This window comes from Haladaptatus sp. AB643 (assembly GCF_024136975.1).
Classification (GTDB): domain Archaea; phylum Halobacteriota; class Halobacteria; order Halobacteriales; family Haladaptataceae; genus Haladaptatus.
On record NZ_JAMYJW010000006.1, the window covers coordinates 110,117 to 299,352 of the forward strand.

The 189,236-nt window shown below is 61.0% G+C and carries 194 protein-coding genes, 2 tRNA genes and 2 pseudogenes (1 of these 198 cut by a window edge); 100 read left to right on the plus strand and 98 right to left on the minus strand.

Annotated elements, in window-relative coordinates; translation table 11 throughout:
- The 4 genes from menD to NKF25_RS13515 form a co-directional block, all read right to left on the minus strand.
- Positions 1 to 1,239, minus strand: the 5' portion of a protein-coding gene (gene menD, locus NKF25_RS13500) for a 2-succinyl-5-enolpyruvyl-6-hydroxy-3-cyclohexene-1-carboxylic-acid synthase (protein ID WP_253227189.1). It extends 531 nt beyond the left edge of the window; only the first 1,239 of its 1,770 coding nucleotides appear in the window; its start codon is at positions 1,237 to 1,239; its stop codon lies beyond the left edge, outside the window.
- On the minus strand, positions 1,236 to 2,558 hold the full coding sequence (locus NKF25_RS13505; RefSeq protein WP_253227190.1) for an isochorismate synthase: 1,323 nt from the start codon (positions 2,556 to 2,558) through the stop codon (positions 1,236 to 1,238). The genes menD and NKF25_RS13505 overlap by 4 nt, the downstream gene beginning before the upstream one ends.
- 33 nt (positions 2,559 to 2,591) lie before the next feature.
- Positions 2,592 to 3,188 (minus strand): sulfite oxidase-like oxidoreductase, encoded by a 597-nt coding sequence (locus NKF25_RS13510; RefSeq protein ID WP_253227191.1) that lies wholly within the window; start codon positions 3,186 to 3,188, stop codon positions 2,592 to 2,594.
- A 167-nt stretch (positions 3,189 to 3,355) separates the two neighbouring features.
- Entirely contained in the window at positions 3,356 to 3,523 is a 168-nt protein-coding gene (locus NKF25_RS13515; protein WP_253227192.1) for a hypothetical protein, read from the minus strand.
- Between the two features lie 144 nt (positions 3,524 to 3,667).
- Between NKF25_RS13515 and NKF25_RS13520 the strand changes: the two genes are divergently transcribed.
- The 3 genes from NKF25_RS13520 to NKF25_RS13530 all read left to right on the plus strand — a co-directional run bounded on the left by NKF25_RS13520 (position 3,668) and on the right by NKF25_RS13530 (position 6,309).
- Positions 3,668 to 3,883 carry a ribbon-helix-helix domain-containing protein gene (locus NKF25_RS13520; RefSeq protein WP_066142210.1) on the plus strand — a complete coding sequence of 72 codons (216 nt, stop codon included), beginning with the start codon at positions 3,668 to 3,670 and terminating at the stop codon, positions 3,881 to 3,883.
- Positions 3,884 to 3,953: 70 nt separating this feature from the next.
- The gene (locus NKF25_RS13525) at positions 3,954 to 4,232 is read left to right on the plus strand and encodes a UPF0058 family protein (RefSeq protein ID WP_066142214.1); all 279 of its coding nucleotides are present in this window, start codon (positions 3,954 to 3,956) and stop codon (positions 4,230 to 4,232) included.
- Positions 4,233 to 4,341: 109 nt separating this feature from the next.
- Entirely contained in the window at positions 4,342 to 6,309 is a 1,968-nt protein-coding gene (locus NKF25_RS13530; RefSeq protein WP_253227193.1) for a hypothetical protein, read from the plus strand.
- Here the strand turns inward: NKF25_RS13530 and NKF25_RS13535 are convergent.
- Positions 6,306 to 6,611 carry a hypothetical protein gene (locus tag NKF25_RS13535; RefSeq protein WP_066142221.1) on the minus strand — a complete coding sequence of 102 codons (306 nt, stop codon included), beginning with the start codon at positions 6,609 to 6,611 and terminating at the stop codon, positions 6,306 to 6,308. The two genes, NKF25_RS13530 and NKF25_RS13535, sit on opposite strands and share 4 nt — an antisense overlap.
- Before the next feature lie 233 nt (positions 6,612 to 6,844).
- Here NKF25_RS13535 and NKF25_RS13540 point away from each other — a divergent pair, with 233 nt between their 5' ends.
- Positions 6,845 to 8,209 carry an adenylosuccinate synthase gene (locus NKF25_RS13540; RefSeq protein WP_253227194.1) on the plus strand — a complete coding sequence of 455 codons (1,365 nt, stop codon included), beginning with the start codon at positions 6,845 to 6,847 and terminating at the stop codon, positions 8,207 to 8,209.
- 25 nt (positions 8,210 to 8,234) lie between these two features.
- Here NKF25_RS13540 and NKF25_RS13545 read toward each other — a convergent pair whose 3' ends face one another.
- Together NKF25_RS13545 and NKF25_RS13550 are read right to left on the minus strand one after the other, a co-directional pair.
- Positions 8,235 to 9,779, minus strand: coding sequence for a molybdopterin-dependent oxidoreductase (locus tag NKF25_RS13545; RefSeq protein ID WP_253227195.1), 1,545 nt, complete (start codon positions 9,777 to 9,779; stop codon positions 8,235 to 8,237).
- A 120-nt stretch (positions 9,780 to 9,899) separates the two neighbouring features.
- Positions 9,900 to 11,006 carry a hypothetical protein gene (locus NKF25_RS13550; protein WP_253227196.1) on the minus strand — a complete coding sequence of 369 codons (1,107 nt, stop codon included), beginning with the start codon at positions 11,004 to 11,006 and terminating at the stop codon, positions 9,900 to 9,902.
- A 229-nt stretch (positions 11,007 to 11,235) separates the two neighbouring features.
- Between NKF25_RS13550 and NKF25_RS13555 the strand changes: the two genes are divergently transcribed.
- The 7 genes and pseudogenes from NKF25_RS13555 (at position 11,236) to corA (ending at position 16,457) form a co-directional block, all read left to right on the plus strand.
- Positions 11,236 to 11,421, plus strand: coding sequence for a methytransferase partner Trm112 (locus NKF25_RS13555; protein ID WP_253227360.1), 186 nt, complete (start codon positions 11,236 to 11,238; stop codon positions 11,419 to 11,421).
- A gap of 49 nt (positions 11,422 to 11,470) precedes the next feature.
- Complete coding sequence (locus NKF25_RS13560) at positions 11,471 to 12,022, plus strand: hypothetical protein (protein ID WP_253227197.1); 552 nt, start codon at positions 11,471 to 11,473, stop codon at positions 12,020 to 12,022.
- A gap of 92 nt (positions 12,023 to 12,114) precedes the next feature.
- Entirely contained in the window at positions 12,115 to 12,615 is a 501-nt protein-coding gene (locus NKF25_RS13565; protein ID WP_253227198.1) for a hypothetical protein, read from the plus strand.
- A gap of 134 nt (positions 12,616 to 12,749) precedes the next feature.
- Positions 12,750 to 14,237, plus strand: a complete 1,488-nt coding sequence (cysS, locus tag NKF25_RS13570) for a cysteine--tRNA ligase (RefSeq protein ID WP_253227199.1) — start codon at positions 12,750 to 12,752, stop codon at positions 14,235 to 14,237.
- 345 nt (positions 14,238 to 14,582) lie between these two features.
- The gene (locus NKF25_RS13575; RefSeq protein WP_253227200.1) at positions 14,583 to 15,218 is read left to right on the plus strand and encodes a DUF6517 family protein; all 636 of its coding nucleotides are present in this window, start codon (positions 14,583 to 14,585) and stop codon (positions 15,216 to 15,218) included.
- A gap of 40 nt (positions 15,219 to 15,258) precedes the next feature.
- Positions 15,259 to 15,429 (plus strand): hypothetical protein, encoded by a 171-nt coding sequence (locus NKF25_RS13580; protein ID WP_253227201.1) that lies wholly within the window; start codon positions 15,259 to 15,261, stop codon positions 15,427 to 15,429.
- Between the two features lie 48 nt (positions 15,430 to 15,477).
- Positions 15,478 to 16,457 (plus strand): annotated as a pseudogene (corA, locus tag NKF25_RS13585) (magnesium/cobalt transporter CorA).
- An 18-nt stretch (positions 16,458 to 16,475) separates the two neighbouring features.
- Here the strand turns inward: corA and nreA are convergent.
- Both nreA and NKF25_RS13595 read right to left on the minus strand, forming a co-directional pair.
- On the minus strand, positions 16,476 to 17,735 hold the full coding sequence (gene nreA / locus NKF25_RS13590; RefSeq protein WP_253227202.1) for a DNA repair protein NreA: 1,260 nt from the start codon (positions 17,733 to 17,735) through the stop codon (positions 16,476 to 16,478).
- 116 nt (positions 17,736 to 17,851) lie between these two features.
- Positions 17,852 to 18,814: a transcription initiation factor IIB gene (locus NKF25_RS13595; protein ID WP_253227203.1), complete on the minus strand. Its 963-nt coding sequence runs from the start codon at positions 18,812 to 18,814 to the stop codon at positions 17,852 to 17,854.
- Positions 18,815 to 18,940: 126 nt separating this feature from the next.
- Between NKF25_RS13595 and rnhA the strand changes: the two genes are divergently transcribed.
- Together rnhA and NKF25_RS13605 are read left to right on the plus strand one after the other, a co-directional pair.
- Positions 18,941 to 19,534: a ribonuclease HI gene (gene rnhA, locus NKF25_RS13600; RefSeq protein WP_253227204.1), complete on the plus strand. Its 594-nt coding sequence runs from the start codon at positions 18,941 to 18,943 to the stop codon at positions 19,532 to 19,534.
- The gene (locus NKF25_RS13605; protein ID WP_253227205.1) at positions 19,527 to 20,174 is read left to right on the plus strand and encodes a rnhA operon protein; all 648 of its coding nucleotides are present in this window, start codon (positions 19,527 to 19,529) and stop codon (positions 20,172 to 20,174) included. The genes rnhA and NKF25_RS13605 overlap by 8 nt, the downstream gene beginning before the upstream one ends.
- Here the strand turns inward: NKF25_RS13605 and NKF25_RS13610 are convergent.
- Entirely contained in the window at positions 20,155 to 20,511 is a 357-nt protein-coding gene (locus NKF25_RS13610; protein WP_253227206.1) for a PadR family transcriptional regulator, read from the minus strand. The genes NKF25_RS13605 and NKF25_RS13610 overlap by 20 nt on opposite strands.
- Positions 20,512 to 20,725: 214 nt before the next feature.
- Here NKF25_RS13610 and NKF25_RS13615 point away from each other — a divergent pair, with 214 nt between their 5' ends.
- From NKF25_RS13615 to NKF25_RS13625, 3 genes are all read left to right on the plus strand, one after another.
- Positions 20,726 to 21,259, plus strand: coding sequence for an inorganic diphosphatase (locus tag NKF25_RS13615; RefSeq protein ID WP_253227207.1), 534 nt, complete (start codon positions 20,726 to 20,728; stop codon positions 21,257 to 21,259).
- 287 nt (positions 21,260 to 21,546) lie between these two features.
- A complete protein-coding gene (locus NKF25_RS13620) occupies positions 21,547 to 22,665 on the plus strand; it encodes a bifunctional oligoribonuclease/PAP phosphatase NrnA (RefSeq protein WP_253227208.1) in 1,119 nt (372 codons plus the stop codon).
- 67 nt (positions 22,666 to 22,732) lie between these two features.
- Positions 22,733 to 24,079, plus strand: a complete 1,347-nt coding sequence (locus NKF25_RS13625; RefSeq protein ID WP_253227209.1) for an alkaline phosphatase family protein — start codon at positions 22,733 to 22,735, stop codon at positions 24,077 to 24,079.
- Positions 24,080 to 24,202: 123 nt separating this feature from the next.
- Here the strand turns inward: NKF25_RS13625 and NKF25_RS13630 are convergent, their stop codons facing one another.
- Entirely contained in the window at positions 24,203 to 24,733 is a 531-nt protein-coding gene (locus NKF25_RS13630; protein WP_253227210.1) for an SRPBCC family protein, read from the minus strand.
- Positions 24,734 to 24,837: 104 nt separating this feature from the next.
- Here NKF25_RS13630 and NKF25_RS13635 point away from each other — a divergent pair, with 104 nt between their 5' ends.
- The 4 genes from NKF25_RS13635 (at position 24,838) to aspS (ending at position 29,805) form a co-directional block, all read left to right on the plus strand.
- Complete coding sequence (locus NKF25_RS13635) at positions 24,838 to 25,575, plus strand: FAD-dependent oxidoreductase (RefSeq protein ID WP_253227211.1); 738 nt, start codon at positions 24,838 to 24,840, stop codon at positions 25,573 to 25,575.
- Positions 25,576 to 26,231: 656 nt separating this feature from the next.
- The gene (locus tag NKF25_RS13640) at positions 26,232 to 27,311 is read left to right on the plus strand and encodes an ATP-NAD kinase family protein (RefSeq protein WP_253227212.1); all 1,080 of its coding nucleotides are present in this window, start codon (positions 26,232 to 26,234) and stop codon (positions 27,309 to 27,311) included.
- Between the two features lie 53 nt (positions 27,312 to 27,364).
- Entirely contained in the window at positions 27,365 to 28,393 is a 1,029-nt protein-coding gene (locus NKF25_RS13645; protein WP_253227213.1) for a phosphate uptake regulator PhoU, read from the plus strand.
- Positions 28,394 to 28,494: 101 nt separating this feature from the next.
- Entirely contained in the window at positions 28,495 to 29,805 is a 1,311-nt protein-coding gene (gene aspS / locus NKF25_RS13650) for an aspartate--tRNA(Asn) ligase (protein WP_253227214.1), read from the plus strand.
- A gap of 68 nt (positions 29,806 to 29,873) precedes the next feature.
- Here aspS and NKF25_RS13655 read toward each other — a convergent pair whose 3' ends face one another.
- Both NKF25_RS13655 and NKF25_RS13660 read right to left on the minus strand, forming a co-directional pair.
- Positions 29,874 to 30,281 (minus strand): hypothetical protein, encoded by a 408-nt coding sequence (locus NKF25_RS13655; protein WP_253227215.1) that lies wholly within the window; start codon positions 30,279 to 30,281, stop codon positions 29,874 to 29,876.
- A 138-nt stretch (positions 30,282 to 30,419) separates the two neighbouring features.
- Positions 30,420 to 31,637 (minus strand): LEA type 2 family protein, encoded by a 1,218-nt coding sequence (locus tag NKF25_RS13660; RefSeq protein WP_253227216.1) that lies wholly within the window; start codon positions 31,635 to 31,637, stop codon positions 30,420 to 30,422.
- A 110-nt stretch (positions 31,638 to 31,747) separates the two neighbouring features.
- On the opposite strand from NKF25_RS13660, the gene NKF25_RS13665 reads away from it, so the two are divergent.
- From NKF25_RS13665 to NKF25_RS13680, 4 genes are all read left to right on the plus strand, one after another.
- Positions 31,748 to 31,930: a hypothetical protein gene (locus tag NKF25_RS13665; RefSeq protein ID WP_253227217.1), complete on the plus strand. Its 183-nt coding sequence runs from the start codon at positions 31,748 to 31,750 to the stop codon at positions 31,928 to 31,930.
- Positions 31,931 to 32,004: 74 nt separating this feature from the next.
- Entirely contained in the window at positions 32,005 to 32,229 is a 225-nt protein-coding gene (locus tag NKF25_RS13670) for a hypothetical protein (protein ID WP_007977383.1), read from the plus strand.
- A gap of 38 nt (positions 32,230 to 32,267) precedes the next feature.
- Positions 32,268 to 32,699, plus strand: coding sequence for an SRPBCC family protein (locus NKF25_RS13675; RefSeq protein ID WP_253227218.1), 432 nt, complete (start codon positions 32,268 to 32,270; stop codon positions 32,697 to 32,699).
- Positions 32,696 to 33,496: a carbon-nitrogen family hydrolase gene (locus tag NKF25_RS13680; RefSeq protein WP_253227219.1), complete on the plus strand. Its 801-nt coding sequence runs from the start codon at positions 32,696 to 32,698 to the stop codon at positions 33,494 to 33,496. Before NKF25_RS13675 ends, NKF25_RS13680 begins: the two co-directional genes overlap by 4 nt.
- Before the next feature lie 32 nt (positions 33,497 to 33,528).
- Here NKF25_RS13680 and NKF25_RS13685 read toward each other — a convergent pair whose 3' ends face one another.
- The 8 genes from NKF25_RS13685 to NKF25_RS13720 all read right to left on the minus strand — a co-directional run bounded on the left by NKF25_RS13685 (position 33,529) and on the right by NKF25_RS13720 (position 36,867).
- Positions 33,529 to 34,128 carry an archaellin/type IV pilin N-terminal domain-containing protein gene (locus tag NKF25_RS13685; RefSeq protein ID WP_253227220.1) on the minus strand — a complete coding sequence of 200 codons (600 nt, stop codon included), beginning with the start codon at positions 34,126 to 34,128 and terminating at the stop codon, positions 33,529 to 33,531.
- 201 nt (positions 34,129 to 34,329) lie between these two features.
- The gene (locus tag NKF25_RS13690; protein ID WP_253227221.1) at positions 34,330 to 34,566 is read right to left on the minus strand and encodes a UPF0058 family protein; all 237 of its coding nucleotides are present in this window, start codon (positions 34,564 to 34,566) and stop codon (positions 34,330 to 34,332) included.
- A gap of 290 nt (positions 34,567 to 34,856) precedes the next feature.
- Positions 34,857 to 35,036, minus strand: a complete 180-nt coding sequence (locus NKF25_RS13695; protein WP_066145336.1) for a hypothetical protein — start codon at positions 35,034 to 35,036, stop codon at positions 34,857 to 34,859.
- A gap of 92 nt (positions 35,037 to 35,128) precedes the next feature.
- The gene (locus tag NKF25_RS13700) at positions 35,129 to 35,323 is read right to left on the minus strand and encodes a cold-shock protein (RefSeq protein ID WP_066145339.1); all 195 of its coding nucleotides are present in this window, start codon (positions 35,321 to 35,323) and stop codon (positions 35,129 to 35,131) included.
- 142 nt (positions 35,324 to 35,465) lie between these two features.
- Positions 35,466 to 35,816, minus strand: a complete 351-nt coding sequence (locus NKF25_RS13705; protein WP_342766332.1) for a winged helix-turn-helix domain-containing protein — start codon at positions 35,814 to 35,816, stop codon at positions 35,466 to 35,468.
- A gap of 68 nt (positions 35,817 to 35,884) precedes the next feature.
- Complete coding sequence (locus NKF25_RS13710) at positions 35,885 to 36,190, minus strand: hypothetical protein (RefSeq protein ID WP_253227222.1); 306 nt, start codon at positions 36,188 to 36,190, stop codon at positions 35,885 to 35,887.
- Positions 36,191 to 36,248: 58 nt separating this feature from the next.
- Entirely contained in the window at positions 36,249 to 36,524 is a 276-nt protein-coding gene (locus tag NKF25_RS13715; protein WP_066145352.1) for a winged helix-turn-helix domain-containing protein, read from the minus strand.
- Between the two features lie 58 nt (positions 36,525 to 36,582).
- The gene (locus tag NKF25_RS13720; protein ID WP_253227223.1) at positions 36,583 to 36,867 is read right to left on the minus strand and encodes a DUF357 domain-containing protein; all 285 of its coding nucleotides are present in this window, start codon (positions 36,865 to 36,867) and stop codon (positions 36,583 to 36,585) included.
- Positions 36,868 to 36,976: 109 nt separating this feature from the next.
- Between NKF25_RS13720 and trxB the strand changes: the two genes are divergently transcribed.
- Positions 36,977 to 38,305 carry a thioredoxin-disulfide reductase gene (trxB, locus tag NKF25_RS13725; RefSeq protein ID WP_253227224.1) on the plus strand — a complete coding sequence of 443 codons (1,329 nt, stop codon included), beginning with the start codon at positions 36,977 to 36,979 and terminating at the stop codon, positions 38,303 to 38,305.
- A 78-nt stretch (positions 38,306 to 38,383) separates the two neighbouring features.
- Positions 38,384 to 38,713: a hypothetical protein gene (locus tag NKF25_RS13730; RefSeq protein ID WP_066145359.1), complete on the plus strand. Its 330-nt coding sequence runs from the start codon at positions 38,384 to 38,386 to the stop codon at positions 38,711 to 38,713.
- Here the strand turns inward: NKF25_RS13730 and NKF25_RS13735 are convergent, their stop codons facing one another.
- Positions 38,714 to 39,934, minus strand: a complete 1,221-nt coding sequence (locus NKF25_RS13735; RefSeq protein WP_253227225.1) for an inorganic phosphate transporter — start codon at positions 39,932 to 39,934, stop codon at positions 38,714 to 38,716. It lies immediately after the preceding gene.
- Between the two features lie 243 nt (positions 39,935 to 40,177).
- Here NKF25_RS13735 and NKF25_RS13740 point away from each other — a divergent pair, with 243 nt between their 5' ends.
- Entirely contained in the window at positions 40,178 to 40,477 is a 300-nt protein-coding gene (locus tag NKF25_RS13740; protein ID WP_066145362.1) for a hypothetical protein, read from the plus strand.
- Positions 40,478 to 40,507: 30 nt separating this feature from the next.
- Here the strand turns inward: NKF25_RS13740 and NKF25_RS13745 are convergent, their stop codons facing one another.
- Positions 40,508 to 41,344, minus strand: a complete 837-nt coding sequence (locus tag NKF25_RS13745; RefSeq protein WP_253227226.1) for an MBL fold metallo-hydrolase — start codon at positions 41,342 to 41,344, stop codon at positions 40,508 to 40,510.
- Positions 41,345 to 41,571: 227 nt separating this feature from the next.
- On the minus strand, positions 41,572 to 41,928 hold the full coding sequence (locus NKF25_RS13750; RefSeq protein ID WP_253227227.1) for a hypothetical protein: 357 nt from the start codon (positions 41,926 to 41,928) through the stop codon (positions 41,572 to 41,574).
- A 251-nt stretch (positions 41,929 to 42,179) separates the two neighbouring features.
- On the opposite strand from NKF25_RS13750, the gene NKF25_RS13755 reads away from it, so the two are divergent.
- On the plus strand, positions 42,180 to 42,962 hold the full coding sequence (locus NKF25_RS13755; protein WP_253227228.1) for a hypothetical protein: 783 nt from the start codon (positions 42,180 to 42,182) through the stop codon (positions 42,960 to 42,962).
- On the opposite strand, the gene NKF25_RS13760 is transcribed toward NKF25_RS13755, so the two are convergent.
- From NKF25_RS13760 to NKF25_RS13775, 4 genes are all read right to left on the minus strand, one after another.
- The gene (locus NKF25_RS13760; protein ID WP_253227229.1) at positions 42,963 to 43,787 is read right to left on the minus strand and encodes an enoyl-CoA hydratase-related protein; all 825 of its coding nucleotides are present in this window, start codon (positions 43,785 to 43,787) and stop codon (positions 42,963 to 42,965) included.
- A complete protein-coding gene (locus tag NKF25_RS13765; RefSeq protein ID WP_253227230.1) occupies positions 43,784 to 44,677 on the minus strand; it encodes a 3-hydroxyacyl-CoA dehydrogenase family protein in 894 nt (297 codons plus the stop codon). The genes NKF25_RS13760 and NKF25_RS13765 overlap by 4 nt, the downstream gene beginning before the upstream one ends.
- 513 nt (positions 44,678 to 45,190) lie before the next feature.
- On the minus strand, positions 45,191 to 46,627 hold the full coding sequence (locus tag NKF25_RS13770) for a zinc ribbon domain-containing protein (RefSeq protein ID WP_253227231.1): 1,437 nt from the start codon (positions 46,625 to 46,627) through the stop codon (positions 45,191 to 45,193).
- The gene (locus tag NKF25_RS13775; RefSeq protein WP_253227232.1) at positions 46,624 to 47,802 is read right to left on the minus strand and encodes a thiolase domain-containing protein; all 1,179 of its coding nucleotides are present in this window, start codon (positions 47,800 to 47,802) and stop codon (positions 46,624 to 46,626) included. The genes NKF25_RS13770 and NKF25_RS13775 overlap by 4 nt, the downstream gene beginning before the upstream one ends.
- A 171-nt stretch (positions 47,803 to 47,973) precedes the next feature.
- On the opposite strand from NKF25_RS13775, the gene NKF25_RS13780 reads away from it, so the two are divergent.
- The 3 genes from NKF25_RS13780 to NKF25_RS13790 all read left to right on the plus strand — a co-directional run bounded on the left by NKF25_RS13780 (position 47,974) and on the right by NKF25_RS13790 (position 50,440).
- Positions 47,974 to 48,339 carry a DUF2209 family protein gene (locus NKF25_RS13780; protein ID WP_253227233.1) on the plus strand — a complete coding sequence of 122 codons (366 nt, stop codon included), beginning with the start codon at positions 47,974 to 47,976 and terminating at the stop codon, positions 48,337 to 48,339.
- A complete protein-coding gene (hflX, locus tag NKF25_RS13785; protein ID WP_253227234.1) occupies positions 48,336 to 49,631 on the plus strand; it encodes a GTPase HflX in 1,296 nt (431 codons plus the stop codon). Before NKF25_RS13780 ends, hflX begins: the two co-directional genes overlap by 4 nt.
- Before the next feature lie 434 nt (positions 49,632 to 50,065).
- Complete coding sequence (locus NKF25_RS13790) at positions 50,066 to 50,440, plus strand: helix-turn-helix domain-containing protein (protein WP_253227235.1); 375 nt, start codon at positions 50,066 to 50,068, stop codon at positions 50,438 to 50,440.
- 11 nt (positions 50,441 to 50,451) lie between these two features.
- On the opposite strand, the gene moaC is transcribed toward NKF25_RS13790, so the two are convergent.
- The 5 genes from moaC to NKF25_RS13815 form a co-directional block, all read right to left on the minus strand.
- Complete coding sequence (gene moaC / locus NKF25_RS13795) at positions 50,452 to 50,952, minus strand: cyclic pyranopterin monophosphate synthase MoaC (RefSeq protein WP_253227236.1); 501 nt, start codon at positions 50,950 to 50,952, stop codon at positions 50,452 to 50,454.
- Positions 50,945 to 52,372 (minus strand): NAD(P)H-hydrate dehydratase, encoded by a 1,428-nt coding sequence (locus tag NKF25_RS13800; protein WP_253227237.1) that lies wholly within the window; start codon positions 52,370 to 52,372, stop codon positions 50,945 to 50,947. Before NKF25_RS13800 ends, moaC begins: the two co-directional genes overlap by 8 nt.
- Positions 52,373 to 52,550: 178 nt before the next feature.
- Positions 52,551 to 52,967, minus strand: a complete 417-nt coding sequence (locus NKF25_RS13805; protein ID WP_253227238.1) for a hypothetical protein — start codon at positions 52,965 to 52,967, stop codon at positions 52,551 to 52,553.
- Positions 52,968 to 53,099: 132 nt separating this feature from the next.
- Entirely contained in the window at positions 53,100 to 53,270 is a 171-nt protein-coding gene (locus tag NKF25_RS13810) for a hypothetical protein (protein ID WP_253227239.1), read from the minus strand.
- A gap of 75 nt (positions 53,271 to 53,345) precedes the next feature.
- Entirely contained in the window at positions 53,346 to 53,981 is a 636-nt protein-coding gene (locus NKF25_RS13815) for a reverse transcriptase-like protein (RefSeq protein ID WP_253227240.1), read from the minus strand.
- Positions 53,982 to 54,111: 130 nt separating this feature from the next.
- On the opposite strand from NKF25_RS13815, the gene NKF25_RS13820 reads away from it, so the two are divergent.
- The 6 genes from NKF25_RS13820 to NKF25_RS13845 all read left to right on the plus strand — a co-directional run bounded on the left by NKF25_RS13820 (position 54,112) and on the right by NKF25_RS13845 (position 61,024).
- Positions 54,112 to 55,737 carry an ABC transporter substrate-binding protein gene (locus NKF25_RS13820; protein WP_253227241.1) on the plus strand — a complete coding sequence of 542 codons (1,626 nt, stop codon included), beginning with the start codon at positions 54,112 to 54,114 and terminating at the stop codon, positions 55,735 to 55,737.
- A gap of 30 nt (positions 55,738 to 55,767) precedes the next feature.
- A complete protein-coding gene (locus NKF25_RS13825; RefSeq protein ID WP_253227242.1) occupies positions 55,768 to 56,754 on the plus strand; it encodes an ABC transporter permease in 987 nt (328 codons plus the stop codon).
- A complete protein-coding gene (locus tag NKF25_RS13830; RefSeq protein WP_253227243.1) occupies positions 56,751 to 57,767 on the plus strand; it encodes an ABC transporter permease in 1,017 nt (338 codons plus the stop codon). Before NKF25_RS13825 ends, NKF25_RS13830 begins: the two co-directional genes overlap by 4 nt.
- Positions 57,764 to 58,966: an ABC transporter ATP-binding protein gene (locus tag NKF25_RS13835; protein WP_253227244.1), complete on the plus strand. Its 1,203-nt coding sequence runs from the start codon at positions 57,764 to 57,766 to the stop codon at positions 58,964 to 58,966. Before NKF25_RS13830 ends, NKF25_RS13835 begins: the two co-directional genes overlap by 4 nt.
- A complete protein-coding gene (locus NKF25_RS24380) occupies positions 58,959 to 60,278 on the plus strand; it encodes an oligopeptide/dipeptide ABC transporter ATP-binding protein (RefSeq protein ID WP_303647117.1) in 1,320 nt (439 codons plus the stop codon). Before NKF25_RS13835 ends, NKF25_RS24380 begins: the two co-directional genes overlap by 8 nt.
- Before the next feature lie 83 nt (positions 60,279 to 60,361).
- Positions 60,362 to 61,024, plus strand: coding sequence for an HAD family hydrolase (locus NKF25_RS13845; RefSeq protein WP_066145406.1), 663 nt, complete (start codon positions 60,362 to 60,364; stop codon positions 61,022 to 61,024).
- Here NKF25_RS13845 and NKF25_RS13850 read toward each other — a convergent pair.
- Together NKF25_RS13850 and glp are read right to left on the minus strand one after the other, a co-directional pair.
- Positions 60,983 to 62,917 (minus strand): molybdopterin biosynthesis protein, encoded by a 1,935-nt coding sequence (locus NKF25_RS13850; protein WP_253227245.1) that lies wholly within the window; start codon positions 62,915 to 62,917, stop codon positions 60,983 to 60,985. The two genes, NKF25_RS13845 and NKF25_RS13850, sit on opposite strands and share 42 nt — an antisense overlap.
- Positions 62,914 to 64,197 (minus strand): gephyrin-like molybdotransferase Glp, encoded by a 1,284-nt coding sequence (glp, locus tag NKF25_RS13855; RefSeq protein WP_253227246.1) that lies wholly within the window; start codon positions 64,195 to 64,197, stop codon positions 62,914 to 62,916. The genes NKF25_RS13850 and glp overlap by 4 nt, the downstream gene beginning before the upstream one ends.
- Before the next feature lie 73 nt (positions 64,198 to 64,270).
- On the opposite strand from glp, the gene NKF25_RS13860 reads away from it, so the two are divergent.
- From NKF25_RS13860 to NKF25_RS13875, 4 genes are all read left to right on the plus strand, one after another.
- Positions 64,271 to 65,044 carry a hypothetical protein gene (locus NKF25_RS13860; protein ID WP_253227247.1) on the plus strand — a complete coding sequence of 258 codons (774 nt, stop codon included), beginning with the start codon at positions 64,271 to 64,273 and terminating at the stop codon, positions 65,042 to 65,044.
- A 52-nt stretch (positions 65,045 to 65,096) separates the two neighbouring features.
- Complete coding sequence (locus NKF25_RS13865; RefSeq protein ID WP_066145412.1) at positions 65,097 to 65,453, plus strand: Hsp20/alpha crystallin family protein; 357 nt, start codon at positions 65,097 to 65,099, stop codon at positions 65,451 to 65,453.
- 6 nt (positions 65,454 to 65,459) lie between these two features.
- The gene (locus tag NKF25_RS13870; RefSeq protein WP_253227248.1) at positions 65,460 to 67,130 is read left to right on the plus strand and encodes an AarF/UbiB family protein; all 1,671 of its coding nucleotides are present in this window, start codon (positions 65,460 to 65,462) and stop codon (positions 67,128 to 67,130) included.
- Positions 67,131 to 67,195: 65 nt separating this feature from the next.
- On the plus strand, positions 67,196 to 67,573 hold the full coding sequence (locus NKF25_RS13875) for a hypothetical protein (RefSeq protein WP_253227249.1): 378 nt from the start codon (positions 67,196 to 67,198) through the stop codon (positions 67,571 to 67,573).
- A gap of 106 nt (positions 67,574 to 67,679) precedes the next feature.
- Here NKF25_RS13875 and NKF25_RS13880 read toward each other — a convergent pair whose 3' ends face one another.
- Positions 67,680 to 67,886, minus strand: a complete 207-nt coding sequence (locus NKF25_RS13880; protein ID WP_253227250.1) for a hypothetical protein — start codon at positions 67,884 to 67,886, stop codon at positions 67,680 to 67,682.
- A gap of 210 nt (positions 67,887 to 68,096) precedes the next feature.
- Here NKF25_RS13880 and NKF25_RS13885 point away from each other — a divergent pair, with 210 nt between their 5' ends.
- Positions 68,097 to 69,167, plus strand: coding sequence for an aminotransferase class I/II-fold pyridoxal phosphate-dependent enzyme (locus NKF25_RS13885; protein ID WP_253227251.1), 1,071 nt, complete (start codon positions 68,097 to 68,099; stop codon positions 69,165 to 69,167).
- A gap of 113 nt (positions 69,168 to 69,280) precedes the next feature.
- On the opposite strand, the gene NKF25_RS13890 is transcribed toward NKF25_RS13885, so the two are convergent.
- From NKF25_RS13890 to NKF25_RS13910, 5 genes are all read right to left on the minus strand, one after another.
- Positions 69,281 to 71,116, minus strand: a complete 1,836-nt coding sequence (locus tag NKF25_RS13890; protein WP_253227252.1) for an FAD-binding protein — start codon at positions 71,114 to 71,116, stop codon at positions 69,281 to 69,283.
- Between the two features lie 16 nt (positions 71,117 to 71,132).
- A complete protein-coding gene (locus tag NKF25_RS13895) occupies positions 71,133 to 71,993 on the minus strand; it encodes a succinate dehydrogenase/fumarate reductase iron-sulfur subunit (protein ID WP_066145437.1) in 861 nt (286 codons plus the stop codon).
- Positions 71,994 to 72,359 carry a succinate dehydrogenase hydrophobic membrane anchor subunit gene (locus NKF25_RS13900; RefSeq protein ID WP_253227253.1) on the minus strand — a complete coding sequence of 122 codons (366 nt, stop codon included), beginning with the start codon at positions 72,357 to 72,359 and terminating at the stop codon, positions 71,994 to 71,996.
- A 1-nt stretch (position 72,360) separates the two neighbouring features.
- Positions 72,361 to 72,756, minus strand: a complete 396-nt coding sequence (gene sdhC / locus NKF25_RS13905) for a succinate dehydrogenase, cytochrome b556 subunit (protein ID WP_253227254.1) — start codon at positions 72,754 to 72,756, stop codon at positions 72,361 to 72,363.
- Positions 72,757 to 73,014: 258 nt separating this feature from the next.
- Positions 73,015 to 74,091: a succinylglutamate desuccinylase/aspartoacylase family protein gene (locus NKF25_RS13910; protein WP_066146615.1), complete on the minus strand. Its 1,077-nt coding sequence runs from the start codon at positions 74,089 to 74,091 to the stop codon at positions 73,015 to 73,017.
- 133 nt (positions 74,092 to 74,224) lie between these two features.
- Between NKF25_RS13910 and NKF25_RS13915 the strand changes: the two genes are divergently transcribed.
- Together NKF25_RS13915 and NKF25_RS13920 are read left to right on the plus strand one after the other, a co-directional pair.
- Positions 74,225 to 75,586: a RimK family alpha-L-glutamate ligase gene (locus tag NKF25_RS13915; protein ID WP_253227255.1), complete on the plus strand. Its 1,362-nt coding sequence runs from the start codon at positions 74,225 to 74,227 to the stop codon at positions 75,584 to 75,586.
- 67 nt (positions 75,587 to 75,653) lie between these two features.
- On the plus strand, positions 75,654 to 76,241 hold the full coding sequence (locus NKF25_RS13920) for a DNA-3-methyladenine glycosylase 2 family protein (protein ID WP_253227256.1): 588 nt from the start codon (positions 75,654 to 75,656) through the stop codon (positions 76,239 to 76,241).
- Between the two features lie 81 nt (positions 76,242 to 76,322).
- Here the strand turns inward: NKF25_RS13920 and NKF25_RS13925 are convergent, their stop codons facing one another.
- The 4 genes from NKF25_RS13925 to NKF25_RS13945 form a co-directional block, all read right to left on the minus strand.
- A complete protein-coding gene (locus NKF25_RS13925) occupies positions 76,323 to 77,789 on the minus strand; it encodes a S8 family serine peptidase (protein ID WP_253227257.1) in 1,467 nt (488 codons plus the stop codon).
- Between the two features lie 104 nt (positions 77,790 to 77,893).
- Complete coding sequence (locus tag NKF25_RS13935; protein ID WP_253234080.1) at positions 77,894 to 79,300, minus strand: S8 family serine peptidase; 1,407 nt, start codon at positions 79,298 to 79,300, stop codon at positions 77,894 to 77,896.
- A 228-nt stretch (positions 79,301 to 79,528) separates the two neighbouring features.
- Positions 79,529 to 79,900, minus strand: coding sequence for a hypothetical protein (locus tag NKF25_RS13940; RefSeq protein ID WP_253227258.1), 372 nt, complete (start codon positions 79,898 to 79,900; stop codon positions 79,529 to 79,531).
- 70 nt (positions 79,901 to 79,970) lie between these two features.
- A complete protein-coding gene (locus NKF25_RS13945; protein ID WP_253227259.1) occupies positions 79,971 to 81,125 on the minus strand; it encodes an acyl-CoA dehydrogenase family protein in 1,155 nt (384 codons plus the stop codon).
- A gap of 115 nt (positions 81,126 to 81,240) precedes the next feature.
- Between NKF25_RS13945 and NKF25_RS13950 the strand changes: the two genes are divergently transcribed.
- From NKF25_RS13950 to NKF25_RS13965, 4 genes are all read left to right on the plus strand, one after another.
- Complete coding sequence (locus NKF25_RS13950; RefSeq protein ID WP_253227260.1) at positions 81,241 to 83,208, plus strand: 3-hydroxyacyl-CoA dehydrogenase/enoyl-CoA hydratase family protein; 1,968 nt, start codon at positions 81,241 to 81,243, stop codon at positions 83,206 to 83,208.
- A gap of 120 nt (positions 83,209 to 83,328) precedes the next feature.
- A tRNA-Glu gene (locus tag NKF25_RS13955) sits at positions 83,329 to 83,403 on the plus strand.
- A gap of 460 nt (positions 83,404 to 83,863) precedes the next feature.
- Complete coding sequence (locus NKF25_RS13960) at positions 83,864 to 85,213, plus strand: hypothetical protein (RefSeq protein ID WP_253227261.1); 1,350 nt, start codon at positions 83,864 to 83,866, stop codon at positions 85,211 to 85,213.
- Positions 85,214 to 85,901: 688 nt separating this feature from the next.
- On the plus strand, positions 85,902 to 87,107 hold the full coding sequence (locus NKF25_RS13965; protein ID WP_253227262.1) for a HalOD1 output domain-containing protein: 1,206 nt from the start codon (positions 85,902 to 85,904) through the stop codon (positions 87,105 to 87,107).
- Here NKF25_RS13965 and NKF25_RS13970 read toward each other — a convergent pair.
- From NKF25_RS13970 to NKF25_RS13985, 4 genes are read right to left on the minus strand one after another with little or no spacing between them, the layout of a single operon-like run.
- Positions 87,099 to 89,084, minus strand: coding sequence for a SpoVR family protein (locus tag NKF25_RS13970; RefSeq protein WP_253227263.1), 1,986 nt, complete (start codon positions 89,082 to 89,084; stop codon positions 87,099 to 87,101). The genes NKF25_RS13965 and NKF25_RS13970 overlap by 9 nt on opposite strands.
- Positions 89,081 to 90,391 carry a YeaH/YhbH family protein gene (locus NKF25_RS13975; protein WP_253227264.1) on the minus strand — a complete coding sequence of 437 codons (1,311 nt, stop codon included), beginning with the start codon at positions 90,389 to 90,391 and terminating at the stop codon, positions 89,081 to 89,083. The genes NKF25_RS13970 and NKF25_RS13975 overlap by 4 nt, the downstream gene beginning before the upstream one ends.
- Positions 90,382 to 92,667, minus strand: a complete 2,286-nt coding sequence (locus NKF25_RS13980; protein WP_253227265.1) for a kinase anchor protein — start codon at positions 92,665 to 92,667, stop codon at positions 90,382 to 90,384. The genes NKF25_RS13975 and NKF25_RS13980 overlap by 10 nt, the downstream gene beginning before the upstream one ends.
- Before the next feature lie 3 nt (positions 92,668 to 92,670).
- Complete coding sequence (locus NKF25_RS13985) at positions 92,671 to 94,743, minus strand: serine protein kinase PrkA (RefSeq protein ID WP_253227266.1); 2,073 nt, start codon at positions 94,741 to 94,743, stop codon at positions 92,671 to 92,673.
- 530 nt (positions 94,744 to 95,273) lie between these two features.
- On the opposite strand from NKF25_RS13985, the gene NKF25_RS13990 reads away from it, so the two are divergent.
- Together NKF25_RS13990 and NKF25_RS13995 are read left to right on the plus strand one after the other, a co-directional pair.
- Complete coding sequence (locus tag NKF25_RS13990) at positions 95,274 to 95,660, plus strand: DUF5820 family protein (protein ID WP_253227267.1); 387 nt, start codon at positions 95,274 to 95,276, stop codon at positions 95,658 to 95,660.
- 25 nt (positions 95,661 to 95,685) lie between these two features.
- The gene (locus NKF25_RS13995; protein WP_253227268.1) at positions 95,686 to 96,135 is read left to right on the plus strand and encodes a UPF0179 family protein; all 450 of its coding nucleotides are present in this window, start codon (positions 95,686 to 95,688) and stop codon (positions 96,133 to 96,135) included.
- A gap of 18 nt (positions 96,136 to 96,153) precedes the next feature.
- Here the strand turns inward: NKF25_RS13995 and NKF25_RS14000 are convergent, their stop codons facing one another.
- Entirely contained in the window at positions 96,154 to 96,960 is an 807-nt protein-coding gene (locus NKF25_RS14000; RefSeq protein ID WP_253227269.1) for a succinylglutamate desuccinylase/aspartoacylase family protein, read from the minus strand.
- A gap of 204 nt (positions 96,961 to 97,164) precedes the next feature.
- Here NKF25_RS14000 and NKF25_RS14005 point away from each other — a divergent pair, with 204 nt between their 5' ends.
- Positions 97,165 to 97,617: a hypothetical protein gene (locus tag NKF25_RS14005; RefSeq protein ID WP_253227270.1), complete on the plus strand. Its 453-nt coding sequence runs from the start codon at positions 97,165 to 97,167 to the stop codon at positions 97,615 to 97,617.
- Entirely contained in the window at positions 97,601 to 97,939 is a 339-nt protein-coding gene (locus NKF25_RS14010) for a HalOD1 output domain-containing protein (RefSeq protein WP_253227271.1), read from the plus strand. Before NKF25_RS14005 ends, NKF25_RS14010 begins: the two co-directional genes overlap by 17 nt.
- Positions 97,940 to 97,957: 18 nt before the next feature.
- Here the strand turns inward: NKF25_RS14010 and NKF25_RS14015 are convergent, their stop codons facing one another.
- From NKF25_RS14015 to NKF25_RS14030, 4 genes are all read right to left on the minus strand, one after another.
- Entirely contained in the window at positions 97,958 to 98,446 is a 489-nt protein-coding gene (locus tag NKF25_RS14015; protein ID WP_253227272.1) for a DUF309 domain-containing protein, read from the minus strand.
- A 99-nt stretch (positions 98,447 to 98,545) separates the two neighbouring features.
- Complete coding sequence (locus tag NKF25_RS14020) at positions 98,546 to 98,869, minus strand: hypothetical protein (RefSeq protein WP_253227273.1); 324 nt, start codon at positions 98,867 to 98,869, stop codon at positions 98,546 to 98,548.
- A 91-nt stretch (positions 98,870 to 98,960) separates the two neighbouring features.
- Complete coding sequence (locus tag NKF25_RS14025) at positions 98,961 to 99,497, minus strand: hypothetical protein (protein WP_253227274.1); 537 nt, start codon at positions 99,495 to 99,497, stop codon at positions 98,961 to 98,963.
- Between the two features lie 42 nt (positions 99,498 to 99,539).
- On the minus strand, positions 99,540 to 99,779 hold the full coding sequence (locus tag NKF25_RS14030; RefSeq protein ID WP_253227275.1) for a DUF5816 domain-containing protein: 240 nt from the start codon (positions 99,777 to 99,779) through the stop codon (positions 99,540 to 99,542).
- Between the two features lie 82 nt (positions 99,780 to 99,861).
- Between NKF25_RS14030 and NKF25_RS14035 the strand changes: the two genes are divergently transcribed.
- Positions 99,862 to 101,217: a 5'-nucleotidase C-terminal domain-containing protein gene (locus tag NKF25_RS14035; protein WP_253227276.1), complete on the plus strand. Its 1,356-nt coding sequence runs from the start codon at positions 99,862 to 99,864 to the stop codon at positions 101,215 to 101,217.
- A gap of 67 nt (positions 101,218 to 101,284) precedes the next feature.
- The gene (locus NKF25_RS14040; RefSeq protein ID WP_066145484.1) at positions 101,285 to 101,683 is read left to right on the plus strand and encodes a universal stress protein; all 399 of its coding nucleotides are present in this window, start codon (positions 101,285 to 101,287) and stop codon (positions 101,681 to 101,683) included.
- Position 101,684: 1 nt separating this feature from the next.
- Here NKF25_RS14040 and NKF25_RS14045 read toward each other — a convergent pair whose 3' ends face one another.
- The gene (locus NKF25_RS14045) at positions 101,685 to 102,671 is read right to left on the minus strand and encodes a mechanosensitive ion channel family protein (protein WP_253227277.1); all 987 of its coding nucleotides are present in this window, start codon (positions 102,669 to 102,671) and stop codon (positions 101,685 to 101,687) included.
- Between the two features lie 111 nt (positions 102,672 to 102,782).
- On the opposite strand from NKF25_RS14045, the gene NKF25_RS14050 reads away from it, so the two are divergent.
- Positions 102,783 to 103,529: a PAC2 family protein gene (locus tag NKF25_RS14050; protein WP_253227278.1), complete on the plus strand. Its 747-nt coding sequence runs from the start codon at positions 102,783 to 102,785 to the stop codon at positions 103,527 to 103,529.
- A 500-nt stretch (positions 103,530 to 104,029) separates the two neighbouring features.
- A complete protein-coding gene (locus tag NKF25_RS14055) occupies positions 104,030 to 105,091 on the plus strand; it encodes a TrmB family transcriptional regulator (protein ID WP_253227279.1) in 1,062 nt (353 codons plus the stop codon).
- Here the strand turns inward: NKF25_RS14055 and NKF25_RS14060 are convergent.
- Positions 105,088 to 105,885: a hypothetical protein gene (locus NKF25_RS14060; protein ID WP_253227280.1), complete on the minus strand. Its 798-nt coding sequence runs from the start codon at positions 105,883 to 105,885 to the stop codon at positions 105,088 to 105,090. The genes NKF25_RS14055 and NKF25_RS14060 overlap by 4 nt on opposite strands.
- A 112-nt stretch (positions 105,886 to 105,997) precedes the next feature.
- Between NKF25_RS14060 and NKF25_RS14065 the strand changes: the two genes are divergently transcribed.
- The 7 genes from NKF25_RS14065 to NKF25_RS14095 all read left to right on the plus strand — a co-directional run bounded on the left by NKF25_RS14065 (position 105,998) and on the right by NKF25_RS14095 (position 113,297).
- The gene (locus tag NKF25_RS14065) at positions 105,998 to 106,984 is read left to right on the plus strand and encodes an aldo/keto reductase (RefSeq protein ID WP_303647118.1); all 987 of its coding nucleotides are present in this window, start codon (positions 105,998 to 106,000) and stop codon (positions 106,982 to 106,984) included.
- A gap of 329 nt (positions 106,985 to 107,313) precedes the next feature.
- Positions 107,314 to 108,771 carry an extracellular solute-binding protein gene (locus tag NKF25_RS14070; protein ID WP_253227281.1) on the plus strand — a complete coding sequence of 486 codons (1,458 nt, stop codon included), beginning with the start codon at positions 107,314 to 107,316 and terminating at the stop codon, positions 108,769 to 108,771.
- A gap of 2 nt (positions 108,772 to 108,773) precedes the next feature.
- Positions 108,774 to 109,766 carry a sugar ABC transporter permease gene (locus tag NKF25_RS14075; protein ID WP_253227282.1) on the plus strand — a complete coding sequence of 331 codons (993 nt, stop codon included), beginning with the start codon at positions 108,774 to 108,776 and terminating at the stop codon, positions 109,764 to 109,766.
- Position 109,767: 1 nt separating this feature from the next.
- Complete coding sequence (locus NKF25_RS14080) at positions 109,768 to 110,703, plus strand: carbohydrate ABC transporter permease (protein ID WP_253227283.1); 936 nt, start codon at positions 109,768 to 109,770, stop codon at positions 110,701 to 110,703.
- A 6-nt stretch (positions 110,704 to 110,709) separates the two neighbouring features.
- Positions 110,710 to 111,897 (plus strand): ABC transporter ATP-binding protein, encoded by a 1,188-nt coding sequence (locus tag NKF25_RS14085; protein WP_253227284.1) that lies wholly within the window; start codon positions 110,710 to 110,712, stop codon positions 111,895 to 111,897.
- A gap of 1 nt (position 111,898) precedes the next feature.
- Positions 111,899 to 112,102, plus strand: a complete 204-nt coding sequence (locus NKF25_RS14090; RefSeq protein WP_066145511.1) for a hypothetical protein — start codon at positions 111,899 to 111,901, stop codon at positions 112,100 to 112,102.
- A 127-nt stretch (positions 112,103 to 112,229) separates the two neighbouring features.
- On the plus strand, positions 112,230 to 113,297 hold the full coding sequence (locus NKF25_RS14095) for a Gfo/Idh/MocA family oxidoreductase (RefSeq protein ID WP_253227285.1): 1,068 nt from the start codon (positions 112,230 to 112,232) through the stop codon (positions 113,295 to 113,297).
- A gap of 1 nt (position 113,298) precedes the next feature.
- Here the strand turns inward: NKF25_RS14095 and NKF25_RS14100 are convergent, their stop codons facing one another.
- Positions 113,299 to 114,309, minus strand: coding sequence for a DUF2332 domain-containing protein (locus tag NKF25_RS14100; protein ID WP_253227286.1), 1,011 nt, complete (start codon positions 114,307 to 114,309; stop codon positions 113,299 to 113,301).
- Positions 114,310 to 114,386: 77 nt separating this feature from the next.
- Between NKF25_RS14100 and NKF25_RS14105 the strand changes: the two genes are divergently transcribed.
- The gene (locus tag NKF25_RS14105; RefSeq protein ID WP_253227287.1) at positions 114,387 to 115,358 is read left to right on the plus strand and encodes a sugar phosphate isomerase/epimerase; all 972 of its coding nucleotides are present in this window, start codon (positions 114,387 to 114,389) and stop codon (positions 115,356 to 115,358) included.
- Between the two features lies 1 nt (position 115,359).
- On the opposite strand, the gene NKF25_RS14110 is transcribed toward NKF25_RS14105, so the two are convergent.
- A complete protein-coding gene (locus NKF25_RS14110) occupies positions 115,360 to 115,815 on the minus strand; it encodes an NUDIX domain-containing protein (RefSeq protein WP_253227288.1) in 456 nt (151 codons plus the stop codon).
- A 469-nt stretch (positions 115,816 to 116,284) separates the two neighbouring features.
- Between NKF25_RS14110 and NKF25_RS14115 the strand changes: the two genes are divergently transcribed.
- On the plus strand, positions 116,285 to 117,385 hold the full coding sequence (locus tag NKF25_RS14115) for a Gfo/Idh/MocA family oxidoreductase (RefSeq protein WP_253227289.1): 1,101 nt from the start codon (positions 116,285 to 116,287) through the stop codon (positions 117,383 to 117,385).
- Positions 117,386 to 117,400: 15 nt separating this feature from the next.
- On the opposite strand, the gene NKF25_RS14120 is transcribed toward NKF25_RS14115, so the two are convergent.
- Positions 117,401 to 118,252: a translation initiation factor eIF-2B gene (locus NKF25_RS14120; protein ID WP_253227290.1), complete on the minus strand. Its 852-nt coding sequence runs from the start codon at positions 118,250 to 118,252 to the stop codon at positions 117,401 to 117,403.
- A 234-nt stretch (positions 118,253 to 118,486) separates the two neighbouring features.
- Here NKF25_RS14120 and NKF25_RS14125 point away from each other — a divergent pair, with 234 nt between their 5' ends.
- Complete coding sequence (locus NKF25_RS14125; protein ID WP_253227291.1) at positions 118,487 to 118,792, plus strand: hypothetical protein; 306 nt, start codon at positions 118,487 to 118,489, stop codon at positions 118,790 to 118,792.
- 18 nt (positions 118,793 to 118,810) lie between these two features.
- Here NKF25_RS14125 and NKF25_RS14130 read toward each other — a convergent pair whose 3' ends face one another.
- From NKF25_RS14130 to NKF25_RS14140, 3 genes are all read right to left on the minus strand, one after another.
- Positions 118,811 to 119,353: a hypothetical protein gene (locus NKF25_RS14130; protein ID WP_253227292.1), complete on the minus strand. Its 543-nt coding sequence runs from the start codon at positions 119,351 to 119,353 to the stop codon at positions 118,811 to 118,813.
- Positions 119,354 to 119,449: 96 nt separating this feature from the next.
- Entirely contained in the window at positions 119,450 to 120,952 is a 1,503-nt protein-coding gene (locus NKF25_RS14135) for an RtcB family protein (RefSeq protein ID WP_253227293.1), read from the minus strand.
- A gap of 219 nt (positions 120,953 to 121,171) precedes the next feature.
- Positions 121,172 to 121,591 carry an archease gene (locus NKF25_RS14140; protein WP_253227363.1) on the minus strand — a complete coding sequence of 140 codons (420 nt, stop codon included), beginning with the start codon at positions 121,589 to 121,591 and terminating at the stop codon, positions 121,172 to 121,174.
- 103 nt (positions 121,592 to 121,694) lie between these two features.
- Between NKF25_RS14140 and NKF25_RS14145 the strand changes: the two genes are divergently transcribed.
- The 4 genes from NKF25_RS14145 to NKF25_RS14160 all read left to right on the plus strand — a co-directional run bounded on the left by NKF25_RS14145 (position 121,695) and on the right by NKF25_RS14160 (position 125,442).
- A complete protein-coding gene (locus tag NKF25_RS14145; RefSeq protein WP_253227294.1) occupies positions 121,695 to 122,183 on the plus strand; it encodes a GNAT family N-acetyltransferase in 489 nt (162 codons plus the stop codon).
- Positions 122,184 to 122,288: 105 nt separating this feature from the next.
- Positions 122,289 to 123,461, plus strand: a complete 1,173-nt coding sequence (gene priS / locus NKF25_RS14150; protein WP_253227295.1) for a DNA primase small subunit PriS — start codon at positions 122,289 to 122,291, stop codon at positions 123,459 to 123,461.
- Positions 123,458 to 124,369 (plus strand): hypothetical protein, encoded by a 912-nt coding sequence (locus tag NKF25_RS14155; RefSeq protein ID WP_253227296.1) that lies wholly within the window; start codon positions 123,458 to 123,460, stop codon positions 124,367 to 124,369. The genes priS and NKF25_RS14155 overlap by 4 nt, the downstream gene beginning before the upstream one ends.
- Positions 124,370 to 124,425: 56 nt before the next feature.
- Positions 124,426 to 125,442 carry a sodium:calcium antiporter gene (locus NKF25_RS14160; RefSeq protein WP_253227297.1) on the plus strand — a complete coding sequence of 339 codons (1,017 nt, stop codon included), beginning with the start codon at positions 124,426 to 124,428 and terminating at the stop codon, positions 125,440 to 125,442.
- Positions 125,443 to 125,808: 366 nt separating this feature from the next.
- Here NKF25_RS14160 and NKF25_RS14165 read toward each other — a convergent pair whose 3' ends face one another.
- Positions 125,809 to 128,073 carry a CDC48 family AAA ATPase gene (locus NKF25_RS14165; RefSeq protein ID WP_253227298.1) on the minus strand — a complete coding sequence of 755 codons (2,265 nt, stop codon included), beginning with the start codon at positions 128,071 to 128,073 and terminating at the stop codon, positions 125,809 to 125,811.
- Entirely contained in the window at positions 128,070 to 128,312 is a 243-nt protein-coding gene (locus tag NKF25_RS14170) for a hypothetical protein (protein WP_253227299.1), read from the minus strand. Before NKF25_RS14170 ends, NKF25_RS14165 begins: the two co-directional genes overlap by 4 nt.
- A 235-nt stretch (positions 128,313 to 128,547) precedes the next feature.
- Between NKF25_RS14170 and NKF25_RS14175 the strand changes: the two genes are divergently transcribed.
- Positions 128,548 to 129,324 (plus strand): alpha/beta fold hydrolase, encoded by a 777-nt coding sequence (locus tag NKF25_RS14175; RefSeq protein WP_253227300.1) that lies wholly within the window; start codon positions 128,548 to 128,550, stop codon positions 129,322 to 129,324.
- A gap of 102 nt (positions 129,325 to 129,426) precedes the next feature.
- Here the strand turns inward: NKF25_RS14175 and panB are convergent, their stop codons facing one another.
- Positions 129,427 to 130,236, minus strand: a complete 810-nt coding sequence (panB, locus tag NKF25_RS14180) for a 3-methyl-2-oxobutanoate hydroxymethyltransferase (RefSeq protein WP_253227301.1) — start codon at positions 130,234 to 130,236, stop codon at positions 129,427 to 129,429.
- A 102-nt stretch (positions 130,237 to 130,338) separates the two neighbouring features.
- On the opposite strand from panB, the gene NKF25_RS14185 reads away from it, so the two are divergent.
- The gene (locus NKF25_RS14185) at positions 130,339 to 130,587 is read left to right on the plus strand and encodes a DUF5822 domain-containing protein (protein WP_253227302.1); all 249 of its coding nucleotides are present in this window, start codon (positions 130,339 to 130,341) and stop codon (positions 130,585 to 130,587) included.
- Positions 130,588 to 130,781: 194 nt separating this feature from the next.
- Positions 130,782 to 131,432, plus strand: coding sequence for a helix-turn-helix domain-containing protein (locus NKF25_RS14190; protein ID WP_253227303.1), 651 nt, complete (start codon positions 130,782 to 130,784; stop codon positions 131,430 to 131,432).
- A gap of 36 nt (positions 131,433 to 131,468) precedes the next feature.
- On the opposite strand, the gene NKF25_RS14195 is transcribed toward NKF25_RS14190, so the two are convergent.
- The 4 genes from NKF25_RS14195 to NKF25_RS14210 form a co-directional block, all read right to left on the minus strand.
- Positions 131,469 to 131,987: an HAD-IA family hydrolase gene (locus NKF25_RS14195; protein WP_253227304.1), complete on the minus strand. Its 519-nt coding sequence runs from the start codon at positions 131,985 to 131,987 to the stop codon at positions 131,469 to 131,471.
- Between the two features lie 138 nt (positions 131,988 to 132,125).
- Entirely contained in the window at positions 132,126 to 133,250 is a 1,125-nt protein-coding gene (locus NKF25_RS14200; RefSeq protein WP_253227305.1) for an acyl-CoA dehydrogenase family protein, read from the minus strand.
- A 172-nt stretch (positions 133,251 to 133,422) separates the two neighbouring features.
- Positions 133,423 to 133,626 carry a DUF1427 family protein gene (locus tag NKF25_RS14205; RefSeq protein WP_253227306.1) on the minus strand — a complete coding sequence of 68 codons (204 nt, stop codon included), beginning with the start codon at positions 133,624 to 133,626 and terminating at the stop codon, positions 133,423 to 133,425.
- A gap of 69 nt (positions 133,627 to 133,695) precedes the next feature.
- Complete coding sequence (locus tag NKF25_RS14210; RefSeq protein WP_342766333.1) at positions 133,696 to 133,881, minus strand: hypothetical protein; 186 nt, start codon at positions 133,879 to 133,881, stop codon at positions 133,696 to 133,698.
- 291 nt (positions 133,882 to 134,172) lie between these two features.
- Between NKF25_RS14210 and NKF25_RS14215 the strand changes: the two genes are divergently transcribed.
- The gene (locus tag NKF25_RS14215) at positions 134,173 to 135,192 is read left to right on the plus strand and encodes a DUF1616 domain-containing protein (RefSeq protein WP_253227307.1); all 1,020 of its coding nucleotides are present in this window, start codon (positions 134,173 to 134,175) and stop codon (positions 135,190 to 135,192) included.
- Positions 135,192 to 135,773, plus strand: coding sequence for a metal-dependent hydrolase (locus tag NKF25_RS14220; RefSeq protein ID WP_253227308.1), 582 nt, complete (start codon positions 135,192 to 135,194; stop codon positions 135,771 to 135,773). Before NKF25_RS14215 ends, NKF25_RS14220 begins: the two co-directional genes overlap by 1 nt.
- Before the next feature lie 33 nt (positions 135,774 to 135,806).
- Here the strand turns inward: NKF25_RS14220 and NKF25_RS14225 are convergent, their stop codons facing one another.
- The 3 genes from NKF25_RS14225 to NKF25_RS14235 are packed head-to-tail and all read right to left on the minus strand — an operon-like array spanning position 135,807 to position 138,710.
- On the minus strand, positions 135,807 to 136,040 hold the full coding sequence (locus NKF25_RS14225; RefSeq protein ID WP_253227309.1) for a hypothetical protein: 234 nt from the start codon (positions 136,038 to 136,040) through the stop codon (positions 135,807 to 135,809).
- Between the two features lie 43 nt (positions 136,041 to 136,083).
- Positions 136,084 to 137,100, minus strand: a complete 1,017-nt coding sequence (locus NKF25_RS14230) for a GNAT family N-acetyltransferase (protein WP_253227310.1) — start codon at positions 137,098 to 137,100, stop codon at positions 136,084 to 136,086.
- Positions 137,097 to 138,710 (minus strand): alkaline phosphatase family protein, encoded by a 1,614-nt coding sequence (locus NKF25_RS14235; protein ID WP_253227311.1) that lies wholly within the window; start codon positions 138,708 to 138,710, stop codon positions 137,097 to 137,099. Before NKF25_RS14235 ends, NKF25_RS14230 begins: the two co-directional genes overlap by 4 nt.
- A gap of 530 nt (positions 138,711 to 139,240) precedes the next feature.
- Here NKF25_RS14235 and NKF25_RS14240 point away from each other — a divergent pair.
- Together NKF25_RS14240 and NKF25_RS14245 are read left to right on the plus strand one after the other, a co-directional pair.
- Positions 139,241 to 140,674, plus strand: coding sequence for a hypothetical protein (locus NKF25_RS14240; protein WP_253227312.1), 1,434 nt, complete (start codon positions 139,241 to 139,243; stop codon positions 140,672 to 140,674).
- Positions 140,674 to 140,883, plus strand: a complete 210-nt coding sequence (locus NKF25_RS14245) for a hypothetical protein (RefSeq protein ID WP_066145593.1) — start codon at positions 140,674 to 140,676, stop codon at positions 140,881 to 140,883. Before NKF25_RS14240 ends, NKF25_RS14245 begins: the two co-directional genes overlap by 1 nt.
- A 40-nt stretch (positions 140,884 to 140,923) precedes the next feature.
- Here the strand turns inward: NKF25_RS14245 and NKF25_RS14250 are convergent, their stop codons facing one another.
- Complete coding sequence (locus NKF25_RS14250; protein ID WP_066145596.1) at positions 140,924 to 141,475, minus strand: hypothetical protein; 552 nt, start codon at positions 141,473 to 141,475, stop codon at positions 140,924 to 140,926.
- Between the two features lie 413 nt (positions 141,476 to 141,888).
- Here NKF25_RS14250 and NKF25_RS14255 point away from each other — a divergent pair, with 413 nt between their 5' ends.
- The 13 genes from NKF25_RS14255 (at position 141,889) to NKF25_RS14315 (ending at position 157,259) form a co-directional block, all read left to right on the plus strand.
- Positions 141,889 to 142,467 carry an acetyltransferase gene (locus NKF25_RS14255; RefSeq protein WP_253227313.1) on the plus strand — a complete coding sequence of 193 codons (579 nt, stop codon included), beginning with the start codon at positions 141,889 to 141,891 and terminating at the stop codon, positions 142,465 to 142,467.
- A complete protein-coding gene (locus NKF25_RS14260; RefSeq protein ID WP_253227314.1) occupies positions 142,464 to 143,540 on the plus strand; it encodes a DegT/DnrJ/EryC1/StrS family aminotransferase in 1,077 nt (358 codons plus the stop codon). The genes NKF25_RS14255 and NKF25_RS14260 overlap by 4 nt, the downstream gene beginning before the upstream one ends.
- Entirely contained in the window at positions 143,533 to 144,516 is a 984-nt protein-coding gene (locus NKF25_RS14265; protein WP_253227315.1) for a Gfo/Idh/MocA family oxidoreductase, read from the plus strand. The genes NKF25_RS14260 and NKF25_RS14265 overlap by 8 nt, the downstream gene beginning before the upstream one ends.
- Positions 144,513 to 145,868, plus strand: coding sequence for a nucleotide sugar dehydrogenase (locus tag NKF25_RS14270; protein ID WP_253227316.1), 1,356 nt, complete (start codon positions 144,513 to 144,515; stop codon positions 145,866 to 145,868). The genes NKF25_RS14265 and NKF25_RS14270 overlap by 4 nt, the downstream gene beginning before the upstream one ends.
- Positions 145,869 to 146,933 carry a glycosyltransferase family 2 protein gene (locus tag NKF25_RS14275; RefSeq protein WP_253227317.1) on the plus strand — a complete coding sequence of 355 codons (1,065 nt, stop codon included), beginning with the start codon at positions 145,869 to 145,871 and terminating at the stop codon, positions 146,931 to 146,933. It begins immediately after the preceding gene.
- A gap of 19 nt (positions 146,934 to 146,952) precedes the next feature.
- Positions 146,953 to 148,014 (plus strand): UDP-N-acetylglucosamine 2-epimerase (non-hydrolyzing), encoded by a 1,062-nt coding sequence (gene wecB / locus NKF25_RS14280; protein WP_253227318.1) that lies wholly within the window; start codon positions 146,953 to 146,955, stop codon positions 148,012 to 148,014.
- Complete coding sequence (locus tag NKF25_RS14285) at positions 147,998 to 148,891, plus strand: polysaccharide deacetylase family protein (protein WP_253227319.1); 894 nt, start codon at positions 147,998 to 148,000, stop codon at positions 148,889 to 148,891. The genes wecB and NKF25_RS14285 overlap by 17 nt, the downstream gene beginning before the upstream one ends.
- A gap of 503 nt (positions 148,892 to 149,394) precedes the next feature.
- Positions 149,395 to 150,468 (plus strand): GNAT family N-acetyltransferase, encoded by a 1,074-nt coding sequence (locus NKF25_RS14290; protein WP_253227320.1) that lies wholly within the window; start codon positions 149,395 to 149,397, stop codon positions 150,466 to 150,468.
- A 2-nt stretch (positions 150,469 to 150,470) separates the two neighbouring features.
- The gene (locus tag NKF25_RS14295; protein ID WP_253227321.1) at positions 150,471 to 151,544 is read left to right on the plus strand and encodes a DUF354 domain-containing protein; all 1,074 of its coding nucleotides are present in this window, start codon (positions 150,471 to 150,473) and stop codon (positions 151,542 to 151,544) included.
- A gap of 227 nt (positions 151,545 to 151,771) precedes the next feature.
- Entirely contained in the window at positions 151,772 to 152,746 is a 975-nt protein-coding gene (locus NKF25_RS14300; protein WP_253227322.1) for a glycosyltransferase, read from the plus strand.
- 113 nt (positions 152,747 to 152,859) lie between these two features.
- Entirely contained in the window at positions 152,860 to 154,653 is a 1,794-nt protein-coding gene (locus tag NKF25_RS14305) for a hypothetical protein (protein ID WP_253227323.1), read from the plus strand.
- 31 nt (positions 154,654 to 154,684) lie between these two features.
- Positions 154,685 to 156,154, plus strand: a complete 1,470-nt coding sequence (locus tag NKF25_RS14310) for an oligosaccharide flippase family protein (RefSeq protein ID WP_253227324.1) — start codon at positions 154,685 to 154,687, stop codon at positions 156,152 to 156,154.
- A gap of 103 nt (positions 156,155 to 156,257) precedes the next feature.
- A complete protein-coding gene (locus tag NKF25_RS14315) occupies positions 156,258 to 157,259 on the plus strand; it encodes a nitronate monooxygenase (RefSeq protein WP_253227325.1) in 1,002 nt (333 codons plus the stop codon).
- 64 nt (positions 157,260 to 157,323) lie between these two features.
- On the opposite strand, the gene NKF25_RS14320 is transcribed toward NKF25_RS14315, so the two are convergent.
- From NKF25_RS14320 to NKF25_RS14345, 6 genes are all read right to left on the minus strand, one after another.
- Positions 157,324 to 157,408 (minus strand) — tRNA-Ile (locus NKF25_RS14320).
- A gap of 63 nt (positions 157,409 to 157,471) precedes the next feature.
- Positions 157,472 to 158,422 (minus strand): NAD-dependent epimerase/dehydratase family protein, encoded by a 951-nt coding sequence (locus NKF25_RS14325; RefSeq protein WP_253227326.1) that lies wholly within the window; start codon positions 158,420 to 158,422, stop codon positions 157,472 to 157,474.
- Positions 158,419 to 159,999: an alkaline phosphatase family protein gene (locus NKF25_RS14330; RefSeq protein ID WP_253227327.1), complete on the minus strand. Its 1,581-nt coding sequence runs from the start codon at positions 159,997 to 159,999 to the stop codon at positions 158,419 to 158,421. Before NKF25_RS14330 ends, NKF25_RS14325 begins: the two co-directional genes overlap by 4 nt.
- A 282-nt stretch (positions 160,000 to 160,281) precedes the next feature.
- Positions 160,282 to 161,241, minus strand: a complete 960-nt coding sequence (locus NKF25_RS14335) for a polysaccharide deacetylase family protein (protein WP_253227328.1) — start codon at positions 161,239 to 161,241, stop codon at positions 160,282 to 160,284.
- A gap of 88 nt (positions 161,242 to 161,329) precedes the next feature.
- Positions 161,330 to 163,150: a glutamine--fructose-6-phosphate transaminase (isomerizing) gene (gene glmS, locus NKF25_RS14340; protein ID WP_253227329.1), complete on the minus strand. Its 1,821-nt coding sequence runs from the start codon at positions 163,148 to 163,150 to the stop codon at positions 161,330 to 161,332.
- A 481-nt stretch (positions 163,151 to 163,631) separates the two neighbouring features.
- Positions 163,632 to 164,042 carry a chemotaxis protein CheW gene (locus tag NKF25_RS14345; RefSeq protein ID WP_253227330.1) on the minus strand — a complete coding sequence of 137 codons (411 nt, stop codon included), beginning with the start codon at positions 164,040 to 164,042 and terminating at the stop codon, positions 163,632 to 163,634.
- A 169-nt stretch (positions 164,043 to 164,211) separates the two neighbouring features.
- On the opposite strand from NKF25_RS14345, the gene NKF25_RS14350 reads away from it, so the two are divergent.
- The 6 genes from NKF25_RS14350 (at position 164,212) to NKF25_RS14375 (ending at position 170,521) form a co-directional block, all read left to right on the plus strand.
- Positions 164,212 to 164,553 (plus strand): helix-turn-helix domain-containing protein, encoded by a 342-nt coding sequence (locus NKF25_RS14350; protein ID WP_253227331.1) that lies wholly within the window; start codon positions 164,212 to 164,214, stop codon positions 164,551 to 164,553.
- A 463-nt stretch (positions 164,554 to 165,016) separates the two neighbouring features.
- The gene (locus NKF25_RS14355; RefSeq protein ID WP_253227332.1) at positions 165,017 to 165,619 is read left to right on the plus strand and encodes an archaellin/type IV pilin N-terminal domain-containing protein; all 603 of its coding nucleotides are present in this window, start codon (positions 165,017 to 165,019) and stop codon (positions 165,617 to 165,619) included.
- A 9-nt stretch (positions 165,620 to 165,628) separates the two neighbouring features.
- Entirely contained in the window at positions 165,629 to 166,258 is a 630-nt protein-coding gene (locus NKF25_RS14360) for an archaellin/type IV pilin N-terminal domain-containing protein (protein WP_253227333.1), read from the plus strand.
- A 101-nt stretch (positions 166,259 to 166,359) separates the two neighbouring features.
- Entirely contained in the window at positions 166,360 to 167,580 is a 1,221-nt protein-coding gene (locus NKF25_RS14365) for a HEAT repeat domain-containing protein (RefSeq protein WP_253227334.1), read from the plus strand.
- Positions 167,581 to 167,824: 244 nt separating this feature from the next.
- Positions 167,825 to 169,627, plus strand: a complete 1,803-nt coding sequence (locus NKF25_RS14370) for a methyl-accepting chemotaxis protein (RefSeq protein ID WP_253227335.1) — start codon at positions 167,825 to 167,827, stop codon at positions 169,625 to 169,627.
- Positions 169,628 to 169,654: 27 nt separating this feature from the next.
- Complete coding sequence (locus tag NKF25_RS14375; RefSeq protein ID WP_253227336.1) at positions 169,655 to 170,521, plus strand: CheF family chemotaxis protein; 867 nt, start codon at positions 169,655 to 169,657, stop codon at positions 170,519 to 170,521.
- A gap of 29 nt (positions 170,522 to 170,550) precedes the next feature.
- On the opposite strand, the gene NKF25_RS14380 is transcribed toward NKF25_RS14375, so the two are convergent.
- The 17 genes and pseudogenes from NKF25_RS14380 to NKF25_RS14460 all read right to left on the minus strand — a co-directional run bounded on the left by NKF25_RS14380 (position 170,551) and on the right by NKF25_RS14460 (position 186,539).
- Complete coding sequence (locus NKF25_RS14380; protein WP_253227337.1) at positions 170,551 to 171,087, minus strand: metallophosphoesterase family protein; 537 nt, start codon at positions 171,085 to 171,087, stop codon at positions 170,551 to 170,553.
- Between the two features lie 75 nt (positions 171,088 to 171,162).
- On the minus strand, positions 171,163 to 172,032 hold the full coding sequence (locus tag NKF25_RS14385; protein WP_253227338.1) for a CheF family chemotaxis protein: 870 nt from the start codon (positions 172,030 to 172,032) through the stop codon (positions 171,163 to 171,165).
- A 62-nt stretch (positions 172,033 to 172,094) separates the two neighbouring features.
- Positions 172,095 to 173,819, minus strand: coding sequence for an archaellar assembly protein FlaJ (gene flaJ / locus NKF25_RS14390; protein ID WP_253227339.1), 1,725 nt, complete (start codon positions 173,817 to 173,819; stop codon positions 172,095 to 172,097).
- Position 173,820: 1 nt separating this feature from the next.
- Positions 173,821 to 175,635, minus strand: a complete 1,815-nt coding sequence (locus NKF25_RS14395; protein ID WP_253227340.1) for a type II/IV secretion system ATPase subunit — start codon at positions 175,633 to 175,635, stop codon at positions 173,821 to 173,823.
- A 3-nt stretch (positions 175,636 to 175,638) separates the two neighbouring features.
- Positions 175,639 to 176,406 carry an ATPase domain-containing protein gene (locus NKF25_RS14400; protein ID WP_253227341.1) on the minus strand — a complete coding sequence of 256 codons (768 nt, stop codon included), beginning with the start codon at positions 176,404 to 176,406 and terminating at the stop codon, positions 175,639 to 175,641.
- A complete protein-coding gene (locus NKF25_RS14405) occupies positions 176,403 to 176,861 on the minus strand; it encodes a flagellar protein G (RefSeq protein WP_253227342.1) in 459 nt (152 codons plus the stop codon). Before NKF25_RS14405 ends, NKF25_RS14400 begins: the two co-directional genes overlap by 4 nt.
- The gene (locus NKF25_RS14410) at positions 176,862 to 177,293 is read right to left on the minus strand and encodes a fla cluster protein FlaF (protein WP_253227343.1); all 432 of its coding nucleotides are present in this window, start codon (positions 177,291 to 177,293) and stop codon (positions 176,862 to 176,864) included.
- Positions 177,277 to 178,575, minus strand: a complete 1,299-nt coding sequence (locus NKF25_RS14415; protein WP_253227344.1) for a FlaD/FlaE family flagellar protein — start codon at positions 178,573 to 178,575, stop codon at positions 177,277 to 177,279. The genes NKF25_RS14410 and NKF25_RS14415 overlap by 17 nt, the downstream gene beginning before the upstream one ends.
- Before the next feature lie 156 nt (positions 178,576 to 178,731).
- Positions 178,732 to 179,529, minus strand: a complete 798-nt coding sequence (locus NKF25_RS14420; RefSeq protein ID WP_253227345.1) for a protein-glutamate O-methyltransferase CheR — start codon at positions 179,527 to 179,529, stop codon at positions 178,732 to 178,734.
- Complete coding sequence (locus NKF25_RS14425) at positions 179,526 to 180,029, minus strand: chemotaxis protein CheD (protein WP_253227346.1); 504 nt, start codon at positions 180,027 to 180,029, stop codon at positions 179,526 to 179,528. The genes NKF25_RS14420 and NKF25_RS14425 overlap by 4 nt, the downstream gene beginning before the upstream one ends.
- A complete protein-coding gene (locus tag NKF25_RS14430; RefSeq protein WP_253227347.1) occupies positions 180,026 to 181,147 on the minus strand; it encodes a chemotaxis protein CheC in 1,122 nt (373 codons plus the stop codon). The genes NKF25_RS14425 and NKF25_RS14430 overlap by 4 nt, the downstream gene beginning before the upstream one ends.
- Positions 181,148 to 181,187: 40 nt before the next feature.
- Positions 181,188 to 181,784 (minus strand): chemotaxis protein CheC, encoded by a 597-nt coding sequence (locus NKF25_RS14435; protein ID WP_253227348.1) that lies wholly within the window; start codon positions 181,782 to 181,784, stop codon positions 181,188 to 181,190.
- Positions 181,784 to 183,801 (minus strand): annotated as a pseudogene (cheA, locus tag NKF25_RS14440) (chemotaxis protein CheA). The gene NKF25_RS14435 and the pseudogene cheA overlap by 1 nt, the downstream one beginning before the upstream one ends.
- 6 nt (positions 183,802 to 183,807) lie before the next feature.
- A complete protein-coding gene (locus NKF25_RS14445) occupies positions 183,808 to 184,845 on the minus strand; it encodes a chemotaxis response regulator protein-glutamate methylesterase (protein ID WP_253227349.1) in 1,038 nt (345 codons plus the stop codon).
- Entirely contained in the window at positions 184,842 to 185,204 is a 363-nt protein-coding gene (gene cheY, locus NKF25_RS14450) for a chemotaxis protein CheY (protein ID WP_253227350.1), read from the minus strand. The genes NKF25_RS14445 and cheY overlap by 4 nt, the downstream gene beginning before the upstream one ends.
- Positions 185,205 to 185,289: 85 nt before the next feature.
- Positions 185,290 to 185,775 carry a chemotaxis protein CheW gene (locus NKF25_RS14455; RefSeq protein WP_253227351.1) on the minus strand — a complete coding sequence of 162 codons (486 nt, stop codon included), beginning with the start codon at positions 185,773 to 185,775 and terminating at the stop codon, positions 185,290 to 185,292.
- A gap of 68 nt (positions 185,776 to 185,843) precedes the next feature.
- Positions 185,844 to 186,539, minus strand: coding sequence for a hypothetical protein (locus NKF25_RS14460; RefSeq protein ID WP_253227352.1), 696 nt, complete (start codon positions 186,537 to 186,539; stop codon positions 185,844 to 185,846).
- 149 nt (positions 186,540 to 186,688) lie between these two features.
- Here NKF25_RS14460 and NKF25_RS14465 point away from each other — a divergent pair, with 149 nt between their 5' ends.
- The 4 genes from NKF25_RS14465 to NKF25_RS14480 all read left to right on the plus strand — a co-directional run bounded on the left by NKF25_RS14465 (position 186,689) and on the right by NKF25_RS14480 (position 188,027).
- Positions 186,689 to 186,910, plus strand: coding sequence for a helix-turn-helix domain-containing protein (locus NKF25_RS14465; protein ID WP_253227353.1), 222 nt, complete (start codon positions 186,689 to 186,691; stop codon positions 186,908 to 186,910).
- A gap of 161 nt (positions 186,911 to 187,071) precedes the next feature.
- Entirely contained in the window at positions 187,072 to 187,242 is a 171-nt protein-coding gene (locus NKF25_RS14470) for a hypothetical protein (protein WP_253227354.1), read from the plus strand.
- Positions 187,243 to 187,281: 39 nt separating this feature from the next.
- Positions 187,282 to 187,731: a thioredoxin-dependent thiol peroxidase gene (bcp, locus tag NKF25_RS14475; protein ID WP_253227355.1), complete on the plus strand. Its 450-nt coding sequence runs from the start codon at positions 187,282 to 187,284 to the stop codon at positions 187,729 to 187,731.
- Entirely contained in the window at positions 187,728 to 188,027 is a 300-nt protein-coding gene (locus NKF25_RS14480) for a nucleotidyltransferase domain-containing protein (RefSeq protein WP_253227356.1), read from the plus strand. The genes bcp and NKF25_RS14480 overlap by 4 nt, the downstream gene beginning before the upstream one ends.
- A gap of 185 nt (positions 188,028 to 188,212) precedes the next feature.
- Here the strand turns inward: NKF25_RS14480 and NKF25_RS14485 are convergent, their stop codons facing one another.
- A complete protein-coding gene (locus NKF25_RS14485; protein ID WP_253227357.1) occupies positions 188,213 to 188,563 on the minus strand; it encodes a YbjQ family protein in 351 nt (116 codons plus the stop codon).
- 37 nt (positions 188,564 to 188,600) lie between these two features.
- Positions 188,601 to 189,110 carry a macro domain-containing protein gene (locus NKF25_RS14490; RefSeq protein ID WP_253227358.1) on the minus strand — a complete coding sequence of 170 codons (510 nt, stop codon included), beginning with the start codon at positions 189,108 to 189,110 and terminating at the stop codon, positions 188,601 to 188,603.
- Positions 189,111 to 189,236: the final 126 nt, after the last annotated feature.

Consider the following 189,236-nt stretch of genomic DNA (forward strand, 5'->3'; position numbering starts at 1 on the left):
GTTGGACACGAACAGCGTCGCCGGATCCGGAACGAGTCGCGAGACATCGGCGAGCACGCCGCCCTCGAAATGCTCCTCCGTTTCCGCGAGTAGCGACCGGTGGGCGGAATCCGCACGCTCGAACCGTGCCCTCCACTCGTCGTTCCCTCCATTTTCTCCGTCTTCGAGTTCGTCGGCGAGTCGCCGAGCGAGGCGCGTCGGGTCGGCGACGACGAGGTCCGTCGCGGTGAACGAGGCTTCACGCCATCCGCCCGCCGAGTCCACGACGAACTGCTGGGTTTCGACGCGTTCGAGATACTGACGAAGGGTCTTCGAAGTCGGGGATGCGCCGAACCGAAGAACCACGTCCGGGTCGGGCCATTCGTCGGTCACGTCCGGCACGAGATACGAATCGTAGCCGCCGACGATGGGCCGGTCGTGGCCGAACCGGTGCCCCGACAGCGGGTCGGCGAGCACGGGAAAGCCGGTCGCATCGGCCAGCGTTTCCAATTCGTCACGGCCCGGTGTCGGCGCGTCGGCGGGGCCGACGACGAGCAGGCCGCGTTCCGCGTCGCCCACCGACTCGGCGAGTCGGGAGAGCGCGGCGGAATCGAGTTCGGGAACGCCCTGTGAGAGGTGAACGAACGGCCCGTCACGCCCCTCGGCCGCGAGCGGTTCGTCGTCCGCGAACGAGTCGGGAACGTCCCCAGCGACGTCGGTCGGTTCGAGGGGTTTTCGGAACGGGAAGTTGAGATGCACCGGTCCCGGCGGTGTTCCGGTCGTCGAACCGAGGGCGCGGGCGGCCGTCGTGCGAAGGTAGCGCAGTTTCCTCGGGGTGGCTTCCGGTTCGGCGACGTCGGCGTACCAACGAACGGCGTCGCCGTAGAGTTTCTCCTGGTCTACGGTCTGGTTCGCGCCGCTATCGCGGAGCTCCGGCGGTCGGTCCGCCGTGCAGACGAGCAACGGGACCCGTGCTCGGTCGGCCTCGATGACGGCCGGGTGGAAGTTCGCCGCCGCCGTTCCCGAGGTGCAGACGATGGGGGTCGGCTTGCCGGTGCGCTTCGCTCGCCCGAGCGCGAAGAAGGCCGCCGAGCGCTCGTCCAAATGGGAGAACACCTCGATATCGTCGTGCAGGGCGAACGCGACGGTCAACGGCGTCGACCGACTACCGGGAGAGAGACAGACGGAATCGACCCCACCAGCGGCCAACTCGTCCACGAACGTTTCGGCCCACAGCGTGTTTCGGTTCGGATAGGTCATTCGAGTTCGTTCAAAATCGGCAGGAATTTCAACTGCACTTCGTCCCATTCCGCTTCGGGTTCGCTATCGGCGACGATGCCGTTTCCGGCGAACAGGGTGACACGGTCGTTGGCTGCGACACCGGAACGCAGGCCGACGGCGAATTCGCCGTCCCCGTCGGCGTCGAACCAGCCGACCGGCGAGGCGTACCAGCCACGGTCGAACCCTTCCGTCTCACGAATCGTTCGCATCGCGTCTTCCAGCGGAAGCCCGCCGACCGCGGGAGTCGGATGGAGAGCTTCGACGACCGAGAGAACGTGTTCGCCGTCGCCGATATCCGCCGAAATCGGCGTCTGTAGGTGTTGAATGGTCGAGAGTCGCTTGAGTCGTCGCTCGCCGACCGAAACGGACGACGCGAGGGGTTCGAGCCGCTCACGGATGGTTTCGGCGACGAGTTCGTGTTCCTCCCGAACCTTCTCGCTGTCCGCGAGCGAAGTCGCGAGTTCGTCGTCCTCCTCGGGTGTCTCGCCGCGGCCGATGGATCCGGCGAGCGCTTCCGTCTCGACCGTCCCACCGCGAAGGGAGACGAGGCGTTCCGGCGGCGCGCCGAAAAACCCGCCCGACGACGTGGGTTGCACGAGGAATCGATAACACTCCGGATAGGACGTTCGAAGCCGTTCGAGGATGTCCGGAACGATGACCGATTCGCCGAGTTCGACCTCCAGCGCGGTCGCGATGACCACCTTCTTTAGCTGGCCACCCTGGATCCGATCCGTCGCGCGGCGTATCTGGGAACACCATTCCTCCCGCGAGGTGATGGGGGTCGTGGACTCGATTCCCGGCGATTCACCACGGGGGCGCATCGTCGGTAGCGTCTCGATTTCCGCCTGCATCTCGGTGAGCGTTTCCTCGGCAGTCGCTGTTTCGGGGGCGGAAACCGAGAGCCACGTCTCGGTTTCCGTACGCGTCAGTTGGACGTGTGGCAGAACGAATTCCGCACTTGGAAAACCGTCCCACGGCGGTTCCGGTTGGTGTTCGGTATCGAACGAAAACCCGCCGAACAGGCGCGGACGCGTCGCGTCCGGCCCGTCGTCGGTATCGACAGAATCGAAGAGATCGGTCGCTTGGCTGCGAACCGCGTCGAACCGCCCTCCACCAGTGGCAGTGATGCGCGCGACTGCGCCAGTCGCGGCGATTTCGAGACCGTCCGGAGAAGTCCAGTAGAGGCGTGGAGCCGCCTGTCCCGCGAGAAAGGAGCGGAACGAAACGTCGGGTACTCTGCACGTTCGGGTTACGAGCGGCGAACCCGCCGACAGTTGACCGTCACGGTGCGGTGGCATTTAGTGACAACTCGGGAGCGGTGACCCTTCAGCCTAACTATATCGCTCCTCGTTCCACGGGTTTGCGGTGTTAGAGTAACCGCGTTTCTCCCAGTATCCACGTTCGGGTTCAGTGAGGAACTCGACCCCATCGACCCATTTGGCCCCTTTGTACGCGTACTTGTGTGGCGTGACGACGCGAAGCGGTCCACCGTGTTCGCGGGGGAGCGCCTCGCCGTCGTACTCCCAGACGAACAGCACTTCGTCGCGCATGCAGTCCTCGAACGGGAGGTTCGTGGTGTAGCCGTCGAGTGCGGAAAACATCACGTGAACCACGTCATCGTCCACACCGGCCAGTTCCGCGAGCGTCGGGAACGTGACGCCGGTGAACTCACAATCGAACTTGCTCCAGCCGGTGACACAGTGGAAGTCCTGCGTTTGTGTCTCGTTCGATAGGTCACGGAACTCCTCCCACGAGAACGCCAGTTCGGTTTCGACCGCCCCCGTCACCGAAAACTCCCACGTCTCCGGGTCCCAGTCCGGCGTTGACCCCTTCGAGAGGACCGGAAACTTGTTCGTCTTCCGTTGCCCCGGCGGCAATCGCTTCCCGTCGAACTCCCGGTGGAGCTCCGTCTTGTCCGTCGTACTCATGGAGCGAACTCGGGTCGCTGGAAACGTAGATGTACCGACTGCGGTCAACGTCGGATGTACCGACTGCGTCCAGCGTCGAGTGTACGCGTGGGTTGGCGGAGGGTAATCCAGATATCTTCGCCCAACGTGACCCTGTGGCTCGGTACGGACCGAGTAACAAAAGTCGTCTATCGCAAACGATAGCTTCGTAACCGACCGCGGACGGCCGTCGTGTCGTCACTGACCGTCGTACGCGAGACGGCCAGGTACGAAATCGGTTCGACCTCGTCCCGAACGACCATCGGTTCGACGGCGGCGAAACCGAGACGAACAAGTTTTCGTTTCTTCGGTCCCATTCCCGACCGATCTTCGGAAGTAATGAAAAATATAAACAGATGTCGGAAAGTATAATTTGATAAAGGAAATTATTGTTTTCAATAGCTGTACTATCTGCCCCGTCAGACTTAAGAACACCCCTCCCGAAGCCCACAACTGTTCCAATGCCAAAGGTAGAGATTACCGTCCCAGAGCACCTCGAAATGCAAATCGCCCAAATGGTCGAACAAGGTGAGTTCGTCAACCGGGAGGAAGCTATCGAGGACTTGCTCGCAACTGGTCTCAAGGCATACAAGACCAGCGGACCGATGGACAACGATAGAGAACCGGGACTCGAAGACGAGGGGATGATGGGTCACGAGGACGAGTACGTCTTCTAGCGGGCGTTTCACCCCGATGTGTGAATAGTTCTCAGAAACTCTTAAACCGGCCAACTTCTAATGGCCCTGCATGCATAAGGATGAGCTTCTCGAGCTACACGAGCAGATGGTGACCATCATGGAGTATTTCCGTGAACAGGACGACGTCCCCGACGGCGCGTTCGACGCATACGATCAGCTCGACGTCGATCCCTCGCATGTCCACAAATCGAAGAGCGAGCACAAACACGCCGTCTTCGTTCTCGGCAACTCGCTCGCGGACGTGATGAGCGAAGACGAGTTCAGTGAAGCGGGCCGGATCGGCAAGCGCATGGAGGAGTTGGCCGACGACGCCGAGCAGAAGATCTGATTTTTCGGGCGTTATCGCGCGGTTATGCATCCCCGACGAGGGCCCCCCACTTGATGCGTGTATCCGACTAACCCGAAACTATTTGAGGAGGATTCCGTTTTGACGTATTATGGACGCGCGCACAGTCGAGCAGATATCCCAGTGGGATTCTCGTCCCTTTTCCGGTGGGTTCGAGACGCTCCACACGCTTGCCGACGAGGAATTTTCCGGTGCGGTCGACGCGGGCGGCGCGTGGCTGTTCATGTTGAACGGCCGCGTCATTGGCGTATTTGACGGCACTATCGATTCGTTCGAGGATGCAGACGGGACGCTGTTCGACGCCCCTCACCCTTCGCTTCCGCTGTTGTTCAGCATGAAGGAGCGAGGCGGAAAGACACAGGCGAAATACTACACGAACGACACACCGCTGAAGGAGGCGAGCGAAACGCTCGCATCGAACAAGTTCACTGGGTACATCGAACTCAGTGAAAACGTTCTCAGCGGCGATTACTACGTGGTGTACCACGGTGGACGGTCGATGAGCGCCGCGTACGTCGGTCAGAGCGAGCAACTGTACACCGGCGACGAGGCGCTTTCCCGCGCCAACGACGAGGTCGGGATTTACGAAGTCGTCGCGGCCGACGTGAACGTCATCGACCTGCCGGAGATCGAGGAATCGGAGCCGAAACCGGATCCTGAGCCAGTCGCGACACCGGAATCGGAACCAGTCTCAACACCGACACCGGAATCTACCTCGACCTCGGAACCGGCGGAAACGAACGAACCGGAGACGCCACCGGAAGGGTCCGCACAGTCCTCCCCCGGCACGCCGGAACGGGCTGAAGGAACGGGGTCGCCGACGGAGGCGGAGGCCGTTCAACCCTCTTCGGTGGAGATGGAGCAGTCGCCGACCGAGGCGGACGCACGACCAGCCCAGTCCGCACACTCGACGCCGAACGCGTCGAGTTCCGGGGGCGCTGGAAACGACGGCGGCGCGGAAAGCGCCGCAGGTACGGGAGCATCCGATCCGCTCTCGGACGAACAGCAGTGGCGGGAGACCACGACCATTCCGTCGCTCGACCCCGACAAGAGCAGCTCCGCGAAGTCGCACGACGTGGGTGTCAAACAGCGTCGTCCGACGCGAAAACCTCCGCAACAACGGTCACAGAGCCGTTCGACATCTGGCAGGGCGAAGGAGGTCGAAGCCGAACTGACCGCGCGCGCCGAAAAGATCGAAACGTTGCAGTCGAAACTCGCCCGAGCCGAATCGGAGCGTGACGAACTGAAAGCGGAACGCGACCGACTGAAAGAACGGGTCGAGGAACTGCAAGACGAACTCGAAACGCTCCGTGAGAAGGGTCCGGGTATCACTGCCGAACGACAGCTGACGCCGGAACAAGCGCTGGCGCAGACGAACTTCTTCGTTCGCTACGGGTCGAAAGCCAAAGGGACGCTGGCCGACGCGGCGGCGGGTGATGCCAGCCGCGAGACCATCGAGTCGAACCTGCAACTCGAACATCACACGCAGTTCGACGCGGAGGGCATCGCGGTCGATGGGCAGGAGTTCGAGGCGTTCCTCCACGATTCGATGGAGTATACGTTCGTCTCGTGGCTTGTCGTCGACCTCCTGTACGAAATCATCGAGACGGGTCATCAGCGCGGGCTCGGTGACCTGTTCGAAGCGATTCAGGAGATCGATCGGATCGAACTCCACGGCAATCTGGTGACGGAAGACGAGGAGGGCGAGGAGACCGAACTGACGTTCGACGTCATCCTCCGCGACCGGATGGGCAACCCGCTCGTCGTGGCGAACATCAACGACTCGCGCGACCCCGCGACGGGCGAGATGATGGGGTCCCTCGTCGATGCCGCGACGAGCGTCGCCAGCGTGAACGACGAACTCAGCGCGGCGTTCCAGGTGACGAAGAGCTTCTTCGAACCGGCCGCACTGGAGACGACGGAGGACGCAACCAGTGGCGGGCTGCTAACGCGAGAAAAAAGGGAGAGTTTCGTCAAGCTATCCCGAAAGCGGGGATATCATCTGTGTCTGGTCGAATCACGTAACGGTGAATTCCACTTGACGGTTCCAGAACTCTAGTTTTCGGCTTCCGCCTTCTCGCCGATCTTCATCGAGTCGAGCTTGGTCGTGATTTCGGAGAGTTTTTCGTCGAGTTCGGAGACGAACTCCTCCGTTCGGTCAGTCGTTATCGCGCCCTGGTTGGAGGGCGAGATGAGGTTTTCTTCTTCGAGAACTCGCAGCGAGTAGCGAACCTTGTGATGGGGGTATCCCGTCTCGTTCGACATCTTTACGATGCCGATCGGTTCACTCTCAATGACCATTTTCAGGACCTGCAAGTGGCGTTCCAGCATATCGACTTCCTTCTCCAGTCGATCTATCATGGCATGTGTTAACTTGTCTTAGAAGCTTTTAAAGGTTATTGTCCGCATCGCATGCCGAAGAGTAGAACGAAACTTTCTCTTGAGACAAGTTAACACTTCCGAATTCGTCGCGTGAATATCCCCGTCGCTGCTAGAATTGACGCGATTCGGACACCGAAATGATCACGTTCGTGTATCCTTTTGCTTCGAAGACCGTAATCGGTTTAGGAGGTGCGGGAGAAACCATCTTCGGTATGACCGTAACCATCGTGGGTTCGCAACTCGGCGACGAAGGCAAAGGTCGCGTCGTAGATCTCTACGGCGCGGCCGCTGACGTGGTCGCTCGCTATCAAGGCGGCGACAACGCAGGCCACACCGTCGTCGAGGGCGGCAACGAATACAAACTCTCCCTCGTTCCGAGCGGCGTCGTCCGAGGCAAGATCGGCGTTCTCGGCAACGGCTGTGTCGTCAACCCCGAGACGCTTTTCGACGAGATCGACACCCTCCGCGAACGTGGCCTCGAACCCGACGTTCGACTCGCCCGCAGAGCACACGTCATTCTCCCGTATCACCGCGTGCTCGACGGCATCGAGGAGGACGTGAAGAGCGATTCGGACCGTAAGGTGGGAACCACGGGACGGGGTATCGGCCCGACCTACGAGGACAAAGCCGGTCGGCGCGGTATCCGCGTCGGCGACCTGCTCGACGCCGAACTCCTCCGCGAGAAACTCGAATACGTCGTCCCCCAAAAACGAGCACTCGCCGAGAAGGTCTACGGCGTCGAGACCGGTGAGGCGTTCGACGTCGATGCGGTCCACGAGCAGTACCAGCGCTACGGCGAGCGCATGAAGGAAGAGAACATGACCGTCGAAGCTGGCGATTTCCTCGCCTCGCGTCTCGATGACGGCGACGAAATCATCTTCGAGGGCGCACAGGGTACCCTCATCGACATCGACCACGGTAACTATCCGTACGTCACCTCCTCGAACCCGACCGCGGGCGGTGCCGCGACGGGGACGGGCCTCAGCCCCGGTATCGTCGGGGACGGCGATGTTATCGGCATCGTGAAGGCGTATCTCACGCGCGTCGGGAGCGGCCCGCTTCCGACCGAACTCGGCGGCGTCGTCGGTGACACGCCCGACTACGACGAACAAGGGGCGGGCGAAAACGAGGACCTCGCCGAGTACATCCGCGAGGAGGGTGGCGAGTACGGTACCGTCACCGGCCGCCCGCGTCGGGTCGCGTGGCTCGACATGCCCATGCTCCGCCACGCCGCCCGCGCCAGCGGGTTCACCGGTCTCGCAGTCAATCACATCGACGTGTTGGCGGGTCTCGACGAGGTGAAAGTCGGATACAGCTACGATGTCGACGGCGAGGAGATATTCACGGTTCCCGCCACGACCGAACGCTGGGGTCGCTGTGAGCCGAACTTCCGTTCCTTCGGCGGTTGGCCGGAAGTGGACTGGAGCGAGGTCGCCGACGAGGGCTACGACGCGATTCCGGAGAACGCGCGGACCTACCTCGAATACATCAGCGACGAACTCGACGCGCCCGTCTACGCCGTCGGTGTCGGCCCAAGCAGGGAGGACACCGTCATCCTGAACCGCCCGTTCGAGTAACCGTTCCGAACCACGTGTCGAACGACTACGATATCGTTTCCGACACCCAACCGGTCGCGCCGTTCGGGTACGGCTGATTTTCGGCTCTCGGTTGCAGTTTTCCCGTTCCATCGACTGCCCGCACGACGACCTCGTGGGTTCCCGACGGTTTCCACTCGTACGTCCATTGCCGCCACACGTCGTCTCCCTTCAGCGGCTTCGACAGGCGTGCATCGTCCCAGGTCTCACCGCCGTCGGTCGATACCTCGACGCGCTCGATGCCGCGCGTTCCGGCGTAGGCGAGTCCACCGACCTGTTTTCGACCGTCCGAGAGCGTGTTCTCCACCCACAGTTTCGCCACGGTGGTGACCGGTCCCGTCCCGTGCCAACCTTTCTCCTCCCAGAAGCCTTCGGCTGGCTTGTCGAGAACCTCTATCTCAGTGAGCCACTTGACGTTGATCTCCCCCCAGTGGCCGGGAATCAGGGCGCGGACGGGATACCCGTGATTTCGCGGCAGGGAGAACCCGTTCATGCCGAACGCGAGCAGGCCGGTTTCGAGCGCGGCCAGCGGAAACTCCTCGTAGTAGCCGTCGGCCGCTCGGAGCATCACGCAGCCACAGTCGCCCTTCGGTTTCGCGCGTTCGATGACGTCCATCATCGGGACGGCCGTCCATATCGCGTTGTTCAGCAGATGGGCGTTCAACTGCTCGCCGACGCAGCGAAGCGTCTTGTAGACGTTCACCGACGACATCGACGTGAGGTCCGCATAATCGAGCCGCAGTTCCTTCTCCACGCTTCCCGTGACCGCGAGCGACCACTCCGTCTCGTTCACGTCCGGATTGAACGAGGAGATGTCCACCTCGTAGAATTCTTCCGTGCTGCTCACCAGCCCGGGAAGCCCCTCCACGTCGAGCGACTTCCGTTTGGCTTCCGCGAGCAGGTCCTCCACGGTTCGCATGTCGGGCATCCGCTTTTTCTTCCCGCTACCCATCCCCTTACTCGACGACCGATTGGACTGGTCGGTGTGACCCTCCGGCGGCGTTCGCTCCGGTAGTTTTCGAGGCTGACCGGTCCGCCGCGACCCGAGCAGATAGCCCGCGATACCGACGCCGAGCGCGCCGACCAACGACCCGAGCACTCGTCGTCGTCCCGTGTCGAACGCCGGGTTTCCGACCGGTACGCTGGCGATTCCCACGACGATTCCGATGCCGAGTGCAGAGCCGAGCGCGGGCACGAATGCCCCGGTCAGTACGGTTGCGGTACCCCACGCAAGCACCCCGGCGAGAAGAACGCTGACGAACCCGCTGGTCCTCCCCGCCCGCCGCCCGACGACGAGTCCGACGAACGCGCCGAGTGCGAACAGCAGTATCGTGAGCATCAGTGCTACCGCGAACGCCAGCTTATCGCCGACTTCACCGAGTGTTTGGATGGAAAACGCGATGAGCTCCGGTGGCGTGACCTCGATGATGAACGCATTCACCGGTGCGGCGACGAAGTCCGGCGTGTTCCCGGTGACCGCGTACGAACCGGCGACCCCAGCACTCCCTGCGAGCAGCGCGACGAGCGCATCGCGCCCCGTCGAATGAGCCATTTTCTCCCCTCGTGAAACTACGGCCGGAACGACGATAGCGTTCGTGGGTGGACGACGGAAGTAGTCTTCTCCCTCCGACGAGTTACTGATCGGTCTCGAACTGCTCGACCCCGTCGCCCCTTACGAAGACGAAGTCGTCGTGCCTCCCCGTTCAGTTCGTGGCTGTTCCGTCGGTGGTTGCTCCGTCGGTGGTTGTTCCGTTGGCGTTCCTTCAGTCGGCGTTCCTTCGTTTTGCGTCGTTGTGGTAGTCGTGGTCGTCGTAGTCGTCTCGGCGCAATCCGCGGCGAGCGGCGTGACCGCGATACCATCCCGTGCGTAGCCGAACGATTCGAGATTAAGCCGCCAGACGAGTCGGTCGTCGTCTCCCGTCGGTTTCCAATCGACCGCGAAGGCGTGTCGATTCGGGCGGAACCGACGTGGTGCACGCCCCTCGACGGTTCCCTCGAACGAACTAGTAAGACGGAGCGTCGTTGTGGTCGGATTGTTGTACCCGAATAGCACTCGAATCGTCCCGTCCCCGTTCGGTCGGCAGTCCACGAAGTAGGGTTCCACTCGCGGCGGACGGATTCGCCGAATACACCGCTTGATCGAGGGGTTCGTCACGTCGATCTGCGGTCCGTCCGGATATCGCTTGTACGCCGTGACGCTCGTCACGACGAACCCGGAGATCCCTTCGTCGGCGAGCGCTCTCGGCGGGAGGACGCGCCGCCGCCGAATCGGTCCGAACTGAAAGTACGAGGTCGCGAATCCGACCTGGTCGAACCACGCCGTGTTGATGGCGACGATTTGGAAGGGCCCCTTGACGCGCACCCGCTGACACCCGTCGAATTTGACGGACCCGGTTGGCGCGGTGAGCTCTTTCGGTGTGCGTTTGTTCCCGTTCAGATACACGTTCGCCTTTCCCTTCACCTTGAAGTACGTGATAACGCCCGAATATCGGTACGCGTCGCCGCCTCCGGCGATAGCCCCCGTCACGTTTCCGTTACCGACGTTGTCCTCCTTGTCGACGGTGAGAAATCGCGTATCGATCGGCGCACCACCGTTTTCCCGTGTCTTTCGGACGCGGCCAGTGACGCTGAACTCGTACTCGATGACGTTTCCCGGGCTTCCACCGAAAATGACGAGGACGTTCGGTAGTTTCTGCCGGTTCCGTTGGATTGGCCCCATCCCGATACCCCCAGCAACCCCCGCGAGGAGTTGGCGACGACTCACAGTTCCGGTCACCATGGGGAATCTAGTCGATGAGAGATTCGATAAAACGCGACGTTCGTTCTCGGATAGTGTCACCCTTTCCCGGAACTGGGATTTCGATTGCCAATCCGAGCTGAAGTGGCCATCGCGGGGCAGTAGCGTGGCTTCCGCGCCGGTAATCCGCGTTACCAGTGATGAACTCGCCGACGTGGTCGCTACCATCGAATCCGTCACGTTTTTGCCCCGCCCCTTCGTGCATCCGGACATGAAGAAATCCCTGATGGACATTATCTGCTGTCCGCTTGATAAACAGGAACTCGAACTCGACGTGCGCCAGGAAGAGGATGAGGAAGTCCTCTTCGGGACGCTCACCTGCACGGAGTGTAGCGAGGAGTATCCCATCGAGGACGGCATCCCGAACCTCTTGCCGCCGGACATGCGAGAGGCCTGAATCTTTTAATAGTTGAAGAGTTTAGCACAATTAACGAACGAGGTGTACTGTGTCTGGAACGCTATCGATACACATCAACCGTGACGGCCTGCATCACATCGACGTAGCGCAGTCGTTCGAAACCGACGATTCGTTCGACGTCGTGCTCGAAAATCACGGTGCGCCGATCCACGTACACCTCCATCTCGACGACGAACTCTCCGAAGTGGCCTCGTTGTCCGCGACGAACCACTACATCGAGGAGGACGAAACGGAGGCCGTCCCGATCTCGGTCCGCAACGGTCCCGGTCGCGGAAAACTAAAAATCGTCACGAGCTACGGGGCCGAAACGTCCTATGTGGACGTCGACATCGAGGAGTTCGACCCCGATGCCGACGAGATTCTGGTGGACGAAGCCCTCTCGAAGCCCAAGCCGCGGTCCCCCCAACAGTCGACCGAAGCGTCGGAACTGACGCGCAACCTCCCGCTTATTGTCCTCATCGTGTTGGCCGTGGTTCTCGTCCTCGGCGTCGGTATCCTCGTCGATTGGGTCGTCGCGCTGTTCGGCGCGATTTCGGTGCTGATCGGTATCGGCGTCGCGACGTACTTCCTCACGCAGTAGCCGATTCCTCGTCCCAATCGTCTCCACACGTCTCAACTGCCTCCACGTCCCAATCGCATTCCTTTTTCCCGCTCTCCTCATGCATCCCGATAATGTCTCTCGCAGAAGCCACCCGAACCGCGGCGCGGCGACGACCGTTTCTCCTCGCCGCGCTCCGTGCGGACGTCGTGAACTACACTGCGGCCGCGGGATTTCTCGCGGCCGAAGTCGGTGCCGACGACACCGACGCGGTTTCGACCGCGCTCTCCCGGTTCGCCGACGAACTACCGACGTACGAAACCGAATCTCGTGACGTCCGCGTCACCATGCGGAGCGGCTTGGATCGAACGGGTGAGGATGACGATGACGACGAGGCCGTCCTCTCCGTGGGTGGGACGGGATTCGCGCCGAATTCGGGGTCGCTGACAGGCATCGTCGTGACCGGAAACGTCGATGCCGCGTCACTGGCGTCCGTCCTCTCCCGCCTCCTCACCGAAGACGTGGAGGTCGTCGCGGCCGCCGTCGCGGAATCCCTCGTCGTCGTCGTCGAACGACGGGACGGCGCGAATGCGGTTCGGTTCGTAGAGGACGCCTTGGACGCCGTGCCGAAGTAGCGGATCGAGACGGGTGCGGTAATCGGGTGGTTGGATCGGTTGCGTTGGTTGGATCGGTTGCGTCGATTCGGTGGGTCGAGGCGGTTGGTGTCGCTTCCGACGATTTAAAACGGTTGCTGACACTACCGTTCCCTATGACACTCTCCGTAACGAACACGCTCACGGGGGAACGGGAGCCGTTCGAACCAGGGGACCCGGATTCCGTCCTGCTGTACTACTGTGGGCTGACCGTTTCCGATCTCGCCCATCTGGGCCACGCACGTGGGTGGGTTCACACCGACGTGATGCATCGCTGGCTGGAACACCTCGGCTACGACGTCCACCACGTCGAAAACTTCACCGACGTGAACGAGAAGATCGCGGCCCGCGTCGGCGAGGACGACCTCGGCGACAGCGAGGCCGATGTCGCACGGACCTTCATCACGCAGGTCATCCGAGACATGCGCGATTTGAACCTGAAGCGCGCCGACGTGTACCCCCGAGTCAGCGAACACGTCCCGGAAGTCATCGACCTCATCGAGACGTTGATCGACAAGGGCTACGCCTACGAATCGAACGGGTCGGTCTACTTCGACGTGACGAAGTTCGAGGAGTACGGCAAACTCTCGAATCAGAAGGTCGATGAGATGGAAGCACAGGGCGAGAGCGACGAGCGCTCCGAGAAGCGCAATCCCGGCGACTTCGCGCTGTGGAAGGCCGACGGCGTGAGCGAGAATGCCATCGAGAACCACCGGAAGTCGGACCGGGAGTACGCCGTCTCCTGCCCGACCGGCGAGACGTGGGAGTCGCCGTGGGGCGAGGGTCGCCCCGGTTGGCACATCGAGTGCTCGGCGATGAGCATGAAACACCTCGGGGAGACCATCGACATCCACGTCGGTGGACAGGACCTCGTCTTCCCACACCACGAAAACGAGGTGGCCCAGAGCGAGGCCGCGACGGGCCACCAGTTCGCCCGCTACTGGCTCCACGTCCGCCTGCTCGAAACCGACGGCGAGAAGATGAGTTCGAGTCTGGGCAACTACTCGACGGTTCGCGGCGCTATCTCGGAAATCGGTGCGAACGCCGTCCGGATGTTCCTGCTCTCGACCTCGTATTCGAACCGCCAGACGTTCAACGACGAGACCGTGAACGAGGCCGTCGAACGCTGGGAACGACTGTCCGACGGCTACGACCGCGCCGTGGAAGCCCTCGACAGCGAGAACGCCCGGACGAAGGTCGAGGACGACGAGTTGCGCGAGGCGGTCGCCGAAACCCAAGCCGAGTTCGAAGACGCGATGAACGACGACTTCAACACGCGGCGCGCGCTCGCGGCCCTGCTCGATCTGGTGACGGCGGTCAACCGGCACGTGGATGACGGCGACGGGTACGATTACGAAGGGCTCAAGTCGGCCGTCGAGACGTTCGAGGAACTCGGCGGCGAGGTCCTCGGCTTCTCGCTCGGCGGCGAGACTGGCGGTGACGTGCGACTCGCCGAAGACCTCGTGGAACTCGTCCTCGAACTGCGTGAGAACGAACGTGAAGAGGGCAATTACGACCGCGCCGACGCGCTGCGAGACGACCTGCAAGCGCTCGGCGTGGACGTGCAGGACTCCGATTCCGGCCCGTCGTTCAAGCTCCCGTAGCGTCCGAAACCGGTTCTCAGAACTCCTTCGGTAGCTGATCGAGACATCGCAACGAATACGCGACGGCGAACACGATCGTGCTCGTAAACAACGGCACCCAGTGATCTCGCTGAATAGGACTGGTCCTCCCTTCACCCGCAATCAAATATATCGTTAGTATACGTCCCGTGATAACACTAAGTTAAAAATGATCCCATTTAGAACATCTCGCAACTCCGAATCCATATTCCTCATCGACTCAGATCACTAAAAATGATCTTCGAATAGGAAACATATCTCCCCGCCAATATTGCGTATTCCCGACCAAGGCATTGATATAGTGGGGCGCATACACGCAAGGTACCAATGAACCGGAAACTGGTTGCTGGCGCGCTTCTGGCGGTCCTCGTGCTTTCGAGTGGCTGTCTCGGGTTCCTCCTCGGGGATACCGTATCGGTCAGCGCCTCGAAGGCGACGGTGGGGGACGATACGCTCTCCCAAACTGGATACGACCAAGCGAAGGTCAAGAAGGTGGGCATCAAACGGACCTTCAAGGCGGCGGGGCAGAGCCGCGACGTGAAGGTGACGAACTGGGTGGCGCAGTATCACAAATCCATCGGCATCGAAGGCGTCGGGGAGCAGACGGTTGCGACGTTCACCGTCGTGAGCAGTCCGTCCGTCTCCGTCGGGAAGAAATCGTTCAACCCGCTGGCGAAGTTCGACAACAGGGACTTGGTCGAGAAGTTCGTCGCCGGGTACGCCAACGTCCGCGACGTGAAAACCGTCGGGTCGAAGAACGTGACGCTGCTCGGTACGGAGACGAAAGTCACCGAGTTCACCGGAACCGCCAAAACACACGGCGTGAGCATCGATGTGACGATTCAGGCTACGAAGGTGAAACACGACGGCGATTGGATCGTCGTGCTCGCGGTCTACCCGAAGAAGTTGGACGAGTCCGACGACGTGTCCCAGTTGATTTCCGGCGTTCAACACGACGGCTGAACGGGCAACGTTTTTTCTTCCCCCTCCGGATACGAGTGGTATGAACCGGACGTACGCCTCGGGACTCGGACTCACCGCGCTCGGATTGGTGGGATACCTCATCGGCATCGAGACGCCGTATCCGGGCCGGGCGTTCTCTATCACCGGCGTCATGGTCGGTATCACGCTTCTCGCCATCGCCAACGCGGCCGGCGTGGAGGAGGTACGATGAGTATCGACACGGGGGTCGAACGATGAGTCCCGGTCTGGAGGGCGGACGATGACTATCAAGGCACTGCGGTTTTCCGAAGGCGAAGTCGAAACCGTCGAGGACTACGAAGCCGCTCGTATCGAACCCGGCATCGTGTGGGTGCGAGCGAACAACGCCGACCCCGTCGAACTCGAACGCGTCGCCGAGTCGTTCGACATCCACCACCTCTCGCTCGAAGACATCAAGAACGGGGTCCGACCGAAGACCGAGGAGTTCGCGGGCTACACCTTCCTCCTGCTCAAGACGGTCGAGTTGAGCCGCGGTGAAACCACCTTCGAGGAGGAAACACAGGTCAAGGCCGTCGGCATGTTCATCGGCGAGGACTGGCTCGTCACCCTCTCGGAACACGACGTGGACGCCGTCCGCCGTATCTGGCAGGCCGCCCTCGATGGCGACCGCCGTATCCTCGACAGGGGGCCGGACTTCACGGCCTACCGCGTCTGCGACGGCATCGTTGATAGCTACTTCACCGTCCTCGACGAGATCGAGGAGAGATAGAAACCGTCGAGGAGGCTGTCATCACCGACACCAGCATCGAGACGCTGGAATCCATCAACGGCGTCCGCCGCGAACTCCTCGCCTTCCGGAAACTCGCGTGGCCCACCCGCGAAGCCGTCGGCTACCTCGCCCGCGGCGACCCCGAGGAAGTCCGCCCGGAGACGGAGAAGTACTTCCGCGACGTGTACGACCACCTTGTCCAACTCGTGGATCTGACCGAAACCTACCGCGAGTTGGCGGGCGGCGCACGTGACATCTACCTCAACATGCTCTCGGTCTCGACCAACGAGGTGATGAAGAAGTTGACCGTCGTCGCCACCATCGTCCTCCCGCTCACCCTCATCGTCGGCGTCTACGGGATGAACTTTCAGAACAGCCCGTTCAACATGCCCGAACTCGGGTGGGAGTACGGCTACCCCGCCGTCATGCTCGGGATGTTCTTGATGACCGCGATTCTGGTCGTCTACTTCCGTCAGGAAGGGTGGCTGTGACGAACCACAGTCGTCGTTTCAGTTTGCGAAGTCAGTGAGGTTGGCCTGCACGCCCGAGACCATCTCGGATTTGCGACGGAGGCTGTTCATCGAGATGGGGAGTTGCGGGACGATTTCCCGGACGGCCGTGTGGAACGATTCTGATTCCCCAAATCGGCCGTCGAAGGCGTTGCGGACGCTCTCGCGGACCTGCCAGACGCCGACGGGTGCCCAGTAGTCGTCGCTGACCTCGCGGAGGACGAGTGCCTTGGCTTGCCGTCCGATGTCTTCGAGATGTTCGAGGACGCCGAGGCGGGAGGCGTAGTACGCTCCGGCGGTTTCATCGACGTAAGCCGTCCGACCTTCGTAGCCCTCGTGGGCGCTCCCCATCCAGATGTCACCGGTGGGGGAGGGATTCCAGATGCTCCCGGGCGCTTTCATCTCCACGAGTTCGAACTCCCACTGGCCGGGGGTGAGAACGACCCAGTAGCGGTTGCCCATGTACTCGTTCACCCAGACCTGCGTCTCGTCGATGCTGGGCGCGTTGCGGATGCGGCCCCGAAGGTACTGGCCGATGGTGTCGTCAACGGCGGTGATCGACCAGCGCGTCGGGACGAGCTTTCGGTTGCGGTTCTGCCCCAACGCGCCCGCCGAGAGGATGGTGTTGATGTCGTACACGTCGAACCCGCGGCGATAGAGGTAGTTCATCGCGCCTTGGGCCTGCCAATCGTCGTCTTCGAGCGTCTTCTTGACGGCGCGGGGGACGTGCGGATTTTCGGTCAGGTCCGCCGAGGATGCACGGGCAGTCGGCCCGGTCGGGGTAGCGATGTCGTCCACGTTCACGTCCAAATCGAGCTTTTCTGTCAGGCCGATCTCCACGTCCACCGGGCGGTCGGCGATGGCGATCTCGCGCTGAACCCCCACAAACCCGTCCCACACGTCGTCCACGTTCACCTTCGCGGAGCGATTCGAGTTCAGCAGTCCCGTCCGGTACTGCAGGACGTTGTCGATGCCGAGTCCGCGTTGATACCAGTCGCCGCTGGTGGCGAACTCCGAGGCGTTCTCCTCGGCCCCGACGGGTGAGAGGATACCCGTCGAGACGTTTGGGTAGGACGACCGACCGACGAACACCGAGGGCGACGTGCTTCCGAAAAGTGAGTCACCCTGTGCGACCTCCGAAAATCGGTCCTTGAAATCGTCCACGTAGTCCAGAATTTCGTATGATTTCTCTTCGGCGAGACGGCGGCGGCGCTCTTCCTCGTCAGGGCGCAGGTCGTCGATATATTCGTCCAGCCGCATTCACGAAACGTAGGTGAGCGAGGGGCTTGAACGTTCGGCAATTCGGTCGATTTCGAGCGTCGGCGATGGGAGCATTGGCCGTCGCTCGGAGCGAAAAAAACGGGAGAACGGTGTGGTTAGTGGATTCCCATCGCTTCGATCTGTTCTTGATAGCGGTTCCGGATGGTCACTTCCGTCACCTGCGCCACGTCGGCGACCTCGCGCTGTGTCTTCTTCTCGTTGCAGAGAAGCGAAGCGGCGTAAATCGCTGCGGCGGCGTAGCCTGTCGGAGATTTACCGGACAGCAGTCCCTCTTCAGCGGTGGTTTCGATGATGTTGTTCGCTTTCGACTGCACTTCTTCGCTGAGATGGAGTTCAGAACAGAACCGTGGGACGTATTTTTTCGGGTCGACGGGTTTCATCTCCAGACCGAGTTCCTGTGAGATGTATCGGTACGTTCGTCCGATCTCCTTCCGTTGAACCCGGGATACTTCCGAAATCTCTTCGAGACTTCGCGGAATCCCTTCCTTACGACAGGCGGCGTACAGGGCGCTCGTTGCGACGCCTTCGATGGAGCGACCACGGATCAGGTCCTCCTTTAACGCTCGCCGATAGATGACTGACGCGACTTCGCGCACCGACCGTGGGACGCCCAGCGCGGATGCCATCCGGTCGATTTCGGACAGGGCAAATTGGAGGTTTCGTTCGCCAGCATCCTTCGTTCGAATGCGTTCCTGCCACTTGCGTAGGCGGTGCATCTGACTGCGCTTCTTGGAGGAAATGGATCGACCGTAGGCGTCCTTGTCCTTCCAGTCGATGGTCGTCGTCAACCCCTTGTCGTGCATCGTCTGGGTGGTCGGCGCGCCGACGCGCGATTTCTGCTGCCGTTCCTGATGATTGAACGCGCGCCATTCCGGTCCGGGGTCTATCCGTTCCTCCTCGACGACCAACCCGCAGTCGTCACAGACCAGTTCGGCGCGGTCGGCACTCTTGACCAACGTTTCGGACCCGCATTCAGGACAAGCACGCTCTCCCTCTCGTTCGTTCGCCGTTTGCTCCCCTTCGAGTTGGCGCTCCCGCTGACGAGTGGACCGTGTCATCGCACTTTTATAGTAGTAACCTCTAAACATTTAAATCCTTGGGCAAAACCCATATATGTCTGACGATCACCCGAATATTCTCGCGAGACCGGAATCTGTTTACTCGCACACAGACGAGTGTCGGCAATGCCAGTCATCGAGTGTGACGTGGAAGAGGCACGCCGGACGCTCGCCGACGCCGGAATCATCGTCTCGGACGGAAAATCCGAGTACGAACAGTGGCGGGCGAAACACGGCGATGCCGTCGCCATCGCGTACGACGACAAACTCGTGATTCAGGGAGCGAACCCACAGGATATCGAGGCGATATTGCGCGATGCGGGCGGTCACGCCTATCTCTACTTCGACGGCGCGAGTCGTGGCAATCCGGGGCCAGCGGCCACCGGATGGACCATCGTCACCAGCGACGGAATCGCGGCGGAGGGGGGAACGACGATAGGTCGGGCGACGAACAACCAGGCCGAGTACGAAGCGCTCATCGAGGCGCTCGAAACCGCCCGAGACTACGGGTTCGATTCCGTGGACGTGAAAGGGGACTCACAACTCATCGTCAAGCAGGTGACGGGCGCGTGGAAGACGAACAATCCCGAACTCCGCGAGCGTCGGGTTCGTGCACGCGAACTGCTGGACGGGTTCGACAAGTGGTCGCTGAAACACGTCCCGCGGGAGGTAAACGAACGCGCGGACAAGCTAGCGAACGAGGCGTTGGACGATGGCTGACCGACCTGACGACGAACGACTGAACGACGGATTGCCAGACGATAAACAACTGGACGACGAACGGCCGGAAGACGAACAACTGGACGACGGACTCCCGAACGATGCCGTCTCGGAGGCCGAACGGTTGACCCATCTCGCACGGGACCGGGAGGACACGGGAGCGGAAACGGAAGCCGAGGAGTATCGAGCGGAGCGGGAGCGACTGCTCGCGGAACACGGATTCGTCTCCCGAATTCGGGAGGAGAGTGCGAGAACCGTGTTGGTGCTCCACCCCGACGAGTGGGTTGAGGACGGAACGATCCGTGTCGAGCGAATCGAGGATACGGACCGTGCGGTCGAAATCCCCCTCACCGGTGCTGGCGACCCGGACGACTGGGACGAAATCGACGAACACAATCGTGCCGTCGTCGAACGCGTTCGGGACGAACACGGCGACGTTCACGGCGCGAACGCCGAGGCGTTCGCCGACTTCATGGGAAATCACTACGCCCGCCCCGTCGAATCGGCGACGAGGAACGAAGTGGCGGAGTTTCTGAACGATTACTTCCCACGCAATGCCTGGCCGACTGGGGAGCAGAAAAAAACCGTAAACGAATCGGTCGAACTCGTGTTCGACTGCGTTAGTCGTACTTCTCGATGAGGGCGCGGACTTTGTCCGCGCGCGAGTCGTCGGTGACGAACTTCGAGAGCGACCACGCAAAGCCGTCTTCGACGACTTCGAGACCCTCTTGGGTCAGGCCGTACTGGTTCGTTCGCTTGTCGAGTTCGCTCTTCTCCACCAGTCCGCGCTCGACCAGCGTGTCGAGGTTGGGGTACAGGCGGCCGTGGTTCACTTCCTCGTCGTAGTAGCTCTCCAGTTCACGCTTGATGGCGAGCCCGTACATCGGTTCCTCGGTGAGGACGATGAGGATGTTACGCTGGAATGCGGTGAGGTCGCGGGCGGTACTGCTTTCGGCGAGTGTTTGTGCCTCTGACATAGGCTTTGACACGACGAGATATGTAACCGAGATATTTAACCCTTCTCAAGTTTCTTGGTGTTTCTCGTCTATTTTGTTCGATTTTAACACTTGACTGCCACCCGTCGTCTACGGAAGACTGTCACAATTTTGGGTGGTTTCGCGGATACAAATCGTTCGTTTACACCTCTGTCGAAAGGACTTTTTGGTCTTCCCTTCGACTTCCACCCGACCCATGACGAATCTCTGGGAAGACCTCGAAACGGGACCGAACGCCCCCGAGGAGATCTATGCAGTCGTCGAGTGTCTCAAAGGCGACCGGAACAAGTACGAGTACGACAAGGACATTCCCGGTGTCATGCTGGACCGGGTTCTCCACAGCAACGTCCACTACCCCGGTGACTACGGGTTCATCCCGCAGTCGTACTACGACGACGAGGACCCGTTCGACGTGCTCGTCCTCGTCGAGGATTCGACGTTCCCCGGCTGTGTCATCGAGGTCCGTCCGGTCGGCCTCATGAAGATGGACGACGACGGCGAGCAGGACGACAAAGTCATCGCCGTCCCCATCGAGGACCCGCGTTTCGACCACATCGAGGATATCAACGACGTCTCACAGCAGACGAAGGACGAAATCGACGAATTCTTCTCCACCTACAAAAACCTCGAAGCCGGAAAGGAAGTCGAGACGTTGGGCTGGGAGGACAAACAGGGCGCATACGACGCTATCGAGCACTCCCAAGAACTGTACGAAGAAAACTTCAACTAACGCTTCGGTCGATTTCGGACGATTCGTTTTGTTTTCTCCTTTCGTTCGTCAGTGATTGTCCCGTGAGTCGAAACCATTGCGCCCAACCGTCAAAAATGATGAATAGTCAACTATGTGTCTAAACTCGTCAAGTTTTGTGGACATCTGTCCCTCTTTTGAAAGACGCCGATTTCGTCAGAAACATCGACTTTCAGGTCGGTTTCTGAAACGACGATCCGATATTGAACATAAAGCTGCCAATAAATCCACCCGTAATTATATACGTTTTGGCCGAGCTATGCGATACCATGCTTGCTGGATTTGTCAACGAAAATGCTCCCGTGGTCGTCGCTGCGCTCTTCTTGCTTCTCTCCGGTGGCGGCGTACTGTACGCCGTTCAATTTCGTTCGTTGGGACGTCACAGCACCGACGACCCCGAATCGGCCGACTCGCTCCGAGAGACGATTGCGGGGCAAAATCGAGTCGCCCTCGTCGTTCCCGAAGGTGCGAGTATCGACTCGTTAGCCGCCGCCGTCGGACTCCAAGCGCTCTGCAAGGACTGGGGTGTTGCGGGGCGAATCGCCGCTGAAGGAAACGTGACGGGCGAGGACAGCAAGGCGTTCTGCAATATCTTCGATATCGACGTGACGATTTTGGACGAGAACGGTGAAGGGTTGCCGGACTGCGACGCCGGTATCGCCATCGGTGGTGGCGGTGCGGTCCCTCGACTATCGAACAACCCGCCGGTAGTCGGTGTCATCCGCCACCGTCCCACCGCCGAGGAGAACATCCTGACGATCACACGGACCGACGACGGCGCGACGTCGACCGTCGTCACCGAACTCGTCCGGGAGATGGAGTTCGTCCCGGATCAGCGCGTGGCCACGGCGTTGCTGTACGGGATTCGTGCAGGGACCCGCGAGTTCCGGCGGGCCAACGGCGTGAACGACTACGACGCGGCCGGTTTCCTGCACGCCTACGCCGACCTCGGGAGGATCGAGGAACTTCGTTCGCCCGGCGTCAGCGGCGACACGTTCGACGTGCTCGGCGAGGCGATTTCCAGTCGGGAGCGACGTGCGAGTTTCGCCGTGGCGAACGTCGGCGTCGTCCCGTCGGTAAGCGCGTTGGAGGAAGCCGCCGACTCGTTGCTCCGATTGGAGGGCGTCTCGACGGCCGCCGTGTTCGGACTCCACGAGGAGACGATCGTCATCTCCTGTCGGGCGGAGGACGTTCGAACCAGCGCCGTCGATATCCTGACGGGTACGTTCGACGCACGCGAGACGACGGGTGGGAACGCGGACGCCGCGACCGCACGGGTTCCGCTTGGTATCTTCGCGCAAGTCGACAGTGAACACACCGACACGTTGGATTCGCTCATCGACGCGAGCACTCGAAAAGCTCTGTTCACTGCCTTCGAGAGTTCGTAATACGGAAACTTGTGAGATGATAGCATGGAAACGAAGGTTCTTGTAGCCGCCTGTGGTAGAGCGGCGTATGGGTCTATTCGATAGGCTTCGTGGGGACGATGCTCCACGTGTTGCCTTCTTCGGCATCGACGGCGTGCCGTACAGTTTCCTCAAGGAAAACGCCTCGGAGTTCCCGAACATCGCATCGCTTGCGAGCGAGGGAAGCGCCGGAGCAATCGACAGCATCGTTCCGCCCGAATCCTCCGCCTGCTGGCCGACGCTCACGACGGGCGTCAATCCCGGACAGACGGGTGTCTACGGCTTCCAGGACCGCGAGGTCGGCTCGTACGATACCTACGTTCCGATGGGACGCGACGTACAGGCGACGCGCATCTGGGACCGCGTCACCGACGCGGGTCGAAAGGCGACGGTGATGAACGTGCCCGTCACGTTCCCGCCACAGCGTAACGTCCAGCGGATGGTCTCCGGTTTCCTCTCGCCCGGCGTGGACAAAGGTGCGTACCCGGACGAGATGCGGAACTACCTGAGTTCCATCGACTACGCCATCGACACGAACGCGAAGTTGGGGCACAAAGAGGACAAGACCGAGTTCATCGAGAACGCACACGAGACGCTCAAGACGCGCTACGAGTCGTTCCAGCACTACATCGACGAGGACGACTGGGACCTCTTCTTCGGCGTGTTCATGACGACCGACCGCGTGAACCACTTCCTCTTCAAGGATTACGAGGAGGACGGCGAGTACAAAGAGGAGTTCATCGAGTTCTACCGAACGCTGGACGAGTACCTCGGTAAACTCCGTGACTCGCTGCCGGACGACGTGACGATGGTCGTCGCCAGCGACCACGGGTTCACCAGCCTCAACCACGAGGTTCACTTCAACACGTGGCTCGAACAGGAGGGCCTGCTCTCCTACGAGGACGACGACCACGAGGAACTCGGCGACATCGGCGACGACACCGTCGCCTACTCGCTCATCCCGGGCCGCTTCTACATCAACCTCGAAGGCCGCGAACCGCGCGGAAGCGTTCCACAGGACGAGTACGAGGAGAAACGCGCTGAACTCAAGGAGAAGCTCGAAAACCTCGAAGGGCCGAACGGCGAGAAGGTCTGCTGGCGCGTGGTCGAGAAGGAAGATGCCTTCGACGGCGACCACGAGGACATCGCACCCGACCTCGTCGCGGTTCCGAACCACGGCTTCGATCTGAAGGCCGGATTCAAGGGTCACGACGACGTGTTCGGCGTCGGTCCGCGTAACGGCATGCACAGTTTCGACAACGCGACGCTGTTCGTGGACGACCCGGACGCGAGCATCCCGGAGGACACCAACCTGCTCAACATCGCGCCAACCATCCTCGACCTGATGGAAGTCGACTACCCGAACGGCGAACTCGAAGGCCGTAGCCTGGTCTGAATCGGCGATTTCGTTCTTTTTTGGCGTAGCAGCTGTGATCAGAAAGTCGTTCTACCGAGCGGGCACTTTCAATGGGGTACTGGCGTCTGGGGTAATACCGTGCGGTCGGAACGAAAGTGAGAATCAGACCGAATCGGGCTTGCTGTGAATCTTGAGGTTCACGTCCCGCGGTTGGCCCTCCAAATCCGTGACGATGCGTTTGACGACCTTTTCGGCTTCCGAGAGCACGAGGGGTTTCGCCTTGTCCACGACCCATCCGAGCGAGACGAACATGGGTAAATCGAGCATGCCGGAACTCGCCGAATCGGCGTCGAAGTGGATCGAGAGCCGCACCCGTGAGGCGGTTTCCTTGCTTTCGGGGGCTTCCTCGGGGACTTCCTCGACGCGCCAACTGCCGTGGGCGTGGATGTCCTTGATGATCTTCCAGTCGATGCGGTTCGGCCGGTCGAGTTCCGTCACCTCGGAGCGGACGACGTACTGAATCTTCCACCACTTGAGGTGGATGTCGTACTCCGTCCCCGGACCGCCGTCCCCGTCGTGTGTGACCCTCGTCAGGTGTTCCGAATAGTTCGCGTAGCCCGGAAAGTCGAGCAGGAATTCGTAGGCCTCCTCCGGCGGCACGTAGACGACGGTACTGAGTTCGAGGTGATCCACGCGTTTCGATTTTGCGGGATCGAAAGTAAACATTCCGGCGAGGGGACGTGAACGCCCACTCCGTCAACAGTCCGTTTATACCACCGCACCGACAACCATCGACCATGACGGACTACGACGTGGTCATCGTCGGCGGTGGCGTCGCGGGACTCTCCGCGGGCGTCTTCACCGCCCGCGCCGACCTCGACACGCTGGTCGTGAACGACGGAGTTTCCATCCTCTACCGAAACGCGATTCTGGAGAACTTCCCCGGTTTCCCGGCCGGGGTCGACTCCCGGCTGTTCTCCCTGATGCTCGAAGAGCAGGCCGAACGCGCCGGGTGTGCCCGACTCGACGCGAAGGTCGCCGAAGTAAGTCACGCGGACGACGGCGGGTTTACCGTCGAAACGAAGGACGGGGAGGCGATCTCGGGCGACCGCGTCGTTGCTGCCTCGTGGTCGAATTCCTCGTACCTCGAAGGACTCGACCTCGATTTCGAGCAGTCCGGAAGCAAGCAGTACGTCTCGGTGGACGAGACCGGACGAACCGACGTCGAAGGACTCTACGCCGCCGGACGACTCGCCGAGCAGTACCACCAAGCCATCGTCGCGTCGGGTCACGGTTCGCAGGTCGGACTCACGCTGATTGAGGACGCGAACCCAGACTTCTACCACGATTGGGTCGCCCCGGAGGGCTACTTCACCAACCGCGACCGCGAGGTCCCCGAGGGCTGTGAGGAAATCTCCGAGGACGAACGCCAGCGCCGCGCGCGGCAGGCCCACGACCGCCTCCGCAAGTACGTGGAGGAGTGGGAAGACGAGCGCCCCGTCCCTCATCCGAGTTTCGTCGAAAAGATGGGCTAGACGGGGCGTCTGTGTGGGGTCGTTAGATTATTTTGAAGTCAGTTGGGGGATACTGAATTGTACTAAATCCTACTGAAACAGACTGCCCGTTAGAGCGTTCTGACATTGCGTTCGGCAGTGCTCACGATAAGCGAATCTCGACTTTGATTGGTGTGTAATTGTAGTTACTGCGAAGACGACTTCGAAAGCCCCCGCCCGCTCGCGGTCGCTGTGCAGGATATCTGTGCTCTCCGCACCGTTCGCACAGATAGTTGTCTGCACAGACGCCCACGTAAACGCGAGCGGGCGGCCCCTTTCAGTCCTACCCGACCGCCCCGCGACAGCCACACCCTCCCCAGCCGATTCCTCCGGTCGCTCACGCTCCCTCCGTCATCCCTCGCACGAATCTTCCGAGGCGACGCGGCCAGCGGTTCGGCCGCGTCACCTCGGCAGCGCGCGCCACCCGGTTGGACGGGGTGGTCAATACGACCCACGCCGCCACGGCGCACGCCAATGCGCCCGCACGAGATAGGAAGTCGGCTGGGGAGGGCGTGGCTGTCGCGGAGCGGTTGCGGTTGCAGTAGTTTGGGTGGACTGAACGGGCGGGGGCTTTCGAAGAAGTCCTCCTCGCTGTCGGTACCCACACGCATTTCCCTGCCGCCCCCCAACCGCGAGATATGCGAATCGGCGTGGTCGTCAATCCCATCGCGGGGATGGGCGGACGAGTCGGCCTGAAGGGAACGGACGGCATGGTCACGGAAGCACGGGAGCGGGGGGCGGAACAGCGCGCACCCGCCAGAGCTATCGACGCGCTGTCGGCGCTGTACGAGCGCGCGCCGGGGACGAAGCTTCTGACCTACGGCGGGGAGATGGGGGCGAACGAAGCACGGGAGGCGGGGTTCGACCCCGAAGTCGTCGGCGAACCTGAGGGCGAGAACACGAACACGAAGGAGACGAGCGCGTCGGACACCCGCGAGGCGGTTCACCGCTTGATCTCGGAGGGCATCGACTTGCTCCTGTTCGTCGGCGGTGACGGAACCGCGGTGGACGTTGCGGAAACCCTCTCCGCCGAAGGCAGCGAGGTCCCCATGCTCGGCGTCCCGGCGGGCGTGAAAATCTATTCGTCGGTGTTCGCGGTGACGCCGAAGGCGGCGGGACGGGTCGCGGCGGGGTTCGACCGCGTGGAGGAGCGAGAGGTGAACGACATCGACGAGGAGGCGTACCGCGACGGCGAGGTCCGGGCGGAACTGAAAGCCATCGCCCGCGTTCCCGTGGCCGAATCGCTCCAGTCGAGCAAACAGTTGGGCGGCGGGACGGTCGAAAGCCTCGCGCAGGGCGTTGCCGACGACGTGCAGGAGGGAGTCACCTACGTTCTCGGCCCCGGAAGTACGGTCGGAGCCATCAAAGCCGAGTTGGGATTCGAGGGGTCCCCGCTCGGCGTGGACGTGTGGCGCGACGGGGAACTGCTCGCGCGGGACGCGAACGAGGAGGAAATACTCGCCGTCCTCGGGGACGAAAACGTCATCGTCGTCTCGCCGATCGGCGGACAGGGCTTCGTCTTCGGCCGTGGCAATCACCAGCTTTCACCGGCCGTGATTTGCCGTTCGACCGTCGAAATCGTCGCCTCGAAGACGAAACTCGACGGGATCGGCGTTCTCCGGGCGGATACGGGCGACGAGGATGTGGACGAGTCGCTTCGCGGGTGGCACAAAGTGCGCGTGGGCCGCTTCGAGCGGCGTATGTTGAAACTATCGTGAGACATTTAGTGGCATACGGTGAAGTTTAAGGCTTCGTACACAAATGAAAGGACATGGAAACACGGAAAGTTCAGCGACTCGGGCCATCGACGTTGGCGATGACCCTTCCTGCGGAGTGGGCACAGCAGCACGGGGTCGAGAAGGGTGACGAGGTTTCGTTGCGAATCAGCGGCAAAGGAACGCTCACCGTCCTTCCCGAATCGGCACACGACGACGAGTCGGAGGCGACGATTCACACCGAAGAGTTGGATGCGGACGCCGTCGAACGTGCCATCGTCGCCCAGTACGTTCTCGGTCGGCGCGTCATCCACGTCGTGAGTGAGGAGACCCTCGAAAGCAGCCACATCAACGCGGTCTACAACGCGGAAACACAGCTAATGGGACTCGGCGTCATCGAGGAAACACCCGAGAGCATCGCCATTCGATGCTCGGTCGACCCCGAGGATTTCGATCTGGACAACCTACTGGAGCGACTGGAGAACACGGGCAGTACCATGCGCGGCGAGGCCGTGAAGGCGCTCGCCCACGGCAACGCCGACCTCGCCCAGCGGGCGTTGAACCGCGAACGACAAGCGAACAAGATCTTCGTTCTTCTCCTCCGTCTCATCTTCACCGCACACGAAAACCCCGCCATCGCGCGTGCCATCGGGTTGGAAAGCGGTTTCCCGCTCATCGGCTACCGCTCGATTGCAAAGAACCTCGAACTCACGGCGGACAACGCGGAGGACATCGCGGACATCGTCCTCGCGGCCAACGGCCACTCCCTCGAAGTCGATAGCAGCACCATGCGGCGTATCCGGGAGTTCACCGATCAGGTGGACGAGATGACCGCGTTGGCGGTGCAAGCGAGCGTGGAGCGGGATTACGACAAGACGCTCGAAGTTCGACGCAAGTTCCACGAACTCGGTGACCGCGAGTCGGACATCCTCTCGGACCTCCCCGAAATGTCGAACGACGACCTCCTACAGATTCGGGACGTACTCGTCAGCCTCCAGCACACCGCCCAGTACGCCATGCGAAACGCGGAAATCGCGGCGAATCTGGCGCTCAACGAGGAAAGTCGACACACGACGATCAACTGATCGATTATCCCGATTATTTCTCGGGTTTTTCGTCCCGTAGTCGGAAGAATCAATACCCGAGGCAGACACGATGAGAACACGATAGAGCGTAGTCGACACCAATGATAGAGCGAACGTATTCTGACGACATCACGACGGAACAGGACGGCGAAACGGTATCGATAGCAGGAAACGTCCACGACATTCGAGACCTCGGTGGACTCTCCTTCGTCATCGTACGCGACCGGGAAGGGCAGATTCAGGTCGTGTTCAAGGAACAAAACGACGAGGAACTGTTCGAGGCGTCGAACGACCTCGGCAAGGAAGACGTCGTGCGAATCACCGGAACGGTGAAAGCGAGCGACCAAGCGCCGGGCGGCGTCGAACTCATGCCCTCCGGACTGGAGGTCATCAGCGAGGCCGACTCTCCGCTTCCGATGGAAGTGGCGAAGGACATCGAGTCGGACCTCTCGACCAGACTCGACAACCGGAGCATCGACCTCCGAAAGCCGGAGACCTATGCGGTCTTCTCGCTCCGCTCGAAGCTAGTCAACGCGATGGAAGAATGGTTCGACGACGAAGGATTCCGTAACGTCGATACGCCCCTCCTCTCGCAGGAAGGTGCGGAGGGTGGCGCGGAACTGTTCCCCGTCGTCTACTACGGCGACGAGGTGTTCCTCTCCCAGAGCCCGCAACTGTACAAGCAGATGCTCATGGCGGCCGGGTTCGACAAGATTTACGAGACCGGGACGGCGTTCCGTGCCGAAGCGTTCGCCACCTCCCGACACGTCTCGGAAATTTCGATGTTCGACGTCGAGTTGGCGTACATCGAGGACCACCACGACGTGATGGATGTCCAGGAGGAATCGCTTCGCTACACGCTCGAACAGGTCAGCGAGAACGCGGCGGACGAACTGGAGACGCTCGGCGTCGAACTCGACGTTCCGACCGACCCGTTCCCACGCGTTACGTTCGAGGAAGCGCGTGACATCCTCGCGACGGAGTTCGACCACGTTCCGGACGACGAAACCGACCTCGACACGAAAGGCGAGAAACTGCTCGGCGAGTACTTCGCGGAGCAGGGCCATCCCGCCTTCTTCGTCGTCGGCTACCCGGACGAGAAGTTCTACTACAAACAGGACGTGCCGGAGGACGACATCGCATCCCGAAAGTTCGACCTGATCTATCTGGGCCAGGAACTCTCCTCGGGCGGCCAGCGTGAACACGACATCGAGACGATGAGCCAGTACATGGAGGACCAGGGTGCCGACCCCGAGAACTTCCACTTCTATCTCGAATCGTTCCGCTTCGGTATCCCTCCACACGGCGGCTACGGGCTCGGTATCGACCGACTCGTCCAGAAGGTGGCCGGTCTCGAAAACATCAAAGAGGGAATCCTCTTCCCACGCGACCCCGACCGCGTCACGCCATAACGTCGTCGAAGTCGCGATTCGAAACCCTATTTTTCGACCGTTCGACCGGGACTATCCGCCGAAACGCGTTAGTCCGAGCCGACCTCCATGCTTCCCTCGACGAGCCGTTCGCCTTCCTTCTTCGCCATCAACGGGTTCCGGGAGGAAATCCGACATGGGAACTCCGGGTGCTCCCCGAAGTGACGAATCAACAGGTGTCGCCGTGACCCCGTGATTCCGGTTCGTCCCACGTCCTCGGCTGTGAACTCGTCGGGTAGTCGGTCGAACAGGCGAGCCATGGCGTCGAACGTCCGGAACACTTTGGCGTTCCCTGCGGAGTCTGCACTCCGTCGGGAAACCTCGTAACTGCCGTCCTCGCGGAACGTCCCCGCGGTACGGAAGAACTCTCGGCGTTCGGTCAGGGCATCGCCGACGGCGTCCTGCAGGTCCGTCGCGGACTCGCGTGACAACTCGAAGGTTTTGCCGTCGATGTCCAACAGAATCGATTCACCGTCGCGCGTTGCGGTTACGGAACTCTCATTACGGGAGAAGAACTCGACCAGGAGACTGGGTACTCCGTGCCATACATCTCTCTGTACTCGCCGGAATAAAAACTCTATCGGTGGGGGAGAATACTACACCGACCGGTGCATCTCGGCCAGCAGGTCGCCGAGAAGCCCGCCACCGTCGGTGGTCGTCGTGGTAGTCGCCGTAGTCGTCGTTCCGGTGGCTCCTGTCGTTGTGGCGGTTGTCGTTCCGGTCGTCGCGCTCGTCGACGAGTCCGTGGCAGGCGTCGTGGAGTGCGTGGTCGTCCCCGTTCCGTCGTCCGTCACCGTGTTGTGGGTCGTCGTTCCCCCGTTTCCAGCCGTCACGTTCGCGCTGGCGAGCGTCCCTTCGGCGGAATCGTTCTCGAAGATGTGGGTTTGGATCCGCTTTTCGTAGGTGAGTTGCCGGAGCGGCACACGAACTGTCTTGCCGCTCGGCAGTTCGATTTTCGCGTAAAACCTGATCTTCAGGTCCGTCCGTTGGTCGTTACGGAGGTGACTGACCCACCAATCGTCCAACTGGTCGTTCTGGATGATGGTTCGCATGCGGAGCGTCTTCTCCGACTTTCCGGGAATCGTGTACGGTTGCTCGGTCGTTCCGTTTCCGACGGCGATTCCGTTCATCGTCATCTCGTACCCGATTTCGCTTACCGTGTACGTCACGGATTTCGGATTGTACACCCGCATTCGCATCCGAATCGGCGTCTTCGAACGCGTCACTTCTCCCCAGTTCGCGCTCGTCTCGTTCACGTAGAGGACGGGGTCAGAGACGAACGGCACGCTGGCGTTTATCGGACGCGTCTTCGTGGAGTTGAACCCACTGATGATGTCCGTGTTGATATCGTTGCTGTACGGGACGTCCACCGACTTCTTTACGAGCGAGGAGTGAACCTTCGAGTGGATTCGAAGCGTCGTGTGTTCGCCGTTTCGGATGTGAGTCACCCACCACTCGGGGATTTTGTCGTTTCTCATCTTCGTCGAGAATCGTAACGTCGTGTTCCCCTTTTCGAGATGGAGGTTCGACTGACTGCCGTTCGCCATCGTCACACCGTTCATTTCGACGGTGTAGTTCACCGACGTGTTGCCGGCCTTGATATCGATGGGATTCGGATTTGCGACGACGAGAGCGGTTTGTATACCAGTCGTTTGATTTGTTACTTCTCCGAACTCGTTGTCCACGCCGACGACGTGTGGGACGCCGAGAACACCGTACAGTACGCCTGCTCCGAGGAGTACGACGACGAGTAGGATTCCGAGAAATCCTCGCTTTCCGAGAGGTAAGATTCGCTTGAGCCTTTCACCAACCATATGAGAGTTCCTACGGAGTGACGGGAAAAAACTCCCGAATCGAAGTCGTCGGTCTCCCGTCGTTGTTCCGAGTAGAATGAACTAAGTCCGCACCAGAAAGAGACCAACGCATGGCAGGATCACAGTCGGTTACGACTGATATGGGAATCGGCCTCTCCGTCGTGTTCATTTTCCTTGCGGTTGCTAGTGCAGCGCTAAGCTTCCTTACCCCTGGGACCGTCACTGCTGCGTGGGGCTTTGGGGCAGCAGTGACCGCGGGTGTGCTCTCGATCGCCGCGATTCACCTCTACTGACGGTGGCAGGAAATCGACACTTGTTTCGCGGAGGATAATGGTTAAGGCTGTCAGGCGCGTAGAGGGTTCCGAGGATGACTGAGTTCAGCAACGAGGAACAGCGAATCCTCGAATTCCTGCGCGAAAGCGTGGCTGGTGGTGAACGCTACTTCCGCGCAAAGAACATCGCCAAGCATCTCGGACTTTCGTCCAAGCAAGTCGGCTCCCGACTTCCCCGCCTCGCAGAGAAATCCGAAGACGTGGACATCGAGAAATGGGGACGTGCACGTTCGACGACGTGGAAAGTAAGTCCGAGTTAAGTGGCTGGCTTTTTACCGCTACAGCCTAATCTAGTCGTATGACTGTCCGGGTAGAGCGGACCTTCGACCTGCCGGTTCCGCCCGAGGATGTGTGGGGGTTCATCGCCGAGCCGGAGTACCGAGCGAAGGCCATCAGTGTGGTTTCGGACTACGATCTGAAAGACGACGGCAAGCGAGCGACGTGGCACATCGAACTCCCGATCCCGTTCGTGAATCGAACGGTCCCTGTCGAGACCGAGGACGTGACGCGTGAGGAACCACGGTACGTAAAGTTCGTCGGCAAGTCGTCGGCGATGCGCGTGACGGGTGAACACGAAATCGAGGAAACGGAGGACGGTAGTCAACTCCACAATCGGTTCGTCGTCGAGGGCAAGGTTCCCGGCATCGAACGCTATTTCAAGAAACACCTCGACGACGAGTTGACGAACTTGGAACGAACACTTCGGAACGAGGTCGGTGTCGTCTCGTGAAACTCGCACTCGCACAGATCGCCGTCGAAGGGGGTGACGTGGCGGCGAACGTCGACCGAGCAACGGACGCCATCGAATCAGCGGCCGCACGCGGTGCCGACCTCGTCGCGCTTCCCGAAATCTTCAACGTCGGCTATTTCGCCTTCGAGACGTACCAGCGAAACGCTGAATCGCTCACCGGGTCGACGCTCACACGCATCAGCGACCTCGCCGACGAGCACGACATCGCGGTACTCGCGGGGAGCATCGTGGAGGACCTTTCGCTGACGGACGGCGAGACTCCCGCCGAGGAGGGGCTTTCGAACACGTCCGTCTTCTTCGACCGTGACGGCCGTCGGAAAGCGGTGTATCGAAAACACCACCTGTTCGGCTACGAGTCGGCAGAAGCCGAACTGCTCGTCCCGGGCGAGTCGCTCGGCATCACCGAGTTCGAGGGTGTGACCGTCGGGATGACCACCTGTTACGACCTTCGATTTCCGGAACTGTATCGTGATCTCGCGGAGGAAGGCGCGACGCTGCTGCTCGTGCCCAGCGCGTGGCCCTACCCCAGAGTCGAACATTGGAACGTGTTAGCACAGGCGCGCGCCATCGAAAACCAGTGCTTCCTCGCGGCGATCAACGGGTCAGGTTCGTACGAGGATGCGACGCTAATCGGCCGTTCGTCGGTATATGACCCGTGGGGAACACTGCTTGCCAGTACGGGTGATGACCCGGAGCTAGTGATTCGGGATATCGACCCCACACACGTCGAACGAGTGCGCGAGGAATTCCCCGCGTGGCACGATAGACGTCGCTAGCCGACTGTAAAAAAACCGATAGAAAGGGGAGATTATAGTGCGATCGCGTGATTGTCCGAGAGCGTTTCAGGCATGCTCTTGTGGTAGGTCACTGCACCCGATCTCGTGACGATTTTGGCCGTAAACGATTGACGTTCCTTGAGTCCGCCGGTGAGTTCCTTCGTGTTGAGGACGATGCGGAAACGGTCCTGCTTGTCCACGAGAACTGGGAGCGTATTGTGCGTGTCACGAATCGATCGAACGGCGAATCGGCTCTTGTTCGCCTTGTTTCCTTCCACCAAAATAGTAGCACCGTCGGGACCGAGCCATTCGATAGTCGCCTTCGAGAGGTTGATATCGCCCGCACCAGAGCCTTTCATCACCGTGAGGTTGACGTAATCAACTTCGTGGACACCGGTCGTCGAGTTGGTAGTGACGTTTCCGTACCCACTGACGATGTGTACACGGTCCGTTACCTGTGCAGTACTCTGTGTGCCAGTTCGCTCGGATTTCGACTGGAGGAAGCCCGCCGTGTTGATGAGTACGCCCGCCGCAATCGCGGCGACCAATACCATCGCGATGAACACGATGAGCGTCCCGATGCCGACCTGACCTCTGTCCGAGATCGAACCGTCGTTATTGTTCTCTTTCATGTTTGTTTATATTCTTTTATATGATTTTTGTCAGTCCAGTATTGCATGCATACGATAGGGGATGTATTATAACCACCAGACTATTATCATGTATGAGAACCCGGTAAACAGTACTATTTGACAAATACGTGTTGAGGATTCGGTAGTGAAACGCGTCGCTACTGAGGAAGGTACTATTGGAGAGAATCGGCGCGCTGCGTCTTAGTCTGCTTGTGGTGCGACCGCTTTGCGTTCGGTCTCACTCATTCCCGACGTGATTGCCTCGGACAGCGCAAACACTGCCGCTTTGTGATCGGTTTTCGATTTGTGAATAGACGTTGGTCGTACGCCAAGGGAGTCGTACTCGTCAAGCGAAATCTGTTCTCCGTCCCGTTTCTCGAAGTGATTGCCAACTTCCGCAAGCAGGCCGTGAAGGTGGATGAGCTCCTGCTTCTTCATAAGCACACGAAGATAACGGTTGCAGGGTTATATTACTATCTTGAGTCCCGTTAGCACGCCGTATAGTCAGCTTCTCGGGGGGTTTCAGAAGAGTTTCGAAAATTGATGCAGTATCACGGCGATGCGCTCGTCCGGACATGTCCGATTACGGGTGGTAGTAGGATTACCCATCCGATGAAACGACTCATTGGTCTGGACCGCATTAGGCGGGCATACCGACAGTAGCGAACTATATCCGGAAAAAGGGATCGCCATGAAAAGTGGGTTCGTTCGTCGATTACAACGTCGGCTTACTGCAGTTGTTTGAGCGTTTCGAGGTCACGCTCGGTTCGCGTGAACTCCGATGTCGCTCGGGTCGCATGACAGTTAGGGCAGTTGAACTGTCGTTTCGGTTCCGGCAGCTCGTCCGGTCCCGATTCCCAGTGCTTTCCGCATTCTGGACAGAGTAATCGAACGTAGGTCTCCACCATACGACCTATATCGGTCGGAAAGGAGAAAAATCTTTTTGGCGCTCCCCCGAAAGAGAGCAGTCGCTACTCGTCTCTCCCGTGACGAAATCCGATTACAACCGTTCGAGATTCGTCGCTCGTGGGCCTTTATCTGCCTGTTCGATGTCGAATTCGACTTCCTGTCCCTCCTCTAAGTCCGGGCCGCCGACATCCTCCATGTGGAAGAACACGTCGTCGTCCGCGTCGTCCGTCTCTATGAACCCGTAGCCGCCGGTATCGTTAAAGAAGGTGACCGTACCTTTCGCCATTGCACGTAGACAAACCGCCGTGACGGGCATAAAAATTGCGGTTATTGGTATCGTGTGACAATATACCGTAGAACATACATTCCGTCGACGGGTAAAATCGAACTACTCGCCGACGGTAGCGTGAACCGAGGGCTGAAACTCGTCACGAGACGGTTCGAATTATGGTCTCGACTTCCTTCCAGTTATGCTCGACTTCCGCCGACGGTGCGTAGGTCGCACCGTACTCCTCCGTTCGGATCTCGGCGAGTTCGTGTTTGACGAGGATATCGAGGTGGTGACGGACGGTACTGTAGTCGATATCGAGGTCGGTTGCCAACTGATTCGCGTTCCGTGGCTCCTCCGCGAGTTGCTCCAGCAGGGCCGCCCGACGAGCACCGCCGCGACTCCCGGAGAGGACGTACCACAGTTTGCCGCTTTGGCTCATCGTCCCTGCCTCCACGTATCCCCGATGCTGCGCGTTCGGTGTGTCACGGACGTTACCGACGAACGCCATGCCCCTTGCTATGGAGTGGCTAAACCGGGGTAAATTGTCATCTATTCCGACAAGGAAGGGTCAAAACATCAGTCCCACGTGACCCACGTGAGAAACACGAGTGCGACGAATTCGAGGACGTGGAGTGCCAGCATCGCGCGCCACGCGGGTGCCGGTACTTTCGTCGCAAACCAGACGGACAGCACGTTGTCCCACGAGTAGATGTACACCGCTAGCGCGTTCTGACAGAGGAGGAGGATGGCAAACACGGACAGGCCGAGCGTGTGTTTCGAATGGAACTGTCGGTAGTTGTCCAACCAGACGTAGCTCAAGCCGAGGAGCAACACCACGTTGAGGGCCGTAGAAACCCGCGCGACGTCTATCCAGATTCCCATCCGTCGTACCTCCTTTGTGATCGCTCTCGCATATATGCTTTCCCAGATTCGGCCATACTCAGTCCATCTTCTCCATGATGTCCTCGATCGTCTCCCAATGCTGTCGGGCTTGGTCGGTCAACAAGTACACAGCACCGTAGTCGTCGCCGCTGTTCTCGACGATGCTGTTGTCCATCAACACGTCGAGGTGATGACGAACGGTTTTGTAATCGAGGTCCAAGTCCTCCGCCAATCGGTTGGCGTTCCGTGGTCGCTCGTCTAGCGCCCGAACCAATCGTACACGATTGGCTCCGCCGCGAGTTCCGGTGAGCACGTACCAGAGAACGCCCTCCATTACACCGGACCGAAACACCCCTTCCACGTAAGCGCATCGCCCTACTAATCAGAGATCGTCACATCGTGAACAGGTGCCCCTCGCGGGGAACGTCGAAGATTCCGATCCGTGCGCCTGCGTCCAACCACGCGTGGCCGTAGGAAAACGACGCCAACGCGTTGACGAAGTCGTCGTCCGCCTTGAAGTGCCTCCCGTCGTCCAGATACGACTGCGCCATCTCCCGACAGTCGAGCGCCGCCTCACCCATCGGCGTGTCAGTCGGTGCCGAAACCTCGGCGGCGTCGAGCGCTTCCGACAACAGGCGTTCGTACCGGTTCGTCTTTTCGACCAGATCTGCAGGCATGACCGAACCGTGGTGGGGCGCGAAGGTAAGGTCTGCGACACCGTCCGTGAAACCGGAAAGCAGGGGAGACAGCGCAAGGTAAATACACTACGAAGAGTGATATTGCACCATGACCGAAGAGCCTCGGGTGGAGATGTACACCAAGGAGAACTGTTCGTATTGCGAGAAGGCCAAGGACCTCCTCGACGAGAAGGGAGTCGAGTACGAGACGTACAACGTCACTGGCGACGATGAACTGTTCGAGGAGATGGTCGAACGGGCGGACGGGCGCAAGACTGCGCCGGAGGTGTTCGTCGACGACGAACTCATCGGAGGGTGGGACGAGACCTGCGCGCTCGAACAGGAGGGGAAACTGGACGAGAAACTCGGACTCGCCATCGCTGACGGGGGAGAAGAGGACGTCGAACACCGCAAACTCATCGTCTCCGGAAGCGGAATCGCGGGACTGACCGCGGCCATCTACTCCGCGCGGTCGAACAACGACCCCCTCGTCTTGCAGGGTGACGAACCCGGCGGACAGTTGACGCTCACGACGGCCGTGGAGAACTACCCCGGATTCCCCGATGGAATCAGCGGGCCGGAACTGATCAACAACATGCAACAGCAGGCCGAGCGGTTCGGTGCCGAGGTAAAAACCGGCATCATCGCGGACGTGGACGAGTCCTCGCGTCCGTTCCGCGTCGAGTTGACGAACGGCGACGTGTACACGACGGACGCGCTCATCGCGGCCAGCGGTGCGAGCGCCCGAACGCTGTCGATTCCGGGCGAGGACGAACTGATGGGGTACGGCGTCTCGACCTGTGCGACCTGCGACGGCGCGTTCTTCCGCGACGAGGAGATGGTGGTCATCGGCGGCGGCGACGCCGCCTTCGAGGAAGCGACGTTCCTGACCAAGTTCGCGAAGAAGGTGTACCTCGTCCACCGCCGCGAGGAGTTCCGCGCGGAGAACTACTGGCAGGACCGCCTGCAGGAGAAGGTCGATGCTGGCGAGATCGAAGTGATGAAGAACACCGAAGTCACCGAGATTCACGGCTCGCCCGAGGAGGGCGTGGACCACGTCACTTTGGTGTCGAACCCCGAAGGGAAACCATCGCAAAAGCTCGACGACCCCGAGACCGAGGAGTTCGACTTCGACGTGGGCGCGGTGTTCCTCGCCATCGGTCACACGCCGAACACGGGATACCTCGAAGACACGGGCGTCGAACTGGACGAGGAGGGCTACATCCGAACGGAAGGCGGAGAGGGCGGCAACCAGACGAAGACGGCCGTCCCCGGAATCTTCGGTGCGGGCGACGTTGTGGACTTCCACTACCAACAGGCGGTGACCGCGGCAGGCATGGGGTGTAAGGCCGCGCTTGACGCGGACGACTACCTGGAGACGGCCGAACTCGGCGGAGCGAGTGCCACCCAAGAGAGCGCGGCGGCCTCCGACGACTGATCCGAAGACCGAGAACCGTATTTTCGGGTCGAAGTTGCAGCCACAGGGTTTAGTTTCTTCACTCCGGTAGTGGACCGCATGGACTTCGACCTCCGCGTCTCCGAACTCGAACCGCTTCACGGTCGACTCGAAGAGGCGCTCGAACGGGTTTTCGAGTTACAGGCGGGAACGCGTGTGAACTCGGACGAGTTCTTCTCGGAGGAGTTCATGCAAAGATACACCCAGTTCGACTCGTTTCACGCCTTCTACCGCGAGAGCGCGTGGAACCTCGAAGGGCCGGGTCGGATGGACGAACTCCCGGACGAACGTCTCGATAGCTACGTCGTGGAGACGACGGAGTTTGCGACGTGGGAGGAGATGAAGACCGCCGCCGCGGAGGAAGCCATCGTCGACCAGTTGCTCTCCTGATTACGTGAAACCCGGCACCATCGTCAGCAGTCGATACAGCGCGAAGCTGATGAACCCGGCACCGACCATCGACACGACCCACGCGCCGACGGTGTACCCGGCTTTCGACGCCGAAACGCCGCCCCCCGAATTCGAGGAACGAACGGCCAAGCCAGCGCCGACGATGCTCGATATCATCACCTTGTTGAACGAGATCGGAATGCCGAGAACGATCGCAAGTTGGGCGATGAGGAACGCCGGAATGAGCGCGGCGATCGACCGTCGCGGGCCGAGCGAGGCGTACTCCTGTGCGACCGCCTGAATGAGTCGTGGTGCCCGCGTCCACGCGCCGACGAGGATGCCGAGACCACCGAGCGCGAGCAGGTACACTGTGGAGATATGCAGGTCGGTTTCGAAGATGGCTTCCAGCGGACCGGTCGCGAGGCCGACCTGTGTCCCGCCGCTCGTGAACACGACCATGAGACCGAGGACGACGAGAAATCGATTGATTCCTTTCTGCTCGTCGTTCACGAGCGCCAACCGAGTGACGAGGACGGCGAGGATGCCGAAGACGACGCTGACGAGGACCATTCCGAGGGTGTAGCTTCCGACGAGGTGACCCGGAAGCAGGTCCCAATCCGTGGAGAGGGTCCGAGCGATCGAACCGGGTGTCCCGTTCGATTTCGGAGTGACCGTCAGTTGGATGTTGGCTACTGCGTAGCCGACGAGTCCGGCCAGCACGGGAACGCCGATCGATTCCGGTACCGATTCGCTTCGCAGCGCTCTGGCGACGCCGTAGGCGATGATGGCGTTCGTGACCGGAATCGTGAACCAGAACGCGAGGATTTTGACGTACTCGTGCGTCGCAAAGCCGCCGCCGAGCGAGATACCGGCACCTACCATCGCGCCCGTGACGGCGAAGGCCGACGGAATCGGGTATCCCCGCGTGTTGCCGATGGTGATGAGCGTCGCGGCCGTCAGGAGGGCCGCCGCGGCCGCGACCGGCGTTATCGTCACACCGGTGACGAGGTCCTTTCCGATGGTCTCGGAAATGCTTCCACCTTGGACGATCGCTCCGAGTCCGGCGACGAGTCCCACCAACAGCGCGGCCCGCAGGATCGACAGCGCGTTCGCGCCGACGGCAGGTGCGACGGGTGCGGAGTTGCTGTTCGCGCCGACCGTCCACGACATGAACAGCGATGCGACCAACGCGACGACCACGACGAGAAGTACTGTGGCCATTACGAAAGAGATGACCGCACGGCACACGTTCCTGTCACTATCCAGTCATAGGGATGCGTCTCGGTCTGAAACATCGACCTACTCTACAAAATCCTCCGTTAAGTGGTCTTTGGTACGGTTTTCGGGGAATAGGATCAAGGAAGTTATGAATAACCAGTTCCTATCTACCCAGATGATTGAAACGGTCGTCGCCGTGCAGTCGCCATCCACAGACCCTTAACGCTTCACGTCAAAACGGGTGGTATGGTAGAAACAGATTCCGTCGAGACGGAAACGTACACCATCGAAGGACCGGACGGAAACACCGACGAAGTCGAACTCCCGCCGGGACTCATCGACCTGCTCCGCGAGGAGGACGAATCGCGGGAGACCGTCATCGGCGACATGGCCGTCGTCTCCTTCGTCCAGCAGGCCCACGCGGCGGTTCACCACACGCAGGGCCAACCCGACGAGGAAGTCGTCGCCATCGAGGAGAAAGCACGAGAGCTGTTCGAGGAGCGTATCGGCATCACGTTCGAGCAGGCGACCGGCCACTCGCACTGAACGCACGAAAATTGCCGTTCGCCGTTTTTTCTAGTTCAGTTCGACACGGTCGCCGATCTCGATGATCTCCAGTGCGTTCGGATACTCGTAGCTCCGCGTGTGGTCGTACAGCGCCGTCGGGTCCGCCGTCAGCCCTTTCCACATGTCCCAGTGGGTCGGGAGGAGCGTATCGAGTTGGAGGGCGTTCGCCGCGTCGGCGATTTCGTTTTCGTCGCTGTACCACTTCGTGTACTTCGGTTCGCGGGTTTCCTTGTCGGGAATCCAGCCGTCGGAGCCGAAGGCGAGCACGCCGAGGTCGATGTCGTAGGATTCGCCGATGGTTTCGAGTTCCTCGCCGGGTTTGGTATCGCCGCCGTGGAAGAAGGTGACGTCACCGTGTTCGATGACGTAGGAGACGGGATGTGTCGCGTCGGCGTCGTGGCTCGGTTCGACGTGAATCGTGAATTCGCCGACTTCGAACGTCTCTCCCTCCGCAACTTCCTCGAACTGGTCGTCCGAGACGTCCCAGTTGTCCGTCCACTGCTCGTCCTCACGTGCGACGGCGAGGCTGTCGTCGGGTGCGTAGAACGCCGCGCCGGTCGAGGCGAGGATGGCTGCTTGGCTCGGCCCGTGGACGTGGTCGGTGTGTTCGTGGGTCGCCAGCACCGCATCGGCTTCCGTCACGTCTTCCGGGTCGAACGGGACGGGAATCATCCGAACGGTTCGTGGCGGATCACCCGTGCCGACGTACGGGTCGATGAACAGCGTCGTTTCGTCGCTCCCCTTCAGGACGAACCCGTTGCAACCGAGATACCAGAGCGCGATTCCATCCGGTGTCGTTTCCTCGACTTCTCGCGGGAGCCAATCTCCCCAGTCGCTACTTGCCATGTGAATACTGCCCGGTAAACGCGCCTAAATCTTGTGTTCGACTCAGGGTAATCTCGAATATATGTGCAGATACGTACAGAATGAATCGACGACATGAAGTCACTAACCAAAGACATATGGCCACTCAGTCACACTAACTTAACGCCTGCGGATAGTGTCTTCACTGTCACGGCAGGCAGTCGGTACTGCAATGTGTCTCTGACGGGTGCGGCCTCTACCGCCGCACCTCACATTCTGATGGACGACCCAGCGATGCGGTCGAGAGACGTTTCTATCTCGGGGTCGTCGAAAGCGCGTTCGACCGTGTTCGTCTCGGCATCGTAGCTGATAAGTCCACAGTCAGAGAGTCGCGGGAGATGATTGTGGTGCAGTTCGATGGTAAGTTGCCGACGGTCTGTCGCGAGGACCGACTCGTCCTCGGCGATGACCGTGACGAGTTCTGCCAACGAGACTGGTGGTTCGTGCACCGAGAGATATCCGAGAACGATGCGACGGAGGCGATGTTCGAGGATGGCGAACAGTTCGGATGACGATGGGTTGGCAGTTTCGTTACTACGTCCGAGTGAATGCTGACTTGTGACCATGCGTATCTCCTTGCGAGTGGGTTCGTGGTGGTATCGGGCCGTCGCGTAGCGGGAACCGACGCTCGAACCGAACGCCCGGGCGGAAAAAACATCGAAACGAGGGGTTATTACTTTAGTTCACCGAACGGGATTCGAAATCGAAAAATCGTATGCTCTCCTAAAACGCGTCTCGAATCCCGAACGAGGTTTATAACTGTTACTGTATTTTAAGCCAGATTTATAACAGTCGGGTGGGAAACGATCGGTAACACATGTCCGACGAGAGTGGTCCGGAAGCGCTGATTTCGACAGTCGTCAAGCGTGCCGGATTTCTCGCCGCCCTCTCGTCGGGACCGATCCCGAAACACCATCTCGGAGACGAACTGGGCGTCTCCCGTTCGACGGTGTACAAAGCGGTGCGGGAACTCCACGAATACGACCTCGTCGAGCGAACCGACGACGGACTCGCCTTGACGGTCGTCGGACGGATACTCGCAAGCGAGTACGATTCCTTTCGAGCCACCGCCGAAGACGTCCGTCGAACCCGCCAACTGCTCTCCACCCTTCCATCGGAGGCAGAGCTATCCACCGCACTCCTCGACGACGCTCGGACGGTTTTCGCCGAGCGACACGCCCCCAACTATCCGATACGGTCGTTCAGGGAGATGGTCGACAGCGCGGACGTCGTGCGCGGTATCTCGCCGGTGGCACTTCCCCAGTACGTCGAACTGTTTCACGACCGTGTCATCGACGGGAATATGACCGCAGAGTTGGTACTCGAACGCCCCGTGGTCGAGTACCTCGTCACGGATTACGGTGCGCAGTTGAACGAAGCGCTGGACTCGGACCAACTATCGATCTGGGAGATGGATGCGACGTTCCCGTACGGACTCATCGTCGTCGAAGGCGCACACGACGGCGTCAGTGTCGTCGTCTACGACGAGCGGGGAGAACTCCGTGGTATCATCGCGAACGACACCCCCGCTTCGGTAGAGTGGGGAAAAGACGTGTTCGAATCCTACCGCGAGCGGGCGACCCTCGTCGGCGGGAGGTAGCTACCGGTCTTCCCACTCCGGGTCGCGGTCTTCGAGGAACGCGTCGATACCCTCGTTTTTGTCCCCCGACGCGAACAGCAGGGCGAACAGTTCCGCTTCGTACTCGATTCCTGATTCGAGGTCCATCCGACTGCTCGCTTTCACCGCCTTCTTCGCCAGTTCGAGCGCCGTCGGGCTCTTATCGGCCATCCGACCCGCGAGTTCGTACACGCGGTCCTCGAACTCCTCGTCTTCACGGACTTCGTCCACGAGACCGATCTCCCGGGCTTCCTCGGCGTCGATGATCTCCCCGGAGAGGACGAGTCGCATGGCTTGCCCCTCGCCGACCAGTCGCGCCAGTCGCTGGGTGCCACCGCCACCGGGCATGATGCCGAGATTGATTTCGGGTTGGCCGAGTTTCGCCCGCTCGTGTACGATACGCACGTCGCAGGCCTGTGCGAGTTCACAGCCCCCGCCGAGTGCGTGGCCGTTGATGGCCGCGATGACCGGCTTTTCCAGGTCGTCCACGTACTCGTACACGCGCGGCCGCTTGCTCGCTTCGCGCTGGGAGAGCGCGTCCCGTTCCCGCAGTTCCTTCACGTCGGCCCCCGCGACGAACGCCTTCGCCTCCGACGCGCCGGTGAGCACGACGACGCGTACATCAGATGAGGCTTCGACGGCATCCAAAACGTCCTTCAGTTCGGCGCGCACCTGCGCGTTCAGCGCGTTGCGCGCATCGGGCCGGTTCAGTATGACCGTGCCGACGTACTCCTCGACGTCGAAATCGACGGTCTCACACTCGCTTGCGACCTGCTCGGGACTGCCGGGGGTGTCGTCGTCGGTCATTCGTCGTCACCGCCATTCATTTGTCCCGACACTCCCACGATTTCGCCGTCCTCCCAGACGTAGAACCCCTCGCCGGTCTTCTTGCCGAGTTTCCCGGCGCGAACCTTCTGGCGCAGAATCTGCGGCGGGCGGAACCGCTCGCCGAGTTCCTCGCGGAGGTGTTCGAGGATACCGAGTCGGACGTCCAACCCGACCACGTCGCCGAGTTCGATCGGTCCCATCGGGTGGTTGTAGCCGAGTTCCATCGCCGTGTCGATGTCCTCGGGACTCGCCACGCCTTCCTGTAACATGCGGATCGCTTCGACACCGAGCGCGACGCCGAGGCGCGAGGACGCGAATCCCGGCGAGTCGTTGACCTCGACGCCCACCTTGTCGATGCCGTCCACGAACTCGGACGCGAATTCGACCGTCTTCAAACTACTCTGCTCGGGAATCACGATTTCGACCAGTTTCATGATGTGCACCGGGTTGAAAAAGTGTAGCCCGATGGCCCGACTCGGATCGTTCAGTGCGCTGGCGATTTCGGTCAGCGAGAGCGACGAGGTGTTCGACGCGATTATCGCGTCGTCGGACGCGAACTCCTCCACGTCCGCGAACGTCTCGCGCTTGATTTCCATCTTCTCCGGCACTGCCTCGACCACCATATCCGCGTCGGTGACGGCCGCTTCGAGGTCCGTCGTTCCGGAAATCCGGTCGAGTGCGGCTTCCTTCTCGGCTTCCGTGACCTTGTCGCGCTCGACACCTCCTTGGAGGTTCGCCTCGATGCTCTCGATGCCGTTCTCCACGAACTCCTCCTCGATGTCGCGGAGCGTCACGTCGTGACCCGCCATCGCCGTCACCTGTGCGATTCCGTGACCCATTGTCCCCGCTCCGAGTACGCCTACCTTCATCGTGCGAAAACGCGTTCGGACGCACGAAAAACGTTTATCTCCGGTCACGATACGGCGGCAGGTCACCGATATCGTTTATCCACCGACCCCGTCTATATGATTTCCGAGAACTACGTCGAACGTATTGTCACCGCAACCGTTTACAGAAAGCTTTTATCCTCGCCGGAAAATCGACTAATTGTCTCGGGTAGGGGTACACGAGACAAGACTTCTTTCGAAGCAATCAGTTCGAGACGGGAGTCCGTCACGTCCGTCCGAAATCGACTGACGAGTATCTAGTATCTCCGCCCCGTGATGGGAAAACTGTCGAGGGTCGGTCATTCGTTTGCTCCCCCGTTTTCTTGCCCTCGTGTTGGGGTTCAGCCTCCGACCGGTACGGAACCCCGACCCGATCTCAAGATTCAGCCGACTGGCTGAATATTGAACGACGACCGGAGCGGAGCGCCAGTATACTTCAAAATCCAGCCGATGGCTGGATTTTAAATCATCACCAGAGCAAAGCGCTGGCGTAATTTAAAGTTCGCCCGTCGGGCGAACTTTAAACCCGTACCTCGTGACGCCTTCCTGCGTATAGATACGGCGCATCGTCGTCTCCACCGAATCGCCGATTTCGAGGGTTCCAGGCGCAGCACCCGTCACCTGCGCGGGAACGCTCGCCTCGCCGCCATTCGGTCCGGAGAGGGCGACGACGGCCACGTCGAAGTCGCCCGATTTGGCCTGCTGTTCGGCGAACTCGGGGGGCGCACCGCCCTGCGAGATGGTCGTCAAGGCTTCGACGGTTCCCTCGCCGGTCAGTCGCACGTCGTCGTACTCGCCCAGCGAGTTACAACCGTTACACGCGCCCTCCGGCGGGAAGTTCAGCGCGCCGCAGTCGGGGCATTTCCCGGCGAGCAATCGATGTCGCTGGTCGAGCGTGCGTCGCCACGACGGTACGCTGACGTACGCTCCGCCACCGCTCGGCGGGCCGGAGGTCAGGTCGCCGCGCAGTCGGAGATATTCGGCGTAGGAAACGGGGTCGTCGCCGTCGAGCGCCAGCGAGACGGGAACGTCGTCGCTTGCTTCGACTACGAACGCGTCCGCCCCCGCGCCGCTGCCGAACGAGGCGGCGAGGATTCGTTCGTAGCCGTCGGCGAGGGATTTGGCGAGGCTCAGCGGGACGCTCGCCGCGCCCGTGTCGCCGAGTTCGTGGACGAGTGCGCCCGCCCGTATCTCGTCGATGCCGACGCCGAGCGCGCCCGCCGCCCGGTAGGGAAGTTTCCCGTCCGGTGCCTGTACCGCCGCGGCGTCAACAGCACCGGTATCTACCTGTTCGACTGCGCCCGCGAGCGTCTCCGAGAACGCTCGTCGGTCGTAGCTGGTGACGCCCAACCCTTCGACGCTCGACTCGCCGGTCTCGCGGAAGCGCGTTCCGGGGAATTCCGTCGTGTATTCTGCCCGTTCGACGACGCTGGCGGGACCGTCGTCGGCGAGGACGAAGGCCGCCGCGCCCGCGCCTGCCGCGTGGTCTTCCGCGGAATCCGGTTCGCCGCGGGGAGCGTCCGCGGCGACGACCAAGCCGACGCCGTCGTCCCACGGGCCTGCGGCGAGTCCGGCCACGAGCGCCCGCGTCCCGGCGCGGGTACTTCCGGTGAAGACGTGGCGCGTCGCGTCGTCCGGGACGCCGAGCATGCCGCCGAGTCGGGCGGTCACGTCCTCCTCGGCCATCGGCGGCGTGGTGGAGGCGAAGGCGAGGAACGAAATTTCCGGAGTTCCGGCGGCGTCGAGTGCTCGCCGTGCGGCCTCGTAGGCCATCGTCAGCGTGTCCTCGTCGGCATCCGGCACCGCTTTCCCGTTCACTCCGGCGGCGTGGAACTGCCCCCACGCCTCGCGGAACTCGTCGGCGGAAATTCGGAACCGCGGCGCGTAGGCACCGACCGCGGCGACCTTCGGTGTGCGTTCGTCTCCGGTCATGCTTCCACCTCCGATTCCTTTTCGAGCACGTGGACGACGGCCGCCCCGCCGCTCCCGCCGACGTTGTGTGTCAGGCCGCGCTTCGCGCCTTCGACCTGTCGTTCGCCTGCACTTCCCGAGAGCTGTTTGTACGCCTCGACCATCTGTCCGGCCCCGGTCGCGCCGATGGGGTGTCCCTTCGATTTCAGGCCGCCGGAGGTGTTGACGGGGCGTTCGCCGCCGAGTTCCGTCGCGCCGGAGGCGACGAGTTCACCGGCCTCGCCCGGTTCGCAGAAGCCGAGGTCCTCGTAGGCCAGCAGTTCCGCGATGGCGAAACAGTCGTGAACCTCCGCGAAGTCGATGTCTTCGGGCGTGACGTCCGCCATCTCGTAGGCCGATTGGGCGGCCTCGCGGGAGGCCGGAACCGAGGTGTAGGTGTCGCGCTGGAACAACCCGACGCGGTCGCTGGCCGCGCCGACGCCCGCGATTCGGATGGGGTCGTCGGTGTACTCGTCCACCACGTCCTCGCTCACGACGATGGCGCAGGCCGCCCCGTCGCTCGTCGGACAGCAGTGATACAGCGTGAGGGGGTCGGCGACGACTTGCGCGTTCATCGCGTCCTCCAGGGAACACTCGAAGCCGAGCTGAGCGTGCGGGTTCTTCGCGCCGTTGGCGTGGTTCTTCACCGCGACGTGGGAGAGATGCTCCGCGGTCGTGCCGTACTTCTCCATGTGTGCGTCGGCCATCTGCGCGTAGACGCCCGCGAACGTGGTTCCCGAGAGTCGTTCCCACTCGGTTTCGCCGGAGACGCCGAGCCAGTACTTCGTCGCGTCGCTCGACGTGTCGGTCATGACTTCGACGCCGCCCGCGAGGACGACGTCCGCCATGCCGCTTTTGACGGCCTGCACGGCCTGCCGGACCGCGTAGCCGCTCGCCGCACAGGCGTTCTCGACGCGGGTGCACGGGATTCCGTCGAGGCCGACGTGTTCGGTCACCGCCGGGCCGGAGAGACCCAGTTGACGGCCGCCGACGCCGAGCATGCCGACGACTGCCTCGTCCACGTCGTTCGGGTCGATACCCGCCGGGACGCTGTCGCAGGCCGCTTCGAAGGCGGTGCGGAACAGCGACCGGTAGCTTTCGTCGGGGAACGACCCGAAATCCGTCTGGGCCGCGCCGACCAAGTACGCATCTCGCATGTCTCGAACTGGCAGTCGTGGGGGGAAATAACTGCCGTCACCGCCACGCTTTCGCCGGGATGAGTTCCCATCGCTTCCACGGTTCCGGCGGGAGATTCAAGAACCTCGGCGGCCTACGGGCGACTGTGTACGGACACGCGGCAATCAAGGTGAAGGACCGGCACGGCTGACGTGGTCGGCATCGACATCAGCGGTCGCCACGAGGAGGAGGGCGAATACCTGATGGTCGCCGCCGCCATCCACGCGACGGTCGGCACGACACGACTTCACAGTGTACGGGGGATGGGCTTTGCGGTCAGTCACGCGGAACCGACGCTTTCGGAAACGACGAGAGTCGTCGCTGACGCCGTTTTCGACCTCCCGGACCCGACGGCGGAGCCAATCGTCGCCGAACGGGGAGAATTCTACGAGGAGCCGATTTGGATGGTCGAACAGTACCTCGAACCTGATTTTAAGTACGTCGAGAGCATAGCTGAACGTGAAACAGTGCAGGCCGCACACCACGCCGCGTACGCCGCCCGCAAACTACTCCTATGAAAGCGATACTTGCAAAACGGGTAGATGACGGAACCGCTTCCATCGAAGAACTGTCGGAGTTGGCCCGCGCCGCGGGCTACGACGTCGCCGCGGAAGTCACCCAATCGAGAGAAGAGGACGCCGCATACCAGTTCGGCGAGGGGAAGGTCGCGGAACTCTCCGCGGCCGTCACCGAACGCGATGCCGGAATCGTCATCTTCGACAATCAACTCGGGCCGTATCAGACGTACAACCTGGGCCAGCGACTGCCCGACGGAACCGAGGTCATCGACCGCTTCCGATTGATCCTCGAAATCTTCGGCCAGCGCGCCCAGACGCGGAAAGCGCAGTTGCAGGTCGAGTTGGCGGAACTGCGCTTCGAACTGCCGCGCGTCGAGGCGAAGACGAGCCTCGCGAAACGTGACGAGCGGCCGGGGTTCATGGGGCTCGGTGAGTACGACGAGAGCCACGAACAGGCCATCAAGGACCAGATAAGCCGCATCAAGGACGAATTGGACGCCATCGCGGACAAGGAGGCGGACCGCAGACAGAAGCGCCGCGAATCGGGATTCGACCTCGTGGCGCTCGCGGGGTACACGAACGCGGGCAAATCCACGCTCCTCCAGCGCCTCGCCGAGGATCTCGAAATCGGTGAGAACGACGATCTGCATCCGGACTTGGATCCGACGGCGGAAGCCGAGGACCGCCTATTCACGACGCTCGGAACCACGACCAGAAAGGCGGACATCGACCGGCGGGACGTGTTGCTGACGGACACAGTCGGGTTCATCAGCGACCTTCCGCACTGGCTGGTTGAATCGTTCAAATCGACCTTGGATGCGGTGTACTACGCCGACCTCGTGTTGCTCGTGGTGGACGTGAGCGAACCCGTAGACGACATCCGGGAGAAACTCGTCACCTGCCACGACACGCTGTACGAGCGCAATCAAGCGCCCATCGTGACGGTGTTGAACAAGATCGATGCCGTGAGCGACGAGGAACTCGAAGAAAAGCGAAAGGCGCTGTCGGCACTCGCGCCGAATCCGGTCGCTATCAGCGGTAAGGATGATCTGAACGTGGCGGAACTCAAACGGCGTATCGATATCGAACTACCCGATTGGGAGTTCGAACGCCTCGTTATGCCGATGACCGATGAAACGATGAGCGTCGTGTCGTGGGTTCACGATCACGGACGCGTGGAGGACGTGACCTACACCGACGACGAAGTCGTGGTCGAGTTCGAGGCACGGCCCTCTATCGTTCAACAATCCCGGTCGAAAGCGAGTGATCTGACGGCGGTGCCGTCGGCTTAAAGCATCGAATATAACGATACGGCCCCGTTCGAGCGAATCCAAGCGCAGTGGTTCTTTTGATCGTAAATGAGGACTGCGTCGTCCTGCACTTCGAGTTCGGCGTATCGGTCTTTGTCCCGGTTCGGTTGGGAGTCGTCTGCTTCGTGCGTGCTCGTGGTCATGCGATTCGGTAGTTTGTTTGTCTCCATTGTTCGGTAGCAACCCCTCAGTGATAAGTGTTACCTACTACCATGGTTTCTCAGTATTCGATAGGCGACGAAGCATCATAACTGTTCGCTATCGGAGACATTCTATCTGAAGTACCGTTACGTGGCAAAATCTAGTCGGGATGCTTACCTAACGGTATTTAACCCGGTAAAAAGCCGAAAAACGGTTACTATCGGTAAGTCGATTTCGTGACGTAACTTTTTATCAGCTGACGACCTATTCCGCGTATGAGCGACGAACCGGAACGGCTGACCATGTGGTGTGCGGGCGAGGATTGGTGTCCGATCACCGCGACGGCGACGCTCGTCGGCAAGAAGTGGCATCCCGTCATCGTCCATCGACTGCTCGTGAGCGGTCCTCTCGGGTTCAACGCCCTCAAGGAGGAAGTCGATGGCATTTCGAGCAAAGTGCTTTCGGATAGCTTGGAGGATTTGGGCGAAAAACGCCTCGTCAACCGCGAAATCGTGAGCGACAAACCGGTGCGGGTGGAGTACTCGCTGACGTCCATCGGCGAATCGCTCGAACCCGTCATTCTCTCCATGCGCGACTGGGGGACGGAGTATCTCGCCCCCGCCGACGACCCGGACTCGGCGATGGTGTGAATCCGGGCCCGCTACCGTTCCAGTTCCCGTTTTTCCTTCTCGACTACGCGAACGTTCCGGATGGCGGTGTCCGGATACCCCCCGTCAGCGTCCTTCTCGACGGCCTTCACCATGTCCCAGACGACGTTCAATCCAGTCGTGACCCCCTCCAGCGCTTCCAACTCACACCCCGTCTTCCCGGTCGTCTCGACGGCGACCGAGAGGACGACTCGGTCGTCCCGCACGTCGAACTCGGTGTCCACGTTCGTGATCGGGATCTGGTGACACATCGGAATCGTCTCCCACGTGTGTTTGACGGCCTGTACCGCACCGATTCGAGCGGTCGCCAACACGTCGCCCTTCTTCAGGTCGTTCTCCCGAATCGCGTCGACCGTCGAGGGCTGAAGGTGGATCTCGCCCTCGGCGGTCGCCCGACGAGCGGTGTCGGGTTTGTCGCCGACGTTCACCATCTGCACCTCGCCCGATTCGTCCGTGTGGGTCAGTTCGCCGTCGTCGGTTCCGTTTTCAGACATCGTCCGCACCCCACATCGCCGCCGGAATCGTTTCGAGCATGTCGGAGGCGAGCAACCCCTCGTAGCGGCCATCGTCGTAGCACAGATCGCCTGCACGTCCGTTGACGAACGACCCGACGCAGGCGGCGTCGAACGCTTCCGTCGTCCCGAACAGTCCAGCGACGATTCCGGCGAGCAGGTCGCCCGTGCCGCCGACCGTCATGCCCGTGTTGCCCGTCCGGACGACTCGCGTTCGCTCGCCGTCCGAGACCACGTCGGTCTTCCCCTTCGCCAGCACGACGTGGCCGATGTCGGCCGCGAGGTCCTCGATTTCGTCGGTGACTTCGGTCAGGTCGTCCGTATCCGGCCCGCCCATCTCTGCCAGTTCCTTGCGATTCGGCGTGCAGACGAGGGTGGCTTTCGTGTCGAGGTCCGGAATCGCCGGGAGCGCGTCGGCGTCAACGACCGCTCGTCCGGTGTAGGATTCGAGGAAGTCCGTCGCCGCGTCGAGGGTTTCGTCGGCGTTCCCGAGTCCCGGCCCGATAACCACGGTGTCGTCGTACGATTCGGCGGTGTCGACCAAGTCGTCCACCTGCTCGGGCGTGAGGATGTCGCCATCGTAGGGTTGGACGATGAGGTCCTCGGCGTAGCCCTGAATCACGCTCGCCACGGAATCCGGCGCGGCGACGAACGAGAGGTCCGCTCCCGCCCGTAGCGCGGATTGGCCAGCCAGCGCGGGTGCGCCCGTGAACGGCCCGCCGCCGATGACGAACACGCGTCCGCCGACGTTCCCCTGCACGCTCCGGAGGTCGCCCGGTCCGACGATTCGTTCGGCGGCCGCGGGGATGCCGATGTCCGAGACGGTCACGTCGGATGCGACGTCCGCGAGTCCGGGTTTCATGTCGTGGAACGTGACGACCGCGTCGGCCTCGACCGCAGTACCTTCGGACTCGCCCGAATCGGCGTTCAGACCCGAGGGGACGTCCACCGCGAGGACGGATGCGTCGGCGTCGTTGATGGCCCGGGCCGCCGTCGCGGCGGGTTCGCGGAGCGCCCCGGTCACGCCGGTTCCGAGCATTGCATCGATCACGAGGTTGCAGTCGGGGAGTTCGAACGCCCGGGAATCCGTCACCTCGGTCGTGTCGTAGTCGGCCTGCTGAAGGGCATCCCAGTTCTCACGCGCGATGTCGGTACCGATGGTTTCGGCGCGGCCGAGCAGCAGGACGGACACGTCGTACTCGTCGAGAAACCGCGCGGCGACGAAGGCGTCCCCGCCGTTGTTCCCCCGCCCCGCCACGATGGCGACGTTCGCTCCCGGCGAGGCCATCTCCCGGACGCGGCGGGCGATGGCGTTTCCACTCGATTCCATCAACTGCTTGCGGGGCACGCCGAGGTACTCCGCGTTCTCGTCCACGGCGGCCATCCGCGCTGCGGTTATCATACCCGGGCGTTCGGTCGGATTCCGGGTTAACGTTATGGGCTAGGGCGGTTCGAGCAGTGCGATTCGGTAGCGGCTTCACGAGGGACAGGGTAACCGGGGTAGCGGTTCGCTCTGCTGGGGTGAGAGAGCTTTCAGTATCCTCCTCTCACCACCCTTCGACTCACTCACGTCGCCGTCGCTATCGCGGGCGTTTTCGGACGGATTCGTGGGCCGCCGTCTCGTCACCTTCCTCCACGGAGTACAGCCGTTTCACCGGTACCACGGTGTGCATCTTGGCCATGCCACCGTCGTGCCGTCGCCACTTGGTCGAATCGTGAAGGATGTAGCGCCGGGGGGCGCGCGCCTTCAGTTCGGCGACCAACTCGTCGAAGCGCTCGGCGTCGAAGCGCTCCTCGGAGACGAAGTCGGTATCTATGACCAACGAATCCCGGCGCGGGACGCGGTCGAGTCGGCCTTCGCAGACGCGTTCGAACTCGACTGCCAACGGCGGTAATTCGGTGTCGAGCGGGAGTTTGACGTACGCCTGCCTGTAGTCCGGTTGATCCGTTTTGCGCTTCCAGTACCGCGAGGCCCAATTCGTTATCCGTGTACCCATTCGCGTGCCACCTTGGATTAACCACTCAAACCGGGATAGTAGTCGTTTCGCTGTCCATATCTCCCGGATTCGTGATGCGTCAACGGACGACAATCCCCGAACACGGGGACGAACCTCCGCTCGAACGCGAAATTACGCGAATCTGAACGTTACCTCGACTACAGCACCGGCCATCGCCACGAGAACACTCGCGTCGGCGATGTATTCGTATGGCGGTTTCACCACGAGGAAGTAGTGGCCGAGAACGATGACTGCAGCGACGTAGAACGCGACGAACGTGGGATGGCCAGCGTCGTGGCTCATCGGCCATCCGGTGATCGCTGGCGGGAACCGGTTCTGGGTCGAATCTTACCGGCGCGTACCGAGCGGGGCCGGAATTCAGCTTTGTGCGTGTCTGTCGGCCCGCGACGGTGGCGGAATCTGTGCTTCGCTCGACCCCGGTGCGTCGGGAAGCAGACACCGCTCGGATTCGCGGTTGACGTGGGCGTACTGGTCGGGTGCGTTCGCCAGTGGATGGGCGGGATTCTGTTCGCTTCGGATCCGGGCGGCCCGAAGTTCGCCGAACCCGGCAATCCTGGCGCGGATACCCCGCCAATGGTACTTGCCCGCACGCGGGACGGAGAACGGTTTCGGCGGTCGCCAGTCCGTCCGGTTGTGGGCGAGAACGGCGTTGTTGACGTTGGCGGCCAGTTGATCGTGGTCTACCAACACGCCGACTCGTGCGTGCTTCGGTGCGCGGACGGCCAACACGTCGAGTCCGAGATGAAGTGCGCGATACTCGGCGACGTTGTTGTCGGGGACGCCGTCGTCGGGGACCGAGAGTCGGGCGACCCGCCTGCCGTCGCGTGTCTCGATGATGACGCCGAGACCACCGCTGCCCGTCTCTTGGTCGAACGACCCATCGCTCGTGATGTAGAAGTCACGATGGTGCGTGTGAGGCGGGTGGGCGATGTGCGGGGTGGGCGACTCATCGAACAGGTCACGTAATGAGGGATGACGGCCGTGAACGGCCATATTTGTCGTATCGATGTAGTATTACATAAATGTGCGGTTGGGTTCAGTAGGAAATGTCATGAGACAATAAAACGCGGGCGATGTTGTCCCATACCACAGATATATATGTAGTTACCCGCCATTTCAGGGTATGCCCGACGAGAGACTCAATCGGCGGACGTATTTGAAATTTGCAGGCGGTGCGGCAGCGTCGGCGGCCCTGGCTGGCTGTCTCGGTGGCGGCGACAACAACGACCAAAACGATGGTGGCTCAGGTACCGACAGTACCACATCGAGCACCGACAGCGGTGGAAACGGGAACTCGTCATCGGGCGACCTCCCCGCGACCATCACGCAGGGACAGATGCCGTCCACGCTCGACCCGCACAACCACCGGGAGACGACGACGGACAACGTCGTTCTCCAAGCCTACGAGGGCATCCTCTCGCGCGATAAGAAGGGAAAGATCACGAAAAAGTTGGCGACGAAGTACGAGCGAACCGGCGACAAGACGGTTGCGTTCACCATCCACGACGACGTGAAATTCCACAGTGGCGAGAAACTCACGCCGGAGGACGTCGCGTTCAGCGTCAACCGCATCGTGAAATCGGGCGTCGGGAACCTCGAAAGCCCACAGAGCGACCAACTCTCGGGCGTGACCGGCGCGGAGGTCAAAGACGGCAAAGTCGAGGTCACGTCGGACGGCGTGAACCCCATCGTGTTCGGCCTCTTTGCAACCTACTGCGACGTCATGCAGAAGAAGTGGGTGCAGAGCCACGAGAAGAACTACATCGCGAAGCACATGAACGGAACCGGCCCGTTCGAGCTCAAGAAGTACACCGAGGACGTGAAAGTCGTCTTCAAGCGCAACGAGGACTACTGGCGCGACCCGGCGTCGGTGTCGGAACTCACGTTCAACGCGGCGAAGGAATCGAGCACCCGGGTTAACCAACTGCTCAACGGCGAGACGGACATCATCGTCAACGTCCCGCCGCAGGATGCGGGGAACGTGAAGAATTCGAAGAAAACCACCCTCTCGGCCGTTCCGAGCACGCGCATCATCTACAACGCGATGCGCTACGACGCGAAACCGTTCGACAGCCCGAAGTTCCGACAGGCGATGAACTACGCCATCGACCTCGACAGCATCATCGAGAACATCCTCTCCAGTTTCGCTAGCCCGACCGGCCAACCGACGCTGGAAGGGTTCACCGGCTACAATTCGAACGTCAAACCGTACTCGGCGAAGAAGAAGAAGGCCGAACAGCTCGTCGAGGAGAGCGGCAACGCCGGGGCGAAGATCACGCTTCACACGCCCGTCGGACGGTATCTGAAGGACGTGGAAATCGCACAGGCGGTGGCAAAACAGATCGACCAGCTCAAGAACGTCAACTGTTCGGTGAAACAGCGTGACTTCAACTCGCTCGCCGGGGAGTTGACCGACGGCAAGATCGACACCGGTCCGAAGTTCTACCTCATCGGTTGGGGGAACGCGACGTTCGACGCGAGCCAGACCATCATCCCGCTCCTCACGACGAACGGGGCGCTCACGTCCTACAGCAACAAGGACGTGGACAAGATGATGAAGGAAGCACAGAACATGCCGGGCGGAGACAAGCGGAACCAGAAACTGTACAAAATCAACAAAACGCTCCACGACCAAGCGCCGTGGATCTTCCTCAACCGGCAGTACAGTGTGTACGGCGTCAGCCAGCGTATCAACTGGGAGGCTCGCCGTGACGAACGTATCGACGCCTACGCCATCTCTTCAAAGTAGATGAATCAGTTATCGATGGGGTGTTCATAGATGTCGATGGGACGGTTCCTGTTCCGACGGGGCTTACAGGGAATCTTCGTCATCTGGGGGGTCGTTACCGTGGTGTTTCTCCTCAGGTTCGTCACACCTGGAAGTCCGATCACGGTCATCGCTCCGTTGAACGCCTCGCCACAGTTGAAACACAGAATCGCAATGGAACTCGGCCTGAACAAACCGTTGTACGTCCAGTACGGCGAGTACATCTGGAACCTCTTGCACGGGGATATGGGGTACTCGTACGTCTCCGGGACGCAAGCCAGTTCGCGCATCTTCGCGCGGCTTCCGGCGACCATCGAACTCGCCGTCGCGTCGAGCATCGTCGCCATCGTGCTCTCGATCCCGTTGGGCGTCATCAGCGCGACGCGACGCCACGACCCGGTCGACTACCTGGCGACGACGTTCTCGCTGACGGGCATCAGCACGCCGAACTTCTGGCTCGGCATCATGCTGGTGTTGCTGCTGGCGGTCGGCGGGTCGTTCCCGACCGGCCATCGCGGCATGGGGTTCTTCCCGGCGGTGGAGATGCTTCTCACGCAGGGGAGCATTAGCGGACTCGTCTCGTGGGGGAAACACATCTTCCTCCCGGCGATCACGCTAGGAACGTACTTCACCGCGCTCATCACGCGGTTGACCCGGAGCGGCATGCTCGACGAACTCGGGAAGACCTACATCCGGGCGTCGCGGGCGAAGGGACTTCCGGAGACGCTCGTGCGATACAAGCACGCGCTTCGGAACACGCTCATTCCCGTCATCACCGTTCTCGGTCTGCAACTGGGGACGCTCATCGGCGGCGCGGTCATCACCGAGCAGGTGTTCGCGTGGCCCGGCCTCGGGACGCTGATCATCCACTCGATCAACACCCGTGACTGGCCGCTCATTCAGGGGACGCTCATCATCATCGGGACGGGCTTCGTCCTCGTGAACATCGCCGTGGACTTCCTGTACGCGTACATCAACCCGCAGGTGGTCTACGAATGATCTCGCCCCGGACGCTCCGGAACCTCAAACGTGAGTTCCGCAGCAGCCTGCTGGCGAAGATCGGCCTCGTGCTCGTCATCGCGGTCATCCTCGTCGCAGTGTTCGCGCCGTTCATCGCCCCGCACAACCCGTACAATCAGAATTTGGACGACTCGAAACTGCCGCCGCTCGGCTTCAGCAAGCAGACGACGCAGACGAGTTCGAAGATGGTCGATGGACAAGTGAAGATCGTCAACAACACGTCCTACGTGAAAGCACAGCCATCCCATCCGCTCGGGACCGACCAACTCGGAAGGGACATCCTCTCACGGGTCATCTACGGGGCGAGAACGTCGCTCCTCGTCGGTATCTTCGGGACCTTGTTGGCGATGCTCATCGGCGTCACCGTCGGACTGGTCGCGGGATACTACGGTGAACTCGTAGACGACGCACTGATGCGGAGCGCCGACATCATGCTGGCGTTCCCGTCGCTCGTATTGGCGATTGCGCTCGTCGGCATGTTCGACCAACAGGTCATCAGGGTACCCGACCCCTTCGTGGCCAGCGGCCTCGTTTCCGGGATGCCCGCCAAAATCGGGGTCTCGGCGACGGTCGTCGTCGTCGTCGCGCTCGTCAACTGGGTGTGGTTCGCCCGCGTCTCACGCGGCGAGGCGCTGACGGTCGTCGGCGAGGAGTACGTCAAGGCGGCCCGCTCGGTGGGTGCGAAGCACTCGTTCGTCCTTCGTAAACACATCCTGCCGAACAGCGTGACGCCCATCATCGTGCTGGCGACCATCCAGATTGCGGCCATCATCCTGCTCGAAAGCTCGCTGTCCTACCTCGGTTTCTCCGGAGTGAACCTCTCGTGGGGCTTCGACATCTCGCAGGGGAAGGACTACCTCGCCACGTCGTGGTGGATTTCGACGGTTCCGGGATTGGCCATCGTCATCACCGTCATCGGCATCAACCTCGTCGGTGACTGGTTGCGCGACGCGCTCGACCCCGGCATCGACGGCGAAGGGGGTGGCGTATGAGCGACCTGCTTCGCGTGCGTGACCTCTCGACCCGATTCTTCACGGAAAACGGGCAGGTCAACGCCTGTGAGTCCATCAGCTTCGACGTGCGGGAGGAGGAAGTGTTCGGCGTCGTCGGCGAATCGGGGTCCGGAAAGAGCGTCGCCGCGCTCTCCATCATCGACCTCGTGGAGTCGCCCGGCAGGATCACGTCGGGCGAGGTGTGGTATCGGAACGCCACGCTCGCCGAGGAAGTCGGAGACAATCGTCCCGAGGCGGTCGATGGCGAGTTCGTGGACATCCGGCAGTTGACGACGCGGGAACGCCGCGCCCTGCGCGGCCCGTCGTTCAGCATGATCTTCCAGGATCCGATGAGCAGCCTCAACCCGTCGATCACGGTCGGCGAGCAGATCGCCGAGGCGGTCGAAGTCCAACGACGGGCGAAGTCGAATCCGCGTTCGACGCGCTCGCGGACGCAGGGCTACGGTCTCGGAAGCCTCATCGCGGGAACCATCTTCCCGTCCCGGGACTACGTCAGCGAACCGAGTCGGGCGAAGGCCATCGAACTGCTCGAACAGGTCGGGATTCCCGACCCGGCGGACCGTGCCGACGAGTATCCCCACCAGTTCTCGGGCGGGATGCTCCAGCGGGCGATGATCGCCCAAGCGCTCGCCGGTGAACCCGACCTGCTCATCGCCGACGAACCGACGACGGCACTGGACGTGACCATTCAGGCCCAGATCCTCGACCTGCTTCGGGAGTTGCAGGCCGACACGGGCATGAGCATCATGCTCATCACGCACAACCTCGGCGTCGTCGCCCGGATGTGCGACCGCGTCGGCGTGATGTACGCCGGAGAACTGGTCGAACACGGGACGCTCGAAGACGTGTTCGACGACTCGGTCCACCCATACACGCAGGGACTGCTCGGGTCGCTTCCCGACTTGGAGGACCCTGCACCGCGGCTGCAACCCATCGAGGGGAACGTCCCCGACCTGATCGATTCGGAGATGGACGACCGCTGTTACTTCGCCGACCGCTGTCCGAAGGCGATGGAGGAGTGTCTGTCACATCCGTCGATGCACGACGCGGGTGGCAGTCCCGAACACGAAGCGCGCTGTGTGCTCACCGAGATGGAGTACGACGAGGCGAGAGCACTTCCGTCGAACTACTTCGAGGGCGACGAACGAACCGAACCCATGGAGGCAAACGATGACTGACCACCTCGTCCGCGTCGAGGAACTGCAGAAGTACTACTTCGAACAGGACACGCTGACCGACCGCCTGCTCGGCCGCGAACCCAAGAGCGTGAAAGCCGTCGATGGCATCTCCTTTGCCATCGAGGAGGGCGAGACGCTCGGACTGGTCGGCGAATCCGGCTGTGGCAAATCCACGACCGGCGAGACCCTGCTGGGTCTCCGCGACGCGACCGACGGTCGCGTCGTCTTCGACGGCCGGGACGTCTACGACATGGACGACCTGACCGAGTTTAGAAAGCGGGCGCAGGTCGTCTTTCAGGACCCGTTCTCCAGTCTGGACCCACGGATGACGGCGGGCGAAATCATCCGCGAACCGCTGGACGTCCACGGCGTCGATTCGCGGGCGGAACGACGCGAGCGCGCCCAGGAACTCATGGAGCGCGTCGGTCTCTCCTCGGGACAGATCGATCGCTATCCACACGAGTTCTCGGGCGGCCAGCGCCAGCGTATCGGCATCGCCCGGTCGCTCGCGCTGGAACCGGAGTTCATCGTGTTGGACGAACCCGTCTCGGCGCTGGACGTCTCCGTGCAGGCGCAGGTGCTCAACCTCCTGCAGGACCTGCAGAACGAACTCGGCCTGACGTATCTGTTCATCGCCCACGACCTCTCCGTCGTTCGGCACATCTCGGATCGCGTGGCGGTGATGTACCTCGGCGAAATCGTGGAACTCGGGCCGGTGGACGAGATCTTCAACGATCCACAGCACCCCTACACGAAGGCGCTACTGGAGAGCGTGCCGCGCGCCGACACCAGCGAACAGGAACGCGACATCAACACGCTGTCGGGCGACGTGCCGTCGCCGCGAAACCCGCCGTCGGGATGTCACTTCCGGACGCGGTGTCCGAACGTCATTCCGCCCGAGGACGTCCGGATCTCCCAGTCGGCGTACCGCGAGGTGATGGACTACCGCGAACGCCTCGAATCGGGCGACCTGACGCGTCACGGCGTTCGGGAGTTGGCCGCCGGGACGGAGGAGAACCCCGAGGAAATCGGCGACGAGGCGCTGATCACCGAGTTGTGGGACGAACTGTTCGACCACGAACTCGACGGCGACAACCGCGAAACGGTCGCCGAATCGTTCGAGCGGTTCGTCTCCGGCGACCGCGAGGGTGCCGTCGCCGTCATGCGTGACCGCTTTGCGAGCGTCTGCGAGCGTCAGAATCCGGTGCTCCAGAACCGCGAACATCCGGCGGCCTGCCACCTCTACGACCAACCGGAACCGCCGAAGACGGAGTCGGAATCCGAACCGGGAATCGAATCGTCGGCCGACTAACCTCCCCCGATTATTTTCACGCTTCGAACCCGTGTCCGTGGACGAAGAGTTATACGCGAAGAAGCACTACTAGATGAACCCCAATGGTCGCCCGTGAGTACGATTTTTGGCTGCTCGATCTGGACGGGACGCTCATCGACATCGACCCGGCATACGTTCGCTCGGTGTTCGACCGCGTGAGCGACCGTCTCGGACGCGAATTTACCGACTACGAATCCGAAATCATTTGGCACGGTCTCGGCGGGTCACGCGACGCGCAACTCAGCGCGTGGGGTATCGACCCCGTCGAGTTCTGGGAGGTGTTCCACTCCATCGAGGACCCGCAGGTCCGTGCGGAGAACACTTTCCTTTACGACGACGCCGAATTCGTCGCCGACCTCGACTGTCCGGTCGGATTGGTAACCCACTGTCAGCGCTTTTTGACCGACCCGGTGCTCGACGGACTCGACATCCGCGACTGGTTCGACACCGTCGTCTGCTGTGACGAACAGTTGGGCTGGAAACCGAATCCCGAACCGGTCGAACACGCCATGACACAACTCGGCGTCGGCACGAACGAGCGCGGCGTCCTCGCTGGCGACGGATCGAGCGACATCGGTGCGGCGTGGAACGCGGGGTTGGACGCCGTCCACGTCGAACGCCACGACCCGTCCCGGAGAAAACAGTGCGTGCTCGGTGATTACCGAATCAACAGCTTCGACGAGCTATGGATGAACTCCCGGCAGACGTTCGAGAACACCGACTAACGTCGAATCGACCGTCGATGCCAGTTCCGCTACGCCCTCCTTCTCCTCGCGGTTGGGATTGACGAGAATTCGAACCCGTTCCTCGCCGAGCGGGACGAATCCCAACCCGAGTTTTTCCGCCGTCGAGCGCAGGCCGAGTCCCACATCCGCCGCGCCTGCAGCGACTTTTCTCGCCGGGCTTTCGTGGGCCTTCACGGTGAGTTCGAACCCATCGATGGATTCGACCAGTTCGTGACGGGTCGTATCGCGGTCGTCGGCGAGGTCGGCGACTGCGTTGCCGAGCGTCGTCCGGAGACCAGAGTCGGTCCCACGATTGATGAACCGCAGGTCTCGGTCCACGAGGTCGGCCAACCCGTCGATGTCCTCGGGATTTCCGGACGGGACGACCAGCCCCCACTCGCGGTGATAGGACGCCAGTTCGGTGCCACCGCTCGCGTCCGAGGCGGAGTCGTTCGCCGTCCCAGCGGAACCACGTTCGGCGTCTCCGGACACGACCGCGAAATCCGGCACACCGTTCCGGAGGCGGCGCAGACCTTCCCGGCTACCGAACGGGAGATAGCGCGGCGAGTCGAGGGAATCGAGCAGTCGGGAGAGCGCGGGGTCGTCCTCGCCGACGCCGAGGACCGAGGGGGTCCGAACGTCGGGCGAGAACAGTCGCACGGAGACTTCCTCGCCCTCCCCGAGATACGCCGTATTCGGTGGGACCGTCACGACGCCGTCGGCTTCCACGAGGCTGGTCGTCGCTCCGCTTCCCTTGTCGACCGGATAGGCGAGCGTGCGGCCGTGTTCGTCCTCGACCAAGCCGGTCGGCATGAGTCGCATCCGACCCTCGTCGTAGCGTTCCTCGGCGGCCATCCGGGCTTCGACGGTCGCTGTGGCTGGTTCCGGGAGTCCGGCGGCATCGCGGATGGCGGGCGCGACGAAGGTCTGGAAGATGGTCAACGCGGAGACGGGATACCCCGGCAGGCCGACGTACGCCGAATCGGGGAACCGCCCGACGAGCATCGGCTTGCCGGGTTTGACGGCGACGCCGTGGAGCAGGAGTTCGCCGCGCGATTCGATGACGCGGTAGATCACGTCCACCGCGCTCGCGCTGGTCGATCCGGACGACAGGACCAGGTCGCACTCCTCGGATGCCTCCAACAGCAGGCGCTCCATCTCCTCGTAGTCGTCGCCAGCGTGCGGATAGAGGACAGGGTCTCCGCCCGCTTCCGCCACGGCGGCCGCCGTCGTGTAACTGTTCACGTCGTAGATCTGTCCCGACTCGTCCGACAGCGGGTTGCCGGGACGGACGAGTTCGTCGCCGGTGGAGATGATGCCGACGGTCGGCGTTCCGCGGACGGGTACTTCGTCCACGCCGAGCGCCGACAGCAGCCCGATTTCGCGGGCGGTGAGTCGCGTTCCCGGTCCGAGCGCACGTTGACCCGCCGCGATGTCCGCCCCGGCGAGCATGGTGTGTTCTCCGGGCGTGAGAGCGGTACGGACTTCCACGCCGTCCGTTCCCTCGCGCTCGACATAGTCGGTTCGTTCGACCATCACCACGGCGTCCGCGCCGGGCGGCATCACCGCCCCGGTGGAAATCTCGACGGCTTCGCCCTCGCCGACCTCCACGTCGGGTTCCGTCCCCGCGTGCACCTCTCCCACGAGGTCGAGGACGGCAGGGTCGGCCTCGTTCGCGCCGAAGGTATCCCTCGCCTGGACCGCGAAGCCGTCCATGCTCGCCCGGTCGAACCCCGGCACGTCGCGGTCGGCGTCGAGTCGCTCGGCCAGTACTCTACCGCGCGCTTCGGTGAGCGAGACGTACTCGGGGTCCGCCGAGAGGTCCAACGAGGCGATCGCTTCGTGTGCCTCCTCGGGTTCCGCGAGGTCGCGGAACTCCTTTCGATCGGTCATGCCGACCACTCCCAGTTTCCGACCGCGACGGTCTCTCCCGCGGGAATCCCCTCGCGCTCCTCGGGGACTTCGACCCATCCATCCGCCAGCGCGACGCTGGAGAGGATGCCCGAACCGCTCGTTCGCGTGGGGGTGGCCGACCGCTCTTCCCCGTCCTCATTCACCGTCACCCGAACGAACGATCTGATACCGGGTTCGCTTCGAATCTTGCGTTCGAGCAGTGCATCCGTCGTCGGGAAATCATCGAGCGGCAGGTTGCCCGTCCACTTCAGCGCGGGCCGGACGAATTGGACGGCGTTGATGATGCAGGCGACCGGATAACCCGGCAACATCACGATCGGGGTTTCCTCGCCATCCGGGTCGGAATCCTCCGAATTCTCAGAATTTTCACTGGCCATCGTGTCGTGTTCGATGATACCGAGGGCGACCGGGTGGCCCGGTTTCAGCGCGACGCCGTGGACGATCACTTCGCCGATGGAGTCGACGACTTCCGGAAGCAGATCCCGCTTCCCCACGGACGAGCCACCCGTCGTGACGACGATGTCGTGGTCGAGGTTCGACTCGATCGCTTCGCGGAGCGCCGTCTCGTCGTCGGTCACCACGTCGTGATACGTCGCGTCGCCACCCCATCGCTCCACGAACCGGGAAACCGTGAGGCCGTTGGTTTCGACCACTTCGCCCGGATCAGGGTCGGTTTGCACGAGTTCCTCACCGGTCGGAATCACGGCGATCCGCGGCGGTTCGTAGACGGTCACTTCGCGCACGCCGACGGATTTCAGCATGCCGAGGTCGGACGGCCGCAGACGATGGCCCTGCTCGTAGAGCGACTGTCCCCTCTCGACATCCTCGCCGACGGGTGCGACGTTTTCGCCCTCCGCGACGGCATCGAACACTTCGATGTCGGTTCCGAACTCGTCCGTTTGCTCTATCATCACTATCGCGTCCGCCCCCGCCGGTACTTCGCTCCCGGTGTGGACCCGAACTGCCGCGCCGGGGCCCATTTCCTCCGCTCTTCGGAGGGCTTCGGGCGACCGGCCGCTGGCACCGAAGGTGTCCCGTGCCCTGACGGCGTAGCCATCCATCGCGGCCTGCGAGTAGTGGGGGACGTTTCGCGGGGCGACGATTTCCTCGGCGAGCACCCGATCATCCGCGTCGAGCAGCGGGACGGATTCGGTGCGGTCGTGTCCGGCGACGACCTCTTGTAGTTGCTCACGCGCCGCCGCCACGCGTGTCGTTTCCTTGAACCCGGACTGCTTTCTGTCCGGTTGGTGGTCGCTCATATGAACCCGTTCGGGACGGCGGGCAAAAAGGAAGCGGGGAACACTTATCGTCTCGTAGACAACACGGTTCGGCATGGCCCTCCCTGATCAACCGCTCGCCCTGTTGATCGCCGCCGTCGCCGCGATTCTCGGCTGTGCCCTGTTGTGGTACGGTGGCCGCGAACTCCTCCTCTCGTATCGAATCCTGACCAACGACCCGAGCGACGTGATGTCGCTCGGTGACGGCGGGCCTGTCGAGGTGGAAGGTACCGCGCAAGCCCAGGGCGGAACCCTCACGTCCCCGTTTACCGGGACGGAGTGTCTGGCATACGAGTACGAAGTCAAGGAAGAACGAAACTCCAAGAACGGGCGTAGTTGGACGACCATCGACAGCGGCTACAACTTCACGGCGTTTCGCATCGAGGACGGGACGGCCAGCGCGCTCGTGGACCCTCGCTCGGCCGACTTTCGGTTGAGTGCCGAACGTTCCATCGACGTTCGCGGCGGGAAACGACCGCCCGAACCGATACGGGAGTTCATCCGGCGAAACGAGGACGTCGGGTCGGAGGAGAAGAGCCTCGACTTGAAACTGTTCGAGTTGAACACCGGAAAGGACCGAAAATACATCGAGAGACGCCTCGATGTCGGCGAATCGGTTCACATCCTCGGCGAGGCGCGGTACGACGCCAGTGCGGGGAGCGAGGCCGGGGAGGTGAACACCATCATCGGGTCCGGCGGCGACACCAAGTTCGTCATCTCGGATACGGACGAACGCGGTGCAGCGCAGCGTGCGGCGTGGAAGGGTCTCCCGTACGTGGTCGCCGGAGTCCTGTTTTTCGCCATCGGTGCGTTCGTCCTCGGCCTGTAATTCGACCGCCAAGACCGCACCCTTTTTCGGCCCTGCGTCCTAAGACGCAACTATGTCAGCGCTGCGCGATGCGTTGCGAGAACTCCCGGATGCCGTGTTCGCAGACCTACTGGAGAGCGACGGGGAGTACCTCCTCGTCCTCGACATGCCCGGCGTCACCGAGGAAACTATCGACATCGACGTGACGAATGGCCGCCTCCAGATCGAAGCGCGGCGCGAGAAGGACGTTCCCATCGAGTTCGACTACCTGAGCGAGGAACGCCCGCTCTTCCTCGATGCCGAACTGCCGCTTCCGCCGGATGCGACCGGCTCAGGTGCGGAAGCGACGGTTTCCCGTGGTGTGCTCGAAATCACGCTCCCGAAACGGACGTCGGCTCCCGAGGAGTCGGTGCCGGTTACGAGCCGTTAAGCGCGGGTGGTCACACTGGTATTTCTCCGCGCATATCGTCGGTTCGTTATCGTCGCATGGCAGTTCTTGCCGCTGCTGGTGAGCTATGCCCGCGACCGGAATCGGTTCCTGTTCTTCGGGTCGTCACGGCAGGTGACGAGCGAGATGCGACGGGAGCGGGCGGATACGCTCCTCAGTTCGCTTTTGACCCTCGGTCCGACGTTCATCAAACTCGGGCAACTACTGTCGAGCCGTCCCGACGTTCTCCCGCCGGAGTACGTGGACGAGCTTTCGAAACTGCAAGACGAAGTCCCGCCCGCCCCGTGGGAGGACGCTCAAAACGTCCTCGAAGCGGAACTCGGCCCCATCGAGGACAACTTCGAGGAGTTCGACACTGACGCGATCAGCGGTGCGAGCCTCGGGCAGGTGTACGACGCGCGAATCGACGGCGAGCGCGTCGCGGTGAAGGTCAGACGCCCCGGCATCGAGGACCTGGTCGCGGCCGACCTACGAGTCATTCGCTGGTCGCTTCCCGTTCTCATGCGATTTTTGGGCCAGGGACGGGCCTTCTCGCTCGAAAACCTCGCCGACGAGTTCGGTCGGACGATCCGGGAGGAGATGGATTACGACCGCGAGGCGTCGATGCTGAACGAGATTCGGACGAACTTCGAGGACGACCCCGATATCGTCATCCCGCGCGTCATCGAGAGCCACTCCGGTTCCCGCGTCCTCACGATGGAGTTCCTCGGCGGCACGAAGATCAACCGGATAGACGAACTTGACGAGGAGGGACTCGACCGCCACGAACTCGCCGTAAACCTCCAGCGGGCCTACCTCCAGATGATAATTCAGGACGGCGTGTTCCACGCGGACCCGCATCCCGGTAACCTCGCCGTCACGGACGATGGCAGCATCATCTTCTACGACTTCGGCATGAGCGGGCACGTGGACGACTTCATCCAGCGTAAGATCGTCGAGTTCTACATCGCGGTGGCGAACCAGGACATCGAAGGGATCCTCGACGCGCTCATCGAGATGGGAACCCTCAGCCCCGAAGCCGACCGCAGGACGATGGGACAGGTGATGGAACTCGCCATCGAGGACGCCCGCGGCGAGGACATCGAGACCTATCGCGTCCAACAGATCGTCTCGCAGGTCGAGGACACGATCTACGAGTTCCCGCTCCGCCTGCCGTCGAACCTCGCGCTCGTCCTGCGGGTGGCGACGGTCGTGGAGGGCGTCTGTGTCACCCTCGATCCCGGCTTCGACTTCATCGCGGTGGCGACGGAGTACCTCACCGAGGAGGGGTACCGCGAGGAGTCGATCAAACAGTACGTCTCGGAGACGGGCGATCAACTACAGGCGTCGGCCCAGTCGCTCGTCCGGACGCCGCCCAAACTGGAGCGCGCGTTGGACAGAATCGACCGCGACGACCTGTACGCCCGCGTCAGCATCGAGGACGACAACGACGTGTTCGACCTGCTGGCCAAACGGCTCATCTACGGCATCCTGCTCGCGTTCGGCGGGTTGACGACGGCGGTGTTGTACGTCGCAGAGGCGTTCCCCGCCGCCGCCGTCGCCGGACTGATTTCGCTGTTCGTCACGTTCCTGCTCTATCGTTCGTTCCGCAAACGGCGCGGGATTCGAACGACCCCACAGTTCACCCGACAGAACTTGCGGGAACGGGACGGGGAGTAGGGAAACCGATTCGTGTTCGATTCGTTCCACAATCTTTTTCCAAATTCTGGTCATTGAATTGAACAATGACGACCACCGTCACTCCCTCCAGTACCAGCGACCACGAGAGCCACTGGTGGATACTCCTGTTGCCGGGTTTGATTTCTGCTTTCATCGCCACCGTCGCGCTCGGGGTTGCCGGACTCGTGCTCCACGGCGAACCGCCGCTCTCGGTTTCGACGCTCCCCGCTCCGATAACGTTCGTTCTCGGGCTTGCGTTACTCACTGCGCCCGCCGCCGTCGCCATCGGTATCCACTTCGACCGAAAGTACGTCGCGTCGGTGTCCGAGTGGAAACCCCGTTCCGAATACGTCCTCCTCGGTGTCGCCATGTGGTTCGGCATCGGTATCCCGTTCGCCCTGTTGTACCTCTATCGCCGCCATCAGTACCTCGGCATCCCCTGAGTCGAACTCACGGCGTCAATCCCATGGGGACGAGCGGTGCCGAAGATCGAACCGTCCGCTTTACCGAACGACTACCGAATCGAATCCACAACGGCGGGACCGGAACTCAGCGGTTTCCGGTCAGTACGAGGAAAAGACCGAACAGTACACCCACCACGACGAGGCCGATGCCTCCGATTCCGTATAGTTTCGGTGTACTGTACTGGAGTTGGCTACCGTATTTCAGGATCGCCGCGGACAGGAGGAGCGTAAGTCCCGATCCGGTGAGAACGGTCGCGAGGTCGAATCCGATTGGATTACCAATGTCTGGCACGAACTTAATTGCCAGCGACGGTGGATACAGCTATTGCTTGCAGATACAAGCAATCGACGGTGATCGGTGTTCGATTGCAATCGACGAGTCGTCACGACCAAGACGAGTTGCCCACGCCCACCGCGACTCCGCTCCGACCGTTCCCGAAAACACCATCTCCCTGACTGCCACATTCCGTAGCTTTTCCCCTCCCCCTCGCCAAGACTCGGTATGCAAATCGAACCCTTCGGCTTGGAACGCTGGTTCGCCGAATACGAACACGAGGCCGACATCATGTTGGCCGAGAGCGGCATCCGGAGCCTCGACGCCGACCGCTTCGACCTGAACCCCGGCGAGTTGGGCTACGTCATCCCGACGAACGGCGACCCCGAGTTCCGCGCCGAGGTGGGCGAGCGCTACGGCCGGAGCGCCGACGAGGTGCTGTTCACCTGCGGAACACAGGAGGCGAACTTCCTGGCCTTCCTGAGCCTGTTGGACGAGGACGGGCATGCCGTGGTAGTCACCCCGACCTATCAGGCCCTCCACACGGTGCCCGACTCGATGGGCGAGGTGACGAGGGTGTCGCTCGAACCGCCCGAATGGGAACTCGACGTGGACGCCGTCGCCGACGCGATTCGGGAGGAGACGAACGTCATCGTCCTGAACAACCCGAACAACCCGACCGGGCGGTATCACCCGCAAGAGACGGTCGAAGCGCTCTACGACCTCGCGGAGGACGCCGGGGCGTACCTGCTCTGCGACGAGGTGTACCGACTGCTGTCCGACGATCCGGTGGACCCCGTGGCGAGCATGGGCGAGTACGGTATCAGCACGACGAGTTTGACGAAGGCGTACGGACTCGCCGGTCTTCGGTTCGGTTGGCTCGTCGGCGCGGAGGACGTCGTGGACGGCGCGTGGGAGTGGAAGGATTACACGACAATCTCGCCGGGCATCATCGACCAGCACGTCGCCCGGCAGGCGCTCGGCGAGCACGAGGAGGACATTCTGGCCGAGAACCGCGAACTCGCGGCGAGCAACCGCGCCCGCGTGCGGGAGTTCGTGAACGACCACGGCTTGGAGTGGTACGACCCGGTGGGCGTGAACGGTTTCGTCCGGATTCCGGACGGCTTCGAGGACAGCGAGGCGTTCTGTCGCGGTGTGGTCGAGGAGGAGAGCGTCGTCCTCGCGCCGGGGAACCTGTTCGGGTTCGACCGCTACTTCCGAATCGGGTTCGGCCTGCCCGCCGACGAGTTGGAGGACGGACTGGGGCGCGTCGAGTCGTTTCTCGACCGACACGCGTAACCGCCGCTGTTCTCCCGTATCCCTCGTGTCCTCCTGAACCCCTCGGATTTCAGAGTTTCGACTGTCGGAAAAGCTAATTCGAGCAGTAAAAACGACAGCGGAGAACGGAGAAGTCAGTAACTGCGAACTTTCGGCTCGTACTTCTTGTTCTCGCCTTCGAGGATGGTCGGCCTGTACCAGAGTTCCGGCGTGCCGTCGTTCCACGAGAGCATCGTGTGTTTCAGCCACACGTCGTCGCGGCGGTTCTGGTTCTCCTCGCGCCAGTGAGCGCCACGGAACTCGTCGCGGGCGAGCGCGCCGAGCGTGATGGCCTCACCCAAATCGAGGAGGTTGCGCATCTCGATGGTGTGGATGAGGTCGGTGTTGAACGTACGGGACGGGTCGTTGACGTACACGTCGCCGTAGGACTTCCGAATCTCGTGGATGTCTTCGAGCGCCTGCTTGAGACCCTCCTCGTTTCGGAACACGTTGACGTTGTCCGTCATCGTCTTCTGGAGTTTGGCGCGCAGTTCGGCCTGCTGGACGCCGTCGTCCTTTTCGAGAAGCGTCTCGATACGGGCACGTTCGGCTTCCAACGTGTCTTCGACGGTCTGGGACGGGTCGGCGAGCGAGGTCCCGCCGTCGGCTACGGCACTGTCGTCGTCCGAATCGACCGCACCGGGTTCGACGGGCGTATCGACGTCGCCCATCTCGATGTCGCCGCTCTGTCCGGTCTGAATCTCCGGTTCGCCGAGGTCCTCGCCCGCGGCGTGGCGTCCGGCGCGGGCACCGAAGACGATGAGTTCCGGCAGGGCGTTGCCGCCGAGACGGTTCGACCCGTGGACGGACACGCAGGCACACTCGCCCGCGGCGTACAGTCCGGAGATGCAGGTCTCGCCGTTCTCGTCGGTTTCGATGCCACCCATCGCGTAGTGCTGGCCGGGTTTGACCGGCATCGGTTCTTCGAGCGCGTCGACGCCCTCGAAGTCCCGCGCGAGGTGGAGGATGTTTTCGAGACGGTCCGTGATGCGCTCCTCGCCGAGGTGGCGCATGTCGAGGTGGACGTACTCGTCGTTGATGCCGCGTCCGTTGTTCACTTCGGTCAGTTCGGCACGGGCGACCACGTCACGGGAGGCGAGTTCGCCGTCGTTGTTCGCGTAGCCGTGCTCGAACATGAACCGTTCTCCCTCGCTGTTGTAGAGGATACCACCTTCGCCACGCACACCTTCGGAGATGAGAACACCGGTCGAAGGGAGCGTTGTCGGGTGGAATTGGATGAACTCCATGTCCTCCAGCGGGACACCCGCACGGTATGCCATCGCGGCACCGTCGCCGGTGTTGGCAACCGCGTTGGTCGTGTGGTCGAAGACCTGCCCGAGACCACCGGTCGTCAGGATGACGCCGTTTTTGGCGGTGAAGCCTTCGATCTTGCCGGTCTGGATGTCGTAGCCGACGACACCGTGACAGCTACGTTCCGAGGGGTCGTCTTCGTCCGTGACGGCGAGTTGGGTGACGTACCATTCGTCGTACACCTGAATGCCGCGTTTGACGACCTGCTCGTACATCGTGTGGAGCAGGTGGTGACCCGTCTCCGCCCCGGCGTAGGTCGTCCGGGCGAACGACAGTCCACCGAACGGGCGCTGGGAGACGCGTCCGTCGTCCTCGCGGGAGAACGCCATTCCCCAGTGTTCGAGTTGGATGGTCTCTTTCGGGCTATCCTGACAGAGAGTTTCGATCGCTGGGGCGTCGCCGAGATAGTCCGACCCCTTCATGGTGTCGTAGGCGTGGAGTTCCCAGTCGTCGCCCTCTCTGAGTGCCGCGTTGATACCGCCTTCCGCTGCGCCGGTGTGGCTTCGAACGGGGTGAAGCTTCGTGACGAGGGCGACATCTGCGCCCTGCTCGTGGGCCGCGATGGCCGCACGAAGCCCCGAACCGCCAGCACCGACGACGATTACGTCGTGTTCGTACATTGTGTCTGAATTTGGCTTACCAGAACTTGAGGTTGTTCTTCACTGCCGAGCGCTTGAGTTCCTGGATGTGCTCGGTCAGCGGGATGTCTTTCGGGCAGACGTTCGTACAGGAGAACTGGGTCTGACAGCGCCAGACGCCGTGTTCCTGGTCGAGAATGTCGTACCGGTGTTGGTGCATCTCCTCGCCCTCGCGGTCGTCCATGGCGAATCGGAACGCCTTGTTCAGCGCCGCCGGGCCGAGATACTGGTTGTCGCCCGCCGCGATGTTACACGAGGACATACATGCCCCACACCAGATACAGCGTGTGGACATCTTGATCTTCTCGCGGTTCTCGCGGGATTGTCGCTGTTCTTCGAGTTCGTCACTCGGCTTCTCGCTCGTCTGGAAGTACGGTTCGACCGAGTGCATCTGGTCGTAGAAGTGCTCCATGTCCACGACGAGGTCCTTGACGACCTCCGCGTGCGGGAGCGGTTCGACGCGAACCGTTCCCTTCAGATCGGAAATCTGGGTCTGACAGCCCAGTCGCTGCGTGCCGTTGATGAACAGCGCGTCGCTGCCGCAGATGGCCTGTCGGCAGGAGTGACGGAAGGTGAGCGTCGTGTCGAAGTGGTCACGCGCGTAGATGAGCGCGTCGAGGACGGTCATCCCCTTCTCGTACGGAACGTGGAACTCGTCGAACCGCGGTTCCATCTTCCCCTCGACTTCGGGGTCGTAGCGGAACACCTTGAGGCGAACCGTCTCCCCGTCCGTCTCGGTCGATTCCTGCACTTTCGATGGTTCGTTTCCCCCCTTCTCGGCCCGTCGGCGGTCGCCGGGGGTTTCGGTGCGTTCGGTCTCGCTTTCCTGGTCCGCGTCTTCGGATAGTTGCGTGCTCATTTACATCAACCCGTTCATGGTGAGTGCGACGTAGATACCCTGAATGGCCAGCAGGAGGCCGGCCACGACGAGTACCCATTTCACCGCCGTCTTTCGGCTTCCCGTGAGACCCTGGTTCAGCAGGGCCGCGTACACGCCGTTCACGCCGTGGAACGTCGCCGTGAGGAGGAACAACGTCATCGTGGCGAAGTATCCCCACTGGGACATCCGCGCCTGCGTTCCGAGGAAGGTCACGTCCTCGGCGTGGTTGACGAAGTGGAGCATGAAGAGGTGGAACGCCAGCACGACGATGAGGAACGCCGCCGTAACGCGCTGGAGGAACCACGACATGCTGCCGCTTCGGAACGAGGAGTAGCGCTCTGCCATTTCAGAACGCCCCCGAGAGTAGCGTCGGAATGCTCGCCAACACGATGATGGCGGTCACGATCAGCGACGCGTAGAAGCTCTTGTCCTGCGATTCCAGTCCGAGTCCGAGGTCGATAAAGAGGAGTCTGACGCCGTTGAGAATGTGGAAGACAGCCACGGCGATCAGTCCGACTTCGGCGATTCGGATGACGGTTAGCCCTTCGAGACCCTGGATCGTTTGGGTGTAGTAGTGCCCGTTACCGACAGTAGAGGTACTCAGCACGGCGATATGTGTGAACAAATAGCCGATGAGCACCCACCCGGTAAATTTGTGGAAGATCCAGGCCCACATGCCGGCCGAAAACTCACGCCATCGGCCGAAGTCCTCAATGAGGCCTCGATCATACGATTGACTCATGCCACTCGAATGGTCGGTACCGGGGGCAAATAGAAGTTACTACCTGTCCGCGTATGCGCCCCGAAAGTGCACCTCGATTGACCACTCGCCCCCTCAGTACCGAATCCGAAACGGACGCGCATCTCCGGGTCTCTATCGGCTCATCTCTACAACAAATACGGCGAACGTTTGAGTGTTTACAGGAACTAACTATCAGTAATATTCAAACCACAGATTGCCGCTTTCGGGATGAAGCGGCAACCGTCGCGGATATCGGGGTTACTGGTCGCCGAGTTCGGGTGCCCCGACGTAGCCCGGCGGTTGCACGTCGCCCTCGGTTTCCGCGTGTGCCCGGTCGCGTTTCAGCGCGCGGCGGGTGTCCGCGTTCAGTTCCACGATGTGACAGAGCGGGTTTCCGGGGTAGACCACCGGATTCTCCAGCACACCGACGAGCAGGCCGGTGAACGGTGCCTTGACGGACTCGCTTTCGGTCTTGAACGGGTTCGTGATGGAACAGATTGGCGTCCCCTCGTACACCAGCGAGCCACGGTCGTAATGCATCTCGACGAGGCCCCCGACGTCCGCGCGGAGCCACGTCTTTTCCTTCTCGTCGTCGATGACGGTTCGCCATCCGGGCCACTTCACCGGGTCGTCGGGGTGGAGATTGTACTCCGCGAAGGCGCTCATCACTCCTTCGAGCGCTCGGTCGATGAAGTGTCGTTGGAAGCGGTGTGCTTCGCCCATCTCGATGGTGATGGTCGGAATTCCCGAATCGGAGGCCTCCCGACGGAGCGTTCCGGACGAACCGTGCGAGGAGATGATGACGTTCGAACCGAACGCGCGGGCGAGTCGGACGACTTCGGGATTCTCCATATCAGCACGAACGTGGAGCATGTTCGTCCGGCCGCGTGTGGACGTGTGGAAGTCGATGCCGAAATCGCACGGTTCGAGGAAGTTGCGATAGATCTGATCGGCCATCCGCTTCGCGCTCGTGGACCCCTGACGCCCCGGGAACGAGCGGTTCAGGTCGCGGTCGTAGATGGGGAGGTATCGCTGTTGGGCGAGGAACCCGGGGACGTTCATCACGGGGAGACAGACGATGGTCCCGTGCAACTCCTCGTGATTCCAGTCGTAGGCGACTTCACGGACGACTTCGATACCGTTGAGTTCGTCACCGTGGGCCGCCGCAGAGAGAAAGACGGTCGGGCCGGGATACTCCCCGTTGACGATGGTAACGGGAATCCGAACCGGATCACCGAGATACGTCTCGCTGATTCCGTACCGGATGTTTTGGATTTCGCCCGGTTCCACGATACCGCCATTGTACGTGAACGGCTCCGCCTCGTCCCCGGTCATGTACACCACTCAGGGAGCACCGTATAAAAATATACTACTACACATGTCCCGTTCCGAAACTATTCTGTGGGGGACGTTGACGCTTCAAATCAACTGGGAACGATTTAAGACCGGACGGACGAAATGTACGTTAATGGATTCTAACGGCTCACCTGTACGGGTTGGGGTACTCAGTCTACACAACAGCAAGGAAACGAAAGCGATCTGTAACGCTATCGAGGATCTCGGTCACGAACCGGAGTGGCTTCGCCACGAAAACACCGCGGTCGAAATCGAGAATGGGGAAGTCACGCTCGAACCGGATATCGACGTCGTCGCCAACCGCCTTCTGCTCTCCAATACTGAACAACCGTCCGAAGCGCTCGGACTCGCGAACATCTACGACTCTCTCGTTCCGATTCTCAACCGACCGCACGCGGTTATGACGGCCATTCACAAGTTCTCGACCGCGGCGAGTCTCACGAACGCCGGAGTCCAAGTTCCGGATGCGCTTCTCGCGCTCGACACCGACCGCCTCAACGACGGTCGGGCGAACTACGGCGAGGAGGCCGTCTACAAAACCGCCATCGGAACTCACGGCGGTGGGACGTGGAAGGTCGGTCCGGACGAACTCGTCAATCCGCGCGTGGGAGATCGACAGGCGTTCTTACAGGACCTCATCGAGCGCGACGAGGGACGACACCGCGACCTTCGCGTCTACGTCGTCGGCGACCAGATCGTCGGCGCGATGAACCGCTACGCCCCGGAAAACGACTGGCGGACGAACGTCGCGCTCGGCGGCGACGTCGAGGACATGACCGACGAACTGCCGGACGAAGTCGTCGATATCGCCCGGCGGGCGACCGACGTCGTCGGACTCGACTACGCCGGTGTGGACCTCATCGAGGGGAACGACGGCTGGTACGTCCTGGAAGTCAACCCGACGGCCGGGTTCAAAGGCCTGTACAAGGCGACCGGTCGAAGTGCGGCCCCGTACATCGCGAAGGCGGCGATCGAGGCGGGCGGCGGGGAGGTCGACCACCAGCGCGTGGATGAGTTGTCCGCGACGTTGGACGACTCCGTCCCGTCCTGCAAGCCCGTCAGCAGTAGTCCGGAACCGACCGAAACCGTCGTCATCGGCTACACAGAGGAAGTGCTGGTGAGCGGAACCAGCGGGTCGGAAACCGTCGTCGCGAAATCCGACACGGGTGCAACCCGGTCGAGTATCGACACGAAACTCGCCGCCCAGATCGGTGCCGGTCCCATCAAGAGCATGACCCGCGTCAAGTCGGGCAGCAGCAAGTCGAGCAAATCGCGCCCCGTCGTGGACGTGGTCATCGGCGTCGGCGGCAACCGCCACACCGTCACCGCGAGCATCGAGGACCGAAGTCACATGGACTACCCGGTCCTCCTCGGTCGGGACATCCTCGAACATTACCAGGTGGACGTGCGCCGCCGGGTCGATGCCGAGGACGAAGCCGAGATGGAAGAGGAAGAGGAGCACGCCGAAGAATAAGCAGGGTAAGGCGGACAGCTTTTTTGCCGTGGCTTCCTACCGATGAGCAACTGCTACGAGTGAGACGATGAACGACGACGCACTATCTACACTTCGGGAGGACCCCGTGATGGCCGAGTTGCTCGACAGACACGACCCGTACTCGGAAGCGAACTGGTCGGAGTACGAACGGCTCTGTATCTCGATAATCAACCAACAGCTCTCGACGGCGAGCGCGGCGGCGGTCAAAGAGCGCGTCTTCTCCCTGCTCGGGGACGTGACGCCGAAAACCGTGCTGGCCGCGGACGACGACGACCTCCGGGACGCGGGTCTCTCGCGCACGAAAGTCGAATACCTGAAGAACGCGGCTCGCGCGTTCCAGCGGAACGATCTCACCAGGGAGGGACTATCCGAGCATTCGAACGAGGAAGTCGTGGACGCGCTGACCGAGATAAAGGGTGTCGGCGAGTGGACCGCCAGAATGTATCTGCTGTTCGTGCTGGAACGGGAGGATATCCTCCCGCTCGGTGACCTCGCGGTACGCCGCGGCATCCAGCAACTGTACGGAAACGGGGCAGAGCTGACGCGCGAGGAGATGCGTGAAATCGGCGAACAGTGGCGACCCTACCGCTCGATCGCGACGCGATACATCTGGGCCGAGTACGAATCGGAGTGAGAAAACCGTTCGAAAACGACGCCGGAGGGTGTCTACGGTCGTCCTTCCGCGGATACCGTAGTTGGGGGATGGGCGATGGATTCAGTCGTCGTGTCCGTTTCCGTGGTCGCCGTCGTGGCCATGGCCGTGGTCGTCATCGTGACCGTGTCCGTGATGGTGACTCCAGATCGGTCGCCGGACGGCACGTCGGGTGTCGAGGTGGCCCTCTCCGTGGTAGGTCGGGTTGTCGAGGTCGCGCGCGGTGTTTTCGAGGTGTTCACGGACCTCACCCGGCGTCGCGTCCGGGTTGGCGCTCTTGATCAGCGCGGCAGCACCGACGACCTGCGGCGTCGCCATGCTCGTTCCCGCCTTCCAACCGTACGCGGGAACCATGTCCGCCTCGTCGTCCTCGTCGCCCCAGTCGAACACCGTGCTCAGCACCATGTCGTACTGTGCGTTCGCGTCCTCCGGTGCGTCCTGATCGAGGTTTCCGCCGGGTGCGCTGATGTCGATGGCCTCCGCCCCGTAGTTGGTGTAGAAGGCCGGTTCCCACGTCGGCTTTCGCAAGTGGTGGAGCGCCCGCTTGTAGTGATGATGGTCGTGGTGCCAGTGATGACCGTGGTGGTCTTCGTCCTCGTCTTTTTCCTCGTCGTCCCAGAGAAAGCCGATGGGGCCGGTGGCGCTGATGCTCATGACGTTGTCGGCCTCGTTCGGGAGGCTGATGACGTCGCCGTCGGTATCGAGGTTCACGCCGTCGTTGCCCGCGGCCGCGACGAGGAGCGTGCCCTTCTCGTTCGCGTACGTGGACGCCCGCTCGATGGACTCCTCCAACAGTTCCGTATCCGAATCGTCCGGCAGCGGGTACGCGCCGAGACTCATGTTCGACACGTCGGACTCGATGTCCGCGCTGTACACCATCGCCGCGACGATGTCCCCGAACGTCGCGAACGGTCCGGTAAAGACTCGAAGCGCGACGAGGTCCGTGTCGGGTGCGGTTCCGATGACGCCGTCCTCGTTCGATCCGTCGGCGGCGATGATGCCCGAGACGTGGGTTCCGTGGTCGCTGATGAGGGGGTTGAAGTCCCCGCCGTCCCCGGTGAAGTTCTTCGAGAGGTCGGTGTTTAGCGCGCGTTTCAAATCCGGATGGGTTTCGAGCGCCCCGGAGTCGATGACCGACACGCGGGTCCCCTCCCCGCGCGTCTTTCGGTGGACTTGGAGCACGTTCTGTGCTTGTTTGTCCCACTGCAGGTCGTAGCGCGTATCGTGTGGATGATGGTCCGAACGTTCGTGGTGTTCGGCCTCGACTCGGTTGAACTCCATCTTCACGTCCTTGGAGTACCGCGTTCCCACGACCTTGCTCTCGTCACCTTTGACCACGGCGATGCCGATTTGGCTGAGATCGTGGACGACTTCGAGGCCGTCGAGGACGTCGGCCGAGGCATCACGCAGATCGACGACGTATCGGTCCGAAGTCGATTCCGCGGAAACGGTCGGGACGGTCAGTGCCAATCCACCCAGTGCAACCCCTGCACCCTTCAAAAAAGAACGGCGCGTCGGTTTTCGTGACATTCGTTCTCACTTCCCATCGAACATATATTAATGTTAATACTCACTTATCGATTAAAAATATGAAAGTATAGAATACGTTCATCTTTTTCGGGACGAAGATGAACTCAGTCGTCGTGACCGTGACCGTGATCGTCGTCGTGATCATATCCGCGACTGTGTCCGTGGCCGTCGTCGTGGTCGTCGTGACCGTGATGACCCCAACGGTCGTCCCCGATTTCCTTCCAGACGGCCCGTGCGGTGTCGAGGTGGCCCTCCCCGTGATAGGTCGGGTTGTCGAGGTCACGTGCCGTGTCTTCGAGGTGCTGGCGAACCTCGCCCGGCGTCGCATCCGGGTTGACGCTCTTGACCAGTGCGGCGACGGCCGTCACTTGTGGTGACGCCATGCTCGTTCCCGCCATCCACCCGTAGTCCGGCACTCGTTCGCCGTCCTCTTCGGTAAAGATCGTGCTCAGAACGAGGTCGTAGTACCACTTCGAGTCGGTACCGATCTGGCTCTGGTCGGCGTTTCCGCCGGGTGCGCTGATGTCGACCGCATCCGCGCCGTAGTTCGTGTAAAACGCCGGTTCGTACGTCGGCTTTCGGAGGTGACGGAGCGCCGCGTGGTAGTTTTCGTCCTCCGGATTCTCGTCGTCCCAACGGTAGCCGATGGGGCCGGTGGCGCTGATACTCATGACGTTGTCGGCCTCGTTCGGGAGGCTGATGACGTCGCCGTCGGCGTCGAGGTTGGACGAATCGTTGCCCGCCGCCGCGACCATGAGCGTACCCTTCTCGTTCGCGTACGAGGACGCCCGTTCGACGGAGTCCTTGAGAACGGCGGTGTCCGAATCGTCCGGCAGCGGGTACGCACCGAGGCTCATGTTCGCCACGTCGGATCCGATGTCCGCGCTATACACCATCGCCGCGATAACGTCGCCGAACGTCGCTTCCGGCCCGGAGAACACCCGAAGGGCGACGAGGTCTGTTTCGGGCGCGGTGCCGGTCACGCCTTTACCGTTCCTGTCGTCTGCGGCGATGATACCGGAACAGTGCGTTCCGTGGTCGCTCTCGACCGGGTTGAAGTCCCCGCCGTCGTCGGTGAAGTTCTTCGAGAGGTCGGTGTTGAGCGCGTGTTTCAAATCCGGATGGTCCTCGTACGCTCCCGAATCGATGACCGACACGCGGGTCCCTTCTCCGCGCGTCTTCCGGTGAACCTGCGGGATGCGTTGTGCCTGCTTGTCCCACTGATACTTGTAGAGCGGGTCCTGCATCCAATGATGCCGGTCGTGGTGGTGTCCGTGATGCTCCACCTCCGGGAACGTCACCGCCATGTCGACGTCCTTCGAATACCGCGTTCCACTCACCTTTTCGTCAGTCCCCTTGACGACCGCGATGTCGATTTGATCGAGACGATGGACGATGTCGAGCCCTGCCAGGTCGCTGTCCGATGTGGACCGAAGATCGACGATATAGCGGTCCTCCGACGGACTCGCGGAGACCGTCGGCATCGTCATCGTCAGTCCAGCAAGTGCCACCCCTGCACCTTTCAAAAATGAACGTCTCGTTGGTTTTTGTGACATTCCAATAGATATCAATACTTATTCTGTTTAATGTTATCGGTCTCGGCAACTGCTAACGAATCACTCGAAGATAGATGATCTCCGGAAAGAATTAAATTCTAATATAATTAATATGGAAAAATCTCCCGTTGCGGGCGATTACGTATGCGCTATGGAGAATGAGGGAAAAAGAACGGACGTCGATTACCGAAAACTCACGTCGGGTTCCAATTCAGCAGTGAGATCGAGGTACGATTCGATGAGTGTCTCCGATCCATCGAATCGGATTCCGTCGCTTTCCCATTCGATGACCCCGGCCGCATCCATCTTCGGGATATGGTTGTGGCGTAGTTCGATGAGGATTTCCCGTTTATCCCTCGTCGTGCGGTCGTCCAGATCCACGATTCGCTCGGCGAGACGTTCCGAGTCGAGGGGGCAGTCGCTACTCCGAAGACAGTAAAGGACGTGTCGACGACGGTGGTCCGCCAGTAGTTCCATCACTACGTCGAGGTCGTTCGCTCCGGCGTGTTGGTCCTCCGAGTCCGTCCCCGAAACACCGGTCGAATTGGAACTCATGGTTGTCCGAACTATCGAAATAGAAATCCAAAAGGCCGATGCCTACACACTTAGGTGTCCCAGTGAGCGCTCAGAATCCTTTCCCGAGCAGTTCCCGGGCGATGATGTTCTTCTGTATTTCCGTCGTTCCCTCGTAGATCTGGGTGATCTTCGCATCACGGTACAGTCGTTCAACGTCGAAATCGTTGACGTATCCGGACCCGCCGTGAATCTGAACCGCTTCGTCGGCGCACTCGACGGCGGTACGCGAGGAGAACTCCTTCGCCATCGATGCCAACTGGGTCAGTTGTCCGTCGCCCTCGGAGACGCTCCACGCGGATTTGTAGGTGAGGTTGCGTGCGGCCTCCGTCTTCGTGTGCATCTCGGCGAGTTTGTGCTGGATTGCTTGGAAGTCGCTGATGGAACGCCCGAACTGTTCACGCTCTTGGGCGTATTCGAGGGCGCGTTCGCACGCACCCTTGGCGATACCGACACCCTGTGCGGCGACGGCCGTACGGGTTTCGTCGAAGAACTGCATGAGTTGTAGGAAGCCCATACCGCGCGTGCCGACGAGGTTCTCCTCGGGGACGCGCACGTCGTCGAAGATGAGTTCGGCGGTGTCGGAGGCACGGATACCGAGTTTCCCCGTGATCTTGTCGGCTTCGAAGCCGTCACGGTCGGATTCGACGATGATCTGGGAGAACCCGGCATAGCGGTCCTCTGCTTCGGGGTCGGTCTTCGTCATGACGACGAAGAAGTCGCCGATGGACCCGTTGGTGATCCACATCTTGTTGCCGTTGATGACCCACTCGTCGCCGTCCTTTTCGGCGGTCGTGGAGACCGAAGACACGTCCGAACCCGTGTCCGGTTCACTGATGGCGGTACCCATGACCGCGTCGCCCGCCGCGACGGGGGCGAGGTACTCCTCCTTCTGTTCTTCCGTCCCGAACTCACGGATGGCGTCCCCGCCGAACGCGGTGCTCGTGATACAGAGGCCGATGCCCGGATCGACGGCGAACAGTTCCTCGACGATGATGGCGACTTCGAGTGGCGAGTAGCCCGCCCCACCGTACTCGATGGGGATGTTCGCGCCGGTCAACCCCATCTCGGCCGCTTTGTCGATGATTTCCCACGGGTACTCCTCCTTCTGGTCGTACTCCTTCGCGATCGGTGCGACCTCGTTCTCCGCGAATCGCCGCACTTCGTCACGAATAGCTTGCTGTTCTTCTGATAGTTCGAAGTCCATGTGGATGGATTACGGGGCCACGGATAAATCGTTTTGTAACCGGATATAAACTGGAAGAGCGTTTATTAGTTCACATAGAGAAACGTTGAAACACCCCCGTAACGAGGGTTCTTGCATGGAGCTCGAAGATATCAACACCATAGCGGTTCTCGGCGCAGGCAACATGGGCCACGGAATCGCTGAAGTCGCGGCGCTCGCGGGATTCGACGTAAACCTGCGGGATATCAAAGAGGAGTTCGTCCAGAACGGCTACGAGGGAATCGAGTGGAGCCTCGGAAAACTGGCCGAAAACGATCAGATCAGCGAGGCGGACGCCGACGCCGCGCTGGACCGCGTGACGCCGCTCGTGGACTTCGAGGAGGCCGTCTCGGACGCCGACTTCGTCATCGAAGCCGTCCCCGAGAAGATGGAGATCAAAAAGGACGTGTACGGGGAACTGGAGGAGTACGCCCCCGACCACACGATTTTTGCCACCAACACGTCCAGTCTCTCGATCACCGAACTCTCCGAGGTGACCGAGCGCCCCGAACAGTTCTGCGGGATGCACTTTTTCAACCCGCCGGTTCGGATGCAACTCGTCGAAGTCATCACGGGTGCCCACACGAACGAGGGCGTTCTCGACGTCACCGAGGAGTTGGCCGAGGAGATGGGCAAATCCCCCGTTCGCGTGCGCAAGGATAGCCCCGGGTTCATCGTCAACCGCGTGCTCGTCCCCCTGATGAACGAGGCCGCGTGGATCGTCGAATCCGGCGACGCCACCATCGAGGAAGTGGACAGCGCGACGAAGTTCGACATGGGCCTGCCGATGGGCAGTTTCGAACTCGCGGACCAGGTCGGCATCGACGTCGGCTATCACGTCCTCGAATATATGCACGAGGTGCTCGGTGACGCCTACGAACCGTGCCCGCTGCTCGCCGAAAAGGTCGAGGAGGGGAACCTCGGCAAGAAAACCGGAACGGGATTCTACGACTACGAGGACGGCGGTGTCGATATCCCGACCGACGCCGGAAACGAGGACGTCATCCTCCGCCTGCAAGCCGTGATGGCGAACGAGGTCGCCAAACTCGTCGGCAACGACGTCGCGCCCGCCGGGGAAATCGACGAGGCGGTCATGCTCGGCGCTGGCTTCCCCGAAGGACCGGCCCGGATGGCAGACGACGCCGGACTGTCGACGTTGCTGGAAACGCTCGAATCCCTCCACGAGGAGACGGGTTCGGAACGCTACGAACCCGCGGACTACCTCGAAGAGCGCGCCGAGGTCGGCGGCTTCGCCGACCCGGATGAGGACGAAGGCATCGAGTTTGAGGCCATCCGCATCGAGAAACCCGGCGAGATGGTCGGACAAATCGTCCTCGACCGCCCACACCGCATGAACACCATCAGCGGGGAACTGCTGGACGAACTGTCGGTCGCAATCGACCAACTGGAGGAGGACGACGAGGTCCGTGCCGTCCTCATCACGGGCGAGGGCGACAAGGCGTTCTCCGCCGGAGCGGACGTCCAGAGCATGGCCGCGGGCGGTGCCGACCCCATCGGAGCCATCGAACTCTCGCGCAAAGGCCAGGAGACGTTCGGTAAACTCGAATCCTGTTCGATGCCGGTCGTCGCCGGAATCGACGGCTACTGTCTCGGCGGCGGGATGGAGCTGTCGATGTGCGCCGACCTCCGAATCGCCAGCGAGCGCTCGGAACTCGGTCAGCCCGAACACGACCTCGGCCTCCTGCCGGGGTGGGGCGGAACCCAACGCCTCCAGCATATCGTCGGCGAGGGGCGCGCGAAAGAGATCATCTTCACCGCGGACCGCTTCGACCCCGAGACGATGGCCGACTACGGCTTCCTGAACGAAGTCGTCCCGACCGATGAGTTCGAAGAGAGCGCCTTCGAACTGGCCACGAAGCTCGCGGGCGGCCCGCCGATCGCACAGAAGTTCACGAAGCGTGCGATGCTCAAGGGATGGGAGAGCACGGAGGCCGGACTCGAAATCGAAGCCCAAGCGTTCGGACACCTGATGGCGACGGACGACCTGATGGAAGGCATCACCGCGTTCATGGGCAAGCGCGACGCCGAGTTCGAAGGCAAGTAAACTGCCACCCCTTCCCAAAAGGGGTGACACCAATTGACGCGGAATCAGCCCGCTGTCGGTCGATAACGGAAGGTTTAAACTAGTCCAACAGAAAGCAATGAGTGCGCAGAAGCGTAGGACGCTCGGTTGGTGTAGTCCGGCCAATCATCTTGGCCTTTCGAGCCGAGGACCAGGGTTCAAATCCCTGACCGAGCATTTTCCGAATGAAATGAGGAAAAGCGCAGCGTCTGGGATTTGAGCAGACGAGTCGCAGCCCGGAATGGCCCGAAGGGCCACATGCCCGGACCGTCTCGACGAGTTCAAATCCCTGACCGAGCATTCCAACGGTGCGCCTTCTTTCGGTTTTCTACTTGCTCAGGTATACGTGTACGTCCATGCCTGAAACCAATAAAGAAAATCGGAACTACGGAAGTCGCCGTAGTGTAGCGATTCGATCCATCTGTCAAACCAAAATGACTACTCCTTCGTCTCTGGTATTGTATTTCGTGACGAGGACGACCTTCTTTGATGTCGTTGACGAGTTCGATGGATGCGTGCGGTTTTCCCGAATCGCCACTCGCGATCAAAGACGGCTCTCGCGGGTCACTGTCACCGGTTGATTTTCACCAATACGAGAAACTTTATACTCCAAACACAACGAATGGATACACATCCAATGTCATTGGAAAATCAATTCAATTCTGGATTATCTGCCGATAGGAATGCGGGCACTCTCGTGAGTGCTCTTTTACTGGCTGTGATTACAATTGAGACAATTCCGCTGCCAATTCCGATCTATATCGCACCTGCTACAAGCCTCGGCGCACTCATACTTCTCCCAGTCGTCTACTGGCACTTTGGCAACTATGACCGCTCACCGCTCGGCTATGCCGTAGGGATTCTCTTTGGCTATGCACTGATCCACTCGCTCGTCTTCCTCGCTATCGATTATGCGACTGTCTCATCCGGATTTTTGCGAGCAAAATGGTGGATCGAACAAGTTGTCGCACTCTCGGTAGGCGTTGCTGTCTTCTTCGTCCTCCGTGTGACTTTGCGCGACGTCTCAACTGACGAACGTACTCAATACCTTCTCCTTGGAGGGTTGCTGTCCGTTATCCCTGCGTACTTCTCCATCGCGTGGATGGTCACGGGATTTGATGCCCTTGCCATCGTTCCCCGTTTGGTCCGTGGTTTTGCACCGACGGGGTTCGAAGGATTATGGCGAACGACTGGGTTTGCGAGCGAGCCATCTCACTTCGCGTTTCTGATCGTCACAACTCTTCTTCCGGCGGCGCTTCTACACTATGCTGACGACTGGCGACGTGTTGCCATTGTCTGCGGAGGCCTACTCATCATCCTTTTAACAACCCTTTCGACGACAGGAATGCTTTTACTCGTCATATTCGTCGCAGCGCTCACACTTCTCTCGGGGCGCTGGAAGTTTGCGGCACTCGGTATCGGGCTCGTTATGCTTGGTATTGCTGTCTTTGTGATATTACTACCACACACGTATATGGCAAAGCAACTAACCTTCCTCGTCACGGGTGGATGGCGACACTCGATTAATACCCGATTCTTCTCGACGATTGGACCGGTGTTCGCGGCCTTCTCGTCAATTCACGGGTTCGTCGGGTACGGACTAGGTGGCACAGCCGCGCATACGACTCAACTCCTACCGACGAAATCGCTCGCCAGTTTGGCGCACAACTCCGGTGGCACGATATCGCTCAAAACCTTGGTGGGACGAATTGTCGCCGAGCTGGGGATCCCTGGATTGGCGATCGTCGGGGTTGTCTTCGGTGGTGCATATGTTCAACTCGCACGGATGCACGACTACGATTTTTCTCCGTGGAACTGGACGTTCGAATATCGTGTAATTGCCGCCGCACTTGTTACTGCTGTGTTCGGTCATGGAATCGGCAACGCCTCGTTTGCGATACCTGTCGTTTGGCTCTGGTTGGCGTGGATCGACGCGGATAGCCTATCCCAGTCGGCTAATCGCCGCCACAACAAGCACCCCCGGTGAAAATGCAACCAACAACCCGACCGCAGTGAGAGTTGCCAGTTGAATGTCTGCGATCGTCGGTGAGAGGATCGCGACACATGTAATTAATATGATTAGTACATAGATCGATTCGAGTATATCCTCTCCCGATAATGTAAGATCCATATAATGTAATACTATCTTGATTGTCTTAATAGTATGGACATACATATGTAGTTTCGTTCAGATTGTCGTTTGGGCAAGACTTCCGGAGGTGTCCAGTTTCATCATTGAAGTCATTGTCGTACTGTCAACATTGGCGATGGTCTGATTGATCTCTCAGGAACAACAGACCGAGAAGCGATGCGTCGGTGTGTTTTCGATCGGATGGGGATTCGAGCAGGCAGTATCTACCACGAGAATGAAATTCAGTGGATCGATTCATATTCATAATCTTCAACACTATCCGAATTATTTCGAAGCCTGCCGCCATTCCGGCCGTTCCCACTAAACAGACATTTCAGGGAGATTTACCACATATCCATCAATAATGCCTAACCGTTCAAACGAGTGAAAATAGTGCAGAGACGGGTGGAAACGAGATGGCAACTCTCGATAGTTCAACAGAACTAGCGGATATCTTTATTACCGTGGGGTGCCTTTGGTTGACACAGTCAGACGATACGTTCTCTGTATGGGGGACTGAAATATGTGGTAGATATAAATCGACATGACCACAGCAGGTGATTCATCATTCGACGCGGGAAGCACGCTTCTCTCGACCGCCGCGATGGGGAGGGAGGGCGATATCGACTGTGTGCATCGATTGTCCGGCGATGGGGCGCGCGAACGAAACGTCCTCATCGTGACCTACAATCGGTCACCGGAAGTCGTGTTACAGCAGTGGCAATCGCGAATCGGCGACGAACCGACGGAACTCGGAATCATCGCCATCGGTGGTGGCAACGCACGAACCGGAACACACCGACTCGAACCACACGGCGATCAGAACTCCGTCTCGCTGTCGAACCCCGCGAGTCTCGGTCGACTCGAAACCACGATTCGACTGTATCTCGACGAATGGTCGGCGAACGACCATCCGACGGTACTCTGTTTTGACTCCGTCTCGACGCTCCTTCGCCACGTCGACCGAACGACCGCGTTTCGGTTCCTCGCGACCTTAACCGACCAGCTTCGGCATCTCGACGTCGTGGCACATTTCCATATCGTCCCGGACGCGCATGACGGTTCGACCGTCGCCATGCTCCGTTCGCTGTTCGATGTCGTGCACGGCTACGAAGAGACCGAACCGGCGGTCTCGGCCGACGTCCTCCTCGCGCTCCTCGGTTCCCCTCGCCGACGGCACGTCTGCCGATACCTCTGTGAGGTCAGCGACTCGGCGACCGTCTCCGGAATCGCACGACAGATAGCGATGTGGGAAGGGTCTGGGGTCCCGAGCGAGAACGAATACGAACGCGTCCACATCACGTTGTGGCACGTCCATCTGCCGGAGTTAGCCGAGGTCGGTGTTCTCCAACTCGATGGGAACGTCGTCTCCTCGGCCATCGATCGGGACGTGCTCGAACGATACGTGCAACTGACGACGGACGACTCGTCCACTGAACTGTTCCCGAGCCTCACCGACAGTGAGCGAATCCGAACGAACGATCCACCCGAAGACGAACCCGACGAAGCGTACTGGACGGTGTACGGCACCGCACCCGATTCTATCGTCGTGACGCTCGCTCGAGCGTTGGCGAACGTGCGGGACGTCCCACCGACGGAATTACAACCGATCCTCTCGGACGTCATCGACATCGATGCGCTCCAACGGCTCGCCGAGCACGAGGATATCTCCGTCTACGCGACGTTTCAGTACGAAGGATACGAGGTGGTGGTCGATAGCGGTGAGATCAAACTGTACGACTCACGCTAGCCACTCGTCCGGTTTCGTGTTGTAATCGACCTCAGTCGCCGCGATGTCCTCGACCGCACTCCACGGCAGGTCGCGCATCTCGAACTCGTCTCCGTCGTAGCGGATGAGTTTTCCCTGCTCTTCCGGTTCCGGCTCGCGGTCACGCCGTCGTGCGATTTCGGCGTCGCGCTCGTCGATCTCCTTCACGATGGTCTTGAGGTTCACCGGGTGGCCCCAGAGTTCGTAGATCCGTTCGAGCGTCCGCGTGGCCTGTTCGAGGTCGAGCATGACGCCGTTGTAGTGGTGGCCGAGCAGGAGTTCGCTCTTGTTGTCGAAGTTACCGTCGTAGACGGCCATCGTCGGCTTGCCGAAGTTCGTGAACTGGAGCATCAGCTTCTTCTTCACGTCCTCGTATTCCGTGCTCGTCACCCGGTAATCGCCGGTTGTTCGGCTGAACTCGTAAGTGAAGTACTCGTTGTCGGTGACGAACTCCTTCGTCAGGAAGCCGTCCAGGAACGTCACGTCGTTGTGACTCGACCGCACCTCGTACATCCGGTCCCAACCGACGGTGTACTCCACGTCTGCCAGCGCTTCCTCGGTGCTCCCGTACCGCTCGTCGTCCATCATGTACCGGGCGTACTGTTCCAAGTCCGCCTGTGGAATGGCTTCGAGGAACCCCCTATTCTGGAGCTTACAGAGCGAGAAGTGGCGTTCCGCCAACCCCTCGTACGAGAGCACCTTCCACGGATGGGCATCGACGTCGATATCGCCAGCTTTCGCCTGCTCCAGCGCTTCGGTGTCGATCTTTTCCGCCGGGAGCGATTCGAGGTCCGACAGCGTCTCGGACGTCACCGTTTCCAGCGCCGGGTCGGGTTCGATCAGTTCGTTGACCTGCTCGAAGTCAACTACGTCGTGGAAGTTCCGCCACGTGATGCCCTTCACGCGGAGGAGTTTACGCACGACTTCGCGACGGTTTTCGGTGTTCTCGATGTACTCCCACAGCTGTTTTCCGAGCTTGTACGGGTTCAATCCCGGCGACCCGAGAACGCGCGCTTGATGGTCCGCGTATTCGATGAACTCGTCGGACCCCGCAAAGCCCTCCTCGCCCATCATCATCGACTCCCAGTACGCGGCCCAACCTTCGTTCATCACCTTCGTCGTCTTCTGGGCGGCGAAGTAGTACGATTCGGTGCGGAGCATCTCCAGGATTTCCCGTTGCCACTCCTCCATCTCGACGGCTTTGCCCTCCTCGGGGTCGTAAGCACTTCCGTGGTCTCGGAGATACGCGAGCAGGTCCTTTTCGGGTTCTTCGAGCGCTCCCGCTTGTTTTTCCTGCTGGGCTTCGAGCCATTCGTCGTCGAACACTTCCTGACGAACCTCGTCGCTGAGGTTCATCTCGGCGAGTTGGTCGGAGATCTCGTCGGTTTCGTGCTCCTCGTCCTCCTGAACCCGATGCTGGTGCTTGAACGCCTGATGCTGATCGATGTTGTCCTGCAGACAGAGCACGTTGTCGATCCACTTTTCGACCTCCTCGCGGTCGATTTCCGGGTCGGCCATGATACGCCGAACCCTGTCGGCGTGGCGCGAGAGGAGCGCCGCCGCGTCGAGTTCGTCCGCGAACATCCGATACCAGCGGTTGTTGGCGAAGAAGTCCGAGTGGGCCTCGACGTGCGTGATGACTGCCTTCTGGTCGGACAGGCTGTTGGACTGTTGGAGGAAGGCGTGGGCCGGATCGTCGTTGATGACGATCTCGAACGCCTTGCCGCCGCCGTACTGGCCCTGTTTCTGCTGGCGGTCGTACTTCATCCCCCAGCGCCAGTGCGGGTACCGCTCCTGAAACCCGTCGTAGGCGATGAGTTCGTTCATCTCGTCGTAGTCGACGATCCAGTACTTGACCGGATACGGGTCGAGACCGAGTTTCCGCGCGAGGTTTCGGGCTTCCACGACTGGCTCCTGCAACTCTTCGGCCTTCCGTTGGGTTTCGATTCGCTCGTTCATGATGCCTCCGTGCTCAGGATTTCGTAAATCGCGGTCGTCACGTCCTCCGGACCGTTGACGTAGCTGACGGCGACGTTTTCCGAGTCACCGAAATGGCGCTCGACTTCCTCGGCGTGGGTCGCGTTGATGGCTTTGCCTTCGGGTTGCGTTTCGACGTAGGCGTGCAGGTTCGCTGGAATCTCCTCCATCCGGGGGATGACGTTCTCCTCGGTGTCGTTCCGGCTGTTCTCGCTGTCACCCGCCGCGAACACGTAGCGGTTCCAGTCGGCCCACGGGTACTCCTCTTCGAGGATGCGTCCCGCGAGTTCGTAGGCGGACGAAATCTTCGTCCCGCCGCCCGACCGGATGCCGAAGAACTCGTCGCGTTCGACCCGCCACGCCTCCGCGTCGTGGGCGATGTAGACGAACTCGGCGGTGTCGTACTTCCCGGTGAGATACCAGTCCAGCGGCGTGAACGTCCGCTCCACGAGTTCGCGTTTCTTCTCGCGCATCGACCCGGACACGTCGCGGATGTTGACGACGACGACGTTCTTCTCGCGCTCCTCGATGATCTCCGGGTAGCGGTACCGTTCGTCCTCTCGACGGAACGGGATGTTCTTGACGCCGTGGTCGCGGATTTTCTGGGCCGTGCTGGTCGGTTCGACCTTCGACTCCATCTCCTCGATGCTCGACCACTTCGTGCGCTCGTCGGCGGACAGGGCCTCGTAGTTCTCCTCGACCCAGCGTTTGGAGACGGTGAGGTTGTTTCCGCGTGCCCACCGGAACACCTCGTCCGGACCCCAGCCTTCGACGCCCATCGCTTCGCGGATGTAGTCGGGATCGAAGTCCATCGCCAGCTTGCGCTTCAGACCTTCCTTGAACATGCGCTCGAAGTCGAGCGTGCTGTCGGGGCCGGTCTTCGTCACGTCGGTGAAATCGCCCTCGGTCTCCTCGATGACCTCCTTCCCTTTCGGTTCGAGTTCGAGGCCGAGTTCGTCGTCCAACTCCTCGGCGAACTCCTCCGGGTCCATCTCGTAGTAGCCGTGTTCGTCCGACTCGTCGCCGGGGTCACCCTCCTCCTCACCATCGTCGCCGGGTTGTGGCTGTGGTTGACCGACGGGGTCGCCCACGTCGGGTTGTCCTTGGCCGACACCACCCCGGTCGCGTTGGTCGTAGCGGAACTCCGGGAGGTCCACGATTTTGATGGGGATGTGAATCTCATCGGGGAGACTCTGGCCGAGGTCACCGTATTGGATGAACTCGGCGAGGTCCTCACGGCGGTCCTCGCCGACTTCACGGTATCGTTCGAGGTCGTCTCTCAATCCCATTTGTAGCTCACCTGATTCATGACGTGTTGGCTCGTCAGCTCGGCCGAGGCGGGGGAGTAGCCGAACAGTTCCTGTAGGTTCCGTATCGTCTTCTCTTTTACCTCGGCCGTCTCGGTGTTCCGTGGCGGGTTCTCCCACTGGCTCGGGTTGAAATCCTCGTAGACACGGTGCACGTCGTCCCAGTCGTTGTTTGCGAGTACTGTTTTGATGATCGGGACCTCCTTCGGGTCGATATCGCCGACTTCGAACTCCTCGTTTCGGCTCTCCCACGCGTGGCGATTCAGCGCGGTGATGACCTTGTTCCGGCGGAACTCGGCCACGGCCGGACTCGGTTCGTGGTTCACCTCGTAGGCGTCCGGACTGAACCGACCGAGGTGCTCGGTTTCGAACACCTTCATCTTCAGCGCATCCGGCTCGATCTCTTCGCCGCGGTCGTTTTCGACGACCTCGCCGGTCGCCCACGCGTAGACGTGTTCGATGTATTCGGCGACGGTCTCCTCGTCCACCCGGCGGTCGCGCATGATGGCGTCGAGCACGTCGCTCTCCTGCTGTTGGAAGATGTAGTTCTTCACGGGCACGAGGCGGTTCTCGTACTCGGTGCGTTCGGCCGTCGAGAAGACGGGGGCATCCCCGATTCCCTCGGCCATCGCGTTGAGCACGTCGCGTGGCATGATGACCTGTTCGACAGCGTAGTCGGGGTGGTGGCGGTCACGGATATCGTTGAGCAGTCCGGCGATGGTATCGCGGGTGTACGTGACCGGAATGCCGCCCGCCCCGTCCGACGCGTCGTCGTCGAAGTCGAAATCGTCCTTCTCGATGCGCTCGTCGCCGTCCAACAGGTAGCCGCGGTCGAAGAGGATGGCTTTGTCAACGAGGTCGAGTCCGGCGGGCACGTCGCTCCCGTCGAGTCGGGAGACGACGCTGTACAACGCCGCCGATTCGATGGCGTGGGGTGCGATTTCACGCTCGTTGATGTCGTCGCCGTCCCGAACTCGAACGCCGATGGGTTCCCGAATTCGGGCTTCGAGTTCGTCGTACACGTCGGCCCGCCACACCGACGTCTCGTTCGTGAGTTCGCGCCTGATGAGTTCGGCTTCCAGACTGAGGTTCGTCAGGTAGCGGAACTCGCGGCGGTCGAGCCGCCGTTTCAGCGCACGAAGTGGGTCCGCCCCTCCAGCATCGGCGTGCTGGTTCAACTGCGCTTCGAGGTCCGGATTCGAGATGATGACGAGCTGGGTGTCGATGTCCATCTGGATACCCTTGTCCAGCTTGACCGCCTTCTCGTCGGGTACGTTGAGCAGCTTTTGCAGGAGGTCCGCGTGTTGGGCCGCGTCCTCCACGATGGTCAGCAGACCGTTGCCCTGCGAGAGGACACCGTCGTAGCTGAACGCCTGCGGATTCTTCCGCCCGCGCGAGTCGAGTTCCTGCAACATCCCCTGCATCCAACTGCCGACGAGGCGCTGTTTCGGGCGGCCGCTGTCCTCCGAGTGGAGGACGCCGATGCCGTCGCCGATGTCCACGACGTAGTTTTTCACGCGGAGATGTGCCGGGTCGGTGATGGCGGAGAAAAGCTCCTCCTCGCCCTCCCTGCGGTACTGCTCCTCCAGATAGTCGTACGCCTCACGGCTGAACGGGTCGAGTTTGCCGTCGACCAGCACGTCGAGGTTGTCGTCGAGTTCGGCGTTCAGCGTGTCGAGCAACCCTTCACGGACCTTCGGCGGGAAGACGAGCAGCGGGTGTGACTGAACGGGACTGGCGTACCAGTTCTCCTCGCTCGTCGCGACGGCGTCGTCGCCGTAGGTCAGTCCCGGCGCTTCCGTCGCGGTGGCGATGTTCCACTCGACGGTGTAACGCCGCCCTTCGGGCGTTTTCGAATATTCGCGTAGCCCGTTGACGAGACAGCGTTTGAGTTCGGACTTTCCGGTCGCCGTCGGTCCGGCGAACCAGATTATCTTCTCCTCCTTGCCGCGACGCGCTGCGATGGAACGCAGGTCGTCCACGAACGCGTTCAGCACCTCGGTGTTGCCGAGGATGGCGTGCTCGCCGTCGTTGTGCGGGTCGTCGAAGAAACTGTAGCGTTCCTTCTCCTCGCCCTCCTCGACCACCGTTCGCCGCCCCATCGACTCGATGGCTTCGAGGAGGTACTTGCTCGCGTGTGAGGCGATGGTCGGGTTTTCGAACGCCGCGTCTACGTACTCCGCGAGGCTCATCGGCTCCTCGTAGGTCTCCCGGAGTTCACGGTTCGCGTCGTCGATGTAGTCGCTGCCTTCGGTCACTGGTTACTCCTCCATTTCGGCGCGGGCGACTTCCGCCCCGGCGAATTCGAGCACCTCCTTGGCACCCTCGCGTGAGTAGCCCTGTTCTATCAGTGCGTCCACCCACGCGTTCTGTTCGTCGTTGTCCATTTCGTTCGCCGACACCAACGCCGAGAAGTTGATGTTGTGTTTCTTGTCCTCCCAGAGTTTCCGCTCCAGGGCGCGGCGCAGGCGGTCGTTGTCCTGCGGGTCGAACGCTTGTCCCTCGCGGGCACGTCGCGACACCCAGTTCGAGGTCTCCTGTCGGAAGTCGTCCTTGCGGTCACGGGGGACTTCGAGTTTCTCCTCGACGGCGCGCAGGAAGCTCTCGTCGGGCTCCTGTTCACGCCCGGTCAGTTCGTCCTCGACGGTCGAGTTGTCGATGTAGGCCATCACGTGGTCCATGTACTTCTCGCCCTGCCGTTGGATCTCGTCGAGGTCGTAGGCGAGCGCGTGGCGCACGTCTTCGATCGCGCGTTCGCGGTACTCACCGCGGACCGTTTCGAGGTAGCGGTAGTAGGTCTCGAAGTTCTCCTCGGGGATGGAGCCGTGATTTTCGAGGTTCTCCTCGAAGTGGTTGAACACCGAGAGCGGACTCAGGAAGCCACGGCTCCGGTGCGTGGAGTTCATGATGGCTTCCGCGATCTCGTCGCCGATGAACCGCGCCGAGACGCCTTCCATCCCTTCACCGATGTCGGCCTTCTCCTCGGCCTCCTCGCGGAGCTTCTTCACGTCCACGTCATCGGTGTCCTCGATTTCACCGTTGTAGGATTTGGCCTTCTGGAGAAGGTCCACCATCTCGGTGTCCGGTTCCTCGATCCGGGTCAACACGCCGAACAGCCCAGCCATCTCCAGGGTGTGCGGTTCGATGTGCACGTCGGGAACGTCGGCGTTCCGGAGCATCTTCCGGTAGATGTCGGCCTCCGACTCGTACTCGAGGACGTACGGGAAGTCGATGCGCTTCGTCCGGTCGTTGAACGCCTCCATCTTCTCGTCGCCCTTCTTGTCCCGGTACTCGGGCATGTTCGTCCGGCCGACGATGACCTGGTCGATGTCGATCCGTGGGTTGTTCTTCGGCTTGATGGTCTGTTCCTGGGTGGCGTGCAGGAAGTCGTAGAGGAACTCCCGCTGGAGTTTGAGCAGTTCCTCACCGCTGAAGATACCCCGGTTCGCGTTACAGAACGCGCCGGAGTAGTCGAACGCGCGCGGGTCGGATTCGCCGTAGATGGCGATCTTCGAGTAGTTGACGTCGCCCGTGAGTTCGGTCTCGTCCTGGTTCTTCTTGTCCTTCGGTTCGAACGTCTCGACGGACTGGCGCTTGTTCTCGTCGGCGACGAGGCGGAAGATCTCGATGTGGTTTTCGAGCACCTGTTTGATGTCGTCGTCGTAGTAGGCCAGCAGCGAGTCCATGTAGAACTCGCTGGCGGGGTCGAGCGCCTGTTCGTTCTTGATGGTGTACGGCGCGTCCAACTCCTCGTTGATGTCGTCGATGACGCGCTGGCGCTGTTCGAGCGGCAACAGGACGAGCGGATCCTGGTTCATTGGGGACCGAATCACGTCGTCGGACGGGTCCTGGTCGGGAATCACGTCACAGAGGTTCGTCCACCGGAACGTGTACAGGCGGCCGTCGTCTTGGAGGGTGTAGTCCTCGAAATACTTGCGGACCTGTCGGTCGAAGTCGGACTTCCCCGACCCGACCGGTCCGAGTAGTAGCTTGATGCGTTTTTCGGGACCGAGCCCACGCGCACCGCTTTTTACCTTGTTCACGAACTCGTGAATCGCGCGGTGTATCTCGCGTCCGTAGAACGTGTTTTCCCCGTCGAACAGGGGGTCTTCGGACGCTAATCGGTACTCGACGACGCCGGAGTCCTCGTCGTACTCCGTGCCGTAGTAGTCGAACATGTCCGCGACTCGCTGGTGGGCGTTTCGGGCTACCTTCGGGTCTTCGTATACCTCCCGAAGGTACCAGTCGAAGGACTTCGTTTCACGGAGGTCTTCCGGCATCGATTCCTGGTAACTGCGGCTGAGGTCGTCCAGCGTTTCGATGTCACCTTTCATTGTATCACGCATTGTTTGGAGCTTCGTTTGGACCAAGGGAGAGAGAGACCGACCGGGCGGCCCGATACCGGTGGGAAGTACGTAGTCGGCATGCAATCACAAAGTTGTGTCGGTCGAACCACCGCGATCGCTCTCCGGCGGGGCTTGTCGGGCGACGGCGTGCGCGCCCGCAGTAACTCCTGCGTCAATCGCGGGATCATATGCTATGCGTGCCATCCATCGCTTCGGAAACCAGTCAACTCGTTTCGACATCCGTTCGTCACGGAAGCGTATGGTTCGAGACCGTGTACCGTGCGGACTGCTACCACCCGATACTGTTTAATAGATAGGACGAGGGCATATATAACTGTTGTCCATACACAAGGCTCTTTTGATATAGATTAAGGACCTTTAAAGCCCAAAGTTAGGAAATAGTGGGCTTGTAGCGGTGAAATTCGATAGTGTGAAAAACCACCGTATAAACTCCATTTATATACTGGTCGATATCGTGGACAGGGAAGCCTTACCCACGTCCGTCACCAACCGCCGCTGTGTCCATCGAGAACCTTCCCGAGTCGTGGGTCGTCTGGCACGAGGAACCGAACGGACGGTGTATCCTCGCCTACCGTCCGGACGTTTTCGACACCCAGCAGTTTCCCTCCGCGTGCATGCCGACGCTGTACGTCACGCAGGGGACGCCGAATCGACCACCCCAGGAACGGCGGGCGACCGATTCGTGGTATTTCGAGTTCTTCCTCGAACCCGAAGTCACGCTTCCGGGGACACCGCAGTTTCCCGCGCGCGAAGAAGCAATTACGGCCGCCGTCTCGCTCGCCGCGGAGTTCGACCGAGGCGAGGTCGACTACCGTTCGTGCTATCAAGTCCCCCGCGAGAGATACCTCGACAAGTTGGACGAATTGACGGGGCGAGAGGCTTAACCGAGGCCCACACATACGCTCGCGTATGTCTACTATCACCCTCGTTGGCACCCGTCTCGCGGATGCCGGTCAGGAATTCGTCTACCAGGGCGAAGCCAGCGCCTGTGAAGGCTGTCCCTACAGAAATCAGTGTCTCAATCTCTCCGAAGGGATCAAATATCGAATCACCGACGTTCGGGAAGGCGCACAGACGCTCCCCTGTGGCGTCCACGACGACGGCGTGACCGCCGTCGAAGTCGAACCGACGACCGTCCGCGCCAACGTCTCCGCGCGAAACGCCTACGCCGGGAGCAAGGCGAGCCTCGAAGGACCGTGCCCACACGTCGGTTGTCCGAGTCACGAGTTCTGTGAACCGGCCGGTGCCGAGTTCGACGAGGAGTACCGAATCTCGAAAATCGTCGGCGACCCGCCGCACGACTACTGCATGTTGGACCGCGATTTGACGCTGGTCGAGTTCGACTCGAAGGAGAAATAGTCCGTTCTTCTGCGGTAATCAGTTTCCGAGCGCGCCGACGTATTCGGCCGTGTAGCCGAAGATGTCCTCGTAGCCGTACGCCGACATCAACACGGGGACGAACGGTTCGTCCGCGACCAGTTCCGCCCCGTCCGAAGTCGCGAACGCCTCCCCTTCTCCGACTCGTTGGAAGTTGTCCACCAACACTTCGAACTCCGACCCGCCGTTTTTCAGCACCGGCTGATCCATGCGGAAGACCTCGACTTCGTCGCGGGTTCCCGCGTTCACCGGATTCTCCCCCTCGGGTAACGGAAGAGCGCCCGTTCCCGCGAGGAATCCCCGCACGAGGTCGTAGGCGTTCCGGGCCGCTTCGTCCGATCCTTGGAGGCCGCACTCGACTTCCAGCGTGTGCGGGTGCGAGATGAGTTTTCCCTTGGTGAACACGTCCGTCTCGACCAGTTCGGAAACCGGCAGGTACGGACAGATCGACCGCGCAACGGCGTTCACACGGTCCACGAGCGCGAACGGTTGGGCGTACGACTGCGTCGAGTGCAAGGAGAGAACGGTACAGTCCCGCAACTCCGTGACCAGTTCGTGGGCCAACCGCTGTTCGTACGTCTCCGCGTCGGGGTCACCCGGAAAGACCCGATTCAAATCCTCGTTGATGTATCGGACACCCCGTTCGAGCGCGCGCTCGTTCGCCACGACGACTTTCACCGCTCGCTCCACGTCCGGGTTCTCAGTCAACAACCGCTCGACCGCCCTCGGACCGCACGGCTCGTCGCCATGAATCCCGGCGACGATTGCGACTTCCGGCGTCCCTTCACCTAACTGCTCGATTCGCATTTACCGAAGTCAAGTGTCGAAGCTTGAAAGCGCTTTACACTCGGATTTTTGCGGCAAAAGAAGATGTCAGAGCGGACGCTGAAGCGTCCGTTGTCATCCTCCATTTCGATCAAAGTATTTGACGATGAACCCCGTGATTTAGCCACAGATTCATTGCAAGACACGCACAAACAATGATAACCTTGGGCACACAACCCCCCAAGTATGGACGATGAAAATCCATCCGACGTCGAAACACGCTCGGGTGTCCCTTCAGAGCGTGTTTCGACGGAGGACTTCTCGGAGGACGTTCTGGAGTTGGATCACGTGTTTCAAGCGCTCGCGGAATCACGACGACGATATCTCGTCTACACGCTGAAATCCCAAACCGAATGGGAGTTGACCGAAATAGCGGTCAAAGTAGCGTCGTGGGAGACCGATATTCCGGAAGGGGACCTGCCGGAGGAGGACATCGAACGAACGTACGCCTCGCTCTATCACGCACACGTTCCGAAACTGGTGGACGAAGGAGTGCTCGCGTTCGATGAAGCGAACGAAATCATCCGGCCTGGACCCAATGCCGAACAGGTGGTAGCCGCGCTAGCGGGCGCAGGTGCAAGCCTCGACGCTCGGCAGGAAGCCCACGCTCGGAGGGAGATGGATGACACGAACGAGTGAGAGCGACGACCGTGCCGACGTCGATGGTGGCGACGACGACGGACACTGGACGCTCGTTCAGCAGGCACGATACGAACAGGGAGGTAGTTACGACCTCACGGCGACCATCGTCGGTGCCATCGCGGAAGCCAAGGGAGTGTCGCCGATGGAGTTGAATGACCCTGTCCTGTACGACTGCGTCGATGTGGCCGCCTTGGAGGACGCCTTCTTCGGACCCGACGTCTCGGGGCAGAGTCGCGCCGGTCTCGGCACCGTCGAGTTCACGTTTGGGGACTACCGCGTCACGGTCAAAAGCGACGGCTGGATTTCCGTGTACGAGTAGATTTCCCGTGGGTGAAGCTCATTCGAAACGGTCCGTCTCGCCGTGATCATCCTCGTCCACCGTCGGTCGCTCGCCGTCCAACCTGATTCTCCACCCGTGAAGAACGCTCGGGTCCGAGAGCGCCTCTTTCATCGTCGCGCGCACGTCGGCCACGTCCACGCCGTAGAAGTCATCCGGCACGCCGTGGAGGTACTGTAACGCTGTCTCGAAGAGCGAACGCATGCCCTCGTTATTCTCGAAGTCGAAGTGTTTGTACGCGCCCGCCGCGACCTGCACCATTCCGTGGAGGAACGCGCTCTCGACCGACCCGTTGCCGTAGTTGTACCACTCGTCCTCGAAACTGTCGTGGCTCGCGTGGAACTCCCCGGTGTTGAACAGTCGAACACCGTGAATCACCGCCGTGCGGAGGGTACCGTGCTCCCACCGGTTCCGCTCGGCGAGCCATCCGGTCGGTGACTCGCCTGGCAACGGCGGTGCCGCGGTCGGGTCGTGCGTGTGCTCGTCCATCCGTGATCCGTCGTTGGGGCTCCATCGTGTTTACTGTGGCTACTGACCCACGAAAAAGACAAAATCGTGCCCGCGACGGGCCGTTTCAATCCGATACCCCTACTGAGCCACCACCGCTTTGCTCGGCGGTGCCCGGGCGACTTCGTAGTCCCCGCTCTCGTCTACCGCGATGACTGCCCACTCGTAATCGGGATTCGAATCCCGAATACGTTTGCGCAGTCGTGTCGCGTTCTCTGCCCACGTCACGAAACATCGAAGCGTCCCATATGTCGGCATCTCCCCGGAATCTGCGAGGGCGGAAACGCGTACTTCGCGCCACTTTCGTCTGGCGCGAAATTCGTCTCCGTCGTCCAGAACCTCGTATCCGAGGCGGTTGAAAATCGACCTGGCCTCCTTGGTCGGTGGTGTGCTAACAGGGGCCATCCGTATAGACCTACCGCAGGGACCGTAATAAATGTTCTTGCGGATTCGAACAACTGTAAGGATTCGTTCAAAATATCGAAACGAATGGCCACTAGATTCGTTGAACCCACGGGTTTGCGTGTTGTTCGGGATAGACACGTACCTCACCGTCGGTTTTGAGGGTCTCGATTTGGCTGCGTGCGTCTTCCCGGTCCATGCCCCCGATGGCGACCGCCGCATCCAACAGCATGTCCATCAGCACGCCGTCGTCCGTGACGGCTTCGCGGTCGCCGCCTTCGGTCTCCATCGCGTCCGTCTCCATCACTCGGAGGTACTCGCGCAGGTCGGACCTTTCACTGAGTTCGTCGTGCCATCGTGGCGGATAGTAGCTGATTCGATTCCCCGGGAGTTCGTAAATGTGGCCGCCCCCGTGCCAGGAATCCTCGCTGACCAGCGCCTCGTCCACCGAGGAGGAAAAGCCCTCGTATCGAAACGTCATCGTGTCCAAATACTCCTCGAACAGTTCGCGCTCGACGCCCGCATCGGTGTCCCAGTGATGTTCCTCGACCAACCGCAACGCCCCGTCCAGCATGATGGTTTGGCGCTGGCTTTCCAACTCCTCGACCAGTTCCTCGTCAGTCGAAGCCATACTAACGCTCACGCCGCATGGCCCCTAAAGAATCCGGCCGATCTATTCGTGCGCCGCGTCCCACTCGGTCGCTTTTCGGAGGTTGCCACACCGATTGCACTCGATTCGACCCATCGAATCCATCGCGTTGTCGAGCGTCTCACAGTTCCCACAGAAGTAGCCGTATCGGCGGTCGAAATCGGGCGAGCGATAGACGACGAAGAAGGGTCCCTTCGATCCGCGAGTCCCATCCGATTCGTTGATGTAGACGGTTTCGTCGTCTCTGGTCGTCGCTGTATTCATCATACACCCTTTGTGGGTCCAGCGATTTAGGGGTGTTGAACATATCGAAGGAATCTTGTCTTCTCCCTGGAACACCTCGCCAATGGCTCTCCGTATCCTCCACTACTCGGACATCGAGAACGTCTACGATGACCCGGACCGGACTGGTCGACTCGCGGGGTGTATCAACGCGAATCGGGACCAACGGACGCTCGTCGTCGGGACCGGAGACAACACCGCACCTGGCGTTCTCTCCCTCGTCACCGAGGGGAAACAGGCACTCTCGTTCTTCGACGCTATCTCGCCCGATTTCGAGACGTTCGGCAACCACGACTTCGATTACGGGATCGACCGAACGCGTGAACTCGTTTGGCGGTCCCCCCAGACGTGGCTCACCGCCAACATACGCGAAGGCGACAATCGATTCGCCGCCGGTGCCGGAACTGCGCAGTACGCCGTTCGGGAAATCGACGGAACGCGGGTCGGATTCTTTGGCGTGACGACGCCCGAGACGCCCTCGATCAATCCGAATACGGAGGGATTGGAGTTCACCGACCCGATCGAGGCCGCGGAAGCGACCGTCTCCCATCTCCGTGACGAGGGCGTCGATTACGTAGTCGCACTCTCCCACCTCGGGCGCTACGACGAGGAACTCGCCGCCGCCGTCAACGTGGACGTGATTCTCGGAGGGCACGTTCACTCCGAACGAATCGAACAGGTGAACGGAACGCTCGTCACCCGTCCCGGTGTCAACGGCCACGTCCTCTTCTCCATCGAACTGGACGACGAACCGTCCGTCAACCGCCACCGCGTTGCGGACGCCCCCCGAGACGAGGACGTGGCCACGATGATGGAAGAACAGAAGGGGGGCTCCGGACTCGATTCCGTCGTCGCCACCGTCTCCACCCCCATCGAGCGAACCGAAACCACGACGTTCCGGGGCGAGAGCAGGATCGGAAACTTCGTCGCCGACGCGTACCGCTGGGCGACCGACGCGGCGGTCGGCCTGCAAAACAGCGGCGGCATCCGCGAAGGCGAACCCCTTTCGGGTGAGGTAACGGTCGGCGACCTCGTGAGCGTGCTCCCGTTTCAGGAACGGGTGGCTGTCGCGGAACTCACGGGAGCGGAGCTCCTCGACGTGCTTCGACAGGCCTACGACCCGACCATCGGTTTCGCCGAACACGACTGGTGGCACGGCCATCTCAGCGGGGTCGAACTCGTCTGGAACCAGGCCGAGCGGGCGGTCGAATCGGCGACCATCGGCGGGGAGACGCTGCTGGAGGATGTCACCTACACCCTCGCAACGACCGAGTACCTCCTCCAGAGCGACCGGGAATTTCCGGCGCTTCGGGAGGAACACCGCACCGAAACCGGAAAGCTACAGTACGAAGTGTTGGCCGACTACGCCCGCCGGTTCGGCATTGAACCGAAGATCGAGGGTCGTATCGCGCGTCGATAGACCCCGGCCAAGGGACCGTCACGAACGGATAGTAAACTTCTCCCCGGTGGGTCGCTTTCGACACCACATGACCCGCGTCCTCGTTCCAGTCCGATACCCGCTGACGGAACACTCGCGTCGAACGCTCTCGGAGGCGCTTCGTGTGGCCGAGGAATACGGTGCGGACCTCACCGTCTTACACGTCAACCTCTATCACCGCGGAAGCGACGTGACGCGAACCGATTTGAAACGAACCGTCGAAAAGGCGTTCGGTCGCGTCACCAACGCGAGATACGTCGTTCGGGACGGGTTTCTGGTGGAGGAGACGATTCTTGACGAGATCGCCGCGACACGTGCTGACATCGTCGTCATCGGCCGCAAACAGGTCGGACGCTGGCGGCGGGCGATCCGTCGACTGGTGGACGATCCGAACATCGAGACCTTCCTCCGCGAAAAGGTGGATTGCGAACTGATTACGGTCGGCTAAGTCAGCGTTCGTCGAATTCGACGGGTGACGGCGTTTCGGTTCGTTCCCGATCGGGTTCCATCGAGACGCGGGCGACGCCGCTCGTGTCGTCGAAGACGAGATGCGAGTGGGGGTAGGCGATTTCCACGTCGGCGTCCTTGAGTTCCTCCCAGATTCGTTCCATGATGTGTGACCGAACCCGGAGCATGTTGTACGGGTCTTTCACCCAGTAGCGGAGTTCGAGCAGGACGCCGTGATTCGCAAAGTCCCGTACCTGTGCGACGGGGTCGCTCGGATAGCGCGCGCTTCCGATGCGGATGTCGGGGCCCGACGCCACCACTTCCGGCGTATCGCGGGCCGCCCGTTCCATGATGGCCCGCGCCTCGTCGAGGTCCCCCTCGTAGGTGACTTGGAGTTGGAGCGATAGCCGGGAGCGGGTGTCCTCGGCGGAGTAGTTCACCACGTCGCGCTCGCGCATCGTCGCGTTCGGGATGACGAGGAACGTGTTTTCGAGCGTGAATATCTTCGTGTATCGGAGCGTGATGTCCTCGACGTAGCCACGGGTTCCCCCTTCCGGCGTGTTGGTATCGACCAGTTCGATGAGGTCGCCGATTTCGTACGGCTGGTCGGCCAGCAGGAACAACCCGTTGATGACGCTCCCGATGATCGGCGCGAGGACGAGACCCACTGTGGCGGAGAACACCGTCACCGAGAGCAGGATGTTCGACGCACCCAACCCGACCTGCGCCGCGGCGGTGCCGACCGCGAGGAACAGGATGATCCCACGGATTACAAGGAGGACCGTCTTCGTGATACTCGGCCTGCGGAAGCGGCGGGCAACCTGTCGGCCGACGAGGCTGACGACCAACTGTGAGACGTACCACCCGAGCAGGAGGAACAGGATGGCGAGAACGACGTTGTTGACGGAGACGTTCGTTGCAACTTCGTGCGCACCGACCTTTCCGAGCAAGTCGGATACATCGTTCACCACCTTTCCGAACGTCGGCATGATGCTCCCGTCTCACCCGACTAAGTAAAACCCCCTCATTTTCCTGTCACACGTGTCGAGACCGGGAGTGATAGCGGCGAAAACTAAGTCACGCCACGACAATTCTGATGTATGACTACCGAATCACGTCGGCCACGCGCCTCGTTCGAAATAAGCCACCACGAAGAACCGAGCGGCACGCTCCTCGCCGGTTTTTCCGAGTTCGGCCTCGCCGGACTGACCGCCGCGAACTATCTCGTCGAGCAACTCGACCTCGAAGAGACGGGTCACGTCACCGCCGAACAGTTGCCCGCGATCACGCCGTTCGAGAACGGCCGTCCCCGACACCACACGCGCCTGTTCTCCCGTCCCGACCTCGACGTGACCATCCTCGTCGGCGAACTGTTCGTCCCGGTCTGGGCCGCCGATCCGTTCGCCAGCGCGATCCTCGACTGGACCGCGGAAAACGACGTCGAGGAGATAGGCATCCTCTCCGGCATCCCGGTCCCTCACGGTCCCGACGAGCACCGCGTCTTCTACATCGCCACCCCGGATTACCACGCCGAACACCTCGAAGGCACGGGGCTCCCCGGCATGGGTCGTGGCTTCCTCGACGGCGTCAAGGCCACGCTCGTCGCCCGCGGCCTCGATTCGACGCTCGCGACCGGCGTGTTCGTGACGCCCGTCCACGCCCAAACCCCGGACGTGGAAGCCGCCCTTCGCCTCATCGACGCCGTCAGCGACGTGTACGACCTCTCGGTCGATACCGAACCGCTCGAATCCTTCGCGGACGAAGTCGGCGAGTACTACGCCGAACTCGCCGAACGCGTCGAGTCGGCAGGCGAGGCCGAACGCCCGGACGACCGGATGTATATGTAGACCCACCTTTTTATGCGAGGGTCGCGCAGCGACCCTCGATAAAAATCTGGACCAAAAGCACGGCGTCACCCCGCTTCCGTCGCAGGAAACGGCGAGTAAAACTCGCCGTCCCCGCTCCGTCGGGGGTTCCTTGGCCCGCTCGCAGAGCGAGCGGAGAGAACGCTTGCGCTTGGAATGGACGGGCCAGCCTATCGCTTCGCTGGCGATGAAAGTTGGACAAGCGACCACCGGCACAATCGCCCAAATCAGCCGGTGACACAACCGTGGAGACCAGCATCAGTTCCGGAAAATCTCCGATTTTCCGGGCCGACGACTGAAACGAAATCGTTCGAAAATCGAAGATTTTCGTGATGACGAGAGAGCTTTGCTCTCTCGAACCATGAAGGAGGAGCGCTTTTGGTCCAGATTTTGCCAGGAAGTGCGGTAACGCCGCGCTCCCGCAGCAAAAGGTGGAATCGAAAAGGTGGGTTCTATAATCCTCCGTAGTTTTTCGTTTCATAATGAGCTCCGACGACCTCTATCTGACCCTCGAACGAGTCGGAGAACGGTTCAGCTTGGGGGAGTACGAAATCGATGCGTACCTCACGGTACTCGAACACGGACGACTGACCGCGAGCGAAATCGCGGAACACACCGACATCCCGCAACCGCGGGTGTACGACACCGTCCGAAGTTTGAGCGACCGGGGACTGGTCGAACTTCGTGAATCCCGGCCGATGAAGGTCATCGCCATCGACCCCGAGGAAGCCTTCTCCGACGTCCAATCGTCGCTCAGCGACATGATAACCGAACTCGAAGACCGCTACACGGCACCGGCGCGGGACACCGAAGCCGTCTCGCTGGTCAAATCGCGTTCGACCATCCTTCGCTACCTCGAAGACGTCATCGAATCCGCGGAGTACGAACTCGCGCTGTCGCTGACGCCCGACCTCCTCGACCGGTTCGAGGACGACCTGAAAGCCGAAATCGACGACGGGGTGAGCATCGAGTTGCTCATCACGCCCGCGTCCGAAGCGCGCGACCCGGAGGAATACGACTACAGTGCCGTGGCGACGACCGCTCGTGCCCGTCGCGGTATCACGACGCCCGTCATCGCGGTCGCCGACGGGGAGTACTCGATGTACGCCACGCAGGACGCCCTGCGCGACGACCGCGACCGCTACGGCGTCATCTTCAACCGCTCGGCGCTGGGATTCCTCGTGTCCGGGTTCTTCGGCACGGTCCTCTGGACGACGGCCGAACGGACCCTCTCGGAGGACGCCGAGAGTCGCACGTTCCCGCGACGCTATGCGTCCATCCGTCGGTGCGTCAAGGAGATTCAGGGATTGGAAGGCGACTTTTACGCGACGATCAAGGGGCGGGACATCGAATCCGGTCACGACCGTGTCGTCCGCGGAAAAGTTGTCGGTCTCTCCTTCGAAGGCGGCGAGCGCGTCGCCGGGATGTCCGTCGAGACGGAGAGCGGTGTCGTCACCGTGGGTGGGCAGGTCGCCGCGCTCGAGGACATCGAGGCACACGAAATCCGGATCGGGACGGACGAACCGCCGGAGTACGAACGTTAGAACGTAAACACGCGCTGGTCGCAGTCCGGACAGGCCAACACCTCGTCCGGCGGGGCGAGGGGGCTCGAAGTTCCGCTGCCACAGCAGTTGTCTGCGCTCGTTACTTCGAGCGGTGCGTCACACACCGGACAGTCGTTCAGGAACGCGCGGAGTGCCGAGGCCGATTGCACCCGAACGTCCGGGTCGATGTCGTACTCGTCGAGCGCCCGCGTCGCCGCGACCTCCGCAATCGCGACCGGACGGGAGAGCCACCGTTCGTTCTCTATCTCGTCCCCGTCGGTCGTGACGACGATGTATTCGTCGTCGTTGACGCTTTCGGTCGTGACGAGCGACGGCGACGCGTTTCGGACGGCCGTCCCGAGGTTTCCGGACCGGAGGGTCGTCATCTCGTCGCGCCAGTCGGTGCGGAACCCTTCGTCCAGATGGAGACTCTCGCCGACGGCGTGAACGATGCCCGCATCGAGGAGCGCGGAGAGCGCACGTTCGCCGACGTCTTCGTCGGTTTCACCGGCCAGCGACCCCGTCTCAGCCGGTGGCTGTGGCTTCGGCGAGAGTCGGGCGGCTAGCTTCGGCGCGATTTGTGGCGTTCCGGGGACCAAATACCCTCGGAGGGCGATCGCCGCTCCGCCGACGATGCCGACGGCCGAGGCGACACCGAGGCGGCGTGTTCGCTTTCCGGGATATAACTTGATCACGCCCGCGCACGCGGAAAGGAGAATGATAGCATTGAGCACGGTACACGGCCAACACCGATTCTCACCCGTGTACTCCGGCTTTCGAAGTTCGTCCAACATTGGCGAGGGATTCGAACGCGGGGCGTTTGAAGGTTCGGGAGGTGAGTCGGGAATCGACCCCGACGTATTTCGCCCACAGTTCTTTACCCGAAGTCGGAGTAGAAAGCTAGCGATGACCGAGATGCAGTACACGAAACTGGGGAGCACGGGTCTCGAAGTGTCGCGGCTCTGTCTGGGCTGTATGAACTTCGGGAGCGAATACGAGTGGATGATGAACGACGAGGCGGCCAGCCTCGATCTCATCGACCGGGCGCTGGAGATGGGCATCAACTTCCTCGACACCGCGAACGTCTATTCCCACGGCGAAAGCGAGGAGATCGTCGGCAAGGCCATCGAGGGGCGCAACCGCGACGAACTCGTGATCGCCACGAAGGTGTTCGGCGGGATGGGAGAGTACCCGAACGGGCAGGGACTCTCTCGGAAGCATATCCTCGACCAAGCGGAGGCCAGCCTCGACCGACTCGGGACGGACTACATCGACCTGTATCAGATCCACCGCTGGGACGAGACCACGCCGATCGATGAGACGCTCTCGGCGCTCGACCACCTCGTCGAGACGGGGAAAGTCCGCTACATCGGTGCGAGCACGATGGCGGGGTGGCAGTTCACGAAAGCCCTGTACCGAAGCGACATCGAGGACTACGAGCGCTTTACCTGCATGCAACCGGAGTACAACCTCGTGGACCGCCACGAGGAGGAGAACCTCCTGCCCGTGTGTGACGCGGAAGGCGTCGGCGTCATCCCGTGGTCGCCGCTTGGTGGCGGGTTCCTGACCGGGAAGTACCACCGTGACGAGGACGTTACCGAAGGACGAGCGACGAGCGACGAGTACACCGAGGAGCGGTTCACCGACGAGAACTGGGCCGTGTTGGGCGAGGTACGGGCCATCGCCGAGGAAAAAGGCGTCTCGGCCGCGCAGGTCAGTCTCGCGTGGTTGCTCCACAAGCCCGTCGTGGATTCGCCCATCATCGGTCCACGAACGGAAGACCACTTGGTCGAGAACATCGAGTCACTCGACGTTTCGCTCTCGGACGAGGAACTGGAGCGACTCGAATCACCGAAATCGCCGGTGTGGTCCCGCGAGATCGCCAATATCTGATACTTCCTCTATCGAAATCCGATGGGATTCCGTTTTACCGGTCGAAAGTCAGTCGTGACCGTCACGAAATGGTCAAAGAACACCACGATCGGAATATAAAGGCGGGGGGAGCGCCACCGCTCGTGTTACGTTTCGAAGGCATTCGAACCGCCTACCGTCCCCCTTTTTCACGTGATTTCGCCGATATATGATGATTATCGGCCATAAATGGTTTTAGTCATTCGAGATACAAGCAACACGAACGTGATACATCGTGTATAAAAAATCTAACAACGGCTGTAGTCAATCGCACCAAAGTTATAAATGGGGCAGTTCCGTCTTACAAAAGTATGGTGGGTGTTAACGACCATGATAGAGATCGCCGGCGGGACGGCGTCTCCCGGCGGACTTTCGTAAAGGCCGTCGGAGTCTCCGGAACCGCCGCCGGTCTCGCTGGCTGTACCAGTCGCGGACAGTCGGCCAACTCCAACGTCGTCAAATGGGCCGCCGATTCGGACGCGGCCGATCAGCAAAAGCCAATAAACGATGCGCTCCACAAGGCGGGTCTATCGAAGGATATCCACGTCGAGATCCTTCCCGGTTCGAGCAATACCGACGTCCGTCAGGCCCAGTATCAACGGTGGCTCTCGGCGGATCTGGCCGAACCGGACATGTTGATGATGGACAGCGGTTGGGCGCTGACGTTTATCGCTCGGAGGCAAGTGATGAACCTCTCGGAAAACCTTCCGGAGAACTTGACCAAGAAGGTGAACAAGGACTACTTCCAGGCCAGCGTCCAAACGGCGAAATCCAACGACGACGACCTGTACGCGATACCGATCTTCCCCGATTTCCCGACGATGCAGTATCGAAAGGACCTCGTGAAGAAGGCAGGGTTCAGCCCCGACAAGGAGAAGTGGGCGACGAACTCGGTTTCGTGGAAGAAGTTTTCCAAGGTCGTCAAGAAGGTCAAAGAGCAGAACGATCTGAAATACGGATTTACCTTCCAAGCGGACCTATACGAAGGGCTTTCCTGCTGTGACTTCAACGAGTTCATGACCTCGTGGGGCGGCGCGTTTTTCGGCCCCCACGACAACCTGTTCGGCCCTATCGGTAAACGCCCCGTGACGGTCGCCGAAGACCCCGTCATCAAGTCCATCAAGATGATTCGGACGTTCATTCACGGGTCGAATGCATCGGGCACCCTGCAGGGATACGAAGGCGGCATTTCACCGACCGCCGTGCTTTCGTGGTCCGAGGAGACCTCGCGTGCGCCGTTCACCAACAAGCAAGCGGTCGCACACCGCAACTGGCCGTACTCCATCGTCATCAACGGGGCAGACGACGTGTTCGGCAAGGACCTCGGCGTTATGCCGATTCCGTACGGCGTCAAGCCAAACGAGGCGAAGTACAAGGGAACTGGCGGCCCCGCTGCCGCTCTCGGTGGATGGCATATGGTTGTCAATCCGAACACCCCGAAGCGAAAGCAGACCTTCGAGGTCATTCGGGCGATGATGCAACCGTCGGTCAAACTGAAGCTGTTCCAGATCCTCGGGTGGATCCCGCCGGAACCGCAACTGCTCAAATCGAAGCAGGCGAAGCAGGTTCCGGTCATCGGCAGATACGTGAATCAACTCCGTGTCGCCGGGCAGAACGCGGTTCCACGACCGGTCACGGCGGTCTGGCCACAGGAATCAGGAAAGATCGCTCAGCAGGTGCACGCGGCGTACGCCAACGAGGCCTCGCCGGAATCCGCGATGTCCACCCTGAAAAGCCAGTTGAGCCAAATTGAAAACTACAACAAGTAATCATGGCAACTGAAGAACCAACGGAACACGGATTGCGGGAGCAGCCACGATCCGGTGCGTATGCGAGCGCAGTTCGCTGGATAGAGAGCTTGAGCGAGACGCAGTTCGCCTACCTCCTCTTGATTCCCGCGTTGCTGTTGCTCGCCGTCATCGCGTTCTGGCCGCTCCTGCGTACGTTCGAGATGTCATTGCATGCAGACAGCATTCGCGGTGCGTCCCAACTCGGCGGGTTCGTCGGATTCGAAAACTACGTGAACCTGCTGACGGGGAAACTCGATACGGTCGCCTTACCGCAACCGTTCATCGACCTCAGTTCACCGTTCAAAAGCGCCCTTATCGTCACGTTCATCTTCACCATCGTGAGCGTCATCTTCGAGACCATCATCGGTTTCGGGCAAGCGCTCGTGTTGGACCAGGATTTCCGTGGACGGCGCTGGGTTCGGGTGGCGATCATCCTCCCGTGGGCGGTTCCCATCGTCATCCAAGGGATGATCTTCTACCTGCTCTTCCAACCGGGAATCGGGTTCGGGGCGGACATCCTCCACAACTTGTTGGGCTACTCGACGACGCCGCTGGTCAACAGTCCCGAGGCGTTGTCGATCATCATTGTGGCCGACGTGTGGAAGACGACGGCGTTCATGGCCCTGCTCATCCTCGCCGGACTCCAGAGTATCGACCGGAGCCTCTACGACGTGGCGAAGGTCGCTGGCGCGTCGAGGTGGCAGCAGTTCCGGATGATCACCCTGCCGCTCGTCTTCCCGACCGTGATGGTCGCGATGTTGTTCCGCACCATCGCGGCGATGCGGATTTACGGGCTCATCCAGACCATGTCCGGGTGTACGACCGTCCCCTCGCTGTCCTGTCTCGTCGTCACGACGTTCAGCGTCCGGCGGTACGGGACGGCGTCCGCGATCGCGTTCGTCACGGCGGCCATCATCGGCATCGTCGTGACCGTGTACATCGTGAAATTCCGCGAGAGCGCAGGAGGGATCTAGAATGGCGCAAGCCGATGAAACGACGGCCGATGGGGACCAGCCATCGGGGCTGATCAACCGGTGGGCGCAAGGGTCGATGCAGAATCCGGACAAGACCTACCGCGGGTTGTTCTACCTCGTCATGGTGTTCTTCCTGTTCACCACGCTGTTCCCGCTCTACTGGTTGCTCGTCATCGCGCTGACGCCGAGCAATCAGATCTCCGACATGGGATTGGCTCCGAAGGGATTCAATCCGCACGTGTTCGTGGAGATATTCCAGCGCTTACCGTTCCACGTCTTCATGTTCAACAGCTTCGTGCTCGCACTGGTGACGACGATCATCGTGTTGGTGCTCGCGAGCCTCGCGGGCTACGTGTTCGGGCGACTCGACTTCCCCGGCCGTGGGCCGCTGATGTTGCTCATCCTCGCGATCTCGTACTTCCCACCGGCGGCGTTCCTCATCCCGCTGTTCCAACTGTTCACGGGGAACGTGAGCATTCTCGGGCTGAGCCCGCCGATGCTCTACAACACGCCGGGAGCGCTGTTGCTCCCCTTCAGCGCCCTGTTCATGCCGCTCTCGATATTCATCCTGACGACGTTCTACGCCCAAATTCCGGACGGGTTGGAGGACGCCGCGCGAATCGAGGGCACCACGCGACTGGGCGCGCTGTTCCGCGTCATCATCCCGCTGTCGGCACCCGGCGTCGCCACGGCGGGCGTGCTAACGTTTATCAACGTGTACAACGAGTTCTTCTTCTCGTACCTGATGACGGACGGACAGGCGAAACACTGGGCACCACTTCTGTGGGGCATTCTGGGCTACCAGGGCCAGTACGCATCGTTCTACAACCTCATGGCGGCGGCGAGCATCGTGGGCATCCTGCCCATCGCAATCCTCGTCGTCATCGCGCAGGAGAAAATCGTCAGTGGACTCACCTCTGGCGCACTGAAGGAGTGATACACAATGGGTGAAGTTAACTTAGAACACGTTTCGAAACAGTACGATGATGTAACGGCAGTCGACGACATGAATCTGGAGATCAAGGACGGCGAGTTCATCACGCTCGTCGGCCCGTCGGGCTGTGGAAAATCCACGACCCTAGAGACCATCGCCGGTCTCACGATTCCGACGGATGGGACGATTTCCATCGCCGGACGGGAGGTAACGACCCTCCCGCCGAAGGACCGTGGCATCGCCATGGTGTTCCAGAACATCGCGTTGTTCCCGCACATGGACGTGTACGACAACATCAGCTTCGGGCTTCGGCTCCGGAAGTACGATACGGACGAGGTGGACCGCCGGGTGGACCGGGCGGCCGAAATCGTCCAACTCGAAGGCATGCTCGACCGGATGCCGGACGAGATGTCCGGCGGCCAACGGCAGCGTGTCGCCATCGCGCGCGCCATCGTCCGTGATCCGGAAGTGTTCCTGATGGACGAGCCGCTGGCGAACCTCGACGCCAAACTGCGCGTTCACATGCGGACCGAACTCCAGCGGCTTCAGAAGGAACTCGACGCAACTATCATCTACGTCACGCACGACCAGGCGGAGGCGATGACGATGTCCGACCGCGTCGCGGTTATCAATCAGGGGGAACTCCAGCAGTTCGATCCCCCGCTCGTCTGTTACAACGAACCGAAGAACCTGTTCGTCGCTGGGTTCATCGGCTCGCCGAGCATGAACTTCGTGGAGGGAACGATCGACGCGAACGGGTTGGCGACGGAGGATTACCACGTCCAGTTCGACCCCGGCCAACTCAGCGGTGTCGCGCCGGACGACGAGGTGACGATGGGGGTCCGTCCCGAAGACGTGCACCTCCTCGACGATGCTGACGACGTGGCGAACCCCACGGATACCATCTCGGCCCGGACGGACGTGCTCGAACCGATGGGCGACGAGATCTTCGTCTACTTGCTGACGGGTGGCGCGAGTTCGGAGGGAATGGACGCCGAAGCGGACGATTCCCACCAGCTCCTGATGAGCGTAGACCCCGACAAGGACATCGAAACAGACCAGGAAGTGGAGGTCGTCCTTGACCGGGAACGTATCCATCTGTTCGATACGGAGAACGGCGACGCCATCGCACACGGACTGGAGTTCGCCTCGGTCGGAACGGGGGCCACCGGCACGGAAGCGGAGGGGGACGACTGAGATGGTGACGGAACTCGGTTGGTTCTACCTGGGCGCGGGTACGTTCCTGTTCTTCTTCTGGGCGTACGGCATCGCGTCGTTCGTCTTCGACGTGAAGAACAAGATCATTCCCGGTATTCGAGGACTGCTCGCGGACCGGAAAGACAGAAAAGCGGAGGAAGAGCGTGAGCGCGAACGCGAAGAAAAGAAACAGCAGTTGTATTGACGTGCGCCCGTTTACCCACCCGAGTTCGTCTCGACCACGGCAAAAACTGCCGAAGAACCTCTCCGTCACGGCGGAGTGGCACGACGAAAGGAAAAGAATAACACCGTCTCACCGGTGAGCGGTAACTATGAGTGCCAGTGAGCCGGTTCGAGTTGGGTTCGTCGGTCTCGGAAATATTGGACATTATCACGCCGACCGCGTCACTGACTTACGCCACGAAATCGTCGGTGGTGTCGATATCAACCCCGACGCGCGCGCCCGATTCGCCGAGAAATACGACACCCGCTCGTTCGAGAGCTACGAGGAACTGTACGAGTCGGACATCGACGCCGTCGTCGTCACGACGCCGAACAAATTCCACGAGGAGTACGCCATCTCCGCGCTCGACTCGGGGCTCGACGTGCTTTTGGAAAAGCCGCTCGCTCACACGCTGGAGAGCGCGGAGCGCATCGCGGAGGCGGCCCGCAACGCTGAGGGGTTCTGTATGGTCGGCTTCCACAACCGCTTCCGGACCCCCGTCGAGGTCATCAAAGGCTATCAGGACGAGGGTCGCTTCGGGAAGACGCGCCACGTCGAAGCCAACTACATCCGACGCCGTGGCATCCCCGGCCGTGGCTCGTGGTTCACGAACCGCGACGTCGCCGGCGGCGGTGCCCTCATCGACATCGGCGTTCACGCCATCGACCTCGCGCTTCACCTCCACGACTTCCCGAACGTGAAGGAAGTCAGCGGCGAGGTACGCTCGCAGTTCGGTGACCGAGACGACTACACGTACCTGGAAATGTGGGGCGACGACACGGACTCGGGCGCGTTTACCGTCGATGACTCCGTGACCGCGTTCATCCGTTGTGAGGGCGGCAAGACCATCTCGCTCGAAGTCGCGTGGGCCGCGAACCGCTCGTCGAGCGAGGAGTACTTCGTCCGCGGCACCGACGCGGGCGCGAGCTTCGACAAGCACGACGACTCGCTCACCATCTACGAGACGAGCATGGTCGGGTCCGACCACTTCTCGGACACCAACGTCAAAACCCGGCAGGAGGACGCCCACAAAGCCGAACAGCGCGTCTTCTTCGAAGCGGTTCGGGACAACGTCGCACCGAAGATGAACACCATCGAACAGGCTCTCACGGTCCAGCGCGTCATCGACGCCGTCTACCGCTCGTCACAGGACGAGAAAGCAGTCCAGTTGGACTGAGTTATCGAACCCATCGAAGCCATTTTCCGTGTTGTTCGTAGGCGAGTAGCCGTCGGTACTCCTCGCCGTCGAACCAGTTGAGCGCGAAGGCACCCTCCCACTCGTCGGCGGATTCGTGGCCGGACAACCAGTGGAGCGGTCGTCCTTCCGCGGCCGCTTCGATACGCACCCGGAGTCGGTCCTGTGCCGTTTCCGGGAGTTGATACCGCATCTGCGTGTCGAACACGCAGACCGGCACGTCCGACGGAATCCCCGCGAGAACGTCGGGGAGTTCCTCGACCGCGTCTCCCTGCCGAAGTTCGGGCGGATGCTGACGCGCGACGTTCGTGGCCCCCCGGAGGAGTCGATGACGGTCCTCGTGTTCCGGCCAGACGAGCGCTCGAAGCCAACGAGCGTCCGTTTCGTCCCGCACGTCGAGCGGGTTCAGGTCGATGCCGATGCGGGAGGCGACTCGTGGAAACTCGTCCGGGAGCGGTGGGGACCGTTCGCTCCTGATTTTCGTGTCGAGGACGCACTCGCCGGTGCCGTACCGCCCGGCGTCACCGTAATCGTAGACGTACCGGTCCCAACAGAGGTTGAGGCCGCCGCTGGGCCCGAGTTCGACCAGCGCGAGCGGTTCGCCGCCGACTTCGTTCGAAATGTGAGAAAACGCCGGAAAGAGCGCGGTACAGCGCCGAACCGCGTTCGTCTGCGTTCTACGATTTCGCAAGAGAGGAAGCAGTTCGTCCTCGTGTTCGGCGCAAAACTCTCGGAACGCGGGGAACGGGTCGGCAGTTTTGGGGTCGTCCGTGACGCTCGGATAGAAGTCGGCTAGCGGGTGGGAGACGCCGCCGAGCAGGTGCCAGTGAACCGCGGCGAACAGGATGTTCGGCGTGCCGCGCTTCGGCGGGATTTCCTCGGCGAGCGAAAGCAGATACGGGTCGTCGGCGACGCCACGCGCCAGTTTCTCGTACAGGGGCGACGTTCCGACACACCAGTCCGCGAACCACTCGAACTCCTCGGCGAGACTCATATGGGAAACGATTGGAGACTCGGAGTGTAAGCGTTGCCACCAAAATTTTATTCTCGAACGGGGTAATCGTTCATAACATGGACATCGGCGTTCACACACCACCACTGTACGGCGAATCGCTCGAAGACGCGCTCGAATATCTGAACGACATCGGCGTGGACGCCATCGAACCCGGCGTCGGCGGCTTCCCCGGCGACACGCACCTTCCGCGCGACGAGTATCTGGGCGACGAGGACGCACAGGCGGAACTCCACGACCTGCTCGCCGAGCACGACATGCGCATCAGCGCGCTGGCGACGCACAACAACCCGATACACCCGGACGACGAGACGGCCGAGGAGGCGGACACGGAACTCCGCGAGGCCATCGAACTCGCCGACCAGTTGGACGTCGGCACCGTCACCTGCTTCTCCGGCCTGCCCGCGGGCGGCCCGAACGACGAGTACCCGAACTGGATCACTGCGCCGTGGCCCCCGGAGCACGCCGAGGCGCTCGAATACCAGTGGGAGGACGTGGCGATTCCGTACTGGCAGGAACTGGAGGCGTTCGCCGATGACCACGACGTCGACCTCGCAATCGAGATGCACCCGAACATGCTCGTCCACGAACCCGCCGGAATGCTCGAACTTCGCCAGGCGACGGGCGAGCGCGTCGGCGCGAACTTCGACCCTAGCCATCTCTACTGGCAGGGCATCGACGTTCCCGAGGCCATCCGCCTGCTCGGCGAACACGACGCCATCCACCACTTCCACGCCAAGGACACGAAGGTGTACGAGTCCCAAGCCCGCTACAAGGGCGTCCTCGACACCACACCGTACACCGACGAAGCGGACCGCTCGTGGCTGTTCCGCTCGGTCGGCTACGGCCACGGCGAGGGCCACTGGAAGGACATCGTGAGTGCCCTCCGCCTCGTGGAGTACGACGGCGCGCTCTCCATCGAACACGAGGACTCGCTCACCAGTTCGCGCGAAGGGTTGGAGAAGGCCGTCGAGTTGCTCCAGCGTGCCGTCTTCCGCACCACGCCCGGCGACGCCTACTGGGCGGAATAACTCACAACACCTCGACGAGCGGTTCGGGATACAGCGTCTCCCCTCCCTCGGAAAATGCAGTCGGCTGTTTCCAGACGCACTCGATTTCTTCGTCCAATTCTGCTTCGTAGCCCGAGAACTCGTCCTCCTCGTACGGCCACGACTCCGCGATTTCTGCTTCGTAGACGCGCCACACTTCGTGCTGTTTCTGTCCGTCGGTCGTGAACACCTCTTCGTACGTTCCGAACTCCCGAACGTTCGAGAGCGAGACGCCCAACTCCTCGTCGAACTCGCGGTGGAGGGCGTCCTCGCTGTGTTCGCCGAACTCGACGCCGCCGCCGAGCGGGTAGTAAAACGGATCACCGTTCGGGTGGCAGTCGCGTGCGACGAGGAGTTCTTCGAGGTGAGAGTTTTCGTCGTGGCGGTTTTTTCGGTGAATCAGACCGCGCGCCGAGACGCGGATGTGTCGTTCGGGCATGGGATTCGGTACGAGTGTTGGCTACGTGGTGAGTCTATCGAAACCCGAGGGCTCTGTCTCGTCAATTTCGCTCCAACGAGTTTTTGATGGTTTTGTGATTGCAGCAACTACGAACAGGATCCAGAAAGCCCCCGCCCGTTCGCGCACCGCGTGGTCGTCTCAGTGACCGCTCTCGGTGAAGCGAGTGAAACGAGCGAAACCGAGATGTCGCTGAGCGACCGCGAGCGTGGCGGGGGCTTTCGAGGTGGTCTGCTTCTCAGGAACTGCACTCACAGACGAAGCAAAACAGCGGTTCCGATATATCTCTCTCCTCGGTAGCTCTTTTCAGTACAATTCAGTTCGAAATAGTATCTCTCAGTCCCTCATTGAGTCCAACTCGTCTCCCCGAATTGCCGCTTGTCCCATTCCCGTCCATCCTTGCCCTAGCCATCAAACACTAAGCCCCTTCCCGCAGAATTGAAACCCGATCATGACACTGAAAATCGGTGTGTTGGGGTATCGATTCATGGGGAAGGCTCACGCCAACGCCATGGCCCGACTGCCAATGTTTTTCCCGGACGCGCCGGATATCGAACGCCACACGCTCATCGGCCGGAACGAGGAGGCACTCGCGGAGGCCGCCGAGCGATTGGGATTCGAACACACCAGTACGGATTGGGAGGAGGTAATCGACGAGGTGGACGTGTTCTACAACCTCGGGCCGAACTTCGTTCACGCGGAACCGTCCATCGCGGCGCTGGAGGCGGGCGTTCCCGTCCTCTGTGAGAAGCCGCTCGCGGCGGACCTCGCGAACGCGGAGCGGATGGCCGACGCCGCGGAAGCGGCGGGCGTGCCGACCGCGACGGCGTTCAACTATCGGTACATCCCGGCGATTCAGTACGCAAAGAACCTCATCGAGGACGGCGAACTCGGCGAGATTCACCAGTTCCGCGGCCGCTACCTACAGGATTGGCTGGTGGACCCCGACGCGCCGTGGTCGTGGCGCAACGACGAGGAACTGGCGGGGAGCGGCGCGCTCGGCGACCTCGGCGCGCATACCATCGACCTCGCGCGTTTCCTCGTCGGCGACGTGGAACGCGTGTCCGGCCACCTCCGGACGTTCGTTGACGAGCGTCCCACCGAAGACGGAAGCGAGACCAAACCCGTCACGGTGGACGACGCCTACTCCGCGCAGGCCGAACTAGAAGGAAACGTCATGGCGACGTTCGAGGCCTCGCGGTTCGCCGACGGGCACAAGAACGACCACTCCATCGAGATTCACGGCTCGGAGGGCAGCCTGAAGTTCTCGCTCGAACGGCTCAACGAACTGGAGGTCCTACGCGGCGACGACCGCGGCTACGAGACGGTTCTCGTGACCGACGAGTCCGACCCGTATATCGACCACTGGTGGCCGCCGGGCCACGTCATCGGGTGGGAACACACGTTCGTCCACGAGGACTACGAGTTCCTCACAGCAGTGGAATCAGGAGAGGAGTACCGTCCGAACTTCGACGATGGGCTGGAGATTCAGAAGGTGCTGGACGCTATCGAGCGAAGCGACGAGAGCGGCGAGTGGGTCGCCGTCGAATAGGATTCGTTTTCTAGTTCAGTACTCCCACGTTCCCTCGTCGGTGACGACGGAGCTAAGGAGGTTGGTCGGGGTAGCGTCGTAGGCCGGGTTGGCGACCGTGAAGCCCTCGGCCGGTTCCCGGATGACCTCGCTGCCGGAGCGAAAGTCGTTCTCGAAGCGGAACGCCTCGCCGACGATTTTCGCGCTGGACCCGACGGAAGTGACCGGGACTCCGACTTCGTTCGCGGTGGCGACGAGCGGGAAGGTCCCGACGCGGTTGTAAAGGGTTTCGTCCACGATGCAGTCCATGCCGGTGAACACGCGGTCACACTCCGGTAGGTAGTGACCGGCGGCGCTGTCGATGATGAGTGTCACGTCCACTTGGTCGACTTCGCCGAGCACGCGGGCGGTCTTCCGTCCGAGATAGCGTGGACGGGCTTCCATGACGTACACGTCGAGGTACGCACCGTTCGCTACGGCGGTTTCGACGGCTTCCAGCACGGTGGAGGAGTAATCGTGCGTCAGCAGCGTCATGCCGTCCTTGAACAGCGGCGCGGCGTTCTCAGCGGCACGGCGCTTGGCGGTCATGACCTGTTCGACGACGCTGTCGATGGCCGCTTGCATGTTCTCCTTTGCCTGTTCGACCGACTCGTTGTCCGACTCCGTGACCATCGTCACGATTGCACGTTGGGTCGTGACGAGCGACGCGTGGGAGGGGTTCGCCCGGCGGAGCACGCTGCTGTTGTGGTCGAGCGCACGCTCGAACTCCTCGACCGTCTCGAAATCGCGGTCGTTGAGGTCCGAGAGCGCCCTCGCTGCCTTGACCGCGACGGTCGAGGAGCTGTGTGTCTGCATCTCCTGTATCTCCTCGACTGTCTCGTCTATCATGACCTAACGAAGTTCGTCGGGCTACAAGATTGTTCTGGGTCTGCGGTTGGCGGTCGTTCCGGGTCTGCGGTCGATGGTCGTTCCCGACCTCGGTTTGACGATCGTCCCGAGTCGGCAGTGATGACGTTTGGAGGGGGTTCCGCCCGTCCACAACGACGTTCGATTTCACCAGGGTCGAAGTTGACAACTAAATTGGGCGAACGGTTTACATTCGCCGGACGCTAACCGATTCCCATGACCGTTCCCGTTCGATACTACTGCCCCCACTGCGGTGCGATTGCGACGCTCGAACGCCGAGCCAATCTGGCCGACAAATCGGTGACTGCCGACCCGCTGGACGGATGGACGTACGCCAACGCCTACGACGACTTCGAGGACGCGGACGGCGTCGAAATCGTCTGTGGAGCGAGCGAAACCGACGACGATGGCTGTGGCGAACTGTACTACCTCAACTTCATCCGATACGAAAACGGGGAGGAACTCGAACCACAGGTGCCGCTCCGCCCCGAAGACGCTCCGAACTTCGACTTTCGGACGTAGTGGACACGGATCCCGTTCTCACTCGTGCACGTTGAGGTGAAACCCCCACTCGTACGTCCTCCCGGCGACGGTGTACTCGTCCTCGAACCGATAGCTTCCAGACGGATAACAGGACTCCATCGCTTCGTGGGTCAACACCGACCACTCGACGTGTGCCCCCTCGCCGGGGTCGAACCGGCGATTCTCGGTTGCAGTCCCACCGTAGGACAGCTTCGACCACCAACACCCGTCGTGATGGTCCCCCGGATCGGCCTCGTATTTGAGAACGAGTTTCGAGCCGTCGGCCGCGATGCCGAGGGTGTCCGCGAACGGGGCGGGGTAGCTGAACCGAAACGACCGGGGCTCGTCGCCCGTGTATTCGAACCGAACGCGGATTCGTGCCGGATGTTCCGCCGTGGATTCGGAGCGTAGATCCGCCGAGAGCGTGGCAGGGAGGTTCTCGGGAACGGAGTCATTGTCGATCGTAAATCGGGATTCCCCCCGTGTATCGTGGAGAATATTCCCCAAACAGCCTGCCGTCACACTCGTCCCCAACGTGCTCAGCAACGCTCGTCGTCGCATATGTCAACACTATTGTCTTCCTGTGTATCAATATCTTTTGATTGGTGAATGGAGTATTGAACCTACCACTCGATGGGTGGCATTATACCGGTCGAGTCACCCCTTGATGTTGCAGACTGGCACGGTCCGTGCGACTTTGTCGCCGATTCCGAGCGCGTCGGACACCCGAACGACTTCGTTCACGTCCTTGTAGACGCCCGGTGCTTCCTCGGCGACCGTCGCACCACTCTGGGCTTTGACGAAGATTTGCTCTCCCGCCAATTCCTCCCGAACGTCTTCGCCCCAGTACTCCCGCTTGGCCTGTGTGCGACTCATCACACGACCCGCACCGTGTGCGGTCGAGCCGAAACTACGCTCCATCGACGCTTCGCCGCCGCGAAGCACGTAACTTCCCGTCCCCATGCTGCCGGGGATGATGACGGGTTGGCCGACATCGAGATACGCGCCCGGTACCTCGGGATGTCCCGCCGGAAACGCCCGAGTCGCGCCCTTCCGGTGGACGAACAGTTCTCGCTCCTCGCGGTCGACGGCTTCGTCGTCTCCCACTGGTCGGCCCTCCGGCCCAACCCCCACGACGTGTGTCTCCTTCTTGGCGATGTTGTGGGCCACGTCGTACAGCAATTCCATGTCCATCGCTTGCCACGGGCGGTCGAACACGTCCTCGAACACCTCCCGCGTCCGATGCATGACCAGTTGGCGGTTCACCCACGCGAAGTTGATGGCCGCACCCATGGCCGCGTAGTACTCCTCGGCGAGTCGGCTTCCGGCCGGTGCCGCGGCGAGTTCCTTGTCCGGAAGCCGCGACAGCAGGTCGGAGTGCGTTCGCTCGATCTTTCGCAGGTAATCCGTACAGACCTGGTGACCCAACCCCCGACTGCCGCAGTGGATGAGAACGACGATTTGCCCTTCGGACAGTCCGTACGCCTCCGCAACGTCGTCGCGGAACACGTCCGCCACGCGCTGGACTTCGAGGAAGTGGTTGCCGCTGCCCAGACTACCCAACTGGTTTTTCCCGCGATTTTTCGCCTTCTCAGAGACGGCTGCCGGGTCGCTCTCCTCTCGAACCCCCTCGTCCTCGCAGTGTGCGAGGTCGGCGTCCGTCGCGTAGCCCTCCTCCAGCGCCCACGCCAGGCCGCGGTCCAGCACCTCGTTGACCGTGTCGATTCCTGCCTCCACGACACCACCGCCGCCCAATCCGGACGGAATCGCGTCGAACAGTTCCCCCACGAGTTCCTCCTCGTGGCCGCGCACGTCCTCGGCCGTCAGGTTCGTCCGCATCATCCTGACACCGCAGTTGATGTCGTAGCCGACCGCCCCCGGCGAGATACAGCCGTTTTCCGCGTCGATTCCGGCGACACCACCCACCGGAAAGCCGTATCCTTGGTGTCCGTCCGGCATGCAGACCGCGTACTTCACCACTCCCGGTAGACTGGTCGCGTTCTGCAACTGCTGGAGCGTCTTGTCCTCCGCTATCTCGGCGAGCAGTTCCTCGCTGGCGAGGACGCGAGCGGGCGTCCCCATCCCTTTCCCCTGTGGAATCTCCCAAACGTACTCTTCCACCTGTTCGAGCGTGATTTCCCCCGCGGTGTACGTTTTCATACGTAGGATGTTCGGGAGCGACCGCCGAAGCTATTTCGGGGACCGTGATGGGGACATCGATCGTGAGTTGGCATTCCGGTTCGTCTCGGTGGGTGTGACTTCCGGAATGAGGTTTGGAAGAATCTCACCCGCTCGTTACGAAGAGGGATATCCAGTTTTTTTCGGGAGAGCAATTACCGAACCCTACCATCCCGCGTTCGAACACGAAACCGACCCCCGCTACACGTCGAAGACGACGTAGGCGTGCCAGCCGTCGTCGGTCTCCTCGATCGCCATTTCGGAGTAGGTGACGGCTTTGATCTCCCGTGCGCCGAGTCCGGCGAGCGGGACGCCGCGTGCGCTGCCGGTGAGTTCCCACTTTCCGTTTCCGTCGCCACCGAAGGTGACATCGTTATCGACCGGGAGAACCTCCCGAACGTCGCGCTGGTAGATGAGTTCGTCCAGGTAATCGAAGAGGAGCGCTTCCCGGTTTTCGGCGCGTACCTCGATATCGAACCGCTCTCCCATCGCTGGAATTTCGTCCTCGTCCAGCATGGCGGCCGCCATGCCGTCCGCGGTGGCCGCGAAGGCGGCCGAAAGCGTGGCACCGGTCGCTTCGACGCCGACATCTGCGGTGTGATCGCGGAGTTCGTAGCCCATCGTGTACCCTTCGGTCGCTGTCAGTTTCAGCGTTGTCACTCCGCACGCCCGCTGGATTTGTATGCCGGTGGAATTATATTTGTTTGCCTATTACTGCCACAGAGTGAGTGTGAATATCGACACGCGCGTCGTCGGGCCGGGCGACAATCGCTACGTCGGGGAGGCGTGGCAGCTGAAGGAACGAATCCGGCAGGAGGAGGGCGTGCTGAAGCAACGACGTGGGTTTTTCACGGACGCGTATCGACGCTCGACCGTTTACTGTTACGTCACCGAGGGCGACGAGGGCGACCAGTTGGTCGGGTTTGCGGCGGCGCGACGCGACGGCTACATACTCTTTCTCGCGGTCGAACCCGAGTTCCGGGGCGAGGGATTCGGCCAGCGACTCGTCGCCAAAGTCGCGGACAACCACGCGTCCGTCACTTGCCACGCACGAACGACGAACGAGAACGCGCTCGACTTCTACCGCCACCTCGGCTTCGCCGTCGAGCGCCGTATTGACAACTATTATGAGGACGGCGGCGACGCCTACTACCTCCGCTTGGGAGAGGAGGAGAGTATCGCCAAGCGTCTCTCGGATTTCATGCGTAACTAGCGGCCGCGCGTTGTAACGAATACGGATCGTCGAACACCATCCAAAAGCAACTGCTCCATCCAAAGAAACAACGCTTTAATCGGGTGGGTGTTTCATGAACGTACGATGGAAGAGCGGACGCGAGCGTATCTGCGAGGCCGGTTCCGTGATCACTACCGAGCGGTAGCGCCGGAACTCCCGCCGGATGCCGACGAACGCGAGTGGGGCTACATTCCATGGACTGCCGGGTCCGGCACGACCATGGTTCGGCACAACTCCCTGCTCGATTTGGGCACCCTCGGCGGCTTTCTCGAACGCGAACGTCCGCGCCACGTCTATTTCTCCGCCGGGCGCTATCACGACCCCGGCGCGGGGACGATGGAGGCAAAGCGTTGGCGGAGTGCGGACCTCGTCTTCGACTTGGACGCCGACCACCTGCCGGGCGTCACCGAGGAAACGTCCTACGCCGAGATGCTCGCGCGGTGTAAGGACGAACTGCTCGACCTGCTCGACATCCTCGAAGGGGACTTCGGCTTCGAGGACCTGACGGTCGTCTTCTCCGGTGGTCGGGGATATCACGTTCACGTCCGGGACGAGCACGTCAAAGGATTGGATCGCGAGGGACGGCGCGAGGTCGTCGATTACGTGATGGCGAACGAAATCGAGTTCGAATCGTTGGTGCAGACCGAAACGGTCGCCGGACTCGGCCTGAAAAACCCGACCCAAAAGCGAACCCTCCCGACCGAGGGCGGATGGGGTGGCCGGGTTCACGAACACGTCTGTACGTTCGTCGACGAACTCCTCTCGATGGACGAAGCCGATGCGCTCGACCGATTGCAGGAGTACGACGGCATCGGGTCCGGAAAGGCACGGGGCGCGTACAACGCCGCGAAGAACAACCGCCGTGAGATCGAGCGCGGCAACGTGGACGTTCACCCCGCCTTCTACCAGTTGGCGAGAATCCTCGCGGACGAGGTGTTCGCGGCCGAAAGTGCGGCGGTGGACGAACCCGTCACGACCGACACCCACCGACTCATTCGCCTGCCGGGAAGCCTCCACGGCGGCAGTGGCTTGGCGGTCAAACGAATTCCCCGCGACGAACTGACGGACTTCGATCCGCTTCGGGACGCGATTCCGGAGACGTTCACGGCCGACGAGGTGATGGTCGAACTGCCGTCGGAGACACAACTTTCGCTCCGGGGCGAAAGCTTTAGGCTCCCGGCGGGCAATATATCGATTCCCGAATACGTCGCCATCTTTCTTATGGTGCGTGACCGGGCAGAAAAGGGGAAAGAATGAATCTCGACGAACTCCGCAGTGTACAGAGTAAGGAGCGTTCGAAGGATAGCTTACAGCATCTGCGCGAGTCGTTTTACGGCGACGTCGGCGAGTACATCCGCGGCCTTCGCGAGGAGCGCGAGCGGGCCGCCGAACGGGCGAGTGACCCGTTCGATTCCGACGAAGTCAATCGATTGACCGACGAAATACAGACCGCCGAGGAGGTCGTCGAGGCGGTGTACGAACGCCGCGTCGGCAAGGTCGTCAAACGTGCGAGCCTCGCCGCGGCCGGGATTCCGGCCGACGAGGAAGGACTGACCAGCGAGGAGCAGGTGTTGTTTTCGGATCTCGTGGGACGGATCGAGTCGAACAAGACGACCGTCCTCGACGTCCTGTCGGGCGAGGGATCCGCGTCTACCGAACCGTCGACGACCGAATCCGGAACCCAGACCCAAAATCAACGTGCGTCCCCAGTGGACTCCGAACCGACGTCGGAATCGGACCCAGAATCGGCTTCCGACGACCGTCCGAACGCAGAAGCGGCCGCGATCACGGGCGACGACGAATCGGGTGAGTCCGAACCGGCGTCGCCCGCACCGAGCGCTCGGGAACCCGAACCGACGGCGACGGAAGCCGACGGTAGCGCAACGGTCGCGCCGGATAGCGCGGATGCACGCCCCGATAATCCCTCGAATGCACCGGAAACGAGCGCATCCGAACCGGAGTCGAAATCCGAACCGGAACCTGCAGAGGAATCGGAACCCGACCTCTCGGACGACCGGACCATGGTCCGCATCACGCAGGACGTCGGCTCGATTCTCGGCGTCGACGAGCGCGAATACGACCTTTCGAGCGAGGACGTGGTCGCGCTCCCGACCCAGAACGCCGGGCCGCTCATCGAGCGCGACGCGGCCGAAAAACTCGACTGAATTCGGTTCCTCCTTCGACTGTTCGATTTTAAGAGGTCTCACGCAAAACGGAGCGTATGGTCTCCGGATTCGGGTGGTTCGTCCTGCTCGCGCTGGTCGGGACGGCGGTCGTCTGGAAGGCGAGCGACATGCTGGAACGGGCGAGCAAGCGGCTTTCGGCGTACTACGGCCTCCCACCGGTCGTCCAAGGGGCCATCGTCGTCGCCGTCGGGTCGAGTTTTCCGGAGCTTTCGAGTACGGTCGTCTCGACGTACGTCCACGGCGCGTTCGATCTGGGCGTGAGCGCTATCGTCGGATCGGCGATCTTCAACCTGCTCGTCATCCCGGCGTTGGCTGGCATCTTCGCGGACGGCGTCGAGGCCGACCGCTCGGTCGTCTACAAGGAAGCACAGTTCTACATGATCGCCGTCTCGGTAGTGATGATCACGTTCTCGCTGGCGGTCATCTATCACCCCGTCGCCGACATGCGCCTCGGCGGGACGGTCACGCGACCGCTCGCGCTCCTCCCCGTCGGGCTATATGTGGTCTACATCTTCACGCAGTGGCAGGACACACAGGATTACGATGCGGAGGCATCGACCGACGGCATTTCACCGCTTCGGGAGTGGGCGTCGCTCCTCGCCAGCCTCGTCCTCATCGCCGTCGCGGTCGAGTGGTTGGTTCAAGCCGCCCTCGGGTTCGGTGGGTTGTTCGACACGCCGGATTTCCTCTGGGGACTTACCGTGGTCGCCGCCGGGACGAGCCTCCCAGATACGCTCGTGAGCGTCCGCGCCGCGAAGGAGAACGACGGCGTGACCAGCCTCGCCAACGTTCTCGGGAGCAACGTCTTCGACCTGCTCATCGCGGTTCCTGCAGGCGTGCTCGTGGCCGGGTCGGCGGATATCGATTTCTCCGTCGCCGTCCCGCTGATGGGGTTTCTCACGTTCGCCACCGTCATCGTCTTCGGCTTCCTCCGCACCGAGCTTACGCTCTCGAAAACGGAATCGTGGGGACTGCTCGCGTTCTACTGTCTATTTCTCGTTTGGATGGTGTTGGAGACGGTTGGGGTGACGCACGTCGTTCCGGGCGCGTGAGCTCTCGCTGGACCAACAGTTCCCCGATGCCGAGGCTGTCCACACACTGCACTGACAGCACCGCGATAGGCCATCGACACAACCGCCAAAATTCGCATTTTCACAACCGCCGGAATCAGCAACCGACACAACCGCCAGAACGAAAAACGACACAATTTTCCAAAATCGGCCGGTGACACAACCGCCAGTCGCTAGCGTCTCGCCGGAAAATCTCAGATTTTCCGGGCCGACGAACCCCCGGAGTCCTGCTGAACGAAGTGAAGCAGGGCACGGAAGACCTCCGGTCTTCCGGAGGGGGTGAGGAGCGCTTTTGGTGCAGATTTTGCCAGGGAGCGCGGCAACGCCGCGCTCCCGCAGCAAAAGGTGCTATTGGAACGTCCGACCCAACTGCTCTTCCGTTTCGGGTTCCGCGGTGTCGAAGCGCTCTTCGATCTCTTCGTAGCGTTCACGGGTCTCCTCGGTGACGCTCGGGGTCACTTCACCCAGCGCGTCCTCGAAGTGCTCGGCCGTGATGCGGACGTTGCCGACGCTCTCGCCGATGTCCTCGGGCGAGACGGTCGCGATGAACTCGCGGCTCGCGGCCATCGCGGCCTCGCGGCAGACGGCTTCGATGTCGGCACCGACGTAGCCCTCGGTCTGGGTGGCGAGTTCCTCCAAGTCCACGTCGTCGGCGAGCGGTTTGTCCCGCGTGTGGACCTCGAAGATGGCGTGGCGAGCCTCCTCGTCCGGCACCGGCACGTGGACGTGGCGGTCCAAGCGGCCCGGGCGCAGGAGTGCCGAGTCGATGAGGTCGGGGCGGTTCGAGGTGGCGATGACGACGACGTCCTCCAACTCTTCGAGGCCGTCGAGTTCGGTCAGCAGTTGCGAGACGACGCGCTCGCTGACCTGCGTGCCACCGCCGCCGCCGTCGCGGCCGCGCTCCGTCGCGATGGAGTCGATCTCGTCGAAGAACACCACGGTCGGGGCGTTCTCGCGGGCCTTGCTGAACACTTCACGCACGCCCTTCTCGGACTCACCGACCCACTTCGACAGCAGTTCGGGACCCTTGATCGAGATGAAGTTGCTGTCGCTCTCGTTGGCGACGGCCTTCGCCATCAGGGTCTTCCCGGTTCCCGGCGGCCCGTACATCAGGACGCCTTTCGCGGCCTGCATGTCGAGCGCCTGGAACACCTCGGGGTAGTCGAGTGGCCACTGGATGGTCTCGCGGAGGCGTTCCTTGGTGTTCTCCAAGCCACCCACGTCCTGCCACGTGACGTCGGGGACTTCGACGAACACCTCGCGGAGCGCCGAGGGTTCGATTCCCTTCAGCGACTCCTTGAAGTCCGCCTCCGTCACCTTCAGTGACTCCAGAACGTCCGCCGGAATCTCGTCCGAATCGAGGTCGAGTTCCGGACGGACGCGTCGGAGCGCGTTCATCGCGGCTTCACGGGCCAACGATTCGAGGTCGGCACCGACGAACCCGTGGGTGTTGTCCGCGTACTCCTCCAAGTCCACGCCGTCCGCGAGCGGCATTCCGCGGGTGTGAACCTGCAGGATTTCGAGCCGTCCGTCGCGGTCCGGCACACCGATCTCGATCTCGCGGTCGAAGCGACCGCCACGGCGGAGCGCGGGATCGACGGCGTCCACGCGGTTGGTCGCCGCGATGACCGTGACTTCGCCGCGTTCCTCCAACCCATCCATCAGCGAGAGCAGTTGTGCGACGACGCGGCGTTCCACGTCTCCGCCCGCCTCCTCGCGCTTGGGTGCGATGGAGTCGAGTTCGTCGATGAAGATGATCGCGGGGGCGTTCTGTTCGGCCTCCTCGAACACCTCGCGCAGTTGCTCTTCGGATTCGCCGTAGTACTTCGACATGATCTCCGGGCCGGAAATCGTGCGGAAGTAGGCGTCGATCTCGTTGGCGACGGCCTTCGCCATTAGCGTCTTCCCGGTCCCCGGTGGGCCGTGGAGCAGAACGCCCTTCGGCGGGTCGATGCCGAGGCGGCTGAACAGCTCCGGGTGGCGCATCGGGAGTTCGATCATCTCGCGAACCTGTTCGAGTTCGCGCTCCAGACCGCCGATGTCCTCGTAGGTCACGTCGGGTCGGGCTTGACCGTCCGCACCGCCGCTCGCCGCGATCTCCTCGGCTGGCCGTTCGCTGATCTGGATGTTCGTCGAATCGGTGACGACGACCGTTCCGTCGGGATCGGTCTCGGCGACTTTGAGCGGGATGGATTGACCGGAGCCCATGCCCATCAGGCCGAAGCCGAACGGGATCGCTTGGCCCTGCGTGATCGCTTGGCCGCTCAACTTGTCACGGATGTGCGGCGCGATGTTCCCGCGAATCTGGAGGTTCTGCGGGAGCGCGATCGTCACCCGGTTCGCGGGGCTTACGTCGGCCTTCTCGATGCTGACCTTGTCGTCGATGCCGACGCCGGCCTCCTGCCGAAGTTTCCCGTCGATGCGGATGATTCCGCGACCCTCGTCCTCGGGGTAGCCGGGCCATACACGCGCGACTGCGCGACCTTGCCCACGCCCCTCGATGACAATGTAGTCGCCATTCTCGACGCCCAACTCGTCCATGGAGCGTCGGTCAACCGCCGCGAGTCCACGACCCGCGTCCTTTTGCTTGAGCGGCTTGACTGTCAGTTTCATTGTCCCACCTCGATAGTGAGGACACCATTGTTGATAAACGCTTGCGCGTCATCGGCCGACAGCTCTATCTCGGTCTGGAAACTCTCGCCGTCGCGCTCCACGACGACGATTGCCACGTCTCCCAGCACGTCCACAGATACGTCGGCCGTGCCGAAATCCGCGGCGATGAGCTCGCCGTCGTCGTAGTCGTAGCGACGGGCGATACTATCTTCCTGCTGTGATATGTGTTCGAGAGTCATCTTTGGCTAACCTTTGGTTAGGCACACAGATATAAATAACTTTCGCTGATTACGGCCTTGCAGTACTGCGATTCTCGTTTGGAGGTACAAATGTGGTCCACATATTTTTATCCCCATTTTGCTTCCGATCCGACCCGTCCATACTCGAACGCAACTCCGGCATCGGACCTGTCTCTGGCATCGAACACGCGACTTCGACATCGAACTTTATACTTCGTGCGCGAGAACGAATCGTATGGAGTCAGTCACGCATCAGGGTCGGGAGATTGCATACCGCGTCGTAGACCGAGGTGGCGACGGAAATCCGGTTCTGTTCGTTCACGGCAGTGGGGGAACACACGAGATTTGGAAGGCACAACTCGCTCGGCTCGCGTCCGAGTTCCCCGTCGTCGCGCTCGATTTGAGCGGCCACGGCGGCTCCGAGGACGTCGATTCCGATCCCGGTTGGGGTACTCTCTCCGCATACGCTGGCGACGTATTGGCGGTTGCAGAGGCGACAGACGCCAAGACCTTCGTCGGTAACTCGCTCGGCGGTGCCGTCGTGATGCATCTGGTCCTCGAACGTGATTTCGAACCCGAAGCGCTCGTCCTCGCCGGAACCGGTGCACGGCTCTCCGTCCTGGACGACTTGCTCTCGTGGTTGGACGACGATTTCGACCGAGCGGTCGAATTCCTCCACGGGGGCGACCGGCTGTTTCACGACCCGGACGACCGATACGTCGAACTGTCGAAGGAGTCGATGTATACGGTCGGCCAGCGAGTGACGAGTCGTGATTTTCATTCTTGTCATGCATTCGATGTTTGCGACGAGATTGACGGGATTGCCGCGCCGACGCTCGCCATCGTCGGCGAATACGACATGCTCACGCCGCCGTGGTATCACGAATTCTTGGCCGAGAACGTGCAGGACGGCAGCTACGCGGAAATCGAGGGAGCGGCCCACCTCGCCATGCTCGAAACCCCCGACGCGTTCAACGAGACGGTCGTGGAGTTCCTCGATGGCGCGCGGTAGTCGTTAGTCGGACGTACCCGAAAAACCCGCGTACGACCCGAATGACATACGACCCGAACGAACCGCGTTCGCTCTCAAAACAGCTCTCGATTCGAAACCGGCTCAGTACACGCCGTCCAGTTCGTCCTCGACGTGACTGTGTTTCTTGCTGGGGAACTCCTCCGATTCGACCTCGTCCCGATACGCCGTAACCGCACGCTCCATCTCGCTTTTCACGTCGCCGAACTGCTTGGCGAACGGCGGACTCCACTCACCCAGTCCGACGACGTCGTTGATGACGAGGACTTGCCCGTCCGTATCCGGGCCTGCCCCGATTCCGATGGTCGGGATGTCGAGTTCCGCGGTGATGGTCGCCGCGAGGTTCGATGGGATGTGTTCGAGGACGAGGGAGAACGCTCCCGCATCCTCGTGTCGTTTGGCGAGGTCGAGTATCTCGTCCGCTTCGTCCTGTGTGGTTCCCTGTCGAACGTGGCCCAACTGATTGACGCTCTGCGGTGTCAGACCGAGATGGGCCATCACCGGAACACCGAGGTTCGAAAGCGTCTCGGTCAGTTCGACGGTGTGGGGGCCGCTCTCGATTTTGATGGCGCTCGCACCCTCCTCTTTCAGCATTCGACCCGCGTTCTCGACTGCGGTCTTCTCGTCGTAGCCGAAGCCGAGGAACGGGAGGTCGGCGACGACGAGGGCGTCTCTAGTCGCCCGCACGACCGAGCCGGTTCGACTCGCAATCTCGTCCACCGTCACTGGAATCGTCGAGTCGTATCCCAGCACTGCGTTGCCCATGCTGTCTCCCACGAGTATCATGTCGATACCGGCCTCGTCTATAACGGCCGCGGTCGGCGCGTCGTAGGCCGTGAGCATCGTAATCGGCTCCTCGCCCGCCTTGGCGCGGATATCCCTCACCGTTGGCATACCTCGAACTCGTCGGTCCGACGGCTTAACCTGCCCGGTCGGGAATGTTCACCGGAATCCGACCTGACAACCCTTAAGGCGGCTCGGTTCCCGCGTTTAGCCGTGCCGGAACCAGTCGAAACCTACGAACCTGACGGCATCGACTACGGATGGGTGATGCAGATGACGTTCGTCACCACGATTACCATCGGTGCGCCACTCGTCGCACTTCTCGCGTTCGTCACCGGCGTCTCACTTCCGACGTGGAGTTCGCGCGCCTCCTTCGCCATCAGGGTCGGTGCGATCGTATGGTTCGTCACCGCAATCGCCGTGTTTCTCTACGCTCGTGCCTATCAGACACCCGAAACGTAATTTTAACCAATGATATACAGTGATACGCATTTCCAAACGAAAAGGCGCTATTTTTGGGAAATTTAGGATGTATACGGAATCTGAGTGTTTTTCCCGTTCACTGCTTCCCCTCCGGCTTTTTCTCTCACCTCATTTTGGATATCTATAGTTTAGCGGCCAATAACGGTATTAACTAGAACTCCTGAGAAAGGGCCATGACGGGAACGATAGCCGAGGTGGCGTTTCCCGCCGATGAGTTCGCCTTGGGAAAAACACTCGATGCACTCGATACGGTTCGATTCGACATCGAGCAGGTAGTCGCCTACAATCGGAACCAGTTCATGCCCTTCATCTGGGCCGGAACCGACGACCGTCAGGGAGTCGAAACCGCATTCGAAGCGGACGAGAGCGTCCGCGATTTCCAGTTGATTGGGGGATTCGAGGACGAATCCCTCTACCGACTCGAGTGGATCAAGGACATCGAATTGTTGACCCAAATCCTCGTCGAGGAGAACGGGACGGTGTTGACCGCCAGCGGAAAGGACGATACGTGGTACCTCCAGTTGCTGTTCAGCGAGCACGATGCCGTCACCCGCACCCACGAGTACTGCCGCCGTCGAGGGATCGACCTCGACTTACAGAACATCCACGAGTTCTCGAAGGGTCGGACGGGACGATACGGCCTCACCGAAAGCCAACGACGGACGCTCCAACTCGCGTACGACACGGGCTACTACTCGGTGCCGCGAAACGCGTCGGCGACGGACCTCGCCGATTCGCTCGGCGTGACTCACCAGTCCATCTCCGAAAAACTCCGCCGAGGGCACTCGAACCTCGTCAAAAACACCCTCGCGCTCAACGAGTAACCGCCGCGTCGTCGAAGAGACTCTGTCCTGAAGAATCTACACGTACTCGAAGGCCACATCCGCCCGCTTCGCAGTCAGTTCGTCGCGGGGGGAGTCGCCGATGAAGAGTGCGGGACCGTCGACATCCAACGCGTGAAGGGTCGCCAAAAGCGGCTCAGGGTCCGGTTTTCGTGTTGGGATCGAATCACGGCCGATCACGGCATCGACCGCGTCGGCGAGTTCGTGCGTTTCGAGGCTCACGTGGCAGGATGCCTCGCAGTTCAGCGAGCAGACGCCGACGGGCACCTCACGTCGAAGCAGTTCGTCGGCGTGGGGAAGTCGCGTCGAGCGCCGAGCACCGGTACACTCGTGGTCGCCGATGACCGCCTCGACTGCATCGCGGACGTTCGCTTCGTCGGCCAAATCCAGCATCGCCCAGAGGTCGACGTTACTCGCATCGACACCGTGGTCGTCAAGCACCGCGGCGACGTCCACCGCGACCTGTTTCCAGTTTACGATGAGGTCCACGAGCGTCCCATCCAAGTCGTACACGACCGCCGAAACGTCATCTCTCACGGTCACCGGTATGTATGGTGATGGCAAAGGGACTTCGGTTGGGGGGTAACGCATCGATCAGCAAGTCGATGTTTGGACATCGACGGGTATGGAAGAAGACGTTATTCACTCGACCGTCTCCGAACCGTCCAGTCGTTCTCAGCCGAGCAGGTCTCGCGCGATGACCTTCTTCTGGATTTCGGACGTTCCCTCGTAGATGGTCGTTATCTTCGAATCGCGGTAGAACCGTTCCACGTCGAAGTCCGTCGTGTAGCCGTAGCCGCCGTGAATCTGGACCGCTTCGTTCGTGATGTCGACGGCGGACTCGCTGGCGAAGAGCTTTGCCATGCTCGCGGCCGTCGCGTGGTCCTCCCCGGCGTCCGCGAGGCGGGCCGCATCGCGGGTCAGCAGTCGTCCGGCCTGCAACTTCGTCTGCATGTCCGCCAGTTTGTGCCGGATGGTCTGGATGTCCGCTATCGGTCGGTCGAACTGCTCGCGCTCTTGGGAATATTCGACGGCTTGGTCGAGCGCCGCCTGCGACAGGCCGACCGCTTGACTGGCGATGCCGATGCGGCCGCCCGTCAGGATGTGGAACGCCGCCGACAGCCCCTTTCCTTCCTCGGTCAGTCGATTTTCGGCGGGAATCCGAACGTCGTCGAAGATGAGACTCGTCGTGTCGCTCGCTCGCAGGCCGAGTTTCTCCTCCTTCTTGCCGACCTCGATACCGGCGTCCTTCGGGACGACGAACTGCGTGACGCTCCGCGGGTCGTCGCGGTCCGTTTTGGCGAACAGGACGACCACGTCGGCGCGCTTGCCGTTCGTGATCCACTGTTTCTTGCCGTTGATGACGTACTCGTCACCCTCACGACGCGCTTCGGTGGACATCTCCGCCGGGTTCGACCCCGCTTCGGGTTCCGACAGCGCGAACGCGCCGACCGGGCGACCTTTCGCCATCTCGGGGAGCCACCGCTCTTTGATCCCCTCGCTGCCGAACTCCGAGAGACAGGACGTCGCCAGACAGTGCACCGACAGCGCGGTTGCGACCGACAGCGCTCCGTAGGCGACTTCCTCGTTGACGACGCTGTACGTCAACTTCCCGACGTCCAACCCGCCGTACTCCTCCGGCACCGTCATCCCCATCATGTCGAGTTCGGCGAGTCCGTCCCAGACGTCCTCGGGGAACTCCTGCTTCTCGTCGCACTCCCCTGCCGTCGGTCGGATCTCTTCCACGGCGAACTCCCGAACCACGTCCTGAATGGCCCGCTGTTCCGCTGAAAGGTTCATGATGGTTCTTCGAGTGCCGGAGGAAAAAGGTACCCGTTCCGCGCTTTCGAGGATCGATCGATACGGTGGGATAGGAGGTTCGCTTGGCGTTGTTGATGGGTACGGTTCTGGTGCGAGGTTCACGAATCGCACGACCGTTCGAAGCTGACTCGACTACGAATACCGTTCGACGTTATCCTGCGAATCCGAGCGTCGTGAGGACGAGATTGAGACTCCAACCGGTCGCATCGACGATTTTGTAGCCGAGGTAAATCCCGACGATGCCCATGATGCCCGGTAGTTCGGGCGGGGCGGGAATCGGAACGCCGACGAACTTGAACAGCGCGCCGGTCAGCAGTCCGGTCAGCATCGCAAGCGCAGTGAGTGTGTAATCCATTGGGTATGTACTCCGGAGAGTGCGGTGAAAAGTAGTTCGGACTGTGGCGTCGTTCGGGCGAGTTCGCCGTCAACGACGTTGTGAGAGTGGTTGTGCTACACCAAGCGGGACTGATATCCACGCGTCGTCCCGCGTGATGTCCGCGATGATAGCCAACTTGCCGCCGTCGTCGTCCTCGTCCACGGCGAACATGACTTCGCCGTCCGGAGCCAGTGCATCCGAGTCGTCGGTTGAGCATGTCCAATTCAGAGTCAATCACCGTCGTTCACTTGCCTGCCGTTCGGCAAGTCTGGAGGCATATCTCTCCTTCTCCCCCTTTGTTATGGACTCCCTTCGGCGTTACAAGAACCCCTTACCGGGCCGAAAACCCGGTTTACGGCAAGTTGGTCGGTCAGTATGGGAGGTAAACCCGACCGGCGGGACGGTACGCGCAGGATAACAAAGTACCATCCGGGAATACGCTGGTCACGGACTGATTTCCATGCCGCTTCGAGAACACCAGACGGGCCAGCACCGCGCGACGACCGCCAGCGAACAATTACGCGTATGAGCCACGAGACGAACGAATCGTGGTGGACACGGATCACGCGTCCCGTGTTGGAGTTTCCGATCGATTTGGCCATCCTCGGTATTGCAGTCATACTCCTCTCCCTCGCGCTGATGCAACCGGGGGTGTACGGAACGCCACTCGCAGTCGCGTTGGGGATTCCACTCGTGTTCTTCGCTCCGGGGTACGCCCTCGTCGCGTTGTTGTTCCCGCAGGCCGGAAAACAAACGTCGAGATGGTCGAGTCCGGGGCGATTCCGGCAGGACGGCGTGACGGCGGGTGAACGGTGTGCGCTCTCGTTCGGCGTCAGCGTGTCGTTGCTGACGACGCTCGGCGTCATCTTCTCGCTCGCTCAACTGTCGTTCGCGCCGCTGCACGTACTCGGTGCGATCGTCGGGTTCACGCTCGTAGTCTCGCTTTTCGCCGTGATTCGGCGATTCTACGTGCCGAAACAGAATCGACTGTCGATTTCGCTCCGGAGCGGTATCGCTCGGTTGTATCGTGCGCTCTTCGACGAGGAATCGGCGACCGACGTGGTGCTCAACCTCGCGCTCATGCTTTCGGTCGTGATCGCGCTGACGTCCGTCGGGTTCGCCGTCGCCGCCCCGCAGGACGGCGATCACTTCTCCAACCTCTCCCTGCTCACGAAGGGATCCGACGGGAAGTACGTCGCCGAGAACTACCCGGAGAACATCACGGCGGGCGAGTCGAAACCCGTGTTCGTCGCCGTCAACAATCACGAGGATAAAGCGGTTCACTACTCCGTCGTCGTCGAACTTCAGCGCGTGGAACAGCAGCCAAACGGTGCTGGTAGCGTCACTAAACAGGAGGAGTTGGGACGGTTCGATCATCGTCTCGGCGCTGGTGACACGTGGCGCGTTCGCCACGACATCGCGCCGACGATGACCGGTGAGAACCTCCGTGTCGAGTATCTGCTTTACAAGGGCACTCCGCCCAGCAATCCGACGGTGGACAACGCCGACCAACACGCCCAAATCTGGATCAACGTGACCGGATAATGTGGCCGTGGGAACACCTCGCGTTCGGCTACCTCGTGTACTCCTCGTATCGTCACTTCCGCACCGGGCGGCCGCCGAGGGGCGATGCCGTCGTCGCCCTCGCGGTCGCAACACAACTGCCGGACCTCGTGGACAAGCCGCTCGCATGGACGCTTTCGGTCCTCCCGAGCGGTCACTCGTTGGCCCACTCGCTCGTCACGGCGGTTCCGCTGTCCGTGGCCGCGCTCGTGCTCGCACATCGCGCGAAACGAACGGACATCGGCGTCGCGTTCACCGTGGGCTACCTCTCGCATCTCGCTGGGGACATCATCTATCCGCTGGCCATCGGCAAGGAGGCCTCGTTCGCCTTCCTGCTCTGGCCGCTCGTTCCCGTCCCGCCCGACAGTTCGAGTCTCGGCTTTCTGGCACGATTCCACGAGTACTTCGGCGAGTACCTCGCACACCTCGGCGACCCGGCAGTTACCGGCTACATCGCGCTCGAACTCGGCCTCCTGCTCGGTGCGGCCTGTCTTTGGCTGTTCGACGGGTTACCGGGGCTTCCGCGGGCAATCACCCGTTACGCACCCGTCGTCGGACGGTAGCGGGACGATAATCGGTGCGAATACCGACGTGACTTATTTTCCGGAGAGAACCGTTCCGCAGTGATGGCAAGTTGCATCTTCGGGGTAGTTTTTTCGACCACACGCGTCACACTCCACCTTTCGTGGGGAGGCGAAGGTGTCAGTTTTGGTCGCCAGTCCGAATATCACCAGCAGAAACCCCGCGACCGTGATTCCGAACGGACCGAAAGAAGAACCGATACCGAAGAATATCAGCGTAATCCCTCCCGCGACGAGCGAATCCTTCATGTCCACTCCAGAAAGCGGGGAAAGAAAAGTCTTGTCGTGTTTCTTACCGGAACCGCTTGTACACGTCGGACAGCAGGTTCATCATCCGCGTGCCACGCTCCATGCTGTGATAGCGGACGAGTTCGGGGTTGAACTTCGCCTTGTAGCCACAGAGTCGGCGTTCGTTCGCGCCGACGAGGTCGTAGCGTTCGATTCCCTCGTCCATCGCGTCGCGCATGATGGCCCAGTCAACGAGGTCGTTGATAGGAACGTCGTGGTTGTGCTTCGCGCCGCCCTGCCAGCGGTACACGCGCTCGTCGTCGGCGAGGGCTATCATTCCGCCCGCGAACTCGCCGTCAACGTCACAGACGTACGGGCGAACCGCGCCCTCCGGCAACCGTCGGTGGAGGTCCACGACGAACTCCGGGGAGAGGCTGTAGGGTTCGTCCTGTTCGTCGTGACGGGCTTTCACCTGCCCGATTATCCGACGGATCGCTTCCGGGCCGCCGACGTCGATCTCGTAGCGATTCTCGTCGGTTCGGGTGTTGCTCCGGGCGTCGCCGCTGAAACTGGCCAGCACGTCGTCCTCGCCCGGCGTGAGATCGACCTCGTAGGTGTGTCGCGGCTGGATCTCGAACTCGTTCCACTCGAACGGGCGAACGTCGGTGTAGCCCGCTCCCGTGCGGATGTGGACGTACTTCGGCGCGAACTCGTGGTCGAGCCACTTGAGACAGCCGTCGATGAACCGGCGGTGTCGACGTTCGGCTTTCCGTCGCTTGAGTTTCCCCATGTTCAACAGGGCCGGGCCGAGGCTGGGGAGCCAGATGCCCGGCGGCGGCGAAAACGCGGTCGTCATCCCGCCCTTCGAAATCGTGAAGACGGGGAACAGTCCCACGGGTTCCTGTCCCTTGTACCCCATGAGGGGATGGAACTCCGAACCGGTGTGTTCGGCCTGCACTTCCAGCGACTCCAGTCGGTGGAAGACCGACCCCTGTGGCGACCGTTCGACGAGGTCGTTCCAGCGATCCAGATCGTTCGTCCGCTCTATCCTGATGCCGTCTTTTTCGATGGTAATACTCATTCGAGATATCCGAGGTCCGCAAGTCGCGTTTCCACGCGCTCGTCGTCCGTTTCGACCGTCTCGCCCGCTTCGAACGCGGGGTAGCTCTGCTGGCCGACCGATTCGACGACCGGGAGAACCCGGCCGTCCATCCGATCGCTCGCCGGGAGTCCGAACGTCGCCAGAATCGTCGGTGCCACGTCGAAGAGATGGGCACCGGCACAGTTCGCGTCCGGGTCGATGCCGTCACCCGCCGCAGCGAAGATGCCGTCTCGCTTGTGGTTCCACGGCTCGCTCGGTTTGCCGAACTGCTGGCCCCTGAGCTGGGCCGAGAGGAACTGATCGAACTCCGCGGGGACACAGACGATGTCCACGGCGTCCGCGCTGTACGGCCCGGTGAAATACTCCTCGCGCGGGGCGACCGTCTCGAACACGAAGTCGCCGTCCGGCGTCCTGACGTCGCGCAGTTTCTCGATGATCTCCGCGCGAACCCCTTCGTACTCGTCGGGAGAAACGACGCCGCTCGGGTCGCGTCCCTCGACGTTGAGTCGGACGCCGCACTCGATTCTGTCGCGCATATACGCGACGGAGTTGGGGAAATCGACCTGCTCCGTCGCCGCGCGGATGAACTGCTCGGGGACGTGTTCCGCGACGACGGTGTCCAACCCGACGCGTTCGAGTACGGTTCCGATCCGCTGGCTCGTGATGCCGACCCGCGCGGCGAGCGCGAGTCCCCGCTCGGCCATCCCCTGCTCGTGGGAGGAACTCTCCTCGCCCTGCTGTAACTGGTTTCCCGCGATGGTGGACCACGAGGGCATGCCTTCGCCGCCGCGGGCGGTTTCGACGTAGCCCTCCTCGTGCAGGAAATCGTTGACGCGGAACTCGTAGCCGTTGTACTCGCCGATGCCGTGGTCGCTGGCGACGACGACGGTGTCCGGGTCACACGTATCGAGGATCTTCCCGACCTGTTCGTCCACCGCTTCGTACACCGCTCTGGCGACCTCCTCGTCGCCTGGATGTTCGTGAAAGAGCGTGTCCGTACTCTGGAACTGGACGAAGCCGAAGTCGGGATCGAAGCGATCTACGAGATAATTAAATGCGTCACCGCGCATGCGCGTGAGGCGGCGATACCATTCGACGGATTGCTCCTCCGGGAGGTTTCGTGGCGGATACACCCGGTAGCCGCCGATTTCGTCCCGAACTTCGTCGAGGAGTCCATCGGGGTGACACGTCGGGTTTTCCGGTGCGGTGTACCCCGGCAGTATCGCGCCGTCGATTTCGCGTGGCGGGTGTGTGACGGGTGCGTTGACGACGACGCTCGACAAGCCGTGTTGGTCCAGTAGTTCCCAGAGCGTGTACTCGCGGACACGGCTGGCGTTCACCACGTCCCAATCGTAGCCGTCGAAGTGGAGAAAGCCGAACACGCCGTGCTTTCCGGGGTTAACGCCGGTGTACAACGAGGGCCACGCGCTGGGGGTCCACGGCGGTAGTTGCGATTCCAGTGGCCCGGTCGACCCCTCATCGAAGATCGAGGCGAGGTTCGGGAGCGCCCCCTTCTCGAACAGCGGTTCGAGGACGCTCCGACACCCCGCGTCGATTCCGACGAGGAGGGTCTGCATCTGACAGTCCATGCTGTTTTCGCGAACCCCTCGTTCGTCCTTTGTTATGCGTCAGTTTCCAGCCGTTTAGAGTGGCCGTACTGTCCGAATTCCCGTCAAACGTCGTCAGTAGGGGAACGTGTGACTCAATACCACCTTTCTCCGGTTCGACGGCCCATCCGTTCTCTCGACGGAATCGGCCATCAAATATTTCAGACGGTACAGTGGCCCCAAACCGATACATACATAAAATAGGAGAAGAACATTGAATCTGCAATGGCACGCGACGCAACGACAGGCGAGCGATATCCTTCCTGAAAGGGCAGGTGTGGCATCGACGTTTACATCTGGATCGATGTCACAGATGCTCACTCCACGACGAAACGTAATCGAAGGTCATTCTCAACGTCAAATAGACGACGACCCGGCGGTAATGTGGCGTTTCCATTGGAAATGACGTCATACTCTCCTCGGATAACTGCCATTAATACACTTTTAAATAATTCGGATTGCATTGAGACAGGATCGTAATCTACTTAAATTGGTAATGCGGCATTGAAACCATGGCACGCGACGAAACGGCACGCGATTCGACAGACAGCGGTCTGTTAAACCGACGTTCGTATCTGAAATTCGCCGGAGCGACGGCAGCAGCCTTCGCTACGGCCGGCGTAGCGAACGCAGAAGACTATCGAACCATCACCGTCCCTGCTGGGCAACAGAAATCGATCCACGTTGGGGACGGAGTGACGTTCGAGAACGTCCTCATCGACATCACCGCATCCGGTGCTGGCGTGGCGATCACGACCAGCGGAAACGGTTGGACGATTCGAAACGTCGGTATCAAAGGACAGCACAGCGGTGAGAGCTTCATGATCATGCCCGGCGTCGAATCGTCGGACGGTCACGGTCTCATCGAAAACGTCTACATGGGTGACGGCACTAAGGCCAGAAAACACGGTGGCGGGGTTTGGGTCAACGCCAACCTTCCCCACCGTGGAACCATCACCATTCGACGCACACACATCGCAAACACGGTCAACAACGGTCTGTACGCCTCCGGTCCGGGAAGTAAAGGTGCGACGGGGATCACGAACGTCGAGGATTCGTACTTCCACTCGAACAACATCTCCAACATCCGCCTGAACGCGAAGGGCTCCCGAACGCCGTACGTCAAGAATTCCGTGGTGAAGGTCGACGAAAGTACGCCCCCCTGTGGCGAGAACTGTTCGGCACCCGGTACGGTCAACAACCGCGGTGTCTGGTCCTGGTACGGTACGACGAAAGTCATCAACTCCGACATCCAGGGTGGATTGGTGACCGCACACGGCGGTAACGTGCAAACGGAAAACACCCGAACCGGCGACAACGCGGACCTGACGCCGCCGAAAGGCGTCCCAATGACCGCAGAGCAGGCGGCGAGCGGTGCGGCCAAGAGTCACGGAAATCGCAAGCAAGCGGCGAAGAAAAAGCAGTCGAAAGCGAAGGGACTGCCGAACGTCATCAGTATTTCGAGCAACTCGTCCTCGAAGGCGGCGTCCTACGAGTTCGAGGTCGCCGGAAAGATCCGAAAGTCGACCGATCACGGAGCCTCGAAGGACGACGACGACACGCTCAAAAACGGTACCGCAACCGGCTCCGTCGCGGGCGGCACCGACAGCTACGAGTTCTCGGGCCCGCTCGTGAGCTTCAGTCTCGACGGCAAGGCGACAGTGTCCCTCAACGGCGAGCAGGTCACGGCGGGCAAACTCGGTCTGCCAAAAACCATCGTCATCAACGGACACAAAACCGCCGGATCGAGCAGCTACTCCTTCGACGTCGGCGGGTCGGTCGCCAAATCCGACGCCCTCGGTTCGATCAACAAGATGGACACCGTCGAAGGCACCCGTGTCACGGGGAAGGTCTTCAACGGTAAGGACGGCTATCGATTCTCGGGTGACTTGAAACGACTCCAGGTCGACGGCAAGGCACGAATCTCGATCGGAGCGGGGAAATAATGAGCCGGTCCCGCTGGGAGCGACTTCCCGCCAACCCCGACCTCGAAGGGGACCTCGGCTACGAAATCGACGAGTGGGACGTTATCCGCGCCCGCCGAGACGGGCGCGGCCGACTCATGTTCCTTCCAAAGGACAAGGACATGCTCCGCGACGACGCGTTCATCCTCGCTGACGCGGACGCCGTTTGTAACGTCGAAAAGAAGCAGTAGACCCTCCAACGGATCTTTTCGAGGTCCGTTCTTCTTCCACCTACTGCCCTTCGGCCCGCCGCAGTTCGGGCGGCAATCCCTGCACGGTTCGCCGCCGATAGTAGAGATACTGGGCGATGGCCGAAACCCCGTACGCGACGAGTATGATGACGGCAGTGGCGATGCCGGAAATCAGCGTGAACGGGTATATTTCGAACCAGACGCCGAGCACGAGCAGGATGCTACCGAGCGAGAGCGCGAGGTAGTATCTGTCCCACGGAATCTCGGGTCGAGAGACGTCGCCGAGGTACGTATCGAGTTCACGTGCGCGTCGCGAGAGGGAAATCTCGCCCTCGTCCCTGTCGTACTCCACGATTCCGGCGTCGTCGAGTTTGGGGAGATGGGTCTGATAGAGCGAGATGTAGACGCGCTTGCGCTGCTCGCTCGTCAACCCCGAGAGCGTGGTGTCGTTCTCCCACACTGCGACTTGATCGGTCAAGTCGGATAGCTCGACGATTCCACCCTCACGTCGCAGGTAGTAGAGCGCATAGCGTCGTCGTGGACTCTTGAGAACCTCGAACACCTGGTCCTGTGAGAGTCCGGAACTAGCCATCGTATGGGGAGAGAGGCCGCTCGCTCATCGAAACCAATACACCTCCGTTTGCGTACGCGACCAGCCTGTGGTCACGGCTTCCACCACCGCATACACCGGCAATCACCGCTTCCCCACTTTGTTACCACGGTGCTGTTCTCGGGTAACGTCGCCATACACCCCGCCCATTCGGCCGTATTCCTCGTTCCCGGTCGAGTAACGCCGATTTCGGCGGGTAAACGGCTCGTAGCGGGGCTAGTCCGGAGCTACCCTCCGCCAAGGAGCGTATAACAAAGAGGACAGGTAGGGCATGGGGAATAACGCCCAGTCCGTCGCACGCACGGCGGAATCGGGCGATTCATGACCCAAGCTATGAACTCACTACCATCCACTGACACGCCCTGTGATTCGTGTCCCCGCTGGGGTGGTCGGCCGTGACCGAACCACAGAGTCGGGACCGGACCATCCACCCGGATGCGACGGTTGGATACGCCTACACGGCGGATTCGACGCCACCGACTATCGGTAACGGTGCGACCATCCGGTCCGGAACGGTTATCTACGACGACGTAACCATCGGGAGCGATTTCACGACCGGCCACGGTGCCCTCGTGCGGGAGAAAACGACCATCGGCGACGACGTTATCGTCGGCACGAACACGGTTATCGATGGGCAAACGACCATCGGTTCGCACGTGAGCATGCAGACGAACGTTTACGTCCCGACCAACACCACGGTCGGGAACCGGGTGTTCGTCGGACCGGCCGCGACGTTCACTAACGACCCGTATCCCATCCGCCAATCGACGGACCTCGAAGGGCCGACGCTCGAAGACGACGTTTCCATCGGCGCGAACGTAACCCTCCTCCCCGGCATCACCGTCGGCGAGGGGGCCTTCGTCGCCGCCGGTGCCGTCGTGACTGACGACGTGCCACCCGAAACGCTCGCCGTCGGTACGCCCGCCGAGATACGTCCGCTTCCGGAATCGCTCTCGGGAGGGAACGACATATGATTCCCATCGCGAACCCCGAACTGGGGCGCGAGGAGATCGAAGCGACCGTCTCCTGTATCGAGGAGGGACAACTCGCCGACGGGCCGGAAGTACGTCGGTTCGAGGACGAGTTCGCCGCCTTCTGCGGGACGGAGTTCGGCGTCGCCACGAGCAACGGAACGACGGCCCTCCACGCCGCGTTCGAGGCCCTCGATATCGGCCCGGGTGACCGCGTGGTCACCTCGCCGTTCTCGTTCGTCGCCAGCGCGAACGCCATTCGGCTCGCCGGGGCGGAACCCGTCTTCGCCGACATCGACTCGGACACGTACACGCTCGATCCGTACGCGACCGAGCAGGCGGTCCGGAAACACGAGGCGGACGCGATTCTCGCGGTGCACCTCTACGGACTGGCGGCGGAGATGAACCACCTGCAGGATATCGCCGAAACGCACGACATCGCACTGATCGAGGACGCCGCGCAGGCACACGGTGCGGAGTACGACGGCAGACCAGTCGGGTCGTTCGGCGACGCGGCCTGTTTCTCCTTCTACCCGACGAAGAACATGACGACGGGGGAGGGGGGAATGGTGACGAGCGACCGCCGCGACGTGGCCGAACGCGCGGCGAGTTTCGTCAACCACGGTCGCACCGCGGACGGCGGCTACGACCACGTTCGTCTCGGTCACAACTTCCGGATGACGAGCATGGCCGCGGCCATCGGTCGCGTGCAGCTGTCACGGCTCCCGAAGTACAACGAGGCGCGGCGGGCCAACGCGGCCTATCTCACCGACCGCCTCCGTGACGCGACCGTCAAACCGCCAGTCGAACCCGACGACTGTCGCCACGTCTACCATCAGTACACGATTCGCACGGAGGACAGGGACGGGTTGCAAAACCACCTCGAATCGCACGGCATCGGGACGGGCGTCTACTACCCGACGCCGATTCACAAACAACCAGCATACCAGCACGTCGAACACGACGCCCCGGTTTCGGAACGGATGGCGGACGAAGTCCTCTCGCTTCCCGTCCATCCCGGCCTGACGGGTGAAGACGTGCGAACGATTGCAACCACCATCATAGATTATGAGTGAACCAACGAACGCGGTCGTCATCGGCGTCGGAAGCATGGGTCGCCATCACGCCCGCGTCTACAGCGAACTACCCGAAGTAAATCTCGTCGGGATTCACGACGTGGACGAAGCGAACGCGGCCGAAGTCGCCAGAAATCACGGCACACAGGCCGTCGATATGGAAACCGCCCTCCAAATCGCGGACGTCGCTTCCATCGCTGTTCCGACTCCATACCACTACGAGACGGCGAAGAAGTGTATCGATGCGGGGGTTCACGTCCTCGTCGAAAAGCCGTTCGTCGGCGATCCCGACGAGGGGGTGGACCTGATCTCCCGCGCGAAGAGCGCGGACGTGATGATTCAAGTCGGCCACATCGAACGGTTCAATCCGGCGATCCGGACGCTCTCGGAGATCGTCTCGGAACTCGATATCATCGCCATCGATGCACAGCGACTCGGTCCGCCACCGGAGGGCCGAGCGGTGGACGTGAGCGCCGTGATGGATTTGATGATTCACGACATCGACGTCCTGCTCTCCATCGTGGACGACGATATCAACTCGATTGCGGCGGCCGGGACGCGGGATAACCGCTATGCGAGTGCGAGTATCCAGTTCGACGGCGGAATCGTCGCCGGACTCACGGCGAGTCGGGTGACACAGGAGAAGGTCCGGAAGCTGTCGATCACGGCGGCCGACTGTCGGGTGAACGTCGATTACACGAACCAGTCGGTCGAGATTCACCGTCACTCGCTGCCGGAGTACATCGAGGACAACGGCGACCTGCGTTACCGGCACGAGAGCATCATCGAGCGCCCGACCGTGGAGAACGGCGAACCGCTGAAGAACGAACTCCGATCGTTCGTCCGGAGCGCGACGACCGGTTCGACGCCGGTCGTCACCGGCGAGGACGGACTTCGCGTGCTCGAAGTCGCTCGAAAGATCGACGGATTGGCGTCCGGCCCGAAGGAGCAGGAACAGGAGGTGCATCTCGGGTGAGCCTGCGGCGACCCGAAAGGCTCTACGCGAACGACGCATCCACGGACGAGCAGCGTGAAGCGTTCCTGTCCGGCGATGTTCCCGTGGCTGTGTACGGCCTCGGAAAGATGGGCCTACCGCTCGCGGCGGTGTACGCCGAGACTTGCAGCAACGTCGTCGGGGCGGACATCGATCCGGACGTGGTCGCAGGAATCAACCGCGGCGAGTGTCACGTCCAGCGCGAACCCGGTCTCGAGGAACTCGTCTCGGAAACGGTCGAGTCGGGGTCCCTCCGGGCGGTCGAATCGCCGACGGAAGCGGCGCGGGACGCCGCGATTCACGTCGTCATCGTTCCGACGCCGATAACCGACGACGACGAACCCGACCTCGCCATCCTCCAGTCGGTGATGGAGAGCGTCGCCGAGGGACTCGCCCCCGGCGACCTCGTCGTGGTCGAGTGCACCGTCCCGCCGCGGACGACCCGCGACGTCTTGCTCCCGATGTTGGAACGCGAGAGCGACCTCACGCGTGAAGAGTTCGGGGTCGCGGTCTGCCCGGAGCGAACCTCCAGCGGTCGCGCATTGGAAGACATTCGGGGAGCCTACCCCAAAGTCGTCGGCGGCGTGGACGATGAGAGCACGCGCGTCGCGGAACTCGTCTACGGCGAACTGACCAGCAACGAGGTCATCGCGGTGCCGAGCGCGACGACCGCTGAAGCCGTGAAGGTGTTCGAGGGCGTCTACCGCGACGTCAACATCGCGCTGGCGAACGAACTCGCCACGATGGCCGACGCGGCGGATATCAGCGTCAACCGGGCCATCGAGACGGCGAACACCCAGCCGTTCTGTGACATTCATCGGCCGGGACCGGGCGTCGGCGGGCACTGCATTCCGTACTACCCGTACTTCCTCATCCGCCAGTTCGAGATGGATTTCCCGCTGTTGAGTACCGCACGCGAGGTGAACGACTCGATGCCCGCGTTCACGGTCGAAAAGGTCGGAGAACTGTTGGAGGACGAGGGCAAATCGCTCGCGGACTCGCGGGTGCTCGTCCTCGGTCTGACCTACCGACCCGGCGTCGAGGAGACGCGGGCCGCCCCGGCACGCCCCATCTGTGCCGACCTGACCGAGCGCGGTGCGGACGTGTTCGCGGTGGACCCAGTGCTCCCGACCGCCGACGACTTTGAGGCGACGAAACTCCCGCTCGAAGCCGTGGAAGGGTACGATTTCGACGCGGCAGTGATGGTCACGAACCACGACGAGTTCGCGGACATCGACTGGGACGGGTTCGATCCGATGGTCGTCGTCGACGGCCGGAACTGTCTGGACCTGTCCCGGTCGGACCACCGCGTCTACACCATCGGAGGTGACTGAATGTACGAGGGCAAATCCGTCGCGGTCGTGGTCCCGGCGTACAACGAGGAAGGACTCGTCGGCGGCGTCATCGACACCGTCCCCGAGTTCGTCGACCGGGTGTACGTCATCGACGACTGCTCGACCGACGGTACGTGGGCCGAGATTCAGTCGCACGCCGAACGCGCCGAAGCGGTCGCGGACGGTACGACGATGGGCGACGGTGGAGCGATGGACGACGGCGGTCGAACGGGCGACGGCGGAGCGATGAGCGGCAGTGGCAGGATGAACGACGGGGGCACGATGAACGACGCTCGGGCGAACTTCGACCGGCGTATCGTGCCGATCCGTCACTCCGAAAATCGGGGCGTCGGCGCGGCCATCAAAACCGGCTACTGTCGTGCACACGAGGAGAACATCGACGTGACGGCGGTGATGGCCGGTGACGGCCAGATGCGTCCCGAGATGTTGGCTCGAATCATCCAACCCATCGTGGACGGCCGGGCCGACTACACGAAGGGGAACCGACTCTCGACGCCGGGATTCCGCGAGGGAATGTCGGCGTGGCGGAGTTTCGGCAACTGGCTGTTGACGTTCCTCACGAAGGTCGCCAGCGGCTACTGGGGGATGGTGGACCCGCAAAACGGCTACACGGCGATTTCGAGCCGAGCGCTCTCGAACCTCGCGATCGAGGACGTGTACGACGATTACGGCTTCGCGAACGCCCTCCTCGTCCGGCTAAACGTCCACGACATGCGCGTCGCCGACGTGACCATGCCCGCGGTGTACGGCGACGAACAGAGCACGATTCGCTACTCGACGTTCATCCCGAAGCTCTCCGCGCTGCTGCTGTGGAGCTTCCTGTGGCGGATCAAGACGAAATATCTCGTCCGGGACTTTCACCCGCTCGCGTTCCTGTACGGTCTCGGAGCGATGGGAACCGCCGCCGGGTTGCTCTCGTTGGCTCGACGCAAGCGAGGGTCCTCGGACGGACTCACGGCGATGCTCCTCGGCGGCATCTGTTTCGTGCTGGCGATGGCGTTCGACCGGGAGGAAACCGCGGAACTGGAGGTACGCAACGAATGAATTCGGAGGAATACGATAGATGAAGGTACTGACCGTCGTCGGCGCACGCCCGCAGTTCGTGAAAGCTGCCGCCGTCTCCCGCGTCCTCAGGCAGGACCACGATGAAGTGCTCGTCCACACCGGCCAGCACTACGACGAAGGAATGTCGGACGTGTTCTTCGAGGAACTGTCCATCCCGTATCCGGACACCAACCTCGGCGTCGGTTCGGACACCCACGGTCGGCAGACCGGCGCGATGCTCTCCGGATTGGAGGCCGAAATCGAGGCCGAGGAACCGGACGCGGTGCTCGTCTACGGCGACACCAACTCGACGCTCGCGGCGGCCATCGTCACGTCGAAGATGGACCCACCGTTGGCGCACGTCGAGGCCGGAATGCGCAGCGGGAGCGAGATTCCCGAGGAGACGAACCGCGTCCTGACCGACCACGCCGCCGACCTACTGTTCGTCCCGTCCACCGACGCCGCGGCCAACCTCGCACGCGAGGGGATCACGGAAGGGGTCCACAACTCCGGCGACGTGGGCTACGACGCCCTGCTCTGGGCGCGCGACCGGGCGGATACGAGCGTTCTCTCGGACTTCGGCGTGGGGTCCGGGGAGTTCGTCCTCGCCACGGTCCACCGGGATACGAACGCGGACGATCCCGAAAAACTGGAGGAGATCGTGGACGCGCTGGTCGAGGACCCGCGTCCGGTCGTCCTCCCCGCCCATCCGCGGACGGTGGCCCGACTCGAGGAGTTCGGCCTCTACGGCCGGGCCGAACGCGGGTTGATACTGACCGAACCGGTCGGATATCGGCAGTTCGTCGCCCTGCTCGACGCCGCGGCGGTCGTCGCCACCGATTCGGGCGGCGTCCAGAAGGAGGCGTTCTTCCTCGACACGCCCTGTGTCACGCTCCGCGAGGAGACCGAGTGGGTCGAGACCGTCGAGAGTGGCTGGAACCGGTTGGTCGGCGCGGACGGCGGGGCGATTCGAAGCGCCCTGTCGGACGTGACGATGCCGAACGAGAAGCCCACGCCGTACGGCGATGGGACCGCGGCCGAACGGATCGTGGAGGTGCTTTCCGATGTTACCCGGCTATGAATTCGAACTGTGTTTGACCCACGACGTGGATAGACCCTACAAACGACTGCAAGCCCCGTACTACGCACTCAAAGACCGGAATTTGGGTCATCTCTCGGCGCTCGCCCCCGGTGTTAATCCGTGGTGGCAGTTCGAGGAGATCATGGAACTGGAGGATTCCCTGGGCGTTCGATCGGCGTTTTACTTCCTTCAGGAGGAATCGATCTTCCAGAAGCCGCCGAACGAGTGGTTCACGCCGCGCTACTGGATCGAACACCTCGGTCGCTACGACCTGTTCGACACGGCCATCCTGGACGTGCTCCACGAGTTGGACGACGGAGGCTGGGAGGTCGGACTCCACGGCTCCTACGATTCCTACGACGATCCGGATGCCCTCCGCGAGCAGAAGACCGCGCTGGAGGCCGCCCTCGGTCACCGGGTCCGCGGCGGTCGTCAACACCATCTGAACCGCGGTGATTCCACCTGGAAACACCACCGCGACATCGGATTGGAGTACGATGCATCCCTCGGGTCGAGTTCCGACTACGGCTTCCAGCACGGCTACGGCGTGCAGCGTCCGTTCGACGACGACTTCATCGTCTTCCCGCTCACCATGATGGACATCGCCATCCCCGACCCCGGCGACGATTTCGAGGCGGCGTGGGCGGCCTGCGAGGACCTGCTAGCCGAAGCCGCCGAGAACGACGCCGTGATGACCGTCCTCTGGCACCCCCGCCTGTTCTCCGACGAGTTCCCCGGCCACCGCCGCCTCTACCGCCGCCTCATCGAGTCAGCCCTCGACCGCGGCGCGTGGGTCGGCCCCCCGGGCGACCTCGCTGATCGGGTCGGAACCGCCTCGCGGACCTCGACGAGTCGCGCGAGCATGCACAGTAAATAACGCGTTCCCGGCGATTTTCGTACGCGACAGTGATACGGTTCAGATGGTTTCTCGCTCCGGAGACTGCGACGTTTGAGCTGACACGACATCCTCCGAGACCAAGTTTTCGAAGGCCGATAGATGTTCGATACGAGAGATTTTTCTATCCCCGTGACTACGTATACCGTGCGGCGATGGGACCGCAACCAAAATCCACATCGTAGCAGGTGTGGCGAGGATTTCCAACGCTTCCATCGTAGTCACTGCGTTCCCGGAGGAATTCGGTGCCGTGTCGTCGTTACCATCGTGCATTGAGAAATATATTCGAATATTCGCCTCCGTATCGAATAGTCGGATATCTTTGTGTCAGTAGCTCAAACGCTCGAATTTCGCTCGAATCCGATCCGATCTCGTCGTAACCGTCGGAGTAGACACCGCCTGAACCCCTTTCGGTCGATCATTCGTCGCGGCAGGTGGGGGATAACAAAGTGAAAACCGCCGCTATCGGCGGACGAGACGAACGAATGAGAGTCGAACGTTTATCTATCGAAGAGTGGGCTGACGCGCTCCCCAACGACGGGTTCGAGGTGTTTCACCGTCCGGCGGCGCTCGCGGCGATCGAGCGGCACGCACCGGGCGAACTCCGATTGTACGGGGGCTTCAAGGGACAACAAGCTATCGCCCTGCTTCCCGTCGTCGTCCGGAACGGACCGCTCGGAACCGCCGCGTTCTCGCCACCGCCAGGGATGGGGATTCCGCGGCTGGGACCGATCATGATGCCGACGAGTCCGAAACGACGGAAGCAGGAGAAGGTCAACCGCGAGTTCACCGAGACGGTGCTCGGCCGGATCCGAACCGACTACACGGCGCGACTCGCCGAGGTCGGATTCGATTCGCCGGTCGCACAGCGTGTGGGTGAACAGATGGAGTCCGGGTTGACCCTGTTCCGCATGCTCTGTGGCACCGACTACGGCGACCCGCGACCGTACTCGTGGGGAGACCTGAGCGTCGAACCGTACTTCACCTACGAACTGGACCTCGCATCGACCACGGCCGACGCCGTGAAGAAATCCTTCAGCAAGAGCCTCCGTCGGGAGATTCGTGACGCCGAGGACCTCGACGTGACCGTCACCCGCGAGGGAATCGACGGCGCGCGCGACGTGTTCGAGCACACCGTCGAACGGTACGACGAACAGGACGAGACGCTCGGCCTCTCGTGGGAGTACGTTCGGGACCTCTGGGAGGGACTCGACGACGCCGCCCAGACCTACGTCGCTCGGGACGACGAGGGGAACTACCTGACCGGGATCACCGCGCTCTACTCGAACGACGCGGCGTACTTCTGGCAGGGCGGTGCCCGCTCGGTGTACGAGGGGACGAGCGTGAACAGCCTCGTCCACTGGAACATCATTCAGGACATCGTCGAGGAACCGCCGGTCGAGTCGGTGACGAGGTACGACCTGATGGGAGCCAACACGGAGCGGCTCTGTCGATACAAGGCGAAGTTCGGGGCGGACCTGGTCCCGTACTATCTGGTCGAATCGAACGGGACGACGATGAGCGCCGCGAAACGGGCTTACCAGTTCGTGAGGGGATGAGAATGCGATACCTCTTCTTCACCAACACGCCCGCGCACGTCCACCTCTATCGCCACGCGATAGAGCGACTGCAAGCCGAGGGCCACGACGTGCTCGTCCTCGGGCGGGATTACGGCTGTACCCATGCACTGTTGGACTATCACGACCTGCCGTATCGAATCTACGGCAAGTGCGAGACGACGATGTTCTCGCTCTTCCGCGAACTGCCGGGGCAGTACCTCGAAATCTTCCGGCAGACGCGGCGCTACGATCCGGACCTCATCTTCGGCGTCGGCTCCTACGCGGCTCACGCCGGGGCGATGTCTCGCACGCCGGTCGTCGTCGTCGCCGACTCGGAACCGACGACGTTCGACCACGTCGCGTCCCGCCCGTTCGTGGACACGTTCCTCACGCCGCACACCTTCGGCAAGGACCTCGGCGCGAACCACTACGAGTTCCGCGGGTTCAAGGAACTCGCCTATCTCCACCCGGACGTGTACGAACCCGACCCGACGATTCGGGACCGGCTCGGCGTCGAGCCGGACGAGGAGTACGCCATCGTCCGATTCAACGCGTTCGGCTCGCACCACGACGTGGGACACTCGGGATTCTCGCCTGAAAAGCGTCGGAAACTCATCGCCGCGCTCTCCGAGCACGTCACCGTGTTCGTCTCCGACGAGGGCGGCAACCCGGCCCCCGGCGACTCCTACGAGTTCGACCTCCACCCAGCCTTGCTCCACGACGCGCTGGCCGAAGCGTCCCTGCTCGTCGCCGACACCCAGACGATGGTGACGGAGGCGGCCCTGTTGGGAACGCCCGCGATCCGGTCGAACTCCTTCGTCGGCGAGTCGGACATGGGCAACTTCATCGAACTCGAACGCGAGGGACTCATCTACAACTTCCGGGAGTTCGACGACGTGCTCTCGCAGGCGCTCACCACCATCTCGGACGACTCGGCGAAACGCCGTCTCCGCGAGCGACGGGACGAGTATCTCTCGGACAAGGTGAACCTCACCGACGTCATCGTGGACGTGGCGAGAACGGCCGTGGTCCCACAGCAACGTATCGAACGAACGGTCGCGGTGTCGCACCGATAGCGAATACGGTTTTTCGTACTTTTTCGCGTCCCGGTCGGTTCGAACTCGTCGCCGACCAGTTAACGACGCTCGTCGCGTGAATCATCAGAGCCGATATATTTTCTCGGCCGACCCGTGGGACGAATCGCAACGTTCGGGGCCGAAATTGGGCGATTTTCGGTACGCCGAACCTGCCCCCGGGAAAGCCACGGATAACAAAGGCCGACACTCCCCTCGGGTTCAGCAACGTGTCGAGAGGAACCTCACAGCCGAGCGCCAGCGTCCAGCAGCGACCGCTGCGGGTGCTGAACCTCGTGACGAACGTCGAAGCCCGATTTTACAACGAACAACTACGGGTTCTCGAAGCGCGCGGCGTCCACGAAGAGACACTCGCGCCGCCGGGAACCCATCGTACCCACGAATCGGTCACCGAACGACGGCCGACCGACTACCTCCGATTTTTCCCGACAGTCCTCAAAAACTCCTTGGACGGCTACGACCTGGTTCACGCGAACTACGGACTCACGGCACCGATGGCGCTGGCACAGGTTCGGTTGCCGGTCGTCCTCTCGCTGTGGGGGTCTGACCTCCTCGGCGAGTACGGTTGGTTGAGCAAATTCTGTGCCCGCCACTGCGATGCCGTCATCGTCATGTCCGAAGGGATGGCGGCGGAACTCGACTCCCCGTGTCACGTCATTCCGCACGGAATCGACCTCGAGCGGTTTTCCCCGCAACCCACGGGTGAAGCCCGCGACGCAGTCGGGTGGTCTCGAAACGCCAAACACGTCCTCTTTCCCTATCCGCCGATGCGGGAGGTAAAGGACTTCCCGCGAGCGGAGCGGGTGGTCACGGCCGCCGCGAAGCAGGTCGGAGGGCCGGTGGAACTCCAGAGCGTCTACGGGGTGCCACACGACGAGATGGCTTCCTACTACAACGCGGCGGACGTACTCCTGTTGCCCTCGAAGAGCGAGGGATCGCCGAACTCCGTCAAGGAGGCGATGGCGTGTAACCTACCGGTCGTGACGACCGATGTCGGCGACGTCGAGGACCGTTTGGCGGACGTCTCTCCGTCGCACGTCTGTCGGTCCGACGACGAACTCGTGGACGGGTTGGTGGACGTGCTTTCGTCCCCCCGTCCGTCGAACGGACGCGAGAACGTCCGCGACGTCGGACTCGAACGAATGGGTGATAGGATCCGTGCCGTCTACGAGTCCGTCCTCTGATGCAGCATCACACAATGATTCGGACTCGGCCGCCGTCACCCGGTTCGTCACGACATCGGCGAATCAGGTGGTCTATAACAAAGGGCCGTTCCGCCGACGAGGGTGACGATTAAATGGCACGGACCTACGCACACCGACTGGAGAAGATAACGCTGGTCGCCGGGTTCTGTGCGCTCGCAGCGGGGGTTTTTATCGCACACATGTCGCCAGCGCACGGCTACGAACTCTCGATCTACCGATCGACGCCGCTCCTCTTCTGGGTCGGGGCGGGCCTCGCTCTCCTTCTCGGAACCGCGGTTGCGGTGTCCGCACCCGACTGGTATCGCACGCTCGGTCTCGTACTGGGAGGGGCGACGGTGCTGATCATCGCGTCGCTCCCGCTCGTCAGGGGGTATTACTTCTACGGGCCGGGCGACTCGCTGACACATCTCGGATGGGCGAAGGACATCATCTCGGGGAACATGCCCGCCTACGATCTGTTGTACCCCGGTACGCATACCATCGCGATCGTAGTTCACGAAGCGACCGGCATGGCGCTCACGCAGTCGATGCTCGTCATGGTCTCCGCGTTCGTCCTCGTCTATCTGCTGTTCGTTCCGCTCGCCGTCGGTGCCGTGGTGGACGACGACAGGGCGGTGACGTACGCGGCGATTTCGGGATTCCTGCTCCTACCGATAAACACGATCAGCGTCTTCATCATGCCGCACCCGACCTCGCAGGCCATCCTGTTCCTCCCGCTCATACTCTACCTCGTGGCGAAGTACGTCACCCTATCGAACCCTCGACGGGTGCCGATTCTGGGAACCGGGGCAGGGGCGCTACTCGCCCTCGCGTCGATCGCCGTCGTGTTCGTTCATCCCCAACAAGCAGCCAACGTCATCCTGTTGTTCGGTGGCGTCATCGTCGTCCAGTTCGTCTATCGCCTGTTCCGCGACGAGCACGCCATCGCACACCATCGGGCGCTGTACTCACAGACGTTCTTCCTCGGGGCAATGTTTCTCGCGTGGTCACCGTTTCATCAACGGTCGGGCGGGGCGGTGCACGCGCTCATCAACAGCCTCCTCTCCGACCCGACTGCGGGCGCGGATTCCGCACACGCGGCCGCGAGCCTCTCCCAACTCGGCGGCAGCATCCGTCTGCTCTTTTTGAAACTGTTTCTCGTCAGTTTCGTCTTCCTCCTATTGGCGGGCATCCTGATGCTCGGCGGCCTCCTCGGCCGCGTTCGTGGAACGGACGCGAACGCGTTCAGCAAGTATCTCGCCATCGGCACCGTTCCGTTGTTCGTCCTCTTCGTCGCCTTCTTCATAGCCAGTTACGCTCAGTTTCACTTTCGGATACTGGGGTTCCTCATGGTCCCCGTTACGATGCTCGGGGCAATCGCGCTCGCCCGTGGGGTGGACGCGGCCGGAAGAAGACTGCCGAACGACGGCCCGGTGTCCGGGTTCATCGTGATACTCTTCGCCATCATGCTCGTCCTCTCGCTGGTGACTATATTCCACTCCCCCTACATGTACCAGACGTCCGGCCAAGTTTCGGACGGCGAGATGACGGGATTCTCGACGGCGCTCGCACACCGAGGTGACGTGAAATTCACCGGACTTCGAGCGTCCGGCAAGCGGTACTCGGACGGAATTCTCGGCTACGAGGCGAGCAGACGTGCCGATTTCCGTGGCGAGGGAATTTACGGCAACTACAACGCTACCGAGAAGAACTTCACCGCCGGACGGTTGGAGCACGTCTTCGATGGGCCGCGATACCTACCGATAACCGACGCCGCCAGGGAGCGAGAGCTCTCCGTGTATCGCGGGCTTCGATTCCCGGAGCGTGGGTTCAGAACGCTCGAGAGTCAACCCGGCGTGGACAGGGTACAATCGGGTGGCGGCTTCGACCTCTACTATATCAAATGACGGGATTCAGACTGCAGAAATTCATCCGATAATGGATACGAAAACCTTCGCACGCGGATTCAAGGCATCGTTGGGTGCTCGTGCGGTTCACATGGTTGCGAGCGGGTTGTTAGTCCTCGTCCTCACCCGCTTTTTGCTCACTCCGGCCCAGTACGGACTTCTCGGTAGCGCGCTCGCCGTGTTCGGCGTCGCCGGACTGTTCGCAGACCTCGGCACTTCGAAATCGGCGGCCCGATACGTCACCGAATATCGGGACCGTGATCCGGGACAGGTCCCCTACGTTCTCCGTGCGGCGCTTCGCTATCGGATCATCGCTATCGTCGTCGTGTCCGGGGCGTTCACCCTGTTTTCGGGGACTATCGCCCATCTCATCCACCAACCCGAACTCGCCCCGCTGATGGTGTTCGGCGGGGCGTACATCGCATGCTACTCGCTCTCCACGTTCGCAGTCGTCGTGTTTCAAGGATTCAATCGGGTGACGTGGAGCGCCGTGACGCGGGCGACGGGAAGCGTGAGTCTACTGGTGTTCGTCGTCATCGGCGTCGTCGTCCTCGGTGGTGCTGGCGGCGCACTCCTCGGCTACGTGGCTAGCTATGCGGTGGCGACTGTCGTCGGGTTCGCCGTCCTCTACCGGAAGTTCTACTCGACCATCGACGACGCGGACGAACCCGAGGACGGACTCTCCCGGCGCGTTCTCAGGTACAGCATTCCGCTCACGGCGACACAGGGTGCGAACGTCCTCGACAAGCGCATCGACACCATCCTCGTCGGGGCCATCGTCGGTCCGGTCGCGGTGAGTTCCTACTACCTCGCCAAGAACATCGCCACGTTCCTTCAGGCCCCCGCGGCCTCCCTCGGTTTCACCATCTCGCCGACCTACGGGGAGCAGAAGGCCGACGACGCACGCGACGCGGCCGCGAGTCTCTACGGGACGACGTTACGACACACGCTCCTGCTCTACGTTCCCGCCGCTGCCGGATTGGCACTCCTCGCCGGTCCCGCCGTGAGGCAGGTGTTCGGCGCGAAATACGCCGGGGCCATCCCCGTCGTGCAGGTGTTCTCGGGGTACGTCGTCCTCAGCGCCGTGTCGTTGATCACCAGCGACGCGCTCGACTACCTCGGCAGAGCGCGGGAACGGGCGTGGGCCAAGGGCGCGACCTCCGCCGCGAACTTCGCCCTCAACCTCGTCCTCATCCCCTCGTTCGGTGCCGTCGGCGCGGCGTGGGCCACCGTCGCGACTTTTTCGGTGTACGTCGCCGTCAACGTGCTCGTCGTCCACCACGAATTGGAACTCCCGGTTTCGCGCCTGTTCCGACACGCCGCCTTCGTCCTCGCCATCACGTTCGCCATGTCCATCGTCGTGTATCTCGCCCTCCCGTTCGTCTCGGGACCGATATCGCTCGCCGGGGTGGTGCTGCTCGGCGGCGCTATCTGGGCCAGTCTGGCGACGATGAGCGGCCTGCTCGACATCGGTCGCGTCGCGAACGTGCTGGAGTCCTAACGGAGTCGGTCGGCACGACCGGATTTCGACCGCTTGACGGTGATTTCGAATTCCACACCCCTAGAACCAAAGGTCCGTACGGCACATCCCTAATCGATCAATCGTGTCCACAGTAGCGACGACGCTCACGGACGCTCTCGGCCTCGACGTCCCCATCGTTCAAGCGCCCATCGGAAGCGCGACCTGTCCCGAACTGGCGGCCGCCGTCGCGGACGCCGGTGCGCTCGGAATGTTGGCCATCACGTGGCGGGACGCGGCGACGACCCGTCGGCTATTGGCCGAAACCGAGCGGCGAACCGACGGCGTGTTCGGCGTGAACATCGTCGAGGATCCGAGCGCGAAGGACGTTCCGACGGAAACACATCTCGAAGTCTGTCTCGACGTCGGTGTCGAGGTGTTCTCGTTCTCGTTCGGGACCGCCGCTCCGTACGTCGAACGGATTCACGACCACGACGGCACCGTTCTCCAATCCGTCGGTAGCGCCGAGGAAGCGAAGAACGCCGTCGATGCGGGCGTGGACGTCCTCGTCGCACAGGGGTGGGAAGCGGGCGGTCACGTACAGAGCGAGGTCGCAACCCTGCCGTTAGTCCCTCGTATCGTCGATACCGTTCCCGAGACGCCCGTTATCGCGGCCGGAGGTATCGCGGATGGTCGCGGAATCGCCGCCGTCCTCACCCTCGGCGCAGCAGGTGCGTGGCTCGGGACGCGATTTCTTGCAACCGAGGAAGCCAACGTTCACCGTCGCTATCGACGGCGAGTGATCGAAGCGAACGAGACCGAGACGGTCTACGCCACCCTCTTCGACGAGGGATGGCCGGAGGTGCCACATCGAGTGATCGAAAACGCGACCGTCTCGGACTGGAACGCTGCGGGACGCCCCGAAAGCCATCGACCGGGGGAGGGGGAGGTCGTCGCGGAAACTGACGCTGGGGACCCCGTTCACAGATACGAAGATTCGCTCGCCGTTCCCGGGATGAACGGGGACGTGGAGGAACTGCCGCTGTACGCCGGGCAGAGCGCGGGATTGACCGAAACGATACGACCGGCGGGGAGGGTCATTGAAACGCTCACCGAGGAGACGATCGAAGCCTTGCAAAAGAGATGACTGACGAGCATGGAACGCTCGGTGATCCTTCGCAGTTGCTCGTCACGTTCGTTCCTCGCAAAAGCGGAAGGGGCGGGATTCGAACCACGCGAAGCCTATCAAGCTCCCACCAACAAGTTGGTGGTGCTCTACCACTGAGCCACCCTTCCTCGTCCTACCCTTGGGGCGGGACTACCTTTGTTATGGTGGCCCTGAACGGGGGAAGAATTCGATCAGACCGTGAGTTCACCGACGAGCGAATCGAGGCCTTCGGAGAGCGAGACGGTCGGTTCGTAGTCGAGTCCCTCCCTCGCCCGCGTGATGTCCGCCCTGCTGTCGTCGATGTCGCCCGGTCGTGGATCGACGTGAACGACCTCCGAATCGGAGTCGGTCACGCGGCGGATCGCCTCGGCGAGGCCGCGAACCGTGACGCTCGACCCGGTACCGATGTTGAACGCTTCTCCGACCCTGTCGGTCGTGGCGGCGCGGCAGTTGGCCTGCACCACGTCGTCGACGTGGACGAAATCGCGGGTCTGGGTTCCGTCACCTTCGATGGCGATGTCCTCGCCCTCGGTCGCACGGTCGAAGAAGGTGCGGACGACGGCGCTGTATTCGGGATTCTGCCGCGGTCCATAGATGTTGAAATACCGCAGGACGACCGTTTCGAGCCCGTAGAGGTCGGAAAATCGGCGGGCGTACTGATCGGCGGTTAGTTTGTCGATGCCATAGGGAGAGGTCGGTCGCTTTCCCGCCGATTCGTGAATCGGTACGGATTCGGGATGGCCGTACACCGCGGCACTGGAGGCGAGGACGACCCGCGCGTCCTCCCGCCGAGCGTGGTCGAGGACGAGTAGACTCCCGTCGCCGGTGACGGCGTGGCTCCGGAGCGGTTGTTCGACCGACTTCGAGACGCTGACCATCGCGGCCTCGTGAAAGACGATATCGACGCCGGACATGGCCTCATCGACGACCGTCGAATCGCGTACGTCTCCCTCGATGACGGTGACGTCCGTCGGGAGGTTACCCCGCTTTCCGGCGGAGAAATCGTCGAGGATTCGGACGTCGTTGTGGTCCACGAGCGCTTCGGCGAGGTGGCTGCCGACGAACCCCGCGCCACCCGTGATGAGAACCGTTTGGCCGCGTGGAACGACCGAGTCGTCGACCGATCGTCGTCCGCCGCTCATTCCATGTACCCCAGACCCCGGAGTCGATCTTCCACGCCGTCGAAGTCCGCTTCGACGGCTTCGGACTCTCCGGATTTACCGTAATCCCGCTGTGAGACGGCCCGCCGTCCCGGTTTGGAGTGGGGATGGAAGATTTCCTTCAACACGCGACCGTCGGCGTCGGAGGGGACCGCCTCGTCCAACGCGTGAAGCAGGGTCGGGGCGACGTCCGTAACGTTCGCTTCGTTCGCCGTCGATTCCGCTTCGATACTGGCCCCCCACGCGAAGAAGATTCCCTCGGGGCGATGACTGGCGACCTTGCTCCCGCTGTCCCTGAACACCGAACGGGTGAGCGACACGGCCGTTTCGTACCCCTCGATGCCTTTGACCACGAGGTCGGGTGAGTAGGGGTCCGTCGGGAACACCTCGTCCCCGTCGTGGACGTTCAGTGGGGCGTCGTCCGTTTCCGGGTCGGTCACTCCTTCGAACAGGGTTCGGAGTTCTTCCTTGAGCGCGGGTACGTCGGCGGGCGCGACGACGCCGGGGTCAAAGCGCATGGTGTCGTTGATGTAGACGTTACCCGACCCGTGGGCGAAGGCGACCGTTTCCTCGAAATTCACGTCGTAGAGGCTGTGGTTCCCGGGAACGTGCGTGGCGACGGAATCGACCAATCCCCGTGGAAGATGCTCGATGAGCGATTTTTCGTTGATGCCGAGGCGGGCCATTAATCCCTCGACCCGTTCCTTCGTCAGCCCCATCTTGGCGAGCGTTCCCCGCGTTCCGTTGCCGCTCTTTCGCGTCAGCAGGTTCTCGCGTTCGAGCAGCGTGTTGAGGAAGGCGAACCGAGAAATCGGACCGAAACCGTGGTCGGAGACGACGAACAGTACCGCATCACGGGATTCGATGTACTCCATCACCTCCCCCAGAATCTCGTCCAGTTGCTGGTAGTGTTCGAGAAGGACGTCGTCCTCCCAGATGAGGTGCTGGAGGCGGTCGGGGGCGGTGTAAACGAAAAAGAAAAGCCGCCACTGTTCCTCCATCAACCGTTGCATCAGGGTTCGACGCGTCGAGAGGAGCTTCGCTAGCTCCTCGCGGAACTCCTCGGGGCGGTCCCGGTACTCGTCCCACGAAAGGCCTATCTGGTAGTCCGGAATCTCGTTCGCAATTTCGTCGGCCAGTTCCGGTGGTTGGGTGAACCCGTCGTCCATCTCCGGGGTCATCATCCCGGTGACGAGCGATCCGTCGATGTCGCTCGCCGGGTACGTCATCGGAACGTTGCCGACGACGGCGGGCGAGATGATGTCCCACAGTTCCGGGCGGCGAACGTCCGCGCTGGTGTTCATCCGGTGGGTGTACCCCCGCTCCAAGTGTTGGAACCCGTACAGTCCGTGCTTATCGGGCCAGACACCCGTCGCGATCGTCGGCCATGCTAGCGGTGTCGAGTCCGGTGTCGTACTCGTTAGCGGGCCGGACGCACCCTCCTCCAGCAACCGAGAGAAGTTCGGTAGCTGTCCTTCCCCTGTCCATCGCCGAATCAAATCCCATGGGACGCCGTCCAATCCGAGGACGAACGCCCGTTCCGGGCTCTCAGTTTCCATCGACATAAGTTATCGTTGCCGGGGCAGTCCACCTGCCCGTGGCTCTATCGGTTTCACCATCGGGGTTCGCTTTGTTATGGGCTTGTTTCGAGGGGTCTGGGTGTGTCTACTCGGCGTATTTGGGACTGTTTCCGACGGTTCCACTCGAATACCGACTGGAGTACGAAAACCGTCCGAAGCACTCCGACCGGTCGGGAATGTACCCCGATGGGCAGAGCAGCAGCAGCCTACTCTATCGAAACTGAGCGACGACGAGAAAAATCGATTCGAGAGAATCGGCCGCTACCGCGGACCGATGGGCGTTCGGGTCGTCGCGGGATCGGTTCCCCGAATCGCACCCGCGATTTCGCCCATCGTCCGGACCTGAAGCCTCGCTTCGTCGCGCCGGGTTGCGAGATGTTCGAGGATCGTTCGCAATCGATCGAAGTCCCGTTCCTCCGTGAAGTTGTTCGGGTGCATCCAAAGGTGAAAAACCCCTTCGTCGGCGTCCGCAGCACGGTCGATGCCGCGCTTCGCCGAGCGAATGAGCGGGTCTCCCCAAAGCCGTTCGGTGACGGTTCGCGCCCGTCCCTCGTAACCGAACAGGAACATCGACGCCGGGATGTTCACCAGTCCGTACTCGTCGACTTCGGGTGTGACGAGCGGCGGACTCGTCCTGCTCACGAGCAAATCGATGAGCTTCCCGAGCGACTGGAAGCGCGACCCATCGTACCAGAGTTCCGGTCGCTCGCCGCGGTAGCACGTGAGTCCGTAGGCGGCGAGCACGTCCCGATGTCCGATCTTGTTTCGTGGGAAGACGAACGATTCGAGGGAGTACCCCGCGTCGTCCGCGGTTTCGATACTTCGTCGTGTCTCCGCGACTGCGACCTCGCGATTCGTCGCCTCGTCGCCGAGTTCGACGTGTGAAAACGTATGGCAGCCGAGTTCGTGTCGTGCGTCGGCGTCGATGATGGCATCGATCAGGCCGTCACCGAACCAGAACGGGTTCTCCGACGCACTGCTACCGGGGTCGCGGTCGAACCAGTCGTCCGTCGGTGTCGGATGGTTCGAGTGCGTCCCATCACACGATTCGAGAAAGAGATGACCGACGACTGCCCACGTCGCGGGGATGTTGAACTCGTCGAACAGAGCGAGAAGTCGAGACCACGACGTTCGTGCGGTCTCGACGTTCTCCTTGACCTCCGAGAGGTCGTGATACCCCCATGCGAGTTCGGCGTCGAGCGAGAGGACGACGGCGTTCATGTCTGTCGAAAACCCGGTCGGAACGCGATTAAACCGCGCCGACCGTTCAGTTTCGTTCGGGTGGGTAAGCGAGGATTACCCGGTCGATTCATTCGACAGTCACGCTCTTCGCCAGATTACGTGGCTTGTCGATGGGTCGGTCGAGGAGGGCGGCGGCGTGATACGAGAGCAGTTGCAACTGGACGTTGGCGAGGATTCCCGCCGCATCGGGGTGCGTATCGGGAATCGTCAACACGTCGTCCGCGTGCTGGAAGATCGCCTCGTTCGAATCGCTCGCCACCGCGACGACCGGCGCACCGCGAGCGTCGACTTCCTTGACGTTGTTCAGGGTCTTTTCGTCGTGACGGCCGTCGAACACGGCGAACACCGGGGTTGCCGGCGTCACCAGCGCGAGCGGTCCGTGTTTCAGTTCGCCCGCCGCGAAGCCTTCCGCGTGCTCGTACGAAATCTCCTTGAACTTGAGCGCCCCTTCCAGCGCGACCGGGAACATCGTCCCCCGGCCGATGAAGAAGTAGGACTCGCTGTCGTGGTAGCGTTTTGCGACGCGGTGAGCTTTCGTGTAATCGAGGATCTGTTGGATGTGGTCGGGCAAGTCGCCAAAGGCGGACAGCACTTCCTCGATGTCGTCGCTTCGCGTGCCGACCGTGTCCCGGACGATTCGTTCGCCGAGGAGGGACAGCGAGGCGACTTGTGAGGAGAACGTCTTCGTGGCGGCCACACCGATCTCCGGACCGGCCCGGATGAACAGCGCGTCGTCACATTCGCGTGCGGCGGTGGAGCCGACGACGTTCGTCACCGCGAGCGTCCGTGCACCGCTCGCGTTCGCTCGTCGCAAGGCCGAGAGGGTGTCCGCCGTTTCGCCGCTCTGGGTGACACCGATGACGAGCGTCTCCTCGTCCACCGGTGGCGGAGAGACGGCGTACTCGCTTGCGAGGAACGTCTGGGCAGGCACGCCGCGACGTTCCACGAAGCTGTTTCCGGCGAGACCCGCGTGGTAGGACGTCCCGCAGGCGACGAACTGAACGCGTTGAACGTCCTCGAACGTCCCTGCCGGGAAATCCTCCAGCGAGATATCGCCGGTCGTTTGGTCAACACGCCCACGGAGCGTTTGACGGAGTGACGTCGGTTGTTCGTGAATCTCCTTCAGCATGTAGTGGTCGTAGCCACCCTTCCCAGCATCCTGTGGGTCCCAATCGAACGTCTGACTGGTGCGCTCGACCGGCGTTCCATCGAGTTTCGTTATCTCGTGCTGGCCGGGTTCGATGATGACGACATCACCATCGTCGAGGAAGATCACCTCGTCGGTGAAATCCAAGAAGGCGGGGACGTCGCTGGCGAGGAAGTGGGTTCCTTCCCTGACACCGAGGACGAGCGGCGACCCCGACCGAGTCGCGTACACGGCATCGCTTCCTTCGACCAACATCGCGACGGCGTAACTCCCCGAGAGCTGTCGGATCGTCCGCCGGAACGCCTCCTCCGGCGTCGCACCGCGTTCGAGATGATCCTCGACCAGATGCGGGATCACCTCGGTATCGGTGTCGCTTTCGAACGTGTGACCACGTTCGACGAGCCCCGTTCGGAGCGACTCGTAGTTTTCGATGATGCCGTTGTGAACGACAGCGACCTTTTCGTCACAGCCGGTGTGCGGATGGGCGTTTTCGTCGGTCGGTGGTCCGTGCGTACTCCATCGGGTGTGTCCGATGCCGAGGCCGCCGGACGGGACTTCGTCTATCAACATCTCCTTCAGGTGTGATATTTGGCCTTCACGTTTGAAGACCGCTGGGCCTCCCCCGTTTTTGACGGCGAGTCCGGCCGAATCGTAGCCTCGATATTCGAGGTTTTCGAGGCCGACGAGCAACTCGTCTACCGCGTCTTGCGTTTCGCCAACTCGGGCGATGATACCACACATTAGTCGAATACCTCCCAGTTGTCACTCATTGCCGACGAAGCGTTCGCAGGTGGTTCCAATGGACGGTACGACTTCCGATATCTGTTCGTCTATCGTTCGGGAATCTCATAGGCAACTCCGCTATGTCCAATACCCCGATGTCTCCAATTCGGGGATGAACGGTAATTACGAATACCCGGATTACCTCTTTGTTATACGCCCTCTGACCGGTCTGAAGGTCGATCTTAGACCCCTCCAATGATGTCGTACTTGTCCCCGCTAGATGGATGCCGAGAAGGCATTTCGCAGGCGGTACGCTCGATACCACTCGGTACGGACCGGCTACTTTCGTTCCGTCACTGGCGGAAGCGAACGGATACCGAACTGGCCCTGCCAACACTGGATACAGACGTCCTACGGGGACGACCATCGACGTGAACGAGTTCAGTGGACGACCGCGACAAGAAAAGTGGGAACTGAATTTTCGCCGTGTCGTGTGGGCTCAGATGTTGATGGCGGATGGTTTGACCCAAATGACGAACTCATCGTCTTGCCGAACGACGCCGTGAACGGACTTGCTCTCGACCGACCCGTCCACGTCAGCGTCGTCGAGGCTGACGACTTGATTTACCTCGTCGATTACCCACCCGATGCTTCGCTCGTCTTCCGTCTCGAAAACGATCACCCGGTCACCCGCCCCGGACCCGGTCTGCCCGAGGACGGTTTTCGGGTTGACGATGGTCGTCGTCGTTCCCCGAAGGTCCATGACCCCTTCGACGTGCGGTTTCGAATCGGGCAGTTTCGTCAACTCGTGACGGTCCACAATCTCGTCGATGTGCGCGATATCGATGCAGTACTGTTTGTCTTCGAGACGAAAAACTAACACCTGTAATTCAGAAACTCTTTTTGACATGAGTGGTTCTCCTTTGGGGATCCACTTTACTGTTCCGCTGAAGGCTATCTCACGAAAACTCCGTTTCACTTCGGTTGGACTCCTCTACAATTCTAACACTTTCAAATTAAGTTTCTGTGACGAGGGTGACGGTATCTTTTTATGCTCTTGTTATCAAAGTCGATAACCGATGGGGTCTGTGGAACTGCTGCGGGTGCTCGGTAACAAATACAACGCCGAAATACTCGACGCAACACACGAACCGAAATCCGCACAGGAATTAAGCGAGGAGCTTGGTATCCCGATAGCGACCAGCTATCGCCGAATCGAAGAGCTCACCGAGGCAAACCTGCTCGAACTGACCGGGCGGGAGTTTTCGAACGAAGGTCGCCGGACGAAAGTGTACCGACGTGACATCGATAGCGTCGCAATCTCGTTTCAGAGTGATGGTATCGACGTGTCCGTCGGTGACCGTCCCGAAGTCGAGAACGCATTGGTAGACGTGTGGCGCGACCTGAAGGAGCAACAGTAACCCGTACAGTCCGTACAGTCCATAGTTCCGTGCTCTTCGGCGTCACACTCGCCATCTCGGGGTTCTCGATGGTTACGTTCGCCGTCAGTGGTATTCCCGGGCCGAACGATGAACGCCGTTCTAGCTCTTCATCGGCTTTCCCTTCGTCGTTCCTACGGTCATCGCGACAACCGTCAGTGCGTTCACGTACGGGTTCGAAGGTGATCTCCCTCCTCAGATTAGACGCAAACTTGTCATTGATGATTATATGACTGTTCGGGCAGTGTTAATTATATGCAGATGAGCGACCAAAACGAATTTTCTCCGTTAATGGCCTTATTTTGGATTATATTGCCATTATAGACCGTCTAAGAACGATATCACACCTGATAATTGGATACGTAGATTTAATACAATCCTTTGATTCGTTCCGCATAGAGTCCGAACCGTGATACATTTCGGTTCGGACATGAAGTGAGAAATCATGAAAGACGCAATTCAACAGCGCCTCAATAACAGAGGTCAGGTCGGTATCGGAACGCTCATCGTGTTCATCGCGATGGTGCTGGTCGCGGCGATTGCGGCCGGTGTACTCATCAACACGGCGGGCTTCCTCCAGTCGAAGTCCCAGCAGACGGGCCAAGACAGCACGGCACAGGTCTCCAACCGCGTCGAAGTCGTCTCCGGCTTCGGTAACGTGACGGACGCCGAACAAGTAGATTACATCAACCTGACCGTCATGCGCGGATCAGGTTCGGACGACATCAATCTCTCCACGGCCACCATCGAGTGGATCGGCCCGAACAAGGCAAAGACGCTCGTGGCGGGGAACATTTCACAGGTCAATACAAACGGTAGCAAGTATTTCAACGTCACTGATATCAAGGACGAGGACGGCTCCGCACCGGTCCTCAACAGTCAAGACGACCGATTCACCATCTCGATGAACGCTGGTACCATCGGTGGTAGCGACCTCGGAGAGGGTCAAACAGTTGACCTCAAACTCACCACGCAGTACGGTGCAGTCACGCTCTACCGCGCAAACATCCCACAGTCGCTCTCCCAAGAGAGCGCGGTGACGGTCTAAAGTACTAAAATGAAGGACGCAATCCAACAGCGCCTCAATAACAGAGGTCAGGTCGGTATCGGAACGCTCATCGTGTTCATCGCGATGGTGCTGGTCGCCGCGATCGCGGCCGGTGTACTCATCAACACGGCGGGCTTCCTCCAGTCGAAATCCGAGCAGACGGGCCAAGACAGCACGGCACAGGTCTCTAACCGCGTTCAAGTCGTCTCCGGCTTCGGTAACGTAACGACGCTGAACAGCAGCGGTGCTTACGACCCGAACGGAAAGGAGTACGTCGATACGGTCAACTTGACGGTCATGCGCGGATCGGGTTCGGACGATATCAACCTCTCCACGGCCACCATCGAGTGGATCGGCCCGAACAAGGCAGTGACGCTCGTGAACGGCAGCAATGCGAACGGTACCCAATTCACCGTCTCGGCCATCAAGGACGGCGACGAATCGGTTCCCGTTCTCAACAGTCAGGACGACCGCTTCACGATCTCCCTGAACGCGTCGGGAATCGCTGGAAACAACGTCTACGGACTCTCCGAGGGCCAGACGGCTGAACTTCGACTCACCACGCAGTACGGTGCAGTCACGCTCTACCGCGTGAACGTCCCGCAGTCGCTCTCCCAGGAGAGCGCGGTGACGGTCTAACCAAGTATTCTCTTTCTTTTTGGTGCAACCTCTCCCCAATCATGAGTCACTACGTTTCTTTGAAAAGGTAGATTTTTTATCCCCTACAATAATTCCAATCCGTGACATCGCTGTTTACTCTCGAAAAAGAGGCCGACGCTGAACGCCTCGTCACGGTGCTCGGCGAAAGCAACAACGACACCGTTCGACAGCGAGCCGCAGAAATCCTCGGCGACCTCGACGTCCCGGATGACGAGGTCGTGGACTCACTGACGACGGCCGCACAGGACGATCCGAACGCTGCGGTTCGAGCAGCCGCCATCGACGCCCTCGACCAACGGGAAGCGGTCGAACAACTCATTGCGGCCATCGTTGGCGAAGAGATCAGCGGAAGTAGAGCGGAGTGGGCGCGAGCGGAGGAACTCACGGATGCGCTCACGTCCGATCAGCCGGAACTTCGAATGGCCGCCGCGAACGTTCTCGGACGGATCGGGAGCCGCTCTGCGACCGAGGATCTGATTCGGCAGTTGTCGGACCCGGATCCCCGAGTTCGCTCGCGTGTCGCGCGTGCACTGGGACGGCTTGAGGACAAACGAGCAGTGTCCCACCTCGCCGAGCGACGAACCGACGAGGAAGTCGAAGTCCGCCGGGAGACGGCGGAAGCGCTCGGTCGGATGCAAGGGGACGAGGCGCTTTCCGCTCTGCTCGGCATGCTCAACGACCCTGCCGAAGCGGTGCGACGAATCGCCGCCGGGTCGCTCGGGACCTTCGGTAGTGAGAGACCTCTCGACGCCCTCATCGAACTGTTAGGGGACAAATCGGATGCGGTTCGAAAAGCGGCCGTGTTCTCCCTCATCGAGTTGCTCTCGAACGTACCACCGGAGAAGAGCCACGAGCTCCGGGAGACGATGGTCGAAAAGCTCAGTACGAGCGAGCATCGTGTCGTCGTCACGTCGCTCGTCGAGATCATCGAAGAGGGATCACAGGCACACCAGCGCCGTAACGCGACTTGGTTGCTTGGTCGGGTGACAGGTACCCAAAACCGGTGGGAAGCAATCGAGACACTCGTGGGGGTGTTGGACGCCGACGACGGTATGACGGCACAGTTCGCCGTCACCAGCCTCGCAGCGATCGGCGGTAAATCGGTCGAAACTGCGCTCCTGGAAGTGCTCTCCGACTCCGAAGCGACGACGGATGCACAAGCAATGGCCGCGTTCGGTCTCGGGAAGGTCGGGGGTGAACGCTCACGGGAACGGCTCGACGATCTCGTAGATACGACCGAGGACGAGGAGGTCCGAAAGCGTGCTTTCTCCGCGCTTTCGAAACTCGGTGGAAGAGCATAATATCAGAAATCAAATCTAAATAATACCAGTCTCATTATCTAATTTGAGATTTTACTAAAGTTTTATATTCGGCTAGTGTCTTGATTCGCCAACAATGGTTACGGACTCGCTTATCCGGGTTTTAAAGGACGTTCTCCGGGATACGGATTCATCTGGAGAGTCCCAAAAGCGTATCAAATTCGACGGAGGGGCACAAAATAGTGAGGTTACTGTCTCAAGTGATAACAAAATATCGATAGGTACTGTGACGGACGTGTACGGTGGGACGGGTGCTAGCGACGAACTGCAACAGGCACAAGCCCACCATCTGAACGGACTGTTTTCGAACAGTGAGGCGACGATTGCGGAAGCGCCTCGCCTCGGACGAGAACACGCGGAGGCGGGTGTTCCGGGGGCGACGTTCGCCGCGACGTACGGTGCCGCGTTCGAAACGATGGTAGAAGCGACCTTCGACCGACTCGACCACCGACTCGGCGACGGAAACGAAGCGGTTTCCGACGAACTCACACGAGCGGAGTCCGAACTCATAGACGCGATATGGGCAGGCGTTTCCGGCATGCAAGCCGGACTGGAGGCACACGAGTCCCTGCTCCCGGCCGAGGAAGACGAAGATGAGGACGAACTCAACGTCGACGACGAAGCGCTTCTCGACGGGATCGGTCTTCCGGTGTTCATGCTCAACGCGGACCACGAAGTCGTGGCGTGGAACAGTTCCCTCGAAGAACTGACCGGTACGCCGCGCCAGGAAGCCATCGGATCGACACGGGCGAGTACCGCGTTCTATCCCGACGGCCGCCGAAGTAAGACGCTCGCGGATAAGATCCTCGACGCTCCGGAGAACACACATCTCGAATTCGATGTCGACCGGGACGCCGACGACAATCAACTCTACCGCGACGAAAGTCAGATGGTGACACAAGACGGGGAAAACCGTCAGATCGCTTTCGCCGCCAAACCGCTCTATCAGGACGGGGAACTGATCGCCGTGGTTGAAACGGTGCACGACCGCACCGAGGACGTTCGTCGCCACGATAGCGTGAGGGGATTGGTCGAAGAACTCGGGAGTACCCTATCCGCCATGCGAGGTGGCGACCTCTCGGCTCGCGCCAACTACACCGACGAGTACGACGTTATCGACGATCGGCTCATCTCGGTGGTCGACCAAGTGAACGACATGGGTGAGCGGTTCGAACTGCTCACCGACCGAGTAGACGAGCAGGCGTCCGAACTCGCCGAATCGGTCGATAAAGCCTCGGGTTCAGCTCACACCATCGAGGAACGTGTGGAGGAACAGACGTCACTCCTTACCATCGTCGCTAATGAGATGGAGAATTTCAGCGCGAGCATGCAAGAGGTCGCCGCGAGCTCCGATCAAGTGGCTTCCGCCGCGGAGCAGGCGAAAGCGGCGGCCGACAGCGGTCTCGACTCCAGCGAGGGTGCGCGCGAGGCGACGGACGACGTCATCGAGATGAGCGACGACCTCGTGGAGACCGTCACCGAACTCGAATCACAGATGGCCGAGATCGAGGGCGTTATCGAGGTAATCGCCGAAGTCGCGGACCAGACGAACCTCCTCGCACTGAACGCCAACATCGAGGCTGCCCGTGCGGGAGACGCCGGGAGTGGGTTCGAAGTCGTCGCGGACGAGGTCAAGGAACTGGCGAACAAGACCCGCGAACACACCGAGGAAATCGCCGGTCGTATCGAGGACATCCAGTCACAAGCCAACGAAACCGTCGTCGCCGTCGAGGAATCGAACCAACAGGTTCGGTACGCAGGCGAGGAAATCGAGGACGCCCTCATCGCCCTCGAAGAGATCGCGGACGCCGTGGACGAGGCTGCGACCGGCGTGACCGAAGTCGCGGAGGCGAACGACGAACAGGCCGCTAACGTCGAACAAGTGATGGCGACCGTCGAGGACGTGCGCGATACGACCGAACAGGTCGAAGCCGCCACCGAGGATATCGTCGGGGCCAGCATGGAACAGACGACAGCGATCAGTGAACTCGTGGACCGCGTCGGCGATCTCACTGCAGGATCGAACTAACGACGACGATTTCCATCTCTCTCACTCATGAGTGAAGGCGAATACAAGATTACAGATACGCGAGGAAAGTTCCTCCAAGCGATGAAAGGCGGCCAAAAGCTGAAGGACGCCGCTTGGACGAGCGGACGCATTCTGCTCTCCAATCGACGGCTCGTTCTCGCCGGAAACGGAGGAAAACGATCGATTCCGCTCTCGAAAGTCAGCGGCATGAGCGGTCGGTATGACGTGAACCAGTCGGTCGCCAGTGTGTCCGACTACATCAGCTTGGAGTTCGACGGCGACGTGTTTCTCGTCTCCTCACAGCTCGAAATCGAGGAATTCGAGGCGAAACTGTACGGCGCGATGTTGAACCAGTCGATGATTCTCGTCAAGCACCCGGCGGTCAAAGGGGGCGTGGTGCAGAACACGGACTGGGAGCGTGCACGGGTGAAAATCGAGGTCGGCGAGGTCGGAATCGCGGTAGCCAGCGGCATCTTCATCCAACTCGAACTCGACGATATCGGGCAGGTCGATACCGCAAAACGAACCGTCGAAGGACAGACCAGAACCGTTCTCGAAGTCGAGCACTCCGAGGGGAGCACGAGCGTTCAAACGTACATCTCCGGGCAATCCCGGCGCTGTTCACTCCTCGGATCGCTCTTCCAGAAGGGCGAACAACAGAGCAAATCGGGAGCCGAGCTATCGGAGACCGAAAAAGAAGTTCTGATGGCGCTGTACACCGGTGTCTCATCGTTCGAGATCCCCGACTTCCTCGGTATGGACGTAGACAAAGTCGAGGAGATCTTCGAGCGACTCATCGAACTCGACGTCCTGGACGAAGTCAGAAAACGCCGTGAAGTGGGTTTGAAGACACGCGGGCGGAACATCGCCAGCGAGTTCATCAGCGAGAAATAACGCCCGTCCGAGCCTGCTGTTTATGCTTTTTATCCCTCGTGTAGCGTGACGTCGAGTTCACCATCGGTGACTTCGACGGTCATCATCGTCGCATCGACGTCCGGCCCGACACCAGTCGCGGACCCCGGATTCAACAGGCGAACCCCGTCGTGAACCGTGTCCTCGACCTGGTGGGTGTGGCCACCGATGCCGACCATGGGTTCGTCGGCCCGCGCTCGCGTCGTGTCGGCGATCGCGTTCAGCCAATCGTCGCGGTTCATGACGACACCCTCCGAACTGGACACCGCTCGCTCGACGGGGTTGATAATGCCGTGGAGCACGACGAACGTCAGGCCGTCGACTTCGACGGACGCGACCGGAGGGAGATCGATGTCGTTCGGGTCGGCGTTGCCGTAGACACCCGTCAGATCGGATGTCAGTGCCTGTACGTCGGCGAGTGCCTCCTCGGAGCCGAAGTCGCCAGCGTGGACGACGTGGTCGGCCGCCTCGATGTGCTCGCGGAACGCGTCGGGAATCCGCTCTGCTTGACCGGGGATGTGCATGTCGGAGAGGATCGCGACTTCCATACGGCCCCAGACGAATCGATCTGTTACCAATTTGTGAGATGGACGGAGAAATAAGGATACAGTGCCCACCACCGCTCACGTGTTCACTTTCTCGATACGGTCGCTGACGATCATCTTCGCCGGGGGGGTCAGCGAGAGGCCGTCGTTGGCCGGGTTTACCAGCCCTTTCTTCTCGATTTCGGTGAGCACCATCGATGCGCTTCCGGCGTCGATGCCGAGCGCGCCAGCGAGGTTGCCGCTGTTCGCGCCGGAGTAGATGGCGACGAGGGCTTCCATCTCCTGTTCGGTAACGTCGATCCGCTCCGCTTGTTGGGAGATCTCGGCGTATTCGAGACGCAGATATCGTCCAAGCAGATTGAGTTTGCGGTCGGCGGCGACGACGAATTCCGAGGTGACTGTCTGCCCGTTGTCGGCGTGGCGAATCGCGACGACGGTTCGCGTGGTCCCGCCGACGTCGCGGTCCTGTTTCTGGAAGTAACTCACGCCCGAGAGGTCGACCGCGAACGGGTCGGGGATTCCGAGAAATTCTACCGATCCGGACTGGATTCGAAGCTTTCCGGTCTCGAACCCCTGGTCGGTGACGCGCCCACCGACGCGTGCCGGGTGTTTCACCGTGACGGGCGTGCCGCTCAGGATGGCCTTGAAAAGGAAGACCTTGAACTTCCCGACGTTGTCGTTTTTGGCTTCGATGACGGCCGTGTGGCGACCATCGTCCGCTTCGTATGCGACGGTGACGGTATCCTGAAAGAACCCTTCGAGGTCGGACGGGACGTGGCCGACAGAGATGTCGAAGATCGAACGTAACGGTATCGTCGTCTTCGAGCCGCTCTCGGCCAACACGAGTCGTTTCTGGCTGAGGACAATTCGTCCACGAACCGGTTCCAGCGACTCCCGCGTGTCGAGGCTGAATCTTGCGACGAAATCGGCGATAACTGTTTCAGACATGGCGTTGCTCAACGATTCGCTTTCTCTTCCGTTTTCTGTGTGCTGGACTCATAAGTAATTTCTCATACATTTAAGAACGTTTGCACGACGACGCGAGTCACCCACGCGATGAGCGCACTCACCCACGTGAGCAACACGAAGTGCATGTACGCGTTCACTTTGTGCCCCCCATCGACGATACGAATCATGAGCGAGGAGAGCACCGAATTAAGCAGGATGATGATAACGAGCAGGTACTCTATCATCGGAATGTTGTACACTCCGGTGTGAATTATGGTCCCGATATTGAGTTGCGAGGTGTTCAGGTCGACGGACATCCCGGAGAGGATGGTGACGATTTCGAGACCGATGAAGAAGGCGAACGTCGACGCGGCGGTAATCCCGTAGAGGACACCGATGAGTGTCATCGTGGACTGTTGGCGCTGTTCGCGCAACTGCATCACTTCGTTCATGTTGCCGCTGATGAGTTCCCCGAGGTGCTTCGGTTCACCACCCATCTGTCTGCCGATGAGATACATCTCGCTGAACTTCTGGATGAGATACGAACGGGCATCGGCGGTGAAATGCCGCCACGCGAGCTCCGACTCGATTCGCATGCTCAATCGAATGTAGAGGTCGTTGATATCGGGCGTAAGTGCGCCGAAATCCTTCTTTCGGAGCGTTTCGAGCACGTTGGTGGTGGTGCTCTGTTTCGCCGTCTCGCTCGCACCCAATGCGCGGATGAAGTTCGTGAACTCGTCGTCGCGTTCCTTGACCTTGCTCTCCTCACGCCGGACGACCAAGCCGGGTAGTATGAGCGGCGTCGTCGGCAGCGCCGCGAAAATTGGGAGCGGAATCGAACTGGGGTCGACGGACGTGCGTCCGAGGAGGATGAGTAGGCAAATAGCGATGGAGATGACGGTCAGAACGATTCCGGCGATGACGCTGAGACGCACCTTCCGCTCGGACGCCGTCCGATCCTTCTGCTCCGGATGATACCAGACAGGGTCGTACGGTGCGGTCGTTTGAATCATAAACAGAAATCCCATCTGTACGAACGCGAACATAACGACGACCGCGCTGACCGTCATCGTCGGGTTCGTCCCCGACAGGATGGGAAGCACCGTCGCGAACACGAGTGCGAAGGTGACGGAGAGGATCATCGAAAGGTAGAGGTCCTTCATCACTTCGAGGTTCTGCAACGCGCCTTCGTAGATGGTGACGTAGTTCTGAATGACCACGTCCTGTTCGGAGGCCAGGAAATCCTGAATCGTCCCCCCCGCACCGATGGTGTAGGCGAGACGGTCGAAGAAGTCCGACAGCGGCTTGCTCGGGACTTTTCTTGCCCGGATTCGGAGCGCGTCGTCCAAACTCTGGTTCCACGTATCGACCAATTGGACGATCCGTTGCATTTCCAATGCAAGCTCCTTGTACTCCTTTTCCTCCGAGAGGACACGAAACACCTGCACTCGATCCATGTTCGCCGTCGAGAGGACGGTCATGTGGCTGATGAATAGGTGTAGTCTGTCCTCTATCTGTTTTTTCCGTCGGTCCCGCAACAGCTTCGGGTAGATGACTGCCGTCGTCAACCCGAGGATTCCAAGCAGTGGGATCGGCAGAGCGACGAGAGCCGGCAGGTGAACGGCGAAGACGATGGTGAGGCTGATGACGAAAAACACCGCTGCCGGAACGATGACGAGACCGATGTATCGGAACATCGGTATCTCCATCTGCTGGTAGGCCTCGATGGTCGAGGAAGCCGCGGAGCTGAGGAGTTGCTTCGCGTCCGTAGACTGTGCTTCTGCCATGTCAAATCGACCGATGGACGTCGAACGGAAGGCCATCGACGCCGTCGCGTTGGAAGGCTTCGATGACTTCGTTCACCTCGTGGTAGCCGAGGACGTTTTCTTCTATCATCCGTTCCATGATTCGTGCACGGAAGTCCAGTTCCTCGTAGATGTCTCGCGTGTTCTTGTAGCCCAGCAGCGTCGCGATCTGTTCTTCCAACACGTAGGAGTTGTTCATCCCCTGAAAGACGATTTCGTCCTCGACGGGATCCCAGTAGAACGCTTGGCGCGTCACTACGCCGCCCATGTCCTTCGAGTATCCCTCGATCTCCTGTACGCTCGTCACGCGGCGGAGGACTTTGTCGCCCTGCTTGACCCGATTCTGGAACAGCGCCACGTCGGCGTTGTCCATGAACGTCTCGGGGACGTTGATGGGGTCGCCGGTAAACCGCTGAATCATCGAAACGATATCGCTCGCGTGGAAGGTGAGCATCACGGGGTGGCCGGTCTGGGCCGCCTGAAACGCCATCCGACCCTCCGCACCACGAACCTCACCCACGATGATGTAGTCGGGGCGGGAACGCAGTGCTGCTGCGACGAGGTCGAACATGTCCACGTCGGCGCTGGCTTCGCTCTTCCCCTCGCGGGTGAGCAGTTGCTGCCACGTGTTGTGTGGCGGCAGCACCTCGGCGGTGTCCTCCGCGGTGTAAATCTTGTTGTCCCGGGGGATGAACGACAGGATGCAGTTGAGCGTCGTCGTCTTCCCGGACGCCGTCTCTCCGACGACGAACACCGTTTGTTCGTTCTCCAGACAGAGCCACAGGTAGGCCGCCAGTTGCGGCGACAGCGTTCCCCAATTCGTAATCTGGGCAACCGACAGTGGCGTACCTTCGGTCTGACGGATGGTGAGGCTCGGTCCCTTGATGCTCACGTCGTCGCTGTAGATGATGTTGATACGCGACCCGTCCGGAAGCGTCGAGTCCACGATGGGGTCCGAATCGGAAACCGGGTCCCCGATTCGTTCGCCCATGTTACGAAGCCAATTGTCGAAGTGATCGGTCGTTCCGAAATCGACGGTCGTCCCGAGCATGCCGTAGGTTCCGTGATCGACGTACGTCTCGTGGGGACCGATGACGTGAATGTCCTCGTTCGACGGGTCACGCATGATGGGTTCGAGCGGACCGAACCCGACGATATCCCGGTTTAGCCGATAGCGAATGTTCTCGTAGGTTTGACCGGAAACCTGGTACTTACCGATTCCGGAGAAATTCCGCAACTCCTCGACCACGTTGTTTTCACGGAGCTCCTGAATTCCGGCCTTCACGTCGTCGTAGGAGATACTACTGACGCGTCGTGCGAGGTCTTGGGGCGAGACGCTCTGAATCCGCTTTTGAATGTTCCGTGCGGAAACGCCGCTGATTCGTGTTCCGATGGTGTCGTTCGCCTCGCCGATTCGAACCGTCTCTTGGAGGAGTTCTTCGATCCTGTCGTCGTACTCCGATTCGCTCTCGGGCGCTGGTTTCGTGACGCTCTTTTCGAGAATCTTGTTTCGGACGTTCCAGAACAGGTCCTGTTCGGTGTCGCTCAAATCCGGTTCGATGGCGTAGTACTTCGTATCCCGACCGATATCTCCGTAGATGTGACAGTAGATGGGACCGCCCGCCGGATAGATGACGTTCGGTTTGTCCGCTTCCCATTCGCCCGACGGTTCTTCGATGAGTTTCGGGAATTCACCCGTGAACTGCTTGAAACGTTTCAAGTAGTCACGGAGGTGCGGACGGCGCATCGCGACCTCACGGAGGTTGTCTTCGATTTGGGTGGACCCATGTTCGGTCATTTTTTATGCGACGCTACGACTCTCGATGACGATACCAGCATCGGCGCGAACCGAGTATCCGATACTGTCACCGACCTGTTCTCCCATCCCGGCGAACCGCTTGACCGAGATGTTTCGACGCACGTCGTTTCCGACTTCGACCATCTGGAGTTCCATGAACACGTCCGCGATGGCCCGGAACGGTCCGATGGCATCCTCGTCAACCGTCGAAGGGTCGACGGTCAGAACGACGACCTTGCCCTGACTGACGAGGTCACGGAAGAACGAGATGATTTCGAGTGCGGCCTGTCGTTCCTCGTTCTGCCGGACCAGCGCCTCGAACGTCGGATCGTTGCGGAGAATCGCGTCGAACGTATCGATGATGACCACGTCCGCGTCCCACATGGCCTCCGCTTTCATCAACCGGTTCAGCAACTCCTTTCGCTGTCCGTCGTCCGTGCTCTCGCTCGGTGCTGTTATCTGGCGCGTTCCGGTATCCACGTCGGCGTGCAGGAACAACAGTCGCTCGTTCAAGAGATGTTCCTCGATGCCGTAGGATAGCGAATGCATCTGATCGATGAACCCACCCACCGTCAGTTCCGTCGAGAGCAACGTCACGCTGTGATCCGTCTCACAGAGGCCGTAACTGAACCGCTGGCTCAGTGCACTCTTACCTGCACCGTAATCCCCTTCCATGAGGACGATGGACCCTCGCGGGATGCCACCTCCGAGCTCGTTGTTCAGGCGGTCGTGTTCTTGCAAGCCGAGCGAGTAGAGATTGTTCGAACTCATGATCTAAACTCCAGCACCTCCGAGTCGCCGTTGACGATGACCTTCACGCGATGATCGTTTCCGGGCGGCAATTGAGTGCTTGGTGTGATTATAACACGTGCTACATTTCCGACGTCCCAGTAGGTTCCGTCGACGACTTTTACTGAGACATTCGATTGATACTTTCCGTCTATTAGTATATCAATCTGGTCGCTTGACCCCTTTAAATTCTCTGACCCAGTGTTCTTTATCAGCAGGGTAATATTTTTGTTGCCGCTTGCGTTATAAACGGCCCCACTGGCAGGATCGCTGATGATCTCGATATCCGTCCTGACGTTGTGACTGATGTCGATACTCCTGTCACCTAACGCACCGGACAGTCGTTGGATGCCCGTGCTGAACGTCCCGGCGACGCTCGCCGCGATGATGAGACTCGCGATGAACAGAATGAGGTGGGATGTGGAGACGCTCGCCACTCAGACCACCACCGTATCCGCAGGTCCAGGACCGGTCACGACTTTCACGCGCTTCGGACCCGTCGTGACGTTGATCCTGTAATGAAGGGACTCACCAGGGAGCCACAGTTCGGTGCCGTTGTTGCCGTCAACGTCACGTGCAGCGACTGATTTTTCGGAGATGTATACACCATCGACCAACACGTCGGTATCATTTACTTCAAGCGTGGTCGTTCCGGTATTGTTCACGGTTACGTTCAGGTATCCTGCGGAATAGTTCACTGTTGTGATATTAAGTCCGGTGTTTTGTTGTTCGAGGACGTGCTCAGACTGGGACGTTTGGGCGTCGTTGACCCGCTCGAAGCCGTTGTAGGCTGACGAGTAGAACATTCCAAAGCTGAGGAACATCGCCAGGAAGATGATGGCAGTGGAACCACTAACGCTGAAGCCCATTGCCCTCTCCCCGTATCCCTGCACAGTGGTCGACGACTTTTTGCTCGATCGCGTCTCCGGTAAGTTGGCTCATGAACGAGAGACTCCGAATGTGGTCGTCCACGCTGAGGGTGGCCGGTGTCGCGTCGGTGTCCACGTCCGACACGTCGGCAATCCCGCGAGCGAACCCGAGTAGTTGCTCCTCGACGGGTTCGCTTATCCAGTCTATGTCTTCGTAGTATCCGATGGTCCGAACGGCGTCCTCGGAGCCGAACTCCTCGACGAGGAACTCCAACCACTCCATCACGACGAGGTCCACGATGTAGCCCGCGGGGAGGGTGGCGAGATACGGTTTTTGCATGCCGTTTCGCATCGCCATCGTCGTCTCCGCCGCTTGGGATTCGTCCGTTTGAGTCGGTTCCTCGAACTCGAACTCGCCCGTATCGAGCGCTTCCGATGTCCCTTGTTCAGGCTCGGGTTCCGTCTCCGGCACCTCCTCAGGTTCGACGTCGAACTCGATTTCCGACTCCGCTTCGTCGGAGTCTCCCTCTTCGGCCCAGTCGGCTTCCCCGGATTCGTACTCGTCTTTGAGTTCTTGGAATGTCGAACCGCCCGCCTGTCCGTCGCTTTCGTCATCTTCCATCGCCTCGTCCGCTTCCATCTCGTCCATATCGTCCATCCCGATGTCGTCCATGTCGTCCTCCTCGATGTCGTCGAACGTATCATCGAAGAAGCTCTCGGCATCGGCATCAGCGACATCGTCGTCGAGGTCCTCCTCGTCGTCCTCTTCCTCTTCGTCGAAGAGGCCAAAACCGTCGTCACCGCCGCCACCGAACGCGTCGCCGCCGAGGCCACCGTTAGGGACGTCGTCAACGAACGGGTTGACGCCGCGCGTGACCATCTCGTAGATTTCGAGCAGTTTGCGGACGTTCTCCTCGACGTCGTCCACTTTCTCGCTTATCTGCTCGTTTTCGCTCCGAACGGTGCTGACCGTCGAGGCGATGTCTCCGACCTCGTTTTCGAGGTCTTGGAGGCGATTTTCGAGTTCTTGTGTCGAACCGCCGCCCATGTCGCCGAACCCGTCACCGCCCCCGTCGCCCCAATCGTCCATACCGCCGTCCATGCTGTCGTCCAAATCACCGAAGTCGTCACCACCGAGGTCATCATCGAACAGGTCGTCGTCGTTCGACTCCCCCTCGGCACTCTCGTCATCCTCCATGAAGTCCATGATTCCCATGGCACCCATGGCTACCGACCCACTCAGGAGCGGAGCGAGGTTGGGAGCAAGAGTTATAAGTCTCATTATGCACACCACCGAACGCCAGCACATTAATCTTCTGCCTGAGTTATCAAAATTGATACTATGATTGGACGCTCACATTTCGACGGTAGGCGGACGATATGTGGACAAAAATCATCCCCCAAACGATCTCTAAATACGATTTAGAGATTCGACTAATTATATTGATTTCTTATATATACGGAGACGTTTGTCTATCGGGTCATATTTTTCCTTCAGAACATCGGGTAGCGTTTCCGTTTTCCCGATAACGAGATACCCGCCCGTTCGAAGCGAGTCGGTGATCGTTTGGAGCATCGGCAGTTTGTGCTCGGCGTTGATGTAGATAAACAGGTTTCTGCACGAAACGAAATCGAAATCCGACTTCGAACGACCGTGAATCAGGTCGTGCCGCTCGAATTCGACCAGCCGTTTCACCCGATCCGGCACCCGAAACTCGGTATCGTCCCGCTGTACGAACCGCTCGTAACCCTCGAGCGGTTCGAGCTGCTCCGCGATGTCCGTCGTTCGAGTGCTCCGATACACTCCACGGCGTGCCTTCGCCAACACTTCGCGGTCGATATCGGTCGCCGTTATCCGTATCTTCGTCTCGTCGATCTCCGAATCCGCGAACGCGAGCAGCGCCAGCGAGTACGGTTCCCGTCCGTCCGAACACGCCGCACTCCAGAGTTTCACGTGACGCCCGGAGTCGGTCAGCGATCGCAGGACACGCCGAACTTCCGCCCACACGTCCGGGTTTCGGAAGAAACTCGTCACGTTGACGGATAGCGCATCGAGGAGTGCGGTTCGCTCGTCCGCGTCCGTTTCGAGTCGCTGTCGATAGCGATCGTAGGTTTCGATTCCCGTCCGACGCATGCGCGAGGATACCCGCCGATCGAGATACGAGGAATCGTAGTGGCTCGTCGCGAAGCCGAGTTCCGACTCGATGAACGAGAGCAGGGTGTCGAACGAGTTCAAATTCGGTTCACCCCTCGGTGGGTACTCTTGACGACGAGGACGGCCGTCCCCGTGTGCAGTTCGAGCGAGCGTCCGTGGTTTCCTCCCGTGTCCTCGCCGACGATGGGTATCCCCCGTTCGGCGAGCAATTCCTTGCTCGCCTCGACGTTTCGCGCTCCGACGTCCCGTCCGATCCCGGACAGATCGAGCATGTTGCTCCCGCCCGCGATCTTCGCCTCGATGGAGTCGGCGTTCGCTCCTTCATCGACCATCTCCGTGAGCATCCTCTCGATGGCCGTATCCACGAACTTCGCGTCGTCCCCGCCGGATTCGGGTGCGGAAGGGAGCATGACATGTGCGAGACCGGCGACGCCGCTGGACCGTTCGGACAGCGCGATGCCGAGACAGGATCCGAGTCCGGTCGTCGTGAGCCGTGTTTCGTGGGGTGTGACGGCGTAATCCGCGACACCGACCTTTATCGGACCACTCCCCCGATGCGACTCGCTGCGATACACCTTCATAATCGTCCTGCGCTGGTTTTTCGCTCCGCAGTCGCGTCGGAATCGAGCGACTCGAGTACGTCCCGGAGTTCCGATTCGTCCGGAAGCACGTACAGCGAGCAGTCGAACGGTTGGTCCGCCGCACGAATGGTCGCATCGGAAACGAACGCGAACTCCTGATCCTGCCCGAGATGGGCGACCAACGGATCCGCGATCGCACTGCCCATGTCGTAGGCGAACGTCGGCGGCGAGATGTCGATGGTCGTTTCGAGCGCGTTCGCCCAGCCATCGATGAAACTGCTCGCCATGATGTTGCCGAGTTCCTGAATGGCGTTTCGTTCCGCCTCGCTCAACTCATCTTCTTCCCCGTCGCCGGGAACCAACGCGCTAGCGACGCCGTGTGCGGACGATTCGTCGAACAGCATCAGGACGAACCCACCGGGGGTGTTTTCGAGTTGGATGACGACGCCGACGTACGTCGTATCACCCAGTGACTCCGGCACTTCCTGGACGGGAACGAAGCTGACGTGTGTGATATCGACCGTCGTTTCGATGCCCGTCATCGCCGTGATGTTCTCCGCGACGGTCGTCGCACCGCTTCGCGTCATCTCGTCGAAGTGCGAGAGGTTCTCCACCGAAACGGTTTCGCCTTCGGCGGCGAGCAGGGTATCGTACTCCCCGACTCCCGGCGAGAGGTGAACGCGGAACGAGATCGATTCGTCCACCGCACAGATCGAACTCGCAAAGACGAACGTTTCGTCCTCGTCGAGAAGCAGCGTCGGGTCGCCGTCCACGTACGTCGGCGGCGAGATGTCGATGGTCGTTCCGAGGTAGTCGGCCCACCCATCCACGAACCCGCCAGCCATCACGTTTCCGAGCTCCCGAAGGATGCTCTCGTCCATGTCCTCCATTCCGGGTGCGAGCGCGTCACGCATCCGCTCGACGCTTTTCGCAGGGAATGCGAACGCCGTCCGTCCACAAAGCCCGCCGTCCAGTTCGATGACGACGCCGACACACCCACCACCGTCGTTCGTCTCGGTGTCCGAGCGAACGTACGTCCGCGTAACGTCCACGAACGTCTCTATTTCAGTCATCGCCGACAGGTGTGCGGCCGCCCGTTCTGCCCCCTCGTGTGCCATTCTGTTTGCCGCTTCGAGCTTTCTGATATCGATTTCCATCTCAAACCTCTATCTTGCGCATCATCCGAACCAGTTGTTCGAGTTCGGGGAACGTGTACACCTTCACTTCCACGTTCGAATCCGGTACCCGTACCCGCGAGTCGAGCACCATCGCGACGTCGTCATCTCGATGGCCGACCAGCGACTCGACGGTTCGGCTCGCCGGGCCGTACGTGAACGTCGGCGTCGAAAAGTCGATGGTCGTCCGGAGAACGTTCGCCCAGCCGTCGATGAATCCGCTGGTCATGATGTTGCCGATCTCCTGAACGGCGGATTTTTCCATGTTGCTGAAGCCTTTCTCCGCGGGGTCACCCATTCCACCCATCATGCCGTGGGCGAGCTGTTTTGCGCTTCCAACCGAAAACAGAAACAGGATGTATCCGTAGGGCTGCTCGACGAGTTCGATGTGAATCCCGACTTGCTTTTCGTGGCCCATGTGGTTGCGGATATCGCGGATGTCGATGAAGTTCGTCTTGGTTATCTCCATCTCCGTCTGCATTCCCGTCATCTGATTCAGATGGTTTGCCACCGTGTTCGCACCCTGCTTTGCCATCCTGTTGAACAGGCTCAACTTCCGAATGTCTATCTGCAAACTCATTATAAACTCTCCACGTCGAGGATAGTCACCACGTCGCCTTCACCGAGCACTGCCGCCCCGGAGAGACCCGGAATCCCGGACAGGATTCCTTCGAACGGCTTGACGACGACCTCTTCCTGTCTGCTCACTGCATCGCAGTGAATCGCGACCTGTCGCTCCGACTCGTTGACCCGAACGAGCATCCCGTCTCCGTTTTTGGTTTCGCCGGGGACGTCGAGCGCTTGTCCGAGACGGATGAGCGGATACACCGTGTCGTCGTGCGTAACGACCTCCTCGCCTTCGATGTGTTTTACTGCACCCATCCGTCGAATCTCGTCCACGTTCTTGATGGGGATCCCGTACTCTTCCTCACCCGACTCCACGAACAGCACTTTGACGATGGCGACCGTGACGGGGAGCGAGAGGCTGATGGCCGTGCCGCCACCGAGTTCACTCTCGACGCTGATATCGCCGTCGAGGCGCTTGATGGTGTTTTTGACGACGTCCATACCGACGCCGCGACCGCTCACGTCGGTGATCTCCTCGTTCGTCGAGAAGCCCGCGTGGAAGATGAGTTCGTAGGCCTCCTCGTCCGAAAGCGCGTCCGCCTCACCCCGCGTCAGGATGTTCTTGCTCACCGCCTTCGACCGGATGGTGTCGGCGTCGATACCGGCACCGTCGTCCGCCACTTCGATGGTGACGCGGTCGCGTTCGCGCATGCCACGCAGGTGAATCGTCCCGGTGCGTGATTTCCCGTTCGCCTCACGCTCCTCCGGGGGTTCGATGCCGTGGTCGACGGCGTTCCGGAGGAGGTGCATGAGCGGGTCGCTGATCTCGTTCAGGATGGTGCGGTCGAGTTCGATGCTCTTTCCTTCCATCACGAAGTCGATCTCCTTCTCCTGTGTGCGCGAGAGGTCGCGCACCAGCCGCGGGAACTTGTCCACGATCTTCTTGAGCGGCACGAGCCGCATATCCATGACCGTGTCCTGCAAGCTGGTCGTTATCTTGTCGAGTTCGTCCAGGTTGTCCGATGCGCTTCCTAGTTCTCCCTGTTCGATCGACCGTCGAAGTTTGATACGGCTGGTGACGAGTTGTTCGACCAACCCGTGCAGGTCGTCCAACTGATCAACGTTGACGCGAATCGACTGGATTTCGTCCACCGGCGTGGCGGTATCCGACTCGTCGGCTCCGGTTGCGGGTTCCGTCCCCGTCGGTTCACTCGCCGATTCAGCTTTCCCGACCGCTTTCGGATCGGACGCCGAATCGACCGTCTTCCCTACCGCTCCGGCAGGGTCGGGCACCGCGTGGGTCACGTCGGTGACGTGGTGGATTCGACCTTCGACGCACCGTCGATGACCTCCGAGACGTGTTCCTCCTCGCCGTCCGTAACGAACAGGTCGAAGCCGTCGTCGTAGTCGCCTTCGTCGATGGTTTCGACGGGCGGGACCGCACCGAGCAGATCGAGCTTCTCGGTCACCTCGCCGAGAACGAACATCGCATCGACGCCTTTCATCTGCGAGTCACCCATCTCCACTCGGGCGTGGAACACCGGGTCGACTCCGGCCAGCACCGACGGGTCGTCGAGTCGTTCGAGGATCGTTTCGGCACCGGTTTCTGCTGCCTCGTCGGTCGACTCAGGTTTTACCTCGTCGGAGACGGTACTCGCCCCCGCCAACGTCGCGCGAATGTCCTGGATGGTCGCGCTCGGGTCGGTTTTCGATTCGCCGTGTGCCTCGATTTCGGCGAGAATGACTTCGATTTTGTCCACGCCGGCGAAGACGTGGTCCATGATTTCGGGCGTGACTCCCATCCTCCCCTGTCGAATTTCGTCCAACAGATCCTCGATGGCGTGAGCCAAATCGCTTCCACTCTGGAATCCCATCGCCGCGAAGTTTCCTTTCAGCGTGTGTGCCGTCCGGAAGATGGAATCCATCGCTTCCTCGTCGTTCGGGTCGTTCTCCAGTTCGAGCAGCGAGTTGTTCAGTTCCGTTATGTTCTCTTCGCTTTCACGAATGAAATCCTGTATGTATTCATCCATATCGAATCACGTCGGTTTGCGTACGGTCGAAAGTATTCCACGGGCGACTTCGTCGGCCGGAAGCACCGTATCGACACACCCGGTTTCGATCGCCCGTGCGGGGATGCCGAACACGGAACAGGTCGCTTCGTCCTGTGCGATGGTCCGGCCACCGGCCGTTTTGATGGCTTCCACGCCGACCGCACCGTCCGCACCCATGCCGGTGAGGACGACGGCGGTCAGCGGGTCGGTGATCGCCGCGGCGGCGGACTCCATCGTCACGTCGATCGCCGGACGGACGCCGTGTCGCACCTCGTCCTGCGTGAGTCGAACGCGGAGCCTCCCTTTCGCGTAGTTCGAGACCTCCATGTGGTAGTCCCCCCGCGCAACGAGTGCCTGTCCGGCGCCGATTCGGTCGCCGTCGGTGGCCTCCTTTACGTCGTACTCGGTTCGGTTGTCGAGTCGCTTTGCGAATCGAGTGGTAAAGCTGTCCGGCATGTGCTGGACGATGAGAATCCGGAGTTGTGCCGAGCGGGGAAGCCCCGCGAGAACGCTTTCGACGACGCGTGGACCGCCCGTCGATGCGCCGATGACGACCGTCGCGTTCTCGACGTAGGAATCGTCCAGATTCGCGGGGGACGCCATCGTGTTGTCCGGTACGCTGACGGAAACGTCCGCCTTAACGACGGACCGGACCTTCGCGACGAGGGCGTCCTTGTGTGCGGAGATTCCGGTGGACACTTCCCCACCTGGTTTCGCCAACACGTCGATCGCCCCTCGATCGAGGGCTTCGAACGTCGCTTCCGCCCCCTCCTCGGTATGTGCTGAAAGCATGAGAATCGGGGTCGGCGACCGTTCCATGATCTCCTCGACGGCCTCGATACCGTTCATCTTCGGCATCTCGACGTCCATCGTCACCACGTCGGGTTCGTGTTCGGCGACGACCGAGACGGCCTCCTCGCCGTTCGACGCCTGTGCGACGACGTCGATGCCGTCCGATTCGAGAACGTCGGTGATAACCGTCCGCATGAAATGCGAGTCGTCGACGACGACCGCCCGCGTCATGCTGAGATTACGTCGTCGATGGCTTCCATCACGCTGGGCTTCTGAAACGGCTTCGTGATGTAGCCATCCGCGCCCGCCTTGATCGCCCTCTTCATTTTCTCTTCCTGCCCGATACTCGTACACATGATGACGTTCGCCACCGAATCGTACTGCTTGATTTCAGTCGTCGCCTCGATGCCGTCTCGAATCGGCATCACGATGTCCATCATCACGAAGTCCGGCTGTTTTTCTTTGTACAGTTCGACCGCTTCGACGCCGTTTTCGGCTTCGTCCGCGATCTCGAAATTCTCTTCCAGAATCTCACGCAGGAGGTTTCGCATGAATTCTGAGTCATCGACAATTAGTACGTCATTCACCATTCAAGTTTCACTATCGAGAGTTTTTGAAAGGGGGCAAAATAAATGCTCCCCTGTGATTATCACAGTTGAGGATTTCTTCAGAAAGTTAATTCAGACTGTTAATCATTTTGTCAATGTCCACCCATATCACGAGATCGAGCTCGTCATCGTCGCCGTTCGGCTTCTTGATGATACCACGTGAGATCTGATCACGGATTCCACGCGTGTCGAGGTTCTCCAATTCGTCGTTGGCGTCTATCCTCTCCGGTGCGTGTGTGGTCACGTCGAGCACCTCGTCCACTCGAATTCCGATCTTCTGTTTGTCGTCGGGGCGGTCCAAGACGAGAACGTCGTCACCTCGCTCGCCGGTTTCGACGCTGAGAAACTCCTTCGGATCGATGATGGCCGTCGTCTCACCGCGAAGGTCCATGACGCCCTCGATGGAGTTCGGCGTTCGTGGAATCCGCGTCACCTTCTTCACTTCGACGATGCTGTCTACCTGTTCGATATCGATGGCGCAAACGTCCTCGCCGAGTCGAAATTCGACGACTTGGGTCTCTTCGTTCGATGGTTCCTGTTCCTGAACGCTCATAGTCAGTTACTGGATACATCGAACGATAGAACATAAAACCCACTCCTCGCTATCACGGCGGAGAATGACTACTCGACGTCCGGCGGAAAGACGACGCCGTTCGCGTCCTGAATCGCCTGAAAGAGGTCCGCGATACTGTCGTCCGGTGAGAGGTCGTGTGTATCGAGCAGACCACGAAGACAGCGTGGCGAGTAGCGAACCCGGATGTTCGACTCCATCAGGAGGATGCCGAGGACGTCCTCGACGGCTGTCCCCTTATCCACCTGCTGAGCGTACCACAGGAGGAGGCTGTCGAAAACGGTCCCCACGTCGTCCGAAAACATCTGTTGGTGGCTGATGGAATCTTCCGATTTCGCGCTGATGTGAAACCCGTATCGGGACGTCACGTCCGCCAAATCCGCTTCCAGCCATTGACGAACGTCGCGCGAGTTGATTTCCGAAGTCGTGGCCGGTGACGAGGGGTCCGTGTTCGATGCCATCGACCCATCCTCGACGTCCGATTCGGGTTCGATGGCGGGAGGGGTATCCGTGGAGGGCGATGATTCGGACGACGGTGACGGGTCGACTGCTGGAGTCGTATCGCCATTCGCGTTTCCGGTCGTCACTTCCGTCGGTTCGTCGGGGACCGATGGGCGTCCGGATGCACCGATGACGAACCGTCCATCGTCCAGCGTAACGACGTTCTCACTCTCCTCGATGTCGAGTTCCTCCGGCGAGATGACTTTCCTCGACTCGCGGTTGGATTCGTCTCGCGCTGGATTCATTGGTCAAGACTACCACCGCTCTTCACATAAAATCACCGGCAATTCCCGACAGTGAGAACACATCTCTTCAAACGGACTCCTCCAATGGTTTTCGACAATCGTCGTGGGGTAATTTTATTATCGTCGAATGTTTCGAACCGGATACTACCATGAGCATCGAAACGACACCGATCGCACCGTTGCCCGATGAACTCGATTCACCGCGTTCCAAACTCGTTTACCTCTCGCTTTCGACGACGGGTGGCGCGACCCTCGACGAACTACAGAACGGCCTCGACCTGCCGAAAATCACGCTGTACACGGTCATCCGGTCGCTCCGCGAACGTGGTCTCGTGAACCAAGACGGCGAGTCGCTGACGCTCGCCGCTTGAGGGTCGTTCGAACGGTCTTCGCATCGACTCCCGACTGTCTTCAAACGACCTTCGAACCGACTTCGAACTGACTTCGAATCTCCGTCGTCCGGTTTTCCCGACTACTTTCACTTTCGCTCCGCTAGGCTGTCTTTCATTATCCGATCGGACATGGTGAACATATGAACATCGAAGTCGAAACGGACGAGTCGGCGGTACGACCGTGGAATTCGGCGGACGTGTCCGGATTGTCCGCCAGCGAAGTCGAGGAGTACGTTCAAACTGCGACCGAGGACGGCGCCGTCCATTTCGAGCGAAAGGGCGGTCGAACGTTCGTCGTCATCGGCGAGTAGTTCCGCAACGCAGTTGCACGTTCGCTTCGAACTCGACCCATGCTCGAATCCGGACAAACAGCACCATCGTTCGAACTGCCGAATCAGGACGGAGATCAGGTCTCGCTTGCGGATTTCGATACCACCGTCGTCGTGTATTTTTACCCCCGCGCCGACACGCCGGGATGCACCACCGAGGCCTGTGGCTTCCGCGATTCGTGGGAGGAGTTCGAAGCGCGCGACGTGCCGGTTCTCGGCATCAGCGACGACCCCGTCTCGGACCTCGCGAAGTTCCGGGAGAAGTACGACCTGCCGTTCGACCTCCTGAGTGACGAGTCCGGCGACGTCGCCTCGGCGTACGATTCGTACGGCGAGAAACGGATGTTCGGGAACACGTTCGACGGCGTCTTCCGCAACACGTTCGTCGTCGGTTCCGACGGCACCGTCGAGGCCGTTTTCGAGGACGTTTCGCCCGACGGACACGCCGACGAGATACTTGCTGCCCTATGACCTACGTATCCCATCCCGTCCGTGCCATGCGCGACGACCCGTTCCCCGACGAATCGGCGACGCTCCTGCTTCGACTCGCCGAGGGAACCGATTCCGAGTCGGTCGCCGCTCGCATCACGGACCTCGGTGGCGAGGTCGATGCGGAACTGGAATTCGAAACGCTTCGTGTCGTCGTTCCGGAACCGATCGTGGCGGACATCTGTGAACTCGACGGACTCGACGCGGTCGAAACGGACGCAACAATTCAAATCGGAGGAGGGGACGCCGGTGAAGACGTGGAGTTAAACGATTCTTAAGCGTCTGCATAGACGATCGCCGTTCGATGACCCTTGTCATCTTTCGGAGAGTTTTCTGGAGCGTCTCGAAATTCCCCTTCGCTTTCTTCGCTGTAAGGGCGAGTGCGACCCAGTATTTCGACGCCCAATCGACGCCGACGTATGTCGTCATACCTCGACAACCGAACCGGCCGTTACAATATTTGTCAGTCGAGCGAGACGGCGGTTCCGAACGCTTTGATGTTTATCATGCCGCCCTGTCCGCCGAGCGCTTCGTCGGTGACGTCGAGCGCGACGACCGCATCCGCGCCGACCGATTTCGCTTCCTCGACCAACTCGTCGAGGGCGGTTTCCTGATTTGCTTCGAGCGTTTTCTCCCACGAACCGGAGCGCCCGCCGACGATGTCGCGGAGGCCACCCGCGATGTCCTTTCCGATGTTTCGCCCCGGCGTCACGTCCGCGACGACCACGCCGTGATGGGCCGTGATTTCACGTCCCGGCACCTCGTGACTCGTCGTGAGCAATACCTCGTCGTCGCTGTAACTGAACGCTGTCATCGACGGTGATTTTCAGCCGCTATTCATAACTTTTCTGTTATTTGTCCGATGTGTCGGCCGCCGCCTTTTGGAGAGTTTCGTACTCCTCGTCGCTGTAGGCGATGAGACGAACGTCTTCGAGGGAGTTCGGGTCGAATCGCCGGATTTCCTCGCAGATGATCTCACCTCCCTCCTCCACGCCAAATCCCGCGATGCCACAGCCGAGGGCCGGAAGTACCATCGATTTGGCTTCCCGCTCGTCGGCTTCACGGAGCGCGTTCCGCGTCGCGTCACGGATGCTCTCCCGGGTGGCCTCGCCGTCCCCATAGTGGGGCATGGCCGCGGCGTGAACGACGAACTCCGCATCGAGTTCGTACGCGTCGGTGACCGCGACGGCACCGAGTTCGACCGGTCCTTTCCGCATCGCTTCGTCGTTTATCGGTCCGTCGGCACCGCGCCGGAGAGCCCCGGCGACGCCGCTCCCCATTCGAAGGCTGGTTCCGGCGGCGTTGACGAGTGCATCCGCTCGCTGTGCTGCGATGTCTCCTCGAACGACGGTGAACTCCATACCCCCGGTAGGACGGGGACGAACAAAATTATCGGGTCAGTCGTCCTGCTCTTCGAGATACGTCACTTCGACCATCAGATCCGGATGGTCAGCGTTCGGGTAGCGAAACGACCACGCTCGGTCGAA

What these genes read in the sequence shown, in the direction of transcription:
- NKF25_RS14395 (WP_253227340.1), bottom strand. Translation starts at nt 175,635, where the DNA reads ATGACCGAACATGGGTCCACCCAAATCGAAGACAACCTCCGTGAGGTC.
- NKF25_RS13745 (WP_253227226.1), bottom strand. Translation starts at nt 41,344, where the DNA reads ATGGCAAGTAGCGACTGGGGAGATTGGCTCCCGCGAGAAGTCGAGGAA.
- bcp (WP_253227355.1), top strand. Translation starts at nt 187,282, where the DNA reads ATGCTCGAATCCGGACAAACAGCACCATCGTTCGAACTGCCGAATCAG.
- NKF25_RS14260 (WP_253227314.1), top strand. Translation starts at nt 142,464, where the DNA reads ATGATTCCCATCGCGAACCCCGAACTGGGGCGCGAGGAGATCGAAGCG.
- NKF25_RS14215 (WP_253227307.1), top strand. Translation starts at nt 134,173, where the DNA reads ATGAGCCACGAGACGAACGAATCGTGGTGGACACGGATCACGCGTCCC.
- NKF25_RS14490 (WP_253227358.1), bottom strand. Translation starts at nt 189,110, where the DNA reads ATGGAGTTCACCGTCGTTCGAGGAGACATCGCAGCACAGCGAGCGGAT.
- NKF25_RS13740 (WP_066145362.1), top strand. Translation starts at nt 40,178, where the DNA reads ATGGTAGAAACAGATTCCGTCGAGACGGAAACGTACACCATCGAAGGA.
- NKF25_RS14305 (WP_253227323.1), top strand. Translation starts at nt 152,860, where the DNA reads ATGGCACGGACCTACGCACACCGACTGGAGAAGATAACGCTGGTCGCC.
- NKF25_RS14310 (WP_253227324.1), top strand. Translation starts at nt 154,685, where the DNA reads ATGGATACGAAAACCTTCGCACGCGGATTCAAGGCATCGTTGGGTGCT.
- NKF25_RS14005 (WP_253227270.1), top strand. Translation starts at nt 97,165, where the DNA reads ATGGACGATGAAAATCCATCCGACGTCGAAACACGCTCGGGTGTCCCT.
- NKF25_RS13675 (WP_253227218.1), top strand. Translation starts at nt 32,268, where the DNA reads ATGACTGTCCGGGTAGAGCGGACCTTCGACCTGCCGGTTCCGCCCGAG.
- NKF25_RS13790 (WP_253227235.1), top strand. Translation starts at nt 50,066, where the DNA reads ATGAGCGACGAACCGGAACGGCTGACCATGTGGTGTGCGGGCGAGGAT.
- glmS (WP_253227329.1), bottom strand. Translation starts at nt 163,150, where the DNA reads ATGTGTGGTATCATCGCCCGAGTTGGCGAAACGCAAGACGCGGTAGAC.
- NKF25_RS14060 (WP_253227280.1), bottom strand. Translation starts at nt 105,885, where the DNA reads ATGTTGGACGAACTTCGAAAGCCGGAGTACACGGGTGAGAATCGGTGT.
- NKF25_RS13685 (WP_253227220.1), bottom strand. Translation starts at nt 34,128, where the DNA reads ATGAAAGAGAACAATAACGACGGTTCGATCTCGGACAGAGGTCAGGTC.
- NKF25_RS13540 (WP_253227194.1), top strand. Translation starts at nt 6,845, where the DNA reads ATGACCGTAACCATCGTGGGTTCGCAACTCGGCGACGAAGGCAAAGGT.
- NKF25_RS13760 (WP_253227229.1), bottom strand. Translation starts at nt 43,787, where the DNA reads ATGACCGACGACGACACCCCCGGCAGTCCCGAGCAGGTCGCAAGCGAG.
- NKF25_RS14075 (WP_253227282.1), top strand. Translation starts at nt 108,774, where the DNA reads ATGGCAACTGAAGAACCAACGGAACACGGATTGCGGGAGCAGCCACGA.
- NKF25_RS14415 (WP_253227344.1), bottom strand. Translation starts at nt 178,575, where the DNA reads ATGAGACTTATAACTCTTGCTCCCAACCTCGCTCCGCTCCTGAGTGGG.
- NKF25_RS14240 (WP_253227312.1), top strand. Translation starts at nt 139,241, where the DNA reads ATGGCACGCGACGAAACGGCACGCGATTCGACAGACAGCGGTCTGTTA.
- NKF25_RS14085 (WP_253227284.1), top strand. Translation starts at nt 110,710, where the DNA reads ATGGGTGAAGTTAACTTAGAACACGTTTCGAAACAGTACGATGATGTA.
- NKF25_RS14090 (WP_066145511.1), top strand. Translation starts at nt 111,899, where the DNA reads ATGGTGACGGAACTCGGTTGGTTCTACCTGGGCGCGGGTACGTTCCTG.
- NKF25_RS14110 (WP_253227288.1), bottom strand. Translation starts at nt 115,815, where the DNA reads ATGCCCGAACGACACATCCGCGTCTCGGCGCGCGGTCTGATTCACCGA.
- NKF25_RS13965 (WP_253227262.1), top strand. Translation starts at nt 85,902, where the DNA reads ATGACCACAGCAGGTGATTCATCATTCGACGCGGGAAGCACGCTTCTC.
- NKF25_RS14400 (WP_253227341.1), bottom strand. Translation starts at nt 176,406, where the DNA reads ATGAGTTCGAACAATCTCTACTCGCTCGGCTTGCAAGAACACGACCGC.
- NKF25_RS14040 (WP_066145484.1), top strand. Translation starts at nt 101,285, where the DNA reads ATGACCCGCGTCCTCGTTCCAGTCCGATACCCGCTGACGGAACACTCG.
- NKF25_RS14190 (WP_253227303.1), top strand. Translation starts at nt 130,782, where the DNA reads ATGACGGGAACGATAGCCGAGGTGGCGTTTCCCGCCGATGAGTTCGCC.
- NKF25_RS13920 (WP_253227256.1), top strand. Translation starts at nt 75,654, where the DNA reads ATGAACGACGACGCACTATCTACACTTCGGGAGGACCCCGTGATGGCC.
- NKF25_RS14035 (WP_253227276.1), top strand. Translation starts at nt 99,862, where the DNA reads ATGGCTCTCCGTATCCTCCACTACTCGGACATCGAGAACGTCTACGAT.
- NKF25_RS14095 (WP_253227285.1), top strand. Translation starts at nt 112,230, where the DNA reads ATGAGTGCCAGTGAGCCGGTTCGAGTTGGGTTCGTCGGTCTCGGAAAT.
- NKF25_RS13995 (WP_253227268.1), top strand. Translation starts at nt 95,686, where the DNA reads ATGTCTACTATCACCCTCGTTGGCACCCGTCTCGCGGATGCCGGTCAG.
- NKF25_RS14330 (WP_253227327.1), bottom strand. Translation starts at nt 159,999, where the DNA reads ATGGAAACTGAGAGCCCGGAACGGGCGTTCGTCCTCGGATTGGACGGC.
- NKF25_RS13665 (WP_253227217.1), top strand. Translation starts at nt 31,748, where the DNA reads ATGGCAGGATCACAGTCGGTTACGACTGATATGGGAATCGGCCTCTCC.
- NKF25_RS24380 (WP_303647117.1), top strand. Translation starts at nt 58,959, where the DNA reads ATGACTGACCACCTCGTCCGCGTCGAGGAACTGCAGAAGTACTACTTC.
- NKF25_RS14350 (WP_253227331.1), top strand. Translation starts at nt 164,212, where the DNA reads ATGGGGTCTGTGGAACTGCTGCGGGTGCTCGGTAACAAATACAACGCC.
- NKF25_RS14470 (WP_253227354.1), top strand. Translation starts at nt 187,072, where the DNA reads ATGAACATCGAAGTCGAAACGGACGAGTCGGCGGTACGACCGTGGAAT.
- NKF25_RS13940 (WP_253227258.1), bottom strand. Translation starts at nt 79,900, where the DNA reads ATGAGTTCCAATTCGACCGGTGTTTCGGGGACGGACTCGGAGGACCAA.
- NKF25_RS13610 (WP_253227206.1), bottom strand. Translation starts at nt 20,511, where the DNA reads ATGTCAGAGGCACAAACACTCGCCGAAAGCAGTACCGCCCGCGACCTC.
- NKF25_RS14435 (WP_253227348.1), bottom strand. Translation starts at nt 181,784, where the DNA reads ATGAGTTTGCAGATAGACATTCGGAAGTTGAGCCTGTTCAACAGGATG.
- NKF25_RS14045 (WP_253227277.1), bottom strand. Translation starts at nt 102,671, where the DNA reads ATGCCGACGTTCGGAAAGGTGGTGAACGATGTATCCGACTTGCTCGGA.
- NKF25_RS14445 (WP_253227349.1), bottom strand. Translation starts at nt 184,845, where the DNA reads ATGACGCGGGCGGTCGTCGTCGACGACTCGCATTTCATGCGGACGGTT.
- NKF25_RS14160 (WP_253227297.1), top strand. Translation starts at nt 124,426, where the DNA reads ATGGTCTCCGGATTCGGGTGGTTCGTCCTGCTCGCGCTGGTCGGGACG.
- NKF25_RS13900 (WP_253227253.1), bottom strand. Translation starts at nt 72,359, where the DNA reads ATGGCAGAGCGCTACTCCTCGTTCCGAAGCGGCAGCATGTCGTGGTTC.
- NKF25_RS14355 (WP_253227332.1), top strand. Translation starts at nt 165,017, where the DNA reads ATGAAAGACGCAATTCAACAGCGCCTCAATAACAGAGGTCAGGTCGGT.
- NKF25_RS13700 (WP_066145339.1), bottom strand. Translation starts at nt 35,323, where the DNA reads ATGGCGAAAGGTACGGTCACCTTCTTTAACGATACCGGCGGCTACGGG.
- NKF25_RS13555 (WP_253227360.1), top strand. Translation starts at nt 11,236, where the DNA reads ATGAAGAAATCCCTGATGGACATTATCTGCTGTCCGCTTGATAAACAG.
- NKF25_RS13810 (WP_253227239.1), bottom strand. Translation starts at nt 53,270, where the DNA reads ATGAGCCACGACGCTGGCCATCCCACGTTCGTCGCGTTCTACGTCGCT.
- NKF25_RS13670 (WP_007977383.1), top strand. Translation starts at nt 32,005, where the DNA reads ATGACTGAGTTCAGCAACGAGGAACAGCGAATCCTCGAATTCCTGCGC.
- NKF25_RS14010 (WP_253227271.1), top strand. Translation starts at nt 97,601, where the DNA reads ATGACACGAACGAGTGAGAGCGACGACCGTGCCGACGTCGATGGTGGC.
- NKF25_RS14410 (WP_253227343.1), bottom strand. Translation starts at nt 177,293, where the DNA reads ATGGGCTTCAGCGTTAGTGGTTCCACTGCCATCATCTTCCTGGCGATG.
- NKF25_RS14250 (WP_066145596.1), bottom strand. Translation starts at nt 141,475, where the DNA reads ATGGCTAGTTCCGGACTCTCACAGGACCAGGTGTTCGAGGTTCTCAAG.
- NKF25_RS14105 (WP_253227287.1), top strand. Translation starts at nt 114,387, where the DNA reads ATGGACATCGGCGTTCACACACCACCACTGTACGGCGAATCGCTCGAA.
- NKF25_RS14025 (WP_253227274.1), bottom strand. Translation starts at nt 99,497, where the DNA reads ATGGCTTCGACTGACGAGGAACTGGTCGAGGAGTTGGAAAGCCAGCGC.
- sdhC (WP_253227254.1), bottom strand. Translation starts at nt 72,756, where the DNA reads ATGAGTCAATCGTATGATCGAGGCCTCATTGAGGACTTCGGCCGATGG.
- NKF25_RS13635 (WP_253227211.1), top strand. Translation starts at nt 24,838, where the DNA reads ATGACGGACTACGACGTGGTCATCGTCGGCGGTGGCGTCGCGGGACTC.
- NKF25_RS14000 (WP_253227269.1), bottom strand. Translation starts at nt 96,960, where the DNA reads ATGCGAATCGAGCAGTTAGGTGAAGGGACGCCGGAAGTCGCAATCGTC.
- cheY (WP_253227350.1), bottom strand. Translation starts at nt 185,204, where the DNA reads ATGGTGAATGACGTACTAATTGTCGATGACTCAGAATTCATGCGAAAC.
- NKF25_RS14225 (WP_253227309.1), bottom strand. Translation starts at nt 136,040, where the DNA reads ATGAAGGATTCGCTCGTCGCGGGAGGGATTACGCTGATATTCTTCGGT.
- NKF25_RS13525 (WP_066142214.1), top strand. Translation starts at nt 3,954, where the DNA reads ATGCATAAGGATGAGCTTCTCGAGCTACACGAGCAGATGGTGACCATC.
- NKF25_RS13575 (WP_253227200.1), top strand. Translation starts at nt 14,583, where the DNA reads ATGAACCGGAAACTGGTTGCTGGCGCGCTTCTGGCGGTCCTCGTGCTT.
- NKF25_RS13755 (WP_253227228.1), top strand. Translation starts at nt 42,180, where the DNA reads ATGTCCGACGAGAGTGGTCCGGAAGCGCTGATTTCGACAGTCGTCAAG.
- moaC (WP_253227236.1), bottom strand. Translation starts at nt 50,952, where the DNA reads ATGTCTGAAAACGGAACCGACGACGGCGAACTGACCCACACGGACGAA.
- NKF25_RS14455 (WP_253227351.1), bottom strand. Translation starts at nt 185,775, where the DNA reads ATGAGCGTTCAGGAACAGGAACCATCGAACGAAGAGACCCAAGTCGTC.
- NKF25_RS14385 (WP_253227338.1), bottom strand. Translation starts at nt 172,032, where the DNA reads ATGTCTGAAACAGTTATCGCCGATTTCGTCGCAAGATTCAGCCTCGAC.
- NKF25_RS13865 (WP_066145412.1), top strand. Translation starts at nt 65,097, where the DNA reads ATGTCAGCGCTGCGCGATGCGTTGCGAGAACTCCCGGATGCCGTGTTC.
- NKF25_RS13860 (WP_253227247.1), top strand. Translation starts at nt 64,271, where the DNA reads ATGGCCCTCCCTGATCAACCGCTCGCCCTGTTGATCGCCGCCGTCGCC.
- NKF25_RS13530 (WP_253227193.1), top strand. Translation starts at nt 4,342, where the DNA reads ATGGACGCGCGCACAGTCGAGCAGATATCCCAGTGGGATTCTCGTCCC.
- NKF25_RS13545 (WP_253227195.1), bottom strand. Translation starts at nt 9,779, where the DNA reads ATGGCTCATTCGACGGGGCGCGATGCGCTCGTCGCGCTGCTCGCAGGG.
- rnhA (WP_253227204.1), top strand. Translation starts at nt 18,941, where the DNA reads ATGCCAGTCATCGAGTGTGACGTGGAAGAGGCACGCCGGACGCTCGCC.
- NKF25_RS13825 (WP_253227242.1), top strand. Translation starts at nt 55,768, where the DNA reads ATGTCGATGGGACGGTTCCTGTTCCGACGGGGCTTACAGGGAATCTTC.
- NKF25_RS13890 (WP_253227252.1), bottom strand. Translation starts at nt 71,116, where the DNA reads ATGTACGAACACGACGTAATCGTCGTCGGTGCTGGCGGTTCGGGGCTT.
- NKF25_RS14380 (WP_253227337.1), bottom strand. Translation starts at nt 171,087, where the DNA reads ATGGAAGTCGCGATCCTCTCCGACATGCACATCCCCGGTCAAGCAGAG.
- NKF25_RS14115 (WP_253227289.1), top strand. Translation starts at nt 116,285, where the DNA reads ATGACACTGAAAATCGGTGTGTTGGGGTATCGATTCATGGGGAAGGCT.
- NKF25_RS13710 (WP_253227222.1), bottom strand. Translation starts at nt 36,190, where the DNA reads ATGGGAATCTGGATAGACGTCGCGCGGGTTTCTACGGCCCTCAACGTG.
- NKF25_RS14295 (WP_253227321.1), top strand. Translation starts at nt 150,471, where the DNA reads ATGCGATACCTCTTCTTCACCAACACGCCCGCGCACGTCCACCTCTAT.
- NKF25_RS14065 (WP_303647118.1), top strand. Translation starts at nt 105,998, where the DNA reads ATGACCGAGATGCAGTACACGAAACTGGGGAGCACGGGTCTCGAAGTG.
- NKF25_RS14080 (WP_253227283.1), top strand. Translation starts at nt 109,768, where the DNA reads ATGGCGCAAGCCGATGAAACGACGGCCGATGGGGACCAGCCATCGGGG.
- NKF25_RS14220 (WP_253227308.1), top strand. Translation starts at nt 135,192, where the DNA reads ATGTGGCCGTGGGAACACCTCGCGTTCGGCTACCTCGTGTACTCCTCG.
- NKF25_RS14360 (WP_253227333.1), top strand. Translation starts at nt 165,629, where the DNA reads ATGAAGGACGCAATCCAACAGCGCCTCAATAACAGAGGTCAGGTCGGT.
- NKF25_RS13615 (WP_253227207.1), top strand. Translation starts at nt 20,726, where the DNA reads ATGACGAATCTCTGGGAAGACCTCGAAACGGGACCGAACGCCCCCGAG.
- NKF25_RS14245 (WP_066145593.1), top strand. Translation starts at nt 140,674, where the DNA reads ATGAGCCGGTCCCGCTGGGAGCGACTTCCCGCCAACCCCGACCTCGAA.
- NKF25_RS13750 (WP_253227227.1), bottom strand. Translation starts at nt 41,928, where the DNA reads ATGGTCACAAGTCAGCATTCACTCGGACGTAGTAACGAAACTGCCAAC.
- NKF25_RS13835 (WP_253227244.1), top strand. Translation starts at nt 57,764, where the DNA reads ATGAGCGACCTGCTTCGCGTGCGTGACCTCTCGACCCGATTCTTCACG.
- NKF25_RS13775 (WP_253227232.1), bottom strand. Translation starts at nt 47,802, where the DNA reads ATGCGAGATGCGTACTTGGTCGGCGCGGCCCAGACGGATTTCGGGTCG.
- NKF25_RS14460 (WP_253227352.1), bottom strand. Translation starts at nt 186,539, where the DNA reads ATGAATCCAGCGCGAGACGAATCCAACCGCGAGTCGAGGAAAGTCATC.
- NKF25_RS14285 (WP_253227319.1), top strand. Translation starts at nt 147,998, where the DNA reads ATGTTACCCGGCTATGAATTCGAACTGTGTTTGACCCACGACGTGGAT.
- NKF25_RS14030 (WP_253227275.1), bottom strand. Translation starts at nt 99,779, where the DNA reads ATGAATACAGCGACGACCAGAGACGACGAAACCGTCTACATCAACGAA.
- NKF25_RS13715 (WP_066145352.1), bottom strand. Translation starts at nt 36,524, where the DNA reads ATGGAGGGCGTTCTCTGGTACGTGCTCACCGGAACTCGCGGCGGAGCC.
- NKF25_RS13595 (WP_253227203.1), bottom strand. Translation starts at nt 18,814, where the DNA reads ATGACACGGTCCACTCGTCAGCGGGAGCGCCAACTCGAAGGGGAGCAA.
- panB (WP_253227301.1), bottom strand. Translation starts at nt 130,236, where the DNA reads ATGCCAACGGTGAGGGATATCCGCGCCAAGGCGGGCGAGGAGCCGATT.
- NKF25_RS13975 (WP_253227264.1), bottom strand. Translation starts at nt 90,391, where the DNA reads ATGGGATTGAGAGACGACCTCGAACGATACCGTGAAGTCGGCGAGGAC.
- nreA (WP_253227202.1), bottom strand. Translation starts at nt 17,735, where the DNA reads ATGCGGCTGGACGAATATATCGACGACCTGCGCCCTGACGAGGAAGAG.
- NKF25_RS13695 (WP_066145336.1), bottom strand. Translation starts at nt 35,036, where the DNA reads ATGGTGGAGACCTACGTTCGATTACTCTGTCCAGAATGCGGAAAGCAC.
- NKF25_RS13815 (WP_253227240.1), bottom strand. Translation starts at nt 53,981, where the DNA reads ATGGCCGTTCACGGCCGTCATCCCTCATTACGTGACCTGTTCGATGAG.
- trxB (WP_253227224.1), top strand. Translation starts at nt 36,977, where the DNA reads ATGACCGAAGAGCCTCGGGTGGAGATGTACACCAAGGAGAACTGTTCG.
- NKF25_RS14100 (WP_253227286.1), bottom strand. Translation starts at nt 114,309, where the DNA reads ATGAGTCTCGCCGAGGAGTTCGAGTGGTTCGCGGACTGGTGTGTCGGA.
- glp (WP_253227246.1), bottom strand. Translation starts at nt 64,197, where the DNA reads ATGAGCGACCACCAACCGGACAGAAAGCAGTCCGGGTTCAAGGAAACG.
- NKF25_RS13765 (WP_253227230.1), bottom strand. Translation starts at nt 44,677, where the DNA reads ATGAAGGTAGGCGTACTCGGAGCGGGGACAATGGGTCACGGAATCGCA.
- NKF25_RS14205 (WP_253227306.1), bottom strand. Translation starts at nt 133,626, where the DNA reads ATGGATTACACACTCACTGCGCTTGCGATGCTGACCGGACTGCTGACC.
- NKF25_RS14425 (WP_253227346.1), bottom strand. Translation starts at nt 180,029, where the DNA reads ATGAAGGTGTATCGCAGCGAGTCGCATCGGGGGAGTGGTCCGATAAAG.
- NKF25_RS14485 (WP_253227357.1), bottom strand. Translation starts at nt 188,563, where the DNA reads ATGACAGCGTTCAGTTACAGCGACGACGAGGTATTGCTCACGACGAGT.
- NKF25_RS13605 (WP_253227205.1), top strand. Translation starts at nt 19,527, where the DNA reads ATGGCTGACCGACCTGACGACGAACGACTGAACGACGGATTGCCAGAC.
- NKF25_RS13620 (WP_253227208.1), top strand. Translation starts at nt 21,547, where the DNA reads ATGCTTGCTGGATTTGTCAACGAAAATGCTCCCGTGGTCGTCGCTGCG.
- NKF25_RS13580 (WP_253227201.1), top strand. Translation starts at nt 15,259, where the DNA reads ATGAACCGGACGTACGCCTCGGGACTCGGACTCACCGCGCTCGGATTG.
- NKF25_RS13875 (WP_253227249.1), top strand. Translation starts at nt 67,196, where the DNA reads ATGACGACCACCGTCACTCCCTCCAGTACCAGCGACCACGAGAGCCAC.
- NKF25_RS13945 (WP_253227259.1), bottom strand. Translation starts at nt 81,125, where the DNA reads ATGGACTTCGAACTATCAGAAGAACAGCAAGCTATTCGTGACGAAGTG.
- NKF25_RS14275 (WP_253227317.1), top strand. Translation starts at nt 145,869, where the DNA reads ATGTACGAGGGCAAATCCGTCGCGGTCGTGGTCCCGGCGTACAACGAG.
- NKF25_RS14120 (WP_253227290.1), bottom strand. Translation starts at nt 118,252, where the DNA reads ATGATAGACGAGACAGTCGAGGAGATACAGGAGATGCAGACACACAGC.
- NKF25_RS13805 (WP_253227238.1), bottom strand. Translation starts at nt 52,967, where the DNA reads ATGGGTACACGGATAACGAATTGGGCCTCGCGGTACTGGAAGCGCAAA.
- flaJ (WP_253227339.1), bottom strand. Translation starts at nt 173,819, where the DNA reads ATGGCAGAAGCACAGTCTACGGACGCGAAGCAACTCCTCAGCTCCGCG.
- NKF25_RS13895 (WP_066145437.1), bottom strand. Translation starts at nt 71,993, where the DNA reads ATGAGCACGCAACTATCCGAAGACGCGGACCAGGAAAGCGAGACCGAA.
- NKF25_RS13720 (WP_253227223.1), bottom strand. Translation starts at nt 36,867, where the DNA reads ATGCCTGCAGATCTGGTCGAAAAGACGAACCGGTACGAACGCCTGTTG.
- NKF25_RS14375 (WP_253227336.1), top strand. Translation starts at nt 169,655, where the DNA reads ATGAGTGAAGGCGAATACAAGATTACAGATACGCGAGGAAAGTTCCTC.
- NKF25_RS13690 (WP_253227221.1), bottom strand. Translation starts at nt 34,566, where the DNA reads ATGAAGAAGCAGGAGCTCATCCACCTTCACGGCCTGCTTGCGGAAGTT.
- NKF25_RS13660 (WP_253227216.1), bottom strand. Translation starts at nt 31,637, where the DNA reads ATGGTTGGTGAAAGGCTCAAGCGAATCTTACCTCTCGGAAAGCGAGGA.
- NKF25_RS13960 (WP_253227261.1), top strand. Translation starts at nt 83,864, where the DNA reads ATGTCATTGGAAAATCAATTCAATTCTGGATTATCTGCCGATAGGAAT.
- NKF25_RS13800 (WP_253227237.1), bottom strand. Translation starts at nt 52,372, where the DNA reads ATGATAACCGCAGCGCGGATGGCCGCCGTGGACGAGAACGCGGAGTAC.
- NKF25_RS13845 (WP_066145406.1), top strand. Translation starts at nt 60,362, where the DNA reads ATGGTCGCCCGTGAGTACGATTTTTGGCTGCTCGATCTGGACGGGACG.
- NKF25_RS14070 (WP_253227281.1), top strand. Translation starts at nt 107,314, where the DNA reads ATGGTGGGTGTTAACGACCATGATAGAGATCGCCGGCGGGACGGCGTC.
- NKF25_RS13985 (WP_253227266.1), bottom strand. Translation starts at nt 94,743, where the DNA reads ATGAAAGGTGACATCGAAACGCTGGACGACCTCAGCCGCAGTTACCAG.
- NKF25_RS13885 (WP_253227251.1), top strand. Translation starts at nt 68,097, where the DNA reads ATGCAAATCGAACCCTTCGGCTTGGAACGCTGGTTCGCCGAATACGAA.
- NKF25_RS13565 (WP_253227198.1), top strand. Translation starts at nt 12,115, where the DNA reads ATGTCTCTCGCAGAAGCCACCCGAACCGCGGCGCGGCGACGACCGTTT.
- NKF25_RS14325 (WP_253227326.1), bottom strand. Translation starts at nt 158,422, where the DNA reads ATGAGCGGCGGACGACGATCGGTCGACGACTCGGTCGTTCCACGCGGC.
- NKF25_RS14050 (WP_253227278.1), top strand. Translation starts at nt 102,783, where the DNA reads ATGACTACCGAATCACGTCGGCCACGCGCCTCGTTCGAAATAAGCCAC.
- NKF25_RS13820 (WP_253227241.1), top strand. Translation starts at nt 54,112, where the DNA reads ATGCCCGACGAGAGACTCAATCGGCGGACGTATTTGAAATTTGCAGGC.
- NKF25_RS14165 (WP_253227298.1), bottom strand. Translation starts at nt 128,073, where the DNA reads ATGAAACTGACAGTCAAGCCGCTCAAGCAAAAGGACGCGGGTCGTGGA.
- NKF25_RS13925 (WP_253227257.1), bottom strand. Translation starts at nt 77,789, where the DNA reads ATGTCACGAAAACCGACGCGCCGTTCTTTTTTGAAGGGTGCAGGGGTT.
- hflX (WP_253227234.1), top strand. Translation starts at nt 48,336, where the DNA reads ATGAAAGCGATACTTGCAAAACGGGTAGATGACGGAACCGCTTCCATC.
- NKF25_RS14465 (WP_253227353.1), top strand. Translation starts at nt 186,689, where the DNA reads ATGAGCATCGAAACGACACCGATCGCACCGTTGCCCGATGAACTCGAT.
- NKF25_RS13515 (WP_253227192.1), bottom strand. Translation starts at nt 3,523, where the DNA reads ATGGGACCGAAGAAACGAAAACTTGTTCGTCTCGGTTTCGCCGCCGTC.
- NKF25_RS14230 (WP_253227310.1), bottom strand. Translation starts at nt 137,100, where the DNA reads ATGAGTATTACCATCGAAAAAGACGGCATCAGGATAGAGCGGACGAAC.
- NKF25_RS14265 (WP_253227315.1), top strand. Translation starts at nt 143,533, where the DNA reads ATGAGTGAACCAACGAACGCGGTCGTCATCGGCGTCGGAAGCATGGGT.
- NKF25_RS13730 (WP_066145359.1), top strand. Translation starts at nt 38,384, where the DNA reads ATGGACTTCGACCTCCGCGTCTCCGAACTCGAACCGCTTCACGGTCGA.
- NKF25_RS13915 (WP_253227255.1), top strand. Translation starts at nt 74,225, where the DNA reads ATGGATTCTAACGGCTCACCTGTACGGGTTGGGGTACTCAGTCTACAC.
- NKF25_RS14200 (WP_253227305.1), bottom strand. Translation starts at nt 133,250, where the DNA reads ATGAACCTTTCAGCGGAACAGCGGGCCATTCAGGACGTGGTTCGGGAG.
- NKF25_RS13625 (WP_253227209.1), top strand. Translation starts at nt 22,733, where the DNA reads ATGGGTCTATTCGATAGGCTTCGTGGGGACGATGCTCCACGTGTTGCC.
- NKF25_RS14140 (WP_253227363.1), bottom strand. Translation starts at nt 121,591, where the DNA reads ATGGGCTACGAACTCCGCGATCACACCGCAGATGTCGGCGTCGAAGCG.
- NKF25_RS13550 (WP_253227196.1), bottom strand. Translation starts at nt 11,006, where the DNA reads ATGGTGACCGGAACTGTGAGTCGTCGCCAACTCCTCGCGGGGGTTGCT.
- NKF25_RS14020 (WP_253227273.1), bottom strand. Translation starts at nt 98,869, where the DNA reads ATGGCCCCTGTTAGCACACCACCGACCAAGGAGGCCAGGTCGATTTTC.
- NKF25_RS14290 (WP_253227320.1), top strand. Translation starts at nt 149,395, where the DNA reads ATGAGAGTCGAACGTTTATCTATCGAAGAGTGGGCTGACGCGCTCCCC.
- NKF25_RS13705 (WP_342766332.1), bottom strand. Translation starts at nt 35,816, where the DNA reads ATGGCGTTCGTCGGTAACGTCCGTGACACACCGAACGCGCAGCATCGG.
- NKF25_RS14335 (WP_253227328.1), bottom strand. Translation starts at nt 161,241, where the DNA reads ATGAACGCCGTCGTCCTCTCGCTCGACGCCGAACTCGCATGGGGGTAT.
- NKF25_RS13950 (WP_253227260.1), top strand. Translation starts at nt 81,241, where the DNA reads ATGGAGCTCGAAGATATCAACACCATAGCGGTTCTCGGCGCAGGCAAC.
- NKF25_RS13505 (WP_253227190.1), bottom strand. Translation starts at nt 2,558, where the DNA reads ATGCCACCGCACCGTGACGGTCAACTGTCGGCGGGTTCGCCGCTCGTA.
- NKF25_RS13910 (WP_066146615.1), bottom strand. Translation starts at nt 74,091, where the DNA reads ATGACCGGGGACGAGGCGGAGCCGTTCACGTACAATGGCGGTATCGTG.
- NKF25_RS14135 (WP_253227293.1), bottom strand. Translation starts at nt 120,952, where the DNA reads ATGAAAACGTACACCGCGGGGGAAATCACGCTCGAACAGGTGGAAGAG.
- NKF25_RS14130 (WP_253227292.1), bottom strand. Translation starts at nt 119,353, where the DNA reads ATGCGACGACGAGCGTTGCTGAGCACGTTGGGGACGAGTGTGACGGCA.
- NKF25_RS13645 (WP_253227213.1), top strand. Translation starts at nt 27,365, where the DNA reads ATGGAAACACGGAAAGTTCAGCGACTCGGGCCATCGACGTTGGCGATG.
- NKF25_RS13535 (WP_066142221.1), bottom strand. Translation starts at nt 6,611, where the DNA reads ATGATAGATCGACTGGAGAAGGAAGTCGATATGCTGGAACGCCACTTG.
- NKF25_RS14345 (WP_253227330.1), bottom strand. Translation starts at nt 164,042, where the DNA reads ATGTCAAAAAGAGTTTCTGAATTACAGGTGTTAGTTTTTCGTCTCGAA.
- NKF25_RS14480 (WP_253227356.1), top strand. Translation starts at nt 187,728, where the DNA reads ATGACCTACGTATCCCATCCCGTCCGTGCCATGCGCGACGACCCGTTC.
- NKF25_RS13970 (WP_253227263.1), bottom strand. Translation starts at nt 89,084, where the DNA reads ATGAACGAGCGAATCGAAACCCAACGGAAGGCCGAAGAGTTGCAGGAG.
- NKF25_RS13770 (WP_253227231.1), bottom strand. Translation starts at nt 46,627, where the DNA reads ATGACCGGAGACGAACGCACACCGAAGGTCGCCGCGGTCGGTGCCTAC.
- NKF25_RS13830 (WP_253227243.1), top strand. Translation starts at nt 56,751, where the DNA reads ATGATCTCGCCCCGGACGCTCCGGAACCTCAAACGTGAGTTCCGCAGC.
- NKF25_RS14430 (WP_253227347.1), bottom strand. Translation starts at nt 181,147, where the DNA reads ATGGCACACGAGGGGGCAGAACGGGCGGCCGCACACCTGTCGGCGATG.
- wecB (WP_253227318.1), top strand. Translation starts at nt 146,953, where the DNA reads ATGAAGGTACTGACCGTCGTCGGCGCACGCCCGCAGTTCGTGAAAGCT.
- NKF25_RS14175 (WP_253227300.1), top strand. Translation starts at nt 128,548, where the DNA reads ATGGAGTCAGTCACGCATCAGGGTCGGGAGATTGCATACCGCGTCGTA.
- aspS (WP_253227214.1), top strand. Translation starts at nt 28,495, where the DNA reads ATGATAGAGCGAACGTATTCTGACGACATCACGACGGAACAGGACGGC.
- cysS (WP_253227199.1), top strand. Translation starts at nt 12,750, where the DNA reads ATGACACTCTCCGTAACGAACACGCTCACGGGGGAACGGGAGCCGTTC.
- NKF25_RS13735 (WP_253227225.1), bottom strand. Translation starts at nt 39,934, where the DNA reads ATGGCCACAGTACTTCTCGTCGTGGTCGTCGCGTTGGTCGCATCGCTG.
- NKF25_RS13510 (WP_253227191.1), bottom strand. Translation starts at nt 3,188, where the DNA reads ATGAGTACGACGGACAAGACGGAGCTCCACCGGGAGTTCGACGGGAAG.
- NKF25_RS14015 (WP_253227272.1), bottom strand. Translation starts at nt 98,446, where the DNA reads ATGGACGAGCACACGCACGACCCGACCGCGGCACCGCCGTTGCCAGGC.
- NKF25_RS13850 (WP_253227245.1), bottom strand. Translation starts at nt 62,917, where the DNA reads ATGACCGATCGAAAGGAGTTCCGCGACCTCGCGGAACCCGAGGAGGCA.
- NKF25_RS14235 (WP_253227311.1), bottom strand. Translation starts at nt 138,710, where the DNA reads ATGGACTGTCAGATGCAGACCCTCCTCGTCGGAATCGACGCGGGGTGT.
- NKF25_RS13640 (WP_253227212.1), top strand. Translation starts at nt 26,232, where the DNA reads ATGCGAATCGGCGTGGTCGTCAATCCCATCGCGGGGATGGGCGGACGA.
- NKF25_RS14170 (WP_253227299.1), bottom strand. Translation starts at nt 128,312, where the DNA reads ATGACTCTCGAACACATATCACAGCAGGAAGATAGTATCGCCCGTCGC.
- NKF25_RS13520 (WP_066142210.1), top strand. Translation starts at nt 3,668, where the DNA reads ATGCCAAAGGTAGAGATTACCGTCCCAGAGCACCTCGAAATGCAAATC.
- priS (WP_253227295.1), top strand. Translation starts at nt 122,289, where the DNA reads ATGGAAGAGCGGACGCGAGCGTATCTGCGAGGCCGGTTCCGTGATCAC.
- NKF25_RS14155 (WP_253227296.1), top strand. Translation starts at nt 123,458, where the DNA reads ATGAATCTCGACGAACTCCGCAGTGTACAGAGTAAGGAGCGTTCGAAG.
- NKF25_RS14055 (WP_253227279.1), top strand. Translation starts at nt 104,030, where the DNA reads ATGAGCTCCGACGACCTCTATCTGACCCTCGAACGAGTCGGAGAACGG.
- NKF25_RS14125 (WP_253227291.1), top strand. Translation starts at nt 118,487, where the DNA reads ATGACCGTTCCCGTTCGATACTACTGCCCCCACTGCGGTGCGATTGCG.